The sequence below is a fragment of the Pontibacter sp. LHS1 genome, from assembly GCF_058932855.1.
Genome location: NZ_JBZYWF010000002.1, coordinates 115344 through 346029, shown reverse-complemented (window position 1 = coordinate 346029; position 230686 = coordinate 115344). Strand labels below are relative to the sequence as shown.

The 230686-nt window shown below is 52.0% G+C and carries 196 protein-coding genes and 1 pseudogene (2 of these 197 only partly in view); 61 read left to right on the top strand and 136 right to left on the bottom strand.

The features are described 5' to 3' along the window. From AC5FXQ_RS05865 to AC5FXQ_RS05855, 3 genes are all read right to left on the bottom strand, one after another. A protein-coding gene (locus AC5FXQ_RS05865) for a SulP family inorganic anion transporter (protein WP_493601561.1) crosses the window boundary here: on the bottom strand, positions 1-352 show its beginning. Its footprint begins 1229 nt before the window's first position; the window shows 352 of its 1581 coding nt (coding positions 1-352); the start codon lies at positions 350-352; its stop codon lies off the left edge, out of view. 85 nt (positions 353-437) lie between these two features. Further along, the gene (locus AC5FXQ_RS05860; RefSeq protein WP_493601560.1) at positions 438-1010 is read right to left on the bottom strand and encodes a class I SAM-dependent methyltransferase; all 573 of its coding nucleotides are present in this window, start codon (positions 1008-1010) and stop codon (positions 438-440) included. A gap of 128 nt (positions 1011-1138) precedes the next feature. Further along, a complete protein-coding gene (locus AC5FXQ_RS05855) occupies positions 1139-2740 on the bottom strand; it encodes a peptide chain release factor 3 (RefSeq protein WP_493601559.1) in 1602 nt (533 codons plus the stop codon). Between the two features lie 527 nt (positions 2741-3267). On the opposite strand from AC5FXQ_RS05855, the gene gap reads away from it, so the two are divergent. After that, a complete protein-coding gene (gap, locus tag AC5FXQ_RS05850) occupies positions 3268-4260 on the top strand; it encodes a type I glyceraldehyde-3-phosphate dehydrogenase (protein WP_493601558.1) in 993 nt (330 codons plus the stop codon). Positions 4261-4377: 117 nt separating this feature from the next. On the opposite strand, the gene AC5FXQ_RS05845 is transcribed toward gap, so the two are convergent. The 4 genes from AC5FXQ_RS05845 to AC5FXQ_RS05830 all read right to left on the bottom strand — a co-directional run bounded on the left by AC5FXQ_RS05845 (position 4378) and on the right by AC5FXQ_RS05830 (position 9663). Then, complete coding sequence (locus tag AC5FXQ_RS05845; RefSeq protein ID WP_493601557.1) at positions 4378-5127, bottom strand: metallophosphoesterase family protein; 750 nt, start codon at positions 5125-5127, stop codon at positions 4378-4380. A gap of 275 nt (positions 5128-5402) precedes the next feature. Beyond that, entirely contained in the window at positions 5403-6524 is a 1122-nt protein-coding gene (locus tag AC5FXQ_RS05840; RefSeq protein ID WP_493601556.1) for a serine hydrolase domain-containing protein, read from the bottom strand. A 111-nt stretch (positions 6525-6635) separates the two neighbouring features. Further along, positions 6636-9068, bottom strand: coding sequence for a TonB-dependent receptor (locus tag AC5FXQ_RS05835; protein ID WP_493601555.1), 2433 nt, complete (start codon positions 9066-9068; stop codon positions 6636-6638). Positions 9069-9402: 334 nt separating this feature from the next. Next, the gene (locus AC5FXQ_RS05830; RefSeq protein ID WP_493601554.1) at positions 9403-9663 is read right to left on the bottom strand and encodes a hypothetical protein; all 261 of its coding nucleotides are present in this window, start codon (positions 9661-9663) and stop codon (positions 9403-9405) included. Positions 9664-9960: 297 nt separating this feature from the next. On the opposite strand from AC5FXQ_RS05830, the gene AC5FXQ_RS05825 reads away from it, so the two are divergent. The 3 genes from AC5FXQ_RS05825 to AC5FXQ_RS05815 all read left to right on the top strand — a co-directional run bounded on the left by AC5FXQ_RS05825 (position 9961) and on the right by AC5FXQ_RS05815 (position 11294). After that, complete coding sequence (locus AC5FXQ_RS05825) at positions 9961-10392, top strand: STAS/SEC14 domain-containing protein (protein ID WP_493601553.1); 432 nt, start codon at positions 9961-9963, stop codon at positions 10390-10392. Between the two features lie 209 nt (positions 10393-10601). Next, positions 10602-10871 carry a hypothetical protein gene (locus AC5FXQ_RS05820; RefSeq protein ID WP_493601552.1) on the top strand — a complete coding sequence of 90 codons (270 nt, stop codon included), beginning with the start codon at positions 10602-10604 and terminating at the stop codon, positions 10869-10871. A gap of 108 nt (positions 10872-10979) precedes the next feature. Next, entirely contained in the window at positions 10980-11294 is a 315-nt protein-coding gene (locus AC5FXQ_RS05815) for a DUF6122 family protein (protein ID WP_493601551.1), read from the top strand. On the opposite strand, the gene AC5FXQ_RS05810 is transcribed toward AC5FXQ_RS05815, so the two are convergent. Continuing rightward, positions 11291-11932, bottom strand: a complete 642-nt coding sequence (locus AC5FXQ_RS05810) for a DUF3347 domain-containing protein (protein ID WP_493601550.1) — start codon at positions 11930-11932, stop codon at positions 11291-11293. The two genes, AC5FXQ_RS05815 and AC5FXQ_RS05810, sit on opposite strands and share 4 nt — an antisense overlap. Before the next feature lie 169 nt (positions 11933-12101). Here AC5FXQ_RS05810 and arsC point away from each other — a divergent pair, with 169 nt between their 5' ends. Continuing rightward, positions 12102-12443 carry an arsenate reductase (glutaredoxin) gene (arsC, locus tag AC5FXQ_RS05805; RefSeq protein ID WP_493601549.1) on the top strand — a complete coding sequence of 114 codons (342 nt, stop codon included), beginning with the start codon at positions 12102-12104 and terminating at the stop codon, positions 12441-12443. 67 nt (positions 12444-12510) lie between these two features. Here arsC and tamL read toward each other — a convergent pair whose 3' ends face one another. Both tamL and AC5FXQ_RS05795 read right to left on the bottom strand, forming a co-directional pair. Continuing rightward, on the bottom strand, positions 12511-14889 hold the full coding sequence (tamL, locus tag AC5FXQ_RS05800; protein ID WP_493601548.1) for a translocation and assembly module lipoprotein TamL: 2379 nt from the start codon (positions 14887-14889) through the stop codon (positions 12511-12513). Between the two features lie 13 nt (positions 14890-14902). Beyond that, entirely contained in the window at positions 14903-19993 is a 5091-nt protein-coding gene (locus tag AC5FXQ_RS05795; RefSeq protein ID WP_493601798.1) for a translocation/assembly module TamB domain-containing protein, read from the bottom strand. Positions 19994-20269: 276 nt separating this feature from the next. Between AC5FXQ_RS05795 and AC5FXQ_RS05790 the strand changes: the two genes are divergently transcribed. Next, positions 20270-21565: a hypothetical protein gene (locus tag AC5FXQ_RS05790; protein ID WP_493601547.1), complete on the top strand. Its 1296-nt coding sequence runs from the start codon at positions 20270-20272 to the stop codon at positions 21563-21565. Here the strand turns inward: AC5FXQ_RS05790 and AC5FXQ_RS05785 are convergent. Further along, positions 21552-22022 (bottom strand): YbhB/YbcL family Raf kinase inhibitor-like protein, encoded by a 471-nt coding sequence (locus AC5FXQ_RS05785; protein WP_493601546.1) that lies wholly within the window; start codon positions 22020-22022, stop codon positions 21552-21554. The genes AC5FXQ_RS05790 and AC5FXQ_RS05785 overlap by 14 nt on opposite strands. 319 nt (positions 22023-22341) lie before the next feature. On the opposite strand from AC5FXQ_RS05785, the gene AC5FXQ_RS05780 reads away from it, so the two are divergent. After that, complete coding sequence (locus AC5FXQ_RS05780; protein ID WP_493601545.1) at positions 22342-22476, top strand: hypothetical protein; 135 nt, start codon at positions 22342-22344, stop codon at positions 22474-22476. A 124-nt stretch (positions 22477-22600) separates the two neighbouring features. Here AC5FXQ_RS05780 and AC5FXQ_RS05775 read toward each other — a convergent pair whose 3' ends face one another. The 7 genes from AC5FXQ_RS05775 to AC5FXQ_RS05745 all read right to left on the bottom strand — a co-directional run bounded on the left by AC5FXQ_RS05775 (position 22601) and on the right by AC5FXQ_RS05745 (position 31346). Beyond that, entirely contained in the window at positions 22601-22843 is a 243-nt protein-coding gene (locus AC5FXQ_RS05775; protein WP_493601544.1) for an acyl carrier protein, read from the bottom strand. 84 nt (positions 22844-22927) lie between these two features. Then, entirely contained in the window at positions 22928-26107 is a 3180-nt protein-coding gene (locus AC5FXQ_RS05770) for an efflux RND transporter permease subunit (protein ID WP_493601543.1), read from the bottom strand. A 32-nt stretch (positions 26108-26139) separates the two neighbouring features. Then, positions 26140-27195: an efflux RND transporter periplasmic adaptor subunit gene (locus AC5FXQ_RS05765; RefSeq protein ID WP_493601542.1), complete on the bottom strand. Its 1056-nt coding sequence runs from the start codon at positions 27193-27195 to the stop codon at positions 26140-26142. A gap of 17 nt (positions 27196-27212) precedes the next feature. Further along, a complete protein-coding gene (locus AC5FXQ_RS05760) occupies positions 27213-28565 on the bottom strand; it encodes a TolC family protein (RefSeq protein WP_493601541.1) in 1353 nt (450 codons plus the stop codon). A gap of 68 nt (positions 28566-28633) precedes the next feature. Beyond that, entirely contained in the window at positions 28634-29095 is a 462-nt protein-coding gene (locus tag AC5FXQ_RS05755) for a GbsR/MarR family transcriptional regulator (RefSeq protein WP_493601540.1), read from the bottom strand. A gap of 113 nt (positions 29096-29208) precedes the next feature. Then, entirely contained in the window at positions 29209-29658 is a 450-nt protein-coding gene (locus tag AC5FXQ_RS05750) for a DinB family protein (protein WP_493601539.1), read from the bottom strand. A 77-nt stretch (positions 29659-29735) separates the two neighbouring features. Further along, positions 29736-31346, bottom strand: a complete 1611-nt coding sequence (locus tag AC5FXQ_RS05745) for an alpha-amylase family glycosyl hydrolase (RefSeq protein WP_493601538.1) — start codon at positions 31344-31346, stop codon at positions 29736-29738. Positions 31347-31824: 478 nt separating this feature from the next. Here AC5FXQ_RS05745 and AC5FXQ_RS05740 point away from each other — a divergent pair, with 478 nt between their 5' ends. Then, the gene (locus tag AC5FXQ_RS05740) at positions 31825-32055 is read left to right on the top strand and encodes a hypothetical protein (RefSeq protein ID WP_493601537.1); all 231 of its coding nucleotides are present in this window, start codon (positions 31825-31827) and stop codon (positions 32053-32055) included. 1 nt (position 32056) lies between these two features. Here the strand turns inward: AC5FXQ_RS05740 and AC5FXQ_RS05735 are convergent, their stop codons facing one another. Next, positions 32057-32335 (bottom strand): GNAT family N-acetyltransferase, encoded by a 279-nt coding sequence (locus AC5FXQ_RS05735; protein ID WP_493601536.1) that lies wholly within the window; start codon positions 32333-32335, stop codon positions 32057-32059. A gap of 171 nt (positions 32336-32506) precedes the next feature. Between AC5FXQ_RS05735 and AC5FXQ_RS05730 the strand changes: the two genes are divergently transcribed. Together AC5FXQ_RS05730 and AC5FXQ_RS05725 are read left to right on the top strand one after the other, a co-directional pair. Continuing rightward, positions 32507-34675, top strand: coding sequence for a glycoside hydrolase family 97 protein (locus AC5FXQ_RS05730; protein ID WP_493601535.1), 2169 nt, complete (start codon positions 32507-32509; stop codon positions 34673-34675). 141 nt (positions 34676-34816) lie between these two features. Then, positions 34817-35011 carry a hypothetical protein gene (locus AC5FXQ_RS05725; protein WP_493601534.1) on the top strand — a complete coding sequence of 65 codons (195 nt, stop codon included), beginning with the start codon at positions 34817-34819 and terminating at the stop codon, positions 35009-35011. Between the two features lie 50 nt (positions 35012-35061). Here the strand turns inward: AC5FXQ_RS05725 and AC5FXQ_RS05720 are convergent, their stop codons facing one another. Beyond that, a complete protein-coding gene (locus tag AC5FXQ_RS05720) occupies positions 35062-39528 on the bottom strand; it encodes a DUF7619 domain-containing protein (RefSeq protein ID WP_493601533.1) in 4467 nt (1488 codons plus the stop codon). A gap of 185 nt (positions 39529-39713) precedes the next feature. On the opposite strand from AC5FXQ_RS05720, the gene AC5FXQ_RS05715 reads away from it, so the two are divergent. Beyond that, a complete protein-coding gene (locus AC5FXQ_RS05715) occupies positions 39714-40151 on the top strand; it encodes an acyl-CoA thioesterase (RefSeq protein WP_493601532.1) in 438 nt (145 codons plus the stop codon). Between the two features lie 199 nt (positions 40152-40350). Here AC5FXQ_RS05715 and AC5FXQ_RS05710 read toward each other — a convergent pair whose 3' ends face one another. The 3 genes from AC5FXQ_RS05710 to AC5FXQ_RS05700 all read right to left on the bottom strand — a co-directional run bounded on the left by AC5FXQ_RS05710 (position 40351) and on the right by AC5FXQ_RS05700 (position 43047). Further along, positions 40351-40926, bottom strand: coding sequence for an NADPH-dependent FMN reductase (locus AC5FXQ_RS05710; RefSeq protein WP_493601531.1), 576 nt, complete (start codon positions 40924-40926; stop codon positions 40351-40353). A 24-nt stretch (positions 40927-40950) separates the two neighbouring features. Then, the gene (locus tag AC5FXQ_RS05705; protein WP_493601530.1) at positions 40951-41448 is read right to left on the bottom strand and encodes a VOC family protein; all 498 of its coding nucleotides are present in this window, start codon (positions 41446-41448) and stop codon (positions 40951-40953) included. 81 nt (positions 41449-41529) lie between these two features. After that, positions 41530-43047 carry a hypothetical protein gene (locus tag AC5FXQ_RS05700; protein ID WP_493601529.1) on the bottom strand — a complete coding sequence of 506 codons (1518 nt, stop codon included), beginning with the start codon at positions 43045-43047 and terminating at the stop codon, positions 41530-41532. 287 nt (positions 43048-43334) lie between these two features. Between AC5FXQ_RS05700 and AC5FXQ_RS05695 the strand changes: the two genes are divergently transcribed. Both AC5FXQ_RS05695 and AC5FXQ_RS05690 read left to right on the top strand, forming a co-directional pair. Further along, complete coding sequence (locus AC5FXQ_RS05695) at positions 43335-44054, top strand: hypothetical protein (RefSeq protein ID WP_493601528.1); 720 nt, start codon at positions 43335-43337, stop codon at positions 44052-44054. 12 nt (positions 44055-44066) lie between these two features. After that, positions 44067-44663 carry a hypothetical protein gene (locus tag AC5FXQ_RS05690; RefSeq protein ID WP_493601527.1) on the top strand — a complete coding sequence of 199 codons (597 nt, stop codon included), beginning with the start codon at positions 44067-44069 and terminating at the stop codon, positions 44661-44663. A 133-nt stretch (positions 44664-44796) separates the two neighbouring features. Here the strand turns inward: AC5FXQ_RS05690 and AC5FXQ_RS05685 are convergent, their stop codons facing one another. From AC5FXQ_RS05685 to AC5FXQ_RS05660, 6 genes are all read right to left on the bottom strand, one after another. Then, entirely contained in the window at positions 44797-45642 is an 846-nt protein-coding gene (locus AC5FXQ_RS05685) for an arsenite methyltransferase (RefSeq protein ID WP_493601526.1), read from the bottom strand. 52 nt (positions 45643-45694) lie between these two features. Continuing rightward, complete coding sequence (locus AC5FXQ_RS05680; RefSeq protein ID WP_493601525.1) at positions 45695-46027, bottom strand: ArsR/SmtB family transcription factor; 333 nt, start codon at positions 46025-46027, stop codon at positions 45695-45697. 79 nt (positions 46028-46106) lie between these two features. Continuing rightward, positions 46107-47129 (bottom strand): ion channel, encoded by a 1023-nt coding sequence (locus AC5FXQ_RS05675; protein ID WP_493601524.1) that lies wholly within the window; start codon positions 47127-47129, stop codon positions 46107-46109. Positions 47130-47186: 57 nt separating this feature from the next. Beyond that, positions 47187-47636 carry a hypothetical protein gene (locus tag AC5FXQ_RS05670; protein ID WP_493601523.1) on the bottom strand — a complete coding sequence of 150 codons (450 nt, stop codon included), beginning with the start codon at positions 47634-47636 and terminating at the stop codon, positions 47187-47189. A gap of 81 nt (positions 47637-47717) precedes the next feature. Further along, positions 47718-49820, bottom strand: a complete 2103-nt coding sequence (locus AC5FXQ_RS05665) for a copper-translocating P-type ATPase (protein ID WP_493601522.1) — start codon at positions 49818-49820, stop codon at positions 47718-47720. 13 nt (positions 49821-49833) lie between these two features. Continuing rightward, positions 49834-50136 carry a phosphoribosylpyrophosphate synthetase gene (locus AC5FXQ_RS05660; RefSeq protein ID WP_493601521.1) on the bottom strand — a complete coding sequence of 101 codons (303 nt, stop codon included), beginning with the start codon at positions 50134-50136 and terminating at the stop codon, positions 49834-49836. A 166-nt stretch (positions 50137-50302) separates the two neighbouring features. Here AC5FXQ_RS05660 and AC5FXQ_RS05655 point away from each other — a divergent pair, with 166 nt between their 5' ends. After that, on the top strand, positions 50303-50941 hold the full coding sequence (locus tag AC5FXQ_RS05655) for a DUF2911 domain-containing protein (protein ID WP_493601520.1): 639 nt from the start codon (positions 50303-50305) through the stop codon (positions 50939-50941). 72 nt (positions 50942-51013) lie between these two features. On the opposite strand, the gene AC5FXQ_RS05650 is transcribed toward AC5FXQ_RS05655, so the two are convergent. The 4 genes from AC5FXQ_RS05650 to AC5FXQ_RS05635 all read right to left on the bottom strand — a co-directional run bounded on the left by AC5FXQ_RS05650 (position 51014) and on the right by AC5FXQ_RS05635 (position 53901). Beyond that, entirely contained in the window at positions 51014-52273 is a 1260-nt protein-coding gene (locus tag AC5FXQ_RS05650) for a PQQ-dependent sugar dehydrogenase (protein ID WP_493601519.1), read from the bottom strand. Between the two features lie 147 nt (positions 52274-52420). Then, positions 52421-53104 carry a PRC-barrel domain-containing protein gene (locus tag AC5FXQ_RS05645; RefSeq protein WP_493601518.1) on the bottom strand — a complete coding sequence of 228 codons (684 nt, stop codon included), beginning with the start codon at positions 53102-53104 and terminating at the stop codon, positions 52421-52423. Positions 53105-53153: 49 nt separating this feature from the next. Continuing rightward, positions 53154-53348 carry a hypothetical protein gene (locus AC5FXQ_RS05640; RefSeq protein ID WP_493601517.1) on the bottom strand — a complete coding sequence of 65 codons (195 nt, stop codon included), beginning with the start codon at positions 53346-53348 and terminating at the stop codon, positions 53154-53156. A gap of 136 nt (positions 53349-53484) precedes the next feature. After that, entirely contained in the window at positions 53485-53901 is a 417-nt protein-coding gene (locus tag AC5FXQ_RS05635; RefSeq protein ID WP_493601516.1) for a hypothetical protein, read from the bottom strand. A 186-nt stretch (positions 53902-54087) separates the two neighbouring features. Between AC5FXQ_RS05635 and AC5FXQ_RS05630 the strand changes: the two genes are divergently transcribed. Together AC5FXQ_RS05630 and AC5FXQ_RS05625 are read left to right on the top strand one after the other, a co-directional pair. Then, positions 54088-54462, top strand: a complete 375-nt coding sequence (locus AC5FXQ_RS05630) for a hypothetical protein (RefSeq protein ID WP_493601515.1) — start codon at positions 54088-54090, stop codon at positions 54460-54462. Positions 54463-54587: 125 nt separating this feature from the next. Continuing rightward, positions 54588-55082, top strand: a complete 495-nt coding sequence (locus AC5FXQ_RS05625; RefSeq protein ID WP_493601514.1) for a hypothetical protein — start codon at positions 54588-54590, stop codon at positions 55080-55082. A gap of 126 nt (positions 55083-55208) precedes the next feature. On the opposite strand, the gene AC5FXQ_RS05620 is transcribed toward AC5FXQ_RS05625, so the two are convergent. Further along, positions 55209-55772, bottom strand: a complete 564-nt coding sequence (locus tag AC5FXQ_RS05620; RefSeq protein ID WP_493601513.1) for a Riean_0653 family protein — start codon at positions 55770-55772, stop codon at positions 55209-55211. 260 nt (positions 55773-56032) lie between these two features. Between AC5FXQ_RS05620 and AC5FXQ_RS05615 the strand changes: the two genes are divergently transcribed. After that, a complete protein-coding gene (locus AC5FXQ_RS05615; RefSeq protein ID WP_493601512.1) occupies positions 56033-56299 on the top strand; it encodes a hypothetical protein in 267 nt (88 codons plus the stop codon). A gap of 233 nt (positions 56300-56532) precedes the next feature. On the opposite strand, the gene AC5FXQ_RS05610 is transcribed toward AC5FXQ_RS05615, so the two are convergent. The 19 genes from AC5FXQ_RS05610 to AC5FXQ_RS05520 all read right to left on the bottom strand — a co-directional run bounded on the left by AC5FXQ_RS05610 (position 56533) and on the right by AC5FXQ_RS05520 (position 73622). Then, positions 56533-57492 carry a calcium/sodium antiporter gene (locus tag AC5FXQ_RS05610; protein ID WP_493601511.1) on the bottom strand — a complete coding sequence of 320 codons (960 nt, stop codon included), beginning with the start codon at positions 57490-57492 and terminating at the stop codon, positions 56533-56535. A gap of 59 nt (positions 57493-57551) precedes the next feature. Next, on the bottom strand, positions 57552-58019 hold the full coding sequence (locus AC5FXQ_RS05605) for a COG2426 family protein (RefSeq protein WP_493601510.1): 468 nt from the start codon (positions 58017-58019) through the stop codon (positions 57552-57554). A gap of 32 nt (positions 58020-58051) precedes the next feature. Continuing rightward, the gene (locus tag AC5FXQ_RS05600) at positions 58052-59188 is read right to left on the bottom strand and encodes a hypothetical protein (protein ID WP_493601509.1); all 1137 of its coding nucleotides are present in this window, start codon (positions 59186-59188) and stop codon (positions 58052-58054) included. Positions 59189-59242: 54 nt separating this feature from the next. Continuing rightward, on the bottom strand, positions 59243-60667 hold the full coding sequence (locus tag AC5FXQ_RS05595; protein WP_493601508.1) for a dicarboxylate/amino acid:cation symporter: 1425 nt from the start codon (positions 60665-60667) through the stop codon (positions 59243-59245). Between the two features lie 31 nt (positions 60668-60698). After that, the gene (locus AC5FXQ_RS05590) at positions 60699-61358 is read right to left on the bottom strand and encodes a DedA family protein (protein WP_493601507.1); all 660 of its coding nucleotides are present in this window, start codon (positions 61356-61358) and stop codon (positions 60699-60701) included. 33 nt (positions 61359-61391) lie between these two features. Next, positions 61392-61604 carry a Sec-independent protein translocase subunit TatA/TatB gene (locus tag AC5FXQ_RS05585; protein ID WP_493601506.1) on the bottom strand — a complete coding sequence of 71 codons (213 nt, stop codon included), beginning with the start codon at positions 61602-61604 and terminating at the stop codon, positions 61392-61394. Positions 61605-61875: 271 nt separating this feature from the next. After that, positions 61876-62259: a hypothetical protein gene (locus tag AC5FXQ_RS05580; protein WP_493601505.1), complete on the bottom strand. Its 384-nt coding sequence runs from the start codon at positions 62257-62259 to the stop codon at positions 61876-61878. Positions 62260-62491: 232 nt separating this feature from the next. Next, positions 62492-63220 (bottom strand): VIT1/CCC1 transporter family protein, encoded by a 729-nt coding sequence (locus AC5FXQ_RS05575; protein ID WP_493601504.1) that lies wholly within the window; start codon positions 63218-63220, stop codon positions 62492-62494. A gap of 178 nt (positions 63221-63398) precedes the next feature. After that, complete coding sequence (locus tag AC5FXQ_RS05570; RefSeq protein WP_493601503.1) at positions 63399-64340, bottom strand: sterol desaturase family protein; 942 nt, start codon at positions 64338-64340, stop codon at positions 63399-63401. A 111-nt stretch (positions 64341-64451) separates the two neighbouring features. Continuing rightward, complete coding sequence (locus AC5FXQ_RS05565) at positions 64452-65084, bottom strand: TlpA disulfide reductase family protein (protein ID WP_493601502.1); 633 nt, start codon at positions 65082-65084, stop codon at positions 64452-64454. A 282-nt stretch (positions 65085-65366) separates the two neighbouring features. Next, positions 65367-65732 carry a hypothetical protein gene (locus tag AC5FXQ_RS05560; protein ID WP_493601501.1) on the bottom strand — a complete coding sequence of 122 codons (366 nt, stop codon included), beginning with the start codon at positions 65730-65732 and terminating at the stop codon, positions 65367-65369. 55 nt (positions 65733-65787) lie between these two features. Then, complete coding sequence (locus AC5FXQ_RS05555) at positions 65788-67050, bottom strand: MFS transporter (RefSeq protein ID WP_493601500.1); 1263 nt, start codon at positions 67048-67050, stop codon at positions 65788-65790. A gap of 57 nt (positions 67051-67107) precedes the next feature. Next, positions 67108-67521 (bottom strand): DUF6691 family protein, encoded by a 414-nt coding sequence (locus AC5FXQ_RS05550; protein WP_493601499.1) that lies wholly within the window; start codon positions 67519-67521, stop codon positions 67108-67110. A 93-nt stretch (positions 67522-67614) separates the two neighbouring features. Continuing rightward, positions 67615-68172, bottom strand: a complete 558-nt coding sequence (locus AC5FXQ_RS05545; RefSeq protein ID WP_493601498.1) for a YeeE/YedE family protein — start codon at positions 68170-68172, stop codon at positions 67615-67617. A 90-nt stretch (positions 68173-68262) separates the two neighbouring features. Continuing rightward, positions 68263-68592, bottom strand: a complete 330-nt coding sequence (locus tag AC5FXQ_RS05540; RefSeq protein WP_493601497.1) for a rhodanese-like domain-containing protein — start codon at positions 68590-68592, stop codon at positions 68263-68265. A gap of 159 nt (positions 68593-68751) precedes the next feature. Next, positions 68752-70164 carry an MBL fold metallo-hydrolase gene (locus AC5FXQ_RS05535; RefSeq protein WP_493601496.1) on the bottom strand — a complete coding sequence of 471 codons (1413 nt, stop codon included), beginning with the start codon at positions 70162-70164 and terminating at the stop codon, positions 68752-68754. A 121-nt stretch (positions 70165-70285) separates the two neighbouring features. Beyond that, complete coding sequence (locus AC5FXQ_RS05530) at positions 70286-71149, bottom strand: sulfite exporter TauE/SafE family protein (protein ID WP_493601495.1); 864 nt, start codon at positions 71147-71149, stop codon at positions 70286-70288. Positions 71150-71518: 369 nt separating this feature from the next. Next, positions 71519-72166 (bottom strand): Crp/Fnr family transcriptional regulator, encoded by a 648-nt coding sequence (locus AC5FXQ_RS05525; RefSeq protein WP_493601494.1) that lies wholly within the window; start codon positions 72164-72166, stop codon positions 71519-71521. A 118-nt stretch (positions 72167-72284) separates the two neighbouring features. Then, positions 72285-73622, bottom strand: a complete 1338-nt coding sequence (locus AC5FXQ_RS05520) for an MBL fold metallo-hydrolase (protein WP_493601493.1) — start codon at positions 73620-73622, stop codon at positions 72285-72287. 275 nt (positions 73623-73897) lie between these two features. On the opposite strand from AC5FXQ_RS05520, the gene AC5FXQ_RS05515 reads away from it, so the two are divergent. From AC5FXQ_RS05515 to AC5FXQ_RS05500, 4 genes are all read left to right on the top strand, one after another. Beyond that, positions 73898-74107 carry a hypothetical protein gene (locus AC5FXQ_RS05515; protein ID WP_493601492.1) on the top strand — a complete coding sequence of 70 codons (210 nt, stop codon included), beginning with the start codon at positions 73898-73900 and terminating at the stop codon, positions 74105-74107. 6 nt (positions 74108-74113) lie between these two features. Next, positions 74114-74623, top strand: a complete 510-nt coding sequence (locus tag AC5FXQ_RS05510; RefSeq protein WP_493601491.1) for a DUF2243 domain-containing protein — start codon at positions 74114-74116, stop codon at positions 74621-74623. A gap of 250 nt (positions 74624-74873) precedes the next feature. Continuing rightward, positions 74874-78884 carry an Ig-like domain-containing protein gene (locus AC5FXQ_RS05505; protein WP_493601490.1) on the top strand — a complete coding sequence of 1337 codons (4011 nt, stop codon included), beginning with the start codon at positions 74874-74876 and terminating at the stop codon, positions 78882-78884. 6 nt (positions 78885-78890) lie between these two features. Next, positions 78891-79880, top strand: coding sequence for a PorP/SprF family type IX secretion system membrane protein (locus tag AC5FXQ_RS05500; RefSeq protein ID WP_493601489.1), 990 nt, complete (start codon positions 78891-78893; stop codon positions 79878-79880). Positions 79881-79891: 11 nt separating this feature from the next. On the opposite strand, the gene AC5FXQ_RS05495 is transcribed toward AC5FXQ_RS05500, so the two are convergent. From AC5FXQ_RS05495 to AC5FXQ_RS05485, 3 genes are all read right to left on the bottom strand, one after another. Beyond that, positions 79892-81148, bottom strand: a complete 1257-nt coding sequence (locus AC5FXQ_RS05495; protein ID WP_493601488.1) for a GAF domain-containing sensor histidine kinase — start codon at positions 81146-81148, stop codon at positions 79892-79894. Positions 81149-81151: 3 nt separating this feature from the next. Next, positions 81152-82240 (bottom strand): COX15/CtaA family protein, encoded by a 1089-nt coding sequence (locus AC5FXQ_RS05490; protein ID WP_493601487.1) that lies wholly within the window; start codon positions 82238-82240, stop codon positions 81152-81154. A 77-nt stretch (positions 82241-82317) separates the two neighbouring features. Continuing rightward, a complete protein-coding gene (locus tag AC5FXQ_RS05485) occupies positions 82318-82776 on the bottom strand; it encodes a hypothetical protein (RefSeq protein ID WP_493601486.1) in 459 nt (152 codons plus the stop codon). A 226-nt stretch (positions 82777-83002) separates the two neighbouring features. Between AC5FXQ_RS05485 and AC5FXQ_RS05480 the strand changes: the two genes are divergently transcribed. From AC5FXQ_RS05480 to AC5FXQ_RS05465, 4 genes are all read left to right on the top strand, one after another. Then, positions 83003-83422, top strand: a complete 420-nt coding sequence (locus AC5FXQ_RS05480; RefSeq protein ID WP_493601485.1) for an HYC_CC_PP family protein — start codon at positions 83003-83005, stop codon at positions 83420-83422. Positions 83423-83522: 100 nt separating this feature from the next. Continuing rightward, on the top strand, positions 83523-87284 hold the full coding sequence (locus tag AC5FXQ_RS05475; protein WP_493601484.1) for an efflux RND transporter permease subunit: 3762 nt from the start codon (positions 83523-83525) through the stop codon (positions 87282-87284). Further along, positions 87281-88726, top strand: a complete 1446-nt coding sequence (locus AC5FXQ_RS05470; protein ID WP_493601483.1) for a TolC family protein — start codon at positions 87281-87283, stop codon at positions 88724-88726. Before AC5FXQ_RS05475 ends, AC5FXQ_RS05470 begins: the two co-directional genes overlap by 4 nt. Positions 88727-88819: 93 nt before the next feature. Further along, the gene (locus AC5FXQ_RS05465; protein WP_493601482.1) at positions 88820-90595 is read left to right on the top strand and encodes an efflux RND transporter periplasmic adaptor subunit; all 1776 of its coding nucleotides are present in this window, start codon (positions 88820-88822) and stop codon (positions 90593-90595) included. A gap of 75 nt (positions 90596-90670) precedes the next feature. Here the strand turns inward: AC5FXQ_RS05465 and AC5FXQ_RS05460 are convergent, their stop codons facing one another. From AC5FXQ_RS05460 to AC5FXQ_RS05370, 19 genes are all read right to left on the bottom strand, one after another. Next, on the bottom strand, positions 90671-91189 hold the full coding sequence (locus AC5FXQ_RS05460; RefSeq protein WP_493601481.1) for a GreA/GreB family elongation factor: 519 nt from the start codon (positions 91187-91189) through the stop codon (positions 90671-90673). Positions 91190-91346: 157 nt separating this feature from the next. Continuing rightward, on the bottom strand, positions 91347-92264 hold the full coding sequence (locus tag AC5FXQ_RS05455) for a lytic transglycosylase domain-containing protein (protein ID WP_493601480.1): 918 nt from the start codon (positions 92262-92264) through the stop codon (positions 91347-91349). Between the two features lie 281 nt (positions 92265-92545). Continuing rightward, complete coding sequence (locus AC5FXQ_RS05450) at positions 92546-93688, bottom strand: alpha/beta hydrolase-fold protein (RefSeq protein ID WP_493601479.1); 1143 nt, start codon at positions 93686-93688, stop codon at positions 92546-92548. 43 nt (positions 93689-93731) lie between these two features. Continuing rightward, the gene (locus AC5FXQ_RS05445) at positions 93732-94682 is read right to left on the bottom strand and encodes a GNAT family N-acetyltransferase (RefSeq protein ID WP_493601478.1); all 951 of its coding nucleotides are present in this window, start codon (positions 94680-94682) and stop codon (positions 93732-93734) included. A 20-nt stretch (positions 94683-94702) separates the two neighbouring features. After that, complete coding sequence (locus AC5FXQ_RS05440; protein WP_493601477.1) at positions 94703-95275, bottom strand: hypothetical protein; 573 nt, start codon at positions 95273-95275, stop codon at positions 94703-94705. Between the two features lie 276 nt (positions 95276-95551). Further along, entirely contained in the window at positions 95552-97006 is a 1455-nt protein-coding gene (locus AC5FXQ_RS05435) for an NADH-quinone oxidoreductase subunit N (RefSeq protein ID WP_493601476.1), read from the bottom strand. Positions 97007-97011: 5 nt separating this feature from the next. Beyond that, positions 97012-98622: an NADH-quinone oxidoreductase subunit M gene (gene nuoM / locus AC5FXQ_RS05430; RefSeq protein ID WP_493601475.1), complete on the bottom strand. Its 1611-nt coding sequence runs from the start codon at positions 98620-98622 to the stop codon at positions 97012-97014. After that, positions 98619-100505, bottom strand: coding sequence for an NADH-quinone oxidoreductase subunit L (nuoL, locus tag AC5FXQ_RS05425; protein ID WP_493601474.1), 1887 nt, complete (start codon positions 100503-100505; stop codon positions 98619-98621). The genes nuoM and nuoL overlap by 4 nt, the downstream gene beginning before the upstream one ends. Positions 100506-100509: 4 nt before the next feature. Beyond that, complete coding sequence (gene nuoK / locus AC5FXQ_RS05420) at positions 100510-100803, bottom strand: NADH-quinone oxidoreductase subunit NuoK (protein ID WP_493601473.1); 294 nt, start codon at positions 100801-100803, stop codon at positions 100510-100512. Between the two features lie 11 nt (positions 100804-100814). Continuing rightward, complete coding sequence (gene nuoJ / locus AC5FXQ_RS05415; protein WP_493601472.1) at positions 100815-101372, bottom strand: NADH-quinone oxidoreductase subunit J; 558 nt, start codon at positions 101370-101372, stop codon at positions 100815-100817. Between the two features lie 3 nt (positions 101373-101375). Next, positions 101376-101891: an NADH-quinone oxidoreductase subunit NuoI gene (gene nuoI, locus AC5FXQ_RS05410; RefSeq protein ID WP_493601471.1), complete on the bottom strand. Its 516-nt coding sequence runs from the start codon at positions 101889-101891 to the stop codon at positions 101376-101378. A 278-nt stretch (positions 101892-102169) separates the two neighbouring features. Next, positions 102170-103147, bottom strand: coding sequence for an NADH-quinone oxidoreductase subunit NuoH (gene nuoH, locus AC5FXQ_RS05405; protein ID WP_493601470.1), 978 nt, complete (start codon positions 103145-103147; stop codon positions 102170-102172). Continuing rightward, positions 103117-105852 (bottom strand): NADH-quinone oxidoreductase subunit NuoG, encoded by a 2736-nt coding sequence (nuoG, locus tag AC5FXQ_RS05400; RefSeq protein ID WP_493601469.1) that lies wholly within the window; start codon positions 105850-105852, stop codon positions 103117-103119. Before nuoG ends, nuoH begins: the two co-directional genes overlap by 31 nt. Next, positions 105834-107135 (bottom strand): NADH-quinone oxidoreductase subunit NuoF, encoded by a 1302-nt coding sequence (gene nuoF, locus AC5FXQ_RS05395; RefSeq protein WP_493601468.1) that lies wholly within the window; start codon positions 107133-107135, stop codon positions 105834-105836. Before nuoF ends, nuoG begins: the two co-directional genes overlap by 19 nt. Positions 107136-107154: 19 nt before the next feature. Continuing rightward, on the bottom strand, positions 107155-107619 hold the full coding sequence (nuoE, locus tag AC5FXQ_RS05390; RefSeq protein WP_493601467.1) for an NADH-quinone oxidoreductase subunit NuoE: 465 nt from the start codon (positions 107617-107619) through the stop codon (positions 107155-107157). 16 nt (positions 107620-107635) lie between these two features. Further along, a complete protein-coding gene (gene nuoC, locus AC5FXQ_RS05385; RefSeq protein ID WP_493601466.1) occupies positions 107636-109384 on the bottom strand; it encodes an NADH-quinone oxidoreductase subunit C/D in 1749 nt (582 codons plus the stop codon). Positions 109385-109867: 483 nt separating this feature from the next. Further along, positions 109868-110506 (bottom strand): NADH-quinone oxidoreductase subunit B, encoded by a 639-nt coding sequence (locus AC5FXQ_RS05380; RefSeq protein WP_299700340.1) that lies wholly within the window; start codon positions 110504-110506, stop codon positions 109868-109870. A gap of 79 nt (positions 110507-110585) precedes the next feature. Further along, positions 110586-111020 carry an NADH-quinone oxidoreductase subunit A gene (locus AC5FXQ_RS05375; protein ID WP_493601465.1) on the bottom strand — a complete coding sequence of 145 codons (435 nt, stop codon included), beginning with the start codon at positions 111018-111020 and terminating at the stop codon, positions 110586-110588. Between the two features lie 31 nt (positions 111021-111051). Beyond that, entirely contained in the window at positions 111052-111489 is a 438-nt protein-coding gene (locus tag AC5FXQ_RS05370; protein WP_493601464.1) for a CBS domain-containing protein, read from the bottom strand. Between the two features lie 313 nt (positions 111490-111802). Between AC5FXQ_RS05370 and ppsA the strand changes: the two genes are divergently transcribed. Further along, on the top strand, positions 111803-114205 hold the full coding sequence (gene ppsA / locus AC5FXQ_RS05365; protein WP_493601463.1) for a phosphoenolpyruvate synthase: 2403 nt from the start codon (positions 111803-111805) through the stop codon (positions 114203-114205). A 67-nt stretch (positions 114206-114272) separates the two neighbouring features. Here the strand turns inward: ppsA and AC5FXQ_RS05360 are convergent, their stop codons facing one another. The 3 genes from AC5FXQ_RS05360 to AC5FXQ_RS05350 form a co-directional block, all read right to left on the bottom strand. Continuing rightward, a complete protein-coding gene (locus AC5FXQ_RS05360; RefSeq protein WP_493601462.1) occupies positions 114273-115133 on the bottom strand; it encodes a restriction endonuclease in 861 nt (286 codons plus the stop codon). Positions 115134-115212: 79 nt separating this feature from the next. Next, complete coding sequence (locus AC5FXQ_RS05355; RefSeq protein WP_493601461.1) at positions 115213-116070, bottom strand: DUF4488 domain-containing protein; 858 nt, start codon at positions 116068-116070, stop codon at positions 115213-115215. Positions 116071-116141: 71 nt separating this feature from the next. Beyond that, on the bottom strand, positions 116142-116666 hold the full coding sequence (locus AC5FXQ_RS05350) for a DUF2911 domain-containing protein (RefSeq protein WP_493601460.1): 525 nt from the start codon (positions 116664-116666) through the stop codon (positions 116142-116144). A gap of 187 nt (positions 116667-116853) precedes the next feature. On the opposite strand from AC5FXQ_RS05350, the gene AC5FXQ_RS05345 reads away from it, so the two are divergent. Beyond that, positions 116854-117978 (top strand): hypothetical protein, encoded by a 1125-nt coding sequence (locus tag AC5FXQ_RS05345; protein ID WP_493601459.1) that lies wholly within the window; start codon positions 116854-116856, stop codon positions 117976-117978. A gap of 216 nt (positions 117979-118194) precedes the next feature. On the opposite strand, the gene AC5FXQ_RS05340 is transcribed toward AC5FXQ_RS05345, so the two are convergent. The 5 genes from AC5FXQ_RS05340 to AC5FXQ_RS05320 are packed head-to-tail and all read right to left on the bottom strand — an operon-like array spanning position 118195 to position 124548. Next, positions 118195-119856 carry a M1 family metallopeptidase gene (locus AC5FXQ_RS05340; protein WP_493601458.1) on the bottom strand — a complete coding sequence of 554 codons (1662 nt, stop codon included), beginning with the start codon at positions 119854-119856 and terminating at the stop codon, positions 118195-118197. 55 nt (positions 119857-119911) lie between these two features. Further along, positions 119912-121177, bottom strand: coding sequence for an NAD(P)/FAD-dependent oxidoreductase (locus tag AC5FXQ_RS05335; RefSeq protein WP_493601457.1), 1266 nt, complete (start codon positions 121175-121177; stop codon positions 119912-119914). Between the two features lies 1 nt (position 121178). After that, entirely contained in the window at positions 121179-122180 is a 1002-nt protein-coding gene (locus AC5FXQ_RS05330; protein ID WP_493601456.1) for a 4-hydroxyproline epimerase, read from the bottom strand. Between the two features lie 3 nt (positions 122181-122183). Then, positions 122184-123638: an aldehyde dehydrogenase (NADP(+)) gene (locus AC5FXQ_RS05325; RefSeq protein ID WP_493601455.1), complete on the bottom strand. Its 1455-nt coding sequence runs from the start codon at positions 123636-123638 to the stop codon at positions 122184-122186. Then, positions 123628-124548 (bottom strand): dihydrodipicolinate synthase family protein, encoded by a 921-nt coding sequence (locus AC5FXQ_RS05320; protein WP_493601454.1) that lies wholly within the window; start codon positions 124546-124548, stop codon positions 123628-123630. Before AC5FXQ_RS05320 ends, AC5FXQ_RS05325 begins: the two co-directional genes overlap by 11 nt. A gap of 123 nt (positions 124549-124671) precedes the next feature. Between AC5FXQ_RS05320 and AC5FXQ_RS05315 the strand changes: the two genes are divergently transcribed. Further along, complete coding sequence (locus tag AC5FXQ_RS05315; RefSeq protein ID WP_493601453.1) at positions 124672-125556, top strand: helix-turn-helix domain-containing protein; 885 nt, start codon at positions 124672-124674, stop codon at positions 125554-125556. Between the two features lie 79 nt (positions 125557-125635). On the opposite strand, the gene AC5FXQ_RS05310 is transcribed toward AC5FXQ_RS05315, so the two are convergent. Continuing rightward, the gene (locus AC5FXQ_RS05310; RefSeq protein ID WP_007659836.1) at positions 125636-125827 is read right to left on the bottom strand and encodes a cold-shock protein; all 192 of its coding nucleotides are present in this window, start codon (positions 125825-125827) and stop codon (positions 125636-125638) included. 227 nt (positions 125828-126054) lie between these two features. Next, positions 126055-126822 carry a S1/P1 nuclease gene (locus tag AC5FXQ_RS05305; RefSeq protein ID WP_493601452.1) on the bottom strand — a complete coding sequence of 256 codons (768 nt, stop codon included), beginning with the start codon at positions 126820-126822 and terminating at the stop codon, positions 126055-126057. A gap of 159 nt (positions 126823-126981) precedes the next feature. Here AC5FXQ_RS05305 and AC5FXQ_RS05300 point away from each other — a divergent pair, with 159 nt between their 5' ends. The 3 genes from AC5FXQ_RS05300 to AC5FXQ_RS05290 all read left to right on the top strand — a co-directional run bounded on the left by AC5FXQ_RS05300 (position 126982) and on the right by AC5FXQ_RS05290 (position 129892). Beyond that, a complete protein-coding gene (locus AC5FXQ_RS05300) occupies positions 126982-128118 on the top strand; it encodes a DmpA family aminopeptidase (RefSeq protein ID WP_493601451.1) in 1137 nt (378 codons plus the stop codon). After that, entirely contained in the window at positions 128102-128959 is an 858-nt protein-coding gene (locus AC5FXQ_RS05295) for an aminotransferase class IV (protein ID WP_493601450.1), read from the top strand. Before AC5FXQ_RS05300 ends, AC5FXQ_RS05295 begins: the two co-directional genes overlap by 17 nt. 117 nt (positions 128960-129076) lie before the next feature. Continuing rightward, positions 129077-129892, top strand: coding sequence for a phosphatase PAP2 family protein (locus AC5FXQ_RS05290; protein WP_493601449.1), 816 nt, complete (start codon positions 129077-129079; stop codon positions 129890-129892). A 58-nt stretch (positions 129893-129950) separates the two neighbouring features. Here AC5FXQ_RS05290 and AC5FXQ_RS05285 read toward each other — a convergent pair whose 3' ends face one another. From AC5FXQ_RS05285 to AC5FXQ_RS05270, 4 genes are all read right to left on the bottom strand, one after another. After that, a complete protein-coding gene (locus AC5FXQ_RS05285; RefSeq protein WP_493601448.1) occupies positions 129951-131222 on the bottom strand; it encodes an SdiA-regulated domain-containing protein in 1272 nt (423 codons plus the stop codon). Between the two features lie 76 nt (positions 131223-131298). After that, positions 131299-132573, bottom strand: coding sequence for a sensor histidine kinase (locus AC5FXQ_RS05280; protein WP_493601447.1), 1275 nt, complete (start codon positions 132571-132573; stop codon positions 131299-131301). Further along, the gene (locus tag AC5FXQ_RS05275; protein ID WP_493601446.1) at positions 132573-133247 is read right to left on the bottom strand and encodes a response regulator transcription factor; all 675 of its coding nucleotides are present in this window, start codon (positions 133245-133247) and stop codon (positions 132573-132575) included. Before AC5FXQ_RS05275 ends, AC5FXQ_RS05280 begins: the two co-directional genes overlap by 1 nt. A 286-nt stretch (positions 133248-133533) precedes the next feature. Beyond that, the gene (locus AC5FXQ_RS05270; RefSeq protein WP_493601445.1) at positions 133534-136041 is read right to left on the bottom strand and encodes a penicillin-binding protein 1A; all 2508 of its coding nucleotides are present in this window, start codon (positions 136039-136041) and stop codon (positions 133534-133536) included. Positions 136042-136450: 409 nt separating this feature from the next. Here AC5FXQ_RS05270 and AC5FXQ_RS05265 point away from each other — a divergent pair, with 409 nt between their 5' ends. Both AC5FXQ_RS05265 and AC5FXQ_RS05260 read left to right on the top strand, forming a co-directional pair. Beyond that, entirely contained in the window at positions 136451-137605 is a 1155-nt protein-coding gene (locus AC5FXQ_RS05265) for an acyl-CoA dehydrogenase family protein (RefSeq protein ID WP_493601444.1), read from the top strand. A 14-nt stretch (positions 137606-137619) separates the two neighbouring features. Beyond that, entirely contained in the window at positions 137620-139155 is a 1536-nt protein-coding gene (locus tag AC5FXQ_RS05260) for a sensor histidine kinase (RefSeq protein WP_493601443.1), read from the top strand. On the opposite strand, the gene AC5FXQ_RS05255 is transcribed toward AC5FXQ_RS05260, so the two are convergent. After that, positions 139152-140180 carry a hypothetical protein gene (locus AC5FXQ_RS05255; protein ID WP_493601442.1) on the bottom strand — a complete coding sequence of 343 codons (1029 nt, stop codon included), beginning with the start codon at positions 140178-140180 and terminating at the stop codon, positions 139152-139154. The two genes, AC5FXQ_RS05260 and AC5FXQ_RS05255, sit on opposite strands and share 4 nt — an antisense overlap. Positions 140181-140466: 286 nt before the next feature. Here AC5FXQ_RS05255 and AC5FXQ_RS05250 point away from each other — a divergent pair, with 286 nt between their 5' ends. Then, positions 140467-141990, top strand: a complete 1524-nt coding sequence (locus AC5FXQ_RS05250; RefSeq protein ID WP_493601441.1) for a malate:quinone oxidoreductase — start codon at positions 140467-140469, stop codon at positions 141988-141990. Positions 141991-142007: 17 nt separating this feature from the next. On the opposite strand, the gene AC5FXQ_RS05245 is transcribed toward AC5FXQ_RS05250, so the two are convergent. The 5 genes from AC5FXQ_RS05245 to AC5FXQ_RS05225 all read right to left on the bottom strand — a co-directional run bounded on the left by AC5FXQ_RS05245 (position 142008) and on the right by AC5FXQ_RS05225 (position 149328). After that, entirely contained in the window at positions 142008-144242 is a 2235-nt protein-coding gene (locus AC5FXQ_RS05245; RefSeq protein ID WP_493601440.1) for a xanthine dehydrogenase family protein molybdopterin-binding subunit, read from the bottom strand. Positions 144243-144250: 8 nt separating this feature from the next. Further along, entirely contained in the window at positions 144251-144724 is a 474-nt protein-coding gene (locus AC5FXQ_RS05240; protein WP_493601439.1) for a (2Fe-2S)-binding protein, read from the bottom strand. A 222-nt stretch (positions 144725-144946) separates the two neighbouring features. Further along, positions 144947-146878, bottom strand: coding sequence for a M13 family metallopeptidase (locus AC5FXQ_RS05235; protein WP_493601797.1), 1932 nt, complete (start codon positions 146876-146878; stop codon positions 144947-144949). A 376-nt stretch (positions 146879-147254) separates the two neighbouring features. Beyond that, on the bottom strand, positions 147255-147704 hold the full coding sequence (locus tag AC5FXQ_RS05230; protein ID WP_493601438.1) for a GNAT family N-acetyltransferase: 450 nt from the start codon (positions 147702-147704) through the stop codon (positions 147255-147257). Positions 147705-147714: 10 nt separating this feature from the next. Next, complete coding sequence (locus AC5FXQ_RS05225) at positions 147715-149328, bottom strand: class I SAM-dependent methyltransferase (protein WP_493601437.1); 1614 nt, start codon at positions 149326-149328, stop codon at positions 147715-147717. A gap of 102 nt (positions 149329-149430) precedes the next feature. On the opposite strand from AC5FXQ_RS05225, the gene AC5FXQ_RS05220 reads away from it, so the two are divergent. The 3 genes from AC5FXQ_RS05220 to AC5FXQ_RS05210 all read left to right on the top strand — a co-directional run bounded on the left by AC5FXQ_RS05220 (position 149431) and on the right by AC5FXQ_RS05210 (position 153033). Next, positions 149431-149988 (top strand): fasciclin domain-containing protein, encoded by a 558-nt coding sequence (locus tag AC5FXQ_RS05220; protein ID WP_493601436.1) that lies wholly within the window; start codon positions 149431-149433, stop codon positions 149986-149988. Between the two features lie 187 nt (positions 149989-150175). Beyond that, entirely contained in the window at positions 150176-151627 is a 1452-nt protein-coding gene (locus AC5FXQ_RS05215; RefSeq protein ID WP_493601435.1) for a M16 family metallopeptidase, read from the top strand. 5 nt (positions 151628-151632) lie between these two features. After that, the gene (locus tag AC5FXQ_RS05210; RefSeq protein WP_493601434.1) at positions 151633-153033 is read left to right on the top strand and encodes a M16 family metallopeptidase; all 1401 of its coding nucleotides are present in this window, start codon (positions 151633-151635) and stop codon (positions 153031-153033) included. A gap of 213 nt (positions 153034-153246) precedes the next feature. Here AC5FXQ_RS05210 and AC5FXQ_RS05205 read toward each other — a convergent pair whose 3' ends face one another. The 9 genes from AC5FXQ_RS05205 to AC5FXQ_RS05165 all read right to left on the bottom strand — a co-directional run bounded on the left by AC5FXQ_RS05205 (position 153247) and on the right by AC5FXQ_RS05165 (position 165553). Continuing rightward, positions 153247-154047 carry a PPC domain-containing protein gene (locus tag AC5FXQ_RS05205; protein WP_493601433.1) on the bottom strand — a complete coding sequence of 267 codons (801 nt, stop codon included), beginning with the start codon at positions 154045-154047 and terminating at the stop codon, positions 153247-153249. Between the two features lie 419 nt (positions 154048-154466). Next, positions 154467-154694: a hypothetical protein gene (locus AC5FXQ_RS05200; protein ID WP_493601432.1), complete on the bottom strand. Its 228-nt coding sequence runs from the start codon at positions 154692-154694 to the stop codon at positions 154467-154469. A gap of 197 nt (positions 154695-154891) precedes the next feature. Continuing rightward, the gene (hrpB, locus tag AC5FXQ_RS05195; protein WP_493601431.1) at positions 154892-157435 is read right to left on the bottom strand and encodes an ATP-dependent helicase HrpB; all 2544 of its coding nucleotides are present in this window, start codon (positions 157433-157435) and stop codon (positions 154892-154894) included. A gap of 35 nt (positions 157436-157470) precedes the next feature. Further along, entirely contained in the window at positions 157471-158001 is a 531-nt protein-coding gene (locus AC5FXQ_RS05190) for an ankyrin repeat domain-containing protein (protein WP_493601430.1), read from the bottom strand. A gap of 20 nt (positions 158002-158021) precedes the next feature. After that, positions 158022-158306, bottom strand: coding sequence for an antibiotic biosynthesis monooxygenase family protein (locus AC5FXQ_RS05185; protein ID WP_493601429.1), 285 nt, complete (start codon positions 158304-158306; stop codon positions 158022-158024). A gap of 47 nt (positions 158307-158353) precedes the next feature. After that, positions 158354-162469, bottom strand: coding sequence for a chemotaxis protein CheB (locus AC5FXQ_RS05180; protein WP_493601428.1), 4116 nt, complete (start codon positions 162467-162469; stop codon positions 158354-158356). A 34-nt stretch (positions 162470-162503) separates the two neighbouring features. Then, a complete protein-coding gene (locus AC5FXQ_RS05175) occupies positions 162504-164066 on the bottom strand; it encodes a GAF domain-containing protein (RefSeq protein WP_493601427.1) in 1563 nt (520 codons plus the stop codon). A 190-nt stretch (positions 164067-164256) separates the two neighbouring features. Then, a complete protein-coding gene (locus AC5FXQ_RS05170) occupies positions 164257-164994 on the bottom strand; it encodes a carboxypeptidase-like regulatory domain-containing protein (RefSeq protein WP_493601426.1) in 738 nt (245 codons plus the stop codon). Continuing rightward, complete coding sequence (locus tag AC5FXQ_RS05165; protein ID WP_493601425.1) at positions 164981-165553, bottom strand: RNA polymerase sigma factor; 573 nt, start codon at positions 165551-165553, stop codon at positions 164981-164983. The genes AC5FXQ_RS05170 and AC5FXQ_RS05165 overlap by 14 nt, the downstream gene beginning before the upstream one ends. Positions 165554-165879: 326 nt before the next feature. Between AC5FXQ_RS05165 and AC5FXQ_RS05160 the strand changes: the two genes are divergently transcribed. Then, positions 165880-166494 carry a hypothetical protein gene (locus AC5FXQ_RS05160; protein WP_493601424.1) on the top strand — a complete coding sequence of 205 codons (615 nt, stop codon included), beginning with the start codon at positions 165880-165882 and terminating at the stop codon, positions 166492-166494. A 58-nt stretch (positions 166495-166552) separates the two neighbouring features. Here the strand turns inward: AC5FXQ_RS05160 and AC5FXQ_RS05155 are convergent, their stop codons facing one another. Then, positions 166553-167152 carry an ExbD/TolR family protein gene (locus AC5FXQ_RS05155; RefSeq protein ID WP_493601423.1) on the bottom strand — a complete coding sequence of 200 codons (600 nt, stop codon included), beginning with the start codon at positions 167150-167152 and terminating at the stop codon, positions 166553-166555. Between the two features lie 73 nt (positions 167153-167225). Between AC5FXQ_RS05155 and AC5FXQ_RS05150 the strand changes: the two genes are divergently transcribed. Together AC5FXQ_RS05150 and AC5FXQ_RS05145 are read left to right on the top strand one after the other, a co-directional pair. After that, positions 167226-168254, top strand: a complete 1029-nt coding sequence (locus AC5FXQ_RS05150; protein ID WP_493601422.1) for an alcohol dehydrogenase catalytic domain-containing protein — start codon at positions 167226-167228, stop codon at positions 168252-168254. Between the two features lie 103 nt (positions 168255-168357). After that, the gene (locus AC5FXQ_RS05145) at positions 168358-169050 is read left to right on the top strand and encodes a hypothetical protein (protein WP_493601421.1); all 693 of its coding nucleotides are present in this window, start codon (positions 168358-168360) and stop codon (positions 169048-169050) included. 2 nt (positions 169051-169052) lie between these two features. On the opposite strand, the gene AC5FXQ_RS05140 is transcribed toward AC5FXQ_RS05145, so the two are convergent. Continuing rightward, on the bottom strand, positions 169053-169316 hold the full coding sequence (locus tag AC5FXQ_RS05140; protein ID WP_493601420.1) for a hypothetical protein: 264 nt from the start codon (positions 169314-169316) through the stop codon (positions 169053-169055). Positions 169317-169613: 297 nt separating this feature from the next. Between AC5FXQ_RS05140 and arsB the strand changes: the two genes are divergently transcribed. Continuing rightward, positions 169614-170657, top strand: coding sequence for an ACR3 family arsenite efflux transporter (gene arsB / locus AC5FXQ_RS05135; RefSeq protein WP_493601419.1), 1044 nt, complete (start codon positions 169614-169616; stop codon positions 170655-170657). Between the two features lie 184 nt (positions 170658-170841). Next, positions 170842-171528 carry a hypothetical protein gene (locus AC5FXQ_RS05130; RefSeq protein WP_493601418.1) on the top strand — a complete coding sequence of 229 codons (687 nt, stop codon included), beginning with the start codon at positions 170842-170844 and terminating at the stop codon, positions 171526-171528. Positions 171529-171570: 42 nt separating this feature from the next. Here the strand turns inward: AC5FXQ_RS05130 and AC5FXQ_RS05125 are convergent, their stop codons facing one another. Then, complete coding sequence (locus AC5FXQ_RS05125) at positions 171571-172020, bottom strand: hypothetical protein (RefSeq protein WP_493601417.1); 450 nt, start codon at positions 172018-172020, stop codon at positions 171571-171573. Between the two features lie 155 nt (positions 172021-172175). After that, complete coding sequence (locus AC5FXQ_RS05120; RefSeq protein WP_493601416.1) at positions 172176-173774, bottom strand: mechanosensitive ion channel family protein; 1599 nt, start codon at positions 173772-173774, stop codon at positions 172176-172178. Between the two features lie 364 nt (positions 173775-174138). On the opposite strand from AC5FXQ_RS05120, the gene AC5FXQ_RS05115 reads away from it, so the two are divergent. Continuing rightward, complete coding sequence (locus AC5FXQ_RS05115) at positions 174139-175272, top strand: hypothetical protein (protein WP_493601415.1); 1134 nt, start codon at positions 174139-174141, stop codon at positions 175270-175272. Positions 175273-175362: 90 nt separating this feature from the next. Here the strand turns inward: AC5FXQ_RS05115 and AC5FXQ_RS05110 are convergent, their stop codons facing one another. The 3 genes from AC5FXQ_RS05110 to AC5FXQ_RS05100 form a co-directional block, all read right to left on the bottom strand. After that, positions 175363-176757 (bottom strand): MATE family efflux transporter, encoded by a 1395-nt coding sequence (locus tag AC5FXQ_RS05110; protein ID WP_493601414.1) that lies wholly within the window; start codon positions 176755-176757, stop codon positions 175363-175365. A gap of 89 nt (positions 176758-176846) precedes the next feature. Next, the gene (locus AC5FXQ_RS05105) at positions 176847-178292 is read right to left on the bottom strand and encodes an RtcB family protein (protein WP_493601413.1); all 1446 of its coding nucleotides are present in this window, start codon (positions 178290-178292) and stop codon (positions 176847-176849) included. A gap of 108 nt (positions 178293-178400) precedes the next feature. After that, on the bottom strand, positions 178401-179486 hold the full coding sequence (locus AC5FXQ_RS05100) for an SDR family NAD(P)-dependent oxidoreductase (RefSeq protein ID WP_493601412.1): 1086 nt from the start codon (positions 179484-179486) through the stop codon (positions 178401-178403). Positions 179487-179970: 484 nt separating this feature from the next. Between AC5FXQ_RS05100 and AC5FXQ_RS05095 the strand changes: the two genes are divergently transcribed. Further along, on the top strand, positions 179971-182523 hold the full coding sequence (locus AC5FXQ_RS05095; protein ID WP_493601411.1) for a PAS domain S-box protein: 2553 nt from the start codon (positions 179971-179973) through the stop codon (positions 182521-182523). An 82-nt stretch (positions 182524-182605) separates the two neighbouring features. Here AC5FXQ_RS05095 and AC5FXQ_RS05090 read toward each other — a convergent pair whose 3' ends face one another. Further along, a complete protein-coding gene (locus AC5FXQ_RS05090) occupies positions 182606-183760 on the bottom strand; it encodes a serine hydrolase domain-containing protein (protein WP_493601410.1) in 1155 nt (384 codons plus the stop codon). Positions 183761-183903: 143 nt separating this feature from the next. Between AC5FXQ_RS05090 and AC5FXQ_RS05085 the strand changes: the two genes are divergently transcribed. The 5 genes from AC5FXQ_RS05085 (at position 183904) to AC5FXQ_RS05065 (ending at position 190096) form a co-directional block, all read left to right on the top strand. Then, positions 183904-184875, top strand: a complete 972-nt coding sequence (locus AC5FXQ_RS05085) for an aldo/keto reductase (protein ID WP_493601409.1) — start codon at positions 183904-183906, stop codon at positions 184873-184875. Between the two features lie 172 nt (positions 184876-185047). Then, a complete protein-coding gene (locus tag AC5FXQ_RS05080; RefSeq protein ID WP_493601408.1) occupies positions 185048-185344 on the top strand; it encodes a GIY-YIG nuclease family protein in 297 nt (98 codons plus the stop codon). A 359-nt stretch (positions 185345-185703) separates the two neighbouring features. Next, positions 185704-188256, top strand: coding sequence for a beta-N-acetylhexosaminidase (locus AC5FXQ_RS05075; RefSeq protein ID WP_493601407.1), 2553 nt, complete (start codon positions 185704-185706; stop codon positions 188254-188256). A gap of 156 nt (positions 188257-188412) precedes the next feature. Then, complete coding sequence (locus tag AC5FXQ_RS05070; protein ID WP_493601406.1) at positions 188413-188994, top strand: GNAT family N-acetyltransferase; 582 nt, start codon at positions 188413-188415, stop codon at positions 188992-188994. A 250-nt stretch (positions 188995-189244) separates the two neighbouring features. Continuing rightward, positions 189245-190096 carry an SDR family oxidoreductase gene (locus tag AC5FXQ_RS05065; protein WP_493601405.1) on the top strand — a complete coding sequence of 284 codons (852 nt, stop codon included), beginning with the start codon at positions 189245-189247 and terminating at the stop codon, positions 190094-190096. 172 nt (positions 190097-190268) lie between these two features. Here the strand turns inward: AC5FXQ_RS05065 and AC5FXQ_RS05060 are convergent, their stop codons facing one another. The 11 genes and pseudogenes from AC5FXQ_RS05060 to AC5FXQ_RS05010 form a co-directional block, all read right to left on the bottom strand. Next, positions 190269-190778 (bottom strand): hypothetical protein, encoded by a 510-nt coding sequence (locus tag AC5FXQ_RS05060; protein WP_493601404.1) that lies wholly within the window; start codon positions 190776-190778, stop codon positions 190269-190271. 195 nt (positions 190779-190973) lie between these two features. Next, on the bottom strand, positions 190974-194153 hold the full coding sequence (locus tag AC5FXQ_RS05055; protein WP_493601403.1) for a type I restriction endonuclease subunit R: 3180 nt from the start codon (positions 194151-194153) through the stop codon (positions 190974-190976). Beyond that, positions 194134-194832, bottom strand: coding sequence for a restriction endonuclease subunit S (locus AC5FXQ_RS05050; RefSeq protein WP_493601402.1), 699 nt, complete (start codon positions 194830-194832; stop codon positions 194134-194136). Before AC5FXQ_RS05050 ends, AC5FXQ_RS05055 begins: the two co-directional genes overlap by 20 nt. Positions 194833-194858: 26 nt before the next feature. Next, positions 194859-195362 (bottom strand): annotated as a pseudogene (locus tag AC5FXQ_RS05045) (restriction endonuclease subunit S); the annotation flags it as partial. Positions 195363-195378: 16 nt separating this feature from the next. After that, the gene (locus tag AC5FXQ_RS05040) at positions 195379-196071 is read right to left on the bottom strand and encodes an SLATT domain-containing protein (RefSeq protein ID WP_493601401.1); all 693 of its coding nucleotides are present in this window, start codon (positions 196069-196071) and stop codon (positions 195379-195381) included. A 30-nt stretch (positions 196072-196101) separates the two neighbouring features. Further along, positions 196102-196305, bottom strand: coding sequence for a KTSC domain-containing protein (locus AC5FXQ_RS05035; protein WP_493601796.1), 204 nt, complete (start codon positions 196303-196305; stop codon positions 196102-196104). Between the two features lie 28 nt (positions 196306-196333). Beyond that, entirely contained in the window at positions 196334-197122 is a 789-nt protein-coding gene (locus AC5FXQ_RS05030; protein WP_493601400.1) for a DUF1828 domain-containing protein, read from the bottom strand. After that, a complete protein-coding gene (locus tag AC5FXQ_RS05025; protein WP_493601399.1) occupies positions 197119-197646 on the bottom strand; it encodes a DUF6978 family protein in 528 nt (175 codons plus the stop codon). Before AC5FXQ_RS05025 ends, AC5FXQ_RS05030 begins: the two co-directional genes overlap by 4 nt. Positions 197647-197885: 239 nt before the next feature. Next, the gene (locus tag AC5FXQ_RS05020) at positions 197886-198182 is read right to left on the bottom strand and encodes a HigA family addiction module antitoxin (protein ID WP_493601398.1); all 297 of its coding nucleotides are present in this window, start codon (positions 198180-198182) and stop codon (positions 197886-197888) included. A gap of 20 nt (positions 198183-198202) precedes the next feature. Beyond that, positions 198203-200038, bottom strand: a complete 1836-nt coding sequence (locus AC5FXQ_RS05015; RefSeq protein WP_493601397.1) for a DUF8451 domain-containing protein — start codon at positions 200036-200038, stop codon at positions 198203-198205. A gap of 39 nt (positions 200039-200077) precedes the next feature. Next, positions 200078-201733 (bottom strand): type I restriction-modification system subunit M, encoded by a 1656-nt coding sequence (locus AC5FXQ_RS05010; RefSeq protein ID WP_493601396.1) that lies wholly within the window; start codon positions 201731-201733, stop codon positions 200078-200080. 291 nt (positions 201734-202024) lie between these two features. On the opposite strand from AC5FXQ_RS05010, the gene AC5FXQ_RS05005 reads away from it, so the two are divergent. After that, positions 202025-202540 (top strand): RidA family protein, encoded by a 516-nt coding sequence (locus AC5FXQ_RS05005; RefSeq protein WP_493601395.1) that lies wholly within the window; start codon positions 202025-202027, stop codon positions 202538-202540. Positions 202541-202567: 27 nt separating this feature from the next. Here AC5FXQ_RS05005 and AC5FXQ_RS05000 read toward each other — a convergent pair whose 3' ends face one another. Next, positions 202568-202996: a hypothetical protein gene (locus AC5FXQ_RS05000; RefSeq protein ID WP_493601394.1), complete on the bottom strand. Its 429-nt coding sequence runs from the start codon at positions 202994-202996 to the stop codon at positions 202568-202570. Between the two features lie 68 nt (positions 202997-203064). Between AC5FXQ_RS05000 and AC5FXQ_RS04995 the strand changes: the two genes are divergently transcribed. Both AC5FXQ_RS04995 and AC5FXQ_RS04990 read left to right on the top strand, forming a co-directional pair. Next, positions 203065-203334: a hypothetical protein gene (locus tag AC5FXQ_RS04995; protein ID WP_493601393.1), complete on the top strand. Its 270-nt coding sequence runs from the start codon at positions 203065-203067 to the stop codon at positions 203332-203334. Positions 203335-203533: 199 nt separating this feature from the next. Beyond that, a complete protein-coding gene (locus AC5FXQ_RS04990; RefSeq protein WP_493601392.1) occupies positions 203534-203731 on the top strand; it encodes a hypothetical protein in 198 nt (65 codons plus the stop codon). Between the two features lie 213 nt (positions 203732-203944). Here the strand turns inward: AC5FXQ_RS04990 and AC5FXQ_RS04985 are convergent, their stop codons facing one another. After that, positions 203945-204133 carry a hypothetical protein gene (locus AC5FXQ_RS04985; protein ID WP_493601391.1) on the bottom strand — a complete coding sequence of 63 codons (189 nt, stop codon included), beginning with the start codon at positions 204131-204133 and terminating at the stop codon, positions 203945-203947. A 125-nt stretch (positions 204134-204258) separates the two neighbouring features. On the opposite strand from AC5FXQ_RS04985, the gene AC5FXQ_RS04980 reads away from it, so the two are divergent. Next, entirely contained in the window at positions 204259-205341 is a 1083-nt protein-coding gene (locus tag AC5FXQ_RS04980; RefSeq protein WP_493601390.1) for a hypothetical protein, read from the top strand. A 156-nt stretch (positions 205342-205497) separates the two neighbouring features. On the opposite strand, the gene AC5FXQ_RS04975 is transcribed toward AC5FXQ_RS04980, so the two are convergent. Further along, positions 205498-206343, bottom strand: coding sequence for a TspO-related membrane protein (locus AC5FXQ_RS04975; RefSeq protein WP_493601389.1), 846 nt, complete (start codon positions 206341-206343; stop codon positions 205498-205500). A 93-nt stretch (positions 206344-206436) separates the two neighbouring features. Between AC5FXQ_RS04975 and AC5FXQ_RS04970 the strand changes: the two genes are divergently transcribed. Next, positions 206437-207276, top strand: a complete 840-nt coding sequence (locus AC5FXQ_RS04970; protein WP_493601388.1) for an SDR family NAD(P)-dependent oxidoreductase — start codon at positions 206437-206439, stop codon at positions 207274-207276. 42 nt (positions 207277-207318) lie between these two features. Continuing rightward, a complete protein-coding gene (locus AC5FXQ_RS04965) occupies positions 207319-207987 on the top strand; it encodes an NAD(P)H-binding protein (protein ID WP_493601387.1) in 669 nt (222 codons plus the stop codon). A gap of 5 nt (positions 207988-207992) precedes the next feature. Here AC5FXQ_RS04965 and AC5FXQ_RS04960 read toward each other — a convergent pair whose 3' ends face one another. The 4 genes from AC5FXQ_RS04960 to AC5FXQ_RS04945 form a co-directional block, all read right to left on the bottom strand. Next, positions 207993-208379, bottom strand: a complete 387-nt coding sequence (locus AC5FXQ_RS04960) for a DUF4260 domain-containing protein (protein WP_493601386.1) — start codon at positions 208377-208379, stop codon at positions 207993-207995. A gap of 40 nt (positions 208380-208419) precedes the next feature. Beyond that, the gene (locus tag AC5FXQ_RS04955) at positions 208420-209214 is read right to left on the bottom strand and encodes a DUF4249 domain-containing protein (RefSeq protein WP_493601385.1); all 795 of its coding nucleotides are present in this window, start codon (positions 209212-209214) and stop codon (positions 208420-208422) included. 20 nt (positions 209215-209234) lie between these two features. Continuing rightward, entirely contained in the window at positions 209235-211562 is a 2328-nt protein-coding gene (locus AC5FXQ_RS04950; protein WP_493601384.1) for a TonB-dependent receptor, read from the bottom strand. A gap of 198 nt (positions 211563-211760) precedes the next feature. Beyond that, entirely contained in the window at positions 211761-213212 is a 1452-nt protein-coding gene (locus AC5FXQ_RS04945; protein WP_493601383.1) for an alpha/beta hydrolase family protein, read from the bottom strand. Positions 213213-213508: 296 nt separating this feature from the next. On the opposite strand from AC5FXQ_RS04945, the gene AC5FXQ_RS04940 reads away from it, so the two are divergent. The 5 genes from AC5FXQ_RS04940 (at position 213509) to AC5FXQ_RS04920 (ending at position 221720) form a co-directional block, all read left to right on the top strand. After that, entirely contained in the window at positions 213509-214546 is a 1038-nt protein-coding gene (locus tag AC5FXQ_RS04940; RefSeq protein WP_493601382.1) for a sensor histidine kinase, read from the top strand. 5 nt (positions 214547-214551) lie between these two features. Further along, positions 214552-215268 carry a LytR/AlgR family response regulator transcription factor gene (locus AC5FXQ_RS04935; RefSeq protein WP_493601381.1) on the top strand — a complete coding sequence of 239 codons (717 nt, stop codon included), beginning with the start codon at positions 214552-214554 and terminating at the stop codon, positions 215266-215268. A gap of 183 nt (positions 215269-215451) precedes the next feature. After that, positions 215452-218643, top strand: a complete 3192-nt coding sequence (locus AC5FXQ_RS04930; RefSeq protein WP_493601380.1) for a SusC/RagA family TonB-linked outer membrane protein — start codon at positions 215452-215454, stop codon at positions 218641-218643. Between the two features lie 32 nt (positions 218644-218675). After that, on the top strand, positions 218676-220118 hold the full coding sequence (locus AC5FXQ_RS04925; RefSeq protein WP_493601379.1) for a SusD/RagB family nutrient-binding outer membrane lipoprotein: 1443 nt from the start codon (positions 218676-218678) through the stop codon (positions 220116-220118). 78 nt (positions 220119-220196) lie between these two features. Further along, complete coding sequence (locus AC5FXQ_RS04920; protein ID WP_493601378.1) at positions 220197-221720, top strand: calcineurin-like phosphoesterase C-terminal domain-containing protein; 1524 nt, start codon at positions 220197-220199, stop codon at positions 221718-221720. A gap of 200 nt (positions 221721-221920) precedes the next feature. On the opposite strand, the gene AC5FXQ_RS04915 is transcribed toward AC5FXQ_RS04920, so the two are convergent. Genes AC5FXQ_RS04915 through AC5FXQ_RS04905 form a run of 3 tightly spaced genes read right to left on the bottom strand, consistent with a single transcriptional unit; the run spans position 221921 to position 224916 of the window. After that, the gene (locus tag AC5FXQ_RS04915) at positions 221921-223744 is read right to left on the bottom strand and encodes a M64 family metallopeptidase (RefSeq protein WP_493601377.1); all 1824 of its coding nucleotides are present in this window, start codon (positions 223742-223744) and stop codon (positions 221921-221923) included. Next, entirely contained in the window at positions 223741-224244 is a 504-nt protein-coding gene (locus AC5FXQ_RS04910; RefSeq protein ID WP_493601376.1) for a hypothetical protein, read from the bottom strand. The genes AC5FXQ_RS04915 and AC5FXQ_RS04910 overlap by 4 nt, the downstream gene beginning before the upstream one ends. Before the next feature lie 27 nt (positions 224245-224271). Then, positions 224272-224916 (bottom strand): SIMPL domain-containing protein, encoded by a 645-nt coding sequence (locus AC5FXQ_RS04905; protein WP_493601375.1) that lies wholly within the window; start codon positions 224914-224916, stop codon positions 224272-224274. Between the two features lie 241 nt (positions 224917-225157). Here AC5FXQ_RS04905 and AC5FXQ_RS04900 point away from each other — a divergent pair, with 241 nt between their 5' ends. After that, the gene (locus tag AC5FXQ_RS04900; protein ID WP_493601374.1) at positions 225158-225949 is read left to right on the top strand and encodes an endonuclease/exonuclease/phosphatase family protein; all 792 of its coding nucleotides are present in this window, start codon (positions 225158-225160) and stop codon (positions 225947-225949) included. On the opposite strand, the gene AC5FXQ_RS04895 is transcribed toward AC5FXQ_RS04900, so the two are convergent. The 3 genes from AC5FXQ_RS04895 to AC5FXQ_RS04885 form a co-directional block, all read right to left on the bottom strand. After that, positions 225939-227279, bottom strand: a complete 1341-nt coding sequence (locus tag AC5FXQ_RS04895; protein ID WP_493601373.1) for a serine hydrolase domain-containing protein — start codon at positions 227277-227279, stop codon at positions 225939-225941. The genes AC5FXQ_RS04900 and AC5FXQ_RS04895 overlap by 11 nt on opposite strands. A gap of 613 nt (positions 227280-227892) precedes the next feature. After that, positions 227893-229410, bottom strand: coding sequence for a DUF5723 family protein (locus AC5FXQ_RS04890; RefSeq protein WP_493601372.1), 1518 nt, complete (start codon positions 229408-229410; stop codon positions 227893-227895). 260 nt (positions 229411-229670) lie between these two features. Continuing rightward, a protein-coding gene (locus tag AC5FXQ_RS04885; RefSeq protein WP_493601371.1) for a gamma-glutamyltransferase family protein crosses the window boundary here: on the bottom strand, positions 229671-230686 show its 3' portion. Its footprint extends 871 nt past the window's final position; 1016 of the gene's 1887 nt are visible here — the last part of the coding sequence; its start codon lies off the right edge, out of view; it ends in the stop codon at positions 229671-229673.

Below are 230686 nucleotides of genomic sequence, written 5' to 3'. Positions count from 1 at the left end.
TACCTGCCCGCAGGAAGCCCAGGATGATCTGCAGCACACCCGCTATCATAGTGGCCGCCAGCACCGCCTGAAACGAGCCCAGCGACTGAATAGCCATGAGCACTACCAGCGCCACCGAAGCGGCCGGTCCGCTTACGTTTACTTTGGAGCCGCTCAGAAAGCCCACCACGATACCGCCCACTATACCGGCGATGATGCCCGAGAAAAGGGGCGCACCAGAGGCAAGCGAAATGCCAAGGCAGAGCGGAAGCGCAATCAGGAATACTACCAGACCGGCAGGAAGGTCAGTCTTGACATGAGAGAAAAACCCGTCGTTGATTCTTTTCTGATCGGGTAATGAATTTTGATTCATAAAAGTGTCTTTTGTTACGAAATAGGATAAGGTGTATAAGGTGGTATACTGCGTATTGTTTCTGCTTCAGGTAAAACTCAGTCTTTCATAGTTTGCTCTGATTTTTGGGTTTATGTTTTCTTAAAATGATCACTCTGTTGTTGTCCGCATAAACTATTTCAAAACCATAGTACCTCGCGATCCAGTCGAAGGTATGGCGGTGGTAAAACACCACATGCGTCGGGTCTCTGGCGTAGTACCAGGCTGGCAGGTCGCTCAGGTGCTGCCATTGCTCCGTCATCACGATCAGGAAGCCACCTGGTTTGAGCAGGTGGCTCAGTTGCTGCATTTCGGCACCCGGAGTAAAAAAGTGTTCAAAACACTCCGTCGCGAAAATGAAATCATAGATTTGCTCTGCTTTCAGTTCCGGAAAAAAGTAGGGGTCGTAGTCATCCACAACATAGCCCTTGTCTCGCAGCAACACCGACAGGGTAGGGCCGGGGCCGCAGCCGTAGTCCAGGCCGCGCATACCTACGTGCAGATAGGTGAGCGCGGGTATAATGGCTCTGTTCAGAAATTGCACATAGCCAGCGTTACTGATCTTATTCTCGTGTTTTAGGTAATGCGCTTTTTCAAGTTCAGCTGAGGGCAAATCCTGTCTGGCAGAAAATAGAAGCATGCACCTCTGGCACAGGTATAGGGTGCGGTCATTTGGCCCCTGCAACCTCTCTGGTTGTTGCCAGTCAGCGCACAAGGGGCAAGTGGCTTCGCTTCTATTTCCTGAGCTCCTGAGCATATAGCCAATCTTTATCCCTGTCTTGCCGCCTCAAACTTGAAGTCGGAGGTAAAGTGGAAGTTCAGCTTCGGATAGTGCTCCTGGACCGAGCGCAGCACCCAGGCCGTGTCGGCGAAGAATACCGGGTTCTCATCTTTGTCGTAGGCAATGTGGCTGCCCTTGATTCCAATAAACCGGGCCAACGCCTCTTTGTCATCTGATGTGATCCAGCAGGCTTTGTAGTAGTTGAGGTGGTACAGGTCGCAGGTAGCGCCGTATTCCTGTTTGAGTCGGAACTTGATCACATCGAACTGCAGCTCACCCACCGTACCAATGATCTTGCGACTACCCGGCTGTTGCACAAACAGCTGCGCTACACCCTCGTCTGTGAGCTGGCGTATACCTTTCTCCAGCTGCTTTGTCTTGAAGGGGTCCTTGTTTACCACCTCCTTGAATATCTCAGGTGAGAAGCTCGGAATACCTTTGTACTGCAGCAGTTCGCCTTCCGTCAGCGTGTCGCCGATCTTGAACGAACCGGTATCGTACAGGCCGACCACATCGCCGGGCCACGCCTCTTCCAGCAGACTCTTTTCGTTGGCCATAAAACTGGTGGGGCTGGAGAAGCGGATGCGCTTATCGAGTCGGGTATGGTAGTAGAGCTTGTTGCGCTCGAACTTGCCGGAGCAAATCCTGCAAAAGGCAATGCGGTCGCGGTGGTTCGGGTCGAGGTTGGCGTGTATCTTGAAGATAAAGCCGGTAAAGGCATTCTCCTCTGGCCGCACTTCCCGTTGAGAAGCCTGTACAGCCTGTGGGGAAGGAGCGATCTTGACGAATGTGTCCAGCAGTTCGCCCACGCCAAAGTTATAGATGGCGCTGCCGAAGAACACAGGTGCCAGGTAGCCCTCTTTGTACAGGTCAAGGTCGAAGTCTTCGTAAAACTCGTTCAGGAAATCAGTGTCAGACCGGAGTGTGTCAGCAGACTGCTTTCCAATGATCTCGTCCAGTTCGGTATTCCTGATGTCCTCTATGGCGATGACATCCTTTGTAAGTTGCTGCTTGTTGGCCGTGAAAAGACGGAGGTCCTTGTCGTAGAGGTTATACACCCCCTTGAAGGTGGAGCCCATACCGATCGGCCAGCTCAGCGGGCGCACGTGGATGTTGAGCTCCCGCTCCAGCTCGTCCAGCAGCTCGTAAGGGTCACGTCCCTCGCGGTCCATCTTGTTGATGAACACGATCACCGGTGTGTTGCGCATGCGGCATACCTGCATCAGGTTGCGGGTCTGTTCCTCCACGCCCTTTACGCAATCCACCACCAGGATCACACTGTCTACGGCCGAAAGGGTGCGGTAAGTGTCTTCGGCAAAGTCCTTGTGACCGGGTGTGTCCAGGATGTTGATCTTATGACCGGCGTAGTCAAAACCCATCACCGACGTGGCAACGGAAATACCCCTTTGCTTCTCGATCTCGAGAAAGTCGGAGGTGGCGGATTTGGTGATTTTGTTGCTCTTGACAGCACCCGCCGTATTGATAGCACCCCCGAACAAGAGCAGTTTTTCGGTAAGGGTTGTCTTACCGGCATCGGGGTGGCTGATAATGGCAAACGTGCGTCTGCGCAGGATTTCGTCTGAAACCATGAAGCCTGAATTAAAGCTGATCCCGAAGGATCTTTAAGTGAAAAATGAAATAGTATAGCTGTTTACCCGGGAAGGGTAAATAGATGATCAGGGGGGAGTAGGGACGCTATGTATGATAAGGGCGTACATTTGAGGATGCAAAAGTACTAATAATCCGTTGAAATGCAAAAACTGTGGTCAGTCAGTTTTGATTTGCCGCGCTGGCTGGCAGTTTGCACCTGCGCCACCTAAGCGAGGACTGCCGTCGTCTGTTGGCCAATGCCGATAGCTTTATTGAGGTCAACATCATGGAAGATCCGCACTATGCCGTGCTTTCGGATAAGCTGGCCTAAGGTATAGGCATCTGAAGAAAATACTAAGGGGGCTTTTGCCTCCTTAGTATTTTAAACTGATTCGGTCTCGAAATTTATAGCTATACAGGTTTTAGGTGACTACCCTGGCGGTTTAGGAGTATACTTATAGTATAGCTCCCAGGCGAGCCCGAGAACTGAAATTATGTATCACACACTTAAATAAATCTGAAAACTATGGCGAAGATAAAAGTTGCAATCAATGGCTTTGGCCGTATCGGCAGGCTCACGTTTAAAGCCCTGCTCCGGAAAGAAAATGTAGATGTTGTGGCCATAAACGACCTGACCGATACCAAAACACTGGCCCACCTGCTGAAGTATGATTCCGTGCACGGCCGCTTTAACGGCATCGTGCAGGCAACCGAAAACGGTTTAATCGTAGACGGGCAGGAGATCAGCGTGACGGCTGAACGGGAGCCCAAAAACCTGCCCTGGGAAAGACTAGGTGTGGATGTTGTGCTCGAGTCCACTGGCCGTTTCGTGGACGAGGCAGGCGCCTCCGGGCACCTGGAAGCCGGTGCGCGAAAGGTGGTCATCTCAGCCCCTGCAAAAGGCAATATACCGACGGTCGTACTGGGTGTGAACGAGAACATCCTGACAGGTGATGAAAGAATCATCTCAAACGCGTCCTGCACCTCAAATTGCCTGGCGCCGATGGCTAAAGTGCTCGACGATGCCTTTGGTATTGAGAAAGGTTACATGACCACCGTGCACGCTTATACTGCAGATCAAAACCTTCAGGATGCGCCGCACAAGGATCTGCGAAGGGCCCGGGCAGCCGCCTACTCCATTATTCCCACCACAACAGGGGCGGCCAAAGCGATTGGCCTGGTCATGCCCCAATTGAAAGGCAAGCTGGATGGTGTCGCCATACGGGTGCCTATACCTGCCGGCTCCCTGACAGACCTTACCTGTGTTTTGAAAAGGCCTGCTACAAAAGAAGAGATAAACGCCGCCATGAAAGATGCCGCAGAAAGTTCTCTGAAAGGAATCCTGGAGTATACAGAAGACCCGATCGTATCCATTGATATAGTGGGCAATAAACACTCCTGTATTTTCGACGCGGAGATGACCTCGGCAAACGGGACTCTCGCGAAAGTGGTCGGCTGGTACGACAACGAAGTAGGTTACTCCAACAGGTCTGCCGACCTTATTTCTAAAATCGGCTAAAACACTTAAGCCGGTGCAGGGAGCTTTGGGCTACTTGCACCGGCTAGGGTATACCTTTCTTTAAGATGGCTTATAAGGTATAAGCAGAGGTTTTTTGAAAAGAAAGCTCCTGTTGGCTTATACCTCGTACAGAAAAAAAGGCTTTTCGTAACCGGACTTCTGCAGCACGGGTTTGGATACGTTAAATACTTTTACGCCCGTGGATGTTTCACCTTCGAGGGTGCCCACGTGCGCATGACCATGAAAGGCGGCTGTTACATCTCTGCGGTTGAGCGGCTCCTCGAGTCTGGAGCAGCCCAGGAAAGGGTGGATCGCGTCCGGCTCTCCTTCTATGGTCGCTTTGATGGGGGCGTAGTGCAGTAGCACGACCTTTTTGAGGTCACTCTGCTCGCTGTCGAGCTGCGACAGGGCCGCGTCGAGCTTCAGCGCCTCTGTCACGGTCTCCTGCACAAAATCCTTGTTGAGCTTTTCGCCAAACATGCCCAGCATATACGTATCGAAGCCGCCGCCAAAACCCTTCACACCCGCAAAGCCGACATGCCCGATCACAGTGAAATCGCCGTCGAGCAGTTTGAGGTTGGTTGGGGCAAACACTTTGCGCAGTTTTTTCACCTGGTCGTGGTCGTAGTCGTGGTTGCCCAGTACGGCCAGCACAGGTATAGTGCAGGCCTTCAGTTCCTCGGCCAGCACCTCAGCTTCCGTCTCACGGCCCGTATCGGTCAGGTCGCCGCAGAGCAGCAGCACATCTGCCTCCTCCGATACCTGCCTGAAAAAATCCGTCCATTTGCCAGCGTCCTGCTCCTGCACGTGTATGTCTCCCACAGCTGCTATTCTCAGTTTTTTATATTCTGTGTTCTCTTCTTGCATGGTCAGTTTTTTATTGATTGTATAACTACGTGCAGGGGCGGCATCAGGATAGGGCAGGGGGTAAATCCCGCCTTAAAATGAACAGCCTCCACACTGCAACGTGCGGAGGCTGAGAGAATTAGCGGTCCTGAATTTGGCTTGAGGCGTATAAAAAGTAAAAATCTTCTGGTGCAGCACGCCCACCATTCAGAAAACTGTCAGTCCTCGAAAAGGCGTCTATACCTTTGGTTTAATTGATTGCCAGTTACAAGCCCAATGCGCTGTTGTCAAAGGAATTATTTAAGGTCTTCAATTAAACCTCTGACTGTTATCATCAGCTTATCTGCCGTCTCAAGGTCGCTTTGATTTGTTATTACAGAAATTCCTAAATTGTATTTTGGGAGAATGAAGAACCAATTCTGACTTCCAAATGCTCCGCCGTGTATGCTAAAATACTTCCCGTATTCTTCACTGTTCCTAACTGGCCAATAGTAAGCCATTTCTCGGTTCCCACTCGCGTACAGCGTCCTTTGTGCTTCGGCTACCGTACTGTTACTGGTATCCAGTTGTAAGGCCATATAACTTACTAAATCTGGCATTGTTGTTTTTACACCACCTGCTGCTCCGAACATCACAACCTCGTGCGGTACCGGATTGTTGTTCATCCCATACCCATTTGCCAGGTTCTTTTCTTTCTCCTTTGGAAGAATTATTCTCGTGTCTTCCATTTGAGCAGCTTTCTCAAAATACGCTCTCAAAATTTCATCGAACGGCTGATGATAGACATTTTCTAATATTGCTGCCATAAGTTCGGTGCCCACATTCGAGTATTGGTACTTTGTTCCTGGAACAGTATCCAGTCTCACGTTATGCAGGTCTTTGAAGAAATCCTTTTTGCTGTAATCTTTCTGGATTTCATAAAACCTGAATGGAAGACTTTCATTAAAGTCGGTAAGCAAATCACTGATACTGTTGGGCAAAAATGTTGGCATCCGACTGGTGTGTGTTAGAAGATGCTTGATTCTTATTGGCTCGTTTCCATATTCAAAATTTGGGTAATCCTCTTTCAGGTAATTTCTGATATCGTCTTCGAGCATTATTTTTTTGTCCAGCACTGCTTCTGCAACGAGGATTCCAGTAAAGGTTTTGCTGACGGATGCAATTTCATAAATTGTATTGTCACTTGGTCGGTTGCCTTTTCCTTTATCCAGTTCGCCGTAATGGGATGTGTATTTTTTACCGTCTTTATAAATTCCGATTGAAACAGAATTTATTTTAGAATCCAGAAGCAGTGAATCTGCATTCCTGTCCATCGAAAGTTGAATTGGGTCATCTGCTATATTTTCCGATCTTACTACAGGACTTCTACACCCTGCGAATGAAAGAAGGTATATGAGCAATACTATTTGAATTTTCATTTACTGAGTCTGTCTGATTGATATTTACTGGTTGTAAATATTTTTCATGATGATTGCCTATCATAGGATATACTTCCTGATGAATTCTTCAGGAAGTATATCCTATGAATTTTAATTTCCGGTACGGTTGATCTCGTCCAGGTTGATGTTGCGCTTTTTCGCTTCGAAATCCTTTCCTTTAGCGAAGCGGTAGCGCAGGTTAATGCGTACACTCTGGGCGCCGTGGTATTGGTTGATGCGGTTGAAATTACCATCCTGGCTGGTCGTCAGGTTCAAGTGGCGTGATTTGAAAATATCAGTCACGTTGAGGCTAAGTGCCAGTTTGTCGTCCAGGAAGGAGCGCTTCAGACCGGCGTCAACCCACCACATGTCTTTTATCTCGAACATGCCGTACACTGCGGGACCCTGGTAGCCGGCATTCAGTTCCAGGCGTATGTCCTTAGGCAGCTGTATGTTATGGTTCGACTGCGCAAAGAAGAACAGCTGCTCCAGCACAATAGTCTGATCGTTGAACTGATTCTGATAGCGCTGGTGGGCCACAGTAGCCGTGTTGTTCATGTCCCATTTGTTGGAGATCTTCACCGGTGCTACCAGCGTGGCACCTATGTTGCGGTGCGATCGCACGTTCTGACGCTCAAACACAGTGGTGTTGTCCTCGTTGTTATACCTTGGTACTTCCGCTATGAAGTTGTCAGTCACAGAGTAGGTCATCACCAGGTTATAGCGCTGCTTCAGAGTCTGCGTCACCTCAAATGAGTTCGTGTACTGCGGGCGCAGGTAAGGGTTACCGGTAGCCCAGGTATAGGGGTCGATGTAGAAGATGAACGGGTTCAACTGCTCGTAATAAGGTCGGTTGATGCGACGGCTGTATTTATAGCCCAACTGGTAGTTTTCGCTTACCTTTTGCTGCACAAACACGCTCGGGAAGAGGTCCAGGTAGTTTCTGTCAGTCACTTTGTTAAGTGTCAGGGAGTTGCCCTGGGAAACTGTCTGCTCGGCTCTCAGTCCACCTTTCACCTGCCATACCTTGCCAAACGAAGTGGCGAAGGAGGCGTAACCGGCGTAGATGTTCTCTTCATACACAAAGTGGCTGGTGCGCTCAGGGTCCAGGATGTTGCGTCCATCTGATACTTCATAGAACAACAGCTCGTTGTCTGACACCACACGGCTTGCTTTGGCACCTAGTTCCAGTTTGGTTTTTCCCAGCGTTTTGGCGAAGTCGACCTTGGCTGAGAAGATGTCGTAGCTGGTAGGGTTGTCGCTCGTGAGCAGCTCCTCTTCCGCCAGCTCACGTGATTGCAGAAAATATTTGTTGTTGCTGAACGTGAAGTTGGTATTATCAACGATACGGGCATAGTCCAGGTCGGCAGAGAGGGTAGTGCCAGTGGAGTCCAGCTTGCCGCTGTAATGCAGGTTAAAGGTTCCGTTCTTATAGCTGTCGTCAATACGGTTTACAGACTGCAGGAAGCGGCTCTGCTCAGGATTAGGCGTGCGCAGATAAGAATCGGTGTGGAACCGGTTGTCATTGCTGGAGTACATCAGGTTTGTCATAAAACCAACACTGTGTCTGTCGTTCAGGTCATAGTCTGTGTTCAGGCGCAGCGAAGGCACCAGGCGTGTAGACTCTTCGTAGCCTTCCTGGTCGAGAAAGCTTACACCTTCGGCTCCTGGCAGCCTGCGTTCCATTTCCATGTCGCGGAAGCGGGTGCGGCGGGCCATGTCCACACTAGCCATGGTGCTCCATTTGCCGGCTTTGTGGTTGATCTCCGCACCACCATTGTAAGTGCTCAGACGATTGTACTGATAGCCTCCGTACACGCTACCACTCATGCCGAAAGCTTCGTTCTTTTTAAGGTTGATGTTGATGATGCCCGAGGTGCCTTCCGCATCATACTTCGACGAAGGGTTGGTGATGATTTCGAGGTCTTTCAGATTTTCGGCAGACATGCCCTGCAGCAGGTTTTGCAACTGCTTGCCAGAGAGAAAAGACTGCTTGCCATTGATCATCACCATGACACCTGGCTTACCATTGAGCGTAATGTTGCCATCCTGGTCAATCCATACACCCGGTGACTTTTCGAGCACCTCGTAGGCTGTGCTGCCCTGTGCCAGTCCTGTCCCTTCCACACTCACTACCATCTTCTCGGCATCGTTGGTAATGGTAGGGCGCATGGTCTGGATCGTTACTTCCTTCAGCGTTTTCACATCAGGTTTCACCTGCAGTTTGCCAAAGTCACGGCTGAAGTCAGGACCTGTTACTTCAAACACCTCTGTGGTCAGGGGCAGGTAGCCCAGGCCGCTTAATTTAAGCTTGTAGCTTCCCTTTGCCGGGGTTTTGATGCGGAAGGTGCCATCCATCTCCGCAATGGCTCCTGTGACAACTGCGTCAGTAGAAGAGGATAGTACAGCTACGTTTACGAACCCCAGGCCTTCGCCCTTCTCGTCAAGCACGGTACCTGTTAACCAGCCTTCGTTTTGAGCTAATGCATTGTGTGCCAGTGCTGTCAGGATAAGCAGGAAGAAAAAATGTAATAACTTTTTCATAGTATTATTTCGTTAGCGTGTAATGTAATTGGATGATGCAAAGCTAATGTATAGTACTTTGTTATGCAAGGTACTGTTTGATATATTATATGAATCACCTGAAATTATCCGTTAACAGCTCGAAAAATCAGACGAACGAAATTCATATCAGCGAAATTTCGATGAAGGCAGATGGGGGTACTCCGCGTATTGGCTTTGCTATAGATGTCTGTTGGAGGGCCATGGTTGCTCTGGTGCACCACAATTTTTTAGCGGGGTAAAAAAATCACCTGACTACCCACCAGGGTAATTAGGTGATGATAGTGGGCAAACTAGCTTGTAACTATATTATACCTTAATTCGCTAGCGGACAAAGGCAGTTATATTGCTTAGGGTGTTTTCTCTTGATCAGACGCAGCATATAGCGGAATACAAAATAGCGTTCCCGCTTACGCTCTTCCTGGTCAAGTGATTTTCGGTAGTCCAGCGTTTCCAACAGACTGGCAGTATCCTGGTAGAGGAGGTAACTATAGACCTTAAAAAAGCATTTTCGCACGCTTCCTTTCTGTACTTCTGTACCCGTTACTTCGACCAGTGCTCTTCTCAAATTGTCCATTTCTACCGCCTGTATATTTTAATTATGCTATTATTATATGCATATTCTCATGTTTAAAGCTTAAAGCTACCAGTTGATATGCAGAGATAAAATGACATTTATCATTTTAAAAATCAACGGTTTATGAAAATGTGGATGCTACAGATTGAAAGGCAGAAAAAGCGCTATGGGTTCCGTTTACATTCAAATATAGTAAGTTGGGGTAGCAGAAATGTAGTTTTTACATAATACTAACAACAGCCTAAAGGTTTCCACGTTATATGATTATAGCAGTAAATAATAGACTGTTATGCAGATATGAAGTCACCATCTTACCTTCAAGTGCATTATGATCCGGAGCAGGGCCTGATTTCGAGCCAATGGCTGCGGGTTGTAGACAGTGCTGAGTATCGGCAGGCGCTGGTAAACATTTGCCAGCAGTTGTATAAGAGTAATGCCCTGGCCTGGCTGGTGGACTTTAGCCGTATGACGAGCCCCACGATGCGGGATCAGAACTGGACCATAGAACTGCTAAGCCATAGTTTACCCCACACTAAACTCCGTAAACTGGCGCTTGTGCTCCCTGACGACCTTTTCCTGGAGGTTGTGGTGGAGAAAGTAAGTTACAGCTTAATGAGCATGTCCAATAACAAAGTGCAGATAGCGCACTTCGCCGACCCATGTACTGCCCAACAGTGGCTGGTAGCCTCAAGTGATCCGGATGAGGGCTTATTCCGTTACGCTTCCTAGCAAAATCTGCGGATCACCTGAAATAATGGTAAATCAACTTCACCGTTGGGTGTAAGTAAGAATTTACTGGGTAAAAAGGTGATAAGGGGTAAAACTTTTGATTTTTTTTGAAAGAATTCATGATTATCCTGAAATATTCCTGAACTTTTTGAGAGGAGTTCATGTAATGAAATTGCTATTAATCTATAATCCTTTGCACATACATTACTATGAAAGAGCTTGAGAGAATCCAGAAGGCGCTTCGGCACAGCAACACCCTTGTATTGAAAGACCGTGAAAAGAAGGTAGAGTGTTCTTTTATAAAGGAGGGACTGGTCTACGACAATTTCCAGATCGAGAACAACGTATTGGCGACAGCCCTACAGGAGGCAAGTCTGAACGGTATCGTGGAAGGTTTCAATTTTGAGCGTCTCAAAAACACATACGAGTGGTTTGCGCTGCGTGTGAAGTCCAGAATGCTTTTAGATACTCTGAAATAGTTAATTCCCATAGCTATAGAAAAAGCCCTTCGCTAAACGCTGGCGAAGGGCTTTTTTATGCTCTCTGACGGAGGTAACCTATACAGGGCTCATGCAGTACTGTGCTGTATGACGATATCACTCTCATTTGCCCTTCACATGTTCCTGCATGTAGCAGTTCCACTGGCAGTAGCAGCTCTGTTCTACAGAGATCAGTTCAAAAGGGCTTCTCTTTTGATGCTGGCGGGCCTGGCTATTGACGCAGACCATTTGCTCGTCAGACCAATTCTTGACCCCTGGCGCTGCAGCGTAGGTTTCCATTTACTGCATCAGTACTGGCTTATACCTGTTTATGTAGTCCTGGCCCTTATACCTAAAACCCGACTCATCGGCTTGGGTCTCGTCATCCACATCATCCTCGATTGGATAGACTGTTATTTTTAATTGAACACTTCCTCGTTGCTGCCGCACTTGAGCATGCTGCTGCCGAAGTATGGGTTGCGGATTTCTGGTTTGGTGCTCACCCAGTAGGCGCCCTGGTTGTTGTTTACCATCGGGCAATGCTGGTAGTATACTTTCTGGTCGGTGGCGCCAAAGGCTTTGGTCAGTGAGAACACAGCTTCTGACAGGTCTTCCAGCTGGTTGCGCTGCTCGCCCAGGTCGTTGGTGCCGGCAATGGCAGCGGCGGCATTGCGTACTTTTTCAATATGCTCTTCGGCAAATTCTTTCTGCTCAGGTACCTGCAGTGTCGCTACAGGCATTGCGTTCGCTGAGGTCAGCACGGCATTGGCTGCTTCTTTGGCCGCCTCCGGGTCAGACTCTACCATGGCGTCTTTCAGCACGATGTACTCGTCCAGCATCTGGGACAGATTACGTGTCATAGGCTCGGCTACCGAATCAAAAGTGGGCGTTTCCACTACTACAGTTCCTGCGGCAGGCATGTTATCACCGTGCGCCATGCCATCATGGTGCTCGTGGTCATGCTCCTCTGTAGCATCAGCCTGCTGCTGGTTGTTATCCGATGAACAGGAAGCGAAGGCAAACATAGCTACCAGCGCTGCGAAGAATGTTGTCTTTTTCATAATGGTTTATTAGGAAATAGAAAGGTTGGTTACAAAAGTGAAATAAAAACGGATGCCCCGGCCGGGCTCTCTTTTTTGCAAAGTTAAGCTTTTTGGCGAAATGAAGGTAAAAGGGCTGCTTTAGCCTTGTTTTGCTTTTACGTATCTTTGAACAAATCAAGTTTTAGAGATGGTTACGATCTATCATAACAACAGATGCAGCAAGAGCCGCCAGACGCTGGAGCTGCTGCGCGAAAAAGGAGAGGAGCTCCAGGTGGTGGAATACCTGAAAGACACACCTTCCGCACAGGAACTGAAAGCGGTGCTGCAGAAGCTGGGCCTGAAACCGGAGCAGGTGCTGCGCAAAGGCGAACAGGTATACAAGGAGCAGTACGCTGGTAAAAGTTATGCCGACGAGGAGTGGCTGCAGATCATGGCCGAAAATCCGATCCTGATCGAGCGCCCTATCGTGGTGAAAGGTGACAAAGCAGCTATCGGAAGACCACCTGAAAAAGTACTCGACATTCTTTAACAACTAGTTGACAGGTATAAGGTATAGCGGCTATACCTCATACCTGTTGCTATACCTGCTGCCTGCCTTAGAACGGATAGCCGATGGCGATGTTCAGCACGACGCCATGCTCGCCGGGACCGGGGTTGAAGCCGAACTTGAAATCATCAAGAACGAAACGTTCGCCCTGCGGCAGGTAGGGCACGCGCACCGGTACACCCAGGTCAAAGCGGATCACGAAGAACTCGATATCAATCCGCAGGCCGAAGCCGGTGCCCACCGCCAGCTCCTGGATAAGATTGCCCGCCTGGAATTTGGGCTTGTCCAGATTCCCATCCTGGTCATAGGTCTCGTTGATCAGCCAGATATTACCGGCATCCACAAACACAGCTCCTCTGAAAAAGCCGAAGATCGGAAAGCGGTACTCGGCGTTAGCCTCCAGTTTGATATCCCCCACCTGATCAAAGAAGGAGAAGGCCTGCTCGTCCGGTACGTTGTAGGTGCCCGGCCCGATGCTGCGTGCCCGGAAGGCCCTGATGCTGTTCGGTCCGCCGATCGAAAACTGCTTCACATAGGGCATGGTGCGGGAGTTACCATAAGGGTAACCCACCCCGGCGATCAGTCGGGTGGCCAGTTGACTCTGCTCGCTAAAGTTGAGATAGTAGCGGAAATCGTTGTCGATGCGGGTATACTGCGAGTAAGGCTGGTTAAAAATAGTGCGGGGAGGCACAGGCGGGTCCACTGCATCGTCCCGTTTTTCATTGCCCAGCAGCGACTGCACCGCACTTACCAGGTTGCCCGATACGTCCAGCGTAGTGGCGTTGAAGAATTGGTGGGTTTTCCGCTCAAGGGCCAGAGTGCTGAAGGTATGCTGGTAAATGGAGCCGATGATGAACTGCTCCTCAAAGCTGCTGCGCAGAAAAGGGTTGCGTTCCAAAAGGGTCTGAAACTCCTCTGTCTGCCGTCCCAGGCGCACATACTGCAGGTTGATCGGGGTGAAGTCATGCGTGATGGTCTGCTTCGGACGCCAGTTATACCCGTAGGAGGCGTTGAAGGAGTTCATCTGGAAGAACTGCACCCGGTTCAGGAAATTGTAGCCCAGCGTAATTCGCGTCTTGGGCACAAAGGCCGATCGCAGGTTGGGCAGGTTGAAAGGCGCCACCAGCCGGGGGAAGGTGAGGGAGGCCTGTGCTCCAAGTTCGTAGGAGTTCAGCCCGACCGGATTCTCAGGATTTTCTTCGGAACTGCTGACCACCCGTCTGCCGCCTACTTGGTTCTCGAAGCGACCGGTCAGGTCCAGTGTGAGCGTTTCAGATCCCTTGAACGCATTGCGGTTGCGGAACGAGACTGTGACGCCCGGTCCGGCCAGGTTGTTGGATTTGCTGACCATTTGTGCCTCCGCCCGCAGCGACTTCTTCAGCGCGGGGGTCATGAAAATAAATGCATCCAGGCGGTCTTCTTTCAGTGTATCGAGCTCGTACCGCAGGTTGACAAACTTATAGGCGCTCAGGCCAGAGAGTCTGCTCACAGTAAGCAGGTGGTTGCGTCGGCTGTATACGCTGTCCTTCGCTACAAACAGACCCGGCACCACATGCTTCGCCCGCACATAGTTTTCGTTCGGGATGTAGTTGTAAGCATCGAAACGAAGGGTGTCGCTCACCGAAAGGCTGTCGTTGATGGTGAAGTTGGAGTTGATGAAAATATCATCGATCCGGTATGGACGAAGCGACTGGGAAGGGGTATCCTGTTTCAGGCGCAGAAGCACATCCACCTCCTTGTTGCCTACCGTGGTGTCGGCACTGAAGATGAGCATATTGGGCGCAAAGAAGTAATAGCCCCTGTTCTTCAGAGCCTGGTCGATGCGGGCACGCTCCGCTATCATCTTATCCAGATCGTAAGGTTCTCCTTTTTTGAGGACAGAGTTTTCCTGCATCCGCCTGATCTCCGCATGTATAGGCAGCGAGTCGCTGGCGGTATAAGAAATGTTGCGGATGCGGTAAGGCTCGTGCAAGGTGGCGGTCCAGGTGATGGAGGCTTTTTTCTTTTTGATGGTGGTGTCACTCTGCACGGAGTTGAAAAAATAGCCCCGGTTGTGCAGGCGGGCATGCATCACCTCGTTGATACTGGTGGTATCCACCTCCGAAAGTAGCACAGGCGGTTCGCCGATCTTGTTCTGAATCCAGTTTTTCAGCCCTTTCTCCTTTTCAGTGTAAAAGGCATTGTAGATCCACAGTTTAGGGCGCATGCCGAGTATAGAAGCATTGGGCTGTGGGCGTACCGTGGCACTCAGTTCGGTCGCCAGTTCGCCGCTGCGGTTGCTGCTGTCCTTCTCATCATTTATTTTAACTTCAAATCCTGCAAAAAGGGCATCCCCGTCTGGTACTGTCTTGGTACTGCTGCAACCGGGCAATACCCAGCTCAGCGCCAGACATAAAGCAAACAGGGTATAGCGTAAAGCTGCTGTCATATAGGGTTTGTTCTTATTCTTCTTTGATGACTTCTTCTACTTTTTCTTCGGCTTCCTGCTCTTCTTTGCGCTTCTCCCGCTCATTGAATTTGATGGCTTCCTCCATACGGCGCTCCTCTTTTCGGGCCTGACGGCTCTCCAGGCTGCGGAACAGGTCGGAGAAATTATCGTAGTCGCGCACAAAGATCAGGGCAAGTCCGGTTGCCCGTACGTCGCCTTCCAAAAAGCCCTCGTACTGGTTGCGCTGGAAGCCTCGGACCCGCAGCCTGCCGTCTTTGGTGATGGAATACTCCACGGACACGTCGCCGCCGAAGCCGCTCATGTTGCGCTGCTGCGGCTCCCGCTGCCCCTCCAGGCCTATGTCGGTACCGACGCGCACAGTCAGACGGTCGTCAAGGAACTGCTGGCGCATGGCCACGTTCAGGTCGGTGCGTCCTTCGGCAGAACCGGACGAATAGTCTTCATAAGAGCTCACGCCCAGCTCCAGACCAAGACCGCCGGCATAGCGGTTGGTAAGCTGGTTCAGCTGATCCGACATCACCTGGCTCAATGAATTACGGGCAGTCGCTGCCAGGCCGCCGCCGGAACTGGCCAATGGATCAGGGGCCAGGAAACGCCCCAGCACCAACAGCGCAAATACCTGCTTATTCATCTCCGACTCATCCTGGCGCAGCGTGCCGAGCATGCTTTCTACGCTGCCATCCATGGCGCCGCGTTCCTCTTCTTCCAGCTGAATGTCAAAGCCGATCTCCGGCTTCAGCATTTCGCCTGTCAGGTTCACATACACTTCAAAAGGCAACTGGTTACGGAAGCGGCTATCTGCCTGTTCCATACTCCCTGTCTGGGCCGCGAGAAGCTCCATCGGGGCAGTCTGCACCCGGTAGATCGCCGTGATCTGCATGTCGGCCATCATAGGGTCGCCTGTCCAGTTGATGTAACTGCCTTGCGTAATGTCGAGTTGCCGGGATACCAGGTCATAGAAGTCCATGCTATATCTGCCCTCGGTGATCTCGTAGCGACCACTCATGCTGATCTGCCCGCTTGGCGTAATGCCAATGTAAAGGGGAGAGGCACTGCCACGCACGACCAGATTGTCGCCTGTGGTCGGGTCTATCACAATCGTGATGGTCGAGGCATCGGTCACCGTAATCTGCGCATCAACGTTGGCACCCACAAAACCGGCAGTCGTGCTTTCCTCGATCACCTTTCCGATAATGGCGTTGAGGGAGTCGTTGAGATTTACAAATTCTACCACACCTTCCCGCTCCGCTGCCGCTACATCATCGGCAGGAATCACGGTGGTGAAAGTGGAGTTGTCCAGTACTGTCACAAATACTTCGATATTCGGCTCCATCATGCTGCCGGTGATATTTGCCTTCAGGGCCATTTGCACGTTGCCGTAGAACAGGTCGTTGTCATTGGCGGTGGAATTCATGGCCAAAAAGCGATCTGTCTGCGCACGCAGGTCGAAGGTATAGTCGGTATAGTTCTGCGTCAGGATGCGGCCGTTGATGTCGAGGGTGTTGCCCAGCGAATCGGTGAGGGTAAAGTCACGCATGCTGATGCCCTGCTCTGTAAACTCCAGTCGCTCATTTTGAAGGGTATAGGGGGTGTTGAGCATCGTCAGGTTGAACTGTGCCTGGTTAAAGTCGAGCGCCCCGCGAATGTTTGGTTGCTCCAATGTGCCGGTAATACGCATTTTGCCGGAGGCACTGCCGTCCAGGTCGTCTACCATACCTTGCGTGAAACCCCCGAACGAGGCCAGGTTCAGATTGGCCACATTGGCATCCAGGTTGAGCAGGCTGGCATCGGGCTGCATTTCATAAAAGCCAGTCACCAGCACCTGGTTGCCGTTGCCGGTAAGTGCCAGGTCCAGGTTGTAGCGGTTTTCTCCGGCTGTGTTTGCTTTCAGGGCAATATCTCCTACCGGTATACCTGTATAGGCAAAGTTGGAGAGCATCATGTCGGCCGTGAAGCCCGGGTTGCCGGCCATCAGATCAGTAACTGTGGCCGTTCCGTTCAGCACACCGGTCATCACGCTGTCCTGCTGTTGGAAAGACTCCATGATATAGCCGATCTCAAAATTGCCAAACTCCACCTGCAAAGGAGCATTCGGACCAACGGGACCGGTACTATTGAGAAGCAGGTAATTGCCGTTGCGCTCCAGCCGGATGTTTTGGGCGTATAGCAGGTCCGTGTCAAATTGCAGGTAGTTGTCCTGCGGCACAGACCAGGGGTCCCCGTTGATCACCAGTTGCTCCGGGTCAAAGGCAAAGCGGTAGCCTGGGCCCAGGCTGTTGAGCACACCGCCGATCACAAACTGCTCCACGCTGTCGAGGTCAGCCATGGCCAGTCGCAGGGTCATGTCATTGTCGCGGGCTGCTCCGTTCAGGCTTACATTGTTGATCAGCAGCGAAGGCGAGCGGATCTCACGCACCCCGAGGCTGTACCCCATCTGCTCCCGGTTACCCCGCACCTGCAGGGCCACGTCCTGTATGTTGTAGTCGGTATAGACCACCTGCCCCACGTTGGCATCCATGGCAAATTCCTGCGTTTCCCCGTTGTAGGAGGCCGTAATCGGACCACTGACCTGTAATTGCTCCAGGTCAGGTACAAAGGAGGCAATGATATCCGGACGGCGCAATTGTACTTCAGCCTCAAAGTCGCCCAGGTTCAGGTTCGCCGGGAAAGGCGGGTCGGGCTGGAGATCGAAGTAAGCCGAAAAGTGCTTGGCTAGTGCGGTGGGCAGCTCAGCCAGGTCGTTGGTGAAGCGCATATCAGCATCCGCTATGCTGGAGTTAAGCGCAATGGCTGTACCCGGCATATTCTGCTGCAGCGTCAGGTGCAGCGAATCGATCGGGTAGGAGACCCCTTCGAGTCGCACCCGCACGTTATCGCCTTCCAATGTGCCGCTGATGTCACTGGCATCGTTACCGGCAAATCGACCACGAAGCTGTCCCCTGATGCCAAGGTCCTCTTCATAAAAATTGAGTGCTTTCAGGTCTACGCCTTTCAGGTCCAGGTCAAATACATACTCACCCCGCTCCGAATTGCGCAGGTTAAAGTCGCCTTTCAGGTCGAAGTTCAGGTTTTCGTCGCGGGCACGGGCTGCGACATGGTACAGGTTGCGGTCGATGCGGGCATCCACATCGACATTGTTGTAGGCGTAGTTATTATAGTTCGCTTCTTTAATGCGGGCCTGCACGTCAGCACGCATGGTTTCGGGAGTTAATCCTGTACCTCTTGCGGTAGCCTCAAAAGCCACACGCCCCACGCCATAATCTTCTGTGAAGAGCTGCCCCAGGTCAAAGCCTGACGTTCTGACCGTAGCCCTGAAAGGCTCGGCTCCGGCCGGACCCTGGTCCATATCTACCACGGCGTTCAGGTTGCCAAAGGAACTGCTGATTGCTGCATTTAAATCAAAGTTTGTGAGAGTGCCGCTATACCTGCCCGTCATGCTCAGGTTGTTCGGGATTCGGATCTCCGGCGGAATGGTACCCGGAGGAGCGAGGGCCAGGATGTCGGTACGGGTGGTCGCCATGCGGTTGATGTCGATGTCCATGGCCAGCCGGTCCGGGTCCATCGCATTGCGCATATTGCCGCTCACATTTACGGCAGTGCCCTGCAGACCAGCGACCTGCAGCTGCTGTATGTTGATGTTGTCCAGACGCCCCTGCGCACGACCGTCAAGGCGTATCGTAGAATTCGCAATTTTGCGGAACGATGGGTTATCGGCAAGGTCAGGTGCAAAGTACAGGGCATCCTGCATGCCGATGCGTGAGTTGTCGATGTCTAAGTCCAGCCGAACAGCGTCCAGGTTATCGGTCAGGTCAGCCCAGGAGGTATAGCGTAGGGCCAGGTCCTTGCTGATACGGCTGTGGCCGGTCTGCAGGTCGAGGTTAGCCAGCCGGGCGTGGGTGGAGTCGAGTGTAATATCCGACTGAAAATTGTTGACCCGGAAGCCGCTCTGTTCTTCGAGCTTGAGCTGGTTGAGCTGCATGCCCATCTGGTTCAGGCTATACCTGATATCCTCGGCCTCCATTTCGATGTTGGAGAAGCGCAGGTGGTTGTAGTCCATACCGCGAGCCTGGCGTGGCGCATCAGCATTGTCCATACCTGCCTCCAGACCACTTACATTCAGCTTACCCAGGTTCACCACCCAGCTCATGGGCTGCCCCTGTGTTTTTTCTACCGACTCGTCCAGTTTCCGTACCGTTTCGGCTGGGTTCACTGCCAGGGAGTCAGTCGGTTTCAATTTCTGCTGCACATAAAGCACCTTTGAGTCGTGCAGATCAAAGCTGCGCAGGTTGATCCGGGCGTTGGGCAGGTCAATATCGTCTACTGCCAGTTCCGATCTGCCTAGCTTCAGTTCAATGCGTTGGTCGGCCGGTATACTTGCATAGTTCAGCGCAAAGTTTTCCACTTCCACACCGTTCAGGCCGAAGTCAAAGGTGATGGGCTCCGAGGGTTCGTCAGGCGGTAGCTTGGTTTGTACATAGTTTATACCTGTGTTTCGCAACTCAATATTATCCAGCCGGTAGATCTCCTCTTCCAGCTTGAGCTCTTCCATGGTGGTGGTGAGTTGGCCCACCCTGGCCCTGATGTGATTGCCGCCCGCCTCGTCATTGAAATTGACATACACATTCTCCAGATTGATCAGGCCCAGGTCTATCTGCATTCCTCCTGTAGTGTCTGCGGGTTGTGCTGCGGTGGTATCGGTCGCGAATGCCTCCGCCAGGAAATCAAAATTGGAGGAGGAATCGGGGCGGATGTGCAGGTTGAGGGTAGCCCGCTGCAGGTCTACTTTACTGATATTCAGTTCACCACTCAGCAACGACCATAGTTTAATGTCCACCCCAAGGCGCTGGCTGTACCAGAGCGTGTCCTGTTGCTGGTCTTCCAGGTATACGTCCTCCAACACAATGGCATTGCGCCAGTCTGTTTTAAAACGGCCGATCTCTACGCGGGTGTCCAGCATGCCCGCCAGGTATGAAGCTCCTTTCTGGGCTGCGAAATTCTGCACTTTCGGGATTTGCAAAGCGATGATGATGAGCAATAGCAGGCCCACTACAATGGCAAGGAACCAGAGTATCACTTTGGCAATGGTTTTTCCGATATGTTTAGCTGATGCGATATGGAATTAGGTTTTACTGTTTGACTTTACGAAAGATTGCTAACAAGGATAGAATTTTTTACTAATGACTATGGCACATGCCCTGGTACGCCATAGTAAGGTTACAAGGATGTGACAGCTATTGTTTAGGACCCTGGCGGGAGGCAGATAGGTATATTTAGCAAGTGGTGTGATGTGAGTAGTTAAAAGCCAAACAACTGACTGCTGTTTGAGTACAATAAAACGTTGGTTTTTTTGTGTACGGCCATGGACGAGTCTGCTATACCTCCGGGTTTGAAGGATATGTTGGGTTTCGGGTTGGTAGAGGCTTTGCTGGGCCGACGCTCCCGTCGTTTTTTTATGGGGGCAGAAATCCCTGATGGCGTTTTTGCCTACAAATCGGCGAAGGAGCCGGTGCCCCTCTCTGAGCTGGAGAAACTGCTCGTGGTGACGGCCTGTGCCGGCAACACGGGCTGGCATAACATGATCTACCGGGCACAGCGCTATGCCCCGCATCTGTCCAACTATGCGGCTGCGGCAGGAGGGCGTACTTTTCCCTCAGCTGCCGGCTTCCATACCTCCATGACTTTCTTCACCGACGACTCCGGGGTGTATGTCGTAGACAACCGGGATGCGCCAGCCTCGGCAGACAGGGCGGCGGACGGTTCCCTGGATCTGGATGAAGTGGTGCAGGCCCTGCAAAGCCGCATCAGAAAGCTGCAGGACGGCCGCCTGAAACTTCCCTCAGAAGTGCCTTTTGTGGAAGCGCATAATACCTGGGTGACCAATAAGCCAGGTACGCTGCTGGTGATACCCGTGGCCGACCTCGCCCAGCACGTGCTGCTGGCACTCTGCTATATGCTGCAAAACGGACTCGTGCTGTTTGATGACATCCACAAGCGGGCGGTACCAGGTATAGCGCAATTCAAAAACCTGGTGGATGTGAAGAATGTCTGGCCCATCACTTTTGTAGAGCAGCTGTCACTTGCCGAGGTATGCGCGGAAATGGCGACTTCCTGCTATGCAGGGGCGCTGCTGCTGCAAGCCATGGGGTTGGGTGGCTGGATGTATGATGGCATAGACCCCTTCAGTGTGCTGGGGGCAAGCGGTATGGCCGGTGTGGAAGGGCTCGGCTTCCGCTACGATACCGATGAGCGCTGGCCGTACCCCAACCCGACCGGGCTGTCAGGTATAATGGAAGGCTACTGTCCGCCTCACTATCCGGGTATGCGGGCTGCCGTGGAGGCCGTGTGTGAGCGAAAATTTGGAGGAGGAGGCCCTTTCGATCCGGCAACACCCGGGCCCTGGCGGGAGAGTGCCAAGGTGAGGGGAGCAGCTCAGGTACACGATGAGGCATTCCGGGAGTGCGTGGCGCTGCAGGCACAGTATGTGTTCGATACCTTCGGCAAGTTCCCGGGCACGGTGCCGTCTATGTTTATCTGCACCTACCTACAGGCGCATCATCTGGATCTGGCTTTTTATGACAAGTTCTATCAACCCGGTGCCTACCTGCACACCCACGCCCATCACATGGCGCAGTGGCATCCTGTTACGCCATCATAACATTGTAGCGACTGTACACGCCCATCAGTTCGCCCATGGCGAGCACATGCGGGCCTATCACGCGGAGCAGTGCCTGGCGGCCGGTGCCTTCTTTGATGTTGAGCATCACATCCAGGGCGTAAATTCTATAATAGTAGTGGTGCAGCCCCTGCGGCGGGCAGGGACCTCCATAATGCAGCCTTCCAAAATCATTGGTCCCCTGTATTCCTGGCACAACCCCTTCCTCGATCAGGTTGGAAGGGGGCACATTCCAGACCAGCCAATGTGTCCAGATGCCCCGTGGTGCATCGGGGTCCTCCACAATGACTACCAGACTTTCCGTGTACTTTGGTAAGTTCCTGATTTCGAGCGGCGGACTGATATTCTCACCGTCACAGGTATAGCGGATAGGAATTCGCTCCCCCTGCGAAAACGCGGGACTTGTGAGGTATAGCTTTCCTTGGGTTCTCGACTGCATAAAGTTTCAGTTCCTGTATAGTATGAATGTTAAGCTGTTCGGGAGGTAGGGTGCGTATAACGGGAGCGTGTAATTATGATTAATATTTATATTGTAACTTAGTTTTTTTATAAAGGTTGAGTTTTTAAATAAAAAAAAGTATAGTTTTACTTATAATCATCTTAAACTAGGGTCGAAGCCGGTAATAATTAAGCTGAATTAGGATCAGCAGGAGCGATTAAATGAATTTTTATCAGGATTTTTCTTTAAACTATTGACAATTAGCCAGAACCTATTAACTTTCGTATATAAGGCAACTTGGATAAAAAAGCATCAGGTTATGGAGGTATTCATCATCTTAACAGTACTGTCAATTTATGCAGTAGGCTACCTGTTGTACTACATGTATGGCAAAGAGGAGCGAAAGAACCAAAAGTACTACCGCTATCAAAAGTATGACCGCTACCAGGTATAAGGGGAAATAATACTGTTTGTGTTTTCAGTTCGCGGGCTTTGCCCGCAACTGTTACAGCATAAAAAAAGGTGCAGGATAAAGTCCTGCACCTTTTTGGCTTGTATCAAATGGGAAATTCTTTTGGCTAACTCGCCTTTCTTAACTGCAGGTAGTTTACCAGATCGTCAATCGAATACACCGGTACTTCGTCCGGGATCACGACATCAAACTTTTTCTCTACTGCCAGTATAATATCTACAACGTCAACTATATCCATTCCATTTTCCCAAAGTCCTTTGGGGCCGGAAAGTTTATGTGGGGCGATTGCTTTTAATCTGCTTACCAGATTAATTACCTCTTTGTATAAGGTAGTTCTAGGATCTGCCATATGTTCTAAAATAAAGGGTAATTCATTTCACGCTTTCCACCAGGCTCCTCCTGCCTTACATCGGGCAGGAGGAGGGGGAATATCTTAGTGCGCAAACTCGTGCGCCATCTTTCTTTCTTCGAGCTCCTTTGTTTCGTGCTCCAATTCTTCCAGCGACTTCTCTTCCAGGTGGATCACCGTTTTCTTATCCAGGCCGAACTTGGCCAGGATGCGGTCGAAACCATAGTAGATGATCGGCACCACGATCAGGGTCAGGAACATGGAAGAACTCAAACCACCGATCAAAGCCCATGCCAGACCGTTTTTGGTCGCGGCCACTGAGCCACCTGCCAATGCGATTGGCAACATACCTATCACCATCGCCAGCGTCGTCATCAGGATCGGACGGAAACGAATTCGTACCGCTTCGGTCAGGGCCTCTTTCACTTCCACGCCCTCGTCCTTCAGCTTGTTCGTGAAGTCCACCACCATAATGGCGTTCTTGGCTACCAGACCAATCATCATGATGATACCCAGGATGGAGAAGATACTTAGCGCCTGTTGTGCCAGCGCAAGGGCCAGCAAGGCACCAATGATTGCCAAAGGTATAGAGAACAGAACCACCAGCGGGTATACATAAGAGTCGTACAGGGCCACCATGATCAGGTACACGAAGATGATCGAGGCCAGCAGGGCGATACCCAGCGTACCGAAACCTTCGCTCTGGTTTTTCATGTCGCCACCGAATTCGTAGCTTACACCTTTTGGCGCTTCTACTGCTGCCAGCTTCTCCTGAATCTCTGCACCGATCGAACCAGACGGACGACCGATTACCTGTGAGTTCACGTTCACGGAAGTCACGCGGTTGTAGCGCTCCAACTGCGACGGACCAGTAGACTGGCGGATGTCGGCAAACTGACCCAGGCGCACCAGCTGTCCCTGGTTGTTCACGAAAGACAGGTTGGCAATGTCGGTCACGCTACGGCGGTCGAACTCGTCGAGGCGGATGTTGATGTCGTAGTCTTCGGTTCCGGAGCGGAAGGTAACGTCGGAGTTACCACTGAAGGCCAGCTGCATGCTTGCACCCACGTTCTCCAGCGACAGGCCTACATTGGCCATCTTATCACGGTCCACTACTACTTCAATCTCCGGGTTACCGCCTTCCACTGACATTTCCACGTCGGCTGTACCTGACACGCCTTCTACCACACCCATTACCTGCTGTGAGAAAGCCATTACGCTATCCAGGTTAGAACCCGAGATAATCAGCTGAATAGGGGCCTGTGAGTTACCCACCAGACCTACCGGCACTGGCGTCACTTCCACGTTCGGAAGTTTGCTCTCGATATCGGCTTTGGCCTGACGGCTGAACTGATCGGTGCTGAAAGTACGCTCCTTCACATCCACCAGCGTAACCGATACCTCTGCTTTGTAAGCTGTGTTCTGGCCTTGCTGTGCGGAAGAAGTAGTACCTACGGTGGTAAATACTTTCGATACCTCCGGGAAAGCCTCTAAGTACTGTTCTACCTGGCGTGTTGCAAAGTTGGTCTGCTCTACGGTAGAGTTTTTAGGCAACTCCAGCTGCAAGCTTACTTCACCACGGTCACCAGCAGGAATAAATGCCGAACCGATAAAGCCGAGTGGTACCAGCGCAAACGATGCAACCAGCAAAATCATGGTCACGCCCAACGTTATAAACTTGTGGTTAAAGGCCCACTTCAGTGCTGCCGTGAAACCGTCGATGATGCGGTCCAGGAAGCGCTCAAAAGCCAGGATGAAGCGTCCGAAAATGTTCTTATCCGAAATATGCTCCAAACGGGAGAAGCGGCTCGCTAATAGTGGAATCAGGGTAAAGGCTACGAAGAGCGAAATCATCGTTGAAACGGCCACTACCACCGCGAACTGACGCAGGATGTCTGACACCAGACCCGATGAAAGGGCAATCGGTATAAACACAACCGTTATTACCAGTGTGATGGAAGTTACCGTCGCCATAATCTCCCGGATACCGTCGTATGCGGCCTGCGCAGGCTTTTTGCCCATTTCCATGTGGCGGTGAATGTTCTCAATCACCACAATGGCGTCATCCACCAGGATACCTACCACGAGCGAGAGTGCCAGTAGGGACATCAGGTTAAGCGAGTAGCCAAACAGGTACATGAAGATGAAGGTCGCTACCAGGGAGGCAGGTATAGAGATCATCACAATCACCGCGTTTCGGAAGGAGTGCAGGAAAAGCAACATCACGACCGCCACCAGAATTACCGCAATCATCAAGTCATGCAGTACCGAATCGGCAGCCTCGAGCGTAAAGTCAGAGGAGTCGTTGGCGATGTTGAAGTTTAGTCCAACATCAGCGTAGGTTTTCTCCAGTTCGCCCAGGGCTTCCTTCGTTAAACGGCTTACCTCCACGGCGTTGGCATCTGACTGCTTCTGGATGGTGATACCAACCGATGGGTTGCTGTTCACACGTGTCATTACTTCGATGTCCTTCTGCGTATCCTGCACTTCGGCTACATCAGCCAGGCGCACAATACCGTTCTGGTCTTCACGTATGATTAGGCCACGCAACTGGTCCAGAGACTGGAACTTACCAGCCAAACGAATCTGTGTCTGTCCGCTTTCCTGCTTGATTTTACCCGTAGGGAAGTCAAGGTTGGAGTTGCGTATCTTCTGCTGTACCTGCAGGATAGAGAGGTTGTAAGCCTCCAGTTTGTTGGCATCGATGTTTACCTTGATCTCACGCTCCTGACCACCCAGAATTTTGATGGCGGCCATACCTGGTATGCGCGACAGCTCCGGCTTGATTTTCTTGTCAATCAGGTCATAGAATTCGGTCGGCGACATGTTGGCTGTGGCACCCATCTTGATGATCGGGAGGTCATCGAGGTCGAATTTGTTGAGCGTTGGCGACTCCGCATCATCCGGCAGGTTGGCCAGGATAGTGTTAATCTTTCGCTGTGCGTCCTGCAGGGCCAGGTCAACGTTGGTTCCCTGGTTCAACTCCACCACAATAATGGAGAAACTCTCCAGGGAGGTGCCACGCATCGTTTTCACGTTTTCGAGTGCCGACAGGGCTTCCTCGATCTCTTTTGTCACTGAGTTCTCTACCTCGTTAGGAGAGGCACCCGGATAGATGGTAGAGATGGTCAGTACCGGCGGGTTGAACTTCGGAAGAAGCTCGTAGTTTAGTGCGCTATAACTCGCAACACCTAGCAGTGTGAGGACCGTGAAGACCACTACCACCAAAGTTGAGCGCTGTATAGATATTTTGGTTATGTTCATTTCTAAATTTTCTTGAGAAAGAAGTTTGTCTGTTACTTCAGCACCGTTACCTTCATGCCTTCGCGGAGGTTGATCTGGCCACTGCGAACCACTTGCTCGCCTGGCTTTACGCCGTCCAGGATTTCTACCTGGTCCTGCGTTACTACGCCCACACGTACCGGACGCTGGCTGGCCTGACCGTCTTTCACCACATACACAAGGGGGTTCTGGATGCTACCCACAATCGCTTCACGTGGCAACAGCATGGCTTCGCGCTGATCGGCTACATCGAAGAAAGCGGTGCCATACATACCGGCACGCAGGTTGTTGTTAGCGGCATTTTTCACTTCCACCTCCACGTCAAACTTCAGGGTTGCATCAGCCTGGGCAGCAATGGCTGTCACAGTGCCTTCATACTCCTGACCTGAACCGGCATCAGCTTTCACCTTTACCTTGTCACCTTTGTTGATCAGCAGTACCTCACTTTCAGAAGCTTTTACTTTCAGCTTCAGCTTGTCCACGTTCACGATGTCGTACAGTTTTGTACCAGCGTTCAGGTATGAGCCTACTTCTACATAAATTTCGTTGATCTCGCCACTAATAGGGGCGGTGATGCGGGTCTTGTTCAGGCGCTGGCGGGCAGCTACCAATTGTCCCTCAGTAGACTTAGCAGCTAAACGGGCATCTTCCAGTTGACGCTTGGTGATGGCATCGCCTGCTGCCAGGTTCTCGAAACGCTCCAGGTCACGCTTGGCTTTCTCAGCGTTGGTTTGCGCAGTGGCCAGGTCGGCGGCCATGGTGTTGCTCTCTACCTGTACCAGCAGTTCGCCTGCCTTCACTTTGTCACCTTTGCGCTTGAGCACGCTTTTAATCTGGCCTTGTGTTTCAGATAGCAGTGTCAGGCTCTGGATTGGGGCGAAATTGCCCTGTGCCGTAAAGGACTTGTCCAGCTTGGCAGAAGCCACTTCGGTAATGGTCACAGGTATAGCATCGCTCTTGATGGAGGCTACGGCGGCGTTGGCTGCCATTTGCTCTTTGTTGCTCATCAGCTTAAAGCCTATAGCGCCCAAAATCACGATAACGACTACGATATAAATCAGCTTTTTCATTTTGTTCTTTGTGATGCTTATTTAATTAATGTGTTTAGGTCGCCGGTAGCTTTCAGGTAGCCAAGTTGGGCCAGCTGGTACTTCAGCATTTCGTTGTTCAGATTTGTTTTGGCTTCGCGCAGACTCACTTCAGCTTCGAGCAGGTCGGTCAGCGGCGAGATGCCTTCTTTATAAAGATCATTGGTGGTGTCGTATACCTCTTGTGCCAGCGCCACATTCTGCTCCTGCGCCCCAATGGAGGCTGAGCTGTTTTGCAACTGGCTGATAGAGTTCTCCAGCGCCACTTCCAGGTTCTTGGTCAGTTTCTGGCGGTCAGCTTCCAAAGACTTCAGCGTGTACTCTGTCTGCTTCACCTGCGAGTGCTTGCGCATACCGTCAAAGATCGGGATGTTGAGCTGCAGCCCAATAATGCCTGTGCTGAACCATGGCTGATTATTATCGAAGAAGTTAAACTCCTTGCGCATGGCATTGTACTGGAATGTACCCGTGGCTGAAAGGGTAGGGTAGTAGCCCGCCTTGATGTTCTGCTTTTGGAGTTCCGTCAGCTCGGTCTGCTTGTTCAGCAACTGCAGTTGCGTCTGTCCCTGCACCAGGTCCTTGCTGCTGTTGAAAGCCGCTGCTCCGGTATCGAGTGTAATAGTGGCGTCTGTCAATGCGATGCCTTCTTCCAGCGGCATACCCATAAAGAACTTCAGGATATTCATCTGCTGGTCAAGCGCACTGGTCAGCGTTTGCAGCTGGGTCTCCAGGTTAGTCTTGTTCACCTTGATGCGGTTCACATCCACTTTGCGGGCCAGGTCGTTTTCATACTGCAGCTGCAGGATCTTGCCCAGCTGATCCAGTCGGGCCAGGTTGGCGTTGATGATCTCAAACTGCTCTTTCGTCTGCAGGATCTGGAAATAAGAAGAGCTCACGTTATACATTACTTCTTCTTCTGTCATGGCCTTGCGCAGACGGTACAGGTCCTCGCTGGTCCTGGCTGCTTTCAGGCCTACAAAGTACGACTGGTTGAACAGCAACTGCTGAAGCTGTATACCTGCCGATGCATTGTACTTGGTACCGAACTGCACCGGAATCATTTCATCAGGCTTGCCCTCAAACACGTTCGGGATCACCTGCACCGGTATAGCCGGATACATATTGAAATTACCAAATCCGTTCACCTGCGGCAGTCCGTTGCTCTTGGCCTCTTTGACCATGTACTTGGCGCTCAGCTGGTCGTAGGATGCCTTTTGCATGTCTTCGTTATGCTCCAGCGCATACGTGATGGCCTCCTGCAGACTCAGCGTCTGCACATCGGGCTTCTCCTGCGCTACAACCGGCTTCACGAAAAGCATGGCCAATCCGACTACTAAATATTTGATTTTCACGTTTTTGTTTATTATGTTTAGATATAAGTAGTTAGTTCTGAAAATTGTGAACTTAAAAACTAAAAAAATTATGCTCTACTTTTTTCCCACTCGTCGATCAGGCGGGGCATTTGTGCTTTCATGTAGTCCAAAAAGCTGATAAAGTCATTTAGCTTCGTATCATAAATTGGATTTTCACGTTTTCTGACTTCCAGTACCCGTTTTAAAAGTGAGTTGAGGTGACTCAGATCTTCCATCTTCTTGGCAAACATCTCACGCCAATTAGACGATTTGATGCGGAAATAACGCTTCCGGTCACCCGAAAAGGTAGTGTACTCAATATGTCCTGTGTTCAGGAGCATGTTAAGCGCATTGCTGGTAGCGCTTTTGCTGATATTGAGCGCTTCACTGATCTCCTCAAAAGTTAATTCAGGTTTATCGCACACCAACAGTAGGCCTACCACCCGGGCTACCGCCGGTTGAAAGCCGTTGTTTTCGTGATAAATCCCGATTTGTTCGATCAGTTCGCGCTGTTTTTCGCTAAGAGTCATATCTTTGCTTTTGTTATTCTTTAGCTATAACGGAACAAAGGTATAACTTAGTTTCATTAGTTCATAATTTACAGAACTAAATTTTCTGAATTTATTCTCCCCCCAATACATACCTATTCCAGGATGCGTCGCAGGTAGTTAATCTGGCCGAGGTGATAGTTTAAATGGCCGTAGAGGTGTATCAGGAAATAGCTGACGGTCATTTCATAGCCAAGCACCTGCTGCGGATAAAGCTGTTGCAGCTGTTCTGCGGAGAGACGCTCCAACGTAGAAGCGACTATTTGCTTCACCTCCGCAATCTGTTCCAGTAGCTTTTCTTTGGGTATGTGTCGTAGGCTGAATTCCGCTTCCCGATCCCGCACATAGCCGCTCTCGCCCAATATAGCTCCGATATAAGTGCTCAGGTTGCCGACCAGGTGCAGACAGAGATTTCCAGCTGAGTTGGATGTGTGGCCTTTTGTTTTCCAAAGGTTTTCCTCCTGCTCAAAAGCCCGGATCTCTGCTGCGAATTTATCTATATCGCGGAGGAATATAGAGGTGAACTCACTTGCCAGGTGCTGCATTTTTCGTTAACGATTCCATTAATGTATTTCTGTTACTACTCATTATCATAAATACGGTGTTGTAGATGTTATTGGTCTTACAGATGCTTTAACCTGATCACCATCCCTTCGTCGCCGCTCAGGCTTACCCGATTTTTCACCTCAGTGCCTTCACGCTCTGGCAGCGTGTCTATTTCAATGGCTCCCTCAAACTGGAAGTGCTCCGGGTGGAAATGGCAGGTTTTGTGACTGAGATTCAGGAGTATCAGAAAGCGCGTATCAGCGGTATAGCGCATATAAGCCAGCAGCGGTTTCTGAGCCTCCATGGGCTTGTAGTGCCCGATGCGCAGGGCGTCTTCTTTCTGACGGAGGTTCAGTAACCGCCGGTGCAGTGCCAGCATGGAGCAGTGGTCGTCAGACTGTGCCTTTACATTCACCCGACGGTAGTCTGCTGGCAATGGCAACCACGGCTTAGAGGGGCTGAAGCCTGCATTTTCGCTGTCGTCCCACTGCATGGGCGTACGCTGCGGGTCCCGGCTCAGGTTGAGCCCGGGCATGTTGAGACCCTGCGGATCCTGCACCTCCTCCTCAGGTATAGGCACATCGCGCATGCCTATCTCATCTCCATAATAGATAGTAGGTGTACCGCGCAGTGTGAGCAGGAGCATCGCCGCTACCCGTGCCTGGTCCTGACCAACCCTGCTGGAGATGCGTGACTGGTCGTGGTTGCCGAGTACCCAGTTTGGCCAGCCACCTTCCGGCAGTGCAGCCTCGTACTGGTTGATGTTGGAGGCGATTTCTCCTGCATCCCAGTCGGTGGAGAGCAGCAGAAAGTTGAAAGGCAGGTGCGCTCCTTTAAGGTCGGTCCCGTAATAGGTCATCAGCTTGTGGATGGGCAGGTAGATCTCACCGATCATCATGCGCTCATCGTACACGTCGAGCACGGCACGCATTTTACGCACGATATCGTGCACCTCGGGCTGGTCGGTGGAGTAGGCCGGAATCAGCTTTTCGTAAGTGGCCTGGTGCGATTTATAGTCCGGATTCGTGGGATTGTCGCGCAGCTGATCGTCTTTGATCATGTGCCACATCACGTCCACCCGGAAGCCGTCCACCCCCTTGTCGAGCCAGAAGCGCATCACGTCCATCATCGCCTCCTGCACCTCCCGATTGCGCCAGTTCAGGTCGGGCTGCTCTTTCAGGAAGGCATGGTAATAATATTGTTCTGTTTTCTCGTCCCACTCCCAGGCACTGCCCCCGAACACACTAAGCCAGTTATTAGGCTCGGAGCCGTCTTCATTGGCATCCTCCCAAATGTACCAGTCGCGCTTTGGATTGTCTTTGGAAGAGCAGGACTCTTTGAACCAGGGGTGTTCGTTGGAGGTATGGTTGGGCACCAGGTCCAGGATCAGCTTCATGCCCCGGTCGTGTACCGCCTGCAACAGCTCGTCAAAATCCTCCATCGTCCCGAACAGCGGGTGTATGCCACAGTAATCAGAAATATCGTAGCCAAAATCGGCCATGGGAGAAGAGAAGATAGGGGAGATCCAGATGGCTTTGATGCCCAGCGACTGGATGTGATCGAGTCGTTGGATAATGCCCTGTAGGTCGCCCACGCCGTCGCCGTTGCTGTCCTGGTACGAGCGTGGGTAGATCTGATATATTACGCCTTCCTGCCACCACAGGTATTTCTGATTCTCGTCTTTCATTTTTGTCGGTTTGTGAATTGGCCTCAGGCCAGTACTAGATAGAAATAATGTCTCATGTACGGGAAACTCTTTGGAGGGTATGGCTGAGTTGGGGCACTGACATAATATTAAAGAGCCTGTATAAAGCTGTCATTTCGAACGCTAGTGAGAAATCTGGAGCCAATGGGCTTTAAACATCAGATCTCTCCTGTCGTCGGGATGACAGATACAGATAGGTATGGCGAGACATCATGACAATATTTACTACGTCAATTCTAGCTCGTGAACAATGCAGTTTGCTAATCCGAAAGAGCCTATACCGGCGAAGATTGGCTAAACAAGCGATAAGTGTTGGACAGCTATCATCCTGAACAATTTGTAACATGTGCAGCGTGAATAAGCCAGAGGCCCCTCTATAGTAGACACGAGGGAGGACGCTCGCGCCATTTTTTCAACCACGGCGGAACGCATTCGTTATAAATAGTTGATAAAGTAAATTATGGAGCACAGTTTTTCATCATTCTTCACAGGCTTGGGTCTGATAGGTATCCTGATCGGTATCGTGCTATTGGTATTTGTGGTGTGGAGTGTGATCTGGTCCTATAGCGATGCCCGCCGCAGAGGCAAATCCCCCTGGCTGGTGGCCCTGATGGTCCTGTTCATGGTATGGCCGGTCGGGCTGATCATCTGGATGTTGCTCCGGCCGCAAAATACAAAGCAGCAGGTATAAGCTACTCCCAACACACGATGTCGTCGTATTCTTTGTGGCGTTTCACATAAGCTTCCACAACGGGGCAGGAAGGTACAATCTGGCATTTGCACGCCCTGGCATGATCCAGCCCTCCTTTTACCAGTTTGTCGGCTATACCCTGACCGCGGTGTTGCTCGGGCACATAGGTATGGTCGAAGTCCATATGTCCCTGGTCTGTGATGGTGTAGGTGAGCTCGGCCTCACCACCTTCGAGGATAATATAAAAGCGGGTGTCTTCTTCGTCGTGAATAATTTCCATGGGATTATAGTAGTGTTTGGAACAGGTATACGGACTGTGGGAGAAGGTGTTAGAAAGGCCTCCTCGGGATAAAGCGATTTTTAGTGTAATTTGCATGCATCATTCAAAACCTGTAGGAGGCTAGCGGAGTACAATCAGCGGTTTCTACATTACATGTATCATTTCTACACTATGCAACAAAACACTAACCTGATCGGTCGCATCTCACGGCGGCTGTCACTTTTCCTTTTCCTGTTCCTGATTACCGTGCTGGTGCAGGCGCAGACCATCACCTCCCCGGACAAAAACCTGTCGATGACCTTTGAACTGGCAGCCAATGGGGTGCCTACTTACCAGCTGACCTACAAAAAGAAGCCGGTGATCACACAAAGTAAGATGGGCTTTGAGATGCAGGATGTTCCTTCTATGATGAACGGGTTTACAGTTGCCAATACCGAGCAGAACAGCGTGAACGATACCTGGGAGCCGGTTTGGGGTGAGCAGAAAACGATTCGCAACCACTACAACGAGTTGCTGGTAACACTTAACCAGAAGGAGCACAAGGACCGCCATATCCGCATCCGCTTCCGTCTGTTCAACGACGGCCTGGGTTTCCGCTACGAGTTCCCGCAGCAGCCGGAGCTGAAGTACTTCATCATCAAAGAAGAGCACACGGAGTTCAACTTGACCGGCGATCACAAGATCTTCTGGATTCCGGGCGACTACGACACCAATGAGTACCACTATAACACATCGCAGATCTCCCAGATCCCGAACCTGATGGAGAAGGCCATACACGATGTGCATGCCCAGCACCCGATCAAAACGTTGGCTGTGCAGACGCCCTCTATGATGAAGTCATCCGACGGATTGTACATCAACATTCACGAAGCGGCGCTGCTCAACTACCCGGCTATGCAGCTGAACGTGGATCCGAAGACTTTTAAATTTAGCTCGCACCTGGTGCCAGATGCGGTTGGTAACAAAGGCTATATGCAAACCGATGCGCAGACACCCTGGCGAACCATTGTGGTGAGCGACAAAGCTACCGATATTCTGGCTTCTAAACTGATCCTGAACCTGAACGAACCGACTGCATACGAAGACGTGTCGTGGATCAAACCGATGAAGTACATCGGCATCTGGTGGGAGTACTTTGTGGCTGGCAAGAGCACCTGGGCCTATGGTAAGGAAACGAATGTGAAGCTGACCGACGACTTTTCGAAACTGACGCCTAATGGTCGTCACGGTGCCACGACTGAAAATGCCAAAAAGCACATCGACTTCGCAGCCGAACACGGCATTGACGCGGTGCTGATAGAGGGCTGGAACATAGGCTGGGAAGACTGGTTCGGTAACTGGAAAGAGGAGGTGTTCGATTTTGTGACCGCTTACCCTGATTTTGATGTGAAGGAAGTGCAGAAATACGCGGAGTCGAAAGGTGTGCGTGTGATGATGCACCACGAAACTTCAGGAGCTGCCACCAACTACGAGCGCCGTCTGCATGAGGCCTTCCAGTTCATGCAGGACCATGGTTATAATTCCGTGAAGACAGGCTATGTAGGCAAGATCATCCCGCGCGGCGAGCACCACGACGGACAGTGGATGGTGAATCACTACAACCACGTGGCCCGCACGGCGGCCAAATACAAGATCATGATCAACAGCCACGAGGCGGTTCGCCCGACAGGTTTGCACCGTACTTTCCCGAACTGGCTGGCGCAGGAATCTGCCCGCGGTACCGAATTTGAGGCGATGGGCGGTTTGGCACCCGACCATACGACTATTCTGCCATTCACCCGCCTGATGGGTGGCCCGATGGACTACACGCCGGGTATTTTCCAGACGGACCTGTCGTACTACCACGGTGGTGAGCAGCGCGTGAACACGACGCTGGTGAAGCAGCTGGCTTACTACGTGACCATGTACAGCCCGCTGCAGATGGCGGCTGACATACCGGATAACTATACCCGCTTCCCCGATGCGTTTCAGTTCATCAAAGACGTAGCCGTGGACTGGGATGACACCTGGGTGCTGGAAGCCGAGCCGGGTGATTACGTTACGATTGCCCGTAAAGCGAAAGGCAAAAACGAGTGGTATATCGGCGGTATTACGGATGAAAATACCCGCACTGCCAACGTGCGTTTCGACTACCTGCCAAAAGGCAAAACCTATATCGCGACCATCTACGCTGATGCGAAAGATGCCAGCTGGAACAAGAACCCGCAGAAGTATGAAATCCGCAAGGTGCTGGTGAACTCTAAGAGCGTGCTCAAGCAGCAGCTGGCCCCGGGTGGCGGTGTGGCCGTGAGCGTGAAGGAGGGAAGCAAGCAGGAGCAGAAGGGTTTGAAGAAGCTGTAAGCTTGCCTTAGAAAAAGAAATTTTTGACAAAGGACAAAAAAGCGCCGTGCAGGAATGTACGACGCTTTTTTTTGCTACAATCGAATTATTTTAAGGTATAGTTTGTATCCTGTTGATACGTCAACTTTTAGCCATTTACTTATGAACCCAGACGAATTTGAAGAAAACTATACCCAAATCCTTCATACGCTTTTAAAGGCCTTCGCAAACAGCTCCGTAGTCGAGCCCGAACGGTTCTATAACCTAGCCAATGTTATAGAAAAGCTGCGCGATAACAGCCCTGCACTTTACGACGCTATCAAATCTTTAGAAGACGAACAACGTGAGGCTGCTTAGTATTTATAACAAGCTGACAATGCTGTAATAGCCTTAAATGGACAAGAAATTTACAGCACAGTTATCTTCTTGACGATCAAGCCTTGTTCCGTCTGAATCTGCAGAAAGTACAGGCCGGCTTTGGCAGTCGGCAGGTTTATCTCCACCGCCTCGGGCCTCGGCCCGGTGATGCGGGTCTGGTGCAGGCGCTTGCCCAGTGCATCGTACACCTCGACCAGCTGCACGTCGAAGTCGGCGTGGCGCAGGCTGAGGGTGAACTGGCCCGAGTTCGGGTTGGGGTATATGGTGATGGCCTCGGCCGGAGTCAGCTCCTCTACCACAAAGTCGGCGCTGCTGTGGGCCTGGCCGCCGTAGCCGGTGATGGTCACCTTGCCGGTAGAGGCGCCCCGTGGCACTCTTACCTTGTACCTGTCGCCGGAGGCTTCCAGCACCAGCGCCTCCCGTCCGTTGAAGGTAATCCTGTCCTGCTGACCCATGATGCCGAAGTGCCCGCCGGTGATCTCCACCACCGTGCCCACCGCGCCCTTGGCCGGCTGCATGGCCGTGAATTTCGGGGCCGGGATCACCTCGAAGGCCGTGGCGGCTGTGGCCTTTCCGCCGGGCGTCTCCAGGGAGATGAAGCCAGAGGCGGCCCCTTCCGGCACCCGCACGACTAATTGTTGCGGGCTTGCCTCCAGCACCTGGGCCAGTGCCTGCCCGAAAAGAACTTTGTTACGCGCTTTGTCACTTGAGAAGTTCTCACCCGTGATGGTCAGGCTCGCCCCCACAATGTCTGTTTCTTTGTTCAGGGCCGTGATCGTGGGGGCGTACCACACGGTGTAGGCCGAGCCGCTCACAGCCTCGCCGCCTTTGGTGCTGATCCGGAAAGCGCCCGTTGCGGCGTTCCCAGGCACCCGCACCGTGACTGAGTTGCCATTATGCCCGATAATCTCACAATCGAGGTTGCCGAGTTTTATTACTTCGATCAGCGCTGGTTGCAGGTGCTCGCCGGAGAGCGTCACCGTCTGGCCCACCATGCCCTCTACGGGGCTGAAGGAGGCGAGCACGGGCGGCTGGTACACCTGGAACTTACCAGAGGAGGCCGCCCCGCCGTCCGGGGTGATCACCTGCAGGGCGCCCGTGGTGGCGCCCGCCGGCACCAGTACTTTCAGCTCGGTAGCCGAGGCGCTCACCACCGTGGCCGCCCTGCCGTTGAGGTATACCTTGTTGTCGGCAGGGGCTGTGGCAAAGCGCTGTCCTGTGATGGTGACCTCCGAGCCGAACCTCCCGGCGGCCGGTTCAAAGCCTGCGATGCCTGGCGTGGCCAGCACATCCTCCAGGTTCACCCGCACACTCTCGTTTATCACCGGCGGCATGTCGTAGATGCGGTTCTGGGTAATGTTGGTGCGAATGGGGGAGTTGAAGTCGAAGAAGATGTCGGCCAGGTTCTCCACCAGCGTCTTCTCGGCAAGGTCCGCCTTCGGTTTGATGCTGAACTGAATATAGCCATGACTACCGGGCTCGTCTGCCGTGGAGTCGGGCAGCATGATGTTGTCGAAGGTCCAGGTGAGCACGGGGCGTCCCTTGCCTGTAACCTCCACACGACTCGGGTGGGAGGTAGCACCCAATTGCAGCGTGCTCAGGTCCAGGTGCTCGGAAAGGGTGTCAACCACCACCACGCGGTAGGCCACGTCGGTGCCCGTGTTCTGGAAGCGGATCTTGTACTTGAGGGCCGTGTTGGTGGGGGTGTAGAACTCCTCTGTGCGGCCCGCGGGCGTGACGAGCTTGTCGTTGGGGTCGTAGGAGTCGGTGATCAGCATGCATTCCGCGGACCTCTCTGCCTCCTCGTCATCGGCGGGAAGCAGGTTGACCTGCCCGCGGCTCACCGAGCTCGCCTCCGTGCCCGGGCAGCCCTCGATGGTGACGCTGGCCGTGGTGTTGTCGCCGTTGCCCCGGGGCTGGTCTGCCTCCAGGCGCCAGGTGTAGCCCAGGGAGGGCACCCACAGCACGAGGCTGTCGCCGGCGGCCAGGCGGAACTGCTCCACGGAGGCCAACTCTCCATTGGCGTACTTGCGGAAGAGACCGGGGTCTGTCATGTCAGCCGTGCCGGTGTTGCGCACCACGAAGCGGATCATACCTGTTGCTGCGTTGCAGCGGCCGGTGATGGAGACGGTCGGCGTGGGCTCAGCCGGCGCGTTGTTGGAGGGGGTGATCCAGGCGCGGGTGCAGACCGTGAGGCCCCGCACCGACTCGTCTCCGCAGGTCACCAGGTCCTCGACGGTGATGGTGCCAGACTGCCCGGCGGCCAGGTCGCCCACCCTGAATTCGTAGGTGCCGTCCTGCAGGCGGGTATAGGGCCTGTCGGCCGAGAGGAGCTCCACCTCCTTGGGCAGCTGCAGGTACACCCTGGCGTCGGGGGCCGGGGCGAAGCCGGAGTTTACGTAGCGCACGGTGGTGGTGCTCTCAAAGCAGCGCCGCCGCCGGGTGGAGGATACGCTCACGGAAAGGTAGGGGGAGAGGATAGCACGGTTGCCGAAGTTGATGGCATCGATGATTTCGCCTGCTCTGGTAATAGCTACATTCTTAAGTTCCCCAGGCTGCGGACAGGTAGCGCTTATTTTTCTGCCAATCTGGTCTGGCAGGATCGTCTGAAGTGAGTAATTGCCCGGATCAACTTTAAGTTGGTAGCTGCCATCCGCACGCGTTATCCCATAAACCGGGCCTGGCATGGCTTGCACCACAATACCAGCAAGCGTCTGTTCAGATGTATCCAGGGTACAATTGCTGTTTGTGTCATGGTACACAAATCCTGTGATAAGGCTTTTAGGTTCCTGATAATCAGGTGATTGATAAATAGAAAAAGTGTTAGCATAACGACCTCCCAAAATCAGCCGGGAACCACTTCTGTTAGCCGAAACATAATCCAAACTTCTTTTCTCCTCATGCAGAAGCTCCCCTTTAGCATTAAAAATTTGAAAAAGCTCTGAAATGTTAGAAGCTACGTAGATGTTACCTTTGCCATCCAGTGCAAGATCACTGTCCACATCCCATGATATATAGCTAGAACTGTACTTACCAAACTCACGGATGAATTTACCGTTGGCATCAAATTGCTGAATGCGTGTTCCCTTGTAATCGAGTACATGAATAATTCCAAGCAGGTCGACAGCGACAGCCTGGGGTACCCAAAGTTGTCCTGGATTTGGACCCCAACTGCCAATTTTTGTGATGAAATTTCCCTGGGGGCTTATTTTGCGGACTACTCCGCTGTAATAGTCTGTCACATACATATTCCCTGCAGCGTCATGCGCAAGGTCAGTAAAATAGTTATCCGAAACATCATCACCAAAATCAGTGAAGCGCTGCTGAAATTGCCCTTTGCTATTAAACTTGAAGATGGCATTGCCAGAGTACGAGTTTTTAGAACTATTGAGGACATAGATATTTCCAAAAATGTCAACGGATATGGCACTGGGAGCTAAGATGCTCAAACCCGACCCTGCGTATCCAAATTCCATGACAACCTCACCCTCATGATCGAACTTCGTTACCTTACCGGAAGAGTTTATAATGTAAATGTTGTCATCTTCATCCAGTGTAATTTCCTTTGGTGACCATTTCCTTCCCCACGAGTCGAGGTATTGCCCTTTTTTATCGTAAAGAAATATTTGACTGTTGCCGATTTGATGGCTTTGATCAACTATCAGGATATTGCCTTCGTGGTTAACGGCTATCAAATGGCTTGATCCCATTAAGCGTCCGGGTCCTGAATCCAGAATAGATTTACTTTCATAGTTTCCGTTCGCGTCAAATACAAGGAAGCCTTTGTAACCATAACCATTTATTAGGTTGTCAAACACATACACTTGCCCCGTTTTCTTGTCTACATCAAGCTGAACCGGACCATTCAGCCTGGTGCCGGCATCCTCGCTGTGACCAAATACCAGTAACTGCTCACCCTGGGGAGAGTACTTGATGATTCTTTTATTTGGAACGTCAAGCGCGAATAAATTGTCGTGTGCATCCAGGCTAATGCTGCCGGTAACAAGCGTTATTTCCTGCAGGAAATTCCCCTCCTTGTCAAACTTTTGAATTCGGCCATTTCCGCTGTCAGCTACAAAAATTTCTTCCTTGGAGTTTACTTTAATATTATTCGGATAGCTGAATTGACCCGGACCTTTCCCCCTTGTTCCGATCTCAAAAAGCAGCTCCCCGTCTTTGTTGTATTTAGAAAGTTTTGAGACGGAATAGCTGAGTGCATATAGATTGCCTTTTGCGTCGAAAGCTATTCTATAGCTATTATAACCCCTGAAATCTATGTCGCATAAGGGGTCCTTATGAATAACCTTGCCTTCAGGGGTAAACTTTTGCAACTTTTGATGAGGTAGGTACATGTTTCCCTCGGAGTCAACTGCAATGTCCTCCTCCAGACCTACCGTTATCCCTACTTTTTGGTAAAGATCAAAGTTGGCAATCTGAGCTCGGGAATAGGTAGTGGCGGCAAGTAAAATGACTAACAATAGTAAAGTTGTTCTCATAGGCACTCGATAACAATTTTTAAATAGGAGTATAAGTCTGTAAGACTAGCAATTAGAATATAAACATAGCTTTATATTGGCTTATTTACCAGAGTAAGTTTTAAAAAAACGACCTGTATTATACCTGCAGGACTTAACTTTGCAGCCTCATTACCGTTATCACTTCGATCTAAAAATAAACTTATATGCCCCATACCTACACCAACAAAGTAATGTGGTCGCACCTGGATGCGAACATGCACATGCGCCACTCCGCTTATGCCGATTTTGCGGCGCAGGCCCGTATCGAAGCCCTGGAAGAACTGGGGATGGATCTGAAAACCTTTCAGCGCCTGCACATTGGCCCAATCCTGTTTAGAGAAGAAACCACCTATCTGCGGGAAGTAGGAATAAACGAGGAGGTGACCATTAAGACGGAGCTGACAGCTAGCCGTAAGGACGGCTCCCGTTGGGCCCTGCGACACGAACTGTTCAAGGAGGATGGCGTGAAAGCGGCGGTGATCAAAGTGGAAGGCGCCTGGATGGATGTGCTCAAGCGCAAACTAACCGAGCTTCCTGAAGAACTGGCGCAGCACTTCATGGAGCTGCCGCGCAGCGCTGACTATGTAGAGCTGGAAGGGTAGGGTTAAGTCTCAATCTTAGTCTTAGCCTTGATAGTCGATAGGACTGCTTTCTAGGAGGCTTCGGTCCACTGCCCTCGCTTGCCTCTGGCGAGGGTGTTGTGGCCGATTCAGTTGTAAATGCCTCAGATTTCTCCCTAATAGAGGGCCCCTACCCCCAGTCGAAATGACAGCGGATGGCTTAAGTGTAGAATCCCGGGTATCAGGACTTAACGGCTTCCTGCTCCATTTTGCTTTTCGCTTCTATACACCAGAGCAGTTCCTGCAGAAAGTGATCGGCCCGCTTGTCAGTAGCTTCTTTGTCTGTGGCGTTGCCTTCTTCGTCGTAGTTGTCCTGCACCTTGGGTACGGGGAACATGGCGGGAACGGTCCAGGCGCGCATTTTCCAGAGTGTGAACTGCAGCGACGTGATCACCTGCGTACCGCCAAAGGCTCCTCCCGAAACTGTTGAGATCGCTACCGGCTTGCGGTGCCACTCATCATAAAGCAGGTCCACTACGTTTTTGAGACTGGCCGGATAGCCGCCGTTGTACTCCGGTGTCACGATGATAATGCCATCCGCACCCAGAATTTTCCCCCTGAACTCCTGCATGGCGATCGTTGGTTCTGATTGGCGACTGTATCGTTCATGAAATACCGGGAAGTCATATGCTTTCAGGTCGACAATCTCCGTAGTGGCGAGCTGGTGCTCTTCCAGGTACTTTTTCAGGTATAGCACGACGCGGTGGCTTTTGCGGCCGGTGCGTATGCTCGAGGAAATAAGGACGATGTGGGGCATGGGTGCTGTGGTTATGGGTGAAGCTTATTTTTCGAGTTCGTTGAGCAGGTCCTGTAGGTCGAGCGGCTGGGTATACATGGTGATGGAGCCCTCTTCGTCGCGGGGCCATTTTTCCTGTGGCCTGTCCCAGTACAACTCTACGCCGTTGCCATCAGGGTCCGACAGGTATAGCGCTTCCGAAACGCCATGATCGGAAGCACCATCGAGGCGGTAGCCAGCGTCCCGGATCCGCTTCAGAATGGCAGCCAGGTCTTTGCGGGTAGGGTAGAGGATGGCGGTATGGAAAAGGCCTGTGCTGCGTGGCGGAGGTGGTGTACCTCCTTTGCTGTACCAGGTGTTCAGCCCGATATGATGATGGTAACCACCCGCTGAGACAAAAGCTGCATCCGGTCCGTACATCATCACCAACTCAAAGCCCAGCAGGTCGCGGTAAAAAGCCAGGGCCCGATCGAGGTCTGCAACCTTGAGGTGCACATGCCCGATGCGGGTCTGCGCCGGTACGGTATACTTGTCTGATGCCATGGTCTTCTGCCTTTTAGTCTTCAATACTAGCCCATACGCGCACCGCAATTTTTTGTGTTGATCGGACCCTGAACGCTTACGTTACAAATCACTCTGCGCCAGTTCCAGCAGCACATCATAGTAAGGGCGGCGCAGCATTTTGGCTTTGAGCCAGGCGTAAAAGCTCATGGCCTGAATGTCAGTATTCTCAAACGACTCAAACTCCAGACTCTGTTCTACCTGCTGAAAAAATGCTTCACTGGCGACAAGCGCCGGTTGGTCCACCATGTGCTTGATCAGTTGCAGGTACTGCTTCACATTGTAGTAAGCCGGCTGTAGCAGCAGGTCTTTGAAGGTGCGCTCGAATGACCTGATCTTGTTCAGCACCAGGTCCTCGTTGCCCAGCTCATACTGCAGAATCAGTTCGCCCATTTTTTTCTTCAGCACCCATTCACGCCCCATGGTCTGCTCCAGCCATTTGTCAGATCGCTTGATGCCCAGCAACACGCGGTTTGCTTTACCGAAAGCACCCTGCGCGAAATAGTTGAAGCTCAAGCCTAACAGGGCAGTCAATTGGTCACGCTGACTCAGGTGCACCTTGCTTTTGTAAAGCAGTTTCTCCATCAGCCCGATGGCCTCTTCGTTGTTGCGAAGAAAGACCAGGTTAGCTACCATCAAAAAAATGTAGCGCGGGTAAAAGGTTGCATAGTGGTTCTTCCCATCGCCGCTCATGCTGTTGTGCAGAAGGGCCAGGTAATTAATCGACTCCACAAATTTCTTGTTCCGGTATAGCACGTGCGCGATCATGTAAAGCAGGCTGAGCTTGTAGTACTGGTGCGCCTTGATGAAACCGTATTTCTGCTCCGTTTCCTGGTACTGGCTGATGATGAAAGGCTCAAAGGTCAGGAAATCTTTCCGGGCCAGTACGGCACTGCGGGCGATGGACATCAGCTTGTAAAGCAGCAGGGGACGCTTGCTCACGGCCTCCGTCAGGTTATAACTGGCGAGCACCTCTTGTATGATCCGGTCGAAGTGCAGGTCACTGCCCTGTCGCCGGACAGCCTGCAGGCGCTGGTTGATGATGCTGCTGGCAATGTTGGCTCTTTCGACTTCATCAGCTGCTAATTTGTTTTGATTGCGCCTGGCTATGATCTGGTCCAGGTCTTCGGCAAACTCACTGTCTGCTTTTTCGATCTGCAAGTTGTAAATTGTGTTGAGGAGGTCGTACTGTTCGTTGGCGGCAGCTAGTTTTTCGGCTTTGAGCAGGTAGTGCCAGGCCAGTCGTTCTACCCGCGCATCGAACAGGTAGCGGGCCAGGGAGAGCAAGCCCATGATTGTGGAGGCCGCTGTGCTGTCCTCCTCCATTCGCTTGAGCATAATGAAGTCGGTGAGGTGACGGGTCAGGCGCTTACGGAGCGCATAGTAGGCCACCGGGTTCGGATCATCAGGGTACAGCCGGGAGATTAGTTGTTCGGGTGTATAAGGCTTCTCCTGCAGCAGTAGCTTGTAGAGTGCCAGGTCTTTGCGGCTCTTCTTCTTTTTCTGTCGCTGAATGAAAATGCCAAGCTCCCGGCGGTCTTCCTCACCGAGTGTTTCCATCGTTATCTTAAGATCGTCCATCGTGCGTTAGTTATGGAGGTCGTGGTCAATGACATGGAGATGCATTATTTCTAATAGCCCAAAGTATCTGTTGAATGATTTTTTAGTAGCTATAATTAGCTACCTATTAAATTGTAAAAGTCTTAAGTTGTGAATATAAGTAATTGTTAGCTAGTTGTATACGATGATGTTCATTAAATTTTAAAAGTCCTTAAAGTTAATTTGCTGGCTTTCTATACCTGTGGGTGTGTTGTAGGTTTGATCCATCAGAATCAGGAAAAATAAATAAACCATAACACACATCGACCATGAAAAATCTACTGTTCACATTCATTGCCTGCCTTGTTTACTTTACCGGTCAGGCGCAGGACATCCTCATCAAACGCAACGGCGACGAGCTGGAAGTTAAGGTGCTCGAGATTGACCTGGAGGCTGTCAAATACAAGCGCTTCGATAACCTGGAGGGACCCATTATTTCAATCGCCAAAGCGGATGTATTTATGATCAAGTATGAAAATGGCACTAAGGTGACCATGAACGAGATGCGACCTGCCGTGCAACAGCCGGTATACGCTCAACGCACGGGTTATCCGCAGGAGAATCTGAAGCTTGGCGGTCCCCGATTGGGTTTCACTGTCCTCAGCCAAAAGTACATCGACCACATCAGCAATGACTTCGATACTAATGTGAATGCGTTTATGACGCAGTTTGGCTGGCAGTTTGAAACACGGGTGTTTACGCTGGAAAACGGTACCTCCGGTTTGTTTGAGTTTGTGCCTTTGATAGGTGGCCTGGAGCAGGGCAAGTTTCTGCCGAGCCTGAGTGCGCTGGTAGGTATAAGAGGGGCGAAGGGGCTGGAGTTTGGTCTCGGTCCGAACGTGTCGCTTGGCGGTGCGGGAATCGTGCTGGCGGTTGGCACCAATTTCCAGAGCCAGGGAATTAACTTCCCGGTCAACTTTGCGGTGGCACCCTCCAGGGACGGCGCTCGTTTCAGTCTGCTCTTCGGCTTCAATTCCCGCAAGTACTAAGCAGGTCAGGTGATGAAGAAGTTTCTACTGCTCATAGTATTTCTGGGAATGCAGCAGGTGCTGCTGGCACAGGATATCATTGTCAAAGTTTCGGGAGAGGAGTTGCCTGCCCGCGTGTTGGAAATCACTCTCCTCGATGTGCTGTATCAGCATCCGGACTCTTTGCAAGGTGTGACGTGGCGGCTGCCAAAAGCCGAGGTGTGTATGGTGAAGTTTGAGAATGGGACGAAAGAGGTCTTTGAACAGCATCTGACTGATAGCCTGATCTATGCGGGAGGCACTATGTCACCGGATCAGCTCTATGCGCTGGGCAGACAGGAAGCTGATAGGTTTTACAAAGGAAATGGTGCCATGTGGGGCTCTGCAGCCAGCGCTATGGTCATGTTTCCGCTCGGACTGGCCGGGAGCGCTATCATTGCGGGTACGCCACCGAAAATTACTGCTACCAAAGTGTCGGACGCGCGTTTGCTGTCAGAGCAAAGCTTTGTGAGCGGTTATAAAGAGCAGGCGCACCGCAAGAAAAAGAATAAGGCCCTGGCAGGGGCAGGTATAGCGACGGGCATTCAACTATCTTTACTTTTGCTCGTTATCGCTTCGTTGGGTAAATGATAAAGCATAGTTACTATATTAAAAAAACCATCCGAAGGAGAGCTGCTCCTCCCTTCGGATGGTTTTTTGCATGAAAGGACTACCTGCCCTACCTGCAGGTGGCAGTCGTTCTGTATAGCTTAATAATTAAACCTTAGCAGCAGCCACTGCCAGGTGTACAGGCCAGGTTCTCTATTGGCTTGCTGCCGTAAACCGTGATGCTGTAGATGCCGGTGTTACTTTCTCTGAAGGCTTTTATACCTTCCGCATCCAGGTAGTCCTGCAGGATATCGTCTGGCACATGAATTGCTTTTTCTTTCTGCACCGTGATGTTCTCGAAACCAACTTCCTTGATTATTTGAAGGTACTCCTCTTTCTGAATCGCTCCCGAAACACATCCGGCATACATTTCGCTGGCCTGCACGATGCCTTCCGGCAGGTCGCCTACCAGCACCACATCCGAAATGCTGAAATGACCACCCGGCTTCAGTACCCGGAAAGTCTCGGCAAAGGCCTGCCGCTTGTCCGGCACCAGGTTGAGTACGCAATTACTGATCACCACGTCGGCACGGTTGGCTGCAATCGGAAGTGCTTCGATCTCACCCTGACGGAACTCCACATTGTTGAAGCCCAGCTTATCAGCATTTTCACGGGCCTTGGCAATCATGGCCTCGGTCATATCAACGCCGATCACCTTGCCGCTTTCGCCTACCAGCGCACGCGCCACAAAGCAGTCGTTGCCAGCACCGGAGCCCAGGTCAACTACTGTATTACCTTTGCTGATCTGGGCAAACTCGGTTGGTACGCCGCAGCCCAGCCCAAGGTCTGCATCCGGGTTGTAGCCTTCCAGCTCGGTGTAATTATCCGCAAAAATGGCATAGTCCACGGTGCCGCAGCCTGTGGCGCCGCAGCATGAGGCTGCATTTTGCTCTTTGCTTTGCAGTGCGATCTCACTGTACTTGTCGCGCACTATTTTCTTGAGTTCTTCTGCCTTGTTCATAGTTTTTAGCTTTAGTTTATCGGTAAATTACGATGGATTGAAACAAATTTTTTTAGCAACAGCTGCTGTCACAAGACGTGTAGCTTTGGAACAACACGGCCAGCGTCTCCTGCGCCTGTTTCCATACCTGCTCGTTGATGCAATAGCACACTTTTTTGCCGTCAATGTCCCCCTGAATAAGGCCGGCTTCCTTCAGCTCTTTCAGGTGTTGCGATACCGTGGACTGCGACAGCGGCAGTTCATCCACTATATCGCCGCAGATGCAGGCCTTGCGCTCCAGCAGCACACGCAGAATGGCAATGCGGGCCGGATGACCCAAAGCTTTAGCAAAGCGGGCGATCAGGATTTCTTCTTCTGTAAATTGTTCTGTCTTGGATAAGCCCATAGGTGAATTTTATTATCGTAAAATTGCGATTTGTAATCGGCATTTCAAAATGAAAGAGCAGATTTTTTTGAGATACAGCCTATACCGGATTCGGACGATAAATATCTTTCCACTGCCAGCCATCCTGGTAGAGGAGGTAAGTCAATATCTCGCGGCGCTTTTTGTAGGTTTCGGTGGAGTTAAATTCTCTTAGGCGGTCTGTTTTAAGTGGTATACCCGCTTCAATCAGGGCATCCCAGTTCATTTCCGGAAAAGAATATGGCTCCTGCTCTTCGTTTTTCTGATGTCGTTCCAGCACAAACAGGTAGTAATCCTGCGCTCCCCTGATGGTGAGCAGGTCTGCATCGGAAGGCCTGGCCTCGTCCTGCACACCAAACTGCAGAAAATTGATGGCCTCGTCGAAGATCGTCAGGTTGAGGATGACGGATTGCCGCTGTTCAACGCTGTGGAAGTAATGGATGATCGGGTAGGCTTTGTGGTTCTGGCTGTGCTGTGTGATCATGTCGGCCAGGTCGCCGTCGTGCCTGAGCAGGCGTTCAAAGTTCTCACCGTTCCAGCTATTCAGCAGCACTTGCTGGGGGGAATTGCCGAGGCTGTTGAGGAATACGCTGAGCTTCACCTGCAGGATAACCGCTGAAAGTACCGGCATGATGTAGGTAATGGAAATGGTGATGAAAGCGAGTCCGCTGAAAGCAAGCAGGTTGGTAACGATGTCCCATACATAAGAGCTGGGCTTGTAATCGCCGTTACCCATGGTTGATAAGGTATAGCCGGCAAAGTAAAGCTTCTCCCAGGCGGTAGTGATCTCGTCCGTGCTGCTGTTCAGGACCGAGGCCGGATCGGAGAGGAGCAGCAGAAAAGACCCCAGCCACATACCTGCCACCCAAGTAAGAATGATAAGGACCAGCAGCATATGACCGACCCGCTCAAGCATTTTCTTTTTGCCGTCATTACCTGCCATTTTCAGGCACATGCGCCATGTTTTTTCTGACAGGAAATTTGTCAGACGCCCACCTCCCTGAAAGGACAAGGTGGTCGTGATCAAGTCTTTGAATACAAATAGGATGAGGATTATACCTGCTATCGCGTAGAGTAGCTGCATGAATGATGGGAAATAAAATACACAAGAATGAAGGCTGCCCTGGTGGAAAGGCTTTCATCAGCGGTTCATACGCTGGCGCATCCGGTTTACGTGGCTGGAGTCGACTATTCCCTGCTTTTGCATGCGTTGCATCATGCTGCTCATCATACCCTGGTGCTGCAGCATCAGGCGACTCATTTCATTGCAGGCTGCGGTGTCAGCATCGCAGAGAGTCATCATCTGTTTCATGTGCTGCTGCATTTGCTGGCGGTGCAGGGAAACCATTCCAGCCGTATCGCCAATCATGCCGCCCTGCATCATGTCACCCCGCATCATACCGGCTCCCATATTTTTGTCCCGCATGTACACCATCATTTCGTTACGCATCTGCTCGTCTTCCAGTATGGCGTTGTATACCTGGTGTCGTTCCTCTTCATCACGCAGTATTTCCTGTACATTGTCTGATCGCTGGCAGCTGCTCGCACTGATCAGGAGGAGGGCCAAGAGGGGAAGTAATGCGTTTTTCATGGTTTTATATTTTTGGTTTTGATAGATCACTCCATCTAAAAGGAGTAGCCTGTAATTTAGCTATTTTCTATACTTGTGCATCTACCTGATCTGCCGGCGCAGCAATTGCGCATTGATTGCCACAATCACAGTGCTTAAACTCATTAAAGCCGCACCCACGGCAGGCGACACCATTATTCCCTGGTTATAGAGTACGCCAGCAGCCAGGGGCAGCGCGATGACGTTGTATCCAGTTGCCCAGATCAGGTTCTGTATCATTTTGCGATAAGTGGCTTTGCCGAAAAGGATGAGCGAGGCGATGTCCTGCGGATTGCTGTTGACCAGGATGATGTCAGCCGTTTCGGCGGCTACGTCAGTTCCGGAACCCACGGCTATACCTACATCGGCCTGCGCCAGGGCAGGGGCGTCGTTCACACCGTCGCCGGTCATGGCCACAAACTCCCCTTTGTCCTGCAACTCTTTCACCTTCTCCTGTTTCTGGTGCGGCAGCACATTGGCCAGATAGCCATCCATTTTCAGTTTGTCGCTCACACTCTTCGCCACCCGTTCGTTGTCGCCGGTCAGCAGCAGGTTCTTGATACCGTTCTCTTTCAGAATTCTTATAGCTTCGGCAGACTCTTCCCGTATCTGGTCGCGCATGGTGATGTAACCAACCGGATTACCTTCTACCAGTGTGTAGACAACTGTTTCCACGCCTTCTTCGGCTTCACTGGACGGCACGGCTATATTATATTCTCTCATATAGTTCGGCCCCACCACTTTCACGTTCCGGCCCTCGACTACACCTTCCAGTCCTTTGCCGGGCAGGTAGTTGAATGACTGGGAGGGAGGCACGGCTATACCTTCTTCTTTTACTTTGCGGAGTATGCTCTGAGCGATGAAATGTTCGGAGTTCTGTTCCACACCGGCAGCCAGCCGCAGCATTTCCCGTTTGTCTATTTCATTGTTGAACGTCACGACTGAGGCAATTTCGTGCGAGCCCTGGGTGAGGGTGCCGGTTTTGTCGAAGATGATGGTTGTGATGAGGCGGGAGTTTTCAAAAGCCGTACGGTTGCGGATAAGCAGGCCATTGTTAGCCGATACTGCCGTAGAGATCGCCACCACCAGCGGAACGGCTAACCCCAGGGCGTGCGGACAGGATATTACCATGACCGTCACCATACGCTCGAGAGCAAAAGCAAATTCCTGCCCGAGCAGCAGCCAAACGGACAGCGTGCCAAAGCCAGCGAAAAGAGCAATGTAAGTTAGCCATTTGGCGGCACGATCGGCCAGCCGCTGTGTCTCCGATTTCGTTTTCTGGGCATCCTGCACCAGCTTGATCACCTTGTTGAGGTAGCTTTCTTTGCCGGTAAACTCCACCCTCACCCGCAGTGCGCCGTTGCCGTTGATGGAGCCGCCAATCACCCTGTCTTCTTTGGTTTTCTTTACTGGTTTGCTCTCGCCTGTGAGCATGCTCTCGTTCAGGTGACTTTCACCGTCTTCCACCACGCCATCGGCGGGTACTTTCTCGCCGGGCTTCACCAGGATCAGGTCGCCTTTCTGCAGTTCCTCAATGCGTACCCGCACCGTCTCCCCATCCTTTATCAGCATGGCTTCGGCGGGCATCATGCTCACCAGCAATTCCAGCGCTTTGGAGGCGCCGAGCACGGAGCGCATCTCGATCCAGTGCCCCAGCAGCATGATCACGATCAGAGTGGCCAGTTCCCAGAAAAAGTCCATACCCTCCAGCCCAAACACGATGGCGGTGCTGTAAAGGCAGGCCACCGTGATGGCCACGCCGATCAGTGTCATCATACCCGGTGCGCCTTTCTTTACCTCCTCGGCCAGACCAGTCAGGAAGGGCCAGCCGCCATAGAAATAGATGATAGAGGAGAGCACGAAAGCGATGTACATACCATAGGGCACATTTAGCGAAAAGCCCAAAATATGTTGCACCATTGGGCTCAGGATGATCACAGGTATGGAGAGCGCAAGTGAGATCCAGAAGCGCTTTTTAAAGTCCTCGATCATCATGCGGTGATGGTCGTGGCCATGCTCCCCATGTGGCGGGTGCCCGCTGGTGTTTTTGTGCATGGCATGCTCGTGCCCGTGCAGCGTCTTCTCTTCTAACCCTTCTGTTATCCGGTCCTTTTGCTGTCTGGCCTGCTGCTGATTTCCCTGATGGTGATGATGGTCGTGGTCCATGGCTTTAGCCTTTTTAAGCTCTTAGCTTCTGTGCCATTTCAGGGGTAATCGCATCAGCGTAGGCACCGTAGGCGTCCACCAGCACGCCTTTTACACCTCGCGATGACGAAATAGCGTACACCACCGAATTGTCGTCGGGGTTGCTCATGCCTTCGAATCGGTGCACTTCATCGACTTCGAACTCCTCGGGTTTCAGCTCCATCGGTTTTGTGGTGCAGACAATGCAGTTCTCTTTCAGGTTGAAGTCTTCGGTATAGCCGCGCTTCTTCAAATCGTTCAGTGCCTGGGACAGGGTATCGTAGCTGTTGTCGTTCATGTTGGTCTTAAACTTAGAGTAAATGGATGCTGCATTTTGCTGTGTTTTCTTATACTCTCTGATCTGGTTTTTCGTTCGGCAGCATGCGGATGCCGTCTTATTGCGATATAATGTGTAGCTTGAGCGCTTCAAAATCGTAAATTCTGTAAACCATATACCTAAAACTATGCTAATAAAACGCTATACCCAACTTGCACTTGGCGTACTGCTCGCCACATCCCTGACATACTGCAACCAGCCTGAGCAAAACCAGGAAGCATCCACTGACACGCAGGAAAGCCACGCCGGTCACAACATGCAAGCCAGCGAAGGAGCGACCATCATCGGCGCACAGGCAGAGCCGGATACCTTGAAAGGCAGCCTGAAAGCCGAGGCCCACGGCATGATAGGCGACGCACACCTGACCATCGCCTATCACTCGCCCGCCGTGCGCGGACGACAGATCTGGGGCGGATTAGTAGCTTACAACCAGGTATGGGTAACAGGAGCACACACGGCAACCAGCCTGATGACTGACAAGGACATCACCATAGGAGGGAAGCCGCTGCCAGCGGGCAAGTATGCGCTATTCACCATACCGGGCGAGCAGGAGTGGACCATCATCATCAACAAAAACTGGGACCAGCACCTGGCCGATGACTACGCAGAGTCAGAAGATGTGCTGCGCTTCACTGTGCAGCCCGAAATAGCTCCTGTAAAGCAGGAACGACTTCGCTATGAAATCATTTCGGCAGATAGTGGCGCTGGCAGCATCCAGATCACCTGGGATATGCTCCGTGTTGTTATTCCTGTTTCGCAGCAGTAAAATCTACCCGCATAAAAAACAGAAAAGGACAGGCCTATACCTGTCCTTTTCTGTTTTCTGTTCTGTTGTAGCTTACCTCGGCGTGATCTTCCACAGTTCGCCGTTCTCCTGGTCGGTGACCACGTATAGTGCTCCGTCCGGCCCCTGGCGCACATCGCGTATACGCTGCTTGCGGTCGGTGAGCAGGTGCTCCTCGCCAGTTACGCGGTTGTTCTCGATGCGCAGGCGCACCAGCGCTTGTGCGCGGAGACCGCCTACGAACAGGTTACCCTTCCACTCCGGAAAAGCACTGCCGGTATAGAACTGCGCTCCCGAAGGCGCAATCACCGGATCCCAGTAGTAGACCGGGTCCACGTAGCCTTCCTTGGTCGTGACTGCGTTAGGTATTGGTGCACCAGAGTACTCCTCTCCGAAGGTAACCACTGGCCAGCCGTAGTTTTTGCCTTTCTCTATTTTGTTCACTTCATCACCACCCTGCGGGCCATGGTCCACTATCCAAAGCTCGCCTGCATCATTAAATGCAGCCGCCTGCACGTTGCGGTGACCGGCTGTCCAGATCTCAGGCAGCGTGTTGTTCTGGTTTACAAAAGGATTGTCGTCCGGCACTTTTCCGTCCGGCGCTATGCGGATGATCTTGCCCATGTGGCTGTTCATCTGCTGTGCCTGCGGACGAACTTCTATATCAGATCGCTCACCAAGGGTGATGTACAGCATGCCATCCGGCCCGAAAGCTAAGCGGGAACCGTAGTGGAGGGTGCCGTTATAAGTTGGCTGCGCCTGGAAGATCACCTCCACGTTTTCGAGGCGGCTGCGGTCATCACTCAGCCTTGCCCTGGCCACGCTGGTGGCATTACCCCCTTTGCGAGGCTCAGAAAAGCTCCAGTAGATCATGCGATCCGAGCCGAAGTCGGGGCTGAGGGCCACGTCCAGCAAACCACCTTGTCCGCGGGCATCCACTTTGGGCACACCCGTTATCGGATTGCCGATCTGTCCGGATGCTGATACGATGCGCATGTTGCCGGACTTTTCCGTAACGAGCAGATTCCCGTCCGGAAGTGGCTCCACTGCCCATGGCTTCTGGAGGTTTTTAGTGAGCACCTGCACATCAAACTGAGTTTCAGACTTGATCCCGCAGACACGGGTCTGCCCTTCGAAAGTAGGCTTCTGATCAGGAGTATTCGCCTGGCCCGTTTCAACTGGCTGACAGTCTTCCTGGGCGGCAACAGGCTCTTGCTGGTCATTGTTCTGCTGAGTGGTCGTGTCCTCGCTGCAGGAGGCCCCCATGGTTGCCATACCTAGAGCAGAAAGAACGAGGAGTCTGGATAATTTCATAGTGTTATCTGTTTTGTGGTCGGTATTGACAGTATAATCATTCTAGTACTGGATTGTTTTGAATAGGTTCGCTTAGCCCCCTAACAACAAGGCCGCGCTCTGTTATAAGGCGGCCTTGCAGGTATAGCAGTCACATAGCTTTGCGGGCTAGGAGTCCAGGGCTCTTTTCTTGAGCAGAATGAACTCCTCTTCGGTAATGGAGCCCCTTTCGCGCAATTCCTCCAGGCGCTCGATGGTGGAAATGGATTCTTCAACGGGCTTGATGCGCGGCTCCCGGCTTGTGGTGTCCGGGTGATCTGTCACAAGTGTGTCCCTGCGGTTCAGATCGTGGGTCGATACGTTGGATGCGTAAAAGCGGTCTTCGCTGAACGACTCGTCGTTGTAAAAGTCATCGCTGATGCGGTGCGTGCCTGCCGGCTGCTCCTGAACGGCCTCGTCAAACTCAGCTTTATAGTCTGAACGCTCATCGATGGTATCGCGGTGGGCCCGCCGGAAGTTATCCCGCACGGCATACTCATAGTCAGTCGAGATCGGCCCGCCCGGGTACACCGGGTAGCGGCTGATGCTGCTGGAATCTACAGAAGAGAGAAAGATGTTTTTGCCCTTGCGGTCGAGCGCGGCCGCTCCGATGGGCACCAGCAGAAAGGTGTCGCGGTCGCGGTCGAAAAAGCGGTGCTCGCCCAACACAGAGAGGTAGCGCACTTTCATGGCCTGCATGTCCACGATCAGGTCTTTTACATCGCCTATTTTTTCGCCGTCGGCACCCACCACTCGCCAGCCCCTGACGTCGGTATTGTCTTTGGCTACCTGGTAGTCCTTGAGCTCGCCCAAAGGTACCAGCCTTTCATTTCTTAAATCATTGTCATTCATTACGGTCAGATTAAGTTCTTTGTATATCAGGAATCAGGTCAGGTGCTGGTATGTGCGCCAGCGGGAAAACAGCGGCCAATGCCTGCGTTTGTCCGTCTTTGAGAACCAGTTCATAGATGGCCCATCCCAGCAGGAGCAGGATCACGACCAGCAGGATCCAGGGCCACACAGGTTTTTTCTTTTTCTCAATTCGTATTTCAGCCATGTTGCTTTTTTATTTTTTCATAGTTTTAGCTCGGTCACCTGGGCCTGCCACCAAAGCGACGGGAGGTGCTGTGCTTAATACGGTGTTACAGAGACGATTGTTGAAAGGATGAAACAGTAGTCGGGAGAGGGGGCGATCAGGTCAGTTTCTTTTGATTGAGCCACTCCATGGCGTCCATGAGATGTACGAAGTATTTGATCTCCAGCGAGTCGGGATGCAGCCCCTCCAACTGTGGTACCGGGGCATCAACGGGCAGTACATTGGCAATGCAGCGTACCTCCGAGGTTTCTTTCACTTTCGAGTCCCATTCGCTCCAGCTCAGGTAGGCCAGGTAGGCGGCGGGTGCCTGAAAAAAGTCCTGCACATCGTTCAGGATCGAACGACAGGGAAATTGCCGGATCATTTTCAGAATGCCTTTTTCTACCTCCTCAATGCTCTCTTCCGTCGCAGTTCCTTTCCAGATGATGTGGAGCATCTTGCGGTCGGCCAGGTAGCGCAGGGTACAGTAGCGCTGTCCAAAACTGTTCCGGTAATGTTTGTAAGGTCGTCTCATAGCTTTTATAATATATGGGTACAGCTCTAAGTTGATATAGGTTGTGTCGGCTCGTATGTTGCATCGGGCATGGCGGGAGGTATGGCTATTGGGTGATTTTTATTGATAGGACTTTGCAGGGTGGCGGCACTGCAAATTATTTGGGGACAGTATACTTATGTGTTGATTTTAAACGTAAATTGCATCGTGCCTTACGCCGTCAAAAACATATTGCTCTCGTTCACATTCCTGTTTGCATTCTTCAGTCTGCAATACGGGGCGGCTGTGGAGTTGCAGGCTGCAGCTACGCAGCAGGTGGCTGCGCAGGGAGAGCTGAGGGAGCTCGACAGGCTACAAGCCCCGTCCGTGGCGGTTTTGCAGGCCGAGGATCAAGCTGGCAGCTGGCAGTTCAGGCCAAACCATTCCTCTAAGCAGGCCTCACACGGTTCGCCGGCACTTGCCGCTAAGCTGCAGGAGTTCAGGCTGCAACTGCTGATAGCACACTACCTGCAGCGGATCAGGCACATCAGTCCTGGCCTTGCCGTCAGCGACATCATCTTTCCATTCCATTATTTCTGGTAAATCCCTTTCCTTTTTGGTGAGGGTGTAACAGCACGCCTACCATCCGGAAACAGGTATAGGCACCGGTATGCACCCAAGGGCTATACCTGCCTTATGTATTATCAGATTTTAATGGATTAAATAAAATGGATTTAGAAGCAATCGTATTAGGTATTTTGGCAACAGCAGTATTTCTGGTGCCTATCTTTTTCATTCAACGCAAACAAAAAGGGGAAGCCAACAAAGCAAAGAAAGCTTTCCTGGAAGCTGCCTCCGCACAGGGACTCAACATCGGGCAGCATGATTTCTGGAACGAGCGCTACGGTATCGGGCTGGACGAAGCACAAGGCAGGATCTTTTACTGGCACAACGATGAAGCAGACCTGCAGGAGATCATCATTGACCTGAGCTCCGTCCGCAGAACCTCTATCGACAACATGCACCGCGATGTGAACGGGAACCGCATCATCGACATGATCGTGCTGCGTGTAGCCCTGCACGGACCTAAAGCACCTGAGCTATACCTGCCGTTCTATAATCGCGAGGGTAGCATGATGCTTAGTGGCGAGCTGCAGCTGGCCGAGAAATGGAGCAGCATCATCCAGCAAAATATGGCGAAGCTGCAGGCTGTGCAGGTATAACCCTGAAGCAGCAGGCAGGCCGCAAACAGGAGGGCCAGTTGGTGAAGGTAAACCGTAATTCGGTAATGCCTCAGCCAACTGGCCCTCTGCTATTTTATATGTCTTATAACTTTTCTGAACGAATGATCACCAGCTGTAGGTCAGCTTCGTGTCGAAGCGGCCGTCGGTAATGTGCATGATCTTGGAAGCGTCGGTATAGTGGTTTAGTTTGCCCTCAAACTGGCCGGATACGATGTGGCTGACCGTGTCAAGGCGGGTGAGGTGCAAGGTCAATCTGGAATCCTGTACCAGGTGGTAAAAATCGTTTTGGGTCATGTCGATCGTCAGTGATGCCATGTCCTCGTGGTCCGGCGTAAGGGTATAGGTGCCGGGGCCGTCCACATCGTATGCGCTGAACATGAAATCCTGTGAGATGTATTTTTTCTCGTCCTTGAATTTGTAATTGTATTCGGCCCGCACAACCAGCGTATAGGTGCCGTCGGTGTTTTTGTGCAGCCGGCCTTCTACGAAGTTGTCTTCACAAACGAAGAAGTTACAGATCTGGCCGTAGTTGACCCATACCTTGCCGTTAGCCTTGAAACCTAATGTGTTGCTGCCGTTTTGCGTGACAGGCGGGAGGTTGAACTCTGGCTCCTTGTCACAGGAACTTATACCTGCGCACAGGGCTATACCTGTCAGCAGGAGCGCCATGGTCCGCATACTGCGAGACCTGAATCTGGGAGTGCTCATTTGAAGCGAATTAGGGATGCAAGGTATGCAAAAGTCGCTATACTCCCAATGGGTTCAGGTGGGGTTTTGATGGTAGTGCTTCTGACCAGCTATACACGCTTTATAGGTTGCTGCTGCAGTCGTATGTGTGAATCGGGGGTTTGCAGTGGGCCCTCCATGCAGGAGTGGTATGATACCTGCCGGTATTAGTTGTACCTTAGACCTGAAATCACCTTATTATCATGAAGAAATTACTTTACGTGGCGATCGCTTTAAGCGCTACAGCCTGCTCCTCAGAAAATAACCTGGAAGACACCCTTTACAATATAGCGGAATCCGGTGCCAGCATGGCCCTTGACTCGCTGCACCACACTGCCAATAAAGAACTGGAACGCTACACCGGCATCGACTCGCTGGCGAACAAGATCGGTGCGGTTGATACGATAAACGTGGAGCGCGAAATAGAGCGCGGCGTGAAGCGTAGACTCATTGAAGAACTTTCTAAATAAGGGCGCTATACCTATCGGATTTAACTACCGCTTTTTCTCTGGAGGGGCAGCGGTGGTTAATTACTAAAACTGCTGAAGAGTTTATAATATAGGGTCGGTTGAGAAAACGACCTATAGGTTTGCCGCGAAGCGTGAAGTAAAAGCTAACCTACAAAAAAACGCCTGCCTCCATTAAGAAGCAGGCGTTTTTTTCATTGATGTATGAAAAGCCTGTATAGTAGAGCTGTGGTATACTACTCCTGACTCACCAGCAAGCCCAGATACCCCAGGTATAGCAGCAGGAACACAACTCCCTCCCAACGGGCAAGCTGTCGGCCTCTGCCTGTGAAGATGAAGATGAACAGCAGCAGACCAGCACCGATGTTGAAGATGATGTCGGTGAATGAAGCGGTGCTCACCTGCAGCGGCGTAACGACCGTGGATACACCCAGGATCAGGAAAATATTGAAGATATTGGAGCCCACCACGTTGCCGATGGCGATGTCCACATTCTTTTTGCGAACCGCTACCACCGATGTGGCCAGCTCGGGCAGGGAAGTACCTACCGACACGATCGTAAGGCCGATGATGCGCTCCGACAAACCGAAGGCCTGCGCTATACCTACCGCACTGGTTACGATCAGTCTGCCGCCCAAAATTAAGCCGCCCAATCCGAGCGCAATAAAGAAGATCGCCTTCAGATAGGTATAGTCCTTCGTTTCGCTTTCTTCATCGTCTTCATTTCCGCCTTTCGCGATCATCAGGTTGTAGACCAGGAAAATACAGAAGAAGAGTAACAGCAGGAGTCCGTCGGAACGGGAGATCAGGTTAGCCTCGGCACTGTCGAGGAACACGTCGTTGGCGACAAAAAGCACCGCCACCGCCGCCAGCAAACTGAGTGGTATCTCGAGCCAGGTGGTGTTGCGCTTTACCGTCAGCGGGTAGATGACCGAGGAAATGCCCAGGATGGCCAGCACGTTAAAAATGTTACTTCCCAGCACGTTGCCGAGCACCATTTCGATGTTGTTGTTGATGGACGCAAATACGTTCACTACCAGTTCCGGCGCCGATGTACCGAAGGCCACAATGGTGAGGCCGATCACAATATTAGGTATACCCAGTTTTTTTGCCAGACTGGAGGCGGCGTCTACAAGCTTGTCGGCTCCAAAGATCAGGGCGACGAAGCCTGCCAGTAAAAGAAGTATGTTCAGCATTGGATTGTAACAGGTCTTACCTTTTGTGTGATGGTTGAAGGATACGAAGGTAAAGTAATTTATGGAAAAGACTTCAGTCCCATATTACCCAGGTAGGAGCCGGCGGCCATGATCAAACAGGAGATAAACACCCCAATGCTCACAGACAACAGTGCTTTGTTGCGCTCGATCTTCAGAAAGTAAGCCGCCAGTGTGCCCATGTAGGCACCTGTGCCAGGCAAAGGGATCATCACAAAAACCATCAGCCCCCAGAAACCATACTTTTGTATGTCAGCACCAACGCCCTTTTTGGCTCTTCTGCCCAGCTTGATAACTCCTTTCTTGTAAGTCCTGTTTGGCCAGAGTTTTCGGCTAAAGGTCTCGATGAGCCAGGCGAGTATAGGGAAAATAAGCAGATTGGCGACCAGACCGACTACAAAAGCCCAGAGTAGAGGCATGTTGTTGAGCACCGCATAGGGTATACCGGCCCGCGCCTCCCCAAAAGGGGAGATGCTAAGCAGGAAGGTATAAATAAGTATTTCAAGCATAAGTGATTCACTAAGAATAAATGCGCAGCGTTTTATTTAAAGAAGAAGTCCAGGAGTTCCTGCTGCATCACCGGATTGATGGCCACCGCCAGAATCACGGAGATAATTAACCCGATGGTAACGGACAATACATCTTTACCGATCAGTTTGATTGTTTTACCGATTGCCGCCCTGGAATCCTGTGCCCGGATGCGCATGCCCAGTTCACGACCTGCCAGCAAGCCCACAAATACCCAGGTGGTACTCATCGGCATGTTGTTCAGTTCCTTGAAATAGTAGAGAATCAAGGCGTACACCAGGTCAATGATCGTAGCACTTCGCACATCCCGCACTTCTGATTTTTCGTTGATGATGTGCTGGATTTTGTCGCCTTTCATGTAGAACAGGAAACCAAGCCCCAGGAAGATGAAGCCAGAGAAAGCCAGAAACTCCATGCCTCCCAGCTGACGCGGGAGGTATACGGCGATGTTCGCCAGGTCCTGCACGAGCCAAATATACCACAAAAAGCCGCTGATCAGCCATTGTGCCACCGTCCAGAGCACGTGCGCTTCACCTTTGATAAAGCGCTTGATCACCTTCGAAAGCAAAAGGTAAATAACCAGGGCCGAAATAAAGGCCAACACGTAGCCTGCCAGACTTTTGTTGATCATCCCGAGTACCGTGGCACTCGTGGCGGTGAACACGCTGAGCAGCATAAAAGTAGTCGATACCGGGATCCGGAACCTGGTCAGGAGCAGCAGCACGATAGGAGAGGCCAGCTGCAGGTATACGAAGCTTTCGGGAGCCTTTTCGAGTCCCGGTGTAGTCAGGCGCTGGTAGGTCACGTCACCGTCGAAAGCAAACCAACTGTAAGTTACCGTGCCCAGAAAGATAAGCCCCATGAACAGCCACTGCCAGTACCATTTTTTGTCTTCGTTGGATACGATAAACGTACCGATGGTCTGGATGCTGTCGTTGGCGATGGCAGAGTAGCCGGCGAAGGCAAAGCCCACCCACATGGCAATGTGCGGATAAGGATAGACCATGCCTGCCATCACAAGCGAGAAGGCGATAAAATAGAGGAACTTCTTCTCTTTCTGAAAGATGATGTCAAACTGATTGTAGCGCTTCCTGAATTTATAAGGCTGAACAGGGGCCAGGTGCGGCCTCTTTTTTTGCGTCTTTGTCATCTGAAAAAACGTGATTTATAAAAAATGAGGGTGTTGTGTTTGTGAATGAAGACGCTATGCAGGTACTTCTTCCTGCTTCTTTTCTAAAAGCTCCGGATTGGTTGTCTCCACCAGACCTGTTTCCGGCTGCAAATCAAACTCACCTTCCCAGCGTGCTACCACGGCGGTGGCCAGACAGTTGCCGGTCACGTTGATGGAGGTGCGGGCCATGTCCATGAGCTCGTCTATACCCAGGATGGCAAACAGCGGCCACACAGGCAGGTTGAAGGAAGCGACTGTACCGAGCAGGATCACGAGTGAGGCACGCGGCACACCGGCCACGCCCTTGCTGGTGAGCATCAGCGTAAACACCATCAGCAGCTGCTGCTCCCAGCTCAGGTCTATACCTGCGGCCTGCGCCACAAACACCGCGGCCAGGGCCAGGTATAGCGTGGTGCCGTCGAGGTTAAAACTGTAGCCGGTCGGCATTACAAAAGCCACGATGCGTCGCGGCACACCCAGCTTCTCCATCTCTTCCATGGCACGTGGCAGAGCCGCCTCCGAGCTGGTGGTGGCAAAGGCAATTGACACCGGCCCCGATATGGCTTTCAGGAAACGCACGATCGGGATGCGGGCGATGAGGGCAACGGGCAGGAGCACCAACAGCACAAAAGCCAGCAGCGCCACATACAGCGTCGCCAGGAGCTGGAACAAATTCACCAGGATACCAAAGCCCATGTGACCCACGGTATAGGCAATGGCAGCACCCACCCCAATCGGGGCGAAGTACATGATGATGTTGGTGAACTTGAACATGGTCTCAGAAAGGCTCTCGCAGAAGTCGAGCATGGGCTTGCGCTTCTTCTCCGTTACCATGGCCAGACCGATGGCGAAGATCACGCTGAACACCACGATCTGCAGTACCTGCCCTTCGGCAACGGACTTGGCAACGTTCTCCGGAAACACGTGCAGGATGATGTCGGACCAGGTTTGTTTGGCAGGGGCCTGAATCTCTTCGGTCTCGGCTATACCTGCTATGTTGATGCCTTCGCCGGCTTTGCTGATGTTGATGGCAGCCAGACCGATGAACAAGGCCAGCGTGGTCACGATTTCAAAGTACAGGATCGCTTTCCAGCCCATACTGCCGATCTGCTTCAGGTTGGCGTGGCCAGCTATACCTACCACCAGTGTGGCGAAAATCAAAGGCGCGATGATCGTCTTGATGAGCTTCAGGAAGACCTTACTCAGCACGTTCAGGTGCTGGGCTACCTGCGGAAAATCATAGCCGATCTGGGCACCGACCACCATGCTGATCAGGATCCAGGTAGTGAGGTTACGCTTTTGCAAACCGTAGAGCAGCAGCACAGCCGTGCCGGTCCAGCGGATGGCAGTGAGTGCTTCGGCAGGCAGTGCGATCACTTCATACTGCTGAAGCAAAGTGAGAATGGCGGCTATGGTAATGCACAGCAGCGTAGCCAGAGGCAAATAGGCCTTGTTCATAAATTTAATTGGTCTAATGCTTTAGTAAATTTTAAATCTGCGGGGTACTACTCTTCGACAGCCGGTTTTTGAGGGCGGCAACGATGGGAGGAGCCATGGATAACACGATGATGGCCAGAATAAGCAGCGAGAAATGCCGCTTTACGGCCGGCAGGTTACCAAACAGGTAGCCTGTCACCATAAAAAATACCACCCATACGATGGCTCCAACCACGTTGAAGCTGAAGAAGCGCCTGTAATTCATGTTGGCAATACCTGCCACAAAAGGAGCAAAGGTGCGAATGATAGGCACAAAGCGCGCATAAATGATAGTGCGCCCGCCATACTTTTCGAAGAATCGCTGTGTCTGGTCCAGGTGCGACCGACGCATAAACCAGAAGTCACGCAGGTAAATGCGACTTCCGATTTTGCTTCCTGCAAAATAATTGAATGAGTCACCCAGTATGGCTGCCACGATCAGCAGCCCCATCAACAGCAACAGGTTAAGGCCTGAAGCAGGTATAGCAGCCAGTGCGCCGAGCGCAAACAGCAGCGAATCGCCCGGTAAGAAGGGCGTAACTACCAGGCCTGTTTCGCAGAACATGATGAGAAACAGGATCATGTAGATCCACTGCTGGTACTCCTGCACCAACTGCACCAGGTGCTGGTCAATGTGCAGAATAAAATCTGCCACATAATAAATGATATCCATCCAATAAGGAGCTATTCGTGCCGGGCTTACCCCTTATTTCTTTTCACCCTTGTCGTGGACAGACTTGTCGAGCTCGCTCTTGATCTCGTTTGTCGCGTCCTTAAACTCCCGGATACCACGGCCCATGCCGCGGGCAAGTTCAGGTATGCGTTTTGCGCCAAACAGTAGCAGGATGGCAAATATAATAATGGTTACTTCTGCGCCTCCCAGGCTTCCTATGAAGGCAAAAATTGCGATGCTGTTCATTTGTGAGGTATAATAAATTTTGTTTTGAGGATAATAGGATCAATTGTTCCCTGACGGCCATTAAGACAGCGACAGAAAGCATCAGCCGCTTTACAGCTTGTAAAGGGCACCAAAAGCTGCAGAGCCTATGCGAGCAGCCGGATCATGGGTTATTGAAAGTTGTAAGTAAGGCTGTTGGGCAGCAGGGGCTATACCTGTAGTTGCTCGGGGCCAGGTATGCGCGCTGTTTCAGAGCAGGCTCACTCAAAAGGAATGAGAATGGGGTAGCAGCCTAGGGAGCCTGGGGCTGACTGGAAGTGTAGAAAAATTGGCAGAAGAAGTTGTCGCCGGGCGCCCGCGCAGCGTAGGGCGGAATTGACTTATGACCTGTAAACCAGATACCAGGTGCTTTGGAAGCCGTGGCTGCAGGCTGTAGACTGATCGTCAGGGTGGAGGCTGTTCCTTCCTCGGCCAGGAATAGCACACCTTGTTGCAGGCCAGTGCTGTTGATTTCACTGTTCAGGGACTCGCCCTGGGCGATGCTGGCAGAGCTGGGCTGAGTTAAAGCCGCACCATAGGCATAGCTTGCAGTGCCATGGAGCAGTACGGCCCAGAGCAGAGCAAGCGACACGATCAAATGTCTCAGGAAGCGGTATTTAAGCTGAACCAGGGCCATAAGCAACCGCAAATATACTACTATTTACGAGGCAACTAGCGAAGCGGAAATTTTAATTTACAGTCATTTATCGTTCACCCGTTTTTACACAGAATCGGCCTATAAAACCGAAAGGCCTGCTCTGTTAAAGCAGGCCTTTTAATTGAAATACACGATTACTTTATCGGTTATTTATTCTTGGACACCATTCAAAAAAACAGGCTGGCAGAGATTTTGCCACAGGCCTGGTTTTTTACATAAAAACACTTTGCAGCACATCGCCTACAAAATAAGCCAGCATAGCGGCCAAACCACCAAGCAGCAGTGTTTCGGCTATACCTGCCATGATGTTCCGCTCGGTTACAATGCTTTTGAGAGCACCTACGATCGTCATGGCGATAGCCGTCAGGATGCTGGAGTAAAGGAAAAGTTCGGCTCCTGCTATACCTGAATCGAGACCTGCAAATATGTAAGCTAAAAGCGGTATAGAACCCACTACAATAAAGCTGATAAAGGTAACAGAAGCTGTTTTGATGGGGGTTTTGTCATCTTTGGTCATTTCCAGCTCTTCTTTCATCATGGTGTCCACCCACACGTCTTTGTCAGAAGTAATGACCTCGACTACCTGGTTCAGCAGCTCGCCCTTAAAGCCTTTGGCTTCGTAAATCTCCCGGACTTCCTGTTTTTCGATCTCGCCCAGGTTATCGACTTCCCAATATTCGCGGGCCCGGTGACGGTCAAAATTATCGCGCTGCGCCTTGGTGGAGAAGAAGTTGCCCACCGACATGGAGAAGCCGTCTGCAATCAGGTTGGCCAGCCCCAGGATAATCACAACTGCTATACCTAAGTTAGCCCCCTCAGCACCCGCCACCACGGCAAAGGTGGTAATGGCCCCGTCTATACCCCCGTACACGAACTCCGAAATGTATTCCTTCTTGAAGAATAGAATTTTGTCTTCCGATTGAACTTCGTGGTGCAACATACGGGAGTGTTGGAGTTTGAGGATTAGAAAGTTAACAAAAAACTGGAATATTACCGCGCTCGTTTGGACCGGTCGCCTCCTGTGCGAATCGTTCGCGCCATGTGAGGCCAGTTGCAAATGGCCCCAAAGTTTAATCACCAGCAAGCGTTTCGCTCAAGCGGATGGAATACTTTACACCTTAATCCTGCGAAACTGCTTCTTCAGCAGGTATAAGTTTAGTCTTTGTCTGTGATACTGCTTCCACGGGTATAGCTACCCGCTCTTTGAAAGGATATACCTGTTGCTCCAGAAACGACTTCGGATAAGCTTCTACTTCCTCGAAACCAAGCTCAATATCGCGTCCGTCTTCCGGCATGTAAGCCGTGCCGAACAGGTAATCCCACAGGCTCAGACTAATGCCATAGTTAGCGCCATACCTACGAGGCATGTGCCGGGCGTGGTGCCAGATGTGCATTTGTGGGTTGTTGAACAGGTAGCGCAGTGGGCCCAGTGGAATGTGCAGGTTGGAGTGGTTGAAGTGCCCGATGGCGGTGGCGAAAATGTGCACCAGGAAGAAGTCCTGAATACCAAAGCCGATCATAGCCAGCGGGATGTACTCGATGGTACGGTAGACAACCGTTTCACCCCAGTGGAAACGCAGGTGCGCCGCGAATCCCATCTGCTGCACCGAGTGGTGTACCTTGTGGAAGCGCCACAGAAAATCGGAGCGGTGCAGGAGGCGGTGCACGTTCCACTGAATGAAATCGCGCAACACAAACAACGTGAGCAGCTGCGCCCACACCGGCCAGGACTGTATCTCGAAGGCGACTACATTCTGGATGCCGAACAGGCCCAGAAAATCATTGAAAGCCTCTACGCCGATATTTGAGATTGCGTTAAAACCAACCAGCGAGAACAGGAAAAAGTTGAAAAACATGTAGAAGCCGTCGAGCCAGAAATCCTGCCGGATGACAGGCTGGCCCTTGCGCCAGGGCAGCACGATCTCCAGCAGCCAGAAAAGCAGCGATAACCCCAGCAGCCAGTAGAAATAGTTGCCCCAGCTCGGGTGCAGCATTTCACGCCACAGGTAATTGCCGTAGTCCGAAAAAGAGCTTGTGAAGATGTTCCAGTATTTTTCCATGCAGCTGTACTGGCAATGAATTGTCTAGAGAATTTGTCCCCGGGGATTTGATTTTGTAAGTATAAAAAAATAGCCGGCAATATGTTTAGAACCGGCTATTTTTCAGTGTACTTATTTCGAGAGCCCCTGTAGAAACTCGCGCACTTCTTTGGTGTCGTATTCGGCCATACCTTCCTGCTTGGCTACGATCTTGCCTTCAGGCGAGATGATGAACGTGGTAGGTATAGCAGTGCTGTAAAACTCCTGCGGAAACTGGTTGGCGGGCATGTACACCGGGAAGGTATAGCCTTTCTTGTCGATGAACTTTTTCACCTTGGCCATGCCGCCTTCGTCTACCGACAGCATCACGAACGCCACTTTATTCGGATCCATTTTCTTGTACAGGCTGTGGATGTTTGGCATTTCGGCAATACAAGGCGGACACCAGGTTGCCCAGATGTTCAGGAAAATGACCTTGCCCTTCAGACTTTCGAATGCTACGGTTTTACCATCAAGGCCTACCATCTTGAAGCCGGCACCTGCCATGGATGCCCCGGTAGAAGCATTGGCTGTAGTTTCGGCTGAGGTATTCACAACCTCATCTATGGCCGGCACATCGGCATTTTTTATACCTGTTGCCAACAGAATGCGCTGCACCTGCCCGATAGCTTCGGTATGCAGACCCGTCAGGTATAGGATACCGAAAATGCCGAGCGTAATCGCCCAGCCAGGTATGTTTTTGATTGAAAAATTATTCTTGTCCATGATATATTTCTTTAATAAGATTCGGTTTTCGCGAATCAGTTTAGATCAATTTTACTGAGTCTCTTCTGAGACTATATTTTGTTACCTCAAGCTTATAACTCCACAGTGTATAGCCTTGTTCCTGCAGGTCGAACATATAAGTCAGGCCGTTCGGAATCACTTCTACACCATCTATTAGCGTAGTGGCGTCGATGTTGAACTGCTAGAGCGACATCCCGCAGGCCATCACCATAAAACTTTCTACCTTTTATTCCTTGGCTGTGTCGGCATAATGCCTTCGGTCTATGAAGAAAATCGCGGTGGGTCTGGATCAGCCCCAAGACTAGGAGCAGGGAGTTTAGATGGAGCGAGGAGTCTATACTGCTGCCCAGCTGAGGAAGCAGAAAATAAGTCAGGCTGTGTGTCGTGCACCACCGCGAAGTGCTGCTGGCTGCAGTCGATCGTGACATTAGCAGCGTTCTTTTGTTCGGAGTGCGTCTGGTGCTTCAGACACTTCTTAGCGCAGGTGCGCTTGGGTTTTTTTTGTGCATCCGTTGTTTTTAACTCACTTTTAAGCGCACAGTCAACCCTATTCACTGGCTTATGAGCTTGTGCCAGCATGAAAAGGAGTAGCAAGGTGCTTAAAAGAAGGAGCAGCGTGTGCTTCATAGTTTGGGTTTTACCAGCAGGTATAGCCAGCCGGTATACAGGTAAATTTACTATTTTAAGTTTGGGCGACCAAGTTTGTCCCGCATTCCAGACTATGCCACAAGAGCTTTTTGGTGCAGCACATCCGTATTTCGGACAGCACGCCAGCGCCGACGGTCAGGATGGCCGTGCCCAATAGTACAAACTCCACACCAAAGAGGTCGCTGAACACACCGGCAGCCACGGCTCCGGCCACATAACCGAAGTCCCGCCAGAAGCGGAAGATACCCAGGCTCTTCGGGCGCTGCTCCGGGTGCGTGTTTTCGGCTACTACAGACAGGAAGTTCGGGTATACCAGCGCGGTGCCGGCTCCCAATAATACCAGTGCCGCGATCACGACCGCATAGGCCTGGCTGAAGAATAAAACGCCGATGGCAACGCCCTGTAGCATCATACCCAGACTCAGCAGTTGCTTCTTGCAAAGCACATCGCCTAGCTTTCCTGTCACTAATTGTCCGAGGCCCCACACCGCCGGATAGATACCTGCCAGCAGACCCACCTGCTGCAAGGTGTAGCCTTTGCTCATCAGCAGCACCGGCAGCAAACCCCACAGGATACCGTCGTTCATGTTATTGACAAAGCCACTCAGCGTGACAGAGCCCAGATTGGCATGCCGCCAGGTAGTGTCTTTCCAAACGTTGCGAAGCAGCGGTATGCTGGTCTGCGCCGTCTCAGTTTTGACGTGAGCGTAGGTATCACGGACGAAGAACCAGGTCAAAAGCAGACCGATAATCGAGAAAGCTATACCTGGTATAAAGGCATAGGTCACTTCGCCGGTGGTGGAGGCGATATAGCCTGCCAGAAATGCGATCAGCCCGACGGCCAGGTAACCGGCAAACTCGTTGATTCCCATTGCCAGTCCGCGATTCTTTTCGCCTACCAGGTCAATCTTCATGACCACGGTAGCCGACCAGGCTAGGCCTTGGTTGATGCCGAGCAGTAAGTTAGCAAAGATTACCCACCACCAGTTGTTAGCATAGAGCAAGAGCCAGGGCACTGGTAGCGCAAACAACCAACCTATTAACAAAAGTTGCTTGCGGGTGAAGCGCAGTGTGAGTCTGCCCATCATCATGTTGGCAAAAGACTTTGCCAGACCAAAAGCCACGATAAACGACAGAAGCGCGGTGTGTCCGCTGATGCCAAAAACTGTTTCGGCAAATTCAGGAATGACGGAGCGCTCCAGTCCGACCATGGCACCCACAAAGCCATTTACGAGCACCAACAGCCAGAACTGTGTGGCGTTCTCCTTCAATCCTAGTTTTGTATCGGTAGTCGACATGGTTCTTGTTTTAAGTACTCCTGAAAGCCACTGCCTGTGGCAAATGGCTTTCAGGAGTTAATGCGGCAATCTATCTTTGATGGCACCATACAGGTAAGTACCTGCCAATGCGCCAAAAATGGCGATCAGTATGGCCCAGTAGCTGTAGCCAATATTCACGAACATCGGACCCGGACAAGCACCTGTTAGCGCCCAACCCAGACCGAAGATGGTCCCCCCGATCAGGTAGCGCGGAACAGACATTTCCTTCGGCGTGAACACAATGGGGTTGCCCTGAAAGTCGCGCAGTTTAAACTTCTTAATTACGAATGTGGCAATAGTACCCAGTACGACAGCCGTACCGATGATGCCATACATGTGGAAGTCCTGGAAGCGGAACATCTCCTGGATTCGGAACCACGATATCGCCTCCGACTTACTCATCACAATACCGAACAAAATGCCGGCTATTATAAATTTTATACTTTTCAACTTTTAGAATGATTAATGACCGATGATTAATTAGTGAAGAATGATTGATGAATGATCAGAGATGTTTAGTCATTCATCATTATTCATTGCTCATTAAAAGATTAATGGTAGCAGTACATAGGTGGTGATCATGCCGCCGATGAAGAAGCCGATCACGGCAATCAGCGAAGGTAGCTGCAGGTTGGAAATACCACTGATGGCGTGCCCTGAAGTACAACCTCCGGCGTAACGGGCACCGAATCCGATGGCGAATCCGCCTAGCAGCAGGATCAGGAAACCTTTGAGGGTGAAGGCTGCGCTAAGTCCGAAGATCTCCTCTGGCTGCATACCGTCAGGCGATGAAATACCCAACTGCTGCAGGTCCTGAATCGTGGCCTGTGATATCTGAACGGCTTCCCCGTTTGAGAGAAACTCAGCTGAGATAAAGCCACCTATTATAGCGCCTACCAGGAACAACAGGTTCCAGGTTTGCGAACGCCAATCAAAATCAAAAAACTTAACCGTTTTACCAGCACCGCAGGCTGAGCAAATGGTGCGCAGGTTGGAAGAGAAACCAAACGACTTGCCGAAGAACAAAAGCAGCACCATGATAAAAGCGATCACGATACCCGAGGTATACCATGGCCAGGGTTGTCTTAAAAGCTCTAACATATTTTTAATCTATTTAATATTTGGTGATCAAGAGAGATAAGCAGGGAAGGAGCGAGGTCGCGTGCCCCTTCCGTTTCTGCTGGTTTTCGTTTAGTTATTTGGCCAGGCGCCTATACCTCCTGCGAGGTTGTAGCACTTGAAGCCCTGGGCGTTCAAAAGCTCGCAGGCAGAACCACTACGGTTGCCACTACGACAGAACACAAAGTATTCCTTGTCTTTGTCGAGCGTGCCCAGCGCGTTCTGAAACTGACCAGTGGTCACGTCCAGGTTCTTAGCGCCTTTGATGGTACCCGAGGCGAATTCACCGGCTGTTCGTACGTCCAGCAGCTCAGCTTTTGGAGCGTTTTGGAATTTTGTCTTGAATGTTTTTCCGTCCAGATTTTCGTAGTTCTTGGGAGCGGATTTGAAGATATTAAACATGGCTTTTATGTCTTGTTGTTAGTGATATACAATTTACAATACAAAGGTACAGGTATACGCAGCGATGTTCAGTGACTTTGGTCACGCAGCTAATCTAAAAAGGAAACGGGGACTGCATCATGCAGTCCCCGTTTCCCATATTTACTGTACTAAACCATTTTACTTTAATGTGGACGGGCACACAAAGGCCGTCCTCGGTATGCTTGTTTCGGCAATCGCCTTGTAGCCACCCTCTACATTGATCACTCTGTCGAAGCCTCTTGCCTTCAGAATAGAAGCTGCGATCATCGAGCGGTAGCCACCGGCGCAGTGGATGTACATATCCGCCTCCTTAGGCAGTTCAGCCAGGTGGTCGTTCAGGTAATCCAGTGGCGCAAGTTGGGCGGTTTCTACGTGCTCAGCCTGGTATTCGCCCGGCTTGCGCACGTCCACTACTTTAATACTGTTGTCTTTGGTATAATCAGCAGCAAACTCAGCCGCAGAGATCGACTTGATCGTGTCTACCTCTTTGCCAGCTGCTTTCCAGGCCTCGATACCGCCTTGCAGATAGCCCAAGGTATTGTCGTAGCCAACGCGGGCTAGTCTTGTCACCACTTCTTCTTCACGGCCTTCGTCGGAGATGAACAGAATGGGCTGTTGTACATCCGGGATCAGGGCGCCTACCCAGGGGGCAAAGCTGCCGTCGATGCCGATGTTGATCGAGTTCGGGATAAAACCAGCGGCAAAAGTTTCCGGTTTGCGTGTGTCGAGGACCAGCGCACCGGTTTCGTTCACGGCCGCCTCAAAAGCCTCTGGCGACAGCGCCTGCTGGCCTTGTGTCAGCACATCGGCAATGTTAGCGTAGCCTTCCTTGTTCATCTTCACATTCATCGGGAAGTAGCCCGGAGGAGGGAGCAAACCGTCGGTTACTTCTTTCACGAACTCTTCTTTCGTCATGTCGGCACGCAAGGCATAGTTTTTCTTTTTCTGGTTGCCCAGCAGGTCGGTCGTTTCCTTGCTCATGTTTTTGCCACAAGCCGATCCAGCACCGTGCGCAGGGTATACCACCACGTCATCTGGCAAAGTCATGATCTTATTGCGCAGCGAGTCGAACAGGTGCTCAGCTAATTGCTCTTCTGTTAAATCAGATTTTACGGCCAGATCAGGACGGCCTACGTCACCGATGAACAGTGTGTCGCCAGAGAAGATCGCATGTTCTTTGCCGTTCTCGTCGAGCAGCAGATAGGTGGTTGACTCCATCGTGTGACCAGGTGTGTGCAGCACCTTGATAGTCACATTGCCCAGTTTCAGTTCTTCGCCATCAGTGGCAATGTGCGCTTCAAAAGATGGCTGTGCGTAAGGACCGAAAACGATCTGAGCACCACTGGCTTTTGCCAGATCCACGTGACCCGATACGAAGTCTGCGTGGAAGTGCGTCTCCAGCACATATTTGATCCTGGCATTGGCCTTTTCAGCCTTCTCCAGGTATGGCTTGATTTCGCGTAGTGGGTCCACAATAGCTACTTCGCCATTGCTCTCGATGTAGTAAGCGCCTTGTGCGAGGCAACCGGTATAGATCTGTTCTACTTTCATGGGTATAGAGTTTTGGGTCTTTTGTTGCTTATTGATGCTGTCACCTACGTATCCAATGACTTTACAAATATCAGAATATAATCCGCGTGACACAGTGACATTGGTCACGAAAGGGATTTTTTTAGAAGAAAAGCTCTTTGCCGATGATATAAACCCCCATCACCAGGACGAACCAACCAAAAGCGGTCTTGAGTTTGTCGGCATGGATCTTAGCGGAAAGTGCGGTACCGATGAAGATACCCGCAATGGAGATGGCCGAGAAGATGCCCAGGAACATCCAGTCGATTTCGTAGTTGAAGATGTCACCGATAAAACCAAAAAGCGACTTGGCTGCAATGATCAGCAGGGAGGTACCCACCGCTATCTTCATGTCGAGCTTACTGAAGAGAACCAGCGCCGGTATGATCAGGAATCCACCGCCAGCACCTACCAGTCCAGTCAGTGTGCCCACTACCAGACCTTCGGCCAGAATGCCACCGTAGTTGAACTTTGGTTGCGGGTGTGGCGAACCGTTGCCTTCCACATCAATTTCCGTGTCTATGTTCTCGTCTACTGTATCCACAGGGTCAGCAGGTGCTGTAGCAGGGGTTTTCTTTTTCCTGATCATACTGATGGAGGCGAACACCATCAAGCCGGCAAACAGCAACATGAGCATGATACCCTTGGTGACCATAAAGTCGCCCATTGAGAAGATCTCTTCAGGTATGGCAGGCACCAGGTAGCGGCGCGTCAGGTATACCGCCACAATAGAAGGCAGACCGAACACCACGGCCGTCTTCACGCTGACCAGTCCGTTTTTATAGAATTTGTAAGAGCCCACCATGCTGGTAAGCCCCACAATAAATAGCGAGTAAGCGGTGGCGATAACGGGGCTCAGCCCGATCAGGTATACCAGTACCGGCACAGTCAGAATAGAGCCCCCACCTCCAATTAGCCCAAGAGAAAGCCCGATCAGGAGGGCCGCTAAGTAACCTAGTATTTCCATTGATTATGTCTTTTGTTTTGTAATCTGGTACAAAGGTAGGGAGGTTATAAACGGACTTCAGTGACTAGAATCACTTAAGGGAAGGAAGTTTTAAAGTTTGGGAGTTTAGGAATTTGAGAGTTTGGTCAATTTACAGATTTAGTGGGGACTGGTCGTGAACAATTGCCATCAACGTAAGAGTTTTGTTGTCATTTCGAACACTCTTGAGACGAGAGTCGAAGAGAGCCAGCGTAGCTGAGAGAAATCTGGATTTGTGCGAAAGCCCTGAAATAACCCAGATTTCTCCATCCTTTCGAGATGACAAATTAATCTAATTATTCCTTGAGTTAGCAGCATTGGTCCTGACCTATCCCGGCAATAAAAAAAATCCTAAACCACCTCCAGGTCATGGACTTCAATATAATTTCGGTGGAGCGTGATAGCCCCAGTCTGCTCGAGTTTTTTGAGGAGGCGGGAGATGACTTCGCGGGAACTGTTGAGTTCGATGGCGATCTGCTGATGGGAGAGGCGGATTTCTTTTCCGCTTACTTTTACGTGGCGCTTGAGGTAGAACAGGAGGCGTTCGTCGAGGCCTTTGAAGGCAATGCTGTCGAGTGTTTGCAGCAGTTCCTCGAAACGCTGGCGGTAGGAGGCAATCACGAAGTTATGCCAGCTCTTGTACTTGGCCAGCCACTGCTCGGAGAGGTGCGACGGAATCAGGATGACTTCTGCTTCGGTTACAGCTTTGGCCATGATCTGGCTCTGCTCGTCGCGGGCGGTACACATCATGGACATCGCGCAGGCACTGCCAGGTTCGAGGTAGTACATCAGGAACTCATTGCCTTCATCGTCCTCGCGGTATACCTTGAGCAATCCACTCAGAAGTAAAACCGTAGAGCGAATATACTGGCCGGTGCGCATCACGTCCTCGCCATCCTCCACTTCGCGGATGGTGCTGTGTGCGAGTATATCATCGAGTAGCGACTGCTCAAACTGTGGAAATTGTTTGATTATGTCTTCTTTCTGCGGTATTTCCATTGTTTAGTATACGTATCGTGAGGGAATGAATAAATTTTAAGGTATAGCAAGTATAAAGCAAAAAACCAGTGCAAGCACTACATGTGCCCGCACTGGTAATCTTTAATTTACAGGACCCTTATTTGAAGTCGTTTACGGCTTCGCTCAGGTCAAGCACTTTAGTTTCTGGCAGCGCTGCCTCCACAATGCTGCTGCCTGCCGCAGAACGGTAGCCACCTGCACAGTGTATGACTACTGGCTTGTCAGATGGTATCTCCTTGGCACGCTCGCGCAGCTCTGGAAGCGGAATGTTGATGGCCTTGTCGAAGAACTTGCCACCTTTCACTTCGGATGCGTTGCGGATGTCCACGATGGTATACTGCTCCTGGTTCTCCTTAAACTCAGTTACGTCCATCACGGGGGATTCTTCCCCGGCTGCCTCGGTCTGTACAAAAGCGCCTTCAATCAGCAATTCATAACCAATTTTAGAGGCCTTGCGAATCAGTTCATCCAGCTCTTCTTCTGTTTCGGCAATCAGGTAGTAACGCTCATCCGGACCAACAATACTGCCTAGCCAGGTTTCAAACTTACCGCCGTTCTGTATATTGATGGCGCCTTCGATGTGACCTTTTTTGAAGACCTTCTCACTGCGACCGTCTACAATTACAGTACCTTTTCCAGGCTTATAGTTTTTCTCCAGCCGCTTCACCTTGTCCAGGCTTGGCTGATAAGCAGGAGCGCCTTGTTTGTTCAGTCCCACGTCGTAACCGAAGTACTTTGGAATGAACGGCTGGTCTTCGGTAAGCACTTTCACAAACTGGTCTTCGCTCATGTCCTGCAGGGCGTAGTTGCTCATCTTCTCAGCGCCGATGGTGCTGCTGTTAGCCTCGCTCAAACCTTTACCGCAAAGCGTTCCGGCTCCGTGCGCAGGGTAAACCAGCACATCATCATCCAGCTTCATCAGCTTTTCACGGGTGCTGTGGTACATCTGGCGGGCCAGCTCTTCACGCTTGGCCGTGATGTTGCCGGCACTCTCGCGCAGGTCAGGACGACCCACGTCACCGATGAACAGTGTATCGCCTGTGAACACCGCCTTGTCCTTGCCTTCGTGCTCCAGCACTATGCTGATACTGTCCGGCGAATGGCCCGGCGTGTGCAGCGACTTCAACCTCACGTCGCCGATCTCCAGTACTTCACCTTCGTCGAAGTTTTTGTGCGGATAGTCGGCTCCCACCATGCTGTGGGCATAGATAGTCGCGCCTGTTTTCTCGTGTATTTCCAAGTGAGAGCTCACAAAGTCGGCATGCGGGTGTGTTTCGATCACCCCCACGATTTTCGCATTGTTTTTCTCTGCATAATCGTAGTAGGGCTGCGGATTGCGAGCCGGGTCTACCAACACGATTTCACCGGTTTTTTCACTCAGTATGGCATAAGCGTAATGTGCTAAGCCTTTGTCTTCGAACTGTTCTATTTTCATGGGTTTTGGGTTTTACTATTTTATTATACCAGGGAAGCACTCTCAGAAACTCCCCCAATTTATGACACAAAGGTAAGGTAGGGTGAAGGGCTTTACAGTGATGTAAGTCACATAGAGGAGTGTACGGTTGCTGAATTTTATTGTGCTTTTTAACATGCTGACGTGCCAGGTGTAGTTAATCCAGGTACGGGGTCAGTCAAAGCAGAAAATCCAGAAACTATTGCAGGGTGTATCAGGTATAGTGTTTATCTCACTAATCTCTACAGGTATAGCGGATGATGAAAACCACGTATTTATTTCCCCGGTTTGCGTTGGTACTCCTGTTGGTGTTAATGGTCAGTCTAACAGCCCTTGCCTGCACCACCTGCAACCGCCCCCTGCAGGCGGCTATCTTCGACGAAAGCTTTCTTGAACTCTTATTTTATATGCTGCTTCCTTTTCTGGTCATCGGGGTGGCGGTGTACCGGCTGAACAAACTCAAATAACAAGCTATGAAAAGACAAATACCCATCGAAGAAGTGAAACCTGTGCGCACGGGTCCCTTGATCGCAGCAGCCACTTTAATAGGTATAGGCATGGGCGGCTTTGTGGACGGTATCGTACTGCACCAAATCCTGCAGTGGCATCAGATGATCTCAGCTAAACTACCACCTGACACGCTGCTGAATAAAGAAACCAACATGTTCTGGGATGGGATATTCCATGCCTTTACCTGGCTCACAACGGCGCTGGGCATCTACTTGCTTTGGCGGGTTGTATACGAACGTAAATCAGTACTTTCCAACCGGGTTTTCGGTGGCAGTCTGTTGCTTGGTTTTGGCTTGTTCAATATCGTGGAAGGCATTATCGACCACCACATCCTGGTGCTGCACAATGTGCGTGAGATCAGCTCCAATCCCTCGGCCTGGAATTTTGGTTTCCTGGGACTATCGCTGGTGATGCTGGCTATCGGCTGGATGCTGGTGCAGAAAGGCAGGAGAGAGGCACAGCTAAACGCTTAATGTAACAAATTTGCTGTGTCAGGGTAATTTATTGCTCGAAGTGCTCATTTCTGAATGCATATTGGTCCAAAATGCCCATTATGAGAGTTGCTCTACACAGGAAATATCTGACAACTGACCCTCTTGCCAGCTAGTATCACTATATATTCTGGTCCAATTACTCAACCTGTCAATAAGTTTTTCGTTTAGCCCTCTGAACCTGCATAACATCGGCTCTGCAAGGTGCTCAATTACGTTTCTTTTAATTTCTATGGATAAAATCTACTCGTTCAGCTATAGAGAACAGGCCAGACTTATACTTTTTACAGTACTTCTGATAGCTGCAGCACTTACAGGACTTAAAAGTACAGCTGCTCCGAACGCATTTTTTGCCACAGCCCCTGCTGCTGTTAAAGCGCAGCCCTCCCTGGTAGGGGCTATTACTGTCCGATGGAATGCCGTGACGGGTGCAAGCCAATATGTGGTGGAGCGGTCGCTGTTTGCAGGAGCTGGCTTTCAGGAGCATGCCACGGTGCCTGTAACAAGTGGTAAAACCATCTATACCTACCGCGACACGGGTCTGGGTTACGGCGAAACCTATTACTACCGCGTGAAGGCCGTCACCAGTTCGGGAGATTCTCCCTGGAGCAGTCCGGTCAGCGCCACCACGCATGCGCAGACCAAGAATTTCAACATCATGCCGCTCGGCGACTCCAACACCCACGGCACCGTGTCAAGTGACGAACGGCCTGATTCGCAGCGCATATCCTACCGCAAGCAATTATATGACCTGCTGATGGGCATAAACGCCCGCTTTACCTATGTGGGGAGTGAGCGTTCCGGAAGCGAATTTTTAGCCAATGACCACAATGCAGGTTTCTCCGCCGCCCGCACCAACGACATCCTGGACCTGCTGCGCACAAGCAGCTACCGCAACCAGGTGGGGGAGCAGGTGTCGCGCGGAACAGGCACCTACCTGGACAAGTATAACCCCGACATCATCCTGCTGCACCTGGGTACCAACGGTGGCTTTTCCGGCCTTTCTGATGATGACCGGACCATCGGGGAAATGGCATCCATACTGGATGAAGTAGATGCCTATGAGGCACGGGCGGGTAAGGAAGTGACGGTTGTGCTGGCCCTGATCATCAACCGTATTGAAGATGCCAACTCGCCCGGCACCTCCGAGCTGACAAGCCGGTTCAACCAACGCCTGAAAACAATGGCTGAGAACCGCATCCGCACCCGCAGCGACCGTGTGATTGTCGTGGACATGGAGCGGGAGGCCGGGCTGAAGTATTCATTCTGGTACACGGCTGACCAAGGCGACATGCACGACCTGGTGCACCCACACACAACAGGCTTTCAGAAAATGGCGAATCAATGGTTTAAAATTTTGAACCCGCTCATGAAACCGGCCAGTACGGCTTCCAATAACCCTGAAACCTCTATCACCAAAAAACCAAACGAGATATCAAACAGCAAGCCCGCCTCCTTTGAGTTTGCCAGCAACAAGAGCCCGGTGTTCTTTGAGGTGAGTCTGAACGGCGGCGACTACGAAGCTGTGAGTAATCCCTATACCTTAAACAACCTGGCCGACGGGCGCTATACCTTGTCGGTGCGTGCCGTGGATGCAGCCGGCCGGAGAGACGCCACACCGGCGACCCATACCTGGACCATCATTACAGAACCCCCAACACCACCTACATTTACAGCAGTCACAGAAGACCGCGGTCCGGTTAGTAATGACCGGGTGACCTCCGACAACACTATTCGTCTGTCAGGTAAGGCGCAGAGTGGGGTGGAGGTGACCGTGCGTGAAGCAGAGCGGGGTGAGCTGGGCAAAGTGAAAACGAGTGAAGGCGGCGATTGGTCCTTCAATTACGAGGGAACAACACTGCCTGCCGGCGTGTATCGCTTCACCGCCATCGCCACTGATATTGCGGGCAATGTAAGCAAGGCGAGCAATACCTTTACGGTGACCATCGACCTGACCCGGCCAGATATTGTGATCAGCACAGAAGCCAAAGCTCCCGTGCGGGAGGCTTTTCAGGTACAGCTTAAGTTTACGGAGGAGGTATACGGACTGGCTGCCGGCGATATCACTGTCACAGGTGGTACTGTGGGTGATCTGAAAGAAGTAAATAAATCCACGTATACTGCAACTGTTACGCCACCCGCCAATGGCCAGGGCACGACAGCTCTTAGTTTGGCGGCCAACAAAGCAACTGACCTGGCTGGGAATGGCAACACGGCTTCTAATAAGCTGGAGATTACCTATGACCTGAAGCGCCCGAAAGTTACGCTGAGCGCAGATGCCCCACAAATTGTGAAGGCTCCATTCACTGTTAAATTTACATTTGATGAAGCGGTAACAGGCTTTGTGGCAGCTGACATCAATGTGCGGAACGGCTCGGCGGGCAACCTGAAATCCGAGAGCGCCACAGTTTATACCGCGACGATCAGTCCTGCAGCTGACGGGGAAGTCGTGGTCAGTCTGGCAGCCAATAAAGTAACGGACGAAGCCGGCAATGGCAACGAAGCTTCAGCCGAACTGAAGCGGCTCTATGACGTGGCACCTCCAACAGTGACATTGTCCACTACAGCAGGCAACCTCACCAATGCGGCTATACCTGTTACAATCACTTTCAATGAGCCTATTACGGGACTTGCCTTAAACTCCTTCAGCGTAACGAACGGCAAACTGAGCAGTTTGCAGAAACAGGATAACACGACCTATACCTTGCTGCTGACACCCGATAAAGACGGGGAAACAAGTCTGCAACTTGCCACTGATAAGGTGGAAGACCAGGCCGGAAATGGCAATACGGCATCAAACGTTCTTAAACGCCAGTACGATGCCACACCACCAACTGTAGCCCTTAGCACAGATGCCCCCGCACTCACCAACGAGCCTTTCACTGTCAACTTCCGCTTCAGTGAAGTGGTAGAGGGCTTTGCGGTAGGTGACATCACAGTGGCGAATGGTACAGCCAGTGCATTCAGCAAAACAGGCGATCAGACTTACAGCGCCGTGATCAAACCAGCAGCCGATGGCTTGGTAACAGTGCGTGTAACGGCTGGCAAAGCGCAGGATGCGGCGGGTAACCCAAACACCGCTTCCAATACCCTGGGTATAGAGTATGACAGTACGCCACCGGCTGGCTATGCCGTGGCTTTCTCTACAGACAAAGTCGAGCATAACAACCAGCAGAATATTTCTTTCAGTGTAAAAGGAGCAGAGCAGGGGGCCACATACTTCTATACCATCAGCAGCGACAAGGGCGGCACGGATGTGACAGGCACTGCCAATACGACGGCAACCGCCTTCAATGTTCAAAACCTGGATCTGAGTGGTCTGCACGATGGTACGCTCACGCTTATTTTTTACCAGGTGGATGCCGCCGGTAACCGGGGTGCGGATGCTGTGGCTGAGGTGGTGAAAATGACGAAGAACATTGTGATGGTGGGTAGCCTGGAAGCGATCTCCGTCCCGTTCCGAACTGCATTTGAGGACCTGCAACTGCCTGCGCAGGTACAGGTGCGCTATACCAATGGCGAAGAAGAAGACCTGGAAGTGAAGTGGCAGCAGGGCAGCTACAATGGAATGGAAGCCGGCTCCTATACCTTAAGCGGGGAACTGGTGCTCATGCCGAACACTACCAATCAGGACAACCGCGAGGCCAGCATCACAGTGACTGTAGAGCCAAATCAACCGCCAACGGCCATCGCGATCAGCCACAATTCCTTCCAGCCTAATGCTAAGCCGGAAGATGTGCTGCTGACATTCAGCACGACCGACCCTGATGATGAAACGCATACCTATGCCCTGGTGAACGGACAAGGCGCAGAGCACAACAGCTACTTTGAGCTCAGAGATGATAAACTATACCTGAAGTCAAACGAAGGACTGTCGGGCATTCGCAACTTCAGCATACGGGTGCGGACTACTGATCCGTACCGTAATAGCCTTGAACAAACCTTCACTCTGAACAAGGAGGTATACCAGCCGGCCAATCCGATCAAGCTGGTGAATGCTTTCTCGCCGGACAACGACGGCATAAACGATACCTGGACCGTACCGGAGCTCAAGTTCTACGACGAGATCAGCATACAGGTGTTCGATCGGGCAGGCAGGAGACTGTTCCACACCACCAATCCGGAGCAGGGCTGGGACGGTCGTAGCCAGGACGGACAGGTGAAAGAGGGTTCCTATTTCTATATCATCGAGGTGAAGGATATCAACCTGGTGCAGAAGGGTGTATTAACAGTACTTAAGTAAGTTTACATGAACAGATTAGTAGTAACAGCTATATTTTTACTCACAATCACAGGCCTGCAGGCGCAGAACCGGAAGTACATCAGCAATTTTTCAGCCTACCAGCATTTTTACAACCCTGCGCTTACAGGTAGCGAAGGCTCCATGCTCCGCACCTATTACCGCAACCAGTGGACAGGCTTTGAGGATGCCCCCAAGACGCTTTTCTTCTCAGGCGAGCTGGACATGGCGGATATGAGCAAAACCACGGATCGTACCAGTCACTACCAATACCGCGACTCACGCAGCAATTACATGGGTGCCCGGCATGCCTTTGGCCTCATCGCACTGCAGGAGCGCTTTGGACCTACAAGAGAGACGCAGCTGGGGCTGAACTATGGTACCGGTGTGCGGCTTTCGCAATCGCTAAGTCTGCGCTTTGGCACGTCGCTCACCTTCAATAATTTCCGGCTCGACGGCAACAGCCTGGTGGTGGACAACACAGGTGACCCGCGCTACCAGCATGTGCTGGGCGACCAGAACAGTATGAGCAAGTTTGACCTGAACCTGGGCTTTGCGCTGGCCTCCGCCAACTACTACCTGGGCTATGCCATGCAGGATATTACCGCAGGCCACTTCATGAATAGTGGCGATAATTTTATGAAGGATGTCTATACCCGCAAACACATCGCCCAAGCTGGCTTCCGCACTGCCATAGCAGATCGCTTCGGGCTGATTGTAAATGGCCTGTACCAGTACGATGAGCAGCTGAAAGGCACGGTTGAGGGACAGGTGAAAGCAGTGTATAACGACATGCTCTGGGCAGGAGCAGGCTACCGTAACGACCAGGCGTTCCATGTGGGGGCCGGTCTGCACTACCGCCAGTTCCGCATCACGTACGCCTATGAGAGCCCAATACAGGAAGCCCGTTCGATCAGCCGCGCCACCAACGAGATCGGCCTGGCTTATACCTTTCGACAGACAAACTCCAATCAGCAGGGCGGGCTTACTTTTTGGTAGAGGGTAAATGGCTACTGCTGCCGGGGCAGGGGAATCGGAATTTTAACATCGAAGGCGGTGCCTTCCCCGGGTGAGGAAACCACTGTCATGCTTCCATGCAGGCCATCGAGCAGGTGCTTCACCAGTTGCAATCCCAATCCATAGCCCTGCTCACCTTTGGTGCCGGTCGTGGATGAGGATTTGCCCTGCATCACACCGCTTACCTGTTCTTCCGTCAGGCCTATACCTGTGTCACTTACCTGGATGTGAAGCAGGGATGTGTTTTCAAGGTCTTCTATCTTTAGCTGCACCGTCACGCTTCCCAGCGGTGGCGTAAACTTAAATGCATTGGAAATCAGATTCCCGATGATCTGCATCAGCCTTTTCTTCGGGAAAGGCCTGTCAGCCTGCATCGCATCGATTTCTACGTCAAAAGTGATTCCCTTGTCAGTAGCCTGTGGCTGATAGAGCTCCAGCAGACGCTCTCGCAGCGCGTTCAGGTTCAGCTCACTTTCACCCAGACCGGAAGTCTCTTGGGCAGGTGCCTCGGCGTTCGTTGTCAGGATCTCATCAGACAACTTAAGAATGGACTGGCCACTCTTGTAGATCAGGCTCATGAAATTCAGAACTTCCGGCAGCTTGTTTTTTTCTCCCTTTTTCAGGATAAGATCTGCCAGTCCCACAATACCGCCCACAGGCCCTCTGATGTCGTGCGCCACCCTGCGGTTTACCTGTCCGGCTTCTTCCAGCTTCTGGTGCATCGACTGTATGACCTGGTGCACCACCAGGCGGTGCACGATCTCGCCTGCAATGATCTTTAGCAGTTCTATTTTCTCAGGGGAGAGCTCCTTTATATTCCGGTCCAGTACGCAGAGTGTGCCAATATTGTAACCCCGTTTTGTCCGGAGAGGCAATCCGAAATAGTACTTAAGGTCAGGGGCGCTTTTGAGACTGCGCAGATTCATGAACCGCTCGTCCTGCATCAGGTCTTTGACCTCTAAAGGATCGGGCTGTGTGATGGCATACTGGCAGACAGAATCTTTTCGGGGCATATTGCCAGTCGGAAAACCATAACCTGCCACCGTCCACTGGGTATAGGCGTCGAGCAGGTTGACAAGCGATATCTCCGTGCCGGCCACATGGGCGGCCAGCCGCACCAGGTCCTTGAAGCTATCGTTGAGATCGCCATAGTCAAGGTCGAGTTCTGAAAGGTCGATAAGACGCTGAAACTCCTCGTGCAGTACAGTTTCCTGATCCGGCATAGGCTCAAGTATTAGTAGGTTGTCCATCTCTTACTGTTTACGCAGTACGCCATCAATTTCTGCCACTTTTCTACTTTCCGGCATAAACGACTCTGCTTCTGATTTGTGCTGCAACTGATGTGCCACAAACAGTGCCACCATGAACAGGATCGCCGCCACTACCTGGTGCAGCACACCCAGACTGATAGGAACCGCCAGCACCAGGGTAGCTATACCTAAACCCACCTGCAGAAGTGTGACAAGAAGCAGGATGCTCATGGCTGTCCTGAGGGCACCTGGTAAAGCATGTTTTCTGATATTCAGCGAAAATATCACGACTCCGATGAATACCACAAATGCAAACCAGCGGTGCATGAACTGCACGGCTACACCATTATCAAAATACTCAGCAATGGTAAGCGCGTTTAGGTAGCTCGGAAAGAACTCGCCCTGCATCAGGGGCCAGGTATTGTAGGAAAAACCAGATTTAAGTCCTGCGACAAAGGCGCCCAGCACAATCTGGATCAGTATAGCGAATACCAACAGCCATGATAGGGGACTGTAGGGCCGAAGTGCAGTAGACTTTTGTTTGACTGGCTTTACCAGGTCAGCAATGGTCCAGAGAATGACACCGATCAGCAGCAGGGCCAGTATCAGGTGCGCGGCCAGTCGGTAATGGCTTACGTGTGGCATTTCGCTCAGTCCGCTCATGACCATCACCCAGCCCATCACGCCCTGGGCCATACCGAGCAGCAGGATGAAAACGAGGCGCTTCACCAGCCAGGGCGCCAGCATTTTGCGGTACAGGAAATACAGGAAGGGTACAATGAAGACGATGCTGATAAAGCGACCCAGTAGGCGGTGCAGGTACTCCCACATAAAGATCTGCTTGAAGCCCGAGAGCGTCATGCCGAAGTTCAGTTTCTGGTACTCCGGAAACTGCTTATACTTCTCAAACATGACGAGCCACTCACTTTCAGAGAGCGGAGGCAGCGTACCTGAGATCAGGTTCCACTCAGTAATGGAAAGGCCGGAGCCGGTGAGGCGGGTGATGCCACCGATGACCACCATGGCCATCACGAGCACAATGCCGCTGATGAGCCAGAGTACGACAGGTATAGAAACAGGTTTTTGATGCATAACATGGAAAAGAACAAATATCCACGTTTTTGACCTGCCAGAAGATGATAAATATCACTTTTTATCAAATATACCGCTCAGGTGTCCCGTACAGTATCCAGTATTTTTGAGGGGGAGCTTTTAGGAGAGATGTTGTCAAAATCACCCCGAAGAGCTTTCAGGGCATAGCGCTCTTCGTCAATTTCCCGGCGGCTTCGAATGCCCAGTGCCCGCATGATAGGCAGGGGAGGGCACCAGCCCTGTATACCATGCTGCAGCAGGAAAGTGGTGACAATACCCGGCAGGATGAACCAGCGCTTGTTTACAAAAGCTCCTAGCAGCGTGCCGGACAGCGCCAGCGTGGAAGCGTTGACCTCCAGAGTACGTTCGATGCTCCATTCCTGGTCGAGCTCGCGTATGCGCTCTGAGATCTCCTCGTGACTGCGGCCTTTGTAGCGTGCTATACTTTGACGTATATGATGATCAACCCGTTCGTTGGTTTCATCAAAAGAGCTTTCCCGCACACGCCCCTGGTCTCCCTGTTCTGTATTATTCATTATCTTCTTCCTGTTTGTGTATCTTACTATAATGCTATACGCGGTTGTGTGAATATTTAGTTGTGCCAGAACTGAATCATGTCTGCTGGAAGTTACGTTTAGGCGAAAATCTTCGGCTTTCTGTCGTTTTTTGTAAGTTTTAATACAAAATCTATAAGCAGCACTGGCTTTTGCTGCCTACCTTTGCAAAAGAAACTGTATCTTCGTTTGAAGAAACGCACTGACATTGAAGCTGATTCGCACCATATTGACCCTGACACTGGCTTTGCTGGTTGTTTTCTCCTCGCTGGGGATGACGATCACGCAGCATTTGTGCGCGGGTGAGGTGATGGCAACAGCTTTCTTCTCACACAGTGCCGCCTGCGAAATGGAGAAACAGCGCGAGAGTCTGCCGGATTGCCACAAGCCGGCCATGGACGATGATTGCTGCCAGGACCAGACGATTGTGTTGGAAGTAGAGGACGAGCAAACGCTTAGTCCTACTTTTAAGCTATCCGTTCCGGATATGACCTTCATCGCTGCTTTCACAGCGGCATGGTCTGCTCTTTTTGAACTTTACGAACCGGCCTATACCCATGTGCCGGATTATTCCCCGCCTTTGCTCGCGCAGGACATCCCTGTGCTCGTGCAATCCTTCCTACTATAAACCTGCTTTTTCGATGATGCCCGGCCATTTTGGTCAGGTATAGCTATTGGCTTTCCCTTTTGGAAAGCGCCATTCCTTTTTGCATTCAATCGAACAAAGCATGTTAAACAGCATCATTAAATTCTTTCTGGAACAGAAGCTGGTGACCACCCTGCTGCTGCTCCTTATCGTGGCCTGGGGCATTATGGTGGCACCGTTCAACTGGAACGTGAACTTCCTGCCCCGCGACCCGGTTCCGGTGGACGCCATACCTGATATTGGCGAAAACCAGCAAATCATATTCACCGAGTGGATGGGCCGCTCTCCGCAGGATGTGGAGGACCAGATCACCTATCCGCTCACGACTTCCCTGCTAGGTATGCCTGGCGTGAAGACGATCCGCTCCACGTCCATGTTCGGTTTCTCGAGTATCTATGTCATTTTTGAGGATGACGTGGAGTACTACTGGAGCCGCTCCCGCATCCTCGAAAAACTCAATTCCCTTCCCGCCGACCTGTTGCCGGCTGAGACGACACCAAAGCTCGGCCCTGACGCAACGGCGCTGGGTCAGGTATACTGGTATACCCTGGAAGGCCGCGACGAAGAAGGCAATCCCGCCGGTGGCTGGGACCTACACGAACTCCGCAGCATCCAGGATTTTTACGTGAAGTACGCCCTGGCCGGAGCGCAGGGTGTGGCTGAAGTTGCCTCTGTGGGCGGGTATATCAAAGAGTACCAGGTAGACCTCGACCCGGTGGCGATGAAGGCCAACAACGTCTCCATGATGGAGGTGATGAACGCACTCCGAAACAGCAACCAGGAAGTGGGCGCCAGCACCGTTGAGATTAACCAGGTAGAGTACCTGGTGCGCGGACTGGGCTACGTAAAGGAAATCAGCGACATCGAAGACGCGACGGTGCGGGTGGCCAACAACGTGCCGATCCGCATCCGCGACATCGGGCGGGTGAACATTGGACCGGCTGACCGCTCCATGCTGGGCGTGCTCGACAAGAGCGGTGCTGAAGCCGTGGGCGGTGTGGTCATTGCAAGGTATGGCGATAATCCGCTGGCGGTGATCAACAATGTAAAGGCCAAACTGGACGATATTGCCGCTGGTCTGCCGTCCAAAAAACTGGCTGATGGGCGCACCTCTAAAGTGACGGTGGTGCCTTTCTATGACCGCACGCAGCTCATCAACGAAACCCTTGGCACGCTCAACACCGCCATCATTCTGCAAATTCTAATCACCATTATCGTAATCATCGTGATGGTCTACAACCTGCGGGCTTCGCTGCTGATCTCGGCGCTGCTGCCGCTGGCGGTACTGATGACCTTTATTTTGATGAAATACTTTGGGGTGGACGCCAACATCGTGGCACTTTCAGGTATAGCCATTGCCATCGGTACCATGGTCGATCTGGGAATTATCCTTAATGAGAATATCCTGCGGCACATGGACGAAGCCCCGCCGGGACAATCGCTGATAAAAACGGTATACAATGCCACTGCAGAGGTATCTACGGCAATTCTGACAGCTGTTTCTACGACCATTATTTCCTTCCTGCCGGTGTTCACGCTGGAGGCCGCCGAGGGCAAGTTGTTTGGTCCGTTGGCCTATACCAAGACCTTTGCGCTGGTGGCGTCGCTGATCTTTACGATCCTGATCATGCCGGCTTTTGCACATACTATTTTCGGGCTGAAGTCGCGCAACGTGGCGTGGAGCAAGATCCTGAACTGGGGATTGGTGGTATTGGGTTTGATCGCTTTCTTCATCGTGCCCCTGGCAGGTATAACACTATTATTGATCGCGGCCAATAACCTGCTCAATTACTACCAACCGGAGCGCTTCGGGCGCCATCACACTCTGATTATGGTAGGTATAGCGGTGCTGGCGGTTGCGTGGCTGCTGGCTACTGAGTGGGTGCCGCTGGGGGTGTCGGTAAGTTACTTTGTCAACTTCATCTTTATCCTGCTGATCATCGGATTGGTGCTAGGACTGTTTTCCTTTTTCATACGAGTATACCCGCGGGTGCTGGGCTGGTGTCTGGCCAACAAAGGGACATTTCTATTGATCCCGGCTTTTGTCATGCTGCTGGGACTCAACATCTGGATCGGCTTTAATGGCGTGTTCGGCTGGGTGGCGACGGGCTTCGATAAAGTGGGTATGAATGTACGCACTTCTGCTCCCTGGAGCGGACTGGTGCATACCTTCCCGGGCATGGGCAAGGAGTTTATGCCATCACTCGACGAAGGAGCTTTCCTGCTGATGCCGACTTCCATGCCCCACACCGGTGTTGAGGCGAACAAGCGCTACGTGCAGCAACTCGACATGCTCATCACGGCTATACCTGAAGTGGAGATGGTCGTAGGCAAAGCGGGTCGTGCCGAAACAGCTTTGGACCCGGCCCCGATGTCGATGTACGAGAACGTGATCCAGTACAAATCAGAATACATCACGGATGAAAACGGCCGTAAAGTCCGCTACAAGGTAGATGACGACGGCAATTTTGCACGCGATGCGAAAGGCAATCTGATTGAAGATAAGCGGGGCGAGTACTTCCGCCAGTGGCGCGACCATATTCGTACGCCGGACGATATCTGGAACGAGATTGTGGAAGTAGCTGAATTGCCGGGCGTGACATCCGCTCCGAAACTGCAACCGATCGAAACGCGACTCGTGATGCTCCAGACCGGTATGCGCGCCCCGATGGGGGTGAAGGTATACGGACCTGATCTGCAAACCATTGAAGACTTCAGCATGCAAATGGAGCGCTTGTTAAAAGAGGTGCCATCTGTAAAACCGGAAGCTGTTTACGCGGACCGTTCACTGGGCAAGCCTTACATGGAAATCGATCTGGACCGCCGTGCCATGGGCCGCTATGGACTGAATGTGGCCGACGTGCAGGAGTACATTGAAGTGGCGATGGGCGGTATGGCCCTGACCACAACCGTGGAGGGGCGCGAGCGTTACTCCATCCGGGCACGCTACGCCCGCGAGTACCGCAGTGATCCGGAGTCGGTTAATCGCATCATGATCACTACCTCGAACGGAGCGCAGATTCCGTTGACCGCGATTGCCAAAGTTGAATTCCGTCCAGGGCCAATGATGATCCGTGGCGAAGATTCCTTCCTGACGGGCTACGTGCTGCTAGACAAACGGGAAGGCTTTGCCGAAGTAACGGTGGTGGAGGATGCCCAACGCTACCTGCAGGAAAAGATCGCTTCCGGTGAACTGGTGGTGCCCGCAGGTGTGAGCTACAAGTTCTCCGGTAACTACGAAAATCAGATACGAGCTGAAGAAAGGTTAGCCTTTATCGTGCCGCTCAGTTTGCTGATCATCTTCCTGATCCTGTATTTCCAGTTCAGGTCGGTGAGTACGTCGCTCTTTATTTTCACTTCGATTGCGATGGCTTTTGCTGGCGGCTTTATGATGCTGTGGCTTTATAGCCAGGGCTGGTTCATGAACTTCTCCTTTGGCGATACCAACATACGGGAGCTGTTCCAGATGCGCACTTTCAACCTGAGTGTGGCCGTATGGGTAGGCTTTATCGCGCTCTTCGGCATCGCAACGGACGACGGTGTGGTGATGGGCACCTACCTAAAACAAAGCTTCGAACGCAACACGCCGCAAACGAGAGCCGAAGTACGTGATGCGGTGATGGAGGCAGGTATACGCCGCGTGCGCCCTTGCCTGATGACCACTGCTACCACCTTGCTGGCACTTTTGCCGGTGCTCACGTCTTCCGGGCGCGGCTCCGATATCATGATCCCGATGGCGATCCCTTCTTTTGGGGGTATGTTCGTAGCCCTGATCACTTTGCTGATCGTGCCGGTACTGTATAGCTGGCGCGAAGAACTCAAAATCAAAAAAGAAACTCTATGAAAAAGATACTGGCCTTAATCATTCTGTTGCTGGGGGCGATGCCCTTGGTACAGGCACAATCGCTGGAAGAGTATCTGGTGGAGGCAGGGGAGAACAGCCCGACGCTGAAAGCACGATATGCCGAGTACCAGGCGGCGCTGCAGCGTGCCCCACAGGTGGGGGCGCTGCCGGATCCGGAGGCTTCCTTTAACTTTTTCCTGCGGCCGATGGAGCGCTTCATGGGCAATCAGGTAGGCGATATCTCGGTGATGCAGATGTTCCCCTGGTTCGGCTCCCAAAAGGCGGCCCGCGACGAGGCGAATTCCATGGCGCAGATGAAGTTTGCTTCTTTTATCGAAGCGAAGATCAACCTGTACCACGAGGTGCGCACGGTTTGGTACCAGCTATACCTGAACGATCAGGAATCGGTGCTGATGGAGAAGGAACTGGAGATCATGAAGACGCTGGAGCGGCTGGCGCTGGCCAAGTATAAGTCAGCCCCGGCAGGCGGCACTTCTGGTGCCGCCACGCCAGCTCGTGGTACAACAGGCGGCTCGACGGGTACTTCTGGCGCTGCCGGTAGCGGAGGCTCAGGTATGGCAGGTATGGGCGGCTCCGGTGGGGCGGCTTCTGGTTCTGCCAGCGGTGGCAGTATGGCTTCAGGCGGTGGTAATAGCATGTCGAGCATGGGCAGCTCCGGCGGCTCTTCTATGGTCGATGTCATGCTAATACGACTGCAAGTGAAAGAACTCGAAAACCAGATCCTGATTCACCACGAGGCACGCCGACCGTTGCAGGTACAGTTTAACCAGTTGCTGCGCCGCCGGCCCAGTATGACGGTCATTTCTGCCGATACACTTTTGCCTGCTGCGCTGCCGGCCACTTTGTCGCTAATAGAAGACTCTATAAGGACGAATCACCCGATGCTGAAGATGTACGAGTGGGACGAAAAGGCCCGGGAGTCACAGTTACGGATGGCGCAGTTGATGGGCAGACCGATGTTTGGGGTGGGGCTAAACTACATGATCTTTAAACCGCGCATGGACGATATGACCCAGATGAACATGGGCGGTGAGAACATGGTAATGCCGATGGTGACCCTGACGCTGCCGATCTACCGTAAAAAATACAATGCAGCCAAGAAGGAAGCGGAGTTCTCCCAACAAGCGGCCATGTATCAAAAGGAAGCAACGGAGCGGGAGCTGTTCACAGAGCTGGAGAATCTGCTCTATCAATACCAGAGTTCGGTGAGCCGGATCAACCTGCTCAAAGATCAGGTAACGCTCACGGAACAGACCATCCGACTGCTCACCACAAACTACTCCGTGACAGGCGCAGGTATAGAAGATATCATCCGCCAGCGCCAGTCTTTGCTCAGCTACCGGCAACAGCAACTGCAGGCAGTCACGGATCAAAACATCGCCGTGTCAGCTATTAATCGGATGATGCAGGGAGATAATTAAGGATTCAAGACACAGGACTTAAGGTATAAGACTTAGTTCCTTCACGCTTGTAACAACTCAGAACTCGAGACTAAGAATTCAGAACTCAAAAAGATGACAACTAGAAATAAAAGAATCGGAACCTACCTACTCGTGGCCTTAGGTGGATTGCTGCTGGGCTGGCTGCTGTTTGGCGGCCGTGGTTCAGAACAGGCGCATGACCATGCCGGTGAAGTAGCGGGTACTACCGAGTATACTTGCTCCATGCACCCACAGATCAGGCAGGACGGGCCGGGGAAATGTCCGCTTTGCGGCATGGACCTGATTCCGGTGAGCAATGGCGGTGGAGGCAGTAGCAAAACCAGCCGTTATGTGCTGGAAATGACGCCTGAAGCCATCGCACTTTCCAACATTCAGACAACCAGGCTGGAGATGGTGGACCCGGAAAACGAACTGGTTCTTTCAGGCCGCGTGACTTTGAATGAGCAGCAAGTGTCTTCCATTACGGCCAAGTTTCCGGGAAGAATCGAGCGACTATACGTGAACTTCACCGGGCAGGAAGTGCGCCGGGGCGAGCGACTTGCTTCGCTTTATTCTCCTGAGTTGATCACTGCCCAGCGCGAATTGCAGGAAGCCGCCCGTGCCAAAGACCTGATGCCGGAACTGTACGAAGCTGCCCGGTCCAAACTCAAGCTCTGGAAGCTTACTGATGCGCAGATCAAACGCATTGAGAATACATCTGAACTGATTACCAATTTCGACATTTACTCTGACGCCGCCGGTGTGGTGACAAAGCGTTTGGTTAGTGCCGGGGATTACGTTACAACAGGCTCTGCACTTTTTGAAGTGGCCAATCTGTCGTCTGTTTGGGTGGTGCTGGACGCATACGAAGCTGACCTGTCATGGATTAGACAAGGTGGTAACATTACCTTCACGGTGCCAGGAATACCGGGCAAAGAATTTACGGCCAAGGTAGCCTTTATCACCCCTGTACTGGATGCCACGACTCGTGCGATTGAAGTGCGGGCGGAGGTACAGAACCCCGGCAACCAGCTGAAGCCGGGCATGTTCGCGGATGCCCGCATCAAGACATCGACAGGTGCTAAAGAACAGTCGCTGTCGGTGCCGAGTAGCGCAGTGCTATGGACTGGCAAGCGGTCCGTGGTGTACGTGAAAGTACAGGGGCAGGAGATGCCGGCTTTCGAGATGCGCGAGGTGACACTGGGGCCACGCATGGGGGACAGGTATGTAGTGGAATCCGGTTTGCAGCCAGGTGAGGAAGTAGTGACGAATGGTGTGTTTGCCGTCGACGGCGCGGCGCAATTGCGAGGCAATTACAGCATGATGTCGCCACCGCCAGCGGGCGGACCCAAGGCGCCAGAAGCTTTCCAGCAACAGCTCACCCAGCTCGTTGACCAGTACTATACCCTTAAAAATGCCTTGGTAGCATCCGATGTGCCGGCAGCACGTCAGGCGGCAGGTACCTTCGTCGTGACATTGGGACAGGTAAATATGGGTGAGCTCGATGGCAAACTGCACGATCAGTGGATGGCCCTGTTGCCGACACTGAAGTCAAATGCCGAGGCGATCCAAAAGAGCCGTGATCTAGAAAAACAGCGGGCTGCTTTTTCACCGCTTTCCGACCATGTGATCGAAGCCGTGAAAGTTTTCGGCATGCAGCACGAAGTAGCCTACATCCAATCCTGCCCGATGGCTTTGGGTGACCAGGGGGCTTTCTGGCTCAGTGAAATCAAGGATATTCGCAACCCTTACTTCGGAGAGGCCATGCTGGCTTGTGGTGAGACGGAGGAGACGTATAGGAGAGGTCAGAACGCCGGAGCCCCAACTGCAGAAACGCCTGCGAGAGCACCTCAGGGGCATCAACATTAATCAAATCAATTAACGAGCAAGGCAGGTATAGCGATCTATACCTGCCTTGCTCGTTTTATGTAACTGTCATAAATCTCAGCTATACCTGATCTCCATCACTTCCACTTCTTCTTCCACACGACCTAATTTCAAGTGCAGCTTCTGACCGACCCTGGCACCCGTTACGGCCTGCGCAATAGGAGCTACAAACCCGATCAGGCCTTGCATGACGTCTGCTTCGTCCACACCCACAATGGTGAATTGCCGGATGGTGCCAGGCTTACCGCCGCTGATGGTGCGCAGCTTGACGGTGGCTCCAAAGCGCACTTCATCGGCGGTTTGCTCTAGCGGGTCAATGACTCTGGCGCTGGCTATTCTGCCGTTCAGGGCGCTAAGTTTGCCGTTGAGGATGGTGAGCTGACGTGTGCGGTCGGCTTCGTTTTCGCGGTTGGCTTCAACGATAGTGCGCTCCGCTTCCAGTTCTTCCAGCTCAGTTCGTAGTTTTTCCAAGCCTTGCGGACGGACATAATTGGGCACGCCTGCAGGCAGGGCAGCCCGGGGAGGAATGATGGGCGCTTCGCCTGCGTCGTCTTCTTTTACAAATGCTCTGCTCATGCCACGTTATACAGAAAGGGAGTGCCGGATGTTTCCGACACTCCCTTTCTAGTCTATCAGGTATAAAGTCTGATGCTATACCTGTCAGAAGTTTATTTAAATATTGATAGGTGTAGAAGTACTTATCTTTTGTCAAAAATTCTAGCGTCCAGTAAAATTACATCGGCATTTGCAACACATACTCTTTTCCTTCTGGCACTGTTAATTTATACCCTCTGATCCAAGGGTTGTAGAGGCGCAGTGTCTTGTAATTGATGCCTTGCTCCAGCGCAAAAGCTGGCAGGTCGGTGATGGTTTTGCTGACTGTAAGTGGCTTTGTTGGTAGCGGCTTATAGCCATGTTCCTCCGCCAGGTCGAAGCCGTATTTCTGCGGACTGCCCAGAATCTCTTTCAGCGCCAGAATGCGGAACATGTAGCGCGAGGTTTCGTCGTTCAGGTAAAGGTCGTAGTAATTGTTTACGCCCTGCTGTTTCATAGCACGTTCTATACCGGCCATACCGCGGTTGTAAGAGGCGGCGGCATCGGTCCATGTACCAAACTTTGCCTTGGCTGTTTTAAGGTAACGGCAGGCCGCCAAGGTTGATTTCTGAATATGGTAGCGCTCGTCTATTTCACCGTTCACCACCATGCCGTAGCCACGGGCGGTGTCGGGCATCAGCTGCCAGAAGCCAGAGGCTCCAGCCGGAGAAGTCACGTGGCTCAGCAAACTTTCGGCGAGGGCCAGGTATACGAAGTCTTCCGGAATATCATTTTCCTTCAGCATTTGCCTGATTTCAGGCACGTAGCGCTGCATGCGCTTCAGGGCAAGCAAGGTGCTGGTGTGCAGGTAGGAGTTCGCCAGCAATTCACGGTCGAGGCGTTCAGCTACATCCGGTACGTGCAAGGGCACCGGCTCGCCTGCAAACGTAATGGCGTCAGGCAAGGCAGGGGAAGTGAAGATCTGTCTGTTTGCCTCAAAGGTGTCGTTGCGCTCGTTTGGCGTTGCGCTCAGTTTGAGGCTGTTCTCACCGCTCAACTGTAGAATCAGTAACGGTGCTACCAATATCCAACCATACTTTAAAAATTGCTGTCCCATAGCGTGCTCCTTTCTTGTACCTGTACTTATAACCTGAAATTTGAAGATGAATTGTGTTTCAAGGTAAGGAAAAATGCAACAGGATACTAGGCCAGACCTGCGATTTTTGAGATAGGAACAGGCATTTTTCTGGAATGATGAGGTGTGAAATTGCCCTTTAGATCCAGTCAGGTGAGAAAGTGTGTAAGAGAACTACGTGCAGGGAAGGTGAAAATTATAAGTTGTAATATATAGGTTTTACAATATTTAACTGTTGACAGTTCCTGCTTTTTCCCACTGGCTTACTTACCCAGTAAAAACGTCAAGGCTGCCGGCATACGCTTGGCCCAGGCTGCTTCATTGTGCTGGGCTTTTTTATCCAGCACCCAAACGTAATCCTTGCCTTCCCGAAAGCCTTTTTGTTGCAAAGCGGCCAGCATCTCGTCTATACCCGGCTGCAGACGGGCCTCCAGGTCGATGCCGCCGTTGTCAATATAGAGTTTTAGTTTCTTCTTTTTGCCGTTATAGGCTTGCACGTCTTTCACGTAGTCGATGTGCATGATCTTGAAAGCGGGGGACATGCAGATGGCCTTACTGAACACCTGTGGATATTCCCAGGCCAGCATAAAGGCCATGATACCCCCGGCTGATGAACCGCCGGTCAGGGTATGCTTTGCGCTCGGTTTGGTACGGTAAGTCTGGTCAATAAGCGGCTTCACCTTGTTTACTATAAAATCCATGTAGGCCTTACCTTTAGACCCCGGCACATACTCTTCCATACGATCGGACGTGTTGTTAATTCCCACGATAATGACAGGCTCCATTTGCTTGTTGCGGATCAGGCTGTCTGCCGTTTCATCGATGCGCCAATCCACGCCGAAGGTACTGGTTGCCGGGTCGAATACGTTTTGCCCATCGTGCATGTAGATCACAGGATAGTGCTTGTTGCTTTTTTCGTAGCCCGGCGGCAACCACACGATCAGGTCGCGGGACTGCAGGCTGTCTGCTGTTAAATTGCGGTGATAGGTTACCGTGCCGGTGATACCTCCTGTAATTGGTTTGCTGGCCTTCTTTAGCCAATGGCTGAGTTGATGCTGCACGGTGGTGTCGCCTTTTGGTTCCAGACTGAAGTTCGGCAGCGGATTGCCTTGCTCGTCGGTAGCCTCGGTATCCCAGGAGCCCAGCGTGAATTTGTAAGCGACAGAAGGCTCTTTCAGGTATACCGTCTTTTCCCATACCTGATCTCCGGTATGACGCATGGTGATGCGGTTGGGTTGCCAGTTTCCGAGTTCGGGCGTGCTGCCGCTCAGGTATACCTGCTGCGAATCCGATAGGGTAGGAGCGTATACCCGGAAGGTGATGCGGGTGCTGTCCGGTTGTTGCTGCCCTATGGCAGTCTGGTAAAAGCTCAGCAATAAAAGCAAAGGTAACAGGAAGCGTTTCATAGGGCTTGCAACATGTGTTCTGCCGACAAAGATACAGGAAATGTCACAGGCAGCGGACATCAAGCGTAAGCGGCTCGTCTGGCTTCAGCTCCATGCTACTCACCACATAGTGACTAAATGCGTTGAGGGCGCTTTTTTGCAAGGCATGGTATACGGCGTCATTGGGTTGACAACAAATCTGAAAATAATTGATGCCTTGCTTGTAGAGTTGCAGCGACACCTCTGGCAGGGTATGAATGTTGTCCTGGCTAAGATTGTAAATGGTGGTCGTCTTCAATAGAGATCCTACCAGCGGTACAAATTTATTCGTTCGGATAAACCGGTTCCCCAGCCACAGTCCGCCGCTCAGCACCGGGCTCACAGACCTCACCTTGAGTTGGTATACCTGATGCGTGTGCCACAGGCCAATACCGCTTTCCGTTACCTCGTGGTAGTCGCGCAACTTTTCGTCTTCAGACAGAAGCGATGCACCAAAAATGGGCTCACCAATGGCCGTATTTTCAACCCGAATGGTACGGGCTGTCGGGAAGGTCAGGTATAGAAACTCGTACAGGTAGGTATTGCGGTAAGATTTGGAGAGTAGATGCAACATGGTCAGGTTACCCGCACGCAGCGTGGTGCATTGAATCTTGAGGTCCTTAGGTTCAAAGAAACGTTTTCGCACGCAGGTGGCCAGGTCTCGCCCTATCCCCTTGTTTCGGACAGACGGATCGACCAGCACATCAAATCCGAAGCCTGTCTGCTGCAGCTCACCATTGATGCGCATGGGAGCCTGTGCGCCTATGACACCCGCCAGCACATTGTCGGCCGGCCCTAATGCTACAAAGGCGGTGTAGTCGTCGAATAACTGCGCCCGGGACAGGTAATGATCGCGCACGATCTCCAGCTTGACCATAAAGCCCTGCGGTGACATACGCTCAATAGCCAAGAGCGCCTGTTCGTGTTCCGGGCGATAAGGCACTATCCGGAAATCTTTTTTTTTCCTGGCAATCATATCATCTTTTTTGCTGCCTGTTATCGCGTTTGCATATGAAGTGGCGAATGGTACACATACTGGCTTAGCTCGCTACGCAGCTGTCGGTATGTTTCGTCGTCACCATAGAGGTGCATGCGCTTACTGCTTGTGCCTGCCAGAACTCCTAAACCGGCTCCGATTATAGAGCCCGTAACTGCCCCCAATATTGTGGAGCTTTGCCTGTCAAAAATCTGGATACATCCGAACCCACCTCCTGTAGATGTATTGCAGGGACTATAAGTTAAATTTCCAATCAAACCGCCAGCAGCTAGACCAAGTATACCGCCAGCAAGAGCAGTGCGGCCTGTGGCACTATTCTTTCGGATGCGTAGCATATAGATTTCCCTGACCGGATAGGTATACAGTTTAGGAACGCCGGTTAGTTGCCCCCTGTGGAACTGAGCCAGTGGCACGAACTCTAACGAAGAATCGCTCAAAGCTGTGAAGACACCTACCAACTGCAAGCCATTGTGTGTAGTGACCTGAACACGATATACCTGCTGCTTTATTGGTTGTCCGTACCCTGCAATGAACGAAAAGAACAGCAGCACTAGCAGTACAGCTTTTGTCATAATTCGTGTTTTTAATAAAGCATACAGGCGTGGAGGCTATTTTTAAATACGATATATTTTGGGAATAAGTCAATATTTATTTTGATTATTTTTAGTAAGATAAAAGCTTCATATTTATGTCTTGGTCTCAATAATGAGAGTCAGATAAAGGCTCTATTGAAGTTGTGGGTAAGGTCGTAGATATTATAGTTACCCTGATTTCTATAGTGTAAAAGTGTTTTTAAAACAAAAAGCCCTTCTATGTGAAGGGCTTCGATTGGACAACATATTTTTTGATTATGGAGCCGCCGTTGCAATCAATCCCTGAATTACCTGCAATAATCCTGACGGATACACGCCAATGTATACCAGCAATAATGCCAGTACGGTAAGCGTCCCCACACTGGCCACATAGATGGAAGGGCGCAGCTTGCCACGAGGATCAGCCTCGGCCTCTGCTTCCGGCTGCTGGAACATCACGGCCACAATGCGGATGTAGTAAAACAGACCGATCACACTGTTGAGCGCCAGCATGACCACTAGCAGCCACAGTTGTGTATTCACGCCCGCCGCCAGAATGTAGAACTTGCCGACAAAACCCGCTGTGAGCGGTATACCTGCCAGCGAGAGCAGCATGGCCGTGAATACCGCCGCCGTCCACGGTCTGCGCCAGAGCAGGGCACGGTAGTCTTCGAGCTGTTCTGCGTCACGCTCTTTGTCCGACAGCATGGCCACTACACCGAAAGCTCCGACAGTGGTGATGAAGTAAGCCACAAGATAGAAAGTCACCGCTTCCACACCCATTTGGTTACCGGCCAGGAAAGCCACCAGCAGGTAGCCTAAGTGCGCAATGGAGGAGTAGGCGAGGATGCGCTTGACGTTGCGCTGCAACAGGGCCAGCAGGTTACCGGCCAGCATGGAGGCAATGGCCACAATGGTAAAGATCAGCACGAGGGTCGGGTAGCGGAAACCGTCTACTTCCATGAAAAAGCGAATGAGTACGCCCAGTACGCCGCCCTTCGAAACAGTGGCGATGAAAGCCGTGACCGGAGCCGGTGCGCCTTCATACACATCCGGTGCCCACATATGGAAAGGCACCACGCTCAGCTTGAAACCAATGCCCACGATCATCAGCCCGAAACCGGTGAGCAGGAGCAGTGGCAGTTCTGAGAAGTTACCTATAGCCGCGGCTATACCTGCAAACTCCATCGTACCCGTGCTGGCGTAGACCAGCGCCATCCCGAAGAGCAGGAAAGCGGAAGAGAAAGCCGCCAGTATTAAATATTTTATACCCGCTTCATCGGAGCGCTCGCGGGTGCGGAGGTAGGCGATGAGGGCATAAAGCGACACACTGAGAATTTCCAAACCTAAGAACAGCGAAGCAAAATGCGTGCTGATGACGAGCACGCAGGCCCCAATGGTCGCCAGCAAAAGCAGGATATAATACTCTTCCTTGCGCTCTTCCCGTTGCTCAAAATAAGCATAGGACAGCATGCTAATAAGTAGCGACGTGAGCAAAATCATGCCGATGTAAAACACGCCAAAACCGTCCACCACCAGCAGCGGCTCAATGGTATAGCGCCCGACATCCCGCAGCTCAAACAGCGAGGCAAAAGCAGCCAGAAAAGAGACTGCCGTAATCACGTACATGATTTTGTGGTTGCGCCCCACGGCTATCACCAGCATGGACACCAGCACCGCAAAAGTGAGGATGAGCAGCGGCATGAGGTGTTGGAAATCAGTCAGCGTCATATCTTTTAATTTGAAGATTTGAAAGTATGGAGATCTGAAGACGGCTTCGCGTCTTCCAGTTTAACTGTGCTTGCTTCGTTTTTGCTCTCTTCTGCACGCGCCATGGTCTCTAGTTTTTGCAGGGTTTCTTCCTGCTCTAATGGAGGTTCGGTATAAGCCTGCAGTTGCTCCTGAATGCTCGGGCGGGCAGTGTCAAGGACAGGTTGTGGGTAAAGACCGAGCCAGAGTATCATGGCCACCATAGGTATAGCAATCAGCATTTCGCGGGCGTTCATGTCGGGTAGCGGTTGCTCGAGTGTATACTCTTGGAAGAAGATTTTCTGCATGATGCGCAGCGAGTAAATGGTGGCCATGACCAGGCCGATGGTGGCAAAAACTGTCAGCCAGTTGTTCGCTTGCCAGGAGCCGACCAAGGTCAGGAACTCCGCGATGAAGTTACCAAGTCCAGGGAGGCCGAGCGAGGCCATAACGAAGATGAGTCCGATGACACCCATCTTGGGTGCTGTGGACCAGAAGCCGCCCATCTGCCGGATGTCGCGGGTATGGAGGCGCTCGTAAAGGAAGCCGGCGATGATAAAGAGGGCGCCGGTACTCAGGCCGTGCGTAATCATTTGCATGACCACGCCTTGCAGTGCCCACTCGTTGAAGGAGAATACCCCGAGAATCACAAAACCCATGTGACTCACACTGGTATAGGCCACCAATCGCTTGAGGTCAGTTTGCGAAAAGGCCAGAATTGCGCCGTAGATAATGCCGATTACCCCCAGCAGCATGGCCCAGGGCGCAAACTCTACCGTAGCAGTCGGGAAGAGGGGGAGCACGAAACGGAGCAGTCCGTAAGCGCCAGTCTTGAGCAGCAGACCTGCCAGAATTACACTGCCTGCCGTCGGCGCTTCGGAGTGTGCGTCGGGTAGCCAGGAGTGGAAAGGCACCACCGGAAGTTTCACTAGGAAAGCCGCCAGAAAACCGAACATCAGCAGGCGAGCCGCTTCCGGTGTTAGTGTTGTTTTCAGTAACTCAAAATAGCTGAAGGTGTAGAGGCCAGTTTGGCTACCATGGATGAAGTAGAGCCCAAGGATGGCCAGCAGCATGAGCAGACCTGACGCCTGTGTGAAGATGAAGAATTTGTAGGCGGCGTAGCGGCGGTTTTCGTGTCCCCAAATGCCAATGAGGAAGTACATCGGGATAAGCATGACTTCCCAGAAAAAGTAGAACAGAAAGAGATCCATGGTGAGGAACACCCCGGTTATACCTGCCAGCACCCACAGCAAATTGAAGTGAAAGAAAGCGACCTTGCTTTGAATTTCCCGCCATGAAATAAGCACTGCCAACAGACCTATAAAAAAGGTGAGCAGCAGCATGAGCAGACTTAGTCCATCCAGCGCCAGACTAAAACTGATGCCCCATTGCGGAATCCAAGTCTGGTCGAACTGAATCAGCCAGGCAGAACCCAGCACAGGAACAGGGTTACTCAGCCACAGGTATAGCGTCATCAGGAAAACAGCCATAATGGAACCTAGCGCCACCCAGCGCGGAAGGATACGGTTTACCTTTCCGGAGATCCAGGCCAGCACGCCGCCGACCATCAGTATCACAATTAGCCAGACCAGTATCATAGCAGTAGACTTATTGTTAGAATCATAATCGCGCCGACCACAATGCCTGCCACGTAATTGCGCATAATGCCGGTTTGTGTGGTGGAAAAGAGTTGGTGCAGCCCTTGGGTTGCATTGGTAATGAAGGTGTAGATGGAGTCGATAAAATCGCTTTTGTTCACTTTCGACAGGTATACATAAGGTCGCACAAACAGCGTATCGTAAAGCTGATCAAAGCCCCAGCCCGAATGCCAGAAGCGGTGAATCGCCATGGCCGTTTCAGAGCGATGGATGTTCTCAATCAGCTCCGGCTTTTTGTAATAGAAGAGGTAAGCAATGAAAATACCGCCCAATGAAATGACCGCCGCCAGTAATTGCAGCATCCACTCATACTGGGTGAAATCTGGCACCACATTTACAGCAGGCAGGATAGGAGCTAAGAAGTCGGAGAACAGCACCACATGGCCAAAGTTGTGTGGTAACTCGATGAAACCACCGGCAAAGGACAGCACGGCCAGTATAATCAGTGGCACCGTAATCGCCAGAGTCGGCTTATGCCCGATATGCGTTCGCTCTTCGCCAAAAAAGGTCAGGAAGACCATCCGGAAGGTATAGATGGAGGTGATGAATGCACCCAGCAAACCGGCTAGGTATAGCCAGATGTTGCCGTTCTCACCGGCCAGTTGCAGCCACAGGATCTGGTCCTTGCTGTAGAAGCCCGCCGATACCAGCGGGAAGGCCGCCAGTGAGGCAGCACCTATCAGGAAGGTATAGAACACGACGGGGAGTTTCTTGCTCAGTCCGCCCATTTTCCGCATGTCCTGTTCGTGGTGCAGCGCCAGAATAATGGCCCCGGCACAAAGGAAAAGCAGCGCCTTGAAGAAGCCGTGAATCATAAAGTGGAACACACCCGATGACCAGGCACCCACACCCAAAGCCAGAAACATATAGCCTACCTGACTAATGGTGGAGTAGGCGAGTACCCGTTTGATATCGTACTGCGTGAGGGCCGCAAAACCTGCAATGAGCAAAGTAACAGCGCCAATCACTGCTACGGCCATCATCGCCACCGGCGACAGCGTAAAAATCACGTGCATGCGGGCAATCAGGTATACCCCGGCCGTCACCATGGTCGCGGCGTGTATCAGCGCACTCACCGGAGTCGGACCCGCCATGGCGTCGGGCAACCAGGTTTGCAGCGGCAACTGACCCGACTTGCCGACAGCACCACCCAGCAAGAGCAGGGCAATAATCAGGGCCGTTTCATTGCCGATGTTCCATACCTGCACCGCTTCCGTGGAAATGCTCTGGATGTGCAGCGTACCAAAGTGTTGAAAGAGCATGAATAGGCCGATGGCCATGGCCGTGTCCCCTACGCGGGTGATGATGAAAGCTTTGCGGGCGGCATAGCCGTTGGCGGGTTCTTTGTACCAGAAGCCGATGAGCAGGTAGGAGCAGAGGCCTACACCTTCCCAACCCAGGTATAGCAAAAGCAAGTTGTCGGCCATCACAAGCATCAGCATGGAGCCTACAAAGAGGTTCATGCAGGCGAAAAATCTTGCGTAGTCTTTGTCTTCGGCCATGTACTCGGTGGAGTAGATGTGAATCAGAAAACCCACAAAGGTGATGACGAAAATGAAGACCATCGAGAGCGCGTCGAGGTGGAAGGCAATGGAGGGACTGAAGCCCGCTACATCAAACCACTGCCATACTTCCTGCCGGATAAAGGCCGGACGCGAGCTAAGGTATTCTATACCCAGCACCAGCGTAACAGCTGCCGAAATACCGACGCTGCCGACTCCAATGGCCGAAACTAACGCACGGGATATGCGGTTGCCGAAAAGCACCAGCAAGAGGGCACCGGCAAAGGGCAGGGCGGGGATTAACCAAAGTAATTCTCCCATAGCGTTATCCTTTCATAAAGTTGGCTGTATCGCTGTTGAGCGTCTTCAGCTGGTGATGAATCTGCAGTATCAGGGCCAGACCAACCGACACTTCGGCGGCGGCCATCGTGAGAATGAAGATGAACATGATTTGTCCGTCCGGCTGCGCCCAGTGGCTACCCGCCACGATAAAAGCCAGCCCGGCGGCATTGAGCATGATCTCCACGGAAATGAGCATGAAAATGATGTTGCGGCGAATCATCACACTGATAAGCCCGAGCATGAAGAGCACGCCCGCCAGCAATAAACCGGTTTCCATTGGTATAGTAGTCATATGGCAGCGCTCCTCTCTTTTTGCGGTTCTTTTTCCTGCAGGAAGCGGTGAATGACTTTCTTCTTCTGACGGCCCAGGTGGTAGGCCCCGACGATACCTGCCATCAGGAGTATACCAGAGAGCTGCACACCCAGCACATAAGGTCCATACAGCGCCAACCCGACAGCACGAGCGTCGACGTAGCTGGCGGCGGCAGGAGCGGCGGGCATTTCAGCGATGACCAGCAGGTATACCAACTCAGCCAGCAAGACAAAAGAGAGGAGGGCAGGGCCGACCCAGAGCTTGGGCTGGAGCCATGCTTTTTCCTGTTCCACATCTTCGCGGGTTAGGCTGAGCATCATAATGACGAAAATGATGAGCACCACAATGGCCCCGGCGTAGACGATGACTTCCAAGGCTGCCATAAAGGGAGCTCCCATGGTGAGGAACACCACGGCCACAGCCAGAAAGGAGACCACGAGGTAGAGCAGGGCATGAATCATGTTGTAGCGCGTGATGACCATGATGGTGGCCAGCACGGCGACAACTGCGGCTATATAAAATGCGCTTTCCATAGGCTATGGGATTAAGCTTTTGATGTCTATTGGAGGGGATTCGTTCTCGGCTTCGCCCTTGCCTTTTCCGCCGATGGCCAGACCCGCTACCTTGTAGTAGTTGTAGCCATGGTACTTGCCCTGCCCGTTGATGAGGAGGTCATCTTTCTCGTAGACAAGGTTCTGGCGGTTGTATTCTCCCATCTCAAAGTCAGGTATGAGCTGGATGGCGTAAGTAGGGCAGGCGTCTTCGCAGAAACCGCAGAAAATGCAGCGCGAAAAGTTAATGCGGAAGAACTCCGGGTAGCGTCGGCCAGTTGGATCTTCGGTGGCCTGCAGGGCAATGCAATCCACGGGGCAGGCGGCGGCACAGAGGTTGCAGGCCACGCAGCGCTCCCCGCCGTCCGGGTCGCGTGACAGCACAATGCGTCCCCGCCATCTGGTCGGGAGAATGGCCTTTTGCTCCGGATACTGAATGGTTTCCCGCTTATGAAACGCATGCAGAAACGTGAGCCACATACTGCGCAATAAACTAAACATAAGTGCTCCTTTCGTTTATCATTGTTTTTTAATTGCTGCGAAATTCTCTTTACTTGTCGTAAGCGTTACTCTTCGCAAATTCTCCCCTTGAGGGGAGTTTGAGGGGTGTTCATCATGCACGATTGTCATCCCCCTGCCCCCTTCAAAGGGGGACTTTTAAGTTCCCTGTCTTTTATTCTTATCGAAGTTATTTGGCACTTAGCGATTGACTTTCCAACTGGCTTTACACCCCTATGGTCCCCTCAAGGGGACAGTCTCATTTTATCCAATTCTAACTCCTAAACTCCCTCAAACCCATCATTCAACCACAACACAACCCCAGCCGTCACCACTAGATTCAGTAAGGTTAGCGGCAACAGAACCTTCCAGCCATACTCCATCAACTGGTCATAGCGTGGTCTTGGCATGGAGGCGCGCAGGAGGATGAAGACCATCAGGAAGAAGGCCGTTTTGAGGATAAACCACACGATAGGAGGCAGGAAATCCGGGCCGAGCCAGCCGCCGAAAAACAGGACTACCATCATGCAGGAAATCAAGGTGATACCCATGTACTCACCAATGAAGAACATGCCGAATTTCATGCCCGAATACTCCGAGTGAAAACCGGCGACCAACTCACTTTCCGCTTCCGGCACGTCGAAGGGGAGGCGGTGTGTTTCGGCTATACCTGCGATGAAGAAGATGACGAAGCCGACGATTTGCGGTACCACGAACCACATACCCCGCTGCGCTTCCACAATGGTGCTGAGGTTAAAGGAACCCGCCATGATCACCACGCCCATCAGCGACAGGCCCATAAAAACTTCGTAGGAAATCATTTGCGCCGCACCACGCATGGCGCCCAGCAAACTGTACTTGTTATTGGAGGCCCAGCCCCCCAGAATGATACTGTAAGCACCCATCGAGGACATCGCCAGAAAGAACAGCAAACCGATGTTGAGGTCGGCGACTACGATGCCTGGCGCAAAAGGAATCACGACGAAGGACATCAGCACCGTGACCACCACAATAGCCGGGGCCAGAATGAACACTGGTTTATCGGCGAAAGGCGGAATCCAGTCCTGCTTGAAGAACAGCTTAATGGAGTCTGCGGCCACAATCAGCAGGCCGAAGGGGCCTGCGCGGTTCGGGCCATATCGGTCTTGCAACAAAGCCAGCCCGCGTCGCTCTACCCAGATAAGCAGTGCCGCCACGTTGAGCATGACGAACAGTACGCCGCCGATAATCAGTAAGTAGTTTGGGGTTGCTGTTTCCATTTGAGTTCTCGGTTAAGTATGGCCCACGCAGGCAGTTCGGCATAAGGTATACCCGGCAATCCGGCGGGCATACCTGCGGTGCCGCTGCGGATAATCGGACTTATTTTCACTGGCAGTTGGTATACCTGCCCTTCGATGGTGAAGCTCAAACTCTGGCCCACCTGCAGCTTCATCTGGATGGCGTCTTCTTCGTTGAGCAAAACATAAGGCTCCGGCGCCCGCTCCACAATCGGTGGGGAGTGCATGCTGAGTTCTTCTGAACCGAAAATGTGGTGGAGCGGCAGCATGTACAGGTGGCCTTCCAGCGGCTGGAATTTCTGCGGCACCGTCTGGGTATGGGGTGCTGTGTGGCTGGTGTCGGGTTTAATTAAGCGCAAGCCCGGGTCGCCGCCTTTGAGATGTCCGCCGACTTCCTGTTGGTACTTGTTAGTGGCCTGCGCGGAGTTCCAGCCTGGCGCCCAGAAGAAAGGAATGATAGACGAAGGTGGCTGTCCGCGGTAGCCTTCCATGGTATAGGAAAGCGGCGCGTCGGGGTCCACCGGTGGTTTGGGTTCATTCACGTTGATGTTGGCCAGCATGGCGGTGCGGCCGCTGAAACGGTGCGGTGCACGCGGTATTTTCTGTCCGGCAATGCGGAAATCGGTGCCTGGCGCTACAGCGTCTACACCTTTAAACTCCGGCATCTCTTTTACCATGGCCTGCAGCACGTCGTCGAAGCCGTGCCAGTGACTGATGCGGTCGTGGGCCAGCAAAGTGCCCAGTTCGCCGAGCCAGCGCCAGCTTTCCTGCAGGTCTTCACCGGTCGGGTATACTTGGAAGAAGCGTTGCGCCCGGCCTTCGTTATTTATCAGCGTGCCATCGGCTTCTGCAAAGGTGCCGGCTGCGAGCAAAATGTCCGCTTCTTCGGTAGTGGCATTGTGCAGGTGGTCGATCACGATCACGTTCTTAGCGGTCTTCAGAAAATTGGTCACCATACCTGCATTGGCTCTGCGGTAGAGGTCGTTTTCGAGGATGATTACCGTATCGGCATAACCGTTGAGTATCGCTCCAAAAGCCGACTCCAGTCTGTGGCCGCCCAGCATAGCGAGACCCATGCTGTTGCATTCCGGCAAGGTGAGCACAATGCCTGCTTCCTTTTCTTTCGCTACCAGCGCATTGGCGATGTTAGCTGTGGCCATTAGCACCCGTTCGCTGCCGCTGTGCGTGCCTGAAATGACAAGAGGCTTTTTGGCCGCCATCAAGGTATTGGCAATCTGACGTGCCAGCTGCAGTTCGTCTTCGTTCAGCCCTTGTACTTCCGGGAAATCGGCATGGATAAAGTGCGCCACAGCAAAGCCCAGGCGCGCGATGGCGTCAGGCGAGTCCTGGTAGGTATGGGTAGCGATTTCGTCGAGTTTTGTGTCGTGGATGGTAGCGATGAAGAGCGGCCCCATCTCATCCTGCATCAGTTCCCGCACAGCCGCGTCCTGCCATACCGGAATATTGGCTTTTGAAATATGTTCGAGGGCAGGTTGTTTGCGCACCGATTGCCGCACGGCCAATGCCAGCATAGGAGCGGTGTTAAGGAGGTCTTCACCAAGTATAAACACGGCGTCAGCCTGCTCCACTTCCCGCAAGGATGGGGTACGGGCGGCGCCTTCTTTCAGAATCTTCAACGCCAGACATACCAAGTCGTGGTCTGCGTCAGATACACCGTCGTGGAAGTTGTCTTCACCGACTAGCGTCTTGAGCATGAAGTTAGATTCCAGCGAAGCACGTGGCGAGCCAATCCCTATCACGCTACCCGTACGGAAAGCCGCAGCCGCAGCTTGCAGGGCTGTGAGTTTATCGGTTGCTTCCGGCAACTGTGCCCGCACCAGCGGCTTGCGGATACGGCCGACGTGGTTCACGTGCTCGTAGCCAAAGCGGCCGCGGTCGCAGAGGAAATAGCCGTTCACTTCGCCGTTATACCGGTTGGTGATGTTGCGCAAGGTGCCATAGCGTTCGCCCGCCGAAATGTTGCAACCGAGGCTGCAGTGGTGACAAACGGAAGGGGCCATGGTGAGGTCCCATTTGCGGGTATAGTGCTGCTTCAGGGTCTTGTCGGTGAACACGCCCGTTGGGCAGACTTCCACCAGATTGCCGCTGAACTCGCTTTCCAGCACTCCATCTTCGTGGCGACCAAAATACAGGTGATTGTGAGCGGCGAATACGTCGAGATCTTTGCCGCCTGCATAGTCTTTATAGTAGCGCACACAGCGGTAGCACTGTATGCAGCGGTTCATTTCGTGGTTGATGAACGGACCGAGGTACTGGTTGATGTAGGTGCGCTTGTCGAAGCGGTAATTGCGGTAGTTGTGCCCGGTCATCACCGTCATGTCCTGCAGGTGGCAGGAGCCGCCTTCGTCGCACACAGCACAATCGTGCGGGTGATTGGTCATCAGCCAGCCAATCACGTGCGCCCGGAACTCCTTCGCTTCCATGTCGGCGATGGAGATGCGCATGCCGTCTCGCACCTGTTCCATACACGACATAAAGAGCTTGCCCTTGGTGTCGTTTTCGTCCTTGTATACCTTCACGGCGCACTGCCGACAGGCACCGATTGAGCCCATAGCCGGGTGCCAGCAAAAGTAGGGAAGGTCCTTGCCGAGGGTGAGGCAGGCTTCCAACAGGTTCTTGCCTGTAGGTACTTCGTAAGGTTTGTCGTCTATAAAGATGGTTGCCATACTTTTGCTTTGCTCCAGGGACAGTGTTGTTCGTGAATGTGTCGTTCAAAATCTTCTCTGAAGTATTTCAGAGCGCTCTGTAGGGGTTCCATGGCGCCAGGGGCAAGGGCACAAAAGGTGTTGCCGGGGCCGAGGTATTTGGTATGAAAATCGAGTGTGAGAAGGTGTTCGGGTTTGCCTTCACCGTTATCAATTGCGAGTAAAATCTTCTCTACCCAAGGCAACCCTTCGCGGCAAGGCGTACAGAAGCCGCAGGACTCCTGCGCAAAAAAGTGCTGCAGGTTGTGCACGAAAGCAACCGGGCAGGTTTGGTCATCGAGGATAATCATCGTGCCCGTACCCATGCGACTGCCGGCTGCCTGAATGGCGGTATAATCCATGGGCACATCCATGTGCTCTTCCACCAGAAAATCCGTGGAAGCGCCGCCCGGCAATAGGCCTTTAAACAGGTAGCCGTCCTGCATGCCACCACCGTGCTCTTCAATCAGTTCGCGTATGGTGGTGCCCATCGGCAGTTCCCAGCAACCGGGCGTTTTCACGCGACCGCTGATGCCGTAGAGTTTGGTGCCGGCGTCTCCGGTTTTGCTCAGACCTTTGAACCACTCCGCGCCGTTGTTGATGATGTGCGGCAGACAGCAAAGTGTCTCCACGTTGTTCACGATAGTCGGCTTTCCAAACAAACCGCTTACTTGCGGGAAAGGCGGCTTGGCACGTGGATTCGCCCGTTTGCCTTCAAGGGCATTGAGCAAAGCAGTTTCTTCGCCGCACATATATCGGCCCACACCCGTGTGCAGGTGCATATCCAGACTAAAGCCCGAACCCAGAATATTCTCTCCCAGATAGCCCGCTTCGTAGGCTTCGTCTATGGCTTTGATGATTTCACGGGCAGCCACTTTATAGGCCCAGCGCATGAAAATATAGGAAATGCTGGCGTCTATGGCATAGGCCGCCACAATCATCCCTTCTATCAGTTGGTGCGGATTTCCTTCCAAGAGCACGCGGTCCTTAAAGGTGCCGGGCTCCATCTCGTCGGCGTTGGCCACGAGGTATTTCGGCTTGGCCGCTTCAGGTCCCATCGGCACGAAACTCCATTTCAGGCCAGTGTTAAAGCCCGCTCCGCCACGCCCCCGCAGGTCGGAGGCTTTGACCAAATTCTGCACATCGGCAGGGGTCATTTCTTTCAGGATTTTGTGCACGGACTGGTAGCCGCCCACTTTCTCGTATTCTTTGAGCGAGAGAGGTGCACGTCCGGGGACAATGTGTTGGGTCAGGGGCTTCTCCATGGGTATGCCCGCTTGGGTTTTAGGTATATTTTTCCAGAATCTCGTCCAGTTGTTCCACCGTTAGGTTACGGTACAAATCGTTGTCAATCATAAGGGCCGGGGCACAGTCGCAGGTACCGAGGCAGCAATTGGGTAGCAAGGTAAAGCGGCCATCTTCTGTGGTCTGGCCGTATTTGATGTTGAGTTTTTCGTAGAGGTGGTCGCGAATGCCTACGTAGCCCATTACCCAGCAACTGATGCTGTCGCACACCAATATCACATGCCGCCCCACCGGTCTTCGGAAAATCAGGTTGTAGAAGGTCGCCACGCTGTCCAGTTCCGCCGGCGACATCCCCACATAGTCCGCCACATCTTTCAGGCTCTCGTCCGATACCCAACCATGACTTTGCTGCACAATTTTCAGCGCTTCAATGCAGGCATTCTTCGGCGAAGGCACCAGGCTGATTTCGTGGTCGATCTTGTGTTTTTCTTCGGTGGTGAGCATAAGTTGAATTTTTGAGTTATCTATCGATATCCGCCAGTACATAATCCATCGCGCCCAGTATAGAAAGCAAGTCGGCTACAGTGTAGCCGCGGGTGATGTAGGGGAGCATTTGCATGTGCGGGAAGGAGGGAGTGCGGATCCGCACCCGGTAAGGAGAAGTGTTCCCGTCACTGGTCAGATAGTAGCCGTTGGCTCCTTTGGTAGCTTCGATGCAGCTCATGGCCTCTCCCGGCGGTATAACCGGTCCCCATGTCACGCCCAAAAAATGCGTAATCAGCGTCTCGATATCGTGCATGGTGTTTTGCTTGACAGGCGGTGTGGTTATCGGATGGTCGGATTTATAAGGTCCGGCCGGCATGTTCTTCACGCATTGCTCGATGATGCGAAGGCTTTGGCGCATTTCGGCTACCCGCACCACGGCCCGGTCATAACAATCGCCGTTGCTGGCGGTAGGCACTTCAAAGTCAAACATTTCGTAACCGGAGTAAGGGCGCATTTTGCGGAAGTCCCACTCAAAGCCACAGGCACGCAGGTTTGGTCCGGTCACGCCCCATTCAATGGCTTCGTCTTTGGTGAAGATGCCGATGCCAACGGTGCGGGCTTTGAAGAGGCTGTTCTTCATCACCATAGCATCGTATTCTTTGATTCGTTTCGGGAAGTAATCGATGAAGCGCTGTACCAGCTGTTCCCAGCCTTTGGGCAGGTCCTGCGCCACGCCGCCAATGCGGAACCAGTTCGGGTGCATGCGGCCGCCGCAGATGCCTTCGATGATGTCGAATATTTTTTCGCGGTCGGTGAACATGTAGAACACCGGCGAGAGTTGGCCCACGTCCTGCGCAAAGGTGCCGTACCACACCAGGTGACTGGCAATACGGAAGAGTTCGCACAACATCACCCGGATATACTTCACCCGCTCCGGCACTTCGATGCCTGCCAGTTGCTCCACGGCCTGCAGGTAAGCCAGGTTGTTCATCACACCACCGAGATAGTCTACCCTGTCAGTATAGGGGATGTAGGTATGCCAGGACTGCCGCTCACCCATTTTCTCGGCCCCACGGTGGTGGAAACCGATGTCAGGTATAGCGTCCACAATGTCCTCGCCGTCGAGCTGCAGAATGATACGGAGTACGCCGTGTGTGCCTGGGTGTTGCGGACCGATGTTGAGGAACATGAAGTCGCTGTCGTCGCTTTGACGTGCCAGCCCCCATTCTTCGGGTTTAAACTGCAAGGCCGATTGCTCGAGGTCTATCTTGTCGTCATACAGCTGGAATGGGCCCATCTCGGTAGCACGGGCCGGGTGCTCTTTGCGGAGCGGGTGGCCTACCCACGTGCGCGGCATCAAAATGCGGGACAGGTGCGGATGGCCTTCGAAGCGGATGCCGAACATGTCGTATACTTCGCGCTCGTACCAGTTGGCGTTTTGCCAGAGTCCACTGATGCTCGGTGCTTTCGGGAAGTCTTCACGTAGGCCCGCTTTTAGTCTGATGAAGGTATTGCGTTCAAAAGAGAACAGGTGGTAAATGAGCGTGAAGGAGTAAGGTATATGGCCGTTCTCTGGTTTGCGGGTGCGTTCGTCTATGGCCGTCAGGTCGAAGAGGAGGAGGAAGGGCTGGGGCAGGTCGTGCTTCAGGAATTTCAGTACTTCCGGCACATGGTCCACAGGAAGCCAGAGGGTGAGGATGTCATCCTTGGTGGTCTGCGTTTTGAACGTATCTTCGCCGTACCGCGACTTGAGTTGCTCCAGTATGCCGCTGTTGTTATTCATGGGAGGAGGCCGTTAAAATTTGATGTATGCTTAACTCATGTACTCTCTTTCTTTTTATGCTAAGTTTATACCTATACCTTGCTAGCGTAGCTAATGCTTTTTTATGATAGCATTATCCTATGCCCTGTAGCTTGCCCTGGCCGGGCGGGCCCTACTTTTTTCCTTGATGAAAAAAGTAGGCAATAAAAATCAAGACGTTCCAAACTCGCTGAACGCTCAAACAGTGGAGCGTCGGTAAAGTGCACCTGGTACACGTATTTGTTTCATCGCTTCCGTGCAAGGATGCCCAAAATGCGTGTGCGTGGTTTGTGCGGTCTGTATCTAAAACTAAAACTAAACTGAAGCCCTTATACTGACCAAATGCTAATGACTAAGAGTCCCCCTTTAAAGGGGGCAGGGGGATGTTATACATTTGCAGAATCCTGTTCCCTGCAAATCCTGACATAAACAGTTAACTCTCCAATTCCCCAACTCCTAAACTTATCAGATTTCATCCGGTGATCGAAACTCGTTCATCTGACTCCAGCGCTCTTTTTTACCTGCTTTCACTTCAATTTTCTCTGGGCGAATCACACCTTGTTCCCCAATCGTCCAGCTGAGAGGTCGTCTTTCCTTACCCACACGGTCTGCCAATAACATCAACCCTTCCATGAAGGCATCTGGTCTGGGAGGGCAGCCGGGAACATACACGTCCACAGGCAGAAATTTATCAACACCTTGCACGACGCTGTAAATGTCATACATGCCGCCGGAGTTGGCGCATGAACCCATCGAGATTACCCATTTTGGTTCCATCATCTGTTCGTGCAAACGCTTGATGATCGGGGCCATTTTGATGAAGACCGTGCCTGCGATGATCATCACGTCGGCTTCTCTTGGGGTGCCCCTAATTACTTCGGCACCGAATCGGGCTACGTCATATTTGGGCGTCATGCTGGTGGCCATCTCCACGAAGCAGCAGCTCAGGCCGAAGTGGAAAGGCCACATGGAATTCTTTCGGCCCCAGCCGATCAGGTCCTGCAGCGTGGTGAGCATGATGCTTTGCTGCACGGTTTCTTCGTAGGAGCTGGTGCCTGTCACGGCATTGGCTGGCTCGTCCGGTTTGCTTAACCACCATTTCATATCGTAGGGTGTTTCGTTTTATTATTCAGTTCCAGACCTTCTCTGACAGTCTTCTGAAAAAAAGTCCTTCGTCAAAATCTCAATTAAGGCTTGGGGTCTTCAACATGCGCTTGTAAGCCGCGAGTATCTTTTTGCCGTCCGGACCAAAATCCAAGGCGCCGTTGCGCCACTCGTAGATCAGCACCACAACCAGCATGGCTATGAAGACGAGCACGCCGAAATAGCCATACCACCCCAGTTCAGGGAATGCAATGGCCCAGGAGAAAATAAAAATGGTCTCCACGTCGAAAATCACAAACATCATGGCCACCATGTAAAACTGAGAGGAGAATCGGATACGGGCACCGCCTGCACTGACGATACCGCCTTCATACGGCTCACCAGTGGCGCGGGAATTTCCGCGCTGGCCGAGTACATAGGACAAGCCCAGTATCAACAATACCAGGCTAAGCACAATGGCACCATAGACTACCAGTGGCCACAGTAAAGTGGTTGTTTCGGCTGTTTCCTGCATAGTTTCTCCTAATAAATGATATCCGGGCTACCTACTCGTGGTGCCCGGTTATATAGTGTTCGAGGTCCTCGATTATGCACTTTTGTTCATCCATCATACACTTCACAATGTCACCGATGGATACCAGTCCGATCAATTCCTGATTGTCAAATACAGGTAGGTGGCGGATGTATTTCTGAGTCATCAGCACCATGCACTGATCCAGGGTCGTGTCTGGGGTGACAGTGACGGGATGCTCGCTCATGATCTCCTGCACCAGGGTATCACGGGAGGCTTTGCCTTTGAGGATGACTTTGCGGGCGTAGTCGCGCTCTGTGAATATACCGGCAAACTTACCCTTGTCCATCACAATGAGTGCGCCTACGTTTTGCTCCACCATGGTTTCAAGGGCACTGTAGACGGTGCTGGTTGGGGCAACAGAAATTACTTTATTGCCTTTCTTTTGGAGAATATGCCTGACTGTTCCCATAAAACCTCCTGTGTTATTGTAATATATGCTTGAATGTTAGGATGTTATACGTAAGGTTTTAAAATAAGGCAATGAATTATTTAAAAATTACTTAAAAATATTATAAATATATTCTTTTTAGTAATAAACAGGGCTTTCCTTGAACTGATGTTATGACTTAAGGCAGCTTTCTGAACGGATAATTATCCTTGGTATTTAGGAGAGATTGATTTGTATATAAGTCAAAACCAAGTGTTTATGCTTCCGTTATCAGAAGTGTATGTCGTGGCATTACCGCCTTTTGCCATCAATTCTATTCCCAAATCAGCCAGCCATGGAACCGTTCATCAAGCACTTTAAAGACATCAGCTACAAAGACCTCAGTAGAGTGGGTGGCAAAAACGCCTCACTCGGAGAGATGCATAACCAACTCAATCCGGAAGGTATACGGGTACCCGATGGCTATGCGACTACCTCGGCGGCTTACTGGCATTTTCTGGAGCACAATGAACTGAAGCAGCGGCTGACCGATATACTGGCGGAACTGGACACGAAGGATTTTCACAATCTGTCGGCCGTCGGTAAACAGGCGCGGGAGCTTATACTGAACGCCAGATTTCCCGACGAGATCCGGGAAGCGATTGAGGAAGGCTATACCTATCTGAAGTCGGAATACGGGGAAGACATCTCGCTGGCCGTTCGCAGCAGCGCTACCGCCGAAGACCTGCCCACCGCCAGCTTTGCCGGACAGCTGGAAACCTACCTAAACGTGAGTGGTCTCCAGAACCTCTACAAAGCCTGCCACCACAGCTACGCTTCTTTGTTCACAGACCGGGCCATTAAGTACCGGGTTGACAACGAGTTTGAGCACATGCAGGTGGCGCTGTCGGTAGGTATACAGACCATGGTGCGGTCCGACAAAGCCTGCTCCGGAGTAATGTTCACACTCGACCCGGATACCGGTTTCGAGAATGCCGTGGTCATCTCGGGTTCCTGGGGACTGGGCGAGAATGTGGTACAGGGCGCTGTGAACACGGACGAGTTTGTGGTGTTTAAACCGAAAATCGATAAGGCAAAGCAGCCGATCATTTCGCGCAAGCTGGGCAGCAAGGCCAAAACAATGGTATACGCCGAGAAGTCTGAGAATGAATTGCTGAGCCCAACGGATGCCATCGTCAACCTGGACACACCGGCTGAGCGGCAGGAGCAGTTTGTGCTGCAGGACGAGGAGGTAGTGCAGCTGGCGAAATGGGGCAAGCGGATTGAGGAACATTACGGCCAGCCGATGGATATTGAGTGGGCGAAAGATGGTCTGAACGGTGAGCTATACATTGTGCAGGCACGCCCCGAAACAGTACAGAGTCAGCACAAGAACGAGGCTTTCTTCACTGAGTATACTTTGAAAGAAGAGGGCAAAGTGCTCTGTTCAGGTATAGGCCTGAGTAACCGCATTGTGTCAGGTATAGCCCGCATCCTGAAATCTCCCGACGAGATCGACAAACTGCAGGAAGGGGAGGTACTCGTTACCCGCAAAACTGACCCGGACTGGGACCCGATCCTCAAAAAGGCCATCGCTATTATCACCGAACAGGGCGGTCGCACCAGCCATGCCGCCATTGTGGCGCGTGAGGTAGGTGCTGTGGCTGTGTTGGGTACTGACAATGCCACCAAAACCATACAGGACGGTCAGGAAGTGACCGTGTCGACAGCGGGAGGGGAGACAGGCTATGTGTATGATGGCAAACTGGACTGGGACGAGAAGAAGACCGACATGAGCAAACTCGGCAAGTCCAAGACAAAGGCCATGCTGATACTCGGTGATCCGGAACAGGCTTTTAAGTATTCTTTCCTGCCAAACGATGGAGTCGGGCTGATGCGCATGGAGTTCATCATCAACAACGCCATCCAGATTCACCCCATGGCGCTGAAGCACTTTGACAAGGTGGAGAATGAAGAAGCACGGGAGAAGATCGAGCAGCTCACGCACCACTACCCAAGCAAACAAGACTTTTTTGTAGACAAACTGGCCGAAGCAACCGGCATCATCGCGGCAGCATTTTACCCCAAGGATGTGATCGTGCGCATGAGCGATTTCAAGTCAAACGAGTACGCCAACCTGATCGGCGGAAGGCAGTTTGAGCCCGACGAAGCCAACCCGATGATCGGTCTGCGGGGGGCATCCCGTTACTATCACAAGCTGTACCAGGAAGGCTTCGAGCTGGAGTGCCGGGCCATGAAAAAAGTGCGGGAAGAGATGGGGCTGACTAACGTGAAACTGATGATCCCGTTTTGCCGCACCGTGGAGGAAGGCAAAAAAGTGATTGACCTGCTGGCTGACTATGGCCTGAAACGGGGAGAGAACAGTCTGGAGGTATACGTGATGGTCGAGATTCCGAGCAATGCCCTGCTGGCCGAGGAGTTTGCTGAGCATTTCGACGGCTTTTCCATCGGCTCCAACGACCTGACGCAGCTGACTCTGGGTGCCGACCGCGATTCCGGCCTGCTCAGTGATATTTTCTCGCCCTTTGACCGGGCGGTGCAGCAGCTGATCGTCATGACCCTGCAGAAAGCTAAAAAGACGGGTACTAAAGTTGGTTTATGCGGTCAGGCGCCGAGCGACTACCCCAGGTTCGCCGCTTTCCTGGTGGAGCACGGCATCGACAGCATTTCCTTTAACCCGGATGCATTTTTCAAGGGACTGGAGAATATGCTGGAGGCAGAGAAGCAGAAAAATTAGATGCCTCCCTTGTCGTTGTGCTATACCTGTGGGCATTTCTAGATCAAGTGCTGCTATCTGCTGCGTTTTACCTCCTATAATAGCCGTTGCAAAGATTCTCTACTTCCTTGAGCACACGTCTGGCTCGGTCGTCACGCAGACCTATACTTTGGAGCAGTTCTTCTTCGTGCAGCAGCTCACTGCAGAGCACAACTTTCTGATCGAGCAGGCGCTGCTTTTCAGAATTTGTCAGCGTAGTCAGGCAGGTGAGGGGGTAAAGGTGGAAAGAGTCCACCATGTCTTTCAAACCGCCTTTGGCAGGGTAGTCCCAACCAATAAGTCGCATCTGCATGCAGGTGGCGTAGCGGATGGCGTCTTCCGTGAAGCGGGTGTTGGTCATCACCCATACCTCGTGAAAGCGGATCTCATACTCGTGCTCTGATGGCCATACCTTCTCCACGTCTTTGTAGCGGGAATGAATGTACATGGGTACCTTCACATCCGATTTGTTGAGGTGCATGTTGTGGTATTTGCACTCGATCATCGCCCGTTTCCCGTCCTTCAGCGCAATCACGTCTATTTCATGGCGCACGCAGTGACCGTCTACAAACACGCCGATCTCGGTGGTATAACCCTGCGCCCGCAGTATCTCTGCCACAAATTTCTCGAAAGGAAAGCCTGATGGACCCAGCTGCATGATGCCTTGTTTCAGACTATAGCGGGCAGCGGCGGTGTTTGAAATGCGCCTGAGAATGCCGTAGGCTTTGCGGTAAATCTTGCGGGTGGAGATGCCGGAGGTGAGTTCAGGTGCCAGTTGTCGGATGACCTCGTCGGCCTGTTGTTCGTCGGCACCGGACTTACGAAGTGAGAGCCGGAGTTTACCGACAGAGAAAAGTACTTTTTCGCCAGAAGCTTTTGTCACGACCAATTGGTCCAGTGTATCCTCCATAATAGGCTTGGTTATCGGGCGATCAAGTTCAGGAAAGCATGGCAGATATACAACACATACCTGCCATACCTGACCTAAATTAATCTTTTGAGATGCGGGACCAGATTTCGTTTATCGGGTTGCCGGTGCTGCTCTGGCCGGAGTGATGCCAGTTGCCGTCCTTCACTTCAAAGTTAAAGCTGAGCGACATGCCCACACGGCTGCTGTCGCGGGAAAAGAACTCGATGTTTTCGGTATACTTGCCGTTTTCAGCGGTATAGGTGCCGCCTCCTGTGCCGAAAAACTGGCCGGTCTCAGAGTTGAAGGCGATCCACTGGAAGCGGGTGCCGGAAAGCACTTTAAGCGTTTTGCGAGGTCCCGGACGCATGGTGTTCATCTGTCCGTCGCGCTCACGCCCTGTGATGCGCCACGTGCCTGCAAGCGGAGAGTTGCTGTTGCTCTCATTGATACGGCTCCAGGTATCGGTTACGCCATCTTTGCCCATCGTCCACTGGTTGTTCTCCAGTTTGTAGTCCGCCGAGGTTGTCGTACCTACCTGTGTGGAGTCCAGGGTGTTGAACTCGTGGCGAAACGTAATCTCTCCGTTTGAGGTCGTGTAGGTGCCGCCGATGGTGCCCAGGAACTGCTTATTTTGCTGGTTGAACCGCGCAATCGTAAAGAAGCCATCCTGCACCAGCATCACCACCTCATTACCCTGTCCGTCTGTTGTTCTCCAGGCTCCTTCCAGCTGTGTGGCTTGCTGCACAGCATTTTGAGAAGTGCTGGCGGTTTGCGTAGTTCCACCTGCACTGGCAGTGGCGGTGGTTGTTGAACCGGAATTAGCGGAGGCACTTGCGGTGGTTGACTCATCAGCTGGTGCTGTCGTGGAAGTGCCGGCGCAACCGAGTAGGAACAGGAGTGCCATTCCGGTTGCTGTGTTTTTCAGTAGTTTTATCATGGTTGTATCAGTATGGGTTTGACATAAAAAAAGCCGCAGATACAAGGTATAGGCGGCTTTTCTCTGTAAGGTTATTTTATCTTAACTGGCAGCTCCAGCTTCTCCCAGCGCATCAGGATGCCATTGCGGACAACATGGTAGGAGAGGCGCTCGTGCATGGCCATGGTGTTGCGTGGCTTCACATTCACCCGCAGTGCATCCTGCCGTTCATCGTATTCTGTGCCCCACTGGCCCGTGGCTTTGTTGAAGATCACAGTCCACTGGTTTTCGCCGGGGATGGTGTAGAAACTGTATTTGCCTTTAGCCAGGTGACGTCCTTCTACCAGCACATCCCTGCTGAATTCGATTGTGGTGGCCTCGTTGGCACCGGCACGCCATACCTTGCCGTAAGGTACCAGCTCACCCCATACCTTACGGTTCTTCACGGCAGGGCTGCTGTACTCGATGGTAACCAGTGCGTCGCCTATTTTACCGGAAGCCGTAGCGGGTGGACTAGGCCGGTTGCTTTTATTGCCGTTTTGTGCCATTACCAGCATTGGACCTAACAACAGGACACAAACCAGCAAGTGTTTTACAAAATGGAAGTTAATCTTCATAGATAAGAAACGAAATTATGATACCTGAATGCTTGGCTAAGATAGTTAAAAATATAGACTGCATTGCAAAAAAATGGTTTAATGCTTGCGGTTGAAATATTATGATAAACAGCTGGGCGCACACTGAACGAAAGCGGGTCAGGCTTCTGTTTTAGCTATACCTTAACAGAATTAGCATTACCTATTCATGAAATACTTTCTTAAATCCAGGGGCAGCGCCTTCGTAGCGGTTTGCTTGCTGCTTGTCTGTTTTTACCTGGGTGTGGCAGGTATAGCCGCGGCTCCTGTGGTTGACAATACAGAGCCGATCGTACTGCGCACCGAAAAGCTGCCTTTTACGCCGCGTGAGTTTTACATCGCCAACGTAATCGACGAGCGCTCAGATAAGAAAGCAGTTGCCTACCTGCTGCCACTAACGGGAGCGGGCAAGGCGCAGCCTGTCGATCTGCAGGGTGGGGGCTACAAAGCTTTGCGCGAGTTCATCAACAAAGGCATACCCGCGAACAAGTCGCTGCGACCTGTGGTGATTCGCCTGAAAGAAATGCAGGTGAAAGAAGCGCAGTCTGCGGCTGGTCGTGTGGCCGGTACCATAGCTGTGGTGATGGCTTTTGAAATGGAGCGTGACGGGGAGACGGTGCAGCTGCTGCAATACAAAGGCGGCGGACGCTACGAGCGCCCAGTGGGCCGAAACGAAGTCACAGAACCTGCGCTGCGCCAGTCCATCAAGGAAGCCCTGCGCTACCTGAACACCTGGATGGACCGGGAAGCGAACACGAACCCGAAACTGGCCAAAGGTATAAAGGTGACTTTTACGGACTATACCGCACCCGCCGATCATGACACGGTGTTCTACGACCCGGGCAGACCTCTGAACTGGAATGACTTTAAAGCGGATGTGAACCGCACGAGCCGTTACGCTGCCACTGTGTTTCCTAGCTTTGCCTACGAAGGCGAGACTGAGGTAAAAGACGGCATCATCCACCTCAACCTCAACATGAAGGTATACGTGCTGAAAAGCTCGTCCTGGGTGAAGGAAAATGCCCGAAACCCTTACGGACTCAACCACGAGCAGCGGCATTTTGATATCGTAAAACTGGTGTCGGAGCGCTTTAAGCAGAAGATAAAGCCGGAAGACTTGTCCCTGGCCGACTACAACAGCAACATCCAGTACCTTTTCATTGAATCATATCGCGAGATGAACCAGCTGCAGGACCAATATGACTCCGAAACCCGTCACGGCCTAGACACAGCAGCCCAGGAACGCTGGAACCAACGCCTGGAGCAGGAGCTCAAAGCAATGCAAGTGAAATGAGTTTAGGGGTTTGAGAGTTTAGGAGTGAGGATTAGTAGGGGGCCGGATTTAATAAATATTTTACTTCGCAGATCTCGCGCCATATAAGTCAGAGCAATGTGTAGAGCCGTTAAGTAGAAAGATACTGTCCTAAAACAGAAGGCCTGCCAGAAATTTCTGGCAGGCCTTCTGTTTTAAAATTTGACAATCTTCTTAAACTCTCAAACTCCCCAACTCTTAAACTCCTAAACTCTTCTCCTGCACATAGAAGTTCGGGTCGATGGTCAGTTTGGTGCCGGCTTTTACTTTCTTTATTTCTTTCCAATCAGTAGTGGGCTCGAGCCACTGCTCTTCGCCGTTCAGGTATACCTTCACCGGCATATCGAAACCTTCCACCGCATTGGCCCAACGGTACGTTAGCTTTTTCCTCTCCAGTCGGTACTCCAGTGTAGGGATGCGGGTGTCGCGCAGGTACTGGTCGAAGAAGCGGCTGAGGTCACGGCCTGCGTGTTGTGAGAGGTAATTTTCGATCTGCTCTGTGGTTACTGTTTGGTGGTAGAAATCCTTGTTGAGCCCACGAAGGATGCCGCGCCACTTTTCGTCGTCGTTCACAACCTGGCGCAAGGTATGCAGCATGTTGGCACCTTTCGGATACATATCGCCGGAGCCGCTTTTGTTTACGTTGTAATAGCCGATGATCGGGCGGTCGTTGCGGATGTTCTGGCGTATACCGATCACGTATTCGCTGCCCGCCTGCTTGCCGTAGTGGTATTCCACGAAGAGCGGTTCGGAATAGGTCGTGAAGCTCTCATGGATCCACATGTCCGCCACATCCTTGTAGGTGATGTTATTGGCGAACCATTCGTGACCTGTTTCGTGGATGATGATGTAGTCAAATTTCAAGCCCCAGCCTGAGCCACTCAGGTCGCGACCGCGGTAGCCGTTCTGATAGCCGTTGCCATAGGTAACAGAGCTCTGGTGCTCCATACCCAGGTAAGGAGCCTCTACAAGCTTATAGCTGTCTTCATAAAAAGGGTAGGGGCCAAACCAGTGTTCAAAGGCATCCAGCGTTCTGAGCACATCTTTGAACTGCACCTTCGCCTTTTCCAGGTTGTCGCGCAGCACCCAGTAGTCGCAGTCCAGCACGCCTTTCTCGCCCTGGTACTTCTCCCCGAAATGTACATAGTCACCTATGTTGATGTTCACGCCGTAGTTGTTGATCGGGTTGGTCACGGCCCAATGGAAGGTGCGGGTACCGTCTTGGTTTTCATCCACGCCACGCAGACGACCGTTTGACACGTCTGTTAAGTCTTTGGGAACCGTCACGCTCATCAGCATACTGTCCGGTTCGTCGTACATGTGGTCTTTGCAGGGCCACCACAGACTCGCACCGGCTCCCTGGTTTGAACTGGCGACAAACGGTTTGCCGCGCTCATCACGTTTCCAGGTAATGCCGCCGCTCCAGGGCGGGTTTTTGCTTACCTGCGGCTTGCCGCCATAGTATACCTCTACCTCGTTCTGAGCCCCTTCATGCTGCGCCTCTACCAGCTGCACAAAGTAGGCATTGCCTTCCTGCCGCACATTCAGCTGCTTGCCGTTTTGAAGCACACGCTCCATCCGCATAGGAGGCTGCAGATCGATCTGCATGATCTGGTAAGGCTCCAGCACTTTGTAGCGGATCGTGTTTTTACCGTGGATGCTGCTGTCAGCCGGGTTCACGCTGATATCGAGGTGGTAGTGCGTGAGGTCCCACCAGGCACGCTCGGGTGTGATGGTGCCGCGCAGCGTATCTTGCCGGGTGAAGGTAGGGGCTTGCGCCTGTGCCGATACAGCACTCAAGGTAAGCAGTGCCATCGCAGCCGGAAGCACGACCTTGAGAGGCAGGGTGAATTTTTTCATAGTGTTCACTTTTTAACTGATCATTAAAGATAGCTGAATTTTGTAAAACGATTTGCTATTTCAGGAGCTGATAGCTGGCCTGGTGATACCTGTCCGGTGAAAAAGCGTCGCTCAGCACACTCTCTTTTTGGTGCATCAACTGCTCCGCCAGTACCTTGCCGGTTGCCGGCGCCAGACTAACGCCCATCATGCTGTGGCCGGTGCCGAAGAATACATTGTTCCAGCGCTGGGTATAGCCAATGTAAGGCAAACCATCCGGAGAGCAGGGACGAAGTCCGCTCCAAACGTTCTCTTTCTGAGGCAGCCGACATTTGAAATTGGTATAGTAGCGGGCTATGGAAGCATGTATACCCTGTACCCGTTTCATGTTGATGTGCCGGTTGGCAGGGGTGATCTCCATGGTGCCGCCAAAACGTACTTTATCTCCGTAAGGCGTCACGGCGACACGCTCTTCAGTGAGAATAGTTGGCCGCTGTATAGCCGGATTGTTGTTCACCACGAAACTGTAGCCTTTGCCGCCCAGCATGGGCAGGTTGAGTTGCAGCTTGCGGGCCACCTCACCCGACCAGGATCCGGCGCAGACGATGAGGTGATCTGTGGCTATGTCGCCTTTGTCAGTCACAACGGCCGTGACACGCCGACCGGTGGTTGCAAAGTTGAGTACCTCCAGATGCGATACCATGGAAACGCCTCTATCGAGCAGGAGGCGGTGCAGACAAGCTGAAAGTGCCGCCGGATTCAGGTGCGCATCGCCCGGGAATAATACCCCTCCCAGTACATCTAATTCCAGGTTAGGTTCTAGCCCCTGCACGTCCTGCGGTGACAGGATCTCTGCCTCCAGACCATGCTGCCGTGCCAGCAAGGCAAACTCCTTTTCCTCGTGTGCGCCTTCTGCTGTTTTATAGAGCATCAGCAGTCCATCCTGCTTCAGCTCTATCTCCGGGTGCTGGGCAGCGAAATCCAGGTATAGACTCTTGCTCAGCAGACTCAGGTTTTTGAGATAGGGGATGCTGTTGGCAACATGCTGGGGCGTAGCAGCTCTGTAGAAATGCATGCACCACTGCATCAGCCTGCGGTCCAGTCGCGGGTGTATGTAGAAGGGACTGGTGGAAGAAAGCATCCAGCGAAGCCCTTTGCTGATGATGCCCGGTGAAGCCAGCGGAATAATGTGGCTTGGCACGAGCATACCGGCATTGCCGATGCTGCAGTTGTCGCGTAGATCGCCTTTGTCGATGATCGTGACACTGAAACCTTCTTCGGTCAGATACCAGGCGGTAAACATCCCGATGATGCCGCCTCCAACGATGACTACTTTGCTCATATCAGATCACCTGAAAACCGTGTACATAAGGGTCATCGTCATCCAGGAAGATCGTGTTCAAACCAGTGACCATCGCCCAGCCTTCTATACCTGGCAGTATGGCCGGTCTCCCGGCTACGGAGGTTTCACCTTCTATCGTGCCTTTGAAGACGGAGCCGATATAGCTTTCGTGGATAAATTCCTGCCCCGGCTGCAGCAGTCCCTTCGCATACCACTGCGCCATTCGGGCCGAGGTGCCGGTGCCGCAGGGCGATCGGTCAATGGCATTGTCGCCATAGAACACCGCATTGCGGGCCGTGGAAGTAGCAACAAGGGGTTCGCCAGCCCAGAGGATGTGGGAGAGGCCTCGGATGGTGTCATTTTCGGGGTGCACAAAGGTATAGCGCTCGTTCATGCGCTTGCGAATTTCCCGGCTCCAGGAAATCAGTTTATCGGCTGTGAAATCCTGTATACCTGAAAAATTCTCCTGCGGATCGATGATGCCGTAGAAGTTGCCGCCATAGGCCACGTCGAGTTTAAGCTCGCCCAGATCGGGGCACTCCACCGTCAGGTTCTCCGCTTCCAGGTAGGAGGCTACGTTGGTCAGCTTCACCGTCTTTACTTTTTTGCCTTCCTGGGTATAGCTTACCTTCACCAGTCCGGCCGGTGTTTCAAGCCGCAGCTGTCCAAGAACTTTCGGTGTGATCAGGCCCTCCTCCAGGGCGATGGTGACGGTGCCGATGGTGCCGTGTCCACACATGGGCAGACATCCGCTTGTCTCAATATAGAGCACGCCTATGTCATTCTCAGGGTCGTGTGGCGGGTAGAGGATGCTCCCCGACATCATGTCATGACCTCGCGGCTCGAACATCAGTCCACACCTGATCCAGTCATACTCGCGCAGAAAGTGCTGACGCTTTTCGCTCATGTTGCTGCCCTGCAGAATAGGACCACCGCCTGCAACCAGCCGAACGGGGTTGCCGCAGGTATGGGCATCGATGCAAAAGAAGGTTTTCCGTGCCATGACCTAGATGCTGTCCTGTGTAAGTTGCCCGTTGATCGTGCGCCACACCTTATGCGGATTTTCATCCTTCAGCTCTTCTGGCAGAAGCGCCTGCGGTGCCGACTGGAAAGTAACCGGCCGTGCGAATCGTTTGATGGCGTAGGTGCCAACCGATGTAGAGCGGCTGTCGGTAGTAGCAGGGAAAGGTCCACCGTGCGTCATGGCAGGAGAAACTTCCACACCGGTTGGTACACCAGAGAAGAGTATTCGACCGCATTTTTCACGCAATGTTTCTACCAGTTTCTCCGATTCGGTGAGTTCCTGTTCTGTACCCCAGACCGTGCAGGTCAGCTGCCCCTGTAGCTTGCTGGCCACCTGCTCCAGTTCCACTTTGTTTTCATAGGTCACAATCATGGCATAGGGTCCGAATACCTCCTCCTGCAAGGTAGGGTGCTGCAGCCAGTGCTGAGCAGTCGTTTTAGCCAGGGCTGCGCCGCCCGTTAGCAGATCTTCAGCCGGAGCCAGGATCATTTCCACGCCCTCGTGCGTGTGCAGACCTTTTAAGTTCTGGTAATAATTGCTGCAGATGGTTTCGTGTAGCATTTTTTCGGCAGGAGCGTCCCGCAGTTTCTCTGCGAATGTCTCCAGAAAGGTATGGCTCGTCTCTGAGGCAGGGTAGAAGACAAGGCCCGGGCAGGTGCAGAACTGCCCCACACCGAGCAGCACCGACTGGGCTGCCAGCGCCGCCAGTTGCTCACCGTTACCGGTGGCTTTTTCCGGAAGCACGAAGATCGGGTTCACACTGCCCATTTCGGCAAACACAGGTATAGGCACTTCCCGCTGACAGGCCAGGTCGAAGATGGCTTTACCTCCTTTAAAGGAACCTGTGAACGCAACGGCCTTCGCCTGCGGATGCTGCACCAGTTGCTGCCCGACGTCCACGCCACCGCTTACATGCTGGAATATACCCTCCGGTAGTTCGCAGCGTTGCAGGGCCTTTTGGATGGCTCTGCATACCAGTTGTGAGGTTTTCGGATGGGCGGGATGCTCTTTGTAGATGACCGGGCAACCTGCTGCCAGGGCAGAGGCCGTGTCGCCGCCGGCAGTGGAGAAAGCCAGCGGAAAATTGCTCGCCCCAAACACCACCACCGGCCCCAGCGGAATAAGTATGCGCCGCAGGTCCGGACGAGGTAAAGGCGTTCGGTCAGGTATAGCCGTGTCAATCGTAGCCTCCAGCCAGCTGCCTTCCTCCACCAGCGAAGCAAACAGTCGCAACTGACCTACTGTACGGCCCCGCTCCCCGGTTAGTCTTGCCAGCGGCAGGTTCGATTCTAGGTGTGCCGTCTCCAGCAGCTCATCGCCCAGTTGCTCTATTTCTTCGGCAATGCTGCGCAGCAGTTCTGCCTTTGCGGTGGCAGGTAGCTTTTTATACCTGCCGAAAGCCATGTTGGCTTTCGTGAATATTGCATCAAATGACATGGTCGATCTCTTTTAAGTTTGGCAATGCGGGACGGGTGCGTATACCTTCTTCAATGATGGCCAACACGCGCTGCCGTTCTTCACCGATCAGCGGAAGTCGCGGTGCGCGAATATGCTCGGTACCCAGTCCGACCTGTTGCTCGGCCAGCTTGATGTACTGCACCAGTTTCGGGTGGATGTCCAGCTCCAGCAGCGGCAAAAACCAGCGGTAAATGTCGCGGGCCTCCTGTATGCGTCCGGCCTGCACCAACTTATAAATAGCCACCGTCTCTTTCGGAAAAGCACAGACCAGGCCAGCAACCCAGCCATGTGCGCCCATCACCAGACTTTCCATCGCCAGTGTATCCACGCCACAGAGTATTTTGATCCGGTCGCCGTAGCGGCTACACATGCGGGTAACGTTGGAAATGTCCCGGGTTGACTCCTTTACCGCCTGAATGTTGTCATGTTGCAGCAGCTCGTCAAACATCTCCAACGTCACCAGCGTCTTGTAGTCAGTTGGGTTGTTGTAGATCATAATAGGAAGCGAAGTGCTGTCGGCCACGGCTCTGAAGTAGGTGACCACTTCACGGGCATCGGCGGGATAGCGCATGGGCGGGAGCAGCATCAGGCCTTTCGCACCGATTTCTTCTGCTTCTCTTGCCCGCTGTACAGCCTCCCGGGTAGCGCCTTCTGCTATGTTGAGAATGACCGGCACTTTATCGTCTACATGGGCAATGGTGCGTGCGGTCAGTTCCTGTTTTTCAGGTATAGTGAGTACACTTGCTTCGCCCAAGGTGCCCCCTAGGATAATGCCGTCAACACCTGCTTCCAGCTGTGCATCTACGTTGCGGAGGAATGTGTTATAGTCAATGGCCCCATCCGCATAAAACTTGGTGGTGAGGGCAGGGTATACGCCGTTCCAGTTCATAAGCTTTTCTTTTTATCAAAAGTAGCTCACATCAAGCGCCTTATCTTCCACAGGATTAGTGAATAATGGTACTATATTGACCTTATGCTGGTGAATATCTGCTAAAATGATTAATATGGTATTATGAAGAAGGTGATCCCATTTAAGATTCCAAAGTCAAGCAAGGAGTTTGTGCGCTTTCAGGAGGACAGACAGCCTTATTTCTATGACAAACTGCACCAGCATCCCGAGATCCAGCTGAGCTGCATCCTGAAGGGGGAGGGGAAGCTGATCGTGGGCGATTATCTGGGGCGCTTTAAACCGGGTGATATTTTTCTGCTGGGCCGCGACGTGCCGCATGTTTTCCGCAGCGACAAGGTATACTATGAAACAGACGGCAGGCTGGAATGCCATGACCTGATCGTGTTCTTTGACACGGAGGCATTGGGACAGGCTTTTTGGGAGGCAGAGGAGCTTCAGGAAGTCAGAAGCTTTCTCGACAAATTGAAAGGCTGCTACCAGGTGCAGGGAATCAACGTGCCAACATTCACGCGGCAGGTAGAACTGCTGAAGGAAAAATCAGGGCTTGACAAGATGCTGGCCGGTTTAGAGTTGCTGCAGGTGCTGTTGCAGGAAGCAAAGTTGGAGCGGCTTAATCTGGATGACCGGGTGCAGGACCTGTCGGAACGGGAGGGCAGGCGCATGGACCAGGTGCTGCACTTTCTGGTAGAGCAGAGCCACCGGGCTATATCTTTGGAAGAAGCAGCGGCCGTTTCCAATCTGAGCAGGGAGGCCTTCTGCCGTTTTTTCAAGGAAAGAACCCGCAAGACGTTCACAGCTTTCCTGAACGAGATCCGGGTCGGGAATGCCTGTCATATGCTCAGGAAGGAAGACGCTACCATTGCCAGTGTGGCTTTCTGCGTGGGCTTCTCCAATCTCTCACATTTCAACCGGGTGTTCAAAAACATCATGGGTTGTTCTCCCAAGGTATACCGCCAGGCAGGCCGGGAGAAATTGAAATACGATTAAAAGCGAACTATAATCAACGACAAAGGGCCCCGCATGCTGCGGAGCCCTTTGTTTGTTTTACGATTTATATATAACCAGACTAAGCCAGTTTCACATTTACCGCGTTTAGTCCTTTTTTGCCTTCTTTTACTTCGAATGTTACTTCGTCGTTCTCTCTGATCTCGTCGATCAAACCTGTTACGTGTACGAAGTACTCTTCGTTTGTTTCACTGTCTTTGATAAAACCGAAACCTTTGGTTTCATTAAAGAATTTTACTTTTCCGTTACTCATGATGTTTTGTTGTTAATACATGTTAGACACTGCAGAACGGTAAATCGTTCATACTAGGTTACAACTTTTTGCAAAAATTTTAAAATTATGCCTTTCTGTCGTTTCAAGGCCCATTATTTTTTTTAAACGCGCTTTCCTCAAACTTAGTCTTTCTGAAACAGACAAAAAAAAATCCGGCAGCCAGGTATAGCGCTGCCGGATTTCATCAGGTATAAGCTGTCTATTGCTTAGCCGTAGATCTGGTTTAGCAAACCGGCCAGACGAACGCCCGCCTGCAGAATGCGCTGCTCTACTGTGCTGAAGTTATCGTAGCTGTAGCGGTAGCTCAGGCGACCATCTTCCGGTATATTGTATACCTGCTCCCTCAACTGTACAGACTCATAAGCCCAGTCGCGCACGCCGGTTGACTGCCAGCTTTTCACCTGATCTTTTGATGGTGTGCCCACAAATCTGGCCAGTTCAGTAAAGCTTAGGTTTTTGCCGTCGATCATGTCGCTGTCCCATACGCGGTGCAGGTTGGAGGGCTGTCCGAACCACTGCAGTTTCACCGCGTTGCCGCCCATGTCGCCTTCTTTGCCCACGTGCAGTGGCTGGTGCAGGTCACCTACCAGGTGCACCAGGTACTTCAGGTACTCCTCTTCCTGCTGTGCGGTCAGGTTTCCGGCTTTCAGCACAGTCACCAGTTCCTCAATCTTCATGATGATGTCACCATTCGGGTTCTTTTCCGTGTGCTCGTACTTCATGCCGCCCGGTACGGTTACCCAGTGCCAGTCGTGCGTGTGGTTATAAGCTGCGTCCGATTTGATATCGTCCATCCACACCGACACTTCTGCCAGGGAATTATCGGCCAGAACTCTGGTGATCTTCTTCTTCGCTTTTTTGCTCAGGTGCTGCTCCGCTATCAGACCCACGGCACGGTGTCCGTTTTGCCCCCAGGCCATCGCCTGTGACACAAACAGGGGGATAAATAGCAGAATACAAACTATTTTTTTCATCGATAAAATTATTGGATTTTTGATGCTGCAAAACAACGGCTTTTTTGCGTAATTGTGTAGACCAAAGCCTATTTCTTTTAAAGAATGGCTTTTCAGGCATTAAAGTTCAGTGGCATGCGGCTGCTGTTACGGCTCACTATTTTATACGGATCCACCGGTATGAAAATACTCTTTACAGGCTTACTCATGATGGCAGTGATACTCAACGCAGGCGCACAGGATCGCAAGCGTACCCGCGACTATGGCATCCGGATCGGGGTGCTGCCAACCGGTACGCACAATGCCATTACCGATGTGGCCGGTCTTCGGGTAGGGCATACTACATTGGTGCAAGGAGAGCAGATCCGGACAGGAGTAACAGCAATTGTACCGCATGGCGGCAACCTCTTTCAAAATAAAATACCGGCGGCGGTATACGTAGGCAACGGTTTTGGCAAACTGGCCGGAAGCACGCAGGTACAGGAACTTGGCAACCTGGAGTCGCCTATCATCTTAACTAACACGCTGGGAGTAGGCACGGCCATGAATGCGGTGGTTGGCTATACCTTGCAATTGCCCGGCAATGAAAACGTGCAGTCCGTGAATGCGCTGGTGGGCGAGACGAACGACGGTTACCTGAACGACATACGGGGCAGGCATGTAAAAGAGGAGCATGTACTGCAGGCGATCAGGCAGGCCGCTGGCGGGCCTGTGGCCGAAGGCAATGTAGGGGCCGGAACCGGTACAGTCTGCTTTGGGTATAAAGGTGGAGTCGGAACGGCATCGCGCAAACTGCCTGGCAGTCTCGGCGGCTATACCGTGGGCGTATTGGTGCAGAGCAATTTCGGGGGTGTACTACAAATCGACGGAGCGCCTGTAGGAGAGGAGCTGGGCAAGTTTTCGTTCAGCAAGCAGGTGCTGGAAAGTGCCGATGGCTCATGCATGATTGTGGTGGCGACTGATGCGCCTGTAGACGCCCGCAACCTGGAGCGCATCGCAAAACGGGCCATGATGGGACTGGCCAAAACAGGTGGCATCGCCTCCAATGGCAGCGGCGATTTTGTGATCGCCTTCTCCACCAATGAAGGTTTGCGTATACCTTATCAGTCAGATGAAAAAACACAGACCTTTACGCTGCTCCGCAATGATGAAATGTCGCCTCTGTTCATGGCCACGATTGAGGCAACAGAGGAAGCGATTATCAATTCCCTTTTCAAAGCAGAGTCTATGAAAGGCCGCCAGGGCAACACGATTGAAGCACTTCCTATCCAACCAGTCATCAAAATACTCAAGAAACACAATGCCATCAAACGATAAGCTTTTCGCCTACAACCTGGGCCAGATCGTACCACTGAGTGGGGCCAATCTGCACATCAGCGACCTGTCCGTGCAACGCGGGTATGGGGTGTTCGACTTCGTGAAAGTGCAGCAGGGCTATCCGCTGTTTCTCGACGATTACCTAGACCGCTTTTACCAGTCAGCAGAGTTGATGCACCTGGCCGTTCCCCTGTCTCGGGAAGAGATAAAGGAGGTGATCTCTAAACTGACGGATCTGAACGCGCTCCCGGTGGCAGGGATGAAGATGATTCTGACCGGTGGCTACTCCGAGGATGGTTTCACGCCGATGAATCCCAACCTGCTCATCACACAGTTGCCGCTTACGCTGCCTTCAGCCGAGAAGGTGGCACAGGGGATCCCGATCATGACGCATGACTATGTGCGCGAAGTGCCGGAGGTGAAAACGATCAATTACTCCATGGGTATACGCCTGCTGCACGAGCAGAAGGCAAGTGGGGCAGAAGAGGTGCTGTATGCTAAAAACGGTATCGTGTCAGAGTTTCCGCGCTGCAACTTCTTTATCGTGACCCATGACGGCACCGTCGTGACACCAGCCAGCAATATCCTAAAGGGAATTACCCGCAAAAATGTGCTGATGCTGGCCGGACGCAGGTATAAAACCGAATTACGTGATATCCGCCTAGAGGAAGTGCTGCAGGCCAAAGAGGCTTTCCTGACGAGCACCACAAAGCGTATTCTGCCTATTGTACGGATTGATGAAGCCCTGATCGGGACAGGCAAACCGGGGGAAATTAGTATGCAACTGCTACAGGACCTGATTGGCCTGGAAGAAGAACACGTGGCAGCTGCAAAAGGCTAGTATGCTGCTGTAATTCCATTTGCAAAAAGCGTTTTCCAGCATCTAAGAAGCGGTTTTCTAATAAGTACAGAATTTCTTCAAAATCAGCCCGTATATAGCACCCATAAGGGTTGTACTATGAAGAAATACATTTACTGCTTACTCCTGAACTGGCTTGTACTCCCGGTGTGGGCATATCAGCCAACAGATTTAAACCTTCACATTCCAGACACTGCCGTAGTTGAGCAAGCGGCCGACATGCCAGCTCATGCAACAGGAAGAAATAAGCTGAGCCTGCTGGCCAGGAAAGCAGCCGTCCCCTCCTTGCTGATCGGGCTGGGTATCACCCACATGGATGATGAAGGCCTGTTTGAAGGCAGCAGGGGCCTGCGTCGGGTCGTGCGCAGCAATTACCACGACTTTAGCACCAAGCTCGACAATTATACCTACCATGTACCGGTCGCCATGGCTGTCGGGCTCAATATTGCTGGGGTGCGGGGGGAACACCATTTTACGGAACAGGCCATCCTGCTGGGGATGACACACCTGCTCAACCGCACCCTGACCAACAACCTGAAAGGCCTGACGGCTATAGATCGCCCTGACGGATCCTCTAACGATGCTTTTCCCTCTGCCCATACCAGTACGGCTTTTGCCTATGCCACTTTCTTTCACAAAGAGTACGGCAGCCGAAGTGTGTGGTACAGCGTAGCCGGCTACTCCTTCGCAACCGCTACCGGAGCACTACGCATTCTGAATGACAAACACTGGCTCTCGGACGTGCTGGCCGGAGCAGGTATAGGTGTACTGTCTGCGGAGGTGGTGTACATGGTATACCCTTTCATTCAGAGGAAAATTGCCCAAAGCCACCACAAAAAAAATCAGAAGCTAGGCATCATGCCGTTTCACAGCAGCGGAGCGACCGGCATTGCAGTAGTCTACCGGATTCCCTGATTTTTGACAAAAACAAAAGCCTGGCGCAGGAGCACCAGGCTTTCTCGTTTCGGGGAAATTAAAGACTTTTGTTATACCTGTGGATCACCCCTTTTCCTTTTTTGCTGCCTTCACTGGCTATGTATAGTGCGCCGTCCTGACCGAAAGTAAGTCCCTCAGCCTGTCGGAGCATCTTTTTATCCAGATCAACTGTTTTGGTGATCTGACCCTCTCTGTTAAGGATATACAGCCTGTTGTTCACGGCATCCAGCATGTAAAATACGCCGCTTGTCGGGTGCAGCTCCAGTGAGGAGGGTTGCAACACATCATAACCTGATTTCTGCTTTTCCCCTTTTTTAGGTGGTTGCACCTGCCCCAGCGAAATGCTGGTAACAGGCTCAGTCAGGTATTTCTTAGAGTCCAATGAAAACGCATAGATGGCCTTCTGCGCTTTCAGCTTCGGATCGTAACCCTTAGGAGCCAGCAACAGTCGGTTGTGCTCCTGGTCATAGGCGAGCCCTTCTATGTTGATAGTAGCGGGGAATGAGGCTTCGTATACCTGCACAGTCGGCTTATTGTTCCTGAGCCCGGCCACTTCGAAGAGGGTGCCGTCACTCCGCACAATATAGGCGTTCTCACCAGCCACTGCTATACCTTCATAGTCTCCGGGTCCAGCAAAAGGAATCTCCTGACTGATCACTTTCTGCTCCAGGTCATAGATAAAAATCTTCCCAACTTCATCCTGCACACAAGCCATACTGCCATCTGGTAGCATGGCGATGCCAGACACTTCACGCAGCACTGGTGGTAAGTCCCAGCGCAACTCCGGCATGCCCAGGTCATCTGTTGTCGTTCCGCTACCGCTAAGAGGCAGGAGGGAGGCTGCCTGCTGCCTGGACGGCGTAGCGGCATTAGTAGACCTTTCCAGCAGTTCGCCTTTTTCGTTGAATCGCAGCCAGATGTCCCGGGTGCCTTTTTCCAGTTCGATCACAAAGCTTGTCAGGCTACCTTCCTGCACCCGGTGTACCTCGTCTATTTTATAGCTCTTAAACTCCTGCTGCAACTGGGCTGCTACTCTTTTCGGCAGGTATTGTTCTTCAATCTCTTCAGTGTAGCTCAGCAAGGTGCCGTCTTCCTCAAAAAGCGCCTTCCGCTCCCGGCCGCTTATTTTGAACTCAGCCTCGTAGAGACTATCCATGCTGTCCCAGTCAACCCGCTTGATGGTAGGGTAGCTTTCCACAAATTTGACCTTGACTGCATCAGGTACGTTTCGGGCCGACCAGATCTGATCACAGCTGCTCAGGGTGGTGCCTGCTACAAGGGCCATTGCCCACAAAAATTTATGTTTCATAGTATGCTTCTTAATTCTTCGTGTATCTGTTAGGATATACTGTGAGAATTTGAAGCAATTCTGAAGAAAGGGGGCATCAGGCGTTTTTTTTCTGAAAATTTAGCCGGAGCACGTGCAGGCCCTCTTCGTAGGTATAAGAGGGTTGTAATTGGTAGAGCTCACTGATCTTGCTGACGAGTGCCAGCCCGATACCCAGCGATCCGGATAGCTTGCCGCCGCTTCTGAAGCGCTCAAACAAACTCACCGGCTCCTCCTGAAGGGCTTCGCCTGAGTTTTTGATACAAAGTTCATCTGCCTGCAGGTTGATCCGGATGATTCCGCCCGTACTGTTATGCCGGATGGCATTGAGCAGCAGGTTGGAAATCAGGATTTCGCATAGGCCAGTATTCATCTCCACAAATACTGGTTGCATCGCTTCGATCTCTACCTGAATGCCGTGCATCAGCATCATCTCCTGCAACTGATCGAGTTGCTCCTGCAGCAACTCATGCAAGGGGATGACTTCGTTTTCTGAAAACTCCCTGTTCTCGATGCGGGTTAGCAGTATAAGCGATCGGTTGAGTCGCGACAGGCGGTTAATGGAGGCGTGCATTTCATCCAGCATGGCTGCCTGTTGCATGGTCAGGTTATCGGACTGCATGAAGAGCTCCAGTTTGTTGCTCACAATTGCCAGCGGTGTTTGTATTTCGTGTGAGGCGTTTTCAGTGAACTCTTTCAGGTTCAGGTAATCGTTATGGATTTTGCCGGTCATGGCCTGCAGCACTTCATTCAACTCCTGAAATTCCTGAGTGTTGGATGGCTTCAGAACAAGTGGTTTTCGCTGTGTCAGGCTGTAGCGCTTGGCTCGCTCCAGGGTGTCGTAGAAGTTGCGCCAGTTGTATTTATTGATAAAGTAGTTCACCCCGGCAAGGCCGACGAGTAACAGCACAAATATCCAGGCCATTGCCAGCATGGTGCTCTCAAACAGGTCCTCAAAGTCCATCAGCGACTTGAGGATGGTATACTCAAAGGGTTTGCCATCCTGGTAGGTCGTGAACGTGAGTTTGCGGAAGGGCACATACTCTTCATCATAAGTACTGAATATCAGCGTATCCGACAGGGCTTCGAGGGCTCCGGCGTGTGCACTGGTTTCCCTCACAATGATGGCCTCTGATATACCTGAGGTCACACTGGGAAGTTCGTTGTGCCGCCGGATGTATTCGATGATGTTCTCTTTGTCTGTAAAAAGCTGGTCATCCACTTCGTCGTAGATCTCTGTCTGCAGGATCTTATAAAAGCTAAGGCCTCCCAGTAAGAACACGATAACAGAAACCAGGAGATAGTAGAGACTGGTCTTGGTGAGAATGCGCATCAGAAGCTGAATTTATAGCCCATGCCGTATACGGTCGTGATAGGGTCCTCGCCGCCCGCCTCCACCAGCTTGCGTCGCAAATTTTTGATATGCGTGTACACAAAATCAAGCGAGTCGAGGGTTTCGATGTGGTCGCCCCACAGGTGCTCGGCGATGGAATCTTTGGTTAGCACCCTGTTTTTGTTTGTGACAAAGTAAAGCAGCAGGTCATACTCTTTTTTGGTCAGGGTGAGCTTGCGTCCCTGCACCAGCGCCTCCGCCGAATCCGGGTGTACCTCGAGACTTCCGATCCGGATGATTTTGTGTCCGTTGAAATTCCGGCGCCTTATTACGGAGCGCAGCCTGGCGTTGAGTTCTGACAGATGGAAAGGTTTGGTGAGGTAGTCGTCAGCCCCGAGCTCAAGTCCCGTGATTTTATCGTCGAGGGCATTCTTTGCCGAAATGATGATAATGCCGGTGTCCGGGCTGTTCTTCTTGAGCAGCCTCACCAGGTCAAGTCCGTTGCCACCCGGCAGGGTCAGGTCAACCAACACACAGGTATAGTGCTGATCTGCCAGCATGCGGGACCCGTCGCGGTAGTTGAGTGCAGCGTCGCAGGTATAGCCGCCCTGCTGCAGGTAGGACACCATGGAGGCATTAAGGGCTTGCTCGTCTTCAATTATCAGCAGTTTCATCCGGTCATCTTATTTCACGAAGTATACGGAAAGCACCCGAAGTATATGAAATGAATCTGAAGACAATCTGTATTTGATCAGGTCAAGCAAACATTATCCGAATACCCTCGGCTTAAGGTATGAAGAAATTAGATAGTCATTTCAAGTAAGCATGGACATTGGGTAGAGGAAAGCGAGCCTAACTTAAAGAAATTGGGAGTCCTTCAATGTAATGGCTACATTTCAGATTTCTGCCGGAAGCCGGAGCGACGAAAAGCAAACCTCGGATGCTAGTGCTATACCTGACTTAAAACCAGCGGATTCGCTTTTTCTTTTTCTCTTCCTGCTTTCGCCGCCTTTCTTCCTGCTTCCGTTCGCGGTTGCTCTTTGCCTGGTTCTTCCAATCTTCATAGGTTTTTACAACCCGGTCGGCTATCCGGTCAAATATATTCTCGGGCTCAGGTGGAGCATCGCGGTAAGACTCACAGCTAAGCATGCCCTGCAGGTGGGAGGGCAGCGGAGCAAAACGACCACTGTGCAGGCTGGCAAATTCTTTGTCCTGGGCGACGCGGCGCATGTACTCGCCCCATACCGGCATGGCCGTGCGGGATCCCTGGCCTTCGCTGATCGTTCTGAACCGCACTTTCGGACTTTCTGCCCCGACCCAAACACCGGTTACCAGTTCAGGGGTGATGCCGATGAACCAGCCATCCGCGTGTTCCTGCGACGTGCCTGTTTTACCGGCAATATCCATGCGCAGACCATACTCCGTACGCAGGCGGGCAGCGCTGCCTTCTTCCACCACGCCCTGCAGCAGGTGCAGCATAATGGCCGCATTGTCACGCGACAGCACCCGCTGGGTTCCGCTGCCGCTGCGATGCTGATGAATCACGCGGCCCTGCCGGTCCTCTATACGCTCAATGTAGATAGGCGCCGTCTTATACCCACCGTTCGCAAAAGCCGAGTAAGCGCTTACCATTTCCAACAGCGAAAGATCAGCCGTGCCCAGTGCCAGCGAAGGTACCCGTGGCAGGTCCTGCTGTATACCCATGCGCTTGGCCAATGCGACGGTACGGTCAACACCTGTTTCCAGGATCAGATGTGCTGAAATAGTGTTGACCGACTGCGCCAGTGCTCCCCGCATGGTATACTCGCCGCCATACTGCCCGTTGGAGTTCCGGGGCGACCAGTCGTCATACTCGGGGTAAGTCGTAAGCTCGTTCGGGAAATAATCGCAGGGCTTTATACCTTTCTCGAGTGCGGCTGCATACACAAACGGTTTGAAAGTGGAGCCTACCTGCCGGCGGGAGCGTACGTGGTCATATTTAAAAGCGTGGTGGTTGATGCCACCCACCCAGGCGCGGACATAGCCGGTAGCAGGCTCCATCGACAGCAGTCCTGTGTTCAGAAAGCGCTGGTAGTAAGCGAGGGAGTCCATCGGGGTCATGGATTTGTTGCTGTTGCCTTTCCAGCTGAAAACCGGCATGTTCACCGGTTGCCGAAAGTTCTCCAGTACCTCCTCGTCGGAGGCTCCGCTTGCTTTGAGTTTCTTATAGCGGTCAGAGCGCTGCATGGCCAGCTGAATCACCGAGGCATCTGAGCCCCAGGGGGTACGGCCTTTCCAGTGCGCATCGAACTGCTGCTGCAGCTGCGCCATTTTCTTGCGCACCGCCTGTTCGGCATGCCGCTGCATACGGGAGTCGATCGTGGTATAGATTTTCAGCCCGTCTGTATACAGATTGTAAGGTTGACCATTCTGCTTGCGCTGGGCTGCAGCCCACTGCACGAGTTCCTGTCGCAGCTGCTCCCGGAAGTAAGGGGCCATGCCATCATTATGCGTGACATAGCGGTAGTTCAGTTTAAGCGGAAGCTGTTTCAGGGAGTCAGCCTGCTGGGGGGTGAGGTAGTCATAGCGGGCCATCTGGTTGAGTACCACATTCCGGCGCTTAAGTGAGCGCTCCGGGTACAGACGCGGATTGTAGCTGGTCGTGGCCTTCAGCATACCGATCAGCACGGCCGCCTGCTCGGTCTTAAGCGAGTCGGCAGTTGTGTTGAAGAACCGGCGGGAAGCCCGTTCAATGCCGTAAAGGTTGCCACCCATCGGCACGGTGTTCAGGTATAGCTCCAGCAGTTCCTGCTTTGAGTAAATGCTCTCCAGTTTGCGGGCAATGATGATCTCACGCATCTTGTTGACCGGCATGTCCCAGGGGCGGGAGCCTTTGCGCGGAAAGAGGTTCTTGGCCAGCTGCTGGCTGAGGGTACTGCCTCCGCCAGAACTTTCCTGACCCATCATCAGTGTCTTCACGAATACACGTGCCAGGCTTCGGGTATCCACGCCACCATGCTCATAAAAGCGCACGTCCTCCGTCGCAATCAGGGCGTCAATGGCTACAGGCGCTATATCATCGTACCGGATGTTGGTACGGTCCTGGATGTAGTAGCGCCCGAGCAGCACCCTGTCAGCTGAGTATACCTCAGAGGCGGTGTTGTTCTGGATCGCCTTCAACTGCGCCCGCGAAGGAACGGCACCACCCACTATACCTGTAAACACTGCCAGGTAAAAGATGGTGAATGCGAGCAGCAGAAAGAGCGCTCCTTTCAGGGCAAAGCGCAGTATAGACCGTACTTCTGACAGACGAGGCTTCAAGGGGTTAAACTGACGTACAGCCTGCCATTTTTGCTGCCAATAAGCGGCTGTCAGCTTTGGCTTCTGACTTTGGAAGAACAGGCGAAATTGCGTGCCCAGAAACGTGAGCACGGGCACAAGAAGGCCGTATGTAATTAATCTTATTAGCTTTACGAGCAAACGCTTCATATAAGGTAAGTTTTGCGCAACTGCTGTGGCAGCTGCCGCCAGGAAGCAGGCAATAACCACGCCATACCTTTACTGGTTTTTCAGAGGCCATACGGGAAAAAACATATTCAGGACACCTGGATTTGTCACCGAGCCACGGCTTACAACACAATTAACCTGCATTTTATTCAATTTGTCCCTAACGTGCAATGACTCCTGTGCTCAGTACCAGACATCCTTAAACCTGTACCTTTAAAAGGGAGTATGTGATTTCGTACGCACCATCCTGCCTGTTATTTCTTTATCTGAGGCAGCAAGCACCGGGATGTGTGAATTAGTTATAGCCCGATATTATAGGTAGTTTTGTACTAGCGGCGTTATTTAATGGTAGTATCTTATACCTGAAGCCGGTCACCCAATGCCCTGTCACATGAATTTAGATCAGATCCTGCAGCTGGTAAGCCAGACGACTCAAACCGTCATTCAAGAGGAAGCTCCCCGTGTGGACCAGGAGGCACTGTGGCCCGAAGAAAGTATCAGCGCCCTGCAGCGCAATGGTCTGGCCGGATTGGTGGTGCCCCGCGAAGAAGGCGGCATGGGGCAGGGGCTCTATGCACTGGCACGTGCCTGTGAAACCATAGGCAGTGTGTCGGCCTCTACGGCGCTTTGCTTTGGCATGCACTGCGTTGGCACGGCGGTGATTGCGGCAAAGGCGACAAACCAACAGCGGAAGGAGTTTTTGCAGCCGATTGCGGCAGGGGAACACCTGACCACACTGGCCTTGAGCGAACCCGGCACCGGGTCGCACTTTTATTTCCCGCAGACGCAGCTCCTGCTTCAGTCCGATGAAGAATACCTGATTCGCGGCAGCAAAACCTTTGTGACAAACGGAGGCAAAGCGGACTCCTATGTGGTGTCCACGATGGGGGTAGAGCCTGATGCCACTTTGCATGAGTTTTCCTGCGTGGTAGTCGAAAAGAACCGCAGTGGCCTGGAATGGGGTGCTGAATGGAAAGGCTTGGGCATGCGTGGCAACTCTTCCCGCAGCCTGACCCTGAATGATGTGCGGGTACCGGTACAAAACCTGCTGGGTGAGCGGGGTGATCAGCTCTGGTACGTTTTTCAGGTGGTGGCTCCATTTTTCCTGACCGCCATGTCGGGCACTTACCTGGGTATAGCGCAGGCAGCCTTTGACAATGTGCGTCAGCACCTGATGGACCGGACGCATCGCCACAGCGGCATGTCACTTTCACAACTGGCCCTGCTGCAGCACCGGGTGGGTACGCTGTGGGCAAAGATCGAACGCACCCGTCGCCTGATCTATCATGCCACCGAACTGGCCGACCAGGGTGACCCGGCGGCTGTGCTGCCTATTTTGTCAGCTAAAGCAGAGGTAGCGCACTGTGCCGTAGATGTGGTGAATGAAGCCATGACACTGGCCGGCGGCATTGCCTACCGCGACAACTCCCGCCTCGATGTGCTGCTGCGCGATGCGCGGGCCGCCCATGTGATGGCACCGACGACTGACCTGCTTTATACCTGGCTCGGACGGGCACTGCTCGATCAACCTATTCTGGATAGCTAAACCTGGCGACCAAGATGAAATGTGTCTATTACATAGGACTGCACGAAGATACCCTGCACCTCTTTCAGGAAGAGCTGGAGGACATCAACCTGCAGGCAGTCAGGGAAGAGGATATACTGGGAAACAAAGCTAATCTGACAGCTTGTGACACGCTGCTGGTGGGTGAGCAGGTGCTGAACCCGGTCCGGATCGCACAGGAGTCTTATTCCAGGGACAAGGCCATTTCTATCCTGCTGATCAATGATAAAGCAAACCATCAGAAAGTAAAGAACGCCCTGCAGTTTGCTCCCTTTGTGGGGCCGACCATACAGGCCGTTACGAATGAACTCGGTACCGGCTTAGTTCCGATCGTCGAGGACGCTGTGCAACGTACTGAACAGCGTCGCAGCTATGTGCGCATCCGGTCCGCCGGCTCTTCCATCACGGCCTTTACGCCTAACTACATGGAGAAAGTCCGGGTCAACTACATGACCCGCGTACTGGATGAGGCGCCGATCGGGGCTGCGCTCCTGGCAAAAGACGGCACTGTGCTTAATGTGAACAACTACATTGTGCGCCTGCTGGGCCGCACCGACCGGGATATACTAGGCATTGCCTTTGCTGATCACTTTCCTGAAAGTGAACGGGCCGCTCTGCAGGATTTTATTTCGGACGGTTACCATAGCAAGCAGAAACGCATTTTTGAGTTGGGTAAAGGAGATAGCCGCAAGTTTCTGGAGATATCGATCGGTGATATTGATGCTGAGAGTTCCTCCCCTTATAAGATCGCGATTGTAAATGATGTGACAGAGGCCACACAGGCCCGGCAGCGCACCCTGGCACATGTGGAGGAACTGCAGAAACTGAACGAAGAACTCCGGGTAGTGAACGAAGACCTGGACACCTTTGTCTACACAGCCTCGCATGATCTCAAGTCACCAATCCTGAACATAGAGGGCCTGGTTAACCTGTTGGAGGAAAGTCTCAGTCAGGAGCAACTGGGAGAAGTGCCCGAACTGGATCACATCCGGCGATCGGTAGAGCGCTTCAAGGCCACCATCGGAGACCTGACAGAAGTAGCCCGCATACAGCGCAGCTTTGGACAGGAGGCGAGCGAACTTAGCGTCGCAGACATGGTAGCCGATGTACAGCAGCTGCTTCAGCCTGAAATAGACAAAACCGGTGCCGTGATTGAAGTAGATACCCAGGAGGCTCCGCGCATTTTATTTTCCCGGAAGAACTTCAAAAGCGTACTGCTCAACCTGATGAGCAATGCAATCAAGTACCATGCGCCCCAACGTCAACTCCACATTAAGATCCGGACTACAGTAGAGCAGGACCGTTTCCTGCTGAGTGTGCAGGACAATGGCCTGGGCATCCCAACGGGCAGACAGGACAGAGTTTTCCAGTTGTTTAAGCGGATGCACATGCACGTGCAGGGTAGCGGCATTGGCCTCTACATAGTCAAGCGTATTGTAAGCAACAGCGGTGGCACGGTAGCTGTAACAAGTAAGGAAGGGGAGGGCACTACCTTCACTGTTTCATTGCCTGTACAAATCAAGCTCCCTTAGTCCACCGTCAGCCACTCCAGGGCATCCTCCTCTGCCAGGAAGTAATGGGCCTGATGCTTTAGTGCGGCCTGCTTTAGCTTCTTGCCTATATTTTCGCTGCTCATTTGCTGCAGGGCATCCGCAGAGGTGATCACCGCCAGCTTTCGCAAATTCAGTTTAGGGAGCATTTGCCGCGATGTAGAAATCAACCATCCCTGATCTTCAAGCGTGAGCACGCCCAGGCGCTGGTTATTGAGCAGTAGTCGCTCTAAACGGTGCTCCATCAGTGCGCGGGCTGCCTTGAGCATGCCATAGCGGTACTGTCTGCTCTGCGGCGCTTTTTTCCAGCGGATGTTCATCATGCTTTTCGTCTTGTCCAGTAGGATCGACACAAAGTCTGTTTCAATGGTGATCAGGTCCGGAAGGGATTCAGGCACGCTGGTCGGATTACCGCTCTGAGCAGGAGCAACCGGTACAGCGGCTTGGCCTCTGGTCTTCAGTCCTGACCGTATCATTTTCAAATTGAAGTGAAGCGGAACCCGGATAAATTCTTCACCTGATACTGCCTTGTATTCATTGCCCAGCAACCAACGCAAGCCCTCTTCCCGGTCATCAAACATATTGGATTCATAAGGCATATCACCTAGCGTCAGAATTGCTTCCCGCACCAGGTTATGCTGCTCCTGTGTCGGCACTACACGGGCTACCCGCCGGATTGAAGTATATCGTAGCGCATCGCACATGAATTTTTTAGCCCACTGGCGGTCTTCGGGTGACACGTGGTATTGCACCGGTATTTCGACTAGCAGCAGTTCTGCCTTAAGGATGGCAACTGCCCGGGCCAGCAGGCGAACTGATTGCTTTAGCTCAGCTGAAGTAGTAGAGCGTTCCCACTTGCAGCACAGCAGTTTGAGTTGCGGACAAAAACGCACGGAGAGAATGTCGGCTTCTTGCTGGTCAGTGGTTGGATAGGGTGATCTGGAGCCAGCATACTGGGGGGAGGTAAAATTCAAAATGGAGGTACTCATATTTAACATTTGTTTCATCAGACAGCTGTACTGTCAGTAGGTTTTAGTAGCGTTGTGGTTGGGTTGTGATGATTTACCAACCGCAATATAAGTGTTTGAGTTCAAGGTGTTTATAAAATGTTGTAAACCGCTTGTTCAAAGAAAGGAGCATTAGTCGTTCACTATCAGATTTCAGCTGTTCACCCACCCGGTATATCCTTTGGCCCCTAGTCCGGAATTTGAAAAAATTAGAATAATTTTCGGATAGCATACCTAAGACAGGCAACTACGTAGTATAGCTACTGAACAATAAGCTTGAATTTTTATGAAAACTGGACAAGGACTGCCTGATGTTTCGGAGGCGGATGTAGTACTGATAGGAGCGGGAATTATGAGTGCCACACTGGGCATGATGCTAAAAGAGCTGCAGCCTGATCTGCGGATCACGGTGCTCGAAAGATTAGATGAAGCGGCGGCAGAAAGCTCAGACGCCTGGAACAATGCCGGTACCGGTCATGCTGCCTTCTGTGAGCTGAATTACACCCCTGAAAAAGCGGATGGTACAATCGATACTTCCAAAGCTGTCAGCATAGCCGAGTCCTTTGAATTATCACGGCAGTTCTGGGCATACCTGATCCAGGAAGACCACATCAAGATTCCCGAGAACTTTATCCGGAGTATTCCGCACATGAGCTTCGTGTGGGGCGATGCCAATGTGGAGTTTCTTAGAAAGCGACATGCAGCCCTTACCAAATGCCACCTGTTTGAGGGGATGGAGTATACAGAGGATTGCGAACAGCTGAAGTCCTGGATTCCGCTGGTGATGAAAGGGCGCGACTTGCTGGAGAAAGTAGCGGCTACGCGCATGGACCTGGGGACAGACGTGAATTTCGGTACGCTCACCCGCTGCATGTTTGAGCAGTTGAGCAAAATGGAGGGCGTACACCTGCACTTCGGTTACGATGTCCGCAAACTGAAACAGCGACCTGACAACCGTTGGAGCGTGCGTGTGAGGAACCGTGATTCCAGACAGAAGCACAAGGTAAGAGCAAATTTCGTCTTTATAGGCGCTGGTGGCGGAGCCCTGCCGCTGCTGCTCAAGTCAGGTATACCGGAGGGCAAGGGCTTCGGCGGTTTTCCGGTGAGCGGCCAGTGGCTCAAGTGCACCAATCCGGAGGTGATCGAACAACACCATGCCAAGGTATACGGCAAGGCCTCTGTTGGCTCCCCGCCCATGTCAGTGCCCCACCTGGACACGCGCTTTATCAACGGCAAGCGGGAACTGCTGTTTGGTCCCTACGCCGGCTTCACGACCAAATTCCTGAAAAACGGTTCCTTCTTTGACCTGCCGCTCTCACTCAAGGTAAACAACCTGCACCCGATGCTGTCTGCCGGCGTGAAGAACATTCCGTTGACGCAGTACCTCATCAACCAGGTGCGGCAGTCTCCGGACGAGCGGGTAGAGGCCTTACGACAGTATTATCCTGAGGCCCGCGGTGAAGACTGGAAACTGGAAGTAGCCGGGCAGCGGGTACAGGTCATCAAGAAAGGCCCGAAAGGTGGCGGTGTGCTGGAGTTTGGCACCGAAATAGTCGCTGGTGCCGATGGCTCGCTGGCAGCCCTGTTGGGAGCCTCTCCGGGCGCCTCTACGGCTGTTTCAATTATGATCAGCCTGCTGCACCGCTGCTTTCCGGAGAAAATGCAGAGCGAAGCATGGCAGAAGAAGCTGAAAGAGATGATCCCATCCTATGGCGAGTCGCTGGCACAGGACGCTGAATTGCTGCGCAAGGTACGCGGCTGGACCAGTGAAGTGCTGGGTCTGCAGAATACTGTTAAAAATGAAGTATAGGTATAAGTCTGCTGCCATTAGGCCTTATAACTTTGGATCTTATCGGGGGTGATGGGCAGGTCACGCACACGTTTGCCTGTCGCGCGGTAGATGGCGTTAGCGATGGCGGCAGCGGTCGGACCCTGCGCTGCTTCTCCGGCACCCAGGGGAGGCAGCTCCGGCCGGTCCAGCACCAGCACTTCTACTTCCGGTACCTGTTTGAACCGCAGGATGGGGTAGGTATCCCAGTTGCGGCTCGTCACGCGGCTGTTGTCGTAGGTGACCTGCTCCAGTAGCGTCCAGCTGGCAGATTGAATCATACCGCCCTCTGTCTGATTTTTAAGTCCGTCAGGGTTGATGGTCTGTCCGGCATCAATGGCACCTATCAGTCGGATCACCTGCAGTTCCTTCGCCTGCCTGTTATAGACTACTTCGGCCGCTACTGCAAAGTAAGCAGCCTCGTTCTTGTACTGCGCAAAGGCTATACCTAGTCCATGATTGGCTTTAGAGCGCTTATCCCAGCCTATTCCTTTTGCGGCAGCTTCCAACACTGCGCGGCCTCGTTCGTCACTTAGATGCTTCATCCGAAAATGCAGCGGGTCCTGCTTTGCCAGCATAGCCATTTCGTCCATAAAAGACTCCAATGCAAAGATGTTGGCGTATGCACCCAGTGCACGCAATGCTGAGGTTCGTAATGGGCCTGTGAAGGGATGGGAAACTACCCGCAGATCCGGCATATCATAGAGCGGACTCGCATTGCGGTGGTTGCCCCCTGAGTAGCCGCCAGTTGGTTTCTCAAACGGGTCTTCCAGGTATTGAGCTGCCAGCAAGTGACCGGCTTCACCACCCGGGCGGGTGCTGTGGGAGTCAGACCAGATCTGGGTATCCCAACCGACAATTTTCCCCTGCTTGTCCAGGCCGGCCCGTAGCTGCAGGACCATGGCAGAGCCATAAGGCTCCCAGCTGTGCTCGTCCTCGCGCATCCACTGTACCCTTACCGGGTAGCCGGACAGACTGCGTGCCAGCAAGGCGGCATCGGCTGCCACGTCGTCAGCGCCGTTATGCCCGTAGCACCCTGCGCCGGGCACCCCGATCACGTCTATCTGCTCTTTGTCGAGCTGCAGCATGTCTGCGATGGAGTTTCGGAGCGGGTATACCCCCTGGCTGTGCGTCCAGACGGTAAGCCGGTTTTCTTCCCACAGGGCCACGGCGCAGGAAGGACCCATGGAGGCATGCATGTGATAGGGGCGGGTATAGGTGGCTTCGTGCTGGTCGGCGGCTTTTTGAAGGGTGTCCTGTATGCTGTCGCTTTCTTCCACGGCTTGCCCTTCGCGTATTTTTTGCATGGTCTGAAACAGTTCCTCCTGGGGAGGCAGTGCAGGGCCCGGCTCCCACGTGGCTTCTGCTTTCAATGCCTCCAAGGCCTGTACTGCCTGGTACTCTTTGCTGGCAATAACGGCAGCAAAGCTGCCATTCCGCACCACTTTAAGCACACCAGGCATTTTTGAGACCCGCTGTTCAGGTATAGACTGCAGCGTAGCGCCATAGCCAGGTGGACGAAGAATGCGGGCGTGTACCATCCCCGGCAAGCGCAGGTCATGAACAAACACTTCCCCGCCTGTGGCCATTTGCAGGATCTCCTGCCGGGGTATAGGCTTTCCGACCAGTTTATAATCGGCTGGGTTTTTAAGGGGGGCATTGCCACTTATACTTCCGCTGAGCTTTTTACCGCTAAGCAGTTCCCAATAGCTGACGCTTTGCTGACTGTTGCCTTTTGCCTGTACCACACCATCCGTTACGGTCAGTTGATCTGCCGCCACACCAAGCTTTTCTTCTGCCAGTTGTAGCAGGCGCATACGGGCTTCTGCAGCGGCCTGTCTGATGGCACGGCCACTGCTTTCAATCGAGCGACTGCCTGCTGTGTAGCGCTCGTCAGGCGTCTGCCTGGTATCCGCTGTGATGATGCCCACCCTGTCCATGCGCACATCGAGCTCTTCTGCCGCCATTTGCATCAGGGCGGTGCGTATGCCTTGCCCGAGTTCCTGCTTGCCGGTTATGACGGTGACGGTGCCGTCTTCGCGTATTCTGATCCAGGAGTCGATGTCATTGGCACCGGCCCGGCTGGGCTGTTCTTCTACTTTGGTCTGGTCGCCTTCTTTATTGCCAGGGCTGCACATAACCATCGGGAAAAGGCTGAACCCGATCAATAGCTGACCGGACTGTTTCAGGAAGGAGCGTCGATTGACAGGAGGGAGTTTGAAGGAGTCTTTCATGTAGAGGCTTATCCTTTGTTACTGGTTCCGGCAGCGCGTTGCACTGCTTTTAGTATGCGGGAGTGGGTGCCACAGCGGCAAAGCACCCGGTTCATGCCTTCTTTTATTTCATCTATACCTGGCGATGCCTGCTGGTCGAGCAGGGCTTTGGCTGTGACTACCATGCCATTCAGGCAGTAGCCACACTGGGCAGCCTGCTCTTCCTGGAAGGCCAGCTGCAGCGGATGGGGTTTTTCAGCAGTGCCTATACCTTCTATTGTTGAGATCTTCGCATTGCCGACAGCAGATACAGGCATCACACAGGAAGTTCGCGCCTCCCCGTTTACGAGCACCATGCAGGAGCCGCACTGGGCAATGCCACAGCCGTATTTGGGACCGTTAAGCTGCAGGTCATCCCGGAGGATATACAGGAGAGGAGTGTCTTTGTCAGCCGTGACAGAAACCTGACGACCATTGATGTTCAATCTGAATTGCTGCGACATGGCGGTATACTTGCGGTTGGAAGCTTACTATTTGCTATAAGCTTATCCTTTTGGGTTACGCTCGGGTATCACTTTGGTTACCAGCTCTGTCCGCCTCAGGTATAGGTATAGGTATAGGTATAGGTATAGGTATAGGTATAGGTATAGGTAGTGGAAGGCTATAAACGCAAAAACCCTCCCGACATTTCTATCGGGAGGGTTTTTAAAATCAGCTGATGCCAATTACCAGATTCTGATTCTGTTCTCTGGCGCAATGTAGAGCTTATCACCTGGCTTCACATTGAAAGCCTTGTACCAGGCATCCATGTTCACAGGGGCACCGATCGTACGGTACTTGCCCGGTGAGTGTGTGTCCGTCAGGATAAGCTGTGCTTCGGTTTCAGGCAGGATGTTCGTTCTCCATACCTGTGCCCAGGAGAGGAAGAAGCGCTGGTCTGGCGTAAAGCCGTCGATCTTCTTGTTCGACTTGCCCTGCTTCGTCATTTTGAAGGCTTCATAAGCAGCGCTCAGGCCACCCAGGTCACCAATGTTCTCACCAAGGGTCAGCTTGCCATTCACGTGGATCGTGTCCTGCACGGTGTAGTCGTTGAACTGCTTCACCAGCTGATCTGCTTTCTCCTGGAAGCGGGCGCGGTCAGCGTCTGTCCACCAGTTGCGCAGGTTGCCGTCTTTGTCGTACTGGCTACCGGAGTCGTCGAAACCGTGGGAGATTTCGTGGCCGATCACGGCACCGATACCACCATAGTTCACGGCATCATCCGCGTTCGGGTCGAAGAACGGGAACTGCAGGATACCGGCCGGGAACACGATCTCGTTCATCACCGGGCTGTAGTAAGCGTTCACAGTCGGAGGCGTCATGCCCCACTTGGTTCTGTCAACCGGCTTGCCCAACTGGCTGATCATGTCGTTGTAACCCCACTGACCAGCGTTGCGCACGTTCTGGAAGAAGGCGTTACGGTTCACTTCCAGGCCTTCATAGGTTTTCCACTTCTCAGGGTAGCCTACTTTCGGACGGAAGGTATAGAGTTTGGCCAGGGCTTTCTCTTTTGTCTCAGGCGACATCCAGTCCAGACCTTTGATGCGGATCTCGTAGGCTTTGATCAGGTTGGCGATCATTTCGTCCATACGAGCCTTAGCTTCCGGCTTAAAGTGTTTCTGCACATATAGCTGGCCAAGTAGCTCACCTATAGTGCCATCTGTCAACTGAGACATGCGCTGCCAACGTGGTGTCTGTACCTTCTGGCCAGACAGTGTCTGCGTGAAAGCAAAGTTAGCATCCACAAAGTCAGAGCTCAGGTATGGCGCTGCAGACTTAAGCACGTTGAACTGCAGGTACGTCTGCCAGTCAGCAACAGGAGTAGAGGTTAACATGCTGTTCAGCTCCGTGAAGAACTTCGGGTTGTTCACCAGAATGGTGTCTTCGCCGGTTACTTTCAGCTTCGTCATCAGCTGCTTCCAGTCCATGTTCGGCGTGGTTTTGCTGAAGTCGGCTACGGCAAATTTGTTGTAGGTCTTGTGCGGGTCACGCATCTCTACACGTGCCATTTGCGCCTCAGCCATTTTCTTCTCGATGTTGAAGATGGTCTCAGCGTTTTTCTGGGCAGTCGCCTGGTCCGTGCCAGTCAGCGTGAAGAGCTTGGTAATATAGGTTTTGTAGGCATCCTGAATACGGGTGCTGCGGGCGTCGTTCTTCAGGTAGTAATCGCGGTCAGGCAGAGTAGTACCGCCCTGGCTCAGCTGCGGGATCATCACCTCCACGTTCTTGCGGTCCTGGCCCACATAGAAGCCAAACATTGGGGCAGCGGCACCGGTGCTGCGCAGGTAAGCCACCTCGTTTAGCACAGCGTTGATGTCCTGCAAGCCTTTGATGCGCTCCAAATCGGCTTTGATCGGGGTATAGCCTAACTTCTCGATGGCAGCGCTGTCCATAGCGGCGGCATAGAAGTCACCTACACGTTTCTCTACCGAACCGGCAGGGGCATTGGTTTTGGCAGCGGCTTCATTCAGGATCGTGCGTACGGCGATGATGTTGAAGTCGCGCAGCTGGTTAAAACTACCCCAGCGGGTTTCCTTGGCAGGAACCGGGTTGTTGCGCAGCCATACGCCATTGGCGTAGGTATAGAAGTCGTCGCCAGGCTTCACTTTCGTGTCCATGTTCGACTTGTCGATGAACTTGGCCTGGCCGGCAGGTTTACCACCGTTCTGGGCGGATACCTCTACTGCGCAGAAAGTGGCTGCTCCGAAAAGCAATAGTCTCAGGCGGTTTTTCCAGACAGACGACTCTCTCACGGTCCGTGACAGATTAGCAGTGTCTTTTGTGTTTTTCATGTTAGATTGATTGTTTTTGAATACTCAAACCGATGCCCTGTGGGCAGTCTTCGTTTGAATGCCCTAAAATAAGGCTAATTAGCGAAATTATGCAGTTTATTTTTGAGAAGCCGGTGTTATGGCGATGTTTAGCTGTAACACAAAAAGGCCATTTAAAGTTTAGTGGCCCGCTCATGGGAATTGTACTGAGACGCAGGTATAGCTAACGATTTACCTGCCTGCTCATCAGCAGCCGCGGACTTTCATCCAGGTAATAACCCGCTACTTGTTCCTGCACCTCAAAACCCAGCCGGGTATAGATGCTGATGCCCACGGCATTGTCAGGGTGCACGGTCAGGTATAGCATCGTGACGGCCTGCGCCTCCAGCAGAGCCATAGAGGCGGCCATCAACTTTTCGCCGATGCGCTTGCCCCGGTGTGCAGGAAGCACGCCGAGTGAGAGCAGCCAGCCTTTCCTGTTTTGGAGGTCCAGGTGTGACAGCATGTAGCCTACCACTTCACCTCCTGTTTCCGCTACCAGCAGGTAATCGCCGGTGATGTCATAGAACTGGCGCAGCACAAAAAGTGGGTAACTGTCCGCACCGAACAACAGCTGGTCGATGGCTTTGACGGCTTTGAGGTCGCGCAGTTCAGCTTTGCGGATGGTCAGCATTGGGATAGGTTTACTGGGTTTTACCCTTCAACAGGTTGATGCTGATGGTCGCCATGTCGGAGTCCGGGAAGCGGCGGAAAGTCCCTTGGTCAGGGTGCAGACCAGCTTCACCCGCTACTTTATGGAATACTTCCACCTCTACAATGTATTGGTCTGAGAATCCATGGGTTGCATCGTAGGCAGTAGCGGCTGTTTTACCAAGGTTAGCAGCTGCCAGGGCAGGGGGGATGGTGTGCAGTTCCATGGTCAGCAGGCCGAACTTATCCACATACGGCGTCCATTTTTTGAGATGCTCCAGCAGGTTGTCTTCCACCTCATTGTTGCTGATGCGTCTGCCACGAAAAGCGAAGGCGCCGGTCGACTGGCTCAGACGGTTCGGGTCGCGGTGTGCCGGCTGCTCCCAGATGCGGTTGTGGTCGAGGAAGGTGCGCACGTTCAGCAGTTCCTTCAGGTCGATGTTGTAGTTCTCCCGCAGGTCCCCGGCCAGCAGGTCCGGACGACCAATGTCTCCCCAGATCACTTTGGCCCAGATGTCGGCTTTAATCAGGTTGCCCCGGGTCACTTTGAGCGCTGCCTGGTTGTAGTCGGCCCCCACCAGAAAGAGCGGGTACTGGTCCAGTACTTTGCCGCGCTCGGTCTGCCGCTCGATTACTTCGAACATGTGCTGCAGAAAGGCGCCATTGCCGCAACCCATGTCCAGTATGCCCTTGGGTTGCTCATGGATTGGCCGGTTAAATAGCTCGATGATAATTTCGTCGATCACATTAAAGTAAGTGGCATGGGCACCACCGCTGCCCCATACGTTCATCTCGCGGTCCACGTGCAGTTCAGGTGCGCCTTCCGGCTTATCCCAGAGCACATTCGGGTTGCCAAAGATCAGCTCGTCGAGGTGGCGGAAGGTAGGAATGTACGATACAGTCACACCATAGGCGCTGCCCCGTTTGGCAAAGAAAACGCCCTCTTCAGTGTATTCGTACTGGTCGCGCACTTTGCGGAACCAGCCCAGGTGAGCGAACAGATCCAGGATCTTGCGGAAGTCCTCGTGGTTTTCGTGAAATTCCTCCGGGCTGAAGCGGCTCTCCATGAAGTATTTATGGAACATGCCGTTCATGCCCAGCAGCACGATGGTCGGGCCCATCAGCAGGCCCTCGATGTGTTTCAGCACCTGTTCCTGCACGCTGCGTTCCTCCGCGTTGTCCGACAGTGACAAGCCATAGCCCTCTTTATACTTATCAGCTACTTTCGCCCAGAGCTGGTAAGGCTCCTTCTCAAATTTACGCGGGTGATACTTGCCCGATAGCTGCATCAGCTTCACGACGTCTTCATACAGGTAAACCAATGGGAAAGCCAGACGTCCGCGTTCAGTCAGGCGATAAGCAACCTGATCGGTCGCATTGTCGAGCTCCTGCTCCAGCCAGCCCTGTGAGCAGAGCACACGGAGCGCCACATTGAGGTAGCCGTCGTTCGCCTTGAAGCGTTCGACCAGTTCGTCCAGACCCGCGGTCTGCTGCTGCTGTAGGTAGCCGAGCACACCGTGCTTGTGCAAGGTATAGGCAGTTGGCGCTGTTACAATCCCATCCAGGTGACGGAAAATGGTCTCACGCAGTTCGGATTTGTTTCTCATGGTAAATAGTAACCAATATCATCTTTTTGACTAATCACTGTCATGTTTTTGTGATTTGAATTTACGGAATATTACACCATCAAACTAAACCACCTAACAAATATGAAAAGTTTACATGTAGCCTTAATAGCAGTTGCCTTTGGTCTGATGACTTCCTGCAACTCAGCCAGCCAGCAAGACACCGCTGTGGCGGCCACTGAATCTAATACGGATCATGCAGCTGGCCAGTCTGCCGTAGCCGATGACCAGTCGCAGCAGAACGTGGTGCAGGTAGCGGCCGGATCAAAAGATCACACCACCCTGGTAGCTGCCGTAAAAGCCGCCGGCCTCGTGGATGCCCTGACCAATGCCGGTCCTTTCACCGCGTTTGCCCCGACTAACGCCGCTTTCGATAAACTTCCTGCCGGTACAGTAGACGGTCTCCTGAAACCAGAGAGCCGCAAGGACCTGCGTAACATTCTGCAATACCATGTATACGTAGGAGTGATCCCGGCTGAGCGTTTTGACGATGGCATGAGTCTGGGCCAGGTGAACGGGGGCCGCGTAAATCTTGGTCTGGAAGGTAATCAGCCTACCGTGAACGGTGTGAAGATACTAGCCTCTATACCTACATCAAACGGCATTATTCACGTAATCGACCAGGTGTTGTTGCCGCAATAAGGAGGGGCTAACCTTAATGTATTGGCTGACAGGCCTGAATACTTTTTTCAAAGTATTCAGGCTTTTTTTATATAGGTAAACATGTATTTTAAAATTTAACATAATTTTTAGCATATATTTTAGTTCGTTTTCGTATTATGTTCTGGATTAAGGCTTACCCTATTCTCAACCTTAAAATCAGCGCATTATGAACCACACACCTTATCAAAACTATGTGAAATGGGGTGCCCTGGCCCTGGTACTCTGCCTGAGTGCCTGCGGACAGCGGACAACCACCCAAACCCCCGAGACAAGCACGGCCACAGCTGAGAGTGTCAATACAGCCACGGCGAATACGGCTACCGAATCCGCTTACCAGATTCCGGTTGACTACTATACCCTGGACAATGGCCTGAAGGTAGTGCTGTCGCAGGACAAGACGGCACCGCTAGCCACTATTGCAGTTTACTATAACATTGGTTTTCGGATTGAGCCCAAAGACCGCACAGGTTTTGCCCACCTGTTCGAGCACATGATGTTCCAGGGTTCGGAGAACCTGGGCAAGATGGAGTTTATTCAGTTAGTACAGAAAAACGGTGGCATCCTGAACGGCTCTACCCGTTTTGACTTCACCAACTACTTTGAAATCGTGCCGGCCCATAAACTGGAGACCATGCTCTGGGCAGAGGCTGACCGCATGAAAGGTCTCAACATCACCCAGGAAAATCTGACCAACCAGCAGGGTGTGGTGAAAAACGAAGTGAAGGTGAACGTGCTGAATCAGCCATATGGTGGTTTTCCGTGGCTCGACATGCCGCAGTACGCCAACAAGAACTGGTACAATGCGCACAACTTCTACGGCGACCTGGAGGATCTGGACGCTGCCAGTCTGGAGGACGTGCAATCTTTCTTTGATACCTATTACTCGCCAAACAATGCGGTGCTGGTTGTGGTGGGCGACTTCGAAACGAGCGAAGCCAAGCGCTGGATACAGCAGTACTTCGCCGATATACCTTCCGGGGATGTTCCTTCGCTGCCTGACCTGAGTGAGCCGCGCCAGGAAAAAGAGCAGCGCTTTACCAAAGACGACAAGCTGGCAAACCGACCGGCGCTGGCCTTTGCCTACCACATGCCTGAGCGCAATTCTCCGGAGTATTACGCCATGGGCCTGCTCGACCAGATTCTGCTGCAAGGCAACGACAGCCGCCTCTACCAAGCACTGGTGCAGGAGCGGGGCTACGCCAGCTCTGTGGATGGCGGCATCAACGCTTTCCTGGGCAATATGTTTAACTACAACGGCCCGATGCTCTGGATGGGCAGCCTGATCCATGATCAGAATGTTAGTGCCGACGAAATCGTGAAAGTGTTGGATGCAGAGATACAGAAGTTGCAGCAGGAAGGTATAAACCAGGAACTGATTGACCTGGCGATCGTGAAAATGCGCTCCTCCCTCTATGATCAGGTAAGCGCCTCCTCTGGTTTCGGAAAAGCAGACCTCCTGGCCACATTTGCTCTATTCGACGATGATCCTTCCCGCATCAACCGCCTGGAGTCTGAGTTCCGGAAGGTGACGCCGGAGCTGCTGCAGAAAACGATTCAGGAATACCTGCGTCCGACCAACCGCACTGTTTTAGTTGTTAACCCACTTGCTAAAAGCTAAGCGCCATGTACAGAAAGATATTCACTATAACACTAAGCGCCATCCTGACCCTGTCGGCAGGTATGGCCATGGCCCAGAAACAGACTCCGCCGGAAGGGGGCCAGCCGCGGGACTTTAAACTGCCCGCCAAACAGGAGTTCGACCTGGATAACGGACTGTCTGCTGTGATGGTACCATACGGCGATGTGCCCAAGGTAGTCGTGAGCATGGTGGTGCAGGTAGGCAACGTACACGAAACGGAGAAACAGAATGGCCTGGCCGACATCGTGGGAAACCTGATGCAGGAAGGCACTGCGACGCGAAATGCACGGCAGCTGGCTGAGGAAGTAGCCCGCCTGGGGGGCTCGGTATACGTGAGCGTGGGTCCCAATGAAACCTGGATCTCTGGTTCTGCCCTGTCTGAGTTTGGTCCGCAACTAGTCGAGATCATGTCTGACCTGCTCAAGAATCCAGCCTTCCCGGAAGCTGAAATGGCTCGTATCAAAAATGACTTCAAGCGCCAGAATAACCTGTTGCGCCAGCAGCCGGGTGCTACTGCCCAGTCAAAATTCAGAGGCGCGCTATACCCGAACCACCCGTACGGACGCGATTTCCCGACAGATGATATGATTGATAGCTTCACGAGAGAGCAGGTACAGCAGTTTTACGAGCAGCAGTTTGGTGCCGACCGCACTACCGTATACGTGGCTGGCAAGTTTGACCAGGGTGCCATGAAAGAAGCTGTTAGCAATCAGCTGAGCGATTGGCGAAAAGGAGCTGCCCCACAGATTACGGTTGCCAAGCCTGTTACCAAGAGCGATATGATCGTCATAGACAGACCGGGGGCACCGCAGTCTACCATTGTTTTTGGTTTGCCGGTAGTAGATCCTTCGCACCCTGATTACATGGCCCTGCGTGTCACCAATTCACTGTTAGGAGGCTCGTTTGGCTCGCGCATTACCCGCAACATACGAGAAGACAAAGGCTATACCTATTCACCTTCCAGCTCACTGTCTGCCCGCTACCGGGTAGGGGACTGGGCTCAGGTAGCAGATGTAACCACGGAACACACAGGAAACTCGCTGCGTGAAATTCTATATGAAATTAACCGTCTGGCTACAGAGGCGCCTGCACCGGAAGAGCTGGAAGGTATAAAGAACTATGAAGCCGGCCTTTTTGTGCTGCGCAACTCCTCCCCATGGGGTATCGTGTCGCAGCTTAATTTTCTGAAGCTCCATGACCTGCCAGATTCTTTCCTGGAGAACCAGGTGCAGAACATCCACGCCATTACTCCACAGCAGGTACAGCAGACGGCCCAAAAGTACATGCGGCCTAAAAATATGACCCTGGTGGTAGTCGGCGATAAGAAAGTGATTGATCCGCAGTTGAAGAAATTCCAGGCGGAGCTGAAGAAGAACACGCTTTAGACAGCATGTGCCTAAGAAATAAAAAGGGAGCCCTGACTGTTCAGGGCTCCCTTTTTATTTCTTGAGGTAGGTATAAAACAAGAACAGACCCCTTTATCAGGAGTCTGTTCCCTATTGAAAAGATTAGTTTTTAACAATTAACTTTTCAACTTTTAGCCATTCTTTTATACGGCGGCGGTTGACGGGAGGTTACAGAGTTTCTGAAAATATTTTTTATTTGGTAATAACTGCCTTGAGATTAGCTCCCCAATATGCATGGTAGCCATATACGGTCAGGTACCATTCGCCGGCAGCCGGGTTGTTGAAAATGCATACCTCATCGTCGTAATTTGGATTCACACTGGCGCAGTCAGCTGTCCAGCTATAACCATTTGTACGGTTAATGACAGGGGCCTGACCACGACGCACGAAGAGGTCAGACAATGGACGACCACCTGTTTCAAGACCACTTAATACCACTTCCAGCTTTTTAGTGCCTGTAGGTACAGTAATCTTGTAAGTTTTGGTGCTGTTAAGAGCTCCCTCAATATTTTTTACATCCAGTAGGGTAATATTGCCACCGGTCGGGGTGCCTGTGCCTGGGGCCCCTGTGCCCGGCGTACTACCACCTGTGCTGCCACCAGTTGAAGGTCTGGTGGTGGTTCTGGTCCAGTTTCTAAGTGCCATTGGTCCGTGATAAACATAAATACTGTTGCCATCATAGCTAAAGCCATGCTCCTCTGCTTCGCCTTGGCTGGTATAGGTGATACCACTCCAGTCTTCGCTGGACTTCCTGTACTTCACGCCGATCATAAAGGGATTGCCAACACGTAAGATCGTTTTTCCAAGCTGTGTCGTCTTGCCTACTTTCAGGATGTAAGCATTATCGCCTATCGCTTCGATCACCATTCCATCAGGTGACTCAAAGATGCCTTCGAAATCCAGCGCTTCCTCAAATGCGTCATTAATAAGTTCACAGCTATTCAGGCCAAAGCCTATAAGCAATAGCAGCAGCAATTGTAAATGTTTCTTCATGGGTATAAGGTGTGAATTGGTTAATGGTTCAAAGCCGTGGGAGAAGTGAATAAGCGCTCAAAAGAATTTAAGATCAGGGACTGGTGTGAATTTTCTTGTATAATAAAATGCAAATATGGGTACTGAACAGGATCTGTGTCAGTACCCATATCTGGGTATTTTTAATCAAAAACCTTTTAAGTGCCTTATAAGCTCTCATGTAAATAGGAGAAAGAACCAATGCCCTGGCATAAAGCAAAGGAATAGCAAGTTATAGCTGGGAGAGGGTATTTGTATAGGGGCAAAAAAAAGAACAGCCCCTTCGTAAAGGAGCTGTTCTCTATTGAAAAGATTAGTCTGTAACAATTAACTTTTCAACTTTTAGCCGTTCTTTTATACGGAAGCGTTTCAGGGTAGGTTACATTATCCTGAAATTTATTTTATTGGTTGTTATTATTATCGTTTTGATTTTCAACATCCACTGTTCGGGTGTTGGTAGTTGTATCACGTTCCACTACTGTCTCTGTTACTTCATATTCACTAGCAACAGAATCTTTGTGTATAACGGTACCTTCAGTTTCTGTAGTTCCGGTTCCACTGTTATCACAGGCAATTAAGCCCATCATACCAAACATTAAACCGAAACCTGCATATAATATCTTTTTCATAGTTTTATAGTTTTAATCTAGTTACAATACAATATCTGCCTTTCAGTAAGGCAGAGCTTACTTCAATTGTTTGTACGGTGTCAGTCTTGTAAAAGGTTGTTAATCAGTATGTTTTATTTTTATTATTCTTGATAATATTATATTGTAAACATGCATGTGTATGTTCGGGTTGTAATCAGGTTACTATTCTGTGCCGCTTAATTGCCCCTGCGTTTGACGCTTCGGGTAGGTATAGCGGTTAGCGGATCCTCGGGCCAATGGTGCTTGGGGTAGCGTCCGCGCAGGTCTTTTCGCACCTCAAAATAGCCAGTGCTCCAGAAGCTGCGCAGGTCACGGGTTACCTGAACAGGGCGTGATGCCGGAGAGAGCAGGTGCATGAGCAGCGGGACTTTGCCGTCGGCAATGCGCGGCGTGTCGAGCAGGCCGAATACTTCCTGCAGGCGGACAGCCAGCACCGGAGTAGTGGGGTCAGTATAGTCCAGCGCTATGCGCGAGCCACTGGGCACAGCCAAATGTGTAGGGGCCAGCTTATCGAGCTCCTGCTGCTGCTCCCAGGTAAGCAGCGTGAGCAGAATGTCCTTCAAGTCGAGCCGGTTGACCTGCTCCATGCTGCGCAGGCCGGCCAGGTGCGGTAGAAGCCAATCTCCCATTGTCGCTTCCAGGGCTGTATCGGATACATCAGGCCATCTGTCCGGTGCCAGCTGCTGAAGAAAAGTGATGCGCTGGCGGATTCGGAGCGCTTCATCTGACCAGGGCAGCCGGGCTATACCTTTCTCCTGCAAGGCCAGTAAGAGGGCCTGTGCAACCTGTTCCGGGTCAGGTTGCGAAAGCTGTCTTTCTTCCAGCACCAGGGCACCGAGCTTAGTTACCCTGCGTGCCAGTACCCGGTTGCTGGTACTGTCCCAGCGGACTTCTTCAATCTGAGCCAGCTGTGCCTCAAAATGTTGGAGCACCTCCTCTTTGCTGAGCGGTGACGCCAGCAGAATGCGCGGATGCTGACCCGCGTCCAGGTGGGCAATGCCGTAATAATCAGCCTCAGAGAACAATTCGGTGGGAAGCGAAGCGCGTTGACCTGTGATGAGCCGTACCTTGCCTGTGCTCTCACGCTGCGCCAGCCGGTCAGGGTAGGCCAGTGCGGTGAGGATGCCCGCAGCCAGGGCTTCAATTTTTCCTTTGGGGGCACGGAGGCGCTGTCGGAGGTGCTGGGCCTGTTCCTGCACGCGCCGAATAGCGTTTTCGTCACGCTGATAGCCAGGTATAGGCGGACGCTTGCCTGCCAATAGCTCAAGACGCAGGGGCAGATCAGGCTGGGGTGTGCTATGGGGTTGTTGTGACCGGATGATGTCCCGCTCTGCGAGCAAGGCAGCCAGGGTGCAGGCCGTTTCGGTCAGACCCAGTTCATGCCCTCTGATCACCAGGTGCCCCAAACGGGGTGTCAGACCCATGGAAGCAATGGCTTTGCCATGTGCTGTGGCATGGCCCGCTGCATCCAGCGCTTCCAGGCGCAGAAGTAAGTCACGTGCCAGGGACAGGGCTGTAGCGGGCGGCGCGTCCAGCCACTGCAGCGCAGCGGCATCTTTTATACCCCACAGGGCAAGTTCCAGCGCCAGACCCGATAGGTCAGCTTCGAAAATTTCCGGGTCCTGCCGTTCGGGCAGTTGCAGCTGGTCAGCCGTAGACCAGAGCCGGTAGCAGACACCCGGACCCAATCGTCCGGCACGGCCACGCCGCTGGTCAGCTGCTGCCTTGGAGACTGGCGTAGTCACCAGCGTGGTAAGGCCGGTTCGGGGCATAAAACGGGGCACACGCGCATACCCTCCGTCCACCACGATCTTCACACCCTCGATGGTTAAACTGGTTTCGGCAATGCTGGTCGCAAGTACTATTTTGCGGTTACCGGAGGGAGAGGGCTGAATGGCTGCCATCTGTCGGCTTAGCGCCAGGTCGCCGTGCAACAGGTGCAGCTCCACTTCGGCTGGTAATCTGTTTTCGAGCTGCTCGGCCACCCGACGCATTTCGCCCATACCTGGCAGGAATACCAGAATATCGCCAACAGGCTCTTCCCGCAATGCTTTCATGATCGCCCTGGGAACCAGCTGTTGCAGGCGCTCCGCAGGACGGGTGCCGGCAGCGGCCACTTCGGCAGGTGTGAGGTACTGCGTTTCGACAGGGTAGAGGCGCCCGTCACTCCGGATAACCGGCGCCTGCAGCCACTTGCCTATACCTGTCGCGTCGAGGGTGGCGCTCATGATCACGATGCGCAGATCAGGTCGGAGGACTGCCTGTGCATCCAGCGCCAGGGCCAGGCCCAGGTCAGCCTGCAGGCTGCGTTCATGGAATTCGTCAAAGAGTATAGCAGCCACACCTTCCAAAGCAGGGTCTTCCTGCAGCATGCGCGTCAGGATGCCTTCTGTCACCACTTCTACACGAGTCTTTGACGACACGACATGCTCCATGCGCACCCAGTAGCCCACGGTCTGGCCCAGTGGCTCCTGCATCAGATCGGCCATGCGTTGCGCAGCAGCCCGGGTTGCCAGGCGCCTTGGCTCCAGCACCAGTATTTTGCCGCCCTGTAGCCAATCAGCCTGCAGCAAGGCAAGCGGCACCAGGGTCGTTTTGCCAGCTCCCGGTGGAGCTTCCAGCACAGCACGGTTGGTGTCAGAGAGCGCCTGCAGCAGGCTGGGGAGCGCTTCCTTTACGGGCAGCTCCGGCAATTCAGGTATAGAAAGGGCGTACGACATGTCGCCGCAATTTCAGAAAAATAAGCCAGAAATTATCAGGTGGTGCTTTCTGTGGAGGTTTCAAATAGCCTGAGGGCTTCTTCATTGCCAACCTGTGCGGCCATCTGCTGGGCTGTCAGGCCTCGGGCATCACGTAGTTCGCGGTTGGCACCCTGATCGAGCATGAACCTGACCATGTTGTTGCGGCCGTACATGGTGGCAAACATCAGGGCAGTGCCACCGCTGCCGTTCTGCACATCGAGGTCCGCGCCATACTCCAGCAGGAGCTCGGCTATACCTTCGTAGCCATTGAAGCACTGGCCCATCAGGGCGGTGTTTCCTGCCTGGTCCTGGGCATTTACATCTGCTCCCGCTTCCAGGAGCATGCGGGCCGCTTCCGGCTGGTTGTTGTAGGTGGCTATGATCAGCGGTGTGAAGCCGCGAGGGCCTGGTTCGTTCACGTCAACACCTTCATCAATGAGTTGTTTCAGGAGGGTGAGGTCACCGCGGCGTGCAGCATCAAACAGGACATCAACGGGTCTTGTAGAGTGGAAGGTCATAGGTATAAGGGTTTTGGTTCTGGCCATACCTACGGTAAAAATCCTTTTTAGTCACTCACCAGGTCAAAAAAACGCACCTTCAGGCTGCCGGGCACCAGCTTTAAACCTTTTGGTATACCCTGGTGCGACTCTTTCATGTGTTCTTTATACCATTCCTTGTAGCTGATCTCGTCGGTCCAGGTGGTCATCACCCAGAACTCATTTCCGTTCTCCTGCGGTGTAAACACTTTCATGCCCAGAAAACCCTTCTCGTGATCCACCATGTGCGGTCGGTTTACAAATGCTTCCTTCACATCGGCTGCCATATCGTTGGCAACCTCAAACTGGCTCATGGCTATATACATAATCTTTTTTTAATTTTTTGGTGCGTATTCTTCTGTTACTGCGGAAAGGTCAGCGTGAACGTTGTCCCTTTGTCTGTTTCACTTTTCACCTGCACCTGTCCGCCAAAATTATCCATGATCCGCTTCACAATATAAAGACCCATGCCGGTGCCATCTACGTGGGAGTGGAATCGTTTGAAGAGCGTAAACATTTTGCTCTGGCTGTCTTTGCTGATACCAAGTCCGTTATCCTCAATGCTCAGCAAAAGCTTTTTGCCTTTGCGGCTGCTTTTGATCCTGACGTGCGGCCTGCGCTCAGGAGAGCTGTACTTGAGTGCGTTGCTCAGCAGGTTGTACAGAATGCTGTGCAGGTTCTTTTTGGAGAAACTGATATCGGGCGCCTCAGAAAAGTCAGTTTCGATGATGGCCTGCTTTCGCTCTGCCTCTTCTCTCAGCCCGTCGTAGATGGTATTATACACGGTTTCAATCTCAAGGGCTTCAGACTCGCCGTCCACATCCCGCTGCACTTTGGCGATATCGGTCAGGTCGCGGATCACATTCTTGAAGCGCCTGATCGAGTCTTTGATCATGGCAAACAGAGGATCTGTGGGCTCGCCGGGGAGTGGTTCAGCTTCCTTTATCTGCTCTTCCAGGACGAGCATCAGGCCTTCGATATTTGCAATCGGTGACTTCAGGTCATGGGAGGCCGTGTACACGAAAGTGTCCAGATCGTCGATCACACGCATCAGGTGGTCGTTGGTATGCTGTAACTCTTCCTGTGCCAGCTTCAGGTCCGAAAGGTCGATGAATGAGCCGATCATCCGGTAAGGCATATTGTACTCGTTGTACAGGATATAGGCCCTGTTCGAAACGTAGGTGTAGTTTCCTTCCTTATGCTGGATGCGGTACTCGGCGTTCCATTGCCTCTTGCCATTGTTGATGGCATCGTTGACACTGCGTTCCACTTCCAGGCGGTCTTCAGGGTGCAGTTTGGAGAACCAGCCTTCCATCCCGCCAGACATTTCCTGTTCATTGAAGCCCAGCATTTTAGACAAACCGTCACTCCACCAGATCTCGTTTGTGGCCAGGTTCCAGTCCCATACCACGTCATTGGTGGCCATGGATACCAGGCGGAAGCGCTCTTCACTATTGGCCAGCTCACGGGTGCGTTCATCTACCAGGCGCTCAAGTTTGTTGTTGAGCACAGTTAGGTTCTCCTCTGCTTTTTTGAGCTCTTCGTAAGCTGCCAGCGTCTGCTCTTCGCTGTTCTTTTTGTCTGTGATATCAGCCATGGTCAGCGCGATGCCATTTCCCATTTTCACGGCGGCTATCTCAAACCAGGCCTTTTGCTCGTTCAGGCTCAACAGCTGCTCTATGTGCAGCGGCTTGGACGTTTCCACCACATGGCAGAGTTTTCTGAACAAGCCGGTATCTCGCAGGCCGGACATGGTGGCTGTCACACTTCCATGCAGCAGGTTTGCGCTCGATTCGCCCAGCATTTCCTCTGCTTTTTTGTTGAGCAGGGTCCAGCTAAAGTCTTTGATTTGATTCTTGTTGTCACGGATAGCCTGCATGGCCATGATGCTGTTAAGCGAACTGTCAAGTACCCCCTGCACCACACTGCTCAGCGTTTTGAGGGTAGTCACATCCACAAAGCTGACCACAACCCCATCTTTGTTGCCATCCCGCTTCAGGTAGGGGAGGATGCGCATCAGGAAATAGCGGCCATTTTCAGTCTCCACTTCCTGTTCTATTTCCCGTGAGGTGTTGTTTACATCCCGGATGTCGTCGAACAGTCGGGCATACTTCAGGTTGTGTGACAGGTGGTGCACCGGCCTTCCGATGTCGCCCCCGATGATGTTCACGATCTGCTCAACCGATGGAGTATACTTGCGGATGTCCAGGTTATGGTCCACAAATATCTGTCCCACGTTGGAGCTTCGGAAGTAGTTGTCCAGGTCTTCATTCAGCTCCTGCAGCTCTTTGATCTTCAGCTGATGCTCCGAGTTGACGGTATGCAGCTCTTCATTGAGTGACTGCATCTCCTCGTTGGAGCTTTGCAGTTCCTCGTTGCTCGACATCAGCTCCTCGTTACTCGACTGAAGCTCCTCATTGGTGGTACTCAAATCCTGCACGGTCATCTGCAGGCTTTCGCGGGTTTCGCGCAGTTCCGATTCCAGGGTGGTCAGTTGCTGGTAGTAGTCTGCATCTGATATATGCGGAGAATCCGTTAACTTAGGTTGCGGACTTACTTCGCCCATTTCCTGCAACAGCACGAGTATGAGCGGTGGCTGCCCTTTTTCGAGCGTCACGGGGCGCACAGAGGTATGGATCAGGCGCTCTTTCTTGCCAAACTTCACAGCCACCTGCCGGCCTACCACACTTTTTTTGGACTTGATAGCTTTGCGGATGCTGACGCTGAGCACAACTGCCAGCTCTTCCGGCACCATCTTGATCAGGTTGAAGTGAAGGCGCTTATCCGGAAACTTGAGAAAGCGGTTGATGTCACCAATGCCGTGCAGCAGCTGGTAGTTTGCGTCAACATAAAGGGCGGTAACTTTAAAGTCTTCTGCCAGGGCATCCATAAATGCCTCATTATAGCGGTTAAGCTGTGTCGTCTTAAACTGACTGGCCTGGCTTTGCTGCATGCTGGAAGTATGGTATTCGGTAACGCCGTAGCTGCGCTGCAGGCTGCTGCGGTCTTTTACTTTTCGGAAAATTTTCCATTTGCGGTCTTCTTCCTCAAAGTACTCCTGCATGTCTCCGATGTGCTCGCTCGGACCCAATAGCAGGTAGCCGCCCATGTTGAGGGCGTATGGAAACAGGGAAAGTACTTTATGCTGCAGGCTGGGGTTGAGGTAGATGAGCATGTTACGGCAGGTGAACAGATCGATCTTGCTGAAAGGAGGGTCCTTCTGCAGGTCATGCTGCGCAAAGATCACCATCTTGCGGATCTCGTCACTTACCGTGTATTTGTTGCCCTTCTGCTGAAAGAAACGCTGCAGGCGCTCTTCTGATACGTGCTTCTGGATGGCGCTGGCAGGGTAAGTGCCTTTGGATGCTTTCTGCAGGGCCTGCTGGTCTACATCGGTGGCAAAAAGCTTTACATCCGGTTGGCGTCCCAGTTTGTGAAAGGCCTCTTGAAAGAGGATGGCCAGCGAATAGGCCTCTTCGCCTGTGCTGCAGGCCGCAATCCATATTTTGGTGAGTTCGCCTTCCTCTTTCGACGCCAGTATCTTTGGGATCACCTTTTCCTCCAGGAGCTGAAAGGCATCCGGATCGCGGAAAAAGCTGGTGACATTGATGAAAAACTCCTGGTATAGGACTTTGATCTCGGCCGGGTTGGCATGCAGGTAATCGAGGTATTCCTGCAGATTTTCGAGCTTGAGCACCTGCATCCGTTTTTGAATGCGCCGGTTTAGCGTGGGTTTCTTATAGTGGCTGAAGTTGACCTGCGTATGGGTGCATACCAGGTCCAGTATTTCATTGAGTACTTCTTCCTCTCTGCCCGGATCATCCTGCTGCTTTCCGCTCTGGATAATGTTCCGGACCAGGGGGGTGCGGCGGGTGTATTCCATGATCTCGTGCGGAATTTGATCGGGCGGCAGTACGAAGTCTACGCTTCCTGTATCGATAGCGCTGCGGGGCATGCCATCGAACTTGGCGCTCTCGGGATCCTGCACCACCACCAGCCCCCCGGCCTGCTTGATGGCCCGAACTCCTTTGCTGCCATCAGTACCGGTACCCGACAGCACGACGCCAATCGCGTACGGACCCCGGTCAATGGCCAGTGACTCAAAAAAAGCGTCCACGGCAAAGTTGGGCTCCCGGTTGCGGGGCTTTTCAGTCAGGCGCAGGCGCCCGTTCTGCAGACTCAGCTGCTTGCCACTGGGCAGTACGTAAACGCAGTTCGGGCGAGTAAACGCATGGTCTTCCGCTTCCTGCACCTGCATGCTGGTATGCTTAGACAGCAGTTCCGCCATCAGACTTTTATGGTCTGGCGACAGGTGCTGTATGATTACGAATGAGAAGCTGGAATTGCCAGGGAAATGGTCGAAGACTTTATGAATAGCCTCAAGTCCTCCCGCCGATGCACCGATTCCTACCAGGTAATGATCGGCAGGCTTAGGGCTTATTTTCTGCTCCTGCTTATTGTTTGCTTGCTGCAACATGCTGTCTTAGCCGAAATAATGGTAACGTGTTCTCTTAGTACTTCTCGCGGATAATCTTGCTAAGTACAGCACTGCGCAGCGCCTCTGCAGCCTCCAGTTCTTCCTGTTGCCAGGGGAGGGAGGTGAGCTGCACCGTCTGCTGGTAAAGCGCAAACGAGTTACGGGGATGATAGCTTTTGCCGTCCGGTTCCATCCGGATGGCCTGATCAGGATTGCCGCTCCAGTTGACAGTTTGCAGCACCTCTCCCCGAAAGCAGAGAATATACTCGCCCTGGTCCGGATTGATGGCCAAAGCCAGCAATCCGCTTGCCGTGTCCTTATAATCTTTGCTATTGGGATAGGCCTGGGGGAGCGAATTGGTTACGTATGTTTTATCGGAGCTGTTGCGTCGCAACCAGGAGGCAAGCTCTTTTATTTTCTGCACAGGTGGGGTTTGCCCCATGGTATGTACATTGCCTTCATACAGTATAGCTGCGCCATCCAGAGACAATAGCTCCATCAGGTTTGGCTGTCCCTGTAGCAGGGCATCTGTAAAATAGTCATTCTTAAAGAGCTGCTCCAGCATGCTGGCATACTGTCCGCGCATGTGGGACTGTGCTGATGCACGCTGCTCTTTTTCATAGGCACCCAGGCGTACTGCTGCTATGGTCGACAATAGCTCCATGGCCGTGCGCTCCTGATAGCTTGGGTACTTCGGGGTTTTGTGATGGCAGGAGATCAGGCCCCACAGTTTACCCTCCATAATAAGCGGCACTGACATGGAGGCCGAAATGCCCATATTGCCCATGTACTCCAGGTGCACGCCCGCCACACTGCGCAGGTTACAACTGGTCAGATCCGTAAAGCGCCTTGTAATAGGGTTGAGGATAGGGCGGAGGCGAACTGGTGCGTAGTCGCGGGCAGGTATAAGCCGGTAGGGGTTGCGGAAGTAGAGGTCACGTGCCTGCTTGGGCACATCTGATGCCGGGAACCGGAGCCCCAGCAAATCATTCATGTCTTCTGTTTTGGCCTGCCCGATCACAGTGCCATTCCACATGGGGTCGAAGCGGTAGACAAGTACCCGGTCAAAGCCCGTAAAGTGCTTGAACTCGTCTGCCACCGCTTGCGCGATCGCCCCGGTACTATCGGCCTGCTTGATACGCGACGTGATATATTTGATCTGCTGGAAAAAGGCCAGAAAAGATTTGTCCTCTTCGCTGTGCGCCGGCTCCATCTCTATCAGTATTTGTTCTGCTTCCGGATGCGCAGTGACTGTAAAGACTTTGCTACGTCCTTCTGTGTTGAAAGTAAGGGACGAAGGTATGTCGACCTGCTCATGGTCAGAGGCCTGCGCACGGTTCAGTTTCAGTTGCAGGTCTTCGAGTTCTTTTTCGGGTACGAAGGCCGCCAGGGGCTGTTCCAGTATCGCTTCGGGTGCAAGCCCAAGCAGTTCGGTGCAATTCTCGCTTACCTGCCTGATCCGGAGGGTCTTGTCAAGAACAAGCAGCAGGCCGTGCGGTTGTATCAGGTTGATCTGGTGTAGCGGAATGCTGCCGCAGAAGTCAGAATCATAGTTTTTTTCACTGCCGGGGTGCAGCACAGGTGCTTTATTTTCCATAGTATGCCAGGGCTTTGCCAGGGATGATAAAGAGGCACAGACTTGCACAAACAAAGTAGTCTGTAATTCTTTGGCAAAGGTTATCAGGCTGTAATTTAAGCGTTTTTACCCTAAAGTCATGAAATAAACTGCTATATTAGAATGCAGGTTGTGGTTTTTTGGTGTGTTTATACCTGCTCAACAGGAGGGCTTATTTCTTCTTTTCCAGGTGCAGACGCACTGCCTTATCCGAGCTTTTAACGCTGAAAGTCTGGGTTGCATAGCCTGGGCTACTCACGAGCAAGGTATAGCTGCCTGCTTCTATCGGAAGCTTGAAAAATCCTTGTCCGTCGCTGCTGGTTTGCCAGGGGCTGCCCTGCACCTGCACGGTTGCCCGTCCTATACCCTGGCCTCCTGCATCCAGCACTTGCCCTTGCAGGCTGAACTCCGCCTGCGACCTGCTGCTCTCCAGGTTGCTGCTGGCAGGGGGTGCCGGTATGTCCAGTACCAGCGCAGCATCAATCGTGCGGGCCAGCAGTTCCTCCGGACTAGGCGGCAGGATTTCGGCTGCCTGCATGGCTGCTTTTTCCTGTGCGGCTGTGCGGGTGTAATGGTAGAACAGGATCAGGCCGAGCGAACAGAACATCATCAGCAGGCCCAGTGCCACACGCCAGTCGGCCAGGCCGTGCAGGGCACGGGGGCGGTGCTTGCGACGCAAACGCGTGCGTACCCGCTGCCAGATGCGGTAGCGGGACTGGCGGGTTTGTTCGCGGTCCGACAGCGACATGCCTGTCAGTATGTCTTCGCACATCTCACAATCGAGCAGGTGCTTCTCCAGTTCATAATTGGTAGCCGGCGGCAACGTGCCTTCCTCATATTGTCGCAACAGCTCAACGGAGGGGTGTTCCTCCAGTCCCCATTCGCTTATTTGTATTTTATCGTTGCGCATGGTTTTTTTCAATGTAAATTCTAAGGTTACGGCGGCCGTTCTGTATGTAACTCTTCACCTGCTTGAGGTCGCAGCCCGTGATTTCCTCTATCTCGCGGTAGCTCTTCTGCTGCAGGTAAAACAACTCGATGCAGGTGCGCTGCTCAGCGGGCAGGTGTACCAGACCTTGTTCTAGCGCCTGCCAGTCCAGTTCTGCTTGCGTGGCGTCGTCCTGTTGCAGGGTGTGCAGCTCGCGTGGCAGGGCCTGGCTCACTTTATCTTTCAGGCGACCTGTGCGAAGCAGTTGCAGGCAGTGGTTTTTGGTGAGCGAGTGCAGCCACGACTTGAAGTTGCTCACCTCATGCCGTTTCAGTGCCACAATCAGTTGCTCGAACACCTGCATCGTGGCGTCTTTGCTTTCTTCTTCCTCCCCCAGGTAGCGCAGGCAGATCAGGTATACCATCTCGGTGTGCCGCTCAAAAAGTTTCCCGATCACGTCCAGATCACCGGAACGGCGATACTGCCGCACCAGCTCCAGGTCATCAGTGGAACGAGATTTTGAGAAGAACTTTAAAAACATAGCCAGTACCGTGTTAAAGTATATTCAATAAACTAAATATTGCTGAATGCACCATGCCTTCATTCAAATGATTTTTTCTATATGGAGTTATTGTTTTTGATTTTGAAATGTTTTGATGAAATTATGTTACTATTTTTATTTTGCCATCGTATTTAAAAGTAGTCAACACAGATACCGCTCCTAATCACTTCCTATTGCTTAGCGCTTCGCTGGTCCTCAAAACTTCACCCATTTTTTTAACTCCACTTTACTGCATTCATTGCCTTTGCTGTGTTATGCGGGGTACACTGTTATTCTCTATTTTCAAGACCTGTTCCTTCAATACTATGTACACTTTAACTATTCGTCCATTCAAAGTACTGCTTTCCTCTCTGTTTGTCTCCACCGCCTTTTTGTTTCTGGGCTGTGAAGCCGAAAGTCCCGATACGCCTGAGCCGCTCACTGCCCGGCTGGAGGCCAATGCGGGGCCAAATCGCCCTAACTCAGCTCTTCATAACAAAGTGCTGGCTGACATCCGCAGCGCCACTGCCCGTTATCAACGCATCGAGCAGGCCATGGCAGACGGTTATGTACCTTTTAGTCCCTGTATCAGTGTTCCAGGACTTGGAGGCATGGGCGTCCATTATGTGAAGCACAGCATCCTGGATGGCATCCTTAACCACAGAGAACCAGAAGCCTTGCTGTATGAGCCTCAGAAAAATGGCCGCATGATGCTAGTCGGGGTAGAATACATTATCCGCGCAGAAGATTGGGGGCAAAACACACCGCCAAGACTAGGTGATCAGGCTTTTGATGAATACCTAGGGCCTGATGGTAACCCGCTTGATTTCGACAACTACCAGCTGCATGTTTGGGTATGGAAGCACAATCCATCCGGTATGCACTTCCCGTTCAACCCGAAGGTCAGCTGTGAGTTTGCCGAAGAAGCTGGCGGACACTAACATATACATGACCGGTATTCCCCTGTACCGCCCAGCTTAGCAGGTACAGGGGAATTTTTTACCTGGAGGCCAGCAATGCCTTGTCTTCTTCCCTTAACTCTACTAAAGCGTATTTGCGGGTGTCGGTTATTTTGAGCTCATCCAGCGCATCCACCAGATTTTTAAAGCGGGAGCTTTCCGTTGCTTTCACCAGCACCACCATATCTGGGTTGCTTTTTACCTGCTCGGTCAGCAGCACCTGTCGGATGCCGGTGGCCGAAAAGTCTGTCTGCTTCACCTCCGGCTCATCGCCCGGGTAGCCAAAGAAGTAGTATACCTTGTCTGCTTCATCGAGCACAATGTTCAGCGCATTTTTGCCAGGTACAGGCGTGTCGGGCCCCGTTGCAACGGGCATGTTGATCTCCATGGTCTGGAGCCTGGCAAATGTGGTCGTGAGCATGAAGAAAGTCAGCAGCAGGAAGGCCAGGTCCACCATCGGGGTCATATCCAGGTGAAAGCCATTGTTGCGTGCACGTTTTCTGTTGCCTTTTGCCGGGTTCTGTTTTTCCTGTACCTGTGCCATGATCTTATCCTTTCCGTTTGTGGTTGTGGATGCAGGCAGTCCTTCTGCTGCATTTGTATAGTAGATGAACCAGGCCGCCAGATTCCATACGCCCATCACATTTTTTTGCAAAAAAAAAATCACAGCAGCTGCCTTCTGTCGTAAGCAGACCTATACAGAAATAAGCGCTATGATCGATCGACAGGTATACCGCATGTCACGGGCTGGCTCCATCCGCAACCTCGAGCTGCGACAGGAGTCGCTTGAGTCGCCTGCCCAGGATGAGGTATGCGTGCAGGTGCGTGCCATCGGGCTCAACTTTGCCGATGTCTTTGCCATGCAGGGCCTTTACAGTGCCACCCCCAGCGGTTCGTTTATACCAGGACTGGAGTTCGCGGGCGAAGTTGTGGCTGTAGGCGAGGAGGCGGGCGACTGGAAGGTGGGGGATAGGGTGATGGGAGCCACAAAGTTTGGGGGCTATGTCACGCACATCAACAGCCACCACCGCTATGTGTTGCCTTTGCCTGACAGCTGGAGCTTTGAAGAGGGAGCGGGTTTTCTGGTACAGGGGCTCACGGCCTATTACGCCCTCACCGAGCTCGGTAACCTGAAGCCGGGCATGAACGTGCTGATCCACAGTGCAGCGGGCGGGGTGGGTATACTGGCCAACCGCATCTGTCAGAGAGTTGGCGCCTATACCATCGGTACAGTAGGGCAGCCGGGCAAGGTGGAGTTTCTGCGCAAACATGAGCGATACGGTGATGTGATTCTGCGCGACAGGGACTTTTATGACAAACTGATGCACAGTCTCAACGGTCGCCCCCTGCACCTGATCATGGAGTGCATCGGCGGACGCATCCTCGAACTGGGCTGGAAGGCGCTGGCGCCGATGGGCCGTATGGTGGTGTATGGCAATGCCTCGTTCAGCAGCCATGGCAGCAAACCTGACTATCCGCGCCTGATCTGGAAGTACCTGCGCCGTCCGAAAATAGACCCCCTCAAGCTGCCTACCGAAAATAAATCGCTCATGGGTTTTAACCTGATCTACCTGTACGAGCAGACGGACATGATGCACGAATTACTGCAGGGGCTACAGCAGCTCCAGCTTGCCCCCCAGCATGTGGGCCATGTGTATGCCTTCGACGAAATGCACGAGGCCATCCGGCTGTTTCAGCAAGGCAGGTCAGTAGGCAAAGTAGTAGTGGCGGTGGAGGGGTAAAAATACCCACTTTTGGGTATTGGGTAACTGGAAATTAATGTGTTACCTTTGAAACATACCTGCCAGAAAGGGTGATTTCTTTAACCATTAAAGGGCCTCCTGTATGAATATCCCTGAAGCCATCAAAATGACACTTCGCTTTCAGCAGGTGCCCATGACCGCGCATCAAATCGCCTATTTTATCAGCTTCAACCATTTGCTGCAGTCTGCTTCCAGTTTAGAGGCCATGGTGCATGCAGTGGAGGAGGCGGTATTTCAGAACCCAGCATATTTTTACGTAACGGACGACCTGGTGCACATGAGTAAGTGGCAGAAGCAGGAACAGCTGGTAGTGGAGCATGTCTTTGGCACCGTGCAGCAGGCAATTGCCCTTCTGAATGAGCTGGGCCAGACGTCAGAGTGTTGCAGCAACATTGTACTGGCGCTCCTGCTGTACAAGCGCCTGTCTGATATCAAGCGCAGCCAGCAATTAGGTGCGCCTATCGTGCCGGACCTCTGGAAATTTGACCGCGTAGCCGCTGATACCATTCTGCCAGAGCTTTCAGCAAGGGTGTACGAGGTCATGGACTATATCGAGCGCACCGATGACCGGCTGGCCAACGCCTTCCTTTTTGGCAAAGAAGAGCTCAACCACATGAACGAGCCGGGACAGCTGAAAAAACTGCAGGAGGCCATGCGACTGCTGGCGACATTGCAGCTCGACGAAGAGCATGTTCCCACACCTCTTTTTCAGGCCATTTTCAGTCACCTGTTCTGGCGCAATATAAAGCACACCTCCAAAGAACTGCTCGGATAAGCCTACCGCTCCATGCTGCTGCGTGATCTGTACAGTTTGCGGGCTGCGATCTTTCTGCGCTTGTAATAACTGCTGATCTGGCTCAGTCTGCCCGTATGCAATTGTTCTGCTCTTTTTGGTGGGTGCGGGATATGGCAAACAGGGCAGACAGGCTCCTCGAGTTGTCCCTGTATTTCTTCTATAGCGTCTTCTACCTGGCACAAATAGGCTACAATGGCCAGTGTGCCCAAGAGGCCAACCAGCGTAAGGATAGTACTGATAATCATGGTAATCGAAACTTTGGCTAAAAGTTGAAATTAGAAGCAATCAAATTGCCGGATAGCGCAACCAGATTTCATCTTAAAAGCGCTATATCCGAAAATTTGATTTCTTTAATTAAAGCGATTTATCCAAGAAATTAAAGCCCCCCGCTGCATAGTCTTAAACTTCCATAAAGAATCATTGATAGATGCCATACTCTTGCTTTCACCCGGGGAGGCAATAACAAGCGATGCTGGTTTTGGATCTAGTTGAATTTATCGTAATATTGCGATGCGATTATCAAATACTAAAACGGCTGTACCATGGCACAAGCAACACAACAACCCAAAAAACAGATTGCCTTTTTCGAGAAATACCTGACCATCTGGGTAATTCTCTGTATCGTGGGAGGGACTCTGATCGGCTACCTGGCCGGTGACCAGATGGAGGTGCTGAGTCGTATGGAGGTATACCAGGTGAACATTCCCATCGCCCTTCTGATCTGGCTGATGATCTACCCGATGATGCTGCAGATCGATTTTACGAGTCTCAAGCGCATCGGGCGCAAACCTACTGGCATTGTGTTGACGGTGGTTGTGAACTGGCTGATCAAGCCTTTTACCATGGCCTTCTTTGCCTGGCTTTTCTTTTCTAATCTGTATTCTGCCTTCATTTCGCCTGAGCTGGCCGGGGAGTACATCGCAGGTGCCATTGTCCTGGGGGCTGCGCCCTGTACGGCCATGGTGTTCGTGTGGTCCTACCTGAGCGATGGCGACCCGAACTATACCCTGATGCAGGTGTCAGTCAACGACCTGATCATCCTGGTCGCTTTCGTGCCGATCGTGGGACTGCTGCTGGGCATCACCAATGTGACCGTGCCTTACGACACGCTGTTTCTGAGTATCATCATTTATGTGGTCGTACCGCTTGTGGCGGGTTTTCTGACGAGCCGTACCCTGATCAGATCGAAAGGGGAGGCTTGGTTTACGCGGGAGTTTCTGCCGCGCCTCAAGCCAATGAGTGTCCTCGCCCTGTTGCTCACGCTTATCCTGCTCTTTGCTTTTCAGGGTGTGAATCTCCTCAGCAATCCGCTCATTATTGTTTTCATCGCCATCCCGCTGATTCTGCAGACCTATTTCGTGTTTTTCCTGACCTGGTACAGTGGCCGCAAGCTTAGGCTGGGGCATGCCGTGTGCGCACCGGCTGCCATGATCGGGGCCAGCAATTTTTTTGAATTAGCCGTGGCGGTAGCCATTGCCCTGTTCGGACTGGATAGTCCGGCTGCCCTCGTGTGCGTGGTGGGGGTGCTGGTAGAGGTGCCGGTGATGCTTTCGCTGGTTGCTTTTGCGAACAAGAACAAGTACTAGCGGGCCGGTATACCCTGGTTAGCCTAACGATTGCGAAGCTTTGTAGGGAGGCGTGAGGTAAGGTTTGCCGCACAGACAGAGGTTGAAAGCTTCGATCCATAAAATTGTGCGGGAAATCTGCTAAATGGAGTGCAATAAGTTGTGTAGGATGCTATATATTAGCACCTTCACACAAGTACTATTTATGAAACAACTTTACATCCTGCTTTTTGCCGGGCTTTCTTTGACTAGCTGTGTCAGCACAAGTAAGTATGCCCAATTTGTAGAACAAAAGCCAAAGACAGAGCGCCCGGAACAAGTCCAGCAAAGCGACTGGCTGATCGTGCAGGCTCCTGCCGCGGATCAAAAGAACAAGTACCTGAAAGTGGAGAACTCATTCATACCTGCCCTGGTATACTGGGGCTGGAACTCGACCATATCCTGTGAGCTCGACCCAGGCAGCACCGCTGTTTATGTAGAACGGGGTATGCAGCAGGCTGCCCGGAATCTTAATTTGCAGGAAGTGCTGGGGGGCCGTCAGCTGGTGGTTGAACTGCAGCAGTTGCCCGGCCAGTTCCTCTATGAGAACAAAGGCAGCACGGTATTTCTGCTGTTCATGCATCTGACCTCCGGACAGGAGATCATTACGCCTCGCCCGACCAATCTGATAGTGCGCTACTACTTGAAGGAACAGGGGGAAGTGATCGCCTCTGGTGAAAGCACCATAAAAAACGAAGAGCAACCGATTCGCAATGTCTGGAAGTCAACTAAAAAGTTTACCTGGATGCACCTGGACCTACTGGAGTCTGAGTCAGAGCGTATGGGCATTGCAGCACTCACCTCCATTGCAAAAGAGCTGGAAGCCTTGTCCTTTCAGGGGGCAGTGGAATAAGATAGATACGCTGTTCGGGAGCAGTAGATTGCCTGCCCGGGCTTAAATCCGGCTGTTGGAGTCGTGCTGCTGGAGCAGCCATTCTGTTGCGCTTTCTGCATCCAGAAACATTTCTACCCGGGTATTGGCTTCTGCTACGTTTTGCTCTTCTGCCATCTTGTGCTTGATACGTTGCATGTCCAGCATCGACAAGCCCTCTTCTGTCATGACGCGGGCAAAGCGGGTGAGGTAGGGGTTTATTTTTGGAATCAGGGTGCTTACCAGCCAGTTCTGGTCTGCCAGTTCCATGTAGTAAAGCTTACGGGCGTCACTTAGCCAGTAGCGGCACCCCAGATCACAGACATAGTCAGCAGCAAGTGTAAGCGAGCGCCTGAATTCTTCGCTGGAGGGATGCCGTAGCCAACGGGTAAAGAGGAGGTTCAGTTTGCGGTCCACCTCAATGCTTAGGTACTCGTCCTGGTGTAGTTTCTCTGTTTGTAAAGCGTTGATCATAAGCAGAGTTGTTTTTATGCTACGCGTTCAGGAGCCTGAGGTTCCTTATGATTTTAAAGAAGGTGCTACCAGGTAAGATGCTGCAGTATTCAGAATTAATCTCAGTGCTCACAGCTATATTTGGTTTATCTGTCTTGATTGTCTGACTGGCGGGATTATAATGGCTTCTCCTCTGCATCCGCTATACCTGTACCATCCTGACTTACCAGCAGTTGCTGTACTGGCAGAGCGAAGCCTTTGCCTTTCGTATTCACGGCATCCATCATACTCAGGAGCAAGCCTTCCTTGATCTCGAGCTGCTCATTAAAATCGCTGGTCAGAACGTAGGAGAATACCTCGACCTTGAGTGCATCTGAAGTGATCTCGGTCAGGCGTACGCGGGCGCTGTCATTGTCTATTTTAGGGTGGGCCATGAGTGTTTCCCGGAGAGCCCGTAACACGGCCTGTATCTGGGCTGGCGTGGTATCGTAGCGCAGACGCAGCACCGGGGCAAAGAGGAAGCGGTCGCGGTGGGCGAAGTTCTCGATCTTCTGCGAAGAAAAGTCTCCGTTCGGGATCGTAACGATCGTACGCTCCGTTGTGCGCAGGCGGGTGGAGCGCATGCCGATCTGCTCTACCGTGCCTGTTGTGTCACCTACTTTGCAGAAGTCGCCTACCCGGATGGGTTGGTCGGCAATCAGGGTAACGCTCCCGACAAAGTTCTCTACCGTCTTCTGAGCGCCTAAAGCCAGCGCAATACCGCCTATACCTAAGGCAGCCAGACCAGTGGTCACGTCAAACCCCAGTGTGTCGAGAATGAAGATAATGCCGAACACCAGCAGGGCGATCTTGGCACCGCGACGCAAGAACAGCACTACTGAGATCCCGGACATGTTGTTCTTCTGCACGAGCCGCCGTTGGCTGAAATTGGTGATCGCGTCGACCAGGCGCCATAGCAGCAGGATCACAGCCACCAGGCCCACGATAATGGTAAACTCACTGAAGCGCTGCCGCACCACAAAGGAGATGCCCAGTCGTTGGCTCAACAACACAAGGATCAGGGCAGCCAGGTATAGCCGGATCGGCAAAGAGAAGGCCCGGATGAAACCATAAGTGGGTTCATCCCTCGTTTTGCGCCAGACATAGTTGATGAGGTATGTGAGTGCGGCCGTGATTCCCCAGGCAAACAGGTAAGCTATGATTGCAATCAGGAGCATGGCCAGCCAGTGTCCGGCAGGAACCCCGCCCCATCTGGTTTCGGTGAGGTAATCTGGCAATACACTTTCTACGACAGCAGTTTTAGGCGCTTCGATCTGCAGGGGTACTTTGCTGATGGTCTCGGAAGCGACCAGCCAGATGGGGCCGCCAGCAGGTCCCTCTGTTTTTTCAAGGAGCAGGTCAAAGGTTTCATTATCTACCTCGGCGGTACCGACTCTTTCCTTGTCCGGTGGCAGGTTGTCTTCCAGGTCGCCTTCGGGTGTGTCACTGATCCAGGAGCGGGGGAGGGTCTTGCTGCGCTGGTCCAGCAGGCGTTGCAGGGCCTGTGCTGTGGCAGCTCCGTCTTTTATCGTGCCTTCTGGTGTGTTAAGGTTGAGGTAAAGGGCAGCTGTGGCATAGTCCTCATCGGCCACCGCCCGGATAAAACCCACGACAGTCCCCCGCGGCGTGCGCCTTCCCAGCGAATCTTCCGGCCACTCAGGTACTACCGCCTCCACCGTATCCTGTGAAGTTTCCTGCGCATGCGTTGTCGCAGGTATGGCAAGTGCCAGGCTCAATGCAATCCATGCTATATAAGGATGCCTCAAGAGAAGGTTAGATAGCGCGTAACTGTAAAGTGCAGAAAACATGATTGTTAACGTATGGGGCTCTCGATTTAGCCTCATAGGATACGTCTATGTGACTAATTTCTGTTACTTCCTGCAATAACGGCTGAGCTTTTCCGGAGTTGTATGAAGTACAATTTTGAGTAGAAACAACAGGGCCATTATGATCTATCCAAATGAATATTTTTTATCTAATGTGTTATTTAAATTTGCATTAGGTGCAAGGTTTGCTAATTTTAATGATATTATGTCACAACATCAGATTCTTTAATTTTTCATTAATCTTTACTTATTAACAAACTTAAACCCGTGTAGTATGAACAAGACAAAGACTACTTTACTTTGCCTGGGCCTCGCCTTTTTAACTTTTTCCTGTGACAAGGAAATAGAAGAGCTTAACCCCTCTTCAAACAGTACCTTAAATGCTACTTCGGTAGCAAATCAAAACGCATCGGATTTTGTACCCTTAAAACCGATGGAGTTGTTGCCGATGCAGGAAAATCTGCGCAATATGCTGATGAGTAATGTTGTTGACACGTCTGAATGTGGGCCAACGGCTTTTGCTGAAGTACAAAACAGATACTTTAGCCCTTTGGGTAATGATCTGATAGGTTTATTTGGAAATGTTGCTCAAGCTCAAATTATATTAGATTTATATACCTCTCTGAACTTCTACTCCGCAGCTTTTGACGAATCTAACCAATATTTTGGTGCCAACGGAGAGTACACTAACTTAATGGTGAAGCGCCAGCGTGAGCTGGAGAAATTCTGGAACATGCCGAACCTGATCAGGGTGAATGGCCAGCACACGGCTACCCTCAACGACAGAGAGAAACTGGCGGATGTGTATCAACTGGTAGGAGTAGGTATTGAAACAAGACAGGATGCTTATGCTGCTGCTGATCAACTCCTATACTTCAATACTTTTTCAGATCAATTGCCGGAATCCCCATTCTTTGCAGCAGATGGTTTTGCTACTACTTATAACAACCTGATCGTGATCGGAGATGGTATTGTTGATATGCTTTCTGAAACAGGTATAGACAAGGACATCGTTTGGACAGGTATACTGGCGCACGAGTGGGCGCACCAGATTCAGTTCATGAATACGAACGCCTGGTATCCAGCAGGCACCTTTGCCAGCACACCGGAAGCGACGCGCTACAAGGAGTTGGAGGCCGATTTTCTGGCAGCTTATTACATGACGCACAAGCGTGGCGCAACTTATAACAGCAAGCGTGTGGCGCAGTTCTACGAACTGTTCTTCGGGATCGGTGATTGCGGTTTCACGAGCGATGGTCACCACGGCACACCGCTTCAACGTATGGCTGCAGCCGAGCTAGGTTTTCGACTGGCTGATGAAGCCCAGAAGAAAGGACATATCCTGACAATGGAGCAGGCGCATGCTTATTTCGTTGCCAACATCGATGGTCTGTTAGTGCAGAATTAACCGACACTTCTTTTAACTATAAAAAGCAGGTATAGCCCTTGAAGCTATACCTGCTTTTTTGTTTCCGGCTTCATGCGAGTCAGTTATACGCTATACCTTCACTTTCTTCCAGGTGCCGCGGCGGAAGAGCCACCAGCTGACCAGGGCATGGAAAGAGTGACAGAAAGCGATGGCAAAGAAAACGCCGGTTGCCCCGAAGCCAAGGGTGAGGGCCAGGAGGTAGGCGAGCGGAATTTCGATCAGCCAGAGCACCACCACGTTGATGATGGAGGGGGTGCGGGTGTCGCCTGCACCGTTGAAGGCCTGTACCATCACCATCCCCAATCCAAAAAAGACATAGCCCAGCGTAATGATGCGGAGCGCTTCTGAGGCCACACCGACCACCTCTTCGTCATGTGCAAAGATGCCTGCGATGGACTCACCGAAGAGCAGAAAAAACACAGTAACAGCCGCCATGAAAATGACATTATATTTGGCCGTCAGCCAGACCGACAGCTCAGCCCGCATGGCTTTCTGCGCCCCCAGGTTCTGTCCGACCAGCGTAGCTGCCGCCGAAGACAGGCCCCAGGCAGGCAGCAGGGCGAACATGATGATGCGGAAGGCAACGGTATAGCCAGCCAGGGTATTGCTCCCAAACTCAGCAATGATGCGGGTCAGGAAGATCCAGCTGGCAGAGTCGATCAGGTACTGGCCCATACCCCCTGAGGATACTTTGAGGATGCGCCAGATCATGGCCAGGCTGATGACCAGGTTCCGGCGACCGAGTTTGAGCAGATGCCGCCCATTGAGCAGGTGGTAAAACTGGTATACCACCCCCACACTACGGCCGATGGTCGTGGCCCAGGCAGCTCCCTCCAGTCCCCAGCCCTCAAAGCCGCCGATACCAAAGATCAGGAGCGGGTCCAGAACGATGTTGGTGCCGTTCGCAATCCAGAGGGCACGCATAGCCAGGTGCGGCAGACCGGCGCCCCTGAAGACACCATTGATCAGAAAAAGCAGGATGATAGCCAGGTTACCGGCAAAAACGATTTGGGCGTAACGCAGGCCATACGCAATCACGTCTGCCTCGGCACCCAGCAGGGCCAGCAGATCGGCCGCATACCAGGTAGCCAGAAAGCCCATGGCCAGCGCCAGCACAGTTCCCGTCACCAGGAGCTGATAGGTCACGTTGGCGGCCTCCTGGTAGTTCTTCTCACCAATGCGCCGCGAGACCATGGCGGTGGCAGCAATGCTCACCCCCATGCCGATCGAGTAGATGATCATCAGCACCGTCTCGCTCAGTCCTACCGTCGCCAGGGCTTTGGAGCCCAGTCTGCCCACAAAGAAGATGTCGACCACTGCGAAAAGCGACTCCATCACCATCTCCAGGATCATCGGCACGGCCAGCAGTACGATGCTCGTCCGGATACCGAGCGTGGTGTAGTCGTGCTCCGTGCCTTTTACGGCAGACCAGACGAGTCGCAAAGAGTCTTTGAATTTCGGCATGGAGGGGCAGGTATAGGATGCTCAGCAAATTACGTAATTAGGCGCTATACGAGTTTGGGTTCTCGCAATTTTTCATCCTGCCACCGCTGTCAATCTACCTCCACATACTTCTTGTCTTCGTTCATGCGCACGATCTTGGGGGTGAAGGTGCCGAGTACTTCCACCAGATCCCGCTGGTAGTCCATCACCTGGTATATGTCTTTGTAAGCCATCGGCGCCTCATCGAGTCCGGCACCCACTAGCTCGACGCCAGCCTTCTGCAGGAAGCGGCGCATCTCGGTGGGTGAAAGTGTTTTGATAGCCTGCGTGCGCGACATTGTCCGACCCGCCCCGTGTGAGGCCGAATTGATGGAAGCCGCTTCGCCTTTGCCGCGCACGATAAAGCCCGGTGTGGCCATAGTACCCGGTATGATGCCCAGCACACCTTTACCCGCCGGCGTAGCGCCTTTGCGGTGCACGATCACCTCGTTTCCTTTGGCGTCTTTTTCTTTCCAGGCGAAGTTGTGGTGGTTCTCGATCCGGGCCATAGGAGCCTCCCCGAGTTTTGCCGCCAGACGTTCGTGTATCTGGTGATGACAGGCAGAGGCGTAATCACCGGCCAGGTTCATAGCCAGCCAATACTCCTGCCCGGCTTCGGAGTCCAGGTCGAGCCAGGCCAGGTGCTTTGCCTCGTTGGGCAGCGGGCAGGCATCCATGGCCACCTTGGTGTAGTAGCCTGCAATGTTGGCCCCGAGCCTGCGGGAGCCGGAGTGGGAGAGGATGGCCAGGTACTTGCCCGCAGGTATAGCCAGTTCGTTATCCCCGTCATGTATCTCCACCGTGCCAAACTCCACAAAATGGTTGCCACCACCCGAGGTGCCCAACTGCTGAAAAGCCCGGTCTTTAAGCTCCCGCACGATCGGAATCTCGTTGAACTCCGGCCGACTCATGATCTCGTGGTCCATGGGGCGTTTGAAGGCAGTGTTGCCGAAGCGGGTGCTGTCGGTAAGTACCTTGATGAGCTGTTCCCGGTTTTTGTCCAGGTAGCCGGTATGGATGTCGAAAATGCTCATGCTCATACGGCAGCCGATGTCCACGCCCACACCATAGGGTATAACGGCATTGTGCGTGGCCAGTACGCCGCCTACTGGCAGACCGTAGCCCTGGTGTGCGTCCGGCATCAGGGCGCCGCCGCTTGTCACGGGCAGGCGCATGGCAATGTCCATCTGGTCGCGGGCTCCCTGTTCTATACCTTCCGCACCATACACGGCATATTCCTGCTTCTCCTGCCTGAGCGCAACGGGCTCTGCTTCTTTTTGGTGAATAAGCGCCTGTGCCAGCGGCCCTAGTGTGGCATGCATGTGGTATTGATCGGGCGCTGCCAGCACATCCTGCAGCAGCTCAATCTGGTGGTGTTTGCCCAGTTCGGTATAGTAGGTATGGATGATGTTGAGTGCAGTGCCCAGGGGCTTGCCAGTGGGAAAGCCGAGGTTTTGCAGATCCTTCGCCCCCAGTTTATCTGATTTCTTTTGCTCTTTTTTCTTTTGTTTTTTCATAGCGTTATGTCCAGCACGAGATTTTATGTACGGCTGTCGGACAAAGCAGGTAAAGGTTCATGATGTGACAGGCAGGCGCTGCGTCGCTCAGGTATAAGCGCTGTTCGTTTACTGTCCTCTTTTCTTTTGCTGGCGGCGCATTTTTTTCTCTTCCTTTATTCGCTGGCGCACCCCGTCGTCCACGCCACGGCCTGCTTCCATGGGTTCAAATGCCGAGCCGCTGGTAGGTGGGGCAGGCGGTGCGTTCTCTATCTGGTACTTGTGGATGATGTTGCCGGAGAGGCTTTCGGTGGTGCGGGGGAAGAGGCGATGGAAGTACCAGGCTCCTTTTGCTTTCCAGCCCACCGGCCGCTCATTCCGGCCGCGAAGGGAGGCCCTGATCGTGGAGTTCACCACCTTCTTCGGATCGTCCATGGCGGCCATGCGGGGTGTGCCGCCGCTATAATTGGCCGCATGCCGCCAGAAGGGCGTGTCTACTGCCCAGGGCTCCACCGTCACCACCCGGATATGTTTGTTGCCGGTCAGCCGGAGCTCCTGATTCAGTGCCTGCCCCAGGTTCAGGATACCTCCCTTGGTAGCAGCATAAGAGGCGTGGTAGGCCAGTGGCACATTACTCTCGACAGAGCCCATGTTGATGAGTGTGCCATGTCCCTGCACCAGGAACTGCTGGATGGCGACCTGACTGCCGTAGATGAAGCCTTTGAGGTTGACATCGACGATGCGTGCCTGGTCCTCGAGCGGGATCTCCCAGAACTTACCGATGGCGCCTACGCCGGCCATGTTGATCCAGACATCCACCTTGCCGTATTGCTGCAGGGCTGCCTGCATCACGCGCTGCACATCCTCTGGCTTGCTGATGTCCATGGGCACGGTGATGGCAGTACCACCGTTGGTCCGCACCTGTGTCGCGACTTCCTCCAACAGCTCCCCTCTACGGGCGGCCAGCACCACATTGGCGCCGTAGGCTCCCAGTTGCTCAGCCACGCCACGTCCAAATCCGCTGGATGCCCCCACGATCACAAAGGTTTTGCCTGCTGTTTTGCGCTGTCCGGAAGCGCCCAGTTTAGAGGAGCCGCAACTTCCCAGGACCAGGCATAGCATGAGCAATAGCAGGGCAAATGACCTGTCTGTTCTTGTTTTATTCTTTTGGCCTGAAGCAAAAGTTGTGCGCTGTAGCGTTTGATGAAATTTCATAGGCGTGCCAGATTAAGTATATCAGAAATCAGCAGGGCAGCGGATGGCAGCCCGTCATAAATTGCACGCTAAAACAGGGGAGGAAGTTATACCTAATCTTGCTGGCCGGGAATCGCAGCCAGCGCAGTCCAGACTGGCTCTTACGCGGTAAATACTTATAGAACTCGTGAACTGAGACTAAAGCCGGGGTCTACGCGGAAGGAGACAATTCAGAATAACTAGTCTGCTAAGCTTTGGTGAGTTAATGATCCACAACAGATACAAGTTGATTCCCTGGATAATTTAGTGCAATTAAAAGGGCATAATCGGATTATTCCACTATGCTAAGTTGTTAGTCTTGTTGTATTTATATATATTGTTTTAACTTTAATTCAATGTCAAATCGGTGCAATTGTATATAGCTGAACTTTAGAAAGATAAGGCTCACCTGCTATTGATTCTTCCCACTGGCAGCTACAAGCTGTTGTTTTATCTGTAGAACGTTATGAATGAACTCGAATTCAATGAAAAACTTGTCAGGTACTCGCATGGTTTACTATGCGTCATTGATTCAAGAGGTGTTTTTGTCAAAGTAAGTGAAGCCTGCAAACAGATTCTGGGCTACGACCGTCACGAGGTAGAGGGGAAGCCTTTTACCTCCTTTGTGCATCCCGAGGATTTGGAAAACACTGTGCAGGCCTCCAGGCAGCTCAAGCTCACTTCCAGCATGCTGCATTTTGAAAACCGCTACCTGCACCAGGATGGCCATGAAGTTCCCCTGCTCTGGACAGCTACGCTTTCTGATGAGGATGGCTTCATCTACTGCACTGCCACCGATATCTCAGTTGAGTACAAACTGCGCCGTAAAGTGGAGGAGAAGGAAGCCTTCTACAGAACGCTCATAGAGCACGGGTCTGACATGCTGGCTCTCCTCGATGAGGAAGGAAATTTCCTGTTTGCCAACAATGCCTTCAGGCGTATACTGGGCTACGAGGTGCGGGACCTCCTGTGCAGCAATACCTGCAGCTACATTCACCCTGATGATCTGCCTGCTGTACGAAGATCCTGGAAGAGGGCGGCTAAGCTCGAACTGCTGCGCATGCAGGACTTCCGGATACGGGATGCGGAGGGAAGCTGGCGCTGGGTGGAGGCCATTGTCAGCAACCAGGTCGGAAACAGCACCATGAGTGGCTTTGTGGTTAGCTCCCGCGATATTACCGAGCGCAAACATGGCAGGCTGCGCCTGGAAGAAAGTGAGCAGCGTTACAAGGCCCTGTTTGATAATAACCCGGACATTGTGCTGTTTGAGAACCTGCATGGTGTCGTGACTGAGGTAAACCAGGCCTTTCGCGAGACATTTGGCGCAGCGGCAGACTCGGTAGTCGGCAGGTCGCTCACCGAGCTGCTTCCCCCGGATATGGCCGCCGTCAATGCACGGTCGCTGCAGGAGGCACTGCTGGGCAGCACCCTGCGCTACGACCTGGAGCTGAAACCCCGGGGAACGCAGGCCATCGTGCTGGACACGGTTAAGTTTCCGGTGCCGGCAGGTGACCAGGTTATCGGGGCCCAGACCATTGCCAAAGACATCACCCCGATTGTCCGTTCTTTCGAAACCATCGAGCGGCAGGCTAAAAAGCTGAACACCATTTTTGAAAGTATCACCGATGCCTTTTTCACCCTGGACAAGGAGTGGTACTTTACATCTGTGAACAGCGAGTTTGAGCGGATCATCGGTGCCACAGAGCAGGAAATTGTGGGAACCAAACTACAGGAGCACTCTCGGTTTGATACCGAAGGACACTTTTACAGGCAATACCGCCATGCAATGGAAACCGGTGAGAGTGTGCATTTCGAGGCTTACTCAGAGCGACCGGGAAAGTGGCTGGAGGTAAAGGCTTTTCCTTCGGACGAAGGCCTGGCCGTTTACTTTTCTGATGTGACGGACAAGGTGCTGGCTTTAAAGGAAGTGGAGAAACTATCGCTCGTAGCCAGCCAGACGGACAATGGCGTCGTGATCACCGATGCTGCCGGACAGACTGAGTGGGTGAACGAGGGCTTTACCCGCATCACGGGGTATACCCTGGATGAAATGCGGGGCAGGAAGCCCGGAGAATTATTGCAGGGACCGGAAACTGATCCCGAAGCCGTGCAGCAGATCAGGAAGGGGCTGCAGGAAGCATCACACTTCAGCGCCAGACTCGTCAACTACCGGAAGTCAGGAGACAGGTTCTGGGTGTCGATGGATATTACACCAATCCTGGATGATAAGGGCACCGTCACGCGGTTCATCGCCGTGCAGCGGGACATTACGCTGCAGAAAGACGCGGAGGCGAACCTGCTGCAACTTTCGCAGCACCTCTACCAGCAGAACAAAGACCTGCAGGAGTTTACCTACATTGTGTCTCACAACCTCCGGGCACCGGTCGCAAATGCGCTTGGGCTGGCGCACCTGCTTCACACTACTGATGCATCATCCGGCAATTTTGCTGCGATCAGGGCGCACCTGCAAACCAGCATACAACAGATCGACACGGTGTTACGCGATGTGAACACCGTGCTTTCGGTAAGGGAGCGGGACGATGTGCTGGAGCTGGAGCAGGTCAACCTGGTCTGGCTGTTCGGACAGGTACAGGTAAAATTTGAAGAGGTCCTGCAGCAGATTGGCGCTGAAGTCGTGCTGGCGGTAGACCCGGCCATTAAGGTGCGGGCCGTCCGAACTTATTTGTTCAGCATCTTTTACGGATTACTTTCCAATGCCATCAAGTTCCGCTCATCGGAACGGACCTTACATATCACGCTGACTGCTGAGAGAAAAGCGACCGGCGAACTGGGGCTAACATTTGCTGACAACGGCCAGGGCTTTGACACGCGCAAGGCAGCGGAGAAAGTGTTTAAGCTCTACGAGCGCTTCCACAAGGATATCAAGGGACGTGGAGTTGGGCTGTTCCTGCTCAAAGCGCATACAGAGGCTATGGGCTGGAAAGTGACGGTGGAGAGCCAGCTGCACGTGGGCACTACCTTCCGGTTCATCATCCCGGCAGAAGCACTGCTTTCATAAGGCTGCTATACCGGCCTTGTTATGCCATCTGCAGGTATAGGTTTTCAAGCATCAGGCCGTCTTGGTTTTGGAGCAAAGCCTGTTATTTAATTAAGTTATTATACAAGCTATTAATAACTTCAGCCAGTGCCAGGTTATACTCATTCACTTCAGGGGCGCTGGTTCCGTTGGTGATCACCACAAAGCCAAACTGCTCTTTTGGCTGAAAGAACATGGCGCTGTAGAGTCCGTAGGCATTGCCGGTGTGTCCCACCAGGGCTTTGCCGGGTATCAGCTTGCTTTCAGTTTTCAGCGCAAGGCCGTAGCCATTGTCCGCGATCTTCGACTGCATTTGTTTGGCGCTCTTCTTCGAGATGATCCGGGTGCCCTTGTACTCGCCTTTGTTTAGGTGCATGGTCATATACCTGGCCAGATCGGGAGCTGACATTTTCATGCCGCCGGTGGGCGAGAAGATGGGAGTGGTATAGCCCATTCTGTACCTGCTTATTTCCTCCCGGCGTGGCGCATAGGCCGAGGGCGAAGGGGAGAAACTGCCGGAGTCAGGCTTGTATTCATAAAGGGTCACGAAGCGACTGGCGTCCAGGGAGTCTACCTGGTAGCCGCCGTACAGACCCAATGGATTCAGGATGTGGCGCTTCACGTACTGGTCGAAACGCTCACCGGAAAGTTTCTCCAGAATGGTGCCGGCCATATTGAAACCCAGGTTGCAGTACTCGTAGCGTGTGCCCGGTTCGTAATTATTGTAGCAGGCTGCCCAGTTTGGGTTTTTGGCAGGGTCGATGGTATCGAGCGTAAAGTAGCCTTCGCTGTCGTTGATGCTGGAGGTATGCGAAAGCATCATGCGCAGGGTAATCTCCTTATTCGGGTATTTGGGGTTCCGCACCTGAAAACCTACGAGCTTGCTGACATCATCATCCAAAGAGAGCTTACCCGCCTCGACCAGTTGCATCAGGGCCGTGACGGTAAAGGATTTGGAGATGGAAGCGATCCTGAAGATGTCGTTATTGGAGAGCGGTGTCTGGCTTTCAATATCCTTCAGCCCGAAGGATTTGGCGTAGACTATCTCCCCCTTCTTTACGACGGCAACCGACAATCCTACCATGTCATGCTGCTGCATGATGGCCTGTATGTCTGCTTCGGTTTTCCCTTCCTGCGCATGACCGGACAGGGTGAAGGAGATAACAGCAAGTGTTGTGAGGGTGGCTTTCTTCCAAAGATGTTTCAGCATAGTCGTCATGGGGTGTGGCTTTTGAGAAGTCTAATATAAGAATCTCTCCCGGAATATCGTATTTGCCAGATAGATTCAGGCCGAAAGGACGACAACTCTTGTATATTTACAGCAGTATGAATGCAGAATTGAGAACTTAGAAATAACAAGTTATGGAGTACAGAAGATTTGGCCGCACAGGCTGGCAGGTGAGCGAAGTAGGATATGGGATGTGGGGTATGGCCGGCTGGACAGGTTCGGATGACCAGCAGTCAGACCGCTCATTAGACCTGGCCGTGGAAGGCGGCTGCAACTTTTTTGATACAGCCTGGGGCTACGGCAAAGGCAAAAGCGAGCAGATCCTCGGCCGCCTGCTCCGGCGTAATCCGGATAAACGCCTGTACGTGGCGACCAAGATTCCGCCTAAAAACATGAAGTGGCCGTCGAAGGCATCCTACAAGCTCGAAGATTGTTTCCCTGCCGATCACATCATCTCCTATACCGAGAAAAGCCTGCAGAACCTGGGGGTGGAAACGATCGACCTGCAGCAGTTTCATGTCTGGGAAGACAGCTGGGCAGAGCAGGAAGAATGGCAGCGGGCTGTGGAGAAGCTGAAAGCCGATGGCAAAATTCAGCACATGGGCGTGAGCGTGAATCGCTGGGAGCCGGATAACGTGCTCCAGACTTTGCGTACCGGCCACATCAGCAGCGTACAGGTCATCTACAACATTTTTGATCAGGCGCCGGAAGACAGCCTTTTCCCGCTTTGCCGCGAACTGGATATCGCCACCATCGCCCGCGTTCCCTTTGATGAAGGCACCCTCACCGGCACTTTTACGACTGAAACCACTTTCCCCGCAGACGACTGGCGAAGCACTTACTTTGTGCCTGAGAACCTGAAAGCCAGCGTAGCGCATGCCGACCGGCTGAAGCCGCTTCTACCTGCCGGCATGACTATGGCGGAGATGGCCCTGCGCTTTATTCTGAGTAATCCGGATGTGAGCACTACGATACCTGGTATGCGCAAAGCCCACCACGTGCAGGCCAATCTGCAGGCCGGCGATGGGAAAGGTTTACCGGACGAGCTACTGGAGCAGCTCAAGTCGCACCGCTGGGACCGCAAGCCTACGGAGTGGTCGCAGTAGGGAGGGCCGGTGAGTTCTAAGAAAACCATCTCAAAACTTATTGTCATTCTGTTAAGAAGCTTGGTTGAAGGGAGGTTAAGCTTAAACTAGTTGCGGGGGTAGGGGCCCTCTTTACCAAGATCCTTACAGGATGCCAAAAAAAAATTAGAATGCTTCGGCCTTGGAGTATACAATGAAAAGCCATAACTACTTCGTCTATATCACCACTAACCCAGGCAAGACTGTGCTTTATGTGGGGGTTACAAATGACTTGGTATATCGGCTTGATCAACATAAGGAAAACAGAGGTAAACCCGAGACGTTTGCAGGTCGCTACTTCTGTTACAAGCTTGTATATTATGAGCGCTATACCTATGTGCAGCATGCTATAGATAGAGAGAAGGAGCTAAAGAGCTGGAGTCGCGATAAGAAAATGGAGTTGATAAAAAGTGAGAATCCATACCTGCGATTTTTGAAAGCTGATCCTTGAAATACAGCTTCTCAGGCTAGCTACCAAGATCCTTACAGGATGACAAAAAGAAGGTATAGAACAGCCTAAGCATCATATTAGCGTCGTTGTATTCTAATAATATTTGCCTTTAACCCACTGTCATTCTGTTAAGAAACTTGGTTAGAGGGGTGATAAGCCTATGCTATACGCTACCAGGATCCTTACAGGATGACAAAAAAAGAGAGCTTGAAAAGACCTTGACAGTAAAGGTCCTGACTGTTCTGATTCTCCACGCTGGAAATCAATGTCTTCACAACGATCCAGCGCCGAAGGTTTAGGTTCTACTCATTTTGTGCTATATTTCAGGTTAGATCCATTAGCCTGAATTATTTAATAGAATGAAAAAGACCCTGGCAGTAGTAGTATGTGCCCTCTTTGTCCTGCTTTATGCAAATGCCTTTGCGCAGGAAAGTCTTAGTCAGTTTGATCCGAAGAAGCTTCAGCTGACTTATGAAGTAGCAGACGGAAAGTATGAGAACAAGCCGCAGACACTGGCTGTGTTCACTCTTACCAACACCGGAAAGGTGCCTTTGCCGGCAAGCGGCTGGACCCTGTATTTCCATTCCTTTCCTGCCCTCAAACCCAAAGCGGAGAATGCGCCTGTCAAGGTAGCGCATGTGAATGGCGACCTGCGCTACATGGTACCTACGGCCACCTTCAAGGAGCTGGCGCCGGGGGCTTCGCAGCGTATAGAATTTGTTTCTGGAGGACAGGTTGTGAACGACTCCAGAACGCCGCACGGCTTTTACCTGGTTTGGGATCAGGACAAGTCGAAGGGTTATGCTACAGCTCCGATCAACGTGAAAAAGCCGGACCAGCCCTGGGTAGACTGGGTGCAGGCAAAAGACATCTTTGAGCAGAACAGGGTCATCACCAACATTCCGGAAGAAAAGCTGACCAAGGTTTTCCCGACGCCGGCTGTCTACCACGAAACAGGAAAGCCTTTTACCATGACCGCTGCAGTACCCATTGTGGCTGATGCGGCATTTATGCGCGAGGCTGATTTGCTGGCGGAGCACTTAAGCACGGTCTTCGGAAAGAAGCCGGTGATCAGTATGCTGGGCACAGGCAAAGCGATCCGTTTGCAGCAGAAGAAAGGGATGGGGCCTGAGGCCTACGAACTGCAGGTGAGTCCGCAGGAAGTGGTGATCGCTGCCTCTACACCGGCTGGTGCCTTCTACGGTACCCAGTCACTGAAGACGCTGATACCGGCCACAGCTCTGACTAAAAACGAAAGCGCTGTTTCACTTCCCGGCGTTCGTGTTTCGGATGCACCGCGGTTTGGTCACCGAGCCTTTATGATGGATGTGTCCCGCAACTTTCAGTCAAAGGAGCAGGTGCTGAAGGTGCTCGACCTGATGGCGCTCTACAAGCTGAACGTGCTGCATTTTCACCTGAACGATGACGAAGGCTGGCGCCTGGAAATTCCGGGTCTGCCGGAGCTGACAGAAGTGGGCGGCAGACGCGGCCATACCATAGACGAAAAGGATTATCTGCAGCCTTCGCTGGGCTCAGGTCCGGAGGCAGATAAAACCAGTGGCAGCGGACACTATACCAAAGCCGACTATATCCAGATACTGAAGTATGCCACGGAGCGCCACATCAAGGTGATCCCTGAAATAGAGACACCGGGACATGCCCGGGCCGCAATCAAATCGATGGATGCCCGCTATGCCCGCCTGATGCAGGAGGGGAAACCGGAAGAAGCAAAACGCTACCTGCTCCATGACCTGAACGATCAGTCGGTGTACCGATCGGTGCAGAACTGGAATGATAATGTGATCGATGTTTCGCTGCCTTCGACCTATACCTTCCTCGAAAAAGTGGTAGACGAGATCCTGGCCATGTACCAGGAAGCCGGTGCGCCGATCCAGACCATTCACATGGGCGGCGACGAAGTACCGGCAGGGGTGTGGGAGAAATCACCGGCCGTGCAGGCTTTAATTGCGGCTAACCCGAAAGTAAACAGCAAAGATGATCTCTGGGATTACTTCTTCGGCAAGGTGAATGACATGCTGAATGCCCGTAAGCTATACCTGTCAGGCTGGGAAGAAATAGGCCTGACAAAGGTGAAGCAGAACGGCAAAAACGTGTATGTACCGAACCCGGATTTCAAAGGCAGGAACTTTCATGTGGATGTCTGGAATAACCTGTGGGGCGCAGAGGACCTGGCCTACCGCATGGCGAATGCCGGTTACAAAGTCGTGCTCACCAATGCCTCCAATTTATACCTGGACCTGACTTACCAGAAAGCCTACGAAGAGCCGGGACTGTACTGGGCCGGCTACCTGGATCTGGACAAGCCTTTCTATTTTATCCCGTTTGACTACATGAAGAACCAGAAGGTGGATACGGACAACAAGCCGATCAACCCTGCGGTCTTCAAAGGAAAAGAACAACTCACCGCCTTTGGCAGGTCGAATATTGTGGGCCTGCAGGCGCCTCTTTGGTCGGAGATGATCAAAACCCCGGAGCGCCTGGAGTACATGCTGCTGCCGAAGCTGTTGGGCTTGGCGGAGAGAGCCTGGGCACCCGACCCAGCCTGGGCAAGCGAACCGGATGCTGCAAAAGGAGAAGCTGCCTACAACCAGGCCTGGTCTGCCTTTGTGAATGTGCTGGGCAAGCGGGAGCTCCCTCGTCTGAGCCATTACGCCGGTGGCTACCAGTACCGTATACCTACAGCCGGAGCTGTGGTAGAGAATGGTAAAGTACACGCAAATGTGCAGCTGCCGGGTTTCATCATCCGCTATACCACCGACGGCTCGGAGCCAGGCGAAAAGAGCAAGGTATACACCGGGCCCATCAGCGAAAAAGGGGAGATCAAGCTCAGAGTTTTCACTCCCTCCGGACGATCCGGCCGAGTGGTGACGGTTGTGAATACAGCAAGCTGAGGCGCTTCCCGCTGCTTTTGCTGATCAGCCTACCCAGACACCTGTACTGGTACTGGGAAATACTTATTCGTTCGGCTGAACTACGGAATCTCCTGACCACCTGCCTGATATTCGCGTAAGACGATCTCTAGAGACACGCGAAATTAAAACAAGCTTATGGTGCAACTGGAATATTTTAGTGAAGAAGATTTTGGGCAGCTGATGAACTGGATCACGCATGAGGAATTGCTCATAAACTGGTGCGGGTCCACGTTTAAGTTTCCGCTGACAGAAGACGACCTGAAGTGGTACATTAAAGGTGCCAATGACCCGGAGCGGTCGGAGGTGATGATCTATAAGGTGGTGGACTCGCAGCTCGGGCAGGCCATCGGACATATTTCACTGGGCTCCATCGATCGGAAAAACAGGTCGGCCCGCATCAGCAGGGTGCTGATCGGCAGCAAAAGGGTGCGGGGCAAAGGCTATTGCCAGGATATGATGCACGCCATCCTGCGGATAGGTTTCGAGGAGCTCCAGCTGCACCGCATCAGTTTGGGTGTGTACGACCGCAACAAGGCCGCAATCCGCTGCTACCGCAGCTCAGGCTTCAGGCGCGACGGCGTGTTGCGCGACAAGAGAAAGGTGGGCGATACCTACTGGAGCCTGGTGGAGATGAGCATGCTGGAACACGAGTGGGCTGATATCAAAGCGAGTAAAAAAGAACCGCAGGAAGCGACTTTCATCAGCCAGGGCATCTGACGTGCTACCCGGCAACCACAAACGGGCAGGTGTTTTCTCTGACAGGTATGCTGCCTGACTTGCAGCAGGCCGGAGAAACGGAATATTCAGCTGGTGTTTTTAATCAATTGGGGAGTGTACCAGGGTGCACTCCTCTTTTTTTGGTAGGTTTTCTAATAGTTTTCAACTCCCTACGTAAGGTATAGCAGGTAATGCAGCGGTTATAAGCAAAGGCTGCTGATCTGAGTATAAACTAAAAACCCATAAAAGGATGAAGATAGCCATAACAGGAGCAACAGGCCAATTGGGAAGGCTTGTTGTGACAAAACTCAAAGAGAAAGTAGCGCCGGAAAACATTATCGCGCTGGTACGCACGCCTGAAAAAGCCGATGACCTGGGCGTGGAAGTCCGGGAGGCGGATTACAGCAAACCGGAGACCCTGAATCGCGCCATGGACGGTATAGACACGCTGCTCCTGATCTCGTCCAGCGAAGTTGGGGAGCGGGTCATGCATCATGACAATGTAATTGAGGCGGCCAAAAAAGCCCCGGTGAAACGCATCGTGTATACCAGTCTGCTGCACGCCGACACCTCTTCCCTGAGCCTGGCCCAGGAGCACCTGGAAACTGAGGCCATGTTGAAGGACGCAGGTATACCGTACACGATCCTGCGCAACGGCTGGTACACCGAAAACTATACCGGGTCTGTGGCAGGAGCGGTTGCCGGTGGCGCTTTTATCGGCAGTGCCGGTGAGGGAAAAATCTCTTCCGCATCCCGGGCTGACTATGCTGATGCTGCCGTAGCTGTTATAACCGGAGAAGGGCACGAAGGCAAGGTATACGAACTGGCCGGAGACGAGGCCTATACCCTGAGCGATCTGGCCGCAGAAATTTCCCGCCAGACCGGAAAAGACATTCCATATAAAAACCTGCCGGAAGCGGACTATGCTGCCGCACTGGCCAGCTTCGGCTTACCCGAGGGACTGGCCCAGGCAATCGCTGGCTGGGATGTGTCCGCTTCAAAGGGAGCCCTATACGATGACAGCCGCCAGCTTTCCAGCTTGATCGGACATCCGACTACACCCATGGCGGAGACGGTGCGGGAGGCCCTGAAGGGGGGATGATTTCCTGCATTTAAGTGATGCTAAACGGGCAGGTGCTTTTAGTCAGAGCGCCTGCCCGTTTCGTTTTTAGTGCTGCAGATAACAGACGCTATACCTGCTACAGATCGTAAAGTCGCCTAGCTAAAAACCAGCTGTGAGCACAGTTTCCCTGATCTGTTGGCTATACCTGAGTTTAGGGTTTGAGCTGAATAGAGTTAAAGAACGTTTCTTTGTCCTCTTCACTGGCGGCATTGCCTTCTTCGAGGTACCAGCAGTCGAACAGGTATAGGGTACGGTCCAGCACGAACATGCGCTTGAAGCAGGTCATCGGTTTGCCCGTCTCCGGATGCGCAGCGGTGTAGGTAATTTCCTTAGCGGGGGAGTCGCCAAACGTGTAATCCGTTTCCTTCAGCAGCTTCCCGTTGGCGGCGTTCAATGTTCCATGCACGGCGCCCATCAGCACACCCTGTATGTCGAGCTTCGTCAGCTTCTCCTGGTGCGGCAGCTGACTGGTCATGGCCATGAAATAGGTTCTGGTATTGCTGATCGCTAATATCTTCTGCCTGGCATCTTCATGCGTCTGCGGTTCGAGCGGGAAGGCTACGGTTAAGACCGGGCTGACTTGCTTTTCTACCCAGTCGGTTTTCAGGAATACGAAGGAAGAGGTGATGAAAAGGGTGAGGAAGAGTAAGGTTGTTTTCATGGGTTGTTCTTTAGTTTAATTCATGTTTGTTGGGACAGGCTGCGACCTGTCCGAATCGTGCACAGGGTAATTTGTCTGAATCAGGATTTACAGGATTAAAGGATTCACGGGATTGGGTCTTGCCGCATTTCAAGTTTCTTGTTTTATTGTTATGCTATCCCGCGGACAGGTCGCAACCTGTCCCTACGAGGCAATTTACGCCACACTCATATCATACTCCTTATACCTGGCTTCGGCCTGCTCCATGATCTCATCCAGTATCTCCTGCAGTTCGGTCTTTACTTTGAAGCGGAGCACCTTTTTCACGGCTAGTTGAAGCTGTGCTTTGGTATCGTCTTTTTTGTACCAGTCGGGTTGCTGGGAGCTGCGTTTTACTTCAAGCACTATTTTCTGCACGAGCTCTTTTATCACAGCGAAGTCCTGTATCGCGTTCGGGTGGTTGGCCAGAATTTCGTAAAAGGCTTCTTCTTCGGCGGTTATACCTAGTTGCTTGCGGCGCTCGTCTTCTTCCTGCATTTGCCGGGCGAGTTCGCGCATCTTTTCCATGGCGACCAGACTATCGAAAAAGTGGTTGTGGTAGTCGGAGATGATGCGTTCCACTTCTTCTTTCAGGTTCTTATACTTCACCAGGTTTTTGTAAGAACGCAGCTTGAGCTCATCGTTCATAATCTGGCGAAGCAGTTCCAGTTTCAGTTCGTTGCCGGTTTTCTGCTCTTTGGCGGTGGCCAAAAACTCATCGTTGATGATGGAGATATCGAAGCGTTCTATACCTGCCATCTTGAAGACGTCCACTACCTCTTCGCTCTCAATGCTGCGGTGAATCAGGTCTTTTACCTTGTCCGCTTTCTCCCTTATTTTCCGGTCGGGGTTTTTGGCTTTGCGAAGGGCCGCACCGACGTGCTGCAGGTATACAATGTCGGCGGCTAGCTCGTTGATGCTGTCGTGGCTTTTGATAATAGGAGCGAGGCTGCTGAGTTTCTTTTCGTTCAGCATAAAGGTTTTGCTTCGTTCATCGTCGGCTACCAGATGATTGATTGCATGTTGTACCAGCTTCAGCTTCTCGGTTTTAGGTATAGCTGAGAAGTAAGGTACAGACGCCTGTACCGACGTCATACATGACGTCGCAATCGTTCCCCAATCAGCGGCGTGGCTGTTAGGTATAGCGCCGGCTGTTTGCGTTGTAGCTTGCTTTGTTGCGTTATCCACGGCAGGCGACGTCATGTATGACGTCGGTACATTTGCAGATACATTTACAGGCCCGCCCGGCAGCATATCCCGTAGCAAAGCAGCCGTTTCCCTGGCCAGCTCAAAGGCCTCTTCAATATCAAAAGCTACTTTGCCTTCTCCGCCTGCAGAGGTATACTTCTTGGTGGCGTCGCGCAGTCGGTCGCCGATGCCGATGTAGTCGACGATCAGGCCGCTGGGCTTGTCGCGGAAAACGGTGGCAACGCGGTTGACGGCTTGTATCAGGTTGTGGCCGCTCATCACTTTGTCGACATACAAGGTATGCATGGCAGGGTTGTCGAAGCCGGTGAGCCACATGTCGCGCACGATCACGAGTTTGAGCGGATCGTCCGGGTTTTTGAAGCGGGATTTGATGCCTTCCATGTCCTCTTTGGAGCGCACATGCGGGTGCCAGGCCGGTGGGTCTTTGGCGATGTTGGTGGTCATGATCACGGCCACTTCGGGGCAGCCTTCCAAGGCCGTTAAAGCGTCGTAAAGCTTCACGCAATTGCGGCGGCTCATACACACGATCATGGCTTTGCCTTCCAGGTTTTTAGTCCGGGAGGTATAGTGCTGCAGGATGTCGCGGGCGATGGCTTCGACGCGCTCTTTGGCTCCGGCGGCGTCTTCCATCGCGGCCCACAGTATCTTGTTCCTGTCGCTTTCTTCCAGACCGCCGGTTATTTCTTCGGCTTCTTCTTCGAGCTGCTCGTTGCCCAAGTGGAGCTTGGCCAGGCGCGGCTCGTAATAGATCGGCACGACGGCTTTGTCTTCGGTGGCCTGGCGGATGTCGTAGGTATGGATGATGTCGCCGAACACGGCTACGGTGTCGGCGTCTTTGCTGTCGACAGGCGTGCCGGTAAAGCCGATGAAACTCGCCTGCGGCAGTGCGCGGCGCAGGTTGTTGGCAAAGCCCTGCACCAGGCCATACTGCGTGCGGTGGCACTCGTCGGCAATCACGATAATGTTGTCGCGGGTGCTCAGCACGGGGTGCTCCAGCTCGCGGCCGTTGGCGGTGTCTTTCAGGTTGAACTTCTGCACGGTGCTGAACACCACGCCGCCGCTATCGCCGCTGAGCAGGCTGCGCAGCTCGTCTGTGGTGTTGGCTATGCGCACTTCGCCTACCAGGTCTTTGGCGGCCACGAAATCGTCGAAGAGCTGGCGGTTGAGGTCGAAGCGGTCTACCTGCACCACAATGGTCGGGTTCTTCAGCTCAGGCAGCTGGCGCAGAATGCCGGTGTAAATGGCCATGGTAATGCTTTTGCCGGAGCGGGTGGTGTGCCATACCACGCCGATGCGGCCATCGCCGTAGGGCTTGACCGACTGCAGGGTTTGCTGCAGGGCGTACTGTATGCCGAAGAACTGGTGGTACTTGGCGCCTTTCTTGATCAGCTGGCCCTTGTCGAGCTCATGGAAGATGTAGTGGCGCACGTATTGCAAAAGTCGCTCAGGCACGAGCAAGCCTTTGATAAGGGTCTCCAGTGCGAATCCATACGGATTCACTTCTTTGCCGTCGGTGCTTTTCCAGGCGGCGAACCACTCCAGGCCGCTGCTATACATGCCGTGCAGGGTGGTTTGGCCGTCGCTTACCACGGTGAGGGCATTGTATTCGAAGAGCTGCGGAATCTGGTAGGTATAGTGCTGCACCTGGTTGTAGGCGGCTTCTACGGTGGCGTCCTGGTTGAACAGGTTTTTGAATTCGAAGAGCACCAGCGGCAGGCCATTCACGAAAATGATCAGGTCGGGGATACGCTTGCTTTTGCCGATGATGGTGAACTGGTTGACCACCCGAAACTCGTTCTGCGAAATATCCTCGTAGGCGATGGGGTAGAAGTGGCCGAAGTGCTGTTTGCCTGCATCGTCTTTCCAGGTTTTGCTGATGCCTTTGCTGAGCTTGAGGTGGAAGGCGTGGTTGCGCTGGTGCAGGTCGGCGCCGCTGTTATAGAGGAACTCCTGCTTCAGTTCGGCCAGCACTTTTTGCGGCACCTGCGGGTAGCGGCGCTGCAGAAATCCTTCAAACACATCTTCGAGCACGGCTTTGCTCAGGTCGCGCTTTATATCAGAGCCATGTTGGTAGGTATAGGGCTCCAGTTCGCGCAGCCAGGCAATGGCCGCTTGCTCAATGGCTTCTTCAGCTAAGTACTGGCTCATGCAGTTCGTCCGGTTTGGTTTGCATTACATCAATTTCTCCCGACATGAGTTTGGGAAGGAGGGTGTCTCTTGTATTAGATAAGAGATAATTTTCATGTAAGTTTGAGCAGATTCTATCGAACATAGGCTTAACTTTTTCCCCAAACTCAGAGACTTGTTTTAAAGGTGGTAAAACACACTTAATACCTTCAATATCACTACCACTAATATTTGGCTGTGCACTCCCCATAGCTGTAGTTCTTAGTTCCTCTTGGTAAGCTTCAGAAGTTAAAAGTATAAAAGTGAAATAATTACCAAAAGCTACTTTCTCCTTGAAACAACCGACACGTTGATTTAACCATAAAGATTTCTCAGTCGATGGAACAATTCCGATTTTACCAACTTCAGCACCAGTCATAGCGATTAAAATGTCACCACTATTTACTTTAAATTTTTGATGTACTGTATTTGCTACTTGTTCATCTATGAACTGTGTAGTATGAATTTCAACACTGTTATTATTGATGTTTTTGATTTTAATAACACCGTTCGTTCCCTCTTCCTTAAAGTCTTTGCTTTTGAAAGCGTAGCCGTTTTGAATTGAGCTGACTTCTCCAATACCGCCAAAACGCCATCCCTCCGGCAGATTCTCTTCATCAATACCATCCACGAAATACTGCCGGAAGAGAATTTGCGCCATTTGCTCCAGCGTTTGTTCATGCGGCGGTTTAGCTCTATTTTGTCATCAAGTGCAGATAAGATTTCGGCTATGCGGCGTTGGGTTGGGAGATCGGGAGTTTTGATCTCTAGCTCCTTGATACTTTTTAAGCTAATTGTTTTTTGTGTTGAACCTGTAGCTAAAGAATCTATTTGTTCTCTAACAATTGTTGAGCACAAAGAATAATATAGAAACTGAGAATCTATTTTAGGAACTACAAATAAAGTGTTTTGACCTAAGCAGAAAGCTTGATCGTTTGGTACATAGCTAGAGATACCATACGTACCAACTCTTGACATAACAATGTCTCCTTTTTTGGCTTTGTACTTTTTGCTAAACTCTTCATATACTTCACTTGACACTTTTAGAGTAGAATGAAGATTAAGAGGTCCACCCTTAATATCCGTTACACGAACCATTGGATAGCCTGAGGATGAGTAACTAGGAGTCTTGTGCAAACTATCTATTATAGTTGCTATTTCTCCAAGTTTATGTGTTTTCCAGTTGGTCATTTAATTTTGTTTATACCTATTCAGCGTTAAGCTGAAATATTATGTATAAGATAATTGGGCCGACTATTAAGGCGAAGTATAAAAGTTCTTCTCTGATAAAATATTCAACCCTTGTATACCAGCGTCTAATTAGGTTTTTGTTAAAGTACTTTGGCTTTGTGATTTGAAATTTCTCAAAATCAATAGGCTCATGATTTTCATATTTAGCTAGGGTAGCGTCATACCTTTTTAGTAATGAGACTATTTTTTTATTCAGATCTTCCTTTTCTTGAATTAAAGTCTTTGCTTGCCGCAATTCGTTATATAGCACCGATAACTCGTTAGCACAATCATGATAACGTAATGCTCTAACTTCATACTTATTAGCTGTTTCAAATTGGCTAAACACAAGTATAAGTATAGATAAAGACGTTGTAACGAAACCTAAAGAGTTTACATCAAGCGGAGAGATAAAAGAAACATCATATACTGTGAATAGATTGACTATTATCAAATATGCTGATAAATAACCTATGGTCTTAGATGATAAATTTGCCTTCCTTAAACACCTAGCATGAGCCTGGTATCTAGCTCCTTTAGTTACCCAAATTTTATAGTTCAGCTCAGCATCAAATTCTTTTTTAACATAGGGAGGCAATTTATCTTTAAGCTTCGCAATACGATTAGCTCTTTTGTAAAGCCTGTACCTACTGGAAATGAATGCTAGCATTATTTTTAACAGTTTTATAGAAAAAAATAATTAGCGAATTCGCCTCCATCTGTATCTGTTCTTTATGTAAGCGCTAAAATATTCGCCATGAGAACTTGCTCTCATCAATGCTTCATAAATATGAAATGGTACATTAAAATATTGGTAGATCCCACCACTTCTAAACTCTATTTCTAGTACTCCCACTCTTGAGTCATAACCGACAGAGTATAAGTTTGATGATGAAACAAACATCCTTTCCATACTATTTTGCTAAATTAATTTAGGCAACTTCTTTAAGTTTCTGAACATTTTCAGGTTTATTCCTTTCGCTCCATAATATGTATTCCGCTCCCTTGCTCTGCAGCGCAGTTATAAACTCTTCTTTTACTTCATAATTTGTGTCGTTAATCACAGCCAAGCCAACCACACTTTTTCCTGTTTGTTTCTCTCTTACACTTTTTATATCCTCCCAAGTAAATAGAAAGTGGGGCAGGTTCATAGTGTTAATGGCGTTAAATGATTTCATTACAACTTCGGTTTTCCGATAAGCAATCTGGAAGTCAAAAGTAAACTCAAGCCCCGTTGTACCTTTAGAAATAAAATGTGGTGTATAAATCAAGTTCTGCTCATCCAAGAAGTGTTGGACATCTTCTCTGAAAACAGAAGATACAGTATGTTTAGCTAAAAAGTATAAATCATTAACTTCTGAAATGGCAGATAAGATATTCAGTTTCTTTTGGGGAAAATTCTGTTCTTTCGCCTCGGTTATTAACTCGTTCTTTTCAAGTCTTACACCATAGTTTAATAAAATCTGATCAAGAAGTTCTTTCCGTTTGGGTGAACGGGTTAACTGAACTCCACTCAATTCAAGATTACGCAAAGTTTCTCCATCATCGGATAGGAGAATTTTATCGTTTTCTTTTTTGGCGTATATATCAATGGAGTCATTGAACAATCCTGTAAATGGCGTGCTTATTTCTACCCAGCCACTCTGTGTATCTTCTCGCAATACTGTCTTTTCCCGAAGAAACTGGTAGTAATTGTTAATATGGGTGTCCATCCAGCTCATAGAGAGATAGTTAATTGTCTGTGGATTCTAATATTTGTTTGCAAATTGATTAATCTGCAAAAGCTTTCAAAAGCGGAAGCAAAATCGTTGAATGAATTCACCTCCTTCACATCAAACGGATCTATTTCTAGAGGAATAGCCCAGTTTAAAGGAGCATATCCATCAATCACATAATGTATATGCCCAGGATAATGGTCCAACCATTCACCAGCATAAGGGACAAAAGAAGTAGGAACATGTTCATTCACCATTTCAGGGTTTTTGTGCCTGCCATTATAATCTACTCTTATTAAACCGTAGCTAGTATCTTCATCTTGGCAATGAAGTGAAATCTTTGTTCTGTTCTTTGCACTTTGAAAAACCTCTATAAAGCACGATACACTTCGATCGAATTCAGAAACTAAATAAAATCGCTCTTGAAATGGTGTTGAAGGACTTAATAATTTATTCTCTATTATTGCTTCACCTTCGATTAGCTTCTTGGGTAAGGCTATTAAGTCGTTTGCATATTGAGAGCTTATCATTACTTTATAGAGTAAATATCAAAAAATGTTTTATCAAATACTAAATAAATTAGTGTGTTGGTTGTTTGGCTAATTACATTAGTTGTTTTGCTCAGCTACACTAAACCCAATCCCCTCCAGATTCTCCCGAATCCGCTTTTCCAGCAGGGCGCTTTCTTCAAACTGAGCGGCTAGTTCGGTAGTCAGCAGCTTCATCTTCTCTTCAAACGGAACGCCGTCGTCTTCCTCGGCTTCGGTGCCTACGCCGCCGACCTCAGAAAATGCGTGATTTTGGAGGTATCTACTTTCTGCCGTACCTGCCACAGGTCGTAGTTTTTCTGGAAGTTCAGCCAGAAATCGGGCGTGGTGTCAAAGGCTACTGAAAGCTTGAGGGCCATTTCAGCGCTAATTCTCGTATGTCCGTTTAGGATCAGCGACAGGTGCTTGCGGCTGGTGTTGAGGCCAGGGGCAACTTCTGTTACTGTTTTGCCAATGCCGTTCATGTACTCGCGTAGTATCTCGCCTGGGTGGGGCGGGTTAAACATCTCCATGTTCATAGCTCTAAGTTTTTTAATAGTTACACCGCCCTGTAAGCTTGCTCCGGATGGTTGGGCATGTCTGGTTCCGTATACTGTAGCTTGCCTACTTTTCTTAAAGGTGTTATATAACTATGTAATAGGTGCTTCTCACTTGTTCTCCCTAATAGTGCTGCTATCTCCTTCAGCTTTAATGGTCTCCAGGCGCAAAGGTCTACAATTACACGAGCGGTATCTTCCTTACTGAACTTGCGTTTACCCATTCTGGTAATCACGTCCCTTAAATCTTTAGGTAACTGGTTCGTTAAGTTTTCTACTACTGGTTCGTTATCTTTATCAGGTGGTTCGTTAGTAATCGGAACTGGTTCGTTATCTCCTTTAAGTAGTGTGTTAAGCCTGGCAGGTAGTGTGTTACCAGTGATATAATAAGTTGCCCGTCCTTTGCCTTTCAGTTCAAGTAGTTCGTTATCTCTGAGTGCTCTAAGCTCAGCACTTGCTTTGTTTCCTTCAAGGCCGCTCAGTTGCCTGAAAGTAGCATTATCTATAGCGCCAACTTCCCTGACAAAGATCAGGGCTTTCTTTTGGTTTTCACTTAAATCAAATTGTTTGAACTGTTGCAGCCAACGTAAATCTTCCTCGCTCAGGAAATGATGCAATAACAGCCTGGCGGTAAACTGGTTGCTGCTGTGGTTCGACTCATACGTGGGAGGCACCATGCCCGCTTGCTCCATCAATTTCCGCATGGTCCTGATGCCGCTTCCTTTTGTCTCTGCCAGGTTGGTTTCATGGAAAATAGCAGCAATAAAAGGGTTCCGTTGTTCTGATCCCGGCTCACCCAGGTGATCTTCTGGTTTGAGCGAAAAGCCAGGGTTGATAATCTCTATACGATTGCCATACCTGATAATCTGGGTAGGCTGGTTTACACGGTAGGAGCGGTGCATTAAGGCATTTACCAGGGCCTCGCGCAGTACGCGTCCAGGCAATCCAATTGACTCGGCCTGAAGTTGCCCTTCGGGTAGAAGGAAGCCTTTAGGCAGATCATCGGCTATGGCATTGTAGGCTCGCTGCAATAATATAAGCAAGGGGCCGCGCATGTCGATCGTGGTAAAACGATTGTCAGGGTCAGCTACCCATTCGTTACCAGGCACACGGATATAGTCTAAACGGACAGCAGGCATCAGCCTTCTTTGGGCCATCCTGTTTCCGAACACCAGTAATCCGGCATACGTCAGGTGTGCTTTACCGGCAATTTTTTTTACACAGCCTAAGGAAATCAGCAGCTCTTCGTCTGTAAAGGTTAGTTCCTCGGCATAGGGATTTACCCTGGCTCTTAAAGTCCGGTATGTTCCAACAGCATTTTCGTCGACATCCTCCCAGGAAGTATCGGTAACCAGCGCGCTGTCAAATGTTTCGTTATGGTTAAAGAACAGTAGCAGGTCATCCTCTGTGCAACGTTGGTCAGTTGGGCCTATTCTTCTGAAAGCACCTCTGGGAAGGCCTTCATGTTTAAAATAAGCCGGTTTTTGCGAGGCAGGGAGTTCGGGGACATAAATTTTAAGAATATTCAGCCCATTAATGCTTTCCACAAAAATCTCTGGCCTGATAGCCTGGTTAAAGCTTCCTGCACATTGAGAAGCCAGATCAGATTGTAGCTTATCAGGGTTAGCTACACCTGTTACCTCGTAGGATGGGAAAAGCGTAAGTTCTTTTCGCTCGACACCCAATACAATATAGCCACCTTCCAGGCCAGGCTCGTTAGAGAAGGCGCATATCGTTTCCATGATAGAACGATCAATGGCACTTCCTTTCTTTGCCTCTATCCGGGAGGTTTCGTCTGAAGTATTTAACCGTTCAATAAGCTCTTTTCCTGAATCCATGATATGTGTCAAGTTCTCTATACCTTAAAGTAGCTGCGCCTACAACCCAAACCCAATCCCCTCCAGGTTCTCCCGAATCCGCTTCTCCAGCAGGGCGCTTTCTTCAAACTGAGCGGCAAGTTCGGAGGTCAGCAGCTTCATCTTTTCTTCGAAAGGAACGCCGTCGTCTTCCTCGGCTTCGGAGCCTACGTAGCGGCCCGGCGAGAGCACGTAATTGTTGGCGGCAACTTCGGCTATGGTAGCGGACTTGCAGAAGCCTTCCGTGTCGGTATAGCTGCCGCCGATGTTGCGCCAATTGTGGTAAGTGTCGGCAATGCGGGCCACGTCGGCATCTTCGAACACGCGCAGGCGGCGGCTGGCCATAGTGCCCAGTTTGCGGGCATCTATAAAGAGGATCTCGTTTTTGCGTTCGCGGTGCTCGCCGTCGCGGCCGTCGCGGTTTTTGCTCAGGATAAAGATACAGGCCGGTATGCCGGTGGTCAGGAACAGCTTGTCAGGCATCTGCACAATGCAGTCTACCATGCCTTGCTGTATCATGTGTTCGCGCACGTTTTTTTCACCGGCGCTTCCGGTGGTCATGGCGCCGTTGGCCATCACCACACCTGCCGTTCCGCGCTCCGAGAGGTGGTGCCACAGCGTCTGGAACCACATGTAATTGGCGTTGCCGGGTGTGGTAAAAGTATCTTTGGCCCCGAAGAGGCGCGGGTCGTTGTCGGGCAGCAGCTCGGGATGCCAGTTACTGATGTTGAACGGCGGGTTCATGAGGGCGTAGTCGGCCTTCAGGTCGGGGAAGCGGTCCTGCAGCAGCGAGTCGCCCAGCTTCACGTCGAAGGAGAGGTTTCGCAGCAGCAGGTTCATTTTGCAGAGGCGCAGCGTGCCTTCGTAGCGCTCCTGACCGTAAATGGAAATGTCGTTTTTGTCGCCGCCGTGCGCCTGCAGAAACTTGAGGCTCTGTACAAACATACCACCCGAGCCGCAGGCCAGGTCCATGATGCGGCCCTTGAGCGGCTCCAGCATTTCCACGAGCAGACGCACCACCGAGCCCGGCGTAAAAAATTGTCCCGCACCGGAACCTTCGGCCATGGCAAACTTGCCGATGTAATATTCATACACGCGGCCGTAAATGTCAGACTCGGGGTTGTTGATCTCGGAGAACTTCTCTTTGGAGAACAGGTTGATAAGCCCGGCCACCTGCGTAGGGGAGAGCTGGCTCTTCACGAAGATCGGCTCCAGCACGCCTTTGTAGTCGGGGTTGCGTTTGCTCAGGATCTCGTCGATCAGCACAAATGCCTGGTCCACCTTCACCTTGATGTCGTCCTGCTCAGCGTTCTCGCGCAGGTAGGTCCAGGTCGCTTCTTTCGGCAGACGGTAAACGTTCTTTACCTGGTACTCCAACTCGTCTTCCAACACGGCGCTGAGGTAGCTTTCCTGCTCAGGCTGAGGCAGCGACGCAAAGTTTTGCGTCGGTACAGGTATACCGTATTGTTCAGGGTCTTCAAAAAGCGAGAGCTGCAGCTCCTGCTTGCGTATCTCAAATCGCTCGGAGAGGTGCTTTAAGAACAGCAGTGAGAGCACGTAGTCTTTGTACTGATTCTCAGCTACCGCGCCGCGCAGTTCGTTAGCGGCATTCCAGAGTTCGTTTTCAAAATCTATATCCGCTTTAGCTTTAGCGGCAGGGGTATTCTTCTTGGCCATGTAAGGGTGTACTCGGTGTTAAAACAAAGGCTCAAGATAGGGAAATATGTAGAATGTTAGGAGGAAAAATATAGATTATTTGGAATATTTATAAACGTATACGAAGTCCTATACCTATTGTTTGAAGGTACAGGTATAAGCGAACATATTCAGATTTCTCCTATCGTCGAAATGACAGGGCGGGTGACAGGTAGCAAATAAGGCTATCTAAAGGCTCAACCTTTAGGTGTAAAACCTCGTCCGATGACAGAGCAGCGATCTGATTGCCATTACTTAACCTATTCTACAGGTATGAAAACACTACTACTGACCCTAATGTTCTTTACCTCGTTCGTGGCTTTTGCGCAGTCACCCGAAGAAAAGTTAGCGCAATTAAACATCCAACTGCCGCAAGTGCCGGTCGCCGGTGGCAGTTTCGTAGACGCTGTAAAAGTTGGAAATCTGATTTACCTGTCGGGCAAAGGTCCGCGTAACAGCAACGGGGAGTACATTAAAGGCAAGCTGGGACAGGACCTGACCGTAGAGCAGGGGTATGAGGCGGCAAGGTTGGTTGCCCTGCTGCAACTGGCAGTACTGAAAAAAGAACTGGGTGACCTGAAGCGGGTAAAGCGTATCGTGAAAGTGAATGGGTATGTGAATTCGGCCGCGACCTTTTACGACCAGCCGAAAGTGATCAACGGGTATTCAGATGTGATGATCGCAGTTTTTGGGGACATGGGCAAACATGCGCGGACTGCGATAGGTACCAATGCGCTTCCGTTTAACATGGCAGTAGAAGTAGAGATGATCGTGGAAGTAGCGGAATAAACGCCATTCAACCGCAGGAGGTGCAGACTAATCCTCTTGGTTCCTGCTGATCCTGTTGGCTGTTTGTCTGTCAAACCTCACATTCCAGGTCGCACAATTCAACACCCCACCATCCTCATCTAAAGCACTACTCGGCACAGGTATAACCTGACACCGTTTGAAAATCCGCTCCGCCTCTTTCAACGCTTCCTCATCTTCTGGTAAATCAAACTGCTCTGGTGCTACCTGCACCGGCATATAATCGCGACACCTGATATCGTTTGTGTTATCGATAAAGCTGTAGGGTATACCTGCTTGTTTGAGCTCCTTCTCCAGGTACAGCCAAAAGCTTTTCAGCGCTGGCCGTTCTTTAATCAGGCTGCTGAAAAAAGCAAAATTGGTGTCGTGGTCGGGGATCATTAAAAAGCTGGATGAAAAGGAAATAAGATATGTTTTACGCAAGATAAAATTACACAAAATTAAAATGCGAAATATTTTGTTTTTGCTATATTTGTCGGAACTTCAATCTTTTTATACCTACTTAAATGAAAAAGAATTTAATTAAAGGCATGGCATTTATCCTGCTTGCTGCTTCCTTTTCCAGCTGTGCTACAGTATTTGGTGGACCCGTAACTGAATATCAGCGAACTAAACCTGCTCCTGGTCAACCACAGCGAGAAGTTCGTGTTGGTGCGCTTATAGCTGATGTGCTTTTGTTCTGGCCTGGCGCTGTAATTGACTTCGCTACAGGTGCTATTTATAAGCCACAGCCTACTGCAAAACTGAACCCAACTAGCCAGAACAATGCTAACTAGGTAATGAACTGTATAGAAAGCCCATTCAGCTAAACTGAATGGGCTTTCTATTTTAAAGCTCATAGCTACCAGGTTTAAATATTTGAGTGGCTTATTCCTGTTTTTTCAGACAGTACAGCTATAATGCGTTTAGATAATTGAATTGTATAGGCCATATACTTCATCATCACATTCATTTTTGAACCTTAAACCAGACGATATGCAAAAGCAAACACACAGTTTACCTGCCTTGATCTCTTTCTTCATTCCGGGATTAGGCCAGCTCATCAAAGGGCATGTTTTGAAGGGAATCTTCATCTGGATCTTCGGCGGGATATTGACTTTCTTTTTCTGGTGGACGATCATCATTCCATTCATCCTCTGGGCCTGGAATGTGTATGATGCTTATAATTCCTGATTGATTTCTACTGAACTGATAAAAGACTGTTGCTACCGGGCCTATATGGTCTGTAAAGCCTGCTGGCAATGCGCGTCTTTTAGCCGGGCTCCCAGCTTATAATAAAACGTTGCTTTTGCTTTGTTGGGCTTGAAATGTAAAGCCGTATGAGGTTGCCATCTCCTTTAATGACAATCATATCGAGCCCTTTGTCGAAGTATGCCTGGTTCTGGTCTATGAGGTCGAAGAGGCTATTACTCCCTTCAAAAATGATTCCGGTTGTCTGATCAGGATCTTCATGCGCCGGTGCTGTTCTGGAAACGGCCAGAAGGTTGTTGCATGAATAAGTTTCGGATGCTGTAGCTGCGGCAGGGAAGCAACCATTATTCCGAACGTTTTTGTTTCTGCTTTCTGATATTTCATGCTTAGCACCCTTATGTGGCACAGGAAAATTCAGTAGGTTAAACCAACACCAGGTATGGAGTTTTCACTTTCACAACATATCTTGTAAGCTGCATCTACCTTCTGCCATACAAGAGCAACATCCCATGACCAAGACCCTCAAGTCCGCCTGCCTTCTCCTGCTGATTTCTTTTCAGTTCTCAGCCTGTACGCAATCTGCTGATCAGATCCCTGAGATCGATCCGGTGTATGGGGTGACGCTGGACGAGCTGTATAAGAGCAAGGGGGTGAAGGAGGTGTATGTAGAGCGGGAGCAGTTTTACGAACGCAAGCTTGTATACCCGCGCTACCTGGCGTGGTACTTACTGCTGGACGATAATGGCAGAGTCATCCGGAAAGAGACATCCCATAACGACCGCATCAGCAGAAGGCTGGATACGGCTTATGATGCGGATGGTAACATCATGTCGACGATCTCTTACGAAATAAAGCCAGGCACCTCAGAAGACAGATCCGGAAGAGAGGGTATTGACTGGGTTTATTCAGAAAGAATATTGCTTGAAGCAGATGGAAATGAAACGGCCGGCAAATATACCTGGAGCCATACGAAGCAGGAGTGGCACCAGGATTATGAGTTGCGCACCTGGGAGCAGAACGATACGACCTATACCGAACGGCGCAACCTGTATGGCACCTATGGTCAGTCCCGCGAACTCACCAGGGCCTACCTGCTTGGGGCTGACAATACCGTCCTGCGACGGGATCATCTTACTTTCTCGCCCAAAGGGATGTCGGAGCCAAGGTATAGCTATACTAAAATTGAAGACGGACGAGTAAAGGAACACGGGAGCGTGGACTATGAATATGAGCTGTATGCTTTCGTTGAAAAGAACCCGGGGAAGCAGCGCTTTATGTTTTCGAAGCATGGGTATAGCACGGTGCTGGATGAGTTGGCGCGCCAGTCAGCTGGCAGATTGGAGCCCAGAATGACGTATCAGTACAATGGCAAAGGGCAGCTGGTACTGGCGAACGAATATGACACGGAAATTACCTATGAGCGCGATGCGGAGGGGAGGGCCACCGCCAAACGGGAACGTCATACTGGTGCCGGCAGTGGAACGATCTCACGCTATTACTACAACAAGGAGGGACTGCTCACGCATGAAGTTAAAACGACCATTCGCGGCGAACCTTCTGAAACGATGTATTACAGGTATACTTTTCAGTAGATGAAATATCAGGTAAATTCTAACTCAGTCGCTTATTTCTGTATTGAAATGTTGATCGACTAAAGAAGCTTTAAAGAAAACTTAATCCTGAAGAGGCCTAAAGACATTAGCTGATCAGTTGTTTGACAGGCTGTTTTTATCTGAGGCATAGGTTGTCTATGCCTCCTGCCGCACCGCTTTTCCATACCTGAAAAACACCAGTAACACCACCAGGGCCACCACCGCCAGACAGATCCAGGCAGTCGTGATGATCTGCGGGCTTTCGGATGCATTGAGTTCCTGATGTTTCAGGATAATGCCGTAGAGCGCCCATAAACCGACCAGTCCCACAAAAGGGTTCGTCCGGCTGAGAACTACAAACACAACGATCAATGTGGCTACGACGATCATGATCATGGCCCAAAGTCCTTCGCTCAGGCCAAAGCCGTCCCATCCTAAACCCACCAGGGCAGAGCTGATGTTGGCAACCGTGGCGATGATGATCCAGCCGAAGTATAAGCTTAGCGGCACCTGCGTAAACCAGCGGGAAGCGGCAGAGCGGGCAGGGTCGAAAATGCCCAGTCGCAGGTGGATCAGCAGCAGCGTGATCAGCTGGATCAGGATCAGCACCACCGAAAGCACCAGCTGCTCACTTACCCAGGCGATGGTCCAGGCGCCGGTAGCCAGGTTGTTGAGCATGAACAGAAAGCCGAGCCGCTTCAGGTCCGCGTTGGCTTCGTGCAAGACGGGTTCTTTAAATGCTTTTACGAGGTGGTAAATGCAGAAAGCCGAAAGCGCCAGGTAAAGGACGCCCCAGATTGAAAAGGTGATACCCGCCGGGGTGAAAAGCGCCGGATACTTTGCGGACACATCGCCAATGGTCTGGCTATTGAAAAGCTCCAGCTGCGTGAGCTGCGAGGGTATCAGGTGCAGCAGGAAAAACACAGTGTTCAGGATGGCAAGCGTCTTGACATTTTTCATGGCGAATGGCGTGCTTCTTGTTGGATTGTTCTCTCTACGCATGAAGTCCTCTTTCAGCCAAAAACCATCATTTTTCGTTATGCTAAGCTTACAGCTATACCTGTACCTTCATCTTCGACCATCAAAATAGAAACTATGACAAATGAGCTCAGCGGCAAAACCATCATCATCACAGGCGGCAGCTCCGGAATTGGCGCGGCAGCTGCCCGTAACCTCCGGCAAAAAGGAGCACACGTGGTGATCACAGGTCGCTCCGATGAAACCAGAAGACTGGCAGAGGAGATCGGTTGCGACTATTATCTGGTGGATTATACCCGCTTTGCAGAGGTGCGTGCTTTTGCACAAAGTCTGCTGGAGAAATATCCGCGCATCGATGTGCTGGTCAACAATGTGGGCGGTATCATCGCTGACCGGCGGGTGACCCCGGACGGCCACGAAATGACCCTGCAGGTGAATCATTTATCCGGCTTTCTGCTCACATACCTGCTGCAGGAACGGCTGGAAGCTTCCAAGGCGATTGTGATCAATACGTCCAGTGCAGCCAACCTGACGGGCCGTATCAATTTTGATGACCTGGAGAATGGAAGGAATTACAAAAGTTTCCGGGCCTACGGGGCAGCAAAGCTGATGAACATACTGCATGCCATGGAGATCAGCAGGCGCTTTAAGGGAGTATGGGCTGCTTCGTTTCATCCGGGTGTGGTGGGCACCGGTTTTGCACGGGAAGGCGGTAGCACTGTCAAGTGGATCTATGAGTCGGCTTTCAAACGCTTTTTCATGATTTCTCCCGAGCAGGGAGCTGATACCCTGGTCTGGCTCATCAGCACGATGCCGGGCAAAGACTGGCAGGACGGAGGGTATTACTACAAACGTAGACCCGGCCGAACGAATCCGCAGGTAAGCTCCGAACTGGCCAGCAAACTGTGGGACGTGTCGGAGCAACTGACCGGAGCCGGCAAAGAGGAGCGCGTATAGCAGGTATAGAAATTTTTTCGAACAGATAAACGAACCAAGAAAATGAAAACAGCACTCGTAATAGGCGCAACCGGCCTCGTGGGGACGCAACTGGTACAGCAGCTATTGGCAGATGAGCGATTCAACAAAGTAATTGTGTTCGGCCGCCGTTCACTAGGTATAGCCAATGCCAAACTGGAAGAGCACCTGATCAATTTTGACAAACCCGAAGACTGGCAGCACCTGGTAAAAGGCGACGTGTTCTTCTCGACGCTGGGTACCACGCTCAAGCAGGCAGGCGGACAGAACGAGCAGTACAAGGTCGACTACCACTACCAGTACAAGTTTGCCGAAGCCGCCGCGCAAAACAGTGTCCCAGCCTACGTGCTTGTTTCCTCGTCGGGAGCAGACAAAGATTCCATGATCTTCTACTCCCGTATGAAAGGCACACTGGAGGAGAACGTGAAAAAGCTGGACTTCCAGAGCATCAGCATCATCCAGCCTGGCTTGCTGCACGGCGACCGCAAAGAGAGCCGCGCCGGCGAAGAGGTGGCCTACAAAGTGATGCACTTCCTGGACAAAGTAGGTATAGCCGGCAAGTACAGGCCCTACGAAGACAAGGTAGTGGCGCAGGCCATGATCAACGCAGGTATAGCCGCCCAGCCAGGTGTGCATACCTACAACTTAAACGAGGTATTTGAGCTGGCCGAGCGGGAGCACCTGCACCGGTAATACTATCAGACAGATTTGGCTTGCTCAAGCGGCTGCTTCTCTTTAGGACCAATCCATCCTAAATGAGTGTGCTTGAAACTGTCTGTATACTTTAGTCCATAGCCCAGGGCCCTGTCCATGGCACTGTGACCGAAGAGCAAAAGCCCGGCCAGCTGTAAGTTTGTATAGCCAAAGTAAACACCTGCCATGCCTACAGCAATTGCAATGCCCTGGTGGTGGAGCAGGTTGTAGGTAAATGCCCCTACTCTGGTATTGACCAGGTAACCGAGCATGCCTACATCAGGTGCCAGTAGCAGTGCGAAAAATAGCCACCAATCATAACCAAGGTATAAACTGCCCAGATAGGAAAGCACAAGTTTGGCTATGTCTTCTGTTTTTAATAAGATATGCATGGTCGTGCTGCGTTAAGTTTAATGATATCGAATTTACCACCTATTTCACAGTCGCTTCTATCACTGAAACGGCTGATGCCCCGAAGAAGCCCAAAGCTCCGTTGCTGATGTTGCCTGGTGCATTGCCCGGTGTACTTTCAAAAGGTCCCCCACCGGCGTTCTGTTGGTTCATCAGTGCAAACCAGAAGTTATAAGCCGGTTTGTCCAGTGCGTACAGCTCCACTTTCAGCCTGTCTCCCTGCTGTAGGTCAAATTGCATGTCGGCATGGCCATAGTTGCCATCGTATATCTCATCGCTGAGCACCGCTAGCTCGTCTGGGTCCGGGATGTCATTTATAAATACGTTCCAGCGATAATAATTGCCTTTGCCGGCCGGGTCCTGGAAGTGGATGATCGGATAGTAACCTTCCTCTGCCATCTGTGAGGCGGCTTTGTATTCAAATGTCAGCGAGTCGACAACTGAAACGGTGGGCATGAAGCTCTGGGCGGTATACGTCTGGCCGTTCACCAGAGCTCTTAAGTAATAGGTATAACCCGGGATGCCCTGCAGCTTTGTGGTCTCGTAGAGGCCCTCACTCACCTGGCGGAGCGTGTCGGTGTTGCCTCGGTTGTCAGAGATGATGACCAGCGCTCCGTTCACGCTGGGTGTTCTTCCGTCATCGAGGTAGCCTTTGGTCTGGCTGAGGCGGACCTGGTAGGGACCCGGCTGATCGGTGATCAATCCCTCCACCACCAGTTTGGTGTCGGTAGTTCTCAGTTCGTAGTCAATCACTTCCTCGCAGCTGTACAAGGCAAGGGCCAGCATGCTGAGCAGGTATAGCACAATCTTTTTCATGATTTTATTTCGGTTACAGATTAAAAGTTGAAGTTATAGGTAAGCGAGGGCACAATGCCGAACAGGTAGGATTTCACAGCCTCGGTTTTGGTTCTGTCATCCTCACTTTCGCGGAAGAAGATCGAGAAGGCGTTCTTTCGGCCATAGGCATTGTAAATGCTCAGCGTCCAGGAGCTTCCGAACTTTCTGAACTCGCTTTTCGGCTTCTCGTAAGTAGCCGCCAGGTCCAGGCGGTGGTAAGACGGCAGGCGGTAGCCGTTGCGCTCAGAGTATACCGGGTAGGTTTTGCCGTTGTACTCGTAGCGGCCTACAGGCATGGTGATGGCGCCGCCGGTTGCGTAGGTCCAGTTGGCTCCAATAGTAATGCTGGGGCTGAACTGGTAGGAGAGCACCAGGTTGCCTGCATGGCGCCGGTCATGGCGCAGCGGGTAGGGGTTTCCTTCGTTGATGCCCGGCACCGTGCGCTCAGTCTTCGACAAAGTGTAGCTCAGCCAGCCGGTCAGCTGCCCCTTCTGCTTGCGCAGGTAGAACTCGGCTCCGTAGGCCTCGCCCGTTCCCCGGAGCAGCTCTGTCTCCAGGCGCTCGTTGAGCAGGATCTCTGCGTAGTCCTTATAGTCGATCTGGTTATCCATCCATTTGTAATATACCTCCACCGAGCCCTCGAACATGTTGTCGCTGAAATTTCGGAAGTAGCCTACCGCCACCTGGTCGGCGACCTGTGGCTTGACGTGGGCGCTGCTCGGCACCCACACATCAAATGGCAGTGCAGAAGTGGAGTTGGACACCAGGTGCAGGTACTGCAGCGTGCGGTTGTAGGAGGCTTTGAGGGAGCTCACCTCGCTCAGCTCGTAACGGGCAGCAAGGCGCGGCTCCAGCCCACCGTAGTGCTTTATTTTTTCGAGGCGGCCGTACTCCACCGTGTCGATAGGTGCCTCAGTGGTCTCGTCGTAATGGTATACCTTGCCAGGCCCCAGGCTAGTGAAGCTTGAAAGGCGCAGACCATAGTCGATTGTCAGACGGTCAGTAACCTGGTGTTCGTTGCTCAGGTAGGCGGCAGCCTCCAGGGCACTGTTCGCGTTTAGCTTCAGCTCATTCACATAGGAATTTTTCCCGGGTTTCACCTCAGCCGGCATGAAGTGGTGATAGGTAGCCTGCAAACCAAAGCGAAGCTGGTGTTTCGGGCTCAGGAAATAGGCATAATCGTTTTTGATGCCGTAGTCTTTGATGTGCGACTTCCAGGTGAACTCCGATTCGCTTGCCTTGGAGCCAAGCGCATAGTCAAAGTCGGAGAAAATGAACGTTGTGTTGGAGAAGAGCCTGTCGGAGAAGAGGTGGTTCCAGCGCACGGTGGCCGTGGCGTTGCCCCAGTTCATCATAAAGTCCTTCGTGGATGCCACATCACGCCCAAAGTAGCCGGACACAAACAGGCGGTCCTTCTTGCTGATTGTGTAATTTGCCTTGGCATTGAGGTCATAGAAGTAAAGCTGGTTCCCCTTGATATTATCGTCGCCGCTAAGGCCAAAGAACATGTCGGCATACGTGCGGCGGCCGGAAAGCATAAACGAGCTTTTGTCTTTTACGATAGGCGCCTCCACTGTTAGTCTGCTGGAGATGGTTCCGATGCCGCCAGATACACCCAGTCTTTGATTATTACCCTCTTTCATGCGGATGTCGAGCAGCGAGGACAGCCGGCCGCCGTGCTGGGCAGGTATACCGCCTTTGTAGAGCTGCACATCCTTGATGGCGTCAGCGTTGAAAACCGAGAAGAAGCCCATCAGGTGAGAGGCATTGTAGACAGGGGCCTCATCGAGCAGGATCAGGTTCTGGTCCACGCCGCCGCCCCGTACATAGAAGCCCGAAGTGCCTTCGCCAGCGGTCTGCACACCCGGCATCAGCTGTACGGCCTTTACCACGTCTACCTCACCCAGCAGGGCAGGCATGGACTTTATCTCGGCCACCCGCATTCTCTGGGTGCTCATCTCCAGCGAACGGACGTTGTGGTCTTCCTTATGGGTGGTGATCTCCACTTCTTTCAGGGCGGTACTGTTCTGGTTCAGCTCCACATCCAGGTTCTTGCTGTCGGTCAGCTCCAGGGTCTTGCTGACCGGCACGTAGCCCAGGTAGTTGATCTGCACGGTATAGCTGCCCTTGGGCAGTGTAAGCGAGTAAAAGCCGTAGGCATTGGTCATGACACCCACGCCGGGTAGTTCCTGCACACTGACCGCGGCGCCGATCAGCTCTTCGCCAGAGGCTTTGTCTTTCACGTAACCGCTTAGGGTTACCTTGTCTTGGGCCAGCACTGTGATGGACAACAGGCAAATAAGCAATGAAGTAATGAATAGTTTCATGGTTCTATTTTGTAATAGGATGGTGGCACATTTGGAATCGATCCGCTATAATCAAGGCGCAAAATTATCCCTGCTCTATTAATAGAGTTTTATAAATTTTATTTTAAATGTTATATTATTATGAATTGTAGTTGAGGCAGCTGACAGGATGAGCGTATAGGGTACCCCTTTGAAGTGCGTTTACCTTTTGCGCTGAGCTTATTTTAAGTTATTTATCCAGTTTACCATGTATGCCACTACATCAGGGGCAAATGTCTCTTCCAGTTCATTGTACTCTGATATGAGACCTGTCTTGGCGGTTTGGAACAGGTGGTTCTTGTTTTCGAATTCCTTGACAGCAAAGTTCTTGTTGCCACTTTTTTGCAGGACTTGCTCGATACGCTGCAGGTTGACGGGTAGCACCTGCAGGTCTCTGGAGCCATTGATAGCTAGCACCGGACATTCTAATTTAGCGATTTCGGCAACGTGGTTGTAAAAGAGATCTACCCGGTAGGCCGGTGACAGGAAAAAGGCAAAATCCTTTGGATTCAAAGGCTGGCTAAGTTCCAGTATCTTTCTTTCTTCTGCACTGAGTTTCGTCACTTCAGGATCCAGTTTTTTGAATTTTGCAGCTATCTTTTTCAATGCTTTGGCATCGTCCTTTTCGCTTCTGATACTTTCAAAAACTGCCTTAAGCACTTTTTCATTTACCTGTATGCCTGTTTCACTTACCCCGATGGAGGCATAATGGGCGCGAGCCTGTTCGTAATATCCTAAGTGAGCTGACTTGAGTGCTGTAGCCGACATGAGTACAACAAATGAAATATCCTCTGATTTGTTCGCAGCTATCGGCGCGATCTCTGTACCCAGGCTGTGGCCTATCAGGCCTATTTTTGTTTTGTCTACTTCTGGGCGGGTTTTCAGGAACTCAACACCCGCCAGCACGTCACTTGCAAGGTCTACGATGCTGGCTGATGTGAAGTCTCCTGTTGATTTGTTAACTCCTCTGTCATCTACACGGAGTACAGCAAAGCCAGCACGGGTCAACTGGTCAGCCAACACCAGAAAGACCTTATGACCAAAAATAGTCTGGTCACGGTCATTTGGTCCGGAGCCAGGTATAAGCAGCACAGTAGGATGGGGACCGGCTGTATTGGGTATGGTCAGGGTGCCTGCTAAGGTCACGTTCGCTGCAGCGTTGTGATAGCTTACTTCCTCTTCCTGGTAAGGGTATGGCTTTAAGGGCTCTTGCGGTCTTTTAGCCTTTGTTTTGGGCAGTTTATCTACCTTCTTCATGTTCAGCGGAAAAGAGTCGGCACTATTCTGAGCCAGACCTCCAACCAGCGTAGTCCCATTTTGTATCGTACCTCTGTAGGTGGCATTCAGTGCCTTTACCTGTAGTATGATGTTGTCACCGTCCAGCTTGATCTCATCAACAGGAATATCAAATGCGTTTTGGTCGAGACTATGAATCACTGCCTTCAACTGCTGATCTGCACCTTTGTTGATATCAAAAGCAATGTTCATTTGTACCTCTTTGTTCACCTCCAGCTTACCTAGCCAGAGGCCCACGATCGCCTGGTCTTGCTGTGCAAATGACCTGGTAGCGGAGAAGAAGATCAGCAGGAATGCCACTGAAAATGTGAAGGGGTAAAAGCGAGAAAATTTCATGGTTTTATTTTGTTTAGATGTCATGTGCAAGCGCTTTGCCTGCTTTCATGATCCAAACCTACCATGCCTTTTCCACCTCAAAAAATCAAATCCGGCAACACTCCCTATACCTATTCAAACTTTAGATTTTATACCTTGAGTTGTATTCGTGTATGTTTTTTCCAGTTCACATAAAATACTGCCTGGTTTGTCCATAGCATTGTGCGGGAAATTTGGAGATTCATAACTTTAGAGGGAGGTTATCAGCTGAGAGTTGATCGCCGGAAAGCACAGCAGTTACAATTAAGAAATGACCAATGCGAAAACGTAAGTATGTAGAGCCTCTGATCCACACTATCCTTTGGCTGGCCGGCTACCTGGCTATTATACTCTGGGTAAATACGCTGGGCTCTTTCAGGAGTACCGATGGAAACATCCTGCTACCAGTAACCATAGGCACCATACTCAATATATGCCTCTTCTATACGACTGCGCTTGTGCTGATTCCTCGCTACTCTGCCAACAAGCGAACAGGGGTGTTTCTACTTAGCTTACTCATGCTGTGGGTAGGGTTGACAACGCTGGAAACTACGATTGACTACTTCCTCTTTATCAATTATTATTCTACCGAAGACGAAGGTTTTATGGGGCAGTTTATCATCAATATGCTGTTCAACTTTATCTTCTTTTCACTGGCACTGGGCTATGGGTTTACCAAAAGCTGGCTCAAAAACGAAAAGCAGCGGAAGCAGCTGAAAGAGGAAATGCTGCAGGCAGAGCTGAATTTTCTAAAGGCGCAGGTCAATCCGCATTTCTTGTTTAACGTGCTGAACATGGCCTATGCAAGTGCCGCTGCCAAGGGGGATGAACGGACTTCCGGTATCATCGAGAAGCTGGCAAACCTGATGCGTTACATGCTATACGAAAGCAATGTGCAGAGCATAGAGCTGATGCGGGAGGTGGAGTACATCGAGAGTTTTATACAACTCCAGAAAATGCGTTTGTCTTCTGAGATTCAGTCAGCAGTCAGGTTTTGCGTATCTGGTGATTGTACCCTGTATAAGATTGCCCCGCTTATTTTGATTCCTTTTGTGGAGAATGCGTTCAAGCATGGTATCCGGTTAGATAAGCCTTCCGATATTTTGATTAGTTTAAAGGTTCTGGAAGGTACACTATACTTTAAGGTGGAGAACAGCATTGCGCAAGCCAGAAATGAATTAGGGCACAACTCAGGCGGTGTTGGTCTGGAGAACGTGAAGAAGAGGCTGGCCTTACTTTACCCTCAGAATCATCAGCTGCAGATAGATCAGAAAAATGATAAATTTATAGCGACACTCACGATAAAACTGGACTGAAACAGATGAAATGCATTGTAGTAGACGATGAGCCTTTTGCACTGGAGCTCGCTGCAGAGTATGTGCGTAAAACTCCTTTCCTGGAGCTGGCTGGTTCTTTTACAAATCCGGTAAAGGCGCTTGCTTTTTTGATGGAGCAGGAAGTGGAGCTGGTTTTTCTGGACATCAACATGCCGGAGCTATCCGGTATGCAGCTGCTGAATGCCCTTCCCCGCAAGCCCATGGTTGTGTTCACGACAGCCTATCCCGAATTTGGGGCTGAGAGCTATAACTACGATGCGGTGGACTACCTGCTCAAACCCATCAATTACGCCCGTTTCCTGAAGGCAGTGAACAAAGCCGTGGAGCTGCAGAGCCTCAAGAGAAAAGACAAACCTGTATTGGCCCAGCCTCCTATCTCAGCCCAGGATAAGACGCATGTGCTTATCAAGAGTGGTACACAAACCTTTAAAGTGAAACTGGAAGATATACTTTATGTGGAGGGGGCAGGCAATTACATGTCTTTCTGCACTATTGGTAAAAAGATTCTTTCGCTGCTATCCATGAAAGATGTTTTGGATTTGCTACCTCCAGATCAGTTCGTGCGGGTGCACAAGTCATATATCGTATCTATGAGGCACCTGGATGTGATCGAACGTCATCAGGTAACAATAGCTGGTAAAGCCATACCGATTGGGCTCACCTACCGTGAGCAATTCCTGGTCAAAGCAGATAGGCTATAATCTGATCTAAACTCAAACCCAGAGTAGCAGTCACTTTGGTTATAAGCCCCCTTACAGCACATTATTTTAAGGTCAAGATTTTTGAACCTCACTTCTGATTCCTTAACCTTTATATATCCTTCTCTTAATATTGGGGTAACCTGCTCAAAATAGCTTTGCGGTAGTTAAACAAACACTATCGCTATGCAATTAAGAACCTCTACACTTTTGAAACGGCACCTGCCCGCTTTGCTGCTTTTGCTGCTTTGCTGTCAGCTGGCCGTAGCACAGTCCCTGTCCATACAGGGCAAGGTAACCGATGAACAGGGCCTGGGCCTGCCGGGTGCCAGCGTGGCCGTAAAGGGTACAACCAACGGAACCATCACTGACGGCAATGGCAATTACAAACTGACTGCCCGCAGCGAAGCGGATGTGCTGGTGGTTTCCTTTATCGGGTATGTTCCGCAGGAAAGACCGATCGGCAACCAGGAGTTCATCAACATCCAGCTGCAGCCCAACCAGAACCAGTTGAGTGAGGTAGTGGTAACAGCGCTAGGTATAGCGCGTGATCAGAAAGCCCTGGGATACGCCGTGTCAAAGGTAGAAGGGGAGGAGATCCTGAACGCCCGCTCCAACAACTTTGCGAGTGCACTTTCGGGCAAGGTGGCCGGTCTTAACCTGACTTCACCGGGCTCAGGCCCTGTGAACTCAGTGCGCATCTCCTTACGCGGCGACAACTCCATGGACCCGAACAAGAACAATGCACTGATCGTGCTGGACGGTGTGCCGATGAACAGCGGTATGACCAGTTCGGGCGTGGGCAATGCCTACGGTGCCGGCTCTGGCAACGACGTACCGATCGATTTTGGCAACGGCATCTCCGACATCAATCCTGATGATATTGAAAGCATCACCGTCCTCAAAGGACCTGCTGCCGCAGCTCTTTATGGAAGCCGTGCGGCAGGTGGTGCTTTGATCATTACCACGAAATCAGGTTCACGCGCCAGGAAAGGTCTGGGCCTGACGGTGAACACGAACCTGAGCTTCAACGATGTGCTGCGCTGGCCGGATTATCAGTATGAGTACGGACAGGGAACAGGCCGTGCCTTCAACGACGATGGAAAGCTCTACTACTCTTATGGCGCCTCAGAAGACGGAACCAACACAGGCGGTACCAGTAGTGCCTTCGGTCCGGGATTCGACGGCCAGTCTTACTACCAGTACGACCCAACCCTGGAAGGGCAGTCAGCGGAGCGTCAGCTTTGGAGACCCTACAAAGACAATATCAAAGGCTTCTGGCGCACCGGCTCCACCATCACCAACAGTGTGGCGCTGGAAGGCGGTAACGAGAAGGGTAGTGCGAGAGCTTCCATTACGCACTCCAAAAACGAGTGGATCATGCCGAATACAGGCTTTGAGCGGATCACCGCTGCCCTGAGCCTGAACTACCAGTTGGCTGACCGCCTGAAGCTGAGCTCGAAGGTTAACTTCACCAACAAGCAGAGTGATAACCTGCCCGCTACCGGCTACAACAACCAATCCATCGCTTACTTCATGATCTTCCAGAACCCGAACGTGGACCTGGACTGGTATGCGCCGATCTGGAAAAAAGGGCAGGAGCAGATCGACCAGATTCACCCGTTCAGCTCATTCATCGACAATCCCTTCCTGATCGCCTACGAGATGACCAACGCGCAGCGTAGCTATGGCACGGTGGGCAATCTGGCTGCCACTTATGAAATCTCTCCTAAGTTTGAGTTGATGTTGCGCTCTGGTGTGGACATGCGCAACGAAGACCGCCAGCAGCGCCGTCCGTACAGCACAGCCAACTTCCAGCGAGGCTACTACAAAGAGCAGAACATATTCAACTACGAAGTGAACACCGACGGTCTCTTCACTTTCCGCGACAAGCTGTCGGACCGCATTGACCTGCGTGCTTCGGTGGGCGGTAACCTGATGGCCCGCAAGTACAAGCGGGTAGAAGGCTACGTGGATCAGCTCAACATACCGGGCGTGTACAAGCTGACAAATGGCGTGAGCAACCCGATGATGAACACGGTGAGCAGTAACAAAAACGTGCACAGCGTGTACGCTTTCACGTCCCTTTCTTTTGAAGACAAGATCTTCCTGGACCTGACCGGCCGCAACGACTGGTCAAGCACATTGCCAACGCAGAACAATTCATTTTTCTACCCATCCGTGAGCTCAAGCTTTATTTTGAGTGACCTGTTTGTATTGCCACGTCAGGTGTCTTATGCCAAGCTGCGACTGTCGCTGGCGCAGGTAGGTAACGACACAGACCCGTACCAGACCCAGAAATACTATGGCCGCAGTGAGTTCCCGGGCTCTGCCACGGTGCCGACCACACTGCACAACGACCACTTCAAGCCGGAGATCACAACCAGCTATGAAGCCGGTCTGGAGTACATGCTCTTCGGTGGCCGCATCGGCATGGACGTAGCCGTGTACCGCAACCTGACCCGCAACCAGATCCTGGAAGTTCCCCTGGACCCAACTACGGGGTATAGCCGCGCCGTGCTGAATGGTGGTGTGGTACGAAATGAAGGTATAGAACTGGCCCTGAACCTGCGCCCGATCGACAGGGGTGACCTGAAGTGGAAGAGTACCCTGACCTGGGCCCGCAACCGCAACAAGGTAATTGAACTGGCCGAGGGCCTGACAGACCAGCAGGTGATCGGGGTAGGGGGTAGCGCTTCCATCATCGCCAAAGTGGGCGGCACGACAGGAGACATCTATGGTTTCGGCTTCATGCGTGCCCCGGACGGACAGATCATTTACAACAGCAACGGTCTGCCAGCGCGACCTTCTGAGATCCAGTACATCGGTAACGCCTATGCTGACTGGAGAGGCGGCTTCATGAACGAGGTGAGCTACAAGAATTTCCGTCTGAACGTGCTGCTGGACGGACAGTATGGTGGCATCATCTACTCCCAGACGCACCACAAGATGAGCGAGCAGGGCAAGCTGAAGCATACGCTGCGTGGTCGTGAAGATGGCTTTGTCATCGGCGAGGGTGTAGTCGACAACGGAGACGGTACTTTCTCGCCAAACACCACCAAAGCCAGCTTGCCAGACTTCTATGGTGACTATTACCGCCGTGCCAATGTGGAGTCCAACTCCTTCGATGCCTCATACCTGAAGCTGCGTGAGCTGCGCCTGGAGTACAGTCTGCCAAAAGCCCTGACGGCCCGCACCAAAGTGTTGCAGGGAGCCAGCGTGGCCCTCTACGGACGTGACCTGGCCATGATCACCAGGTTCCCGATTTTCGATCCGGAAACAGCCGCCCTCAATGGCTCGACCATACTGCCGGGTGTGGAGATGGGCCAGCTGCCGACGCCGCGCACCTATGGCATGAACCTGACCCTGAAGCTGTAGTTTTCCTAACCTTAATTGAAGAGATTATCAAGATGACAACCATAAAGAAAAAGTTATTAGCCTTCGCCCTCGCTCTGAGCTGTGTCAGCGTTTCCTGCACCGACGAGTTTGAAGAGCTTAACATTGACCCGAACCGCATCGAGCGCATCAATCCGGGCACTTTGCTCAACCCGATCGTGTACGAAATGGCCAGTTTCAACGCTTCGCGCAGCAACGGCTTTACGTTCGATCTGATGCAGGTGTCACTGCCTTTCCCGAGTGCCTCCGGCGGTATCCACCGCTACAACCTGACCGAGAGCTCCGGCAACAGCACCTGGAATACCTATTACCGCTGGATCACCAATTTAAAGGAAATGCAGACAGCGGCCGTAGCGGCAAACGACCCAAACTACCAGGCCATTGCCCTGACCCTGAACGCCTGGGTATACTCGCTCCTGACCGACAGCTTTGGCGACGTACCCATGGAGGAAGCCGCCCGCGGCGACGAAGGCATCTTCTATCCGAAGTTCAACACCCAGCAGGAGGTATACACCAAGATCCTGGCCGACCTGGAGAAGGCCAACAACCTGTATGACACAGGCAAACCGATGGTGTACGGCACGGACCTGCTCTACAACAATAACATCGCGAACTGGCGACGCTTCACTAACTCGCTGCGCCTGCGACTGTTGTTGCGCGTGTCGAAGCGGGGTGAGATGAACTCCTTTGCGAAGATGACCGAGATGCTGAACGATCCGGCCAAATACCCGGTGTTTACCCGCAACGAGGAAGCGGCCATTCTGAATGTGACAGGCGTGACGCCGAACCTGTCGCCTTGGGGGCGGGCCATTGACTTTACGACTTTCCGGGCTGCGTCGAAATTCTTCATCGACAACCTGGTGGCCTTCAACGATCCGCGCCTGCCGAAGTTTGCCACACAGGCCCGCTCCAAAGATGGCAGCACCACCATCGGTTACAAGGGTATACCAAGCGGCTACGGCGGCAGCGATTCCCAGTTCGATTACCAGCCTTCAAACCTGAACATCGCCCTGGCTACCGCCCCAATGAAGACCCTGATTATGACTTATGCCGAGGTGGAGTTCATCAAAGCCGAACTGGCACAGCGCGGCATTACTGGTGGTGATGCGAAAACGCACTACGAGAACGGTGTGAAAGCTGCTATCACGCAGTGGGGTGCTACGGTGCCGGCTAACTACTTCGAGAACGAGGCAGCTGCTTACGACGGCACCCTGGAGCGCATCATGCTGCAGAAATACTACGCCCTGTTCTTCAACGACAACCAGCAGTGGTTTGAGTACCGCCGCACCGGTTTGCCGGAGCTGCCAAAAGGAAGCGATATGCTTAACAACCAGATCGTGCCGGTGCGCTTCCGTTACCCGACCACCCTGCAGACCAATAACTTGGAAAACTATCGCAAGGCAGTCGAGTCGATGGGCGGTGACGACATCAACACTAAAGTTTGGTGGGAAAAATAAGCAACAACCTGCTATGAAAACGGGGAGTCGGCACTGCACAGGTGCTGGCTCCTTTTCATGCACATCCATACATCTCTTATGTCTCAGAAAAGAAGAACCTTCCTCAAATCCCTTGGCCTGACAGGTATAGGCCTGACGCTGGCCCCGAATATCCTGCAAGCCAAACCGGCTATACCTGCCCGCGGTAAAGACCTGAGCACTGTGAGCCTCAGCGGCAAAGTGTCCGCCAATGGCAAAGGCATCGCTGGCGTAGCCGTGACCGATGGCATCAACGTGGTGACCACCGACTCAGCTGGCCGCTACGAACTGCTCAGCAATGCCACCGCTGACTTTGTATACCTGTCCATTCCGCGTGGCTACGAGTTCGAAAACGAAAAGAGCATCACCCGCTTCTACAAAAGAATTGTGCCGCAGCGAGGCCGCTTCAAGGCTGATTTTGAGCTGAAGCGCCTGTCGCAGGACGATACCCAGCACAACTTCGTAGTATGGGCCGACCCGCAGATCATCTCCAAAGAAGACGCAGAACAACTCAAGCGCGAGTCGGCTCCTGACCTGAAGAGTTTGGTGAGCAGCTATCCGCAAGGTACACTCTTCCATGGCATTGGCTGCGGCGACCTGGTATGGGACAAGTTTGAACTGTTCGACGATTACCAGGAGGCGCTGGCGATAGCCGGTATACCTTTCTTCCAGGTGATCGGCAACCACGACATGAACCTGGAGGCACGCACCGACGAGGGCTCGGCCGAGAAATTCAAGGAACTGTTTGGGCCGACTTACTACTCTTTCAATCGGGGAGAGATTCACTATGTGGTGCTGGATGATGTGTTCTTTATCGGCACGGCCAAGAAGTACATTGGCTATCTGACCGAGCGCCAGCTGGCCTGGCTGGAGCAGGACCTGGCTACTGTAAAACCCGGTTCTACTGTGGTCGTGAGTCTGCACATTCCGGCCTATACCCGCCAGCACGAGCGCAACATTGAGAAAGAGCCTTCTATCGGTGGCGTGGTGTCGAACCGAAAGGAACTGTACCGTCTGCTTCAGCCTTACAAGGCGCACATTATGTCGGGCCACACCCACTTCAACGAGAAAGTGTTTGAAGGTGATAACATCATCGAGCACGTGCACGGCACAGTCTGCGGTGCCTGGTGGACCGGCCCGATCTGCTATGACGGCACGCCGAGCGGCTATGGTGTGTATGAAGTAAAGGGCAGTGAAGTACAGTGGTATTACAAGTCGACGGGACTGCCACGGGAGCACCAGTTGCGGATATACCCGGTGGGGGCTGTGGCCGCAATGCCGGAGCAGGTGGCAGTGAACGTCTGGAACTGGGACCCGAGCTGGAAAGTGGAATGGCTGGAGGACGGCAAACGCAGGGGTGAGATGACCCGCGAAACTGCCCTGGACCCACTTTCGGTGGAACTGCACGAAGGTGCTGCCAAACCTGCCAAACACAAGTGGGTGGAGCCGCTGCCAACGGATCACCTGTTCTTTGCCAAGCCGTCAGAGGGAGCTTCCACTTTTGCCGTGCAGGTAACCGACCGCTTCGGAAATGTGTACCGGGATGAACTGAAACTCGCCAAACTGGAAAGTGCGGTTCGCTAGGTATAACCTGTTGTTCAGGTATAGCATTTCACCTGGACAGGTATAGCGAATAGGTAGAGCATGCATGTGCCAGAACCTTCCCGGGGTTCTGGCACATCTGTTTTGGTCAGATGATTTCTGCTGCGATTTCTTCCCTTAAATACCTGCAAGCATAGCACGAGGTGCTAACAGATGCGCTCGAAGGGTGAACAGGCTGTCCTTTACTGCAGCAACAACTTCCGGTTTACATTACCTTTTTCAGTGATCAGTCGGAGCAGGTAAATGCCTTTGGGCTGCTTGCTCAGGTCAAGCCTTTCCTTGAGCTTACCTGAGAGGCTATGCACCTGCTGGCTAAAGATCAATTTGCCGGTCGGGTCGTATACCTGCAGGGTTGCTTCGGAGGTGCCGGTCAGCTGTGCCTCGAGCTGGACGAGGGTGCTGGCCGGGTTGGGGAAAAGCTGTATACCTGTTGCCACTTCGGCCTCGTTTGTGTTGGTGCACACGCTCACCGTGATCTCTTTCTCGACTGTGATGGAGCAGACGTTTGCATAGGTATAGGTAATGCGGTGTATACCTGGTCCGGCCTCCGCTGCATTGAACACGCCGTTCTGCACATGATTTCCGCCATAGGTTCCGCCCGCCGGAGATCCGCCTGTCAGCGGGAAGTGGGTGGTGGAAGAGCATACCTGCTGGAAGTCAGCCAGGCTGACGGTTGTGAACTCCCAGACGGTGATAGATTTGGTGGCGCTGACACTGCAACCGTTATCAGAATAGGTATAGGTCAGCTGATGTGTTCCGAGGCCTGCCAAAGCGGGATCAAAAATGCCATTCGGCTTCGTGCCGAGACCCGACCAGACGCCCCCTGCCGGACTAAAGCCACTTAACTCTATGAGCCCCTGCTTCAGGCAGGCGTTTTCATTCTGACCGGCCTTTACCTCCAGCATGGCTTGCACCTGTATGTCCAGGTATGCGCTTGCAGATTGCCCGTTGAAGTTCTGCGCCGCTACTCCAATCTGGCCGCTCCTCGGGCCGATGCGCACGTTGATCGTGGTGGTGCCTTGCCCTTGTATGATCTGATAGCCTTCGGGCACGGTCCAGGTATAGGCACCCGCGCCGCTCACGGGACTGATGCTGTAGGTCACGGCATCTTGCTGGGCACATACCTGGGTTGGGCCGCTGATCTTGCCCGGCTTGTCCGGTATGGTCACCTGGTTCATCAGGCTGGCGATTCGCTTTGTGATCGTATCGTTGCAGACCATGCAGAAGTGAATGACTTCGTTTGCCGTGGAAAGGTAACGCATGCTGCAGCGCTGGTGCGGCCGATACCAGGTAGGAGACTCCTCATAGGGGTAAATGCCCACACCCGTATTGTTCAGCCATTGCTTCCACTTCACGGTTTCAGGAGAGGAAACCTGCGTCATGTTCGGACGCTCGCGGGCATACTGCGGACCGGCCCAGTATTCATCGGCAAGGTTGGCAAAGGAATGGCCAATCTCGTGAATGGCGATCTCTTTGGATTGAACATTGGTAGAACTGGTGGCATAAGCACCTCCCGATCCGCCGTAGTAGGGACTGTTGACGAGCACAAACACCTGGTCGTACTCCGGGAAATTGCTGGCCAGTACAGACGATATGGCCATGTGGTTGGTCGGCACGAGTAGACGGTGTATGCCGCCATAATCGAAGGTGGAGCCGAAGTAATTGTCGACTTTGACTATCGGTACAGCTGATTGGTTGACTTCATCATTGGCTGTGCCGGGGTGACTGGCTCCGCTTTGTTTTGAAGGTACTTTGATGGCGAAAACGTTGAAGAAAACTTTGTTCTCCCTGAAAGGCGGTTTGGCAAAGATCCCATCCACGGTGCCCTTCACATCCTCTATGTATTTGCCAAGCTCGTTTGCCTGGTAGCCGTCCGCGAGAAATACAAAATTGATGTACTTGTCAGATGGTCCGTGGTAGAGGATCGTGTCGACTTCAAATTTCTGTGCCTGGGCAAGCAGTACACTGCAAAGCACCAGCCATACCGTGGTTAATAGCCTTTTCATAGTGTCAGTCTTGCGATTTCTTTAGCTTGTTTGTCTTCCTGTAGCTGTTCGATGAGCAGAATTTCTGTGCCTGGGTAGTAGGGGGCCCTGAGCGTGAAAGTAGCCTGTTGCAGCTGAAATGTTTTCTTCTGCAGTTCACCCGATTCTGAGGCATACTCCAGGGTGTTTGCCAGCGGATCAGGTATAGCGGTGCTGTAGAGTACCTGCCCGGCTGAGCTTAGCAGGGAACACTGCAGGTCGCCGGACCCGTTTTCATGACCGGCGTGTGCGAGGTTTTTCATCCGGCCCGCTGTCACCGTTTTGTTAAGCAACTTCACCGTGCTCTCCTTCGTCAGGCTGTCCCGGCTCAGCTCCAGGTCCAGGAAGATAATCTGCGAAGCGGGGCTTGCCATGTCTTGACCTCCGGCTTCTGCTGTACTAGCTGCCGTGCTGGAAGTGTGGCTGGTCTGGCAGGCTGCTAAAGCCACGAACAGCAGGGGGATTAACAGGTATAGGCGCATCTTATTTCTGAATTCATGAATAGTTACTTAGCCGATCCGCCAGGTGATCGTCACAGTCTCGGCTACATCAATGTCGTCGGGTTCGAAGTCGGGAGCAGGGGCGGAAGCCTCCATCAGCACCTGGCTGTCATACACCGGGTAGTCGTGCTGCTGTGAGCGAATGGTGAGTTCGCGGTAGGAATAGTCAATTTCGAGGATCTCGCGCAGCTCTACCTCTGTGGCTTCGGCGATGAGCGCGGCATTTTCCTTGGCTTTGGAGATGGCCTGCAGGATCAGCTGCTGCTGGTGCCCGCTGGCATCCTTTACACCAAAGGAAATACTGAAGTCCAGGTTGTCCAGCTTTCTGGCGATCTGGCTGAGCAACTTGTTGATGAGTGTTTTGTCAAGAGGCAGCTCCAGGCGGTGTGTGGCGCTGTAGCCAAGAAAGTCAGACTTCTCGGTTTTGCGGTTCCACTGGGTTTCTTTGCGGACCCCAAAGTCCTTGGTCTTGAGGCTGCTGCGGCTTATACCCTGTGCTTCGATGATACTGCGCAGCTCCTCCACTTTGGCGTTGAGGGAATCTACTGTTTTGTCATATTCCCACTCCTGTGCCACAGCACTGAAGGAAAGGATCATGATATCAGGCGTAACGGAGAGTTTTCCGCGCCCCGTGATCTGTAGTCTGCGTTTCATAGCACAGGTATACTTTAGGTGAATTGTCCTCCAATATATAGATTAATATGAATAATTTGAAAAATTCAATGCTATATACCGTAAAGTTACATACTGGGGAAGGCTATACCTGAAAAGAGTGGGTGAATGCTGGCCAAGAGCTGCAGCAGATGACTATATTTACACAGCTATACCGGAACCTATGGACTGCTTTAATTCAACTTTGCCCTTCCTGCTTTGCTTTTTGCTGCTGACAGCCTGTGTGTCAAAATCACCCCAAGGTATAAGTAAGGAGCAACCCAAAAAGGCTGTGACGCAGCTGCGTGTCATAAGCTATAACATCCACCATGCAAACCCGCCCGGTAGAAAGGGCGTGATCGACCTGGAAGCGATTGCCGGAGTGATCAGGAGTGAAGAGCCGGACCTGGTGGCCCTGCAGGAAGTGGACGTGCATATTCCGCGATCAGGAAACGTGCATCAGGCGGAAGCGCTGGCAGAGATGCTGGGGATGCATTCCTATTTCGCGAAGGCCATTGATTTTGGGGGAGGGGAGTATGGCGTCGCGATTCTGTCGCGCTACCCGCTCTCGGACACCCGGATGGTGGTGTTGCCCAAAGAGGATAGCCCGAAAGCCGAAGGCCGCGTGCTGGCTCTTGCCACCGTGCAACTGCCGGGAGGGCAGCGCATCCGCTTCGGCAGTACCCATCTCGACATACAGAGCAGTGCCAACCGCCAGCAGCAGGTACAGACCATTAATGCCGTGGCCGCAGCCGACAAACTGCCTTTCATCCTGGCTGGCGACCTCAACGACTACCCGGACAGCCCCGCCATCGCTGCGCTCGACGAAGTGTTTCAACGTAGCTGCCTGACGGCGTGCGAAGCTACCTTTCCGCAGGACAAGCCGGACCGCATCATCGACTACATCGCCTTTACGCGATCATCCGGCCTGACAGTTCGATCGCATCGGGTGGTGCCTGAAAGCTATGCCTCTGATCACCGGCCGGTCATGGCGGTGCTGGAGCTCACTTCAGCACCTGGTGCACTTAGTCGTTAGAGGCCAGCTGCTCTGTTCCGTTTGGCCAGTTTTCCATGGACAGGATCTTCAGCTTGAGGGCATCGGTTACTTCGTCTGCGATCTGGTTAGGTGACCGGTTGTAGCGGGTATTGGCCAGCACCACAAAGCTATACTCGTCGTTCACCCTCGACAGCACGGCCGTAGTGCCGGGCAGGGAGCCGTAGTGGGTCCAGGTGTCGCCGCCAAAATAGGTTGTCTGGAGAAGGTTGCTGCTGATCAGATCAGGTATAGCCGGGTTGCGGTCGATCAGGGCCATGAAGCGCATCAGGTCACCTGTGCTCGATAACCAGCCGCCGTGGGAATCCATGCGTGTCATGTTGTAGGCATAGGGACTGTGTTCTCTTTGGTAGTATTTTACCTCATTAGGGGCTTTTTCCGCTTCCGTATCACCTGCTATGCGCATCCCGATAACCTTGGCTGGCTGCAGGATGTCTTCCTGTATGTATTCCTGGTAGGTCTTGCCTGTCACTTTTTCGATCACCCTGCCCAGGATGCTATAGCCCAGGTTAGAGTAGGAGTTTGTCAGGCCGGGGTGGTGGTCCAGCGCCCGGTGCAGCACCTGCTCGGTTATGATCTCCCGGGCTGTGGCAGCATATTCGACCAGCATCGGATCGCCTTCCTTGTTGGTCCAGCCGGCGGTATGGGTGAGGAGGTGATAGACGGTGATCAGTCCGATGTTCGGGTCGGCCGCAGGTTCCGGAAACTCGTCTGCCAGTATGCCCTCCGGACCAAACACCTTGTCTGCCAGCGTCAGCTTGCCATCCTGTATCAGTTTGAGAATGCCGGCACTGGTAATGGGTTTGGACAAACTGGCAATCCGGAAGAGGCTTTGGTCGCTCACGAGTTCTTCGTTTTCCTTATCTGCATAACCATAGCTTCTGACAAAAACCGGTTCCCCGTTTCGGGTGATGGAGACTGAAAGTCCCGGTACGTCGTAGCGCTGCATGATCGCATGGAGTGTCTCGTCAAAATCTATGAAAGCCGAGCCAGGCAGCGCTTCTCGCTGCACCACACTTCCATCAGCTGCCACTACATTGTAGTAAATGCTACGCTGTACCTCGGCGTCTGCGGTGCTTCCTGTAGCGGTGCCTTCCGCTGATGAGGATGCCCTGGCAGTTAAAAAGGGAGTCACACCCCCTGTGGTAGACCCGCTGCTTATACCCTGGGCAGCGGTGTTTTTGGGAAGTGTAAGGGAAGGAAAGAGCCCCGCCTCCAGTTGCTGGATTTGAGAGTGTTCTGGTTTTCTGATCTCGCCCTGGCAAGCAAACATGCTCCACAGAAGCAGCGCGACAGACAGCCTTCTGTACATACTGTAAAAGGTAATAGGTACTAAAATCGTAAAAAGGCAGCGGTTACAGGTATAGCTTATACCTTGGCCATAGCCGTTTTTTCATAGTGCAGGTATAGCGGGCCATCGAATCTGATCCGGTAGGAAGCTGATTCTGATGCTAATATAATTTGTGTGAGCTTCTGAAACAAAACAAATTTAAAACCGTAGTTGCACTATTTTTATTATTTAGCCCCTGTTTACATTGTTAAACTGTATTTATTCTATAAGCCATGTAGTCATTGCTCATAGCTATACTGATTATTTTTAATGATTTATTGTGACTTTCTAAGGTATTTTAAACTGGATATGATCCGCTTTTCTGACTTTTGGCAGTGAGTGAGGAGGCTAGGTATTGATTCTGAGTATCTTATGTTAGGAAGAAAAAGAGAAATTTTACTATATATAGAAAATTAAACGAAATGATTGGATTTTATGAATAAGGCCTGAACGGAAAGACATGCAATTTTTTTAACAGGATCTACTGCTTAAATTTTGTCAGTCCGGATGTAGCGGCCTGGGTTTAGAAGTAAAAGCCCCGTAACTGTTCTGGTTACGGGGCTTTGGCAATGCAATGCTAAAAGAATTAAGCTGCCTATTGTGCAGGGGTGCTTACCTTCTTCTCTTTCGGGTTGCGATTCAGGATTGGCAGCAGCGACACGCCCACATAGGCATTGGCGCCATAAGGCTTGCCCAGGTTAAAGGCACCGCCAATGTTGTCGGAACCGATGTAGAAGTTCAGGAAACGCACCATCGCACCCACGGTCAGCACCGAGTAATTGTTTTGCAGGGCAACCGGCATGGCCAGCTCAAACTTTTTGAATTCGGCACGCGGCGTGATGGCAAACAGTGAGTTCTGGCGCATCCCGATCGCATTGCGTCCACGCACGCCCTGGATCAGGGTGGCGTTTGCGTACAGGTTGCGTGTCAGACGATAGTCTACGTTGATGTGCAGGGCAGTAGGGAGGGCTGCGCGGAAAGAAGTTGTCTTTTCATTTTCGCTCACGCCCAGTTGCTCGTTCAGGTAGTCCAGCATTTCCTCCGTGGTTTCTGCCTCGCCGAATTCGGTCAGATTGACCTCCTTGTTTGTGCGCTTCACGTCATAGGCCCATACCAGGTCCGGGTTGTTGTAATTGATGCCACCAACATCCATCAGGGACACCGCCACACGGTACTTGTACTTGTTCTGCTCCACGTCTGTCAGTATCTGCCCATTGCGGGTGATCTGGTAATCCGGGTTGTTGGTGCGGTACTCGTAGGTAAAGCCCAAGTCGGCTCCCCAGCCGTTGCCAGCGCTTTTGCTTCCGAACAACAGGCCCAGCAGGTCACCGCTCTCGGCTGCGTCAAACTCCGGCATGGCGGCGTAGCCATAGCGGGCATGCACTTTATCCAGCTTCACCACGTAGTCGGCATCCCCGGTAACTTCATTTGCTCTCTCCTCAGCCTGCAGGTCGGTGTCTTCCAGGTTCAGGTAAGCGGCAGAGCCTCCGTTCAGGCGCTTCAGCGTCAAACCTGCCTTCACGAAATGCGGTCCCTGGTCCAGCACCACACGGGCATAGCTCAGGCCAAACTCGGAGAATACATTGGCATTGAGGTTCATGCTGTTGCCGGTATAGCGCTTGTACAGGTAGCTGTCGTCTTCACCGTCTGCCACTTTATACAGCCGCGCCACTTCTTCTGACAGGTTGTTAGCCTGCGCAGCGGCACGTACACGCGTTGTTACCGCAATGCTGTGCAGCGGGCTTAGCTTTACCATCAGGGCAGGACCTCTGAAGTCTGCACCAGCCATCACGAGCTTCTGCTTGCCATTGAGATTCTCCTGTATGTATTCGCTCCTGAACTCCTCGCCCTGTCGTGCCAGCTTGAACAGCGACATTGGCGCATCGTAGCGCAGGTAATTGTTTGTAGCGCCAAACTCTGCTGAGAACAGGCTCAGGAAGAATTTGTGGCGGGAGTCAGCGATCGCTGATGGGTTGGTATAGAGGCTGTTGGTGCCTGCATAGTTGCTGTTGGCTATACCTAACTGTTGTGCCTGTGCTACTTGTGGTAAAAAAGGCGATGCCAGCAGGCCAAGGCAAAGCCCGAATTTTAATGCGTAAACTTTTCGATTCATGCAAAGTGTATAAGAGTGAGTAAATAGAAAGAGGGTAAGCTGTAGTTCATAGCCTGGAAAGGCATTCGGGTGTAAAACACGCCTCTAAATGCAAAGGGTAACGGCACATAAAAGCATCAAAAAAACAATATTTTGCATTCAGAGGCGGCAAAGGTAGCATTCCGGATCGGTCACGCCAATACCTACATGTGGGTATTTAGTTAAAAAAAAGCCCCTCCGATTTGAAGGGGCTTTGTAATGGATGGTGTAACAGCTATACCTTACCAGGCGATGCCGTAGTCTTCGCCGTGGTTGCTGGAGCCTCCCCAGAAGCTGCCGTGTTTCCAGTCGAAAAAGACGGCGTTGATAGGTCCGCTGGTGCGGTCGCCGAAGCTCAGAGTATAGCCCATTTTCTTCAGCTCATTGCGCACCGATTCCGGCGTGCTTTCATGGAGCAGGATGTGGCCTGGCTTCGGTTTGCGGTCATCGGTCTTGGTGCCACCCAGTGACAGCCAGAGTTGGTTGGTGTTGAAATTGGCTGCTTCGGCTGCTTTCTGTACGTTCATGTCAAATTCCACCACGTTGAGGAAAAACTGCAGCAGGTTTTGCTCTTGTGTATCGCCGCCCTGCACTGCAAAGGACAGGAATGGTTTGCCGTCTTTCAGTGCCATGGAAGGGGTGAGGGTCACCCGCGGACGTTTGCCTGGCTCCACTACGTTGAAAGGATTGAGCTCCGCATCGAGCACGAAGCTCTGCATGCGCTGGCTCATACCGATGCCCGTGTTACCCGCGATAGTAGCCGGAAGCCAGCCGCCGCTTGGCGTGATGGAAACGATCCAGCCTTCTTTGTCCGCCGCCTCGATGGTGGTGGTGCCGCGCCACAGTCTGTCCTGGTACTCGGTATCCTCCATAGAAGAGCCGCTGCGCTGGTCGTGGGTTGGGGCAAAATTGCGACGCACCGTGTCCGGCTCGTAGCCTCTTTTCTTCAGCATCTTCAGGTAAGGATTCTTTCTGCCTTCAAAAGGGTAGGGGTCTCCAGGGCCGATGGTAGCGTCGTTCTTGTCGTAGCGGATCAGGCTGGCACGTTGTTTAGCGTATTCCTTGCTCAGCAGTCCTTTCATGGGCTCCTCCGGTTTGAAGTAAGGGTCGCCGTAGTAGAAGTCGCGGTCGGCAAAGGACATGTTCATGGCCTGGTACAGGGTATGGATGTAGCGGGTGCTGTTATAACCCATGTCTTTCAGGTCGAAGTTCTCCAGAATGTTGAGCGCCTGCAGCATGGTTGGCCCCTGCGTCCACT

Excerpts from the sequence above, each read along its gene's own strand:
- AC5FXQ_RS05625 (WP_493601514.1), top strand. The coding sequence starts at position 54,588 with ATGGATTTAGAAGCAATCGTATTAGGTATTTTGGCAACAGCAGTATTT.
- AC5FXQ_RS05260 (WP_493601443.1), top strand. The coding sequence starts at position 137,620 with ATGAAATGTGTCTATTACATAGGACTGCACGAAGATACCCTGCACCTC.
- AC5FXQ_RS05730 (WP_493601535.1), top strand. The coding sequence starts at position 32,507 with ATGCAACAAAACACTAACCTGATCGGTCGCATCTCACGGCGGCTGTCA.
- AC5FXQ_RS05255 (WP_493601442.1), bottom strand. The coding sequence starts at position 140,180 with ATGAAACAAATGTTAAATATGAGTACCTCCATTTTGAATTTTACCTCC.
- AC5FXQ_RS05650 (WP_493601519.1), bottom strand. The coding sequence starts at position 52,273 with ATGAAATTATCCAGACTCCTCGTTCTTTCTGCTCTAGGTATGGCAACC.
- AC5FXQ_RS05175 (WP_493601427.1), bottom strand. The coding sequence starts at position 164,066 with ATGGAAAATAAAGCACCTGTGCTGCACCCCGGCAGTGAAAAAAACTAT.
- AC5FXQ_RS05720 (WP_493601533.1), bottom strand. The coding sequence starts at position 39,528 with ATGAGAACAACTTTACTATTGTTAGTCATTTTACTTGCCGCCACTACC.
- AC5FXQ_RS05705 (WP_493601530.1), bottom strand. The coding sequence starts at position 41,448 with ATGGCATCAGACAAGTATACCGTACCGGCGCAGACCCGCATCGGGCAT.
- AC5FXQ_RS04890 (WP_493601372.1), bottom strand. The coding sequence starts at position 229,410 with ATGAATCGAAAAGTTTACGCATTAAAATTCGGGCTTTGCCTTGGCCTG.
- AC5FXQ_RS05585 (WP_493601506.1), bottom strand. The coding sequence starts at position 61,604 with ATGAACAGCATCGCAATTTTTGCCTTCATAGGAAGCCTGGGAGGCGCA.
- AC5FXQ_RS05280 (WP_493601447.1), bottom strand. The coding sequence starts at position 132,573 with ATGCGCATTCTCACCAAGACCAGTCTCTACTATCTCCTGGTTTCTGTT.
- AC5FXQ_RS05360 (WP_493601462.1), bottom strand. The coding sequence starts at position 115,133 with ATGGAGGATACACTGGACCAATTGGTCGTGACAAAAGCTTCTGGCGAA.
- AC5FXQ_RS05580 (WP_493601505.1), bottom strand. The coding sequence starts at position 62,259 with ATGGCCCTGGTTCAGCTTAAATACCGCTTCCTGAGACATTTGATCGTG.
- AC5FXQ_RS05235 (WP_493601797.1), bottom strand. The coding sequence starts at position 146,878 with ATGGACACGAAAGTGAAGCCTGGCGACGACTTCTATACCTACGCCAAT.
- nuoI (WP_493601471.1), bottom strand. The coding sequence starts at position 101,891 with ATGTTTAGTTTATTGCGCAGTATGTGGCTCACGTTTCTGCATGCGTTT.
- AC5FXQ_RS05115 (WP_493601415.1), top strand. The coding sequence starts at position 174,139 with ATGAACAAGACAAAGACTACTTTACTTTGCCTGGGCCTCGCCTTTTTA.
- AC5FXQ_RS05610 (WP_493601511.1), bottom strand. The coding sequence starts at position 57,492 with ATGCTGAACATACTTCTTTTACTGGCAGGCTTCGTCGCCCTGATCTTT.
- AC5FXQ_RS05005 (WP_493601395.1), top strand. The coding sequence starts at position 202,025 with ATGAAAACACTACTACTGACCCTAATGTTCTTTACCTCGTTCGTGGCT.
- AC5FXQ_RS05590 (WP_493601507.1), bottom strand. The coding sequence starts at position 61,358 with ATGGATATCATTTATTATGTGGCAGATTTTATTCTGCACATTGACCAG.
- AC5FXQ_RS05160 (WP_493601424.1), top strand. The coding sequence starts at position 165,880 with ATGTACACTTTAACTATTCGTCCATTCAAAGTACTGCTTTCCTCTCTG.
- AC5FXQ_RS05840 (WP_493601556.1), bottom strand. The coding sequence starts at position 6,524 with ATGAAAATTCAAATAGTATTGCTCATATACCTTCTTTCATTCGCAGGG.
- AC5FXQ_RS05620 (WP_493601513.1), bottom strand. The coding sequence starts at position 55,772 with ATGGCGCTCCTGCTGACAGGTATAGCCCTGTGCGCAGGTATAAGTTCC.
- AC5FXQ_RS04910 (WP_493601376.1), bottom strand. The coding sequence starts at position 224,244 with ATGCGCCTATACCTGTTAATCCCCCTGCTGTTCGTGGCTTTAGCAGCC.
- AC5FXQ_RS05250 (WP_493601441.1), top strand. The coding sequence starts at position 140,467 with ATGAAAACTGGACAAGGACTGCCTGATGTTTCGGAGGCGGATGTAGTA.
- AC5FXQ_RS05040 (WP_493601401.1), bottom strand. The coding sequence starts at position 196,071 with ATGCTAGCATTCATTTCCAGTAGGTACAGGCTTTACAAAAGAGCTAAT.
- AC5FXQ_RS05230 (WP_493601438.1), bottom strand. The coding sequence starts at position 147,704 with ATGCTGACCATCCGCAAAGCTGAACTGCGCGACCTCAAAGCCGTCAAA.
- AC5FXQ_RS05315 (WP_493601453.1), top strand. The coding sequence starts at position 124,672 with ATGAAGAAGGTGATCCCATTTAAGATTCCAAAGTCAAGCAAGGAGTTT.
- AC5FXQ_RS05030 (WP_493601400.1), bottom strand. The coding sequence starts at position 197,122 with ATGAGCTGGATGGACACCCATATTAACAATTACTACCAGTTTCTTCGG.
- AC5FXQ_RS05535 (WP_493601496.1), bottom strand. The coding sequence starts at position 70,164 with ATGAAAGTAGAACAGATCTATACCGGTTGCCTCGCACAAGGCGCTTAC.
- AC5FXQ_RS05155 (WP_493601423.1), bottom strand. The coding sequence starts at position 167,152 with ATGGGCGTATGGAATCTGGCGGCCTGGTTCATCTACTATACAAATGCA.
- AC5FXQ_RS05790 (WP_493601547.1), top strand. The coding sequence starts at position 20,270 with ATGGACGAGTCTGCTATACCTCCGGGTTTGAAGGATATGTTGGGTTTC.
- AC5FXQ_RS05655 (WP_493601520.1), top strand. The coding sequence starts at position 50,303 with ATGCTAATAAAACGCTATACCCAACTTGCACTTGGCGTACTGCTCGCC.
- AC5FXQ_RS05210 (WP_493601434.1), top strand. The coding sequence starts at position 151,633 with ATGTACAGAAAGATATTCACTATAACACTAAGCGCCATCCTGACCCTG.
- AC5FXQ_RS05285 (WP_493601448.1), bottom strand. The coding sequence starts at position 131,222 with ATGAAACATAAATTTTTGTGGGCAATGGCCCTTGTAGCAGGCACCACC.
- AC5FXQ_RS04925 (WP_493601379.1), top strand. The coding sequence starts at position 218,676 with ATGACAACCATAAAGAAAAAGTTATTAGCCTTCGCCCTCGCTCTGAGC.
- AC5FXQ_RS05225 (WP_493601437.1), bottom strand. The coding sequence starts at position 149,328 with ATGAGAAACAAATCCGAACTGCGTGAGACCATTTTCCGTCACCTGGAT.
- AC5FXQ_RS05055 (WP_493601403.1), bottom strand. The coding sequence starts at position 194,153 with ATGAGCCAGTACTTAGCTGAAGAAGCCATTGAGCAAGCGGCCATTGCC.
- arsC (WP_493601549.1), top strand. The coding sequence starts at position 12,102 with ATGGTTACGATCTATCATAACAACAGATGCAGCAAGAGCCGCCAGACG.
- AC5FXQ_RS05600 (WP_493601509.1), bottom strand. The coding sequence starts at position 59,188 with ATGACAAAGACGCAAAAAAAGAGGCCGCACCTGGCCCCTGTTCAGCCT.
- AC5FXQ_RS05785 (WP_493601546.1), bottom strand. The coding sequence starts at position 22,022 with ATGCAGTCGAGAACCCAAGGAAAGCTATACCTCACAAGTCCCGCGTTT.
- AC5FXQ_RS05545 (WP_493601498.1), bottom strand. The coding sequence starts at position 68,172 with ATGTTAGAGCTTTTAAGACAACCCTGGCCATGGTATACCTCGGGTATC.
- AC5FXQ_RS05145 (WP_493601421.1), top strand. The coding sequence starts at position 168,358 with ATGAATATCCCTGAAGCCATCAAAATGACACTTCGCTTTCAGCAGGTG.
- AC5FXQ_RS05065 (WP_493601405.1), top strand. The coding sequence starts at position 189,245 with ATGAAGATAGCCATAACAGGAGCAACAGGCCAATTGGGAAGGCTTGTT.
- AC5FXQ_RS05190 (WP_493601430.1), bottom strand. The coding sequence starts at position 158,001 with ATGGCCAGAACCAAAACCCTTATACCTATGACCTTCCACTCTACAAGA.
- AC5FXQ_RS05320 (WP_493601454.1), bottom strand. The coding sequence starts at position 124,548 with ATGAACTGGAACGGCGTATACCCTGCCCTCACCACCAAGTTTTATGCG.
- AC5FXQ_RS05575 (WP_493601504.1), bottom strand. The coding sequence starts at position 63,220 with ATGTTGCACCACGAAGTTCAATCGGAAGACAAAATTCTATTCTTCAAG.
- nuoF (WP_493601468.1), bottom strand. The coding sequence starts at position 107,135 with ATGGAGAAGCCCCTGACCCAACACATTGTCCCCGGACGTGCACCTCTC.
- AC5FXQ_RS04915 (WP_493601377.1), bottom strand. The coding sequence starts at position 223,744 with ATGAAAAGGCTATTAACCACGGTATGGCTGGTGCTTTGCAGTGTACTG.
- AC5FXQ_RS05615 (WP_493601512.1), top strand. The coding sequence starts at position 56,033 with ATGAAGAAATTACTTTACGTGGCGATCGCTTTAAGCGCTACAGCCTGC.
- AC5FXQ_RS04930 (WP_493601380.1), top strand. The coding sequence starts at position 215,452 with ATGCAATTAAGAACCTCTACACTTTTGAAACGGCACCTGCCCGCTTTG.
- AC5FXQ_RS05830 (WP_493601554.1), bottom strand. The coding sequence starts at position 9,663 with ATGGACAATTTGAGAAGAGCACTGGTCGAAGTAACGGGTACAGAAGTA.
- AC5FXQ_RS05470 (WP_493601483.1), top strand. The coding sequence starts at position 87,281 with ATGAAAAAGATACTGGCCTTAATCATTCTGTTGCTGGGGGCGATGCCC.
- AC5FXQ_RS05150 (WP_493601422.1), top strand. The coding sequence starts at position 167,226 with ATGATCGATCGACAGGTATACCGCATGTCACGGGCTGGCTCCATCCGC.
- AC5FXQ_RS05750 (WP_493601539.1), bottom strand. The coding sequence starts at position 29,658 with ATGCAGCACCTGGCAAGTGAGTTCACCTCTATATTCCTCCGCGATATA.
- AC5FXQ_RS05440 (WP_493601477.1), bottom strand. The coding sequence starts at position 95,275 with ATGACAAAAGCTGTACTGCTAGTGCTGCTGTTCTTTTCGTTCATTGCA.
- AC5FXQ_RS05090 (WP_493601410.1), bottom strand. The coding sequence starts at position 183,760 with ATGACGACTATGCTGAAACATCTTTGGAAGAAAGCCACCCTCACAACA.
- AC5FXQ_RS05505 (WP_493601490.1), top strand. The coding sequence starts at position 74,874 with ATGGATAAAATCTACTCGTTCAGCTATAGAGAACAGGCCAGACTTATA.
- AC5FXQ_RS05035 (WP_493601796.1), bottom strand. The coding sequence starts at position 196,305 with ATGTTTGTTTCATCATCAAACTTATACTCTGTCGGTTATGACTCAAGA.
- AC5FXQ_RS05555 (WP_493601500.1), bottom strand. The coding sequence starts at position 67,050 with ATGTCGACTACCGATACAAAACTAGGATTGAAGGAGAACGCCACACAG.
- AC5FXQ_RS05380 (WP_299700340.1), bottom strand. The coding sequence starts at position 110,506 with ATGAAATGGTGGTTAAGCAAACCGGACGAGCCAGCCAATGCCGTGACA.
- nuoE (WP_493601467.1), bottom strand. The coding sequence starts at position 107,619 with ATGCTCACCACCGAAGAAAAACACAAGATCGACCACGAAATCAGCCTG.
- AC5FXQ_RS05845 (WP_493601557.1), bottom strand. The coding sequence starts at position 5,127 with ATGCAAGAAGAGAACACAGAATATAAAAAACTGAGAATAGCAGCTGTG.
- AC5FXQ_RS05345 (WP_493601459.1), top strand. The coding sequence starts at position 116,854 with ATGAAATACTTTCTTAAATCCAGGGGCAGCGCCTTCGTAGCGGTTTGC.
- AC5FXQ_RS05485 (WP_493601486.1), bottom strand. The coding sequence starts at position 82,776 with ATGAATAATACAGAACAGGGAGACCAGGGGCGTGTGCGGGAAAGCTCT.
- AC5FXQ_RS04895 (WP_493601373.1), bottom strand. The coding sequence starts at position 227,279 with ATGTACAGAAGGCTGTCTGTCGCGCTGCTTCTGTGGAGCATGTTTGCT.
- AC5FXQ_RS05690 (WP_493601527.1), top strand. The coding sequence starts at position 44,067 with ATGAAGAAGTTTCTACTGCTCATAGTATTTCTGGGAATGCAGCAGGTG.
- gap (WP_493601558.1), top strand. The coding sequence starts at position 3,268 with ATGGCGAAGATAAAAGTTGCAATCAATGGCTTTGGCCGTATCGGCAGG.
- AC5FXQ_RS05735 (WP_493601536.1), bottom strand. The coding sequence starts at position 32,335 with ATGGAAATTATTCACGACGAAGAAGACACCCGCTTTTATATTATCCTC.
- AC5FXQ_RS05105 (WP_493601413.1), bottom strand. The coding sequence starts at position 178,292 with ATGAAAAAACAAAAGAAAAAAGAGCAAAAGAAATCAGATAAACTGGGG.
- AC5FXQ_RS05665 (WP_493601522.1), bottom strand. The coding sequence starts at position 49,820 with ATGGACCACGACCATCATCACCATCAGGGAAATCAGCAGCAGGCCAGA.
- AC5FXQ_RS05140 (WP_493601420.1), bottom strand. The coding sequence starts at position 169,316 with ATGATTATCAGTACTATCCTTACGCTGGTTGGCCTCTTGGGCACACTG.
- AC5FXQ_RS05640 (WP_493601517.1), bottom strand. The coding sequence starts at position 53,348 with ATGGCTGAAATACGAATTGAGAAAAAGAAAAAACCTGTGTGGCCCTGG.
- AC5FXQ_RS05570 (WP_493601503.1), bottom strand. The coding sequence starts at position 64,340 with ATGGAAAAATACTGGAACATCTTCACAAGCTCTTTTTCGGACTACGGC.
- AC5FXQ_RS05455 (WP_493601480.1), bottom strand. The coding sequence starts at position 92,264 with ATGGGACAGCAATTTTTAAAGTATGGTTGGATATTGGTAGCACCGTTA.
- AC5FXQ_RS05680 (WP_493601525.1), bottom strand. The coding sequence starts at position 46,027 with ATGGGCTTATCCAAGACAGAACAATTTACAGAAGAAGAAATCCTGATC.
- AC5FXQ_RS04920 (WP_493601378.1), top strand. The coding sequence starts at position 220,197 with ATGTCTCAGAAAAGAAGAACCTTCCTCAAATCCCTTGGCCTGACAGGT.
- AC5FXQ_RS05025 (WP_493601399.1), bottom strand. The coding sequence starts at position 197,646 with ATGATAAGCTCTCAATATGCAAACGACTTAATAGCCTTACCCAAGAAG.
- AC5FXQ_RS05170 (WP_493601426.1), bottom strand. The coding sequence starts at position 164,994 with ATGCGCAACGATAAAATACAAATAAGCGAATGGGGACTGGAGGAACAC.
- AC5FXQ_RS05215 (WP_493601435.1), top strand. The coding sequence starts at position 150,176 with ATGAACCACACACCTTATCAAAACTATGTGAAATGGGGTGCCCTGGCC.
- AC5FXQ_RS05685 (WP_493601526.1), bottom strand. The coding sequence starts at position 45,642 with ATGAACAAGGCAGAAGAACTCAAGAAAATAGTGCGCGACAAGTACAGT.
- AC5FXQ_RS05500 (WP_493601489.1), top strand. The coding sequence starts at position 78,891 with ATGAACAGATTAGTAGTAACAGCTATATTTTTACTCACAATCACAGGC.
- AC5FXQ_RS05340 (WP_493601458.1), bottom strand. The coding sequence starts at position 119,856 with ATGAAAAAATTCACCCTGCCTCTCAAGGTCGTGCTTCCGGCTGCGATG.
- AC5FXQ_RS05755 (WP_493601540.1), bottom strand. The coding sequence starts at position 29,095 with ATGACTCTTAGCGAAAAACAGCGCGAACTGATCGAACAAATCGGGATT.
- AC5FXQ_RS05165 (WP_493601425.1), bottom strand. The coding sequence starts at position 165,553 with ATGTTTTTAAAGTTCTTCTCAAAATCTCGTTCCACTGATGACCTGGAG.
- AC5FXQ_RS05815 (WP_493601551.1), top strand. The coding sequence starts at position 10,980 with ATGACGATATCACTCTCATTTGCCCTTCACATGTTCCTGCATGTAGCA.
- AC5FXQ_RS05725 (WP_493601534.1), top strand. The coding sequence starts at position 34,817 with ATGAACCCAGACGAATTTGAAGAAAACTATACCCAAATCCTTCATACG.
- AC5FXQ_RS05775 (WP_493601544.1), bottom strand. The coding sequence starts at position 22,843 with ATGGCAGATCCTAGAACTACCTTATACAAAGAGGTAATTAATCTGGTA.
- AC5FXQ_RS05825 (WP_493601553.1), top strand. The coding sequence starts at position 9,961 with ATGAAGTCACCATCTTACCTTCAAGTGCATTATGATCCGGAGCAGGGC.
- nuoH (WP_493601470.1), bottom strand. The coding sequence starts at position 103,147 with ATGGAAACAGCAACCCCAAACTACTTACTGATTATCGGCGGCGTACTG.
- nuoG (WP_493601469.1), bottom strand. The coding sequence starts at position 105,852 with ATGGCAACCATCTTTATAGACGACAAACCTTACGAAGTACCTACAGGC.
- AC5FXQ_RS05695 (WP_493601528.1), top strand. The coding sequence starts at position 43,335 with ATGAAAAATCTACTGTTCACATTCATTGCCTGCCTTGTTTACTTTACC.
- AC5FXQ_RS05370 (WP_493601464.1), bottom strand. The coding sequence starts at position 111,489 with ATGGGAACAGTCAGGCATATTCTCCAAAAGAAAGGCAATAAAGTAATT.
- AC5FXQ_RS05710 (WP_493601531.1), bottom strand. The coding sequence starts at position 40,926 with ATGCCCCACATCGTCCTTATTTCCTCGAGCATACGCACCGGCCGCAAA.
- AC5FXQ_RS05200 (WP_493601432.1), bottom strand. The coding sequence starts at position 154,694 with ATGAAAAAGATATTATATGCAGGTTTCGGTTTAATGTTTGGTATGATG.
- AC5FXQ_RS05185 (WP_493601429.1), bottom strand. The coding sequence starts at position 158,306 with ATGAGCCAGTTTGAGGTTGCCAACGATATGGCAGCCGATGTGAAGGAA.
- nuoK (WP_493601473.1), bottom strand. The coding sequence starts at position 100,803 with ATGGAAACCGGTTTATTGCTGGCGGGCGTGCTCTTCATGCTCGGGCTT.
- AC5FXQ_RS04940 (WP_493601382.1), top strand. The coding sequence starts at position 213,509 with ATGCGAAAACGTAAGTATGTAGAGCCTCTGATCCACACTATCCTTTGG.
- AC5FXQ_RS05350 (WP_493601460.1), bottom strand. The coding sequence starts at position 116,666 with ATGAAGATTAACTTCCATTTTGTAAAACACTTGCTGGTTTGTGTCCTG.
- AC5FXQ_RS05110 (WP_493601414.1), bottom strand. The coding sequence starts at position 176,757 with ATGCCGAAATTCAAAGACTCTTTGCGACTCGTCTGGTCTGCCGTAAAA.
- AC5FXQ_RS04975 (WP_493601389.1), bottom strand. The coding sequence starts at position 206,343 with ATGCGTAGAGAGAACAATCCAACAAGAAGCACGCCATTCGCCATGAAA.
- AC5FXQ_RS05445 (WP_493601478.1), bottom strand. The coding sequence starts at position 94,682 with ATGATTGCCAGGAAAAAAAAAGATTTCCGGATAGTGCCTTATCGCCCG.
- AC5FXQ_RS04950 (WP_493601384.1), bottom strand. The coding sequence starts at position 211,562 with ATGAAACTATTCATTACTTCATTGCTTATTTGCCTGTTGTCCATCACA.
- AC5FXQ_RS05810 (WP_493601550.1), bottom strand. The coding sequence starts at position 11,932 with ATGAAAAAGACAACATTCTTCGCAGCGCTGGTAGCTATGTTTGCCTTC.
- AC5FXQ_RS05205 (WP_493601433.1), bottom strand. The coding sequence starts at position 154,047 with ATGAAGAAACATTTACAATTGCTGCTGCTATTGCTTATAGGCTTTGGC.
- AC5FXQ_RS05240 (WP_493601439.1), bottom strand. The coding sequence starts at position 144,724 with ATGTCGCAGCAATTCAGATTGAACATCAATGGTCGTCAGGTTTCTGTC.
- AC5FXQ_RS05770 (WP_493601543.1), bottom strand. The coding sequence starts at position 26,107 with ATGAACATAACCAAAATATCTATACAGCGCTCAACTTTGGTGGTAGTG.
- AC5FXQ_RS05310 (WP_007659836.1), bottom strand. The coding sequence starts at position 125,827 with ATGAGTAACGGAAAAGTAAAATTCTTTAATGAAACCAAAGGTTTCGGT.
- AC5FXQ_RS05085 (WP_493601409.1), top strand. The coding sequence starts at position 183,904 with ATGGAGTACAGAAGATTTGGCCGCACAGGCTGGCAGGTGAGCGAAGTA.
- AC5FXQ_RS05855 (WP_493601559.1), bottom strand. The coding sequence starts at position 2,740 with ATGGTTTCAGACGAAATCCTGCGCAGACGCACGTTTGCCATTATCAGC.
- AC5FXQ_RS05605 (WP_493601510.1), bottom strand. The coding sequence starts at position 58,019 with ATGCTTGAAATACTTATTTATACCTTCCTGCTTAGCATCTCCCCTTTT.
- AC5FXQ_RS05515 (WP_493601492.1), top strand. The coding sequence starts at position 73,898 with ATGATGAAAACCACGTATTTATTTCCCCGGTTTGCGTTGGTACTCCTG.
- AC5FXQ_RS05325 (WP_493601455.1), bottom strand. The coding sequence starts at position 123,638 with ATGTCATTTGATGCAATATTCACGAAAGCCAACATGGCTTTCGGCAGG.
- AC5FXQ_RS05050 (WP_493601402.1), bottom strand. The coding sequence starts at position 194,832 with ATGGCGCAAATTCTCTTCCGGCAGTATTTCGTGGATGGTATTGATGAA.
- AC5FXQ_RS04965 (WP_493601387.1), top strand. The coding sequence starts at position 207,319 with ATGAAAACAGCACTCGTAATAGGCGCAACCGGCCTCGTGGGGACGCAA.
- AC5FXQ_RS05435 (WP_493601476.1), bottom strand. The coding sequence starts at position 97,006 with ATGACGCTGACTGATTTCCAACACCTCATGCCGCTGCTCATCCTCACT.
- AC5FXQ_RS05245 (WP_493601440.1), bottom strand. The coding sequence starts at position 144,242 with ATGAAAGACTCCTTCAAACTCCCTCCTGTCAATCGACGCTCCTTCCTG.
- AC5FXQ_RS05355 (WP_493601461.1), bottom strand. The coding sequence starts at position 116,070 with ATGATAAAACTACTGAAAAACACAGCAACCGGAATGGCACTCCTGTTC.
- nuoM (WP_493601475.1), bottom strand. The coding sequence starts at position 98,622 with ATGATACTGGTCTGGCTAATTGTGATACTGATGGTCGGCGGCGTGCTG.
- AC5FXQ_RS05070 (WP_493601406.1), top strand. The coding sequence starts at position 188,413 with ATGGTGCAACTGGAATATTTTAGTGAAGAAGATTTTGGGCAGCTGATG.
- AC5FXQ_RS05375 (WP_493601465.1), bottom strand. The coding sequence starts at position 111,020 with ATGCAGGAAACAGCCGAAACAACCACTTTACTGTGGCCACTGGTAGTC.
- AC5FXQ_RS05530 (WP_493601495.1), bottom strand. The coding sequence starts at position 71,149 with ATGGAAATACTAGGTTACTTAGCGGCCCTCCTGATCGGGCTTTCTCTT.
- AC5FXQ_RS05780 (WP_493601545.1), top strand. The coding sequence starts at position 22,342 with ATGGAGGTATTCATCATCTTAACAGTACTGTCAATTTATGCAGTAGGC.
- AC5FXQ_RS05475 (WP_493601484.1), top strand. The coding sequence starts at position 83,523 with ATGTTAAACAGCATCATTAAATTCTTTCTGGAACAGAAGCTGGTGACC.
- nuoL (WP_493601474.1), bottom strand. The coding sequence starts at position 100,505 with ATGGGAGAATTACTTTGGTTAATCCCCGCCCTGCCCTTTGCCGGTGCC.
- AC5FXQ_RS05670 (WP_493601523.1), bottom strand. The coding sequence starts at position 47,636 with ATGAAAAACGCATTACTTCCCCTCTTGGCCCTCCTCCTGATCAGTGCG.
- AC5FXQ_RS05565 (WP_493601502.1), bottom strand. The coding sequence starts at position 65,084 with ATGGACAAGAATAATTTTTCAATCAAAAACATACCTGGCTGGGCGATT.
- AC5FXQ_RS05020 (WP_493601398.1), bottom strand. The coding sequence starts at position 198,182 with ATGAACATGGAGATGTTTAACCCGCCCCACCCAGGCGAGATACTACGC.
- AC5FXQ_RS05835 (WP_493601555.1), bottom strand. The coding sequence starts at position 9,068 with ATGAAAAAGTTATTACATTTTTTCTTCCTGCTTATCCTGACAGCACTG.
- AC5FXQ_RS05270 (WP_493601445.1), bottom strand. The coding sequence starts at position 136,041 with ATGAAGCGTTTGCTCGTAAAGCTAATAAGATTAATTACATACGGCCTT.
- AC5FXQ_RS05460 (WP_493601481.1), bottom strand. The coding sequence starts at position 91,189 with ATGAGCAGAGCATTTGTAAAAGAAGACGACGCAGGCGAAGCGCCCATC.
- AC5FXQ_RS05525 (WP_493601494.1), bottom strand. The coding sequence starts at position 72,166 with ATGGAAATACCGCAGAAAGAAGACATAATCAAACAATTTCCACAGTTT.
- nuoC (WP_493601466.1), bottom strand. The coding sequence starts at position 109,384 with ATGAATAACAACAGCGGCATACTGGAGCAACTCAAGTCGCGGTACGGC.
- AC5FXQ_RS05220 (WP_493601436.1), top strand. The coding sequence starts at position 149,431 with ATGAAAAGTTTACATGTAGCCTTAATAGCAGTTGCCTTTGGTCTGATG.
- AC5FXQ_RS05465 (WP_493601482.1), top strand. The coding sequence starts at position 88,820 with ATGACAACTAGAAATAAAAGAATCGGAACCTACCTACTCGTGGCCTTA.
- AC5FXQ_RS05300 (WP_493601451.1), top strand. The coding sequence starts at position 126,982 with ATGAAAATACTCTTTACAGGCTTACTCATGATGGCAGTGATACTCAAC.
- AC5FXQ_RS05335 (WP_493601457.1), bottom strand. The coding sequence starts at position 121,177 with ATGAGCAAAGTAGTCATCGTTGGAGGCGGCATCATCGGGATGTTTACC.
- AC5FXQ_RS04960 (WP_493601386.1), bottom strand. The coding sequence starts at position 208,379 with ATGCATATCTTATTAAAAACAGAAGACATAGCCAAACTTGTGCTTTCC.
- AC5FXQ_RS05060 (WP_493601404.1), bottom strand. The coding sequence starts at position 190,778 with ATGAAAACAACCTTACTCTTCCTCACCCTTTTCATCACCTCTTCCTTC.
- AC5FXQ_RS04995 (WP_493601393.1), top strand. The coding sequence starts at position 203,065 with ATGAAAAAGAATTTAATTAAAGGCATGGCATTTATCCTGCTTGCTGCT.
- AC5FXQ_RS05635 (WP_493601516.1), bottom strand. The coding sequence starts at position 53,901 with ATGAGACGACCTTACAAACATTACCGGAACAGTTTTGGACAGCGCTAC.
- AC5FXQ_RS05595 (WP_493601508.1), bottom strand. The coding sequence starts at position 60,667 with ATGAACAAGGCCTATTTGCCTCTGGCTACGCTGCTGTGCATTACCATA.
- AC5FXQ_RS05275 (WP_493601446.1), bottom strand. The coding sequence starts at position 133,247 with ATGAAACTGCTGATAATTGAAGACGAGCAAGCCCTTAATGCCTCCATG.
- AC5FXQ_RS05330 (WP_493601456.1), bottom strand. The coding sequence starts at position 122,180 with ATGGCACGGAAAACCTTCTTTTGCATCGATGCCCATACCTGCGGCAAC.
- nuoJ (WP_493601472.1), bottom strand. The coding sequence starts at position 101,372 with ATGGAAAGCGCATTTTATATAGCCGCAGTTGTCGCCGTGCTGGCCACC.
- AC5FXQ_RS05010 (WP_493601396.1), bottom strand. The coding sequence starts at position 201,733 with ATGGCCAAGAAGAATACCCCTGCCGCTAAAGCTAAAGCGGATATAGAT.
- AC5FXQ_RS05295 (WP_493601450.1), top strand. The coding sequence starts at position 128,102 with ATGCCATCAAACGATAAGCTTTTCGCCTACAACCTGGGCCAGATCGTA.
- AC5FXQ_RS05015 (WP_493601397.1), bottom strand. The coding sequence starts at position 200,038 with ATGGATTCAGGAAAAGAGCTTATTGAACGGTTAAATACTTCAGACGAA.
- AC5FXQ_RS05560 (WP_493601501.1), bottom strand. The coding sequence starts at position 65,732 with ATGAAGCACACGCTGCTCCTTCTTTTAAGCACCTTGCTACTCCTTTTC.
- AC5FXQ_RS05510 (WP_493601491.1), top strand. The coding sequence starts at position 74,114 with ATGAAAAGACAAATACCCATCGAAGAAGTGAAACCTGTGCGCACGGGT.
- AC5FXQ_RS05095 (WP_493601411.1), top strand. The coding sequence starts at position 179,971 with ATGAATGAACTCGAATTCAATGAAAAACTTGTCAGGTACTCGCATGGT.
- AC5FXQ_RS05100 (WP_493601412.1), bottom strand. The coding sequence starts at position 179,486 with ATGAAATTTCATCAAACGCTACAGCGCACAACTTTTGCTTCAGGCCAA.
- AC5FXQ_RS05860 (WP_493601560.1), bottom strand. The coding sequence starts at position 1,010 with ATGCTTCTATTTTCTGCCAGACAGGATTTGCCCTCAGCTGAACTTGAA.
- AC5FXQ_RS04935 (WP_493601381.1), top strand. The coding sequence starts at position 214,552 with ATGAAATGCATTGTAGTAGACGATGAGCCTTTTGCACTGGAGCTCGCT.
- AC5FXQ_RS05745 (WP_493601538.1), bottom strand. The coding sequence starts at position 31,346 with ATGAAAGACGAGAATCAGAAATACCTGTGGTGGCAGGAAGGCGTAATA.
- AC5FXQ_RS04905 (WP_493601375.1), bottom strand. The coding sequence starts at position 224,916 with ATGAAACGCAGACTACAGATCACGGGGCGCGGAAAACTCTCCGTTACG.
- AC5FXQ_RS04990 (WP_493601392.1), top strand. The coding sequence starts at position 203,534 with ATGCAAAAGCAAACACACAGTTTACCTGCCTTGATCTCTTTCTTCATT.
- AC5FXQ_RS05490 (WP_493601487.1), bottom strand. The coding sequence starts at position 82,240 with ATGCATCAAAAACCTGTTTCTATACCTGTCGTACTCTGGCTCATCAGC.
- AC5FXQ_RS05715 (WP_493601532.1), top strand. The coding sequence starts at position 39,714 with ATGCCCCATACCTACACCAACAAAGTAATGTGGTCGCACCTGGATGCG.
- AC5FXQ_RS05265 (WP_493601444.1), top strand. The coding sequence starts at position 136,451 with ATGAATTTAGATCAGATCCTGCAGCTGGTAAGCCAGACGACTCAAACC.
- AC5FXQ_RS05130 (WP_493601418.1), top strand. The coding sequence starts at position 170,842 with ATGAAACAACTTTACATCCTGCTTTTTGCCGGGCTTTCTTTGACTAGC.
- AC5FXQ_RS05660 (WP_493601521.1), bottom strand. The coding sequence starts at position 50,136 with ATGAACGACAACAGCTACGATACCCTGTCCCAGGCACTGAACGATTTG.
- arsB (WP_493601419.1), top strand. The coding sequence starts at position 169,614 with ATGGCACAAGCAACACAACAACCCAAAAAACAGATTGCCTTTTTCGAG.
- AC5FXQ_RS05290 (WP_493601449.1), top strand. The coding sequence starts at position 129,077 with ATGAAGAAATACATTTACTGCTTACTCCTGAACTGGCTTGTACTCCCG.
- AC5FXQ_RS05765 (WP_493601542.1), bottom strand. The coding sequence starts at position 27,195 with ATGAAAAAGCTGATTTATATCGTAGTCGTTATCGTGATTTTGGGCGCT.
- AC5FXQ_RS04955 (WP_493601385.1), bottom strand. The coding sequence starts at position 209,214 with ATGAAAAAGATTGTGCTATACCTGCTCAGCATGCTGGCCCTTGCCTTG.
- AC5FXQ_RS05700 (WP_493601529.1), bottom strand. The coding sequence starts at position 43,047 with ATGGACGATCTTAAGATAACGATGGAAACACTCGGTGAGGAAGACCGC.
- AC5FXQ_RS05125 (WP_493601417.1), bottom strand. The coding sequence starts at position 172,020 with ATGATCAACGCTTTACAAACAGAGAAACTACACCAGGACGAGTACCTA.
- AC5FXQ_RS05180 (WP_493601428.1), bottom strand. The coding sequence starts at position 162,469 with ATGTTGCAGCAAGCAAACAATAAGCAGGAGCAGAAAATAAGCCCTAAG.
- AC5FXQ_RS04970 (WP_493601388.1), top strand. The coding sequence starts at position 206,437 with ATGACAAATGAGCTCAGCGGCAAAACCATCATCATCACAGGCGGCAGC.
- AC5FXQ_RS05080 (WP_493601408.1), top strand. The coding sequence starts at position 185,048 with ATGAAAAGCCATAACTACTTCGTCTATATCACCACTAACCCAGGCAAG.
- AC5FXQ_RS05495 (WP_493601488.1), bottom strand. The coding sequence starts at position 81,148 with ATGGACAACCTACTAATACTTGAGCCTATGCCGGATCAGGAAACTGTA.
- AC5FXQ_RS04985 (WP_493601391.1), bottom strand. The coding sequence starts at position 204,133 with ATGAAATATCAGAAAGCAGAAACAAAAACGTTCGGAATAATGGTTGCT.
- AC5FXQ_RS05520 (WP_493601493.1), bottom strand. The coding sequence starts at position 73,622 with ATGAAAATAGAACAGTTCGAAGACAAAGGCTTAGCACATTACGCTTAT.
- AC5FXQ_RS05740 (WP_493601537.1), top strand. The coding sequence starts at position 31,825 with ATGGAGCACAGTTTTTCATCATTCTTCACAGGCTTGGGTCTGATAGGT.
- hrpB (WP_493601431.1), bottom strand. The coding sequence starts at position 157,435 with ATGTCGTACGCCCTTTCTATACCTGAATTGCCGGAGCTGCCCGTAAAG.
- AC5FXQ_RS05540 (WP_493601497.1), bottom strand. The coding sequence starts at position 68,592 with ATGTTTAATATCTTCAAATCCGCTCCCAAGAACTACGAAAATCTGGAC.
- ppsA (WP_493601463.1), top strand. The coding sequence starts at position 111,803 with ATGGAACCGTTCATCAAGCACTTTAAAGACATCAGCTACAAAGACCTC.
- AC5FXQ_RS05305 (WP_493601452.1), bottom strand. The coding sequence starts at position 126,822 with ATGAAAAAAATAGTTTGTATTCTGCTATTTATCCCCCTGTTTGTGTCA.
- AC5FXQ_RS05675 (WP_493601524.1), bottom strand. The coding sequence starts at position 47,129 with ATGCAGCTACTCTACGCGATAGCAGGTATAATCCTCATCCTATTTGTA.
- AC5FXQ_RS05075 (WP_493601407.1), top strand. The coding sequence starts at position 185,704 with ATGAAAAAGACCCTGGCAGTAGTAGTATGTGCCCTCTTTGTCCTGCTT.
- AC5FXQ_RS04980 (WP_493601390.1), top strand. The coding sequence starts at position 204,259 with ATGACCAAGACCCTCAAGTCCGCCTGCCTTCTCCTGCTGATTTCTTTT.
- AC5FXQ_RS05450 (WP_493601479.1), bottom strand. The coding sequence starts at position 93,688 with ATGAAACGCTTCCTGTTACCTTTGCTTTTATTGCTGAGCTTTTACCAG.
- AC5FXQ_RS04945 (WP_493601383.1), bottom strand. The coding sequence starts at position 213,212 with ATGAAATTTTCTCGCTTTTACCCCTTCACATTTTCAGTGGCATTCCTG.
- AC5FXQ_RS05820 (WP_493601552.1), top strand. The coding sequence starts at position 10,602 with ATGAAAGAGCTTGAGAGAATCCAGAAGGCGCTTCGGCACAGCAACACC.
- tamL (WP_493601548.1), bottom strand. The coding sequence starts at position 14,889 with ATGACAGCAGCTTTACGCTATACCCTGTTTGCTTTATGTCTGGCGCTG.